This window comes from Halomonas sp. SCS19 (assembly GCF_040147015.1).
GTDB lineage: Bacteria > Pseudomonadota > Gammaproteobacteria > Pseudomonadales > Halomonadaceae > Halomonas > Halomonas litopenaei.
The window spans coordinates 3,888,750-4,119,435 of the sequence record NZ_JAMSHN010000001.1; the positions used below are offsets into that span (position 1 = coordinate 3,888,750).

Below are 230,686 nucleotides of genomic sequence, written 5' to 3' on the forward strand. Positions count from 1 at the left end.
AATGAGCCTCTTATCTATCCTGTTTGGAGTTTTTTGATGAGTAGTAAGTTGTTTTCTCAGTTTCGTGAAAATTTAGCCGTCAAAATTCTGATAGCATTTCGACAAGCTATAAGAGAATAACAAAGTCGCTTAATAAGAGGTTCTGGGATTCAGATTCAGATTTCACACATTGTCGTCAAGTCGGATCTTATGGACGTTACACAGCAATCAATGGTGTAAGTGATCTGGATATGATATTCGAGTTGCCTTGGTCACTTTATGATGAAGTGCAAGGGTATTCTGGAAATAAACAATACAAGCTTCTCTCAAAAGTATGCAATGCTTTAAAAGACACATATAGAAACTCAGATATAAAGGTCGATGGGCAAATTGTTGCAGTAAAGTTTACTAAAGGTCATGTTATTGAGTTGGTCCCAGCATTCCGATATACCAACGGGAGTTATAAGTATCCAGACACAAGAGATGGGGGGAGGTGGAGAGAGTGTGACCCTGTTGCAGAGCAGATGAAAATGAAAGAGGTGAATGATTCAAAGAACAAAAATTTGAGGGTGTTGTGTAAGATGCTTCGTGCATGGAAAAACGAGCATGGTGTGCCAATGAGTGGCATACTAGTAGATACCTTAGGGTATCATTTCATTCGCTCTACAAGTGATTATGATTCTTTCTCTTATAGCTCTTACAAACACATGGTTCGTGATTTTTTCGGTTTCTTAGTCGAGCAAGACCAAGATAAAGAATACTGGAGAGCACCGGGAAGTGGTTCTCACGTATATAAAAAATCAAACTTTCATCCGAAAGCCAAAAAAGCTTTGAGGCGGTGTGAGGAAGCTCTTGATGATGACAACCCTGATAAAAAGTGGCGAGCTGTTTTTGGTAGGTCCTTCCCTCTTGAAAGTAGTCTAACGGAAGATGTTAAAAAATCGGATCGTTCAGCTTCTTATACTGATACCGAGCAATTTATAGAAGATCTTTTTCCGGTTAACATCAAGCATAGACTTGTCATTGATTGTGAGATAAATGCGGAAGGCTTACTCAAGGAGAAGCTGTCGAAAGTTTTTGGGTTTAAGATACCTACCGGTAAGGGGTTGAATTTCTATGTTAAACACATTGACCGAATTCCTAAGTCCGTTACCTATTATTGGAAAGTAAGAAATAAAGGAAAGTGGGCTGTAGCCAGAGATCAGATACGGGGGCAGATAAGGCAAGGTAATGCAGATGGTAAGCATAGTGAGAGCACTTCTTTTTCTGGCGATCACTTTGTAGAGTGTTATGCTGTAGTTGAAGGTGTGTGTGTGGCAAGAGATAAGATAAAGGTTCCTATTTAATTTATATGTTTAATGGATGTTAATGGTGGGGCGGACGAAATGAAGGTTGATAAGATTTTGTTGTCAGATTTTCTCAGTCCTGCCCTTTTGGGAAGCCATAGGGCTTCTATGGTTGCTGGGTTTCTGAATCGCTATAAGCTTGGCTTGTCCCCTAAAGATTATGAAGTTTTATTTTTTGGGCTTTCAGATGTGATGGAGCCGTCGTGCTTCATTGATGAAGATGCTTTGAATAATATAGGTCTGCATTCCTCTGATGTTGCTAGTTTGCTTGGCCTAGTGTTACTTGATCGATCTAATGAGAATCTTGACTCGGTTGCATTCAATAAAGTTGATGGTGTTGTCAATGAAAATAAAAAGAAGCTGCTTGATGAGTCACTACGGTTGTGTAGGCTTGGTAGAAATTTAATCACAGTGTTCTCTGACAGGCATGATTATGCCGAGGTGGCTGATCAGGTAGCATGGGGCACTAAAGTATGGATAGCCAATGAGCCCGATCATATGATTCATTACGATGATAAGCCCGTGATACAGGCACGGTAGTTGAGTTCTGGGTGGGTGAAAAGTGAGTAAGGAGGCTCTATGAAGTTTTACGGCAACAAGGTCAACGGCTCATACCTTCGTGACGTATTGCCATCAAATGATCACGATGTTGAGCTTGTGAAGGCAGCTATCGCCTATGGAAGTGATGCATCCACTCTTCTCCAAAACTGTCTTGATAACAAGCTTCGCCTTGATATCTGGATGCGATACGACCACACCGTTCCAGTGGCACCAATGCTACTGCGGAAGTTGCTCGAAAACGTGGGCAACAACATATTCTGTAACCTTGTGCCTGATATTCTTCACTCAAAAGTGATTTGGTGGAAAGGCTATGGAGCATACATCGGCTCAGCCAACCTAACGGATAGGGCTTGGTTTACAAACATCGAGTTTGGTGTGTTCCTGAGCGAAGAAGAGCTTTCAGCAGATGACTCGTTAGGTCAATTAGAGTTGTTTTTTGAAAACTTATCTGCGTATGAAGAGATATTCCCACTGACGGAAGAGGTTATCGTAGAGCAAGAAGCTCTATACGAGATGAGAAGAAGTCAGTTGCGAACGATTGACGATGCCAGCAAGAAGAAAAGGAAGCATGATGTTTGGGAGGGACCAGCGACTCACACGACCCCTGAGAAAGCCTATGATGCCCACAGAGCCCGTTTTATAAGGGAATGGGGCGATGGGCTATCTTATCTCAGAAACATTGCCAGACAGGCTCCAGAGTATCGTCCTGCATGGCTCAACGAGAGTGTTCCCGCAGAGTGGCAGGCTGATCAATTCTTACATGCCTACTATTACAACGAAGTGAAGGATGGTGCAAAGCATCCTTACGAAGACTTCCATGCCAAAAACAAGGCAGATCCAGCGAAAGCCTTAGAGGCTGGCTTGAAGTGGTGGTCACGACTACGAGAACCACCATCCGACGAAGACCATAACTGCCACGAAAGGGCTCCTGTAATCCATGAGTTGCTGTCAAAAGAGAACATAGGCGACTTAACGGTTGAGGGCTTTGCTGATATCTGCAAAGCGAACCACTCCACTGCTGACCACGTTAAACGTATGAGGTTAGGGACATTGGGTATTGATGAAGCTCGTGTTCCAATGGAGCAGCGAGTAGAAGCCTTTGCTGAATGGTTGTGGACAAAGAAGAACCAGTCAGGTCAAACCATCAAAGACCTTCTGATTTATGTTATGGCCTCAGGAAAACCCGAAGACATTGGCGATAGGCTGTTTGAGGCAGCATATAGCGAGAAGCGGAAGTTCCCCCATTTTGGTATCAACCAGATATCCGAGATGACTGGTTGGGCTAGGCCGGAGCTTTGTCCACCTCGCAATGGCAGGACGAGTAAGGGCTTAAGAGCTTTAGGCTATGATGTGAAAATTCATTGATATTGTTAATTAAAATCTTTCTATTTATTTAAAAGGTGACTCTATGGAGGGGGCAGAACAGGTTCTTATGGATAGAGATAGCCTTGCTCTCTTTACAGCTAGGGCAGATGAGCTAATTGATAGCAAAGATCATCGAGCAATAAAGTCAATATGTGATAAATTTAAAGAGACTGATTTTGTTTTTGAGTCATCCTATGATGAGTCTTGCTATTATTATTCTGTTGCCAATCTCTATGCCGAACTTTACAGTTATTCTCAGCTAGACTGGTTTTCTGATGATCTAAGCATGGCTGTGCTTTATTTTAGAAAGGCACTTCATGCTATTGGTGAATCTCCTTTTAGAAAAGAAGAAATATACCTTAAATCATGCATAGAAACGAATCTTGCTAACAACTTGTCATCCCAAGGTAGAGCACTATGTGCTATTCCATTTTATGACTCAGCTATAAATAAAGGAAACCCAATAGCTTTTATTTCGAAAGCAAGAAACGAACTTTTCATAGCTGATTCTCTCTACGATCAACGCCATTCTATATATCATTTAAGGTGTGCTTACAGCAATTTCCTTGAAGCAGAAAACCTAAAGAGTCTGATGCATCCCTTTCAACGAGAGAGTGTTGCGGAGGGTAGTCCCCTCAAAAATTTCAGCAAGTGGTATCAAGACAAAAGTAAAGACTTTGATTTCAACGACGAGTTCGAGCTAGGTGGTATAGATAGAAAGGAGAGAGAATACCTAAACTGGGTAGATAGAGAAAAGTTATTTTTAAATGATTTGAATTATATCCTTTCTGGTGATTTGGTTAAGCAAGATGTTTTGTCCTTGCCGAGCTTTGTGTCTTCTATAAATCAAACTCTTTCGCTGAGCGAAAGTCTAGCATATCATGGTAATTTTGATGAGCTTAAAAATGATTTTTGTTATGCAAGATACTTACTGTTTGTCGGGCTAAGCATTCCTGAAGATACTGATCATTTTTACAATAAAACATATCGTCACGTTGATGACTTCTCATACTCTATTAACAATCTGAAAACATCGCACTATAAAAATTCTTTTAGGGTTTTTTACTCGCTGCTAGATAAGATAGCTTATTTCATTTATAGGTTTTTTGATCTTGGCCCTATTGGTAATGATAGTGGAGTTAGCTTCATAAGCATTTTTGTGAATACGAGAGGCAAAACTGCAAAACCTAACAAAGCTCTAGAAAGTAGTAAAAACCCTTTTATTCATGCATTGTTTTTTATTCTTAAAGATATCCGTGAATTAAAGTCATACACAAACATCAGTAAATGGGTTGATCCTGATGTGGCTAGTTATGATGAGATCAGAAATGCAATGGAGCATAGGTCTCTTAAAATTGTAGATGATTTCGGTAAAGAGTCTGTGAGTCGAGATTATAGATTTCATGAGAATGAAGTTGAAAGGGTAAAAGAAGAGATAAGGTTGTTGCGGTGTGAGATAGCAGGGGTATTTCCTAAGCTTAGAGAAGCTAAGCAGTCTCGCGACGTAAATAAAAGGGAAGAGGCTGAGGCGGAAAAGAGTTCTTTGGAGTCTCAGGTGGATGTGCTCCAGAAAAAATTAAATGAGAAAGAAAAGCTTTCCTCGCACTCTGTATTGGTTTCAATAACTGAGTTCGAAAGGAGACTCAAAGGGTTGGCTAAGCTCTGTAGGAATTCGCTGATGTATCTCTCTCTTGCTATTGAGTATGAAGAGAGTCAAAAAGAGAGAGATGGTTTAGTGGTATCAAGGGAGGTTCCTTTAAAATAATTTCGTCTCTTTTCTGTCCCAACAAGTTGAGTTAAACAAAGACTTGATAGCCTATGGCCTTAGGCATAGGTAAGCCAGAAGCCTATCGTAATTAGGTCATCATATGATTAGGGTCAATTTCAATTACTCCGCTTAACCTAAAGTATAATATTTATCATTTGTATATGCCTGTAGCCCTCTTGGTGGAAGAAAACCATCCATCAAAGTGCAGAGTTGTCCCTGTGGTCCTGAAGCCAGAGTTGTTCCTTAGGCAAGTGGACAAGAGGTTTTTGAAAAAAATGATCTAAAAGCATGGGGTTATGGTTGGACAACTTAAGTTTTGGATGACGTCATGACCACCGGGGCCACCCTTGAGCGGCTGGCGCAGGCCTGTCGCCGCGCGGGCGCGCGCCGGGTAGATGCCTGGGCGCTGGCGAGGACGCCGCCACCCTGGCTCTGTTAAGCTCGGCGCCTCTCGCCTCGTTTGATATTTGTGCTTTTACCCGGAGCCCCCATGACCACGACCCCCACGCCCTTCAGTGAACTTTCTCCGCAGCGCGTGGTGGAGGCGATCGAATCACTGGGCTTGTGGCTGCCCGGCGAGCCCTTTGCGCTCAACAGCTACGAGAACCGCGTCTATCTGGTGCAGGACGATGACCGCAAGCGTTGGGTGGCCAAGTTCTACCGCCCTGACCGGTTGAGCGATGAGGCCATCGGCGAGGAGCACGCCTTCCTGCGTGAGCTCGACGATGCCGGGGTGGCGGTGGCGGCCCCCTGGCGCAACGACGCTGGCGAGAGTCTGCACCGGGCGGGGGGCTACCGCGTGGCGCTGTTTCCCCACCTGCCCGGCCAGGCGCCCGAGCTCGAGAACCCCGACCATCTGTTCGCCCTGGGTGAGCTGATAGGACGCGTCCACGAGGTGGGCCGGCGCGGCGAGTTCGCCCATCGCTGTCGGCAGGAGCCCCGCGCCATGGCCGAGCAGGCCCGTCGCACGGTACTCGAGAGTCCCTGGTTGAGCGAGCGTCAGCGCAAGGCCTACGAGCGCATCTCGCAGCAGTTGATCGAGGCGCTGGCACCACCCGCGGGTGTCAGCGCACCCATGCAGAGGGTTCACGGCGACTGCCATATCGGCAATATGCTGGGGCGGGAGGATCGCTTTGCGCTGGTCGATTTCGACGACGCGATGATGGCGCCGGCGGTACAGGACCTGTGGATGCTGTTCACCGCCCAGGGGCCGGAGGAAAGGGCGATGCAGCTATCGGAGGTGATCGAGGGCTACGAGCAGGTGATCGATTTCGATCGCCAGCAGCTCGCCCTGATCGAACCGCTGCGCGCCCTGAGGTTGATGCGCCATAGCGCCTGGGTGGTGGCGCGCTGGGACGATCCGGCCTTTCCCCGGGCGTTTCCCTGGGTCGCCGACGCCGGCTACTGGGACGAGCACATCCGCCAGCTGGAGCATCAACGTCTGGCCCTGGCGGATTCCGAGCGCTGGCTGGCGGGTGGCTGACAGATGGGGTCTGGCGGACGCCGTGTGCTGTCCGCCATAGGTGCCGCTACTCGGACGGAGTGGTCTGGCTCGACGGGGTGGCCTGCTTGGTTTCGGTGTCGGCGTCTTCGCCACGACGTTCGGCGTTAAGCTGCGCAGACGGATTGGGCATCTGCTCGATGGCCAGCGGTTCGGTCAGTTCCAGCTGAAACACGCGGTCGGCGTCCAGGCGGCAGCCGCCGTCATCGCAGGCGGCGATGCCGAACTGGCCATCCTCGTCATAGGCGCCGGCGATGAGTTCGCCGGAGTAGATGTGGCTTTCGCCGCCATCGGTCTCGACGCAGGTGAGGGCCTCGGTGGTGATACGCAGGCGTTGGCCATCGCGCTTGGCGTCGCCGACCAGCACGCAGTAGTGGGGCAGGTCGGTGCGTCCCTCGGCATCGGCGGCGGGCTTGAGCATGACATCATCGAGCCGCTGTCCGGCGGAGTCGAGGTCGATGCCTTCGATAATGCTGACATCGATGCGTGCCTGGGCGGGTAGCTCCAGGCTGTCCGCCATAGCGGGCGTCATGCTGGTCAGGGCGCTGAAGGTCAGAATGGCGACGAGGGGCGTGCTGGGCCGGGCAAGCAGGCGGCGAAGGGCAGGCATTGGCGATTCTCGCGATATGGCTGGCGAAATGCGGGCAACAGGACGGGTAGCTGCATGGAGGCATGCCACCGACAGTGTCGCCTGGCACATGGACAACCTGATGACGATAGCACAGGGCTGTCGGGTGGACAGCTATCGCTCTCGTTGCGCGACACTCTGTCACGTACCTCGTCGCGACGGTGACGGCAATCTCCCAATAGGCCTCGGCAACGGGCTTTTGCAGCAGGCTGTGGCAAGATCGGGTGTCGCGCCGATTTCTCGCCAATGATGGGGGGTGACGGTGGGCAAAAACGCCAGGCGAACTGCGGAAGGCGACACGCTGCGGTAGACTATCGCTCACGCAATGCAAAAGCTATACTTCAAAAATTCTTTGTACAGGTTTTGTGGAGCCAGGCGGGCCGCCTGGTGTTCGCCCGAGCCGACGACTCCCCTGAAGGGCTGGATCATGACTGACGAACTCGCCAATCACTATCGACACATCATTGAGGAACTGGGCGAAGACCCGGAGCGAGAAGGGTTGGTGGATACGCCCAAGCGTGCTGCCAAGGCCATGCAGTTTCTCAACCGCGGCTACACCCAGTCGCTGGAAGAGATCGTCAATGGTGCGGTGTTTTCGTCCGAGACCGACGAGATGGTGCTGGTCAAGGACATCGAGCTGTACTCCATGTGCGAGCATCACCTGCTGCCCTTCATCGGCAAGTGCCATATCGCCTACCTGCCCAACGGCAAGGTGCTGGGACTGTCCAAGTTTGCCCGGATCGTCGACATGTACGCCCGCCGCATGCAGATCCAGGAGAATCTGACCCGTCAGATCGCCGATGCCGTGCTGCAGGTCACCGATGCCCGGGGCGTGGCCGTGGTGGTGGAGGCGCGACACCTGTGCATGATGATGCGAGGGGTCGAAAAGCAGAATTCCAGCATGACGTCCTCGGTGATGCTGGGGGCCTTCCGCGAGAAGCCGAGCACCCGTCAGGAGTTCCTGACGTTGGTCAACAGCCGCTGAGGGGCCGGTTCTACGGCCGCCGCACGAAGCGCTGAAGCCGATGCTTTTCGTTTACCGCTTTCAAGCATGACGCACGGGAGGGGCCATGTCCCTGCATGTACTGGGTGACCAGCATCTGGATCACGACCTTGCCACCATCCGCATCAAGAACCTGCGGTTGAGGACCTTCATCGGCATCAAGGAGGAGGAGATCCTCAATCGCCAGGACGTGGTGATCAATGCGGTGATCCGCTACCGCGCCGACAAGGCGGTGGCGTTCAATCATATCGAACAGGCGCTCAACTACCGCACCATCACCAAGCAGGTGATCGCGCTGGTGGAGGAGAACCGCTTTCAGTTGCTGGAGCGGATGACCCGCGAAGTGCTGGACCTGATCATGAGTCACGAGCAGGTGCTGACCACCCAGGTGGAGATCGACAAGCCCCATGCGCTGCGCTTTGCCGACTCGGTGTCGATCACGCTGTCGGCCTCGAGGGCACCGCGGGATCAGGATTCGGTGAGTTGAGGCGACGGCTTCGAGTTGGCGATCGGCCAGCGGAACGCTTAGCATGAAAGCTATATGGTCGTCGCGCAGTCGCTGAAGCGTCGTCGCAAGTCAATGCAGTTTTCCGTCAAGCCCGAGCCAGGAGCCTTCATGAAAGCCCTTAACGACATGCCGCTGTTTCGCCCCTTTGCCTATATCGACGGAAGCTGGGTGGCGGCCGACAGCGGGGAGCAGATCGACATCGTCAATCCGGCCAGTGGCGAGACCATCGCCCAGGTGCCTCGCCTGGGTCGCGCCGAGACCGAGGCGGCGATCGACGCGGCCGACGCCGCCTTGCCGGCCTGGCGCGCGCTGACGGCCCAGGAGCGGGCAGACATCCTGATGAAGTGGTACGAGCTGATGCTCGAACATCAGGACGAGCTGGCCACCATCATGACCCTCGAACAGGGCAAGCCGCTCAAGGAAGCCGCCGGCGAGATCGTCTATGCCGCCAGTTTCCTGCGCTGGTTCGCCGAGGAAGGACGCCGGGTCTACGGTGAGACCATTCCGGCGGCCAAGGCCAACCAGCGTATCGTGGTGACCAAGCAGCCGGTGGGTGTCTGCGGCGCCATCACGCCCTGGAACTTCCCCGCCGCCATGATCACCCGCAAGGCTGGCGCGGCCCTGGCGGCAGGCTGCACCATCGTGGTCAAGCCGGCCAGTCAGACCCCGCTGTCGGCCACCGCGCTTGCGCTGCTTGCCGAGCGCGCCGGGGTACCGCGTGGGGTGTTCAACGTGGTGCCGGGGTCGGCCAGCGAGATCGCCGCGGCCCTGACCGAATCACCGGTGGTGCGCAAGATCACCTTCACCGGTTCCACCGAGGTGGGGCGTACCCTGATGTCCCAGGCGGCCCAGCATATCCAGAAGATCTCGCTGGAGCTTGGCGGCAACGCACCGTTCATTGTGTTCGAGGACGCCGATCTGGACGCGGCGGTGGACGGCGCCATGGCGGCCAAGTTCCGCAATGCCGGCCAGACCTGCGTGTGTACCAATCGCTTTTTGGTGCAGTCCAGCGTCATCAACGCCTTCAGCGAGAAGCTGGCGGTGGCCATGAACAGCGAACTGACGGTCGGCGACGGCACCACCGAGGGTGTCAACATCGGACCGCTGATCGACGACAAGGCAGTGGGCAAGGTCAACGAGCATGTCCAGGACGCGGTGGACAAGGGTGCCGAGCTGTGGATCGGTGGCCATCCCCATCCGCTGGGTGGCAACTACTTCACGCCGACCCTGGTCAGCGGTGCCACCAGCGAGATGAAGGTGGCCCGGGAAGAGACCTTCGGTCCGCTGGCGGCGGTATTCCCGTTCGATGACGAGGAGGACGCCATCGAACTGGCCAACGACACCGAGTTCGGTCTGGCGGCCTACTTCTACTCGAAGGACCTGGGCCGGGTGTGGCGAGTGGCCGACGCCCTCGAGTACGGCATGGTCGGCATCAATACCGGCCTGATCTCCAACGCCGCGGCGCCCTTCGGTGGGGTCAAGGCCTCCGGCCTCGGTCGCGAAGGCGGGCACCAGGGCCTGGCCGAGTTCCTCGAGACCAAGTACCTGTGCATCGATCTCGGCGAGTAAGTCGCTGTCTGCCGCCATCCTGCAGGTGGCGGCAGACCGCTCAGCGATAGCACACACACAAGGGCCCCGACGCATGCGTCGGGGCCCCTTGTCGTAGATTGGCGGGTAGATTGGCGGGCGGCTCCTGGATGGGCCAGAACCGGCGGGGCCTGGGGCCCCGCCGCGGCGCCACGCGACCGCGTCAGTGGCGGAAGTGGCGCATACCGGTAAACACCATGGCGATGCCGGCCTCGTTGGCGGCGTCGATGACCTCCTGGTCACGCATGGAGCCGCCGGGCTGGATCACCGCGGTGATGCCGGCGCTGGCGGCGGCGTCGATGCCGTCACGGAAGGGGAAGAAGGCGTCGCTGGCCATCACCGAGCCGGGCACAGAGAGGCCTTCGTCTGCGGCCTTGATGCCGGCGATGCGGGCCGAGTAGACACGGCTCATCTGGCCGGCGCCGACGCCGATGGTCTGGCCTTCCTTGACGTAGACGATGGCGTTGGACTTGACGAACTTGGCGACCTTCCAGGCGAAGGCCAGGTCACGCATCTCCTGCTCCGAGGGCACGCGCTCGGAGACCACTGTCAGGTCGTCGCGGGTGACCGTGCCCAGGTCGCGGTCCTGGACCAGCAGACCGCCGGTGACGCGCTTGAGGTCGTGGGCCGGTGCCATCTGACCGGGCCAGTTGGCGCTGACGTCGAGCAGGCGCACGTTCTTCTTCTCGGCGACGATGGCCTGGGCCTCGTCGCTGACCCCGGGGGCGATGATCACCTCGACGAACTGACGATCGATGATGGCGCGGGCGGTGTCGGCGTCCAGCGGCACGTTGAAGGCGATGATGCCGCCAAAGGCGCTGGTGGGATCGGTGGCGAAGGCCTTGTCGTAGGCCGCAAGAGCGCTCTCGCCCACGGCCACGCCGCAGGGATTGGCGTGCTTGACGATGACACAGGCGGTGTCGTCGAAGCTCTTGACGCACTCGAGCGCGGCATCGGTGTCGGCCACGTTGTTGAACGACAGCGGCTTGCCCTGCAGGGTGACGGCGGTGGAGACGCTGGGTTCGCTGGCGCCTTCTTCCACGTAGAACGCCGCCTGCTGGTGGGGGTTCTCGCCGTAACGCATGGACTGCTTCTTGGTCAGCTGCAGGTTGTAGGTGCGCGGGAAGCCGTCCTCTGCGCCCTCGACCCGACGGCCAAGATAGTCGGCGATGGCACCGTCGTAGCCGGCGGTGTGTTCAAAGGCCTTGACCGCCAGGTCGAAGCGGGTGGCCTGGGCCAGCGCGCCACCGTTGTCACGCATCTCTGCGATCACCCGGTCGTAGTCGTCGGCGTTGACCACGATGCTGGTGTAGGCATGATTCTTGGCGCAGGCGCGCACCATGGTGGGGCCGCCGATGTCGATGTTCTCGATGGCGTCTTCCAGGCTGCAGTCAGGACGCGCCACGGTGGCGGCAAAGGGGTAGAGGTTGACCACCACCATGTCGATGGGCGCGATGTCATGCTCGGCCATGACCTCGTCGTCCTGGCCGCGACGCCCGAGGATGCCGCCGTGGATCCTGGGGTGCAGGGTCTTGACACGGCCATCCATGATCTCGGGAAACCCGGTGTGCTCGGACACCTCGGTGACGGCGATGGCGTTGTCGGCCAGCAGGCGGTAGGTGCCGCCGGTGGACAGCAATTCGACGCCCATGTCGGCGAGGGCGCGGGCGAAGTCGACGATACCGGTCTTGTCCGACACGCTGATCAGGGCGCGACGAACGGCGAGAGAGGAGGGCTGGGCCATGGGGATGTCTCTGTTGCGAAGGGAAGCGAAGGGCGCCTTGGCGCAGAAAAGGGAGCCGTGGGCTCCCTTGGGGTCGGGTCAGATCAGTTCGTAGTGCTTGAGCTTCTTGCGCAGGGTGCCACGGTTGAGTCCGAGCATCTCTGCGGCACGGGTCTGGTTGCCGTTGGTGTAGACGAGCACCGACGACAGCAGAGGCGCCTCGACCTCGGCCATCACCATGGCGTGGAGGTCGGTGACGGTGCCGCCGTCGAGATGGTCGAAGTAGCGTTCCATGGCGGCGAACACGGCCTCGCGCAGGGGACGTTCGTCACTGGCCTGCGGTGCGGAGGGTGCCAGGCCGTCGAGGCCACGCTGAGAGGTGTCGAGTTTGGAGGCGGACACCGACTGGTCGATGGGTTGCTGGCTGGTCATGCGGCACGGGTTCCATGGTGTGCCACGGCCCTGGCCACGCGCTCGGGGGCGCTGGCGGGGTCGTGACGAAAGAGTTCGTCGATAAAGTCGCGCTGGGCCTGGGTCGAGGTCAGGCCGTTGAAGGTGGCCTTGAGCTGGCGACGGCCATCGTCGTCGAGGCGTCGATCGCTGGACAGGTACCAACCCAGATGCTTGCGCGCGATGCGCACGCCCATATGGTCACCGTAGAAGGCGTGCAGGGCATCGAGGTGAGAGCCGAGGACGTCGCGTCGTTCCGCGTCGGAAGGCGCCGGCAGGATTTCGCCATGGCGCAGATAGTGGCTGATCTCGCGGAAGATCCAGGGGTTGCCCTGGGCGCCTCGACCCACCATCACCGCATCCGCACCAGTATAGTCGAGTACACGCCGAGCCTTTTCGGGAGACGTGATATCGCCGTTGGCAAAGACCGGGATGCTGACCCTTGATGCTACCTCGGCGATGGTCTCGTACTCGGCTTCGCCCTGATAGCGTTGCTGGCGATGACGGCCGTGGACGGCCAGCGCCTGGATACCGGCATCTTCCGCCAGCCGGGCGATGCGCACCGCGTTGTTGGATTCGGCGCACCAGCCGGTGCGGATCTTCAGGGTCACCGGCACGTCGACGGCGGCCACCACCGCATCGAGGATCTCCGCCACCAGCGCCTCGTCCCGCAGCAGGGCAGAGCCCGCGGCCTTGTTGCAGACCTTCTTGGCCGGGCAGCCCATGTTGATGTCGATGATCTCGGCGCCCTGTTCGGCGTTGAGGCGGGCGGCGGTGGCCAGCATCTCGGCGTCGCCGCCGGCGATCTGCACCGCCCTGGGACCGGGTTCGCCCCGGTGGTCCATGCGCAGGCGCGACTTGCGGGTGTGCCACAGGCTGGGATCGGAGGTGACCATCTCGCCCACCACCAGTCCCGCGCCCAGGCGACGACAGAGCGCGCGGAAGGGGCGGTCGGTGACCCCGGCCATGGGCGCAAGGATCACCGGGCCGGCCAGCTGATGCGGGCCAATGCAGGTGGTGATGCCTGAATCTTGCTGTTGCACCATGGGGGATCTGGGATCGTGGTCTGACATGGGAGCTGCCGTCGTTCCGGGGCTGCATATCATACGCCTCGAAGCATCTTTGGTGAAGGCGTGTTCGAGACGTTTTAATGCGAAAGGCTGCCCGGTGACAGCCTCTCGTGGCGCGATGTTCAGTCCTTGGCGGGGCGCCGGCCGCTAAGCCGCACCCAGCCTTCACGGACTTCCGGCTCGTCCATGAAAAGTCCCTCGTGGCGGTAGGCGTCGATCACCTCGTCGGCCTGGGCCTCGAGGATGCCAGACAGCGCCAGGCGACCACCGTCGGCGACATGGCCGGCGATGGTCGGGGCCAGTTCCACCAGCGGGCCGGCCAGGATGTTGGCCAGCACCAGGGCGAAGCGCTCCTCGCCCATCTGCTCCGGGTAGCGCAACGTCAGGCGCGACTCGTCGATGGCGTTGCGCTCGGCGTTGTCACGACTGGCGCTGAGCGCCTGCGGGTCGATGTCGGTGCCGATGGCGCGGGCGGCACCCAGCTTGAGTGCGGCGATGGCAAGGATGCCGGAGCCACAGCCGACGTCGAGCAGTTCGATGCCGTCGAGTTCGCCGTCGAGCGCCAGCCCATCGAGCCACTCGAGACACAGCGCGGTGGTGGGATGGGTGCCGGTACCGAAGGCCAGGCCCGGGTCCAGATGCAGATTGACCGCGTCATCCTCGGGCGGCTGGTGCCAGCTCGGCACGATCCACAGTCGCTGACCCATGCGCAGGGGCTCGAAGCTGTCCATCCACTCGCGCTCCCAGTCGCGGTCATCGATCAGCTCGTGCTCGATGACCGGGCAGGGCTCGCCGGGCAGGGATTCTGCCCAGGCGGCAGACAGACGCTCGAGCATGTCCGCCAGGCCGTCGAGGTCATCGTAGAGACCGGTGAGAATGGTCTGGTCCCACAGTGGGGTGGTGCCCCGGTCCGGCTCGAACACCGGATCGTCGTGGGCGTCCTGCAGGGTGATCGCGGTGGCGCCTTCGGCCAGCAGCAGTTCCTCCAGCAGTTCCGCCTGCTGTGGTGGGACCTCGGCCTTGAGTTGAAGCCAGGGCATGGCGGTATTCCTCTTCGGTCTGGTGCAACGTCAACGGGGCGGCCTGGGCCGCCCCGTTGTCACGCTCTTGGTACAAAGCCGCCGTGCTACTGCGCGAGCTTCTTCTCGAGGTAGTGAATATTGACGCCACCCTGCTGGAAGTAGCCGTCGCGCACCAGGTCCTTGTGCAGGTCGGTGTTGGTCTTGATGCCTTCCACCAGCAGCTCGTCCAGGGCGTTGCGCATGCGCGTCAGCGAGGTCTCGCGGTCGGCGCCCCAGGTGATCAGCTTGCCGATCAGCGAGTCGTAGTGGGGCGGCACCGTGTAGCCGGTGTACAGGTGGGAGTCCATGCGCACGCCGAGACCACCCGGAGGGTGGTACAGCGTGACCTTGCCCGGAGAAGGCATGAAGGTGCGAGGATCCTCGGCGTTGATGCGGCACTCAAAGGCGTGGCCGTTGAGCTCGACATCTTCCTGGCGGATCGACAGCGGCAGGCCGGAGGCGATGCGCAGCTGCTCGCGCACGATATCCACGCCGGTGACCATCTCGGTGACCGGGTGCTCCACCTGGACGCGGGTGTTCATCTCGATAAAGAAGAACTCACCGTCCTCGTAGAGGAACTCGAAGGTGCCGGCGCCGCGGTAGCCGATTTCCACGCAGGCTTCGCGACAGGCTTCCAGCACCTTGGCGCGGGCGTCCGGATCAAGGCCCGGCGCGGGTGCTTCTTCCAGCACCTTCTGGTGGCGGCGCTGCAGCGAGCAGTCGCGGTCATACAGGTGGATGGCATTGCCCTGGCCGTCGGCCAGCACCTGAACCTCGACGTGACGCGGCTTCTCGAGGAACTTCTCCATGTACACGGTGCCGTCGCCGAAGGCCGAGTGGGCCTCGGTGCGGGTTACCGTGACCGCGGAGATCAGGTGGGCTTCGGTGTGCACCACGCGCATGCCACGTCCGCCGCCGCCGGCGGCGGCCTTGATGATCACCGGGTAGCCGATGCGCCGGGCGGTGGCCAGCAGCTCGCCTTCATCGTCGCCCAGCGGCCCGTCGGAGCCTGGCACCGTGGGCACGCCGGCCTTCTTCATCGCTTCGATGGCGCTGACCTTGTCGCCCATCAGGCGAATGGTCTCGGCGCGCGGGCCGATGAAGGTGAAGCCGGAACGCTCGACCTGCTCGGCAAAGTCGGCATTCTCGGAGAGGAAGCCGTAGCCGGGGTGGATGGCGCTGGCGTCGGTCACCTCGGCCGCGCTGATCAGCGAGGGGATATTGAGGTAGGACTGGGCCGAGGGAGCGGGGCCGATGCACACCGCCTCATCGGCAAGCCGCACGTGCATCAGTTCGCGGTCGGCCTTGGAGTGGACCGCAACCGTCTTGATCCCGAGCTCCTTGCAGGCCCGCAGGATGCGAAGAGCGATCTCGCCGCGGTTGGCGATAAGAACCTTGTCCAACATGGTGGTGTCCGCCGAAAGTGAATGATCAGGGAAGACGCAAGTCTTCTCAGGAGATGACAACCAGGGGCTGGTCGAACTCGACGGGCTCGCCGTCCTCGACCATGAAGGCCTCGATCACGCCGTCACGATCGGCTTCGATCTGGTTCATCATCTTCATCGCTTCGACGATGCAGATGGTGTCACCCTTGCGCACGCTGGCGCCGACTTCCACGAAAGGCTTGGCGCCGGGTGCCGGGGAGCGGTAGAAGGTGCCGACCATCGGCGAGACCACGGCCTGGCCCTGGTAGCTCGGGCCGCTGTCGGCGCTGGGTGCGGGAGCTTCGGCCGGGGCCTGGGCAGGTGCGGCCGCCGGTGCAGCGGGTGCGCCCCAGGGTTGGGCGGCGGGTGCCGGCTGCCAGCTGCCACCCTGCGGATGACGGCTGATGCGGACCGATTCTTCACCTTCCTGGATCTCGATTTCGCTGATGTTGGACTCTTCCAGCAGTTCAATCAGCTTCTTGACCTTACGAATATCCATGACGTTGTCTCGATCGTGTGAAGTGTCTACCGGGCGCTGTAAACCCGGTCCAAGTCGTTAGAGATCGCGGCAAGATGGCGGCTCTTGGCGTCTCTATCGTGTCAGAATTCAGAGTAGTGCGGAGTTTGCCGAAAATTGCGAAGGTTGTCCAGCGAGGCCGAACGCTGTTCGCTGTCACCTTCACCCGCTGGTGGTAGCCGCCTGGGCGCCGTCGAGGGCGCGGCTGACTGCGGCGATATGGCCGGCCAGGGCAGCGGCGTCGAGTTCGCCCTGGATACGTGCCTGACGAAGCTCCTGGTCCCCATCGAAGAACAGAAGACTCGGTGGGCCGAACAGACCCAGATGGTCGAGCACCTCACGACTCACGGCGTTGGTGTCGGTCACATCGACGTCGATCCAGCGGAAGCCGGCGAGGGCCTCGCGTACCCGGGGGTCGGGAAACACCTCGCGCTCCATCACCTTGCAGGAAATGCACCATTCGGCGGTGACGTTGACGAAGGCGGGGGTCGTGGACTCGGCCAGGGCCGCCTGAAGCTGGCCCAGGCTCTCGACGATGCGATCGGGATGGGCTGCCTCTGTAGAGTTGCTCGTCGCGCTCATGGGGCCGGCGGCCAGGGGACGAAGGGGGTCGCTACCGCCACGGGCGGCGCCGATGACCAGCGCGATGCCCCACACCAGCAGCACGATACCGGCGCCCTGGCGGACCCGCGGCCAGCCCGGTGTACTCGCCAGATCGAGGGCGCCGAGGGCCAGCGCCGTGCCGATGGCCAGGCCCGCCCACAAGAGCAGGGTGACCGGAGCCGGGATCAGGCGTTCGATCAGCCAGACGGCGACGCCCAGCAGCAGCACACCGAAGGCGATCTTGACCCCGTTCATCCAGGCGCCCGAGCGAGGCAGCAGGGTGGTGCCGAAGCCGCCGACCAGCAACAGCGGGGCGCCCATGCCCAGCGCCAGGGCCAGCAGCGCCGCGCCACCGATGACGGCGTCACCGGTGGAGGAAATGAATACCAGGGCGCCGGCCAGCGGTGCCGACACGCAGGGCGAGACCACCAGCACCGACAGCGCACCGGCCAGCGCCAGACCCAGGGGGCCGCTGCGCTGGGCGCGTGCCTGCCAGGCATCGATACGTGAGCCGAGCCCCGAGGACAGACGTAGATTGAAGACCCCGAACATGGCCAGTGCGAACAGGGTGAAGAGGGCGGCGAACACGATCAGTACCGGGGCCGACTGCAGCCGTGCCTGAAGGTTGAGCCCGGCGCCGAACAGCCCCATCAGCACGCCGACCAGGGCGTAGGTGGCGGCCATGCCGGCGACGTAGCTTGCCGAGAGCGCAAAGGCGCGGGGACGGCTGGGGTTCTGACCGACGATGATCGACGACAGGATCGGAATCATCGGCAGCACGCAGGGGGTAAAGGTCAGCCCGAGGCCGGCCACAAAGAACAGTCCGAGCATCAACGGCAGGCTGGCGTCCTGCATCAGGGCGCGGAAGCGGCCGTCTTCGCTGAGCGGAGCTGCATCGACAGAGGCGGCAGGGAGGCTGCCCGCTTGCTGGCTCGTGGGCGGCTGTCCGGCGAGGTCCGCTGCGGTAGCCTGGGCTGTGTTGTCGTTGGCCGTCTGGCCGTCCTCCTGAGCGTCGGCAAAGGCGGCGGGGGGCTCACTCTGGGCGGCGGCCAGCTCAAGCCGTTCCGGGGGGTAGCACAGACCGGCGTCGGCGCAGCCCTGGAACGTCAGGGCGATGTCCAGTGGCCCCTGACGGGTGTCGGCCAGCGGGGCACTGAACACCACCTGATCGTAGAAGACGTTGACGTCGCCGAGAAATTCGTCGGTCTTGGCCTCCCCGGGCGGTAGCGACAGCTCACCCAGGGCGTCCGGTTCGCCTGGCAGTTCCAACGAGAAGCGGTGACGATAGAGATAGTAGCCGTCGGCATTCTGCATGCCGATATAGAGCCGATCGCCGTCGTGCCAGGCGCTGGCGGTAAAGGCCTCGTTCACCGGCAGAAACTCGGCGCTGCTCGACGACGAGGAAAAGAACTGGGCCTGGGCCACCCAGGGGGACAGCAGCAGACAGACGAACAGCAAGAGGCGTGTGGCGAAGAACACGTCGAATCCTTGTTGACGATGGGTGTGGAAGACGGGGCAAGGCGTGGCGGGATTCGCCTGCCGTGTCAGACCCCGCTGTGTGACAGTGGAAGCGGGGCGGGGTTCCCGCGGACCCTGCGCTATGATCAGATGCAAGCGTATTCTACCACTGGCGCCGGCGCTTTCCCTCATTGGAGGCAGGGCTGGCCGGCCTTTGATGAACGACAAGGAGAGCGAAATGAGCAGTCGTCGACAGCGCGCCGAAAGGCGTCGTCAGGAGCTCGAGAACCCGCAGTACGGATGGATCTGGAAACCGCTCGCCGTGCTGCTGGTGCTTGCCGTGATGGTGGCGGTGGGGCTGGGGATCTGGTGGAGCCTGGCGCCGTCGCGCTTCGACGTGGAGACTGCCACCCAGGAGCAGCGCATCTCCGCGGCGCCGGCGGCCAGAGGCACCGTTACGGTCGCGACCCTGGCCACCCTGATCGATACCTTGCAGGACAAGCCCGGCGGGTACCTGCGAAATGACCTGATGCCGCCGGGACTGCTGCTCGACAATATGCCGTCCTGGGAAACTGGTGTGCTGGTTCAGGCGAGGCTGATGGCCGCCAGCCTGGCGGACTTCGACCCCGGCGCCGGTGAGTCGGTGAATACTCTGATCGCTGCCCTCGAACAGGACGCCGACGATTGGCTGGCCCCGTCCATGGAGGATCACCTGGCCCAGGCGGGGAACTCGGCCCGCGCCTATCTGGCGCGTTTCGACGATGGGGTCGGCGCGTCCTTCGTCGATCAGGGACAGGGCCTGGCGCTCTATCTGGACGCGGTGCGCCAGCAGTTGGCCTCGTTGCGGGAGCGGCTGTCATCCACGGTCAGCGACAGCGAGCGCTTGAAGGAACTGGGTATCGAAGTGGCACAGGACAGTCGAGTGCCCTGGTACCGCGTCGACAACGTGTTCCACGAGACCCGCGGTCAGACCTGGGCGCTGGGACACCTGCTCGAGGCGCTCGAGCGTGACCAGGCGGATCTGATCGCAAGCGCGGGCCTCGGCGACAGCTACGCCCGGGCGCTGGCCGAGATCGAGCGTATGCAACGTCAGTTCTGGAGCCCGGTGGTGCTGCGCGGCAGTGGCCTCGGCATCTTCGCCAACTATCCGCTGACCATGGCCCATCATCTGAGCCGACTCGACGGCGCCCTGGCGTCCCTGATCGATGGCCTGGGTGGCGCCAACGCAGCCCCGGAGGCTGCGACACCGCCGGTGACCGAGGTGACCCGTAGCCCCGACGATGAGGAGGCAGCGGAGTCAGCCGGCGTTGAGCAGAGTGATGAGAAGAGTGATGAGCAGGGTGGCCAGCAGGGCGCTGAAGCCAATAGCGGCGAGCAGGGCGCCGAAGCCAATAGCGACGAGCAGGGCGACGAGCAGAGCGCTGAAGCCAATAGCGACGAGCAGGGCGCCAACCAGCAGCAGCCTGCCGAGCAAAGCGCCGAGTAGCAAGAGCCGAGTCAAGAGTCGAGTCAAAAGCCCCGAGCCGTGAACGGGGCCCAATGACGGGGTGAGAGAGACCGGTTGCCGATTTTCTCCCTCGTCCTTGCCTGAATTTCGCAAGCTACCATGCCCTCGTTGCCGGGGGCATTTTTTTCTCAGTTTGCTTCGTTCACCCGGATACTTTTTGCCGCTCCGCGCTTTGGTAATTGGAGGCTTGGCGTCCCCCTGGCTGACGCGCCATGTCGCCAATGACTAGATGCGTCATCTCGGCGCATGAACCGAGGTTGCTGCAGCGATCACCTCGTCGTATCAGGAATCAGTGATCTGTCGCACTGCAATGGTGCGTCTGCGAAGGGCCCATGGTCGCGCTCTTTGCCCACATTCTCGATCCTGGTTTCTCAGCGCTTTTTTCGCACATTTCCAACCTTATGATTCGGCTAAAGAAACACTTTCTCCACGGTAACTGTCCGCTGGCGCCCCCGACGTGTCCTGAAGGAACACGCAATTACAAGCGGAAACAGTCGCTCTCATGCTTCCGGGATACCGATATGGGGTTTGTCAGCCTGTGTACGCCAGGAATTTCGGACTGCCAGGACGGCGCGGCTATGCAATCGTACTGGCATAAATCGCAGTACCTGGCGGCCATCGAGTCTTCGAGCGTCGACGGGTGCTGCGGGCTGTCGGTGGTCGATCGTCTCGCAGAAGACGCAGCCTCGACGGTGACAATAACCATCTGTCTACGCGCAGGGCTTCAGGGATATGCCATCGATATCACCCTGGGGCGGTAGCGTGTCACACGCTCAGGGGGACGATATGGATAAGGTGAATCAGGCACACCAGTGGACAAGGGTCGTGGACGAGTCGCAACGATCGCCCGGCTGGCTGGCGGGTGCCGTCTTCGCAGTGCTGCTTGCGCTGACCGTGAGTGGTTGTGCCTATGCCCCTGGCGGGCATATCGACTACGAGACCGAGGCGCCGGACATCGATCATCTGGTCGACATTCAGGCCATCACCCCGGCATTGGTGGCGAACTTCCGCCAGAACGTCACCGGCGATGTCGCCAGCACCATGCCTTCCTACCTCAAGGCCCAGTTGACGGACTACGAGTACCGTGTCGGGCCGGGTGATGTGCTCAACATCACCGTCTATGACCACCCCGAGCTGACCATCCCGGGGGGCGCCGAGCGCAGCCCCGAAGAGACCGGCAAGACGGTACAGCCAGATGGTCGCATCTATTTCCCCTATGTCGGACGTTTCCGAGTGGCCGGGCGGACGGTGGACCAGATACGCCGAACCCTCACCGGCATGCTGTCGAACTACATTACCGAGCCCCAGGTGGACGTCAACGTCGCCGCCTACCATTCCAAGAAGATCTACGTCAGTGGAGCGGTTGCCACCCCCGGCGCCCAGCCGATCACCACGGTCCCGCTGACCCTGGTCGATGCGGTCAGCCAGGCCGGGGGGCCATCGGAGACGGCCAACTGGCACGAGGTGGTACTCAATCGTGATGGCACCAGGGAGGTGCTGTCGCTGTACGCGCTGATGCGCCATGGCGACCAGACCCAGAACCGCCTGCTGCGCGATGGCGACGTGGTGCATATCCCGACCCTGGAGTCCGAGAACGTCGCGGTGCTGGGGCAGGTCAGGAATCCCGGCAATCTGGTGCTGGGCAACGAACGTATCACCCTGACCACCGCCCTGGCGCGAGCCGGCGGCGTCATCGAGACCACCGCCGAACCGTCGGGGATCTTCGTGATTCGTCCCAAGCCGCCGGGCGATGCCAAGCTTGCCACCGTCTATCAGCTTGATATCAGCAACGCCACCTCGCTGACCATGGGCACCCACTTCCCGCTGCAGCCCCAGGACGTGGTCTACGTGACCGCGGCCCCGCTGGCACGCTGGAACAACGTGATCAGCCTGCTGCTGCCGTCGGCACTGCTGCCCGGCACCATCGCCGACACCACCACCCGCATCGGCGAGATCTGATCGGTGCGTTTTGCCAGTGCGCTGGTGCTGTGTCGAGCGAACCTGTGTCGTAGTCCGCTCGGTGCGTCGCTGCTGCAGAGGCGGCTGCCCGCCATGGAGATTCAGTCTGCCGGGCTTTCTGCGGTGCGCGAAGGTGAAGCCGCGCCCGCAGAGGTGCAAGCGCTGGCCAGGGAAGCCGGGCTCGAGTTGAGCGCCCACCGCGCTCGGGTGGCAACGCCCGAGATGATCGCCAATCACGATCTGGTGCTGGTGATGAGTGCGTCCCAGCGCCAGGCGGTCAGCGAACTTGCGCCCTTTGCCACCGGCAAGACCCTGCTGTTTGCCCACTGGCTCGACGGGATCGATATCCCCGACCCCTACCGCAAGAGCCTGGACGCACACCGTCAGGTATTCGTGATGCTTTCCGATGCCGCCGACGCCTGGCACCGAAGGCTCGCGCCATGACCTCGTATCGCCGCGCTCGAGGCCACCGACAGGACCTGCCGTCATGACCCAAATGTCACGCTTGCCTTCCGCTCCCGGCCGCGAGGATATCGACCTCGGGCGCATCCTGGGGCTATTGCTCCGGCACAAGTGGTGGATCCTCGCCGTCACCCTGCTGTTCGGAGCGGCAGGTTATGTGTCCGCCTTGCTCAAGCCACCCATCTACGAGGGCGACGCCCTGGTGCACGTGGAGCGTCGGGCCTCGGTCAGTCCGCTGGGGGACCTGGCCACGGTGATGGGAGAAGAGGAGAACACCTCGGCAGAGGTGCAGATACTGCGGTCTCGCATGGTGCTGGGGCGGGTGGTTGACCGCCTCGCCCTCGATACCCAGGTGTCGCCACGGCGTCTGCCGCTGGTCGGTGACTACCTGGTGCGTGAAGGGGTGACCCGAGAGGACCTGGCTGAGCTGGGCTGGATGACTGCTCCGCTTGGATGGCTCGAGCGGTTGATGCCCGAGGCATGGGATCTGAGCCATCTGGTGTGGGCAGGGGAGTCGCTGCAACTGGCGCGCCTCGAGGTCGCTGACTCCTATCGCGGCGCGGCCTTCCGCCTGGTGGCAGGCCGCGATGCCGGCTATCAGCTGTTTGGTCCTGACGGTGATCTGTTGGGTGTCGGTCGTGTCGGCGATACCGCAAGATTCGCCGGAGGCGATGTGGTGTTGAGCGTTCGCGAGATGACCGCAGCGCCAGGTGCCGAGTTCAGCCTGTCCAAGCGCCCCCAGGTGTCGGCCATCGATTCGCTGCTGGCTCGCTTGACGGTCACCGAGCAGGGCAGCGGCTCGAGCGCCAGCACCGGCATGTTGCGCCTGACCCTGACCGGCACCGACATCGATCGGGTGCGCGAGTCGCTGGATGTCCTGGCGGAAACCTTCCTGATGCAGAATGTCGAGCGGCAGTCGGCCCAGGCCGACCAGAGCCTGGCCTTTCTCGATGAGCAGGCGGTGGCATTGAAGGCCTCGCTGTCGTCGGCGGAAGATCGGCTCAATGCCTATCGCGTCGAGGTGGACAGTATCGACCTGGACTCCGAGGCGGCCTCGGTGGTCGAGCAGTTGATCTCGGTGGAGGAACAGCTCAACACCCTGGATTTCCAGGAAGCCGAACTGGTCCAGAGGTTCACCCGCAATCACCCCACCTATCAGGCGTTGATGCGCCAGCGCGGCATCCTCAACCAGGAGAAGGCCCGACTGGAGGAGCGTGTCAGCGAGATGCCCGAGTCCCAGCAGGAAATCGTGCGCCTGACCCGGGACGTGGAGGTGACCCAGGCGATCTATGTCAATGTGCTTAATCGTGCGCAAGAGGTGGCGGTCGCCAAGGCCGGCACCATCGGCAATGTGCGGGTCATCGACGATGCGTATGTGGATGACGATCCGGTGGCACCCAACGCCGGCCTGATGATGGCCCTGGCCACCGTTATCGGTGCCTTTCTGGCGGTGGCGGTGGTACTGGTGCGTGGCATGCTCAATCGCGGCATCGAGAGCCCGGACCAGCTCGAGGACCTGGGGCTGCCGGTGTACGCCACGGTGCCGCTTTCCGAGTTTCAGCAGCGCCTGGTCAAGCGGGTCAAGTATCGCAGCGACCGGCGCAGTCAGCCGGTGATCAAGGGCCTGCTGGCCCTGACTCAACCGACCGACATGGCCATCGAGGCGTTGCGTGGCCTGCGCACCAGTCTGCACTTCGCGATGATGGAAGCGCCCAACAACTGCCTGATGATCACCGGCCCCAGCCCCGAGATCGGCAAGAGCTTCATCTCGCTGAATCTGGGCGTGATCTGTGCCCAGGCCGGTCAACGGGTCCTGGTCATCGACGCCGACATGCGCAAGGGACACCTGCACAGCGCCTTCGGCGCCAAGGCCGAAAGTGGCCTGTCGGACCTGTTGTCGGACAAGAGCGAGGTGGCCGAGGTCATCCGCCAGACCGAGGTGGAAGGCCTCGACTATCTGTCGCGAGGCGCATGCCCGCCCAATCCTTCGGAACTGCTGATGCGCGAGCGTTTCACCACGCTGATGGAGCAGTTCAGTCGCGACTACGATCTGGTGATCGTCGATACCCCGCCTGTGCTGGCGGTGACCGACGCCGCCATCGTCGGTAACCGGGTGGGCACCAGCCTGCTGGTGACGCGCTTCAAGCTCAACCCGGTCAAGGAGGTCAGGGTGGCGCTTAGGCGCCTGGAGACCTCCAACGTCAGGGTCAAGGGCTGCATCCTCAACGCCATGGACCCCAGCGCCAGGCATGGTTACGGCTATGGTCACTATGTCTATGCCTACCAGTAAGTACGGCAGCGGCGATAACCAGGGACGGTGAGATGCTGACTGATCTGCGCGAACTCTACGGCCTGCTGACTCACCACCAGCGCCGGCAACTGCTGCGGCTGCAGGTGCTGGTGGTGGCGATGGCGCTGTGCGAGCTGCTCAGCGTCGCCTCCATCGCGCCCTTCATGGCGGTAGTGGGCGATCTGGAGCGTCTTGGCGGGGACGGCGTGATGGGCGAGCTCTATCGGGCCAGCGGTGCCGACTCGCCGGAGCGCTTTCTTCTATGGCTTGGGCTGGGGGTGCTGGGCGCGTTGTCGGTCGCCGCGGTGGTGTCGATGGTGACGGTGTGGCGGCTGGCGGTCTACGGCGCCACCGTCGGGGCGGAGCTGGGTTCCCGACTGTTCGCCCACTACATGCACAAGGACTGGCTGTTCCACGCCGGAGGCAGCAGCAGCTATCTGACCAAGCAGATCGCTCAGGAGTGCCAGCGAGTCATGCTGGGCGTCATCGATCCGTTGATGCAGATGAATGCCAAGGTGGTGCTGGCGCTGTTCATGTCGCTGGCCATCCTGATCTACAACCCCGCGGTGGCGCTGTGCGCCATGGCGTTGTTCTCACTGGCCTACCTGCTGCTCTATCACACCGCCCGGCGTCGCCTGATGAGCAACGGCGAGGCGCTGTCGGCGGCCCAGGGCCAGCGCTTTCGGCTGATGGCCGAGGGATTCGGAGGGATCAAGGATCTGTTGCTGCTGGGGCGTCAGACCCAGCTGACCGAGCGTTTCGACCGGGCCAGTCGACGCTTTGCCCGGGCCCAGGGCACCAATCAGGCGCTCAAGCAGGCGCCGCGCTATGCGATGGAGGTGGTGGCCTTCGCCTCGGTGATCCTGCTGTTGTTCTACCTGCTCAAGACCCACCAGGGCGAGATGGCGTCGATGCTGCCGGTACTGGCGGTGTATGCCCTGGCGGGTTTCAAGCTGCTGCCGGCTTTTCAGCATATCTACGCCAGCGTCTCGAGCATCCGCGGGAACCTGCATGCGCTCGAGGAAATTCGCAATGACCTGCGGGCCAGCCATGCCCATGACCAGGCATGCGCCCTTGAGCATGGCGGTGACTCGGCCCAGGGCGGCTCAGCCCTCAAGGCCCAGCGCGAGATTCGCCTCGAGGGGGTCAGCTTTCGCTATCCCGGCGCACGCTCTCCCGCGGTGGACGACGTCAGCCTGGTGATACCGGCCAATAGCGTGATTGGCCTGGTCGGCGCCTCCGGTTCCGGCAAGTCCACCCTGATCGATCTATTGCTGGGACTGATGCAGCCCCAGCGAGGGCGCATCAGCGTGGACGGAAATGTCATCGATGAGGCCAATCGTCGCCAGTGGCAGGACGCGCTGGGTTTCGTCTCCCAACAGCTCTATCTATGCGATGGCAGCATTCGCGACAACGTGGCTTTTGGACTGGCCCCCGAGTGCATCGACGACGACCGCGTCGAAAGGGCACTTCAACTCGCCCATCTGGCCGAGTTCGTGGCCGAGCTGCCTCAGGGCATCGAGACCCTGGTCGGCGAGCGCGGTGTCCAGCTCTCCGGGGGACAGCGCCAGCGCATCGGCATCGCTCGGGCGCTCTATCACGAGGCCGAGGTGCTGGTGCTGGATGAGGCGACCAGTGCCCTGGACGGCATCACCGAGCGGCTGATCATGGACGCGATCCACGACTTCGCCGGTCGCAAGACCATCGTGCTGGTCGCCCATCGACTGACCACCGTCATGGCCTGCGAGTGCATCTACATGATGGAGCGTGGACGCCTGGTGGATCAGGGCAGCTACCGGGAGCTGATGTCGCGCAACGAGGTGTTCAAGCGAATGGCGCAGAGCGCCTGAGACGGGACTCCGGTGAAGGGCGCGAGCGAGGGCGCGGATGAAGGCATGGGTGAAGCGCTGGTGAAGCGACGGACGAACCGCTGGCGAAGTGACGGACGGAGCGCTGGTAAAGCGAACGCGCATCGATAAAGGGAGGCGGGCACCGATGAAGCAGTGCTTCGTGATCGGCGGCGGTGGCCATGCGCGGGTGCTGCTGCATGGACTGCGCGGGCTTGGCTGGCAGGTGGCCGGCTACGTGGCACAGGAGCCCTCGTCGGCCATGCCGGTCCCCTGGCTGGGGCAGGACCGTTGTCGACTGGCGTCGCCGGAAGGCCTGCCAGGCGTCGCCTTCCTGGGGGTCGGCATGGTCACCAGCGCGCCCTGGCGGCGCTCGCTGATCGAGGCCTTTCTGGCGCAGGGATTCGACCTGCCGCCGTTGATCACGCACAACGCCATGGTGCATGACGACGTGAAGCTGGGAGACGGCAGCGTGATACTGGATGGTGCCGTGGTGGTCACCGGCAGTCGTCTGGGACGAGGCTGTCTGATCAACACCCGGGCGGTGGTCGACCACGACTGCGTGCTGGGCGACAACGTCCACGTCGCCTGCGGTGCCACGCTCAGTGGGGGCGTCAGGCTAGGGGCGGACGTGATGATCGGCACCGGAGCCAACCTGATCCAGGGGGTCGAAGTGTGTGCGGGGGCGGTGATCGGCGCCGGTGCCACCGTGGTAGGGGACGTAACACGCCCTGGAGTGTATCTCGGGACGCCTGCGCGACGACGGCAATGAATGCGCCTGGCCGACACGCATCACCACCAGACGTCACAGCGAAAAGCGCCAGAAGACGAAAAAATAATTAAAGCAGGTCTACGCAAAAAGCAGGTCTACGCAAACAGGGAAGGCGCTTCTGCCAAGAGGCGCAAGCAGGGGACACGAATGAGTCATTCTGAGGTTGTCGAGACCAGGAGGGTGGCATCGAGCCGCGCCGAGTCACCAGGCGTACAGGTGATCGCCGAAGCCGGCGTCAATCACAATGGGTGCCTGGATACCGCCATGGCGCTGGTGGACGCGGCACGTGAGTGCGGCGCCGATGCCGTCAAGTTTCAGTGGTTCAAGGCGGAGCAACTGGTGACCGCCGACGCCGCCCAGGCAAGCTACCAGCGAAAGGCCTGCCCGGAGGACGGCTCCCAGTACGCCATGCTCAAGCGCCTGGAGCTTGGCCTTGACGATTTTCGGCGATTGGCCCAGTACAGCCGTGACAGTGGCATCGAATTCCTGGCCAGCCCCTTCGACGAGGACAGCGTCGAGTGGCTGGCTGCGCTGGACGTCGGTTGCTTCAAGGTGGCCTCCGGGGAGTTGACCAATCTGCCGCTGCTTTCACGTATCGGCGCCCAGGGCAAACCGGTGCTGTTGTCCACGGGCATGAGTTTTCTGGGGGAGATCGAAGCCGCATTGGCGACCCTTTCGGCGGCGGGGGCCGGCGACGTTACGGTACTGCACTGTGTCAGCGAATACCCGGCGCCGGTGGACCAGATCAACCTCGCCGCCATGGACACCCTGGCCCAGGCCTTCGGTTGCCCGGTCGGCTACTCCGATCATAGCGATGGCATCGATATCGCGCTGGCGGCGGTGGCACGGGGTGCCGTGGTCATCGAGAAGCACCTGACCCTGGATACCACCATGGCCGGGCCGGACCATGCTGCCTCGCTGGATCCTCAGGCCTTCCTGGCGATGGTGACCGCCATTCGTCGTATCGAGCAGGCCCTCGGCGATGGGCGCAAGCGCCCGGCGCCCTGTGAGCAGCCCCAGCGGGAGCTGGTGCGTCGCAGCGTGGTAGCCGGGCGCGATATCGACGCCGGCGAAGTGCTGGCGCAAGGCGATTTGCTGCTCAAGCGGCCTGGCAGCGGTCTGCCGGCCGCCGCACTGCCTCAGTTGATCGGTCGGGTGGCCAGACGCCGTATCGGTCGTGACGCCCTGCTGGACTGGGCGGATCTGACATGATGGCCTGGGCATGAGGGGGACTGGCATGACTCCGAGAAAGATCTGGGTCCTGACCAGCTCTCGAGCGGACTATGGGCTGCTCTACTGGTTGCTTCGGGAAATCAACGAAGACCCTGCGCTGGAACTGATGCTGGTGGCAAGCGGATCGCACCTGTCCACCGAGTTCGGCTCCACTGTCAGCGAGATCGAGCGCGACGGCTTTCGTCTGCATCGACGCCTCGAGATCCTGCTGGCGTCGGACTCGCGCAACGCCATGACCAAGGCCATGGGGCTGGCGCTGTTGAGCGTCGGCGATGCCCTGGTCGAGGACCGGCCCGATCTGGTGGTCCTGCTGGGCGACCGTTTCGAAATCGTGCCGGTGGCGTTGGCGGCGGTCACCCACGGTATCACCCTGGCCCACCTCCACGGGGGCGAGACCAGTCGTGGCGCCCTGGACGAGTACTATCGTCATGCGGTGACCAAGCTGGCCAACCTGCACTTTCCCGCCACCGAGGTCTACCGTCGTCGCATCCTGCAGATGGGAGAAGACCCCGGCCGCGTGTTTGTCCATGGGGCGCCGGGCATCGATCACCTGTACCGCAGCCGCACGCCGACCAGGGCGGTGCTTGCAAGGGCCCTGGACATGCCACTGGACCGACCCACCGCGCTGGTCACCTATCACCCGGTGACCGCGGGCACGGGCGAGGACGTGGAAGCGCTGATCGCGGCCTTGTCGCGTTTCGAGGATCTGGACGTGCTGGTGTGCAAGGCCAACGCCGACTGTCATGGACGCAGCATCAATGCCCGGCTGGCGCGCTGGTGTGCCGAGCGCCCCGAGGCCAGGCGTCTGGTCGACAGTCTGGGACAGCGTCTCTATCACGGCTGTCTCGAGCACATGGATGTGCTGGTGGGCAATTCCTCCAGCGGTCTGATCGAGGCGCCATCCTTCCGTCGGCCGGTGGTCAATGTCGGCAAGCGTCAGGACGGCCGCCTCAAGGCGGCAAACGTGATCAATGTCGAGGCCTCGGAGGAGGCCATCGCCAAGGGCATCGAGACCGCCCTGAGCGAGACCTTCAAGCGTTCGCTGGGCGCCCTGAGCAATCCCTATGACCCCTTCGAGGATGGAGCCGCCTCGCGGCGAATCAAGAACACCTTGAAACGGGTCAAGCTGGATGCCGGCATCCGTGAGAAGTGGTTTTTCGACATCGACGAGGTGTCCCCTCTGGGCGGCACCTCTTCTCCGACCAAAGGCCTGATGGGCTGACCTTCGTCGCTTCGATAACGACCCTAACAACCTTCAGGAAATGAAGATGACACCAGTGTCCGAGGCGGCAATGTCGGTGACGGCGGTGATACCGGCGCGGGGCGGCAGCAAGTCGGTGCCGAGAAAGAACCTGAGGCCGCTCGGCGGACGCCCGCTGCTGGTCTGGTCGATCGAGGTGGCACGGCAGGTGATGGCGATCGATCGGGTGATCGTGAGTACCGATGATGACGAGATTGCCCAGGTGGCCCGCCGGCATGGCGCCGAGGTGCATCGTCGGTCGGCGCATCTGGCCACCGACGAGGCGCTGGTGATCGACGCCATCCGCGAAGTGTTCGATGAGCTGAACCAGGGCGGCGAGGCTCCCGAGGTGATGGTGCTGCTGGAGCCCACCTGCCCCTTGCGCAGTGCCCAGGATGTGGCCGAGTGCCTGTCGCGTCTGGTGGTGCAGGGGCTGGATTCGGTGGCCACCTTCAAGGCTGCCGAGGTCAATCCTCACCGTACCTGGCGGCTGGATGCGCGGGGCCGGCCCACCGCCTTTATCGACGGCAGCGATCCCTGGCTGCCGCGACAGGCGTTACCCATGGCCTATCAGCTCAATGGTGCCGTCTATGCCTTCCGTCCCGATCGTCTTCCCGAGGATGGCAAGGCGTTGCTGTTTGGGCGCAGTGGCGCGGTGATCATGCCGGCGGAACGCTCGGTCGACATCGACCGCGAGCACGACTTCGTCATCGTCGAAAGCCTGTTGAGGAGAGCCCGTTGAGCCACCCTGTCGAAGCCTTAGTGACTCCCGCAGCCACCGATGTGCGCCCGGCGATCATGATCACCGGGGCTACCGGTGGGGTCGGCATGGCCCTGTGCCGCCACCTGAACCGCCGCTTTCGGGTGATCGCGCTGGGGCGTGACGCCAACGCCCTGGCAGAACTGGCCGCAAGCCTTCCCGGTGTCGAGGTCCACTGCCTGGATCTCGCCGGCGGTGAGATCGCAAGTGATATCGCGTCACTGATGGAGCAATGCGGCGACGTCGGCTATCTGATCAACAACGCCGGCTTCAATCGGCCTGCGCCAGTGGACGCCGATATCGAAGCCGTGCTTCGGCGCTCGCTCGAGGTCAACGCCATCGCGCCGGCCATGCTCATGGCGGCGGTGCTGCCCGGCATGCGCCGTCGTGGCTTTGGCCGCATCGTCAATATCACCTCCGGCGCACCGCTCAACTGTTTCGCCGGGCATGCCGCCTACAGCGCCTCCAAGGCGGCGCTGAATGCGCTGACGGTGACCGCCGCCAGAGAACATCAGGACGTGGATATCAAGATCAACCTGATGAGCCCCGGCCCGGTGCGCAGCAAGATGGCCCCGGAGGCACCGATGGCGCCAGAGGTCTGTCTACCGACCCTGGACCATCTGCTGGATTTGCCCGCGGATGGCGCCAGCGGGCGCTTCTTCTGGCTGGGGCACGAGATACCGCTGACGCCGTCCCTCGATGGCATCGACTGGCTGGCGGGGACCGCGCCGGCAGGTTTTGCCCGGCTTTGGCCAGAGGCAGACGAGAGCAGCGGTCTCGACAGCAGTGGCGCGGACGTAAGCAGCAGTGACAGGGCGTGCCGATGAGGCGTATTGGCATGCTGGGCATGAGTCCCGGCAACGGTCACCCGTTTTCGTTTTCCGCCATCCTCAATGGCTACCGCGATGCGGCCATGGCCGAGGCGGGCTGGCCGGTGATCCATGACTATCTGGCACGGCGACATCGCTCGGAATTTGGCGTCGGTGATCTGCGTGTCACCCGTGCCTGGACCCAGGATCGACACGTCACCGAACGGCTATGTCGCGCCTGCCATATCGACGAGGCCGTGGCCGAGCCTGGAGACATGCTGGGGCAGGTGGATGCGGTCATCATCGCCCGTGACGATCCGGCGAGCCACCGCGAACTGGCGGCTCCCTTTCTCGAGGCGGGCCTGGCGGTGTTCATCGACAAGCCGCTGACCCTGGATCCGCAGGATCTGGCCTATTTTTCCCCCTACCTGGCTGCAGGGCGCCTGATGTCATGTTCCGGCATGCGCTTTGCCAGCGAACTCGACGCCCTGCGTGCGGCGCCGGGGGCGCTGGGCAACTGGCGCCTGGCCAGGGGCGCCATCGTCAAGGACTGGGAGCGCTACGGGGTTCACCTGCTCGACGCCATCCTGCCGTTGACGGCGGCGACGCCGGTGTCCGTCAGAGCGCTTGGGGCAGGCCACCAGTCCTTCGCCATCACCATGAGTGACGGCAGCCTGATGAGCATCGATGCGCTCGGCGAGGTGCCGCCGGTCTTTCGCATCGAGGTGTTTGGCGATGCCGGCCAGACCAGTGCCGACATCCGCGACAACTTCGGCATGTTTCGTCGCACCCTGTGGGAGTTCTGGCGGATGCTCGAGCAGGGGCCGGATCGTCATCAATGCCAGACCACACTCGCGGTGATCAGGACGTTGATCGCCGGGCGTCTGGCGGCCGAACGGGGAGAGGAGGTACGTCTCGATGCGCTCTGACAATGAGGGTGCAGGCCTTGTACCCGCGCAGGCGTGCGCGGTATCGGCGCTGTTCGATCTGAGCGGTCGGGTAGCACTGGTCACCGGGGCCCTGGGCATCCTGGGGCGGCACTTCTGTCGAGGACTCGCCGAATGCGGCGCCTCGCTGGTGGTCGCGGATCTCGACGCTGCCGAGGCCGAGCGCTTCGCCGCCGAGCTTCAGACCGACCACGGTCAGCCTTGCCTCGGACTTGGCTGTGACGTCAGCGACGAGGCCTCGGTCGAGGCCATGGTGGCGCATGCGGTCAAGACGCTGGGAGGCATCGACATCCTGCACAACAATGCGGCGACCAAGGCGCGAGACCTGGAGGCCTTCTTTGCTCCGGCCGAAGACTACACCCTGGCCCAGTGGCGTGACGTCATGGCGGTCAATCTCGACGGTGTCTTTCTGGTGTCGCGAGCGGTAGGCCGGCAGATGATCGAGCAGGGTCGAGGCGGCAGCATCATCCATACCGGTTCCATCTACGGCGAGATGGGCTGCGATCCGCGTATCTACGAGGGCTCGGAGTACCTGGGGGTGGCCATCAACACGCCTCCGGTCTACGCCGCCTCCAAGGCCGGGGTGTCTGGACTGGCGCGTTATCTCGCCACGCTCTGGGCAGGCCACGGTATCCGCGTCAATACCCTGGTACCGGGCGGCATCGAGAGTGGCCAGAACTCAGCCTTCGTCGAGCGCTATTCGGCCAGGGTGCCGCTGGGGCGCATGGGAACGCCGACCGATCTGGTCGGCGCGCTGATCTTTCTGGCCTCGGATGCCTCCGGCTACGTGACGGGGCAGACGCTTCACGTGGATGGTGGCTTGAGCGCCTGGTAGCACGGCGTCGATGCACGCTGCCCGATAAACGGCATCCGATGAACGGCACCCGATCAACGGCACCAGTTGAACGGCAGGGAAGGAGTTTCGCTCGATGTTGACCATCGTGATGTACCACTATGTCCGACCGCTGGCCGGGTCGCGCTATCCGCGCCTCAAGGCGCTGGAGCTTGCTGCCTTTCGCGCTCAGCTCGACCATCTCGAGCGGCACTATCGGCCGGTGACGATGGAACAGGTGATCGCCGCCTGGCGCGGCCAGCAGACATTGCCCGAGCAGGCGGTGCTGTTGAGCTTCGACGACGGCTATCGTGATCACCTCGAACATGTGCTGCCGGAGCTCGAGCGACGCGGCCTTGAGGGTAGCTTCTTTCCCTGCACCGGTACCCTGCGCGACGGCCTGATCCTCGACGTCAACAAGATCCAGTTCGTGCTGGCCAGCGTCGCTTCCACCGCAGAGTTGCTGCCGGCTCTGGGCAGGGCACTGGACAAGCGTCGCGAGCGTCATGGCCTGGGGACCTACGAGGATATCCATCGCAGGGTCTATCATCGGCTGTCGCGCCAGGGACGCTTCGATGACCCCGATACCCTGTTCTTCAAGCGCCTGCTGCAGCGGGAGTTGCCCTTCGAGGTTCGCCATGACGTCATCGATGAGCTGTTTGCGCGCTTCGTCAGCACGGACCAGCGAGCCTTCGCCGAAATGCTCTATCTGAGCGATGCCGAGGTCCGCCAGCTGCACGAGGCCGGCATGCATATCGGCTGCCACGGGGATCAGCACTTCTGGTTCGACAGCCTGACGCCCGAACAACAGGGCAGGGACCTCGAGGTCAGTCTCGCTCATCTTCGAAACCTGGGGGTGCTCGGCGACGACTGGGTGATGTGCTATCCCTACGGTGGCGTCGACGAAGCGCTGCTGGGTCGTCTACGCCAGCTTGGCTGCGCCGCCGGGCTGACCGTGGCGTCGCGACAGGCCGACCCGGCCCGGGACGACCCCTTGCTGCTGCCGCGCCTGGACACCAATGATCTGCCCAGCCAGGCCGCTGCCTGCCCTGGCGACCCGGCGACCGTCCAGGTTTGATAGCTGACCACATCCTCGTCCACCTCCACGTCTTCCCCATTTGCGCCGAGCCTGGCGCGGCCCCGGCGGTTTGCCGCCAGCCTACCTACCATGCACAGGGATCTTGTCATGACAGCGTGCACGCAGAGCGCGACGACAGCGTCTGTCGCCGCCGGCGACGCCATGATGGCCATGTTGGCCGACCTCACTCCGCTGAATCGGGTGATCTGCTCGAGCGACTACGACGCCACGGTGGCCTACCTGGCCGAGCGCTGGCCGCTCAGGGAGCATCGTTTCGAGGCCTCTGACGTCCACAATGGCTGGGTGATTCCGCCCAGGTGGGACGTACTGGAGGCGGCCATCTACAAGGATGGCGAGTGTATCTATGATGGTCGCTGGCATCCCATGGCGGTGATGGCGCTGTCACTGCCGTTCCGAGGCACGGTCTCGCGAGAAGAACTCAAGTCCCACCTGCATTTTGATCACCGCTACGAGGAGCGCATCCCGTTTCATTTCCGCCAGCTATTTACCAGCTGGCAGCGTGACTGGGGGTTCTGCGTGCCACGTCTTCTTGTCGAGCGTCTTGCGCCTGGTGACTACGAGGTGGTGATCGAGACCCGCGAGGCGCCGGGGTATCTGCGCTGCCTGGACTATCACCTGCCGGGTCAGCTCGAGCAGACCATCGTGCTGGGGGCCAACCTGGATCATCCCGGCGTCGCCAACGATGGTCTGTCCGGTGTGGCGGTGGGGCTCGCCGTGTTCGAGGCGCTTGCCGCGCGACCCAGGCGCTTCAGCTACCGACTGGTGCTGGCCCCCGGCATCATGGGCACCGAGTATTATCTTGGGCGGCTTCCCGCCGCAGAGCGCGCTCGACTGTTCGAGGGTGTGATGCTCGAGATGCTGGGCTCGCCCACCATACTCAATCTGCAGCGTTCACGAGGTGCCGGATCGAACATCGAGCAGGCGTTGTCGCGCGTGCTCAGCGAGGGTGGGCACGACTACCGCGAGGGCGCCTTCGAGAGCCTGCTGCTCAACGACGAGTACCTGTGGGAAGCCTACGGCATCCCCATGGCCTCGCTGTCGCGCTATCCCTATCCCGAGTATCACACCGACGCCGATAACCTTGGCTTGATGTCGCCGCAGCGCCTGCTCGAGGCGCGTGACGTGGTGCTCGCCGCCATCGACGATATCGAGTCCTCGCCGCTGATCAAGAAGCGCTTCGAGGGCAACGTCTGCCTGTCTCACCCCCGCCATGACCTCTATGTGGATCCTGGCCAGGTCGCCTTCGGCGACGTGCCGGACGAGTCACGCCGGCGCATGCGTCTGTTGATGGACTCCATCCCGACCCTGACGCGCCCGACCACCGTGCGCCAGCTGGCCAGGGAGGTCGGCCTCGAGGAGAGCGTGGTTCACGACTATCTCAAGCGCTGGCGCGATTGTGGTCTGGTGGAGCTGGTATGAACCGGGCGAGGGAGGAGGTGAGTGGCGAGCGCGCGCATCCGCCGGGTGGGGCAGAAACACCGCCTCAGGAAGGGATCGACACAGGGGGGGCAGTGCCGGCGACGAGCACGCAGGCGTCGTTTGGCCGAAGCGTCTTTATCTGCTGCAAGCCGCTGCAGTTTCTGACCTGTGCCTCGATCGTTCGTCACTATCGAATCGAGCAGGCGCTGGTGCTGCTGGTGGCCGAAAGCATCGCCGAGTATGACGCCTTCTACGCCTTTGTCGAAGCGAGCCACCATCGATCTCTCTTTGACGAGATACGCCGCGTGCCGACCCAGGCCGCGGCACGCGAGGCGCTGGGCGCCTTGCACTACGACAGTCTGTTCATCGACAACGATCGCACCAGCAAGTACCTGCTGCTGGCGCCGCTGAAGACAGGCTGTCTGTGCCTTTACGAGGAGGGGGTCAGCACCTACTTCAGCTCCTATCTCTACGAGATGCCTCTGTCCAGGCGGTTGAAGTGGAGCCTGGTGGCCCTGGTGCGCGGTTGCGGACTGCGTTTCGGAGGCGGCCGCAGGACCGACCTGGTGTTCGTTTCGCGGCCGCGGACCTACGCCCGATTGAATCCACGCCTGGCGCACAAGGCGCGCTATTGCCCGGGGCTCGTCGGCGAGCTGGAGCAAGGCTGGGAGGACTGGCAGGCACTGCTGTCGCCCTGGCTCGACCGGCTGACGTCGGCAACGCCGGCGCTGGTACTGGGTACCTGGGGGGGCGGCGATATCTCCGCCGAGAGGCTTGCCGAGCTCAAGCGACGTCATCCTCTGTTGCTGTTCAAGCCCCATCCCCACGACGGCTGCGCCTGGCTCGATGCTGATATCCAGGTGCTGGAGCAGCCGTGGATTCCCGCCGAGGTGTGGATTCGTCTACTGGCTAGCCGGGTCGACGAACTGGTGGTGTATCACTATTCCTCGTCTTCTGAGCTCTACTGCCTGGATCTGCTCGACAGGGTGACCTTCGTCGACCTCAAGGGCGACGTTCATATCCGACGAGTCTGCGATCTGGCCGTGGGCGATCCCGGTCACGACGACATCGACCATGTGGCGATTGCCTGAGAAGGACGCTGTCCGTCCAGCACCTGGCCCCGTGGTAGTCGAACGGCATGCCTGCACGTCAAATGAGTGAGCTTACCGCCGATGGTTCCCATCCCTTATGTCACCTCCGCCTGGGACGTGTACTCCGCCCTGGCGGTGTTCGTGCTCGGTCTGTGGCTTGCCAGAGCGGTGGGGCGAGCCTTCGGGCTGTCTTACATGCTGTGTCTGCCGCTCTATCTCTGGCACACGGCCTTCTGCGTGCTCTACGCCTGGTTCGTCAACGGCGACGGCGGAGATTCCTTGATGTACTACCGGGCGTCGTTGAACGACGGCGTCGAGTTCTCCTTTGGCACCGCCGGGGTGATCGTGTTCACCTCGCTGTTCACCCAGGGCCTGGGGCTGTCGTTTCTGGGGACCTTTCTGGTGTTCAATCTGGCCGGCTATGTCGGGCTGCTGGCCTTCGCCGGCAGTCTTCATCAGGCCATTGCCGAGCGTGCCCTGGGTATTCGTCTGCTGGCGCTGGCCGTACTCTTTCTGCCCTCGATGCACTACTGGGGCTCCGCCATCGGCAAGGATGCGCTGTCGTTTCTGTCCATGGGGCTTTCGCTGTGGGCGGCGCTGGATCTCAGACGCCGACATCTGCTGATGGTGGTGGCGGTACTGATCATGCTGGTGGTGCGACCGCACATGGCCGGTATACAGCTGATCGCCTTGGCTGCTGCCTTCTGTCTGCAGCCCGGCGTCGTGCTGTGGCAGCGGCTTTTGCTGGGGACTGCGGCGCTTGCCGGGGCGGCGATCATCGTACCCCTGGCGCTGGATTACGCCGGGGTCGGCAGCGGCTCCGATGCCGATCAGGTGATGAGTTACATCGAATTGCGGCAGAGCTACAACCAGACCGGCGGCGGTGCGGTGGACATCGCCTCCATGAGTCTGCCGATGCAGCTTTTCACCTATATGTTCAGGCCGCTGCCCATGGAAGCCAGCAGTGTGTTCCAGCTGGCTTCCTCGGTGGATAACGTCATCTTGCTGTATCTGATGGTGGTCGGTGGCATCGCCGCCATCACCGGGCGCAATGCGCCTCCCGCCAATCGACTGTTTCTGTGGTTTTACCTGCTGCTGGCCTGGACCATCCTGGCGATGACCACTGCCAATCTGGGCATCGCTGCGCGTCAGAAGTGGATGTTCACCCCGGTGCTTATCTATCTGTTGATGTCCGTCATGGGGCGCCCGCGCCAGACAACCACCGACGCCGAATCGACCGGGGGCGCTTCGCCGTCTGTCGGAAGCACGCCAAATGGAGTGGCGAGATGATCAAGCGACTATTGATGGTAGCGAGCTACCCCGAGTCCATCGTCGGGTTTCGCGGTGAGCTGATCAGGGAGATGGTCGCTCGCGGAATCGAGGTCCATGTCGCCGCGCCCGTGGGGGGGAGGGGCGCTACCGGTGACGCTGGCGGTGAGGGTGACGCCGAGCGTTCGGCTGCTTCGTCGCGTCTTAAAGCCAGTCTCGAGGCCCTCGGCGCGACGCTGCACGATATCCCGCTTTCGCGCACCGGCATGAATCCGCTGGCCGATCTGAAGACCCTGGCGGCTCTGATGAGATTGATGCTGCGGGTACGCCCCGATGGGCTTTTTGCCTACACGATCAAGCCGGTGGTCTACGGGGCACTGGCCGCCTGGGTGTTGGGGGTGCGCCAGCGGACCCTGCTGGTCACCGGGCTGGGGTACGCCTTTACCGGCACCCAGGGTGGCGCCAAGCGCCGCTTGATCAAGGCGCTGGTGCGGCGGTTGTATCGCGTCGCTCTGGGGCGGGCTCATATGGTGCTGTTCCAGAACCCGGATGATCGTCGCCTGTTCATCGAGGAGGGGATTCTCCTTGATACCACGGCGTCCCGGGTGATCAACGGTTCCGGAGTGGATCTGGCGCATTTTTCGCCGGTAGCTCCATCGACAGAGCCGGTCAGCTTCCTGCTGATCGCTCGCTTGCTGGGTGACAAGGGGGTGCGCGAGTACGCCGAGGCAGCGACGCGTATCCGCCAGCGCCATCCCCAGGTGCGCTTTCGCCTGGCGGGTTGGCTGGACGACAACCCCGACAGCATCGCGGCGCACGAGCTTCAGACGTGGATCGATGACGGCGCCATCGAGTACCTCGGTCGACTCGATGATGTCCGTCCGGCCATCGCCGAATGCAGCGTCTATGTGCTGCCGTCCTATCGCGAGGGGACCCCGAGAACGGTGCTCGAGGCCATGGCCCTGGGGCGTGCGGTGGTGACCACCGACGCGCCGGGATGCCGCGAGACCGTCGCGCCCGGGGTCAACGGTTATCTGGTGGAGGTGAAAAATGTCGACGCCCTGTGCCAGGCGTTGCAACGCTATCTGGAAACGCCGGCGCTGATCGTCCAGCACGGCCAGGCCTCCCGCGCTCGCGCCGAGGAGCGCTACGACGTGCACCGCGTCAATCACAGCATCCTCGAGGCCATGGGGGTCGATACGGCGTCGTCCTGCCCGGCAGGGCTCGACCCCAGCGTGGTGAGATGATGATGGCCAAGCGTTGTCTGGATGTGCTGGTGGCCGCCTCGTTGCTGGTCCTGCTATTCCCCTTGATGCTCGGCATCTGGGGACTCGTCCGGCTGAGGCTTGGCAAGCCGGCCTTTTTCTTTCAGTGGCGCCCTGGGCTGCATGGCCGTCCCTACCGCTTGATCAAGTTCAGGACCCTCGCCCAGCGCTGTGACGAGCAGGGACGCACGCTGCCCGACGAGCAGCGCATGACGACGCTCGGGGGTTGGCTGCGGGCGTCCAGCCTGGACGAGCTGCCCGAGCTCTGGAACGTGCTGAAAGGCGAGATGAGTCTGGTCGGGCCACGCCCGCTGCTGATGGAGTACCTGCCGCTGTATGACCGGGACCAGGCCCGTCGCCACGAGGTGCGACCGGGGATTACGGGATGGGCTCAGGTCAACGGCAGGAATGCGCTTTCCTGGCGCGAGCGCTTCCAGCTTGACGTCTGGTACGTGGACCACCACAGCCTGGCGCTCGATATCCGGATACTGGCCATGACGGTCGTCAAGGTGCTGCGCCGCGAGGGTATCAGTGGCCAAGGAAGCGTCACCATGAAGCCCTTTCGAGGCAATGAATGACGCCCCGGGATACCGACTCGGTGGCCGCGGTCTTGCCGCAACGGGGCTGGCTGACAGCGCTCAGACGTCATCGCTTGCTGTCCCAGGTGTTGCTGGTAGCCGGTGGCACGGCGGGGGCACAGGCGCTGAGTCTGGCCTTTGCGCCACTCATCACCCGTCTGTTCAGCCCTGACGCCTTCGGCCTGGCCGGTTCCTTCAGCGCCCTGGTCAGTGTCGTCGCGCCGCTGGCGGCCCTGACCTACCCGGTCGCCATGGTGTTGCCGCCGCGCGACGAAGACGCCCGGGGGCTGGCCCGACTCAGCATGGGGTTGGCGGTGCTGCTGGCGCTGGCCGCCGTGGCGGCGCTCACTGTGCTGCAACCACTACTGGATCGGCATCTCGATCCGAGGCTTGCCGCCATGCTGATCTGGCTGCTGCCTGTGGCCATGCTGCTGGCGGCCATGCAACAGGTCATGCAGCAGTGGCTGATTCGGCGTCAGCGATTCGGGGTGACGGCCAAGGTGGCGTTGATCCATGCCCTGGTCCTCAACCTGGCCAAGGCGACCGGTGGAGTGCTGCATCCGGTCGGGGTGACGCTGGTGCTTGTCACCGCCGCCGCCAGTGGGCTTAACGCCTTGCTGCTGTGGTGGGCAGACCGGCGACTCGGTGATGGTCTGGTCGGCGGGGGCCGGGGCGCCCCATGGCGGGAACTGGCGCGTCGCCACCGTGACTTTCCCTTGTATCGCGCACCCCAGGTGACGCTCAACGCCTTGTCGCAGTCGTTGCCGGTGTTGTTGCTGGCGGCATTCTTCGGTACCGCAGCCGCCGGGCACTACAGCCTGGCGGCCTCGGTACTGGCCGCGCCCATGGTGCTGCTGGCGAAGTCGGTCAACGACGTCTTCTATCCCCATGTAGCCTCGGCAGTCAACCGCGGCGAGCCGATTACCGCGTCACTGGGGAAGACCACCCTGGTGATGGCGGCGGTTGGACTCGCCCCCTTTGGCGTCATGGTGGTGCTGGGGCCCTGGCTGTTTGCTCTGCTGTTCGGTGACCCCTGGTGGCAGGCGGGCGAGTACGCACGTTGGATGGCGGTCTGGCTGTACTTTGCCTTTCTCAACAAGCCCAGTGTGGCCTCCATCGCCAGTCTGGGCCTGCAGCGTGGTTTTCTGATTTACGAGGTACTCAGCGTGCTCGGCCGTGTGGCCGCGCTGTATGTGGGGTTTCGTGTGTATCACAGCGATCTCGTTGCGGTGGTGGCCTTCTCTCTGGTCGGCGCCATGCTCAATCTGGCGCTGGTCGGTGTGACCCTGTTTCGGGCAAGACGGCGTGACCAGGGGTTGATCAAGACGTGAGAGCGCTTCTGTACAAGGGATTATCGTATGACAGGATTTCAGCGAGCCTTCGACAGGACGGAGAAGCTGGGGTGGCGATGCGCTCTGGGGGTGGTCGACCGCCTGTCGCCGCGTCTGGCGACAAGGCTGGTGCACCGGCGAGAGTACGGGCAGCGGCTCGAACTCGACGATCCCAGGGATTTCAATGACAAGCTGCAGTGGCTCAAGCTGTACGGTGATCGTCGAGGGCTTTCGCGCTGCGCCGACAAGTACGCCGTCCGAGAGTTCGCCGCCGAGCGAGGCTGCGCCGTTGCCCTCAGTCGACTGATCGGCCTCTACGAGAGCGTCGATGCGATCGTCTGGGACGAACTGCCGGCGCGCTTCGCGCTGAAGTGCACCCACGGTTGCGGCTACAACGTGATCATCGACGACAAGCGCAAGGCGGACGAGCGAGCGGTCAAGCGACGGCTGCAGCGTTGGCTGAAGGAGCGCTACGCCCGACGCTATCTGGAGTATCACTACGACGCCATTCCCCCGAGAGTGCTGGCCGAGGAGTACATCGAGACCGCTACCGGGGGAGTGCCCGTGGACTACAAGGTCTACTGCTTTCATGGCCGCCCTCGCGTGGTGCTGGTATGCACCGACAGGGGAGGCGACATGCGTTTCGACTTCCATGATCCGGCTTGGCAACGGCTCGAGCTGAATGACCGGCAGCATCAGAGCCCCGCTGGCGTGGCCCGTCCTCGAGCGCTCGACGAGATGCTCGAATTGGCCGAGCGGCTGTCGCGGGGTTTTGTCTTCGTCCGGGTCGACTTCTATGAGCGGCAAGGGCGGGCGGTGCTCGGTGAGATGACGTTTACACCCGGGGCGAACGTATCACGGCGCTACAACGCCTACGGACAACGCTACCTGGGCGACCTGATCGATCTGACGCAGGTAGGCCGGCGTTGCCGACACGACCGCGAAGTAACGGCAGGGCGGTCATTGAGCTTCAATGGAACCGTGCAAGGAGCGGACAATGGCGGTCATGAATGAGTGGATGGGCGCGGCCAAGTCCCGGCTGTGGACGTTGGGGATGTTGGGGCTGGACGCCTTCTCCAACGAGCAGGCGACGCGACTGATGCACCAACGCAAGACCCGGCGCCGCCTTGACCTTCGAACCCCCAGGCGCTTCGACGAGAAGCTTCAGTGGCTCAAGCTGTTTCATCGTGACCCGCTGATGGCCAGGTGCGCCGACAAGCTCGGGCTGCACGATTACGCGAGCTCAAGAGGCCAGGGTGCGATTCTCAATGATCTGCTGGGCGTCTATCGCAGTGTCGACGAGATCGACTGGGAAGCCCTGCCAGACGCCTTCGTGCTGAAGTGCAATCACGGCTGCGGCTACAACATCCTGGTGCACGACAAGTCGACCCTGGAAAGGCGCAAGGCCAGCCAGGATCTGTCGCGCTGGATGACGGAACGCTATGGGCGTCGCAAGCTCGAGTATCACTACGATCAGATCGTGCCGCGGATCTTTGCCGAGCGCATGCTGGACAGCGGGGGGAGGGACGCGCCCCTGGACTACAAGGTCTACTGCTTCAACGGCGAGCCGTTGGTGGTGCTGCTGTGCGCCTCGGACAAGAAGCAGACTCGCTACGCCTATTTCGATCGAGACTGGGGGCCGCTTGAGCTGATGGCTGCCAAGGTGCCGATCATCACCGACACCGCCGATCTGGCCCGTCCAGCTTGTCTTGAACCACTGCTCGAGTCCGCCCGCGCCTTGGCCGAGCCTTTTGCGTTCGTGCGTGTGGACTTCTACATCGAGCACGGCCGTCCCGTTCTCGGTGAGATGACCTTTACGCCCTCGGCCAACATGGACAATGGCTACAGCGATGAAGGGCTCGATTATCTTGGCTCGCTGCTTCGGCTTCCGCAGGAGCGCTCATCAAGGCGATCCGACGGTGGCAAGGTCGCGGCTCCCAGGTAAGTCAGGGCCGAACCGTCAGGAGGGAAACCTATGCAGGTCTCGGTGGTGATACCGACCTACAATAGCGCCGCTTTCGTCGAGCGAGCCCTGCTGTCCGTGGTAAGCCAGACCGAAGGGTTGAGCCACGAGATCCTGCTGGTGGACGACTGTTCGGATGACCGTGAGGCGCTCTCGCGGCTGGTACAGCGATACGAAGCCGTCAGGCTGATCGAGAAGCCTGCCAGGTCCAACGCCGCCGTGTCCCGCAACCGGGGACTCGAGGAGAGCCGTGGGGCTTTCGTCTTCTTTCTGGACTCCGATGATGCCCTGGCGCCAGGGGCACTCAAGCGCCGCATGGACATGCACCGCGATAGCGGCGCCGGCGTCATCTTTGGTAACTATCTCGCGCGCCTCGCCGACGCCTCCCGCCTGAGCGCGTCGCGACTTCCGGCCTACCGCGGCGGCGACATGCGTCACTACCTGTTCGTGGAGCGTGGAGACGTGCGTTCCTCCACCCTGTCGCTGTGCAAGGCCTTTTGGCAGGGGACGCGCTTCGATGACGCGACGCGCAAGCACCAGGACTGGGTCTTCGCCATTCGTGCCTTTCACCAGGGCGAGCGTCTACTGTTCGACCCGCAGCCGACCGCAGTCATGGACGTGACGCGCCAGGGCCGCATGAGCTCCAGCGCCAATCTGGATGCCAGTCGTTACGTGGTCAAGCGCTACCTGTGTCAGGACCATCATCGCAACGCCTTTTCCCGACGCCAGTGGTTGTCCAGCCTGAGCAGACGAGACCTTACCGCCTGCCGCTTTCAGGTGGAGATTTTCACCCCTGGAAACTGGCGCGAGCGGCGGGATCTCGCGCTATTTCGATTGGCCAGTCACCCAGTGCTGATCGGAGCTGCCTCCGCGCTGTTGACGTTGGCGCTGAAGTTGAGACGCCTGGGCTCCAGATCGAGCGCGATGCAGCGTTAAGTCTCCCTTGAGACGCCATCCCGCTCGTTCAAGCCCGCCCGACCATTGGTCATGCTCGAACGAAGAGCAAAGGAAAAGGACGCCATGCAAAGCCCTGTTCGAAGCCCTGTTCGCAGCCCTGTTCGAAGCGCTATTCGAAGTCCTATGCAAAAGATTGCCTTGTTTCTGCCGTCGCTGCGGGGTGGCGGCGCGGAGCGGGTCATGGTGCTGCTCGCCAACGGTTTCGTCGCGGCCGGTCATGAGGTCGACCTGGTGACCGCCAGCGACGAGAACGTCTACCAGGCGGAAATCGCCCCCGGCATTCGCCATTTCAGCTTGGGCGCCTCCAGGGTCGCCAGCAGTCTGCCTGCGCTGGTGCGCTATCTGAAGCGCGAACGGCCCGCCGCCCTGTTGTCGGCGATGGGCCACGCCAACGTGGTGGCGGTGGCGGCGCGGGCGCTGGCCCGCCTCGACTGTCGACTGGTGGTGACCGAGCACACCAACTATTTTGCAGTGACAGCCAGAAACACCGGCTTCAATGCCCGGGTGATGCGGCGGCTGATGCGCCATGCCTATCTGCGAGCCGACGCCGTGGTGGCGGTCTCCCAAGGTGTCGCCGATGACCTGGCCAGAGGCCTGGCGCTGGACCCTTCTCGGATCGAGGTCATCTTCAATCCCATCGTCGACAAGCGGCTGGTGCAGCTCGCCGAGTCGTCGGTGGAGGATATCGGCGAAGTCGGCATCGTCGCGGTGGGACGCTTGATCGAGCAGAAGGGTTTCGACGTGCTGATCGACGCTCTGGCACGCCTGCGTCAGCGCCATGAGCACCGAGAGGTGCGACTGACGATTCTCGGCGAAGGACCGCTGCGAGACACGCTGCTTGACCAGGCGCATCGCCTCGGGGTGGCCGACGCCGTATCGCTGCCCGGGTTCGTCGACAATCCTTTTGTGTATATGCGCAAGGCCCGGGTCTTCGCGTTGTCGTCCTACGCCGAGGGGTTGCCTAGCGTGCTGATCCAGGCGATGGCCTGCGGCACCCCGGTGGTAGCGACTGACTGCCCCTCGGGCCCTCAGGAAATTCTCGAGGGCGGGCGCTGGGGGCGGCTGATTCCCATGGGCGACAGCGAAGCGCTTGCAGACGCGCTCGACGAAGTGCTGGCGCGTGACGAGCATCCACCGGTTCACCAGCGCGCCGCCGACTTTGGCGCCGAACTGGCCGTCGAGCGCTACCTTGTTCGCCTGAACAGCGGCGTATCGTCGATGGCGTCGCAGGGCTGAGTTCTGGTGCGCCTGCGCAAGGCTCTGTGCTCGGGCCATCCGCGGCAAATCTCGGCCACCGCCATTTCCGTGGCACCTCTGCGTTTTCCCTGAGCGACTGCGTTGTTGTCGCTTTCTTGCCCATCACAGGATGTGTCTGCCCATGTCTGTGCGCGTACTTCATGTCATCACCGGACTCGGTACCGGTGGCGCGGAGCGAAATCTCTACAATCTGCTGGCCGCAGGCGTCAGTGCCCCGGACGAGGTCGCAGTGATCGCCCTGATGGACGAGGGTAGCTACGGGCCACGTATTCGCGAGCTGGGCATCGAGGTCCATGCTCTTGGCATGCGCCAGGGAATTCCCGCGCCCTGGACCCTGCCTCGTCTGGGTGCTCTGGTGCGACGTTTCGCCCCTGACGTCATTCAGGGCTGGATGTACCACGGCAACCTCATGGCCAGCATGGCGGCTCGCCTGTGCCGCCAGCGGCCGGCGGTGAGCTGGAACGTGCGCCAGTGCCTCTACCAGATCGAGCGCCACAAACCATTGACCCGGTGGGCCATTCGCGCCAACCGACGGCTCTCGGGCGGGCCCGGGGCGATCGTCTTCAACAGTCGCCTGTCTCGGCGGCAACATCGCGACTTCGGCTTCCGCGATGACGCAGCACTGGTCATTCCCAACGGCTTCGATACCGCCGCCGTGGCGCCGGATTCGGCCAGCCGGCAACACGTGCGGAAGCGTCTGGGCTTTAACGATGAACAATGGGTGGTGGGGCATGTGGCCCGATGCCACCCGATCAAGGATCATCCCAATCTGTTGCGGGCCTGCGTCACCGTCGCCGAACGAATGCCTCAGGCGCGCTTTCTGGTGGTCGGTCGTGGCGTCGATTTCGATGCGCCGGAGCTGGCGGGCATCGTGCCGGACGAGTACCGCTCGCGCTTCTTGCTGACGGGTGAGCGAGACGACGTGGGCGAGCTGATGCAGGCGATGGATGTGTTCTGTCAGAGTTCATGGCTCGAGGCCTTCCCCAATGCCCTTGCGGAGGCCATGGCCTGCGAACTGAGCTGTGTGGCGACCGACGTCGGTGACAGCGACTACATCCTCGGTACCAGCGGACGCATCGTGCCACCACGAGATAGCCAGGCCCTCGCCCGGGCCTTGCTGGAAGCCTTGAACGAACCTGCCGACAGGCGCCGGGAACGGGGACGAGAGGCAAGAGAGCGCATCGTGAGCGAGTTCGGTCTTGCTCAGGTGGTTGAGCAGTATCGGCAGTTGTACCAGCGGATCGGCCTTCCGGCGCAGGTCGGTAGTCTGCCGTCTGCACCGTCCTCTGAAGCATCGTCCGAACCAGTTTCCGAAACAGTTTCCGAACCAGCTTCTGGACCATCGACTCGACCATGAGTCACGCCACGTGCGCTGAGTGGGAGCGAGTTTACGATAGCGTCCCATCTCCTTAGGCTCTGTCCGAAAAGTCGGCGAGCGAAGGTTAGACAAGGCAAAAATCGGTGAGACAGCGCAGTTTACAGGGTGTAAATGAGCATGTTGATCCGATTTTTAACGCCGTATTACCGAGCGTAGGCACTTTTCAGACAAGCCCTAGCCGGTGGTACCCCGACAAGACCTCCGTAGAGAAAAGCCCCTATGCTCAATGGCCCCTTCGCACCCTGGCCCTGCTTCGATGAAGGCGACGCCGAGGCGGTATCGCGCGTGCTGCTGAGTCAACGCGTCAACTACTGGACCGGCGACGAGGGCCGCGAGTTCGAGCGCGAATTCGCCGCCTGGACAGGCGCCCAACACGCTGTCGCCGTAGCCAACGGCACCCTGGCGCTGGATCTGGCGCTTCATGCCCTGGATATCGGACCAGGGCACGAGGTGATCGTGACCCCCAGGACCTTCCTGGCGTCGGTGTCGGCCATCGTCAATGCGGGCGCTACCCCGGTGTTTGCCGACATCGAGCGTGACTCTCAGAACCTGTCGGTCGCCAGCGTCGAGGAGTGCCTGAGCCCACGCACCCGCGCCATCGTCGCCGTCCATCTGGCGGGCTGGCCCTGTGACATGGATGCTCTCGGTGAACTGGCGCAGACCTTTGGTCTTTCGATCATCGAGGACTGCGCCCAGGCACACGGTGCGCGCTATCGTGGCCGCAGCGTCGGCACCTTCGGTGATGTGGCGGCCTGGTCATTCTGTCAGGACAAGATCATGACCACCGGCGGGGAAGGGGGCATGGTCACCACCGACGACCCTGGGCTGCATCGGCGTATGTGGGCCTACAAGGACCACGGCAAGAGCTGGGAAGCGGTCCATGAGCGGGCCCACCCGCCGGGGTTCCGCTGGCTGCACGACAGTTTCGGTACCAATTGGCGGATGACCGAGATGCAGGCGGTGCTGGGAAGACGCCAGCTCGCGCGCATGGCTCAGTGGAGTCAGCGCCGCCGCGCCAATCTTTACGCCATTCTCGACGCCGCAGATCGCTGTCCGGGACTGCGGGCTCCGCGTCCGCCCGAACACATCGTCCATGCCGGCTACAAGGCCTATGTGTTTGTCCGTCCCGAACGCCTGGCCGAGGGCTGGAGCCGCGACGCCATCATGCAGTGTCTCAATGCCCAGGGAGTGCCCTGTTTCAGTGGCAGCTGCTCCGAGGTCTACCGGGAACGCGCCTTCGACAACACTCCCTGGCGCCCGTCGCGGCCGTTGCCGGTGGCCAGGGAGCTGGGAGAGACCAGCCTGATGCTGCTGATCCATCCGACCCTGACCGAGGAACAGATGGACAAGACCTGTCGGGTGCTCGAGGAGGTCATGGCGCGGGCAACGCAGCCTGCACTCTGTCCCGAGTGACGTTGTCGCTGTGGGGCTGTCGACGTCAGTCTGTTGAGCCTGTGGAACCTGTTGAGCGTGGCCGCGGCTACGCCTCTGGAAAAACCGCAATGGGCAGGGCCTTCGGGTCCTGCCCATTGCGTTTCTGGGGCACCAATTTCGCTGTCTGCCGGGCACCTATTGCGCCTGCACCGCCGCAGCGATTGGCCAGGCGGCAGCGGAAGGAAGGAAGGGAGGCAAGGCGATGGCCGCTGCAGATGCCCCAGGCGTGGCTACGGACGCTAGAGGCGCCGATACAGATGCCCAGGCGTAGCTAAGGATGCTAGAGGCGCAGATACAGATGTCCCCAGGCGCAGCTACAAAGGCTAGAGGCGCAGATCCGCCGCGCCCTTGGGCAGCAGATACTTGAGGTCATACAGCACGTGTTCCGGCTTGCCCCAGCCGCGGATTCGCTCGACCCCGATATCACGGAATTCGTGGTGAGCGACGGCGATGATGACGGCGTCGTAGGCGCCGGGTTCCGGTTCGTCGACAGGGCGAAGGCCAAAGGCGGCCACCGCCTCGTCACGGTCCACGTGGGGGTCGAGCACGTCCACCGCCACGTTGAACTCGCGCAGCTCGTCGATGATATCGATGACACGGGTATTGCGCAGGTCCGGGCAGTTCTCCTTGAACGTCAGGCCCATAATCAGTACCCGGGCATCCTGCACATGGATGCGTCGCTTGGCCAGGCACTTGATCAACTGATTGGCCACGTAGGCGCCCATGCCGTCATTGATACGGCGGCCGGACAGGATGACCTCGGGATGGTAGCCAACCTGCTGCGCCTTGTGGGTCAGATAGTAGGGGTCCACGCCGATGCAGTGCCCGCCCACCAGGCCAGGACGGAAGGGCAAGAAGTTCCATTTGGTGCCGGCGGCTTCCAGCACCTCTTCGGTGTCGATGCCCAGACGCTCGAAGATGATGGACAGCTCGTTGATCAAGGCGATGTTGACGTCGCGTTGGGTGTTCTCGATGACCTTGGCGGCCTCGGCCACGGTTATCGAGCTGGCCCGGAAGGTGCCGGCGGTGATGACCGAGGCGTAGAGCTCATCGACGAAGTTGGCGCTGGCCGGCGTCGAGCCGGAGGTCACCTTGCGGATGTTGGTGACCCGATGCTCGCGATCACCGGGATTGATGCGCTCGGGGCTGTAGCCGGCGAAGAAGTCGCGGTTGTAGCGCAACCCGGACAGCTTCTCGATGACCGGGATGCACTCGTCTTCGGTGGCGCCGGGGTAGACCGTCGACTCGAAGATCACGATATCACCCTTGGCAATCACCCTGCCCACCGTGGCACTGGCCCCCAGCAACGGTGTCAGGTCGGGATTATGCTGGGCGTCGATCGGGGTGGGGACCGTGACGATGTAGACATTGGCGTCGGCCAGCCTGGCCGGCTGATAGGTGAAACTCAGCAGCGGCGCCAGGTTCAGCTCGCCTGGTGTCACTTCTCGCGTGGTATCGATACCGTCGTGCAACTGAGCGATACGCTCGGCACTGATATCGAAGCCCAGAGTGGGGTAGCGCTTGCCGAATTCGACCGCCAGCGGCAGGCCGACATAGCCAAGCCCGATGACCGCGATGCGTGCCTTGTCCAGCGTCAGTGAATGTTCCATGGGGGCCTCGTGTCAGCAGAACCTGAGGGATCGGCGCTAGAGTGGCTTTGCCGCAAGCGCAAGGGGGGCAGGATTGGGGTCTGCGGCGCCAGCGAGTCGTCGTGTCGGTGAGGACGGCTGGGCCATGTGCTGGCGCCAGACAAGATCGGCGATACCCCCGGTAGGGCTGTAACCGGTGGGCGGCAGACGCAGCAGTTCCCTCACGCGCTCGAGTTCAGCGCTGTCCAGTGCCGAGCGCAGTTGCTCCAGGTAGGGGGCCAGTTGCGACCAGGACCAGTAGCCTTCGTTGGCGGTCATGATCCGAGGGTGCTCCGAGGGCTGGTCGTTCTGTCCGATCAGCAACTCCTCGTAGAGCTTTTCGCCGGGACGTAGTTGGGTGAAGACGATGTCGATCTCGCCATGGGGGTTGTCGGCCGTGCGAGGCTCCAGTCCCGACAGCCGAATCATCTGCCTGGCGAGATCGAGAATCTTCACCGGTTGCCCCATGTCCAGCACGAACACGTCTCCCCCCTGGCCCATGGCGCCTGCCTGTATGACCAGTTGCGCCGCTTCCGGGATGGTCATGAAGTAGCGGGTGATCTCGGGATGGGTCACGGTGACCGGGCCACCTTGTTGAATCTGGCGCCGGAACAGGGGAATCACCGAGCCGGAAGAACCCAGCACGTTGCCGAAGCGCACCATGCAGAAGCGGGTAGTCGACGATTGCTCTGCCAGCGCCTGACAGACCAGCTCGGCGAGGCGCTTGCTGGTGCCCATGACGTTGGTGGGGCGCACCGCCTTGTCGCTGGAAATCAGCACAAAGGTCGATACCCCACTGTCGATGGCCGCTCGCGCAGCGGCCAGGGTGCCAAAGGTATTGTTCTTGAGGCTTTCGACCATGTTGTGCTCGACCATGGGCACATGCTTGTAGGCGGCGGCATGGTAGATGGTGTCCACCTTGAAGCCCTGCAGGATGATGCGAAGACGCTTCTGATCCTGGATCGTGCCGAGAAATGGCTTCAGCTCAACAGCAAGGCTCAGGCTGTCCAGGAACCCCAGAAGCTCCTGTTCGATCTGGTACAGCGAGTACTCGCAGCTATCGAAGAGCAGCAGTTGGCGTGGACGTTGAGCCAGTATCTGTCGGCACAATTCCGACCCGATCGAGCCGCCGGCACCGGTCACCATGACCACCTGGTCGCGGATATTGGCGTCCATCAGATCCTGTCGCGGGGGGACCGGGTCACGGCCCAGCAGTTCTTCGACACTGACGTCACGAATATCTTCGATCTTCGCTCTGCCCTGCACCACATCATCCAGGCGTGGAATGGTCTGGATCGTGATATTGAGGGGTTCCAGTGACGCCACTATCTCCTGGCGACGTCTGCGTCTGGCACTGGGAATGGCGAGCAGGATCTTTTCGATGTTTAGGCGCTCGACCAGCTCTGCAATATGACGAGGAGAGTGGACCTCGAGACCTTCGACATGGGTACCCTCCATGCCGCGCCAGTCATCGACGAAGGCCACCGGGAGGTAGTCACTTCCCTGGCGAAGAGAGGCCACCAGCTTGCAGCCTGCAGAGCCCGCACCATAGATAAGCACCCTGGGCTTGTCCTTCATCAGACGATGCTGGTAGAGGCTTCTCAGGGCAAAACGCGTGCCGCCGGTCAGCAGCAGGCTGAGCAGGAAATAGTCGAAAAGGACACCTGCAGGAAGCGGGGAGAATATCGCGCGGCCAAGCAGGTCAAACACCAGCGTCGAGGTGGCGACGCCAATGAACAGGGTCACGATAGCGCGGCTTCCGACGTATCTGAGTACGGCGCGATAGAGGCCTAGCTTGATAAAGACGACCAGGGATATCGCCGTGACAAGTACGTTCAAGGCGTAGGCGGAAGGGGCGCGCACAAAAGCGCCAAAAAGCCCGTTGATAGCCATGGATACGACGAGGCTGGTCTCGATAAGCATGATATCGGCGACGAGCTGAAATATCCTTTTCTTGCGACGAGGGAGTCGCAAGGCGGCTTCGATCATGTTGCCCATGGTAGGGATCCCCTGCTTGGAAAATCGTCCATATTTTAGGATTTTGTTTGGACGACTGTGCTGTTTCCTCGTTGTCTGGATTGGCTTTGCGACGTGCTATTCCTTTCCTGCATCATATCTGCATTGAAATATTTAACCAGCGTCAAAAAACTCCTGTTGGTTGATGGTTTTGATAATTGGTTCACGAGATTTAGAGAAGTCATTTTTATGCGTGAAATTAGTGGTGTGCGTATGATGTGAGGGTATGAAATGAGTCACGTCATGGCGGCGAAATTCTTAGATGTCCAAGGGAAATGTGCTCCTCCTCCATTGAAGTCAATGCAAAGGTGTTGATAATGGCGGGTATGCAGGGGTTTCGTAAGATTTACTGTGCAGGAAGTTAAAAAGTGTGCAGTTGTAGTCTGTTGGTGGGAGGAGAAACGCGGTTGATTGATACGGCAAATATTATTAGAGACTTTGCCGTAGAGCATTATATATTGATCAGTCGTCGGACTAGTGAAGCCCTGTTGGTGTTCGGTTCAGGGCGCCTACAGTACGGCGGTCAAACGTGGCGAGAGTGCCGTGGACGGATCTTGCCAGCACCATGGGAGTAGGGAACAGATGAAGGTGCTTGTTACCGGGATGGCAGGGTTCATCGGCTCGACGCTGGCCGCACGTCTGGCCCGTGACGGGCTTGAGGTAGTCGGTGTGGACAACCTCAATGACTACTACGACGTGTCCTTGAAGAAAGCGCGGCTGGCACGTCTCGAAAAGCTGCAGAACGTACGTTTCGTGCGGCTGGATCTGGCCGATCGCGAGGGTGTCGACCGGCTGTTTGCCGACGAGCGCTTCGATCGTGTCGTGCACCTGGCGGCACAGGCGGGGGTAAGGTACTCCTTGACCCATCCCCACGCCTACGTGGATGCCAACCTGGTGGGGCATCTCAATGTGCTCGAAGGATGCCGGCACCAGCAGGTAGAGCACCTGCTCTATGCCTCGTCCAGCTCTGTCTACGGCATGAATCAGGTGGTGCCCTTCGCCACACGCGACAATGTCGACCATCCTGTCAGCCTCTACGCCGCGACCAAGAAGGCCAACGAACTGATGGCGCACACCTACTCCCACCTCTACGGATTGCCGACCACCGGACTCAGGTTCTTCACCGTCTATGGCCCCTGGGGGCGACCGGACATGGCGATGTTCCTGTTCACCAAGGCGATCCTCGAAGGTCGTCCGATCGACGTCTACAACCACGGGGAGATGTCGCGGGACTTTACCTATGTGGACGACATCGTCGAGGGCATCGTGCGCTTGCTGGAAGTGGTCCCCAGCGCGGACCCCGACGCCGGCGTGGTCGACGACTCACCGGATCGCAGCAGTGCACCCTACGCGCTTTACAACATCGGACACGGTAGCCCGGTGGGGCTGATGGACTTTATCCACGCCATCGAGGCGGCACTGGGGCGCAAGGCCGAGTACAACTTCCTGCCGATGCAACCGGGCGATGTTCCTCGGACCTGGGCCGACACCACTGCACTGTATCGCGCTACCGGCTATCAGCCGCGCATCGGGGTCGAGGAGGGCGCGGCTCGATTCGTGGACTGGTATCGCTCCTATCATGGCATCGTCGCCTGAGCCATGCGCACGCCGCCGGGTGTGGCAAGGCACTATCGAGGATGGCCGGCGCAGTCCTCGTCGGCCATCCAGGGGCTGGCACTGTTCGTCTTCCTGTCCAGTCTGCTGACGCTACCCTGGGCGTATCGGTTCACCGGAATGCTGCTGGTGTCACTGGCGGCGATGGCGGTGCTGGTGCGGCGCAGCCTTCCCCGGGACGCCGAGTCCCTTGCATGGGTGGCAATGCTGGCGCTTTTCGGCTGTCAGCTGGTGTTGGACGCGGGGCGTAGCGGGCCGCCCCTGGCGCGTTATAGCGTGCCGTCACTGCCCTGGTGGCCCTGGCTTGGGCTGCTTTTGTTATTGGCATGGCGTGCCAGGCCTCCCTCGCTTTACTGGTGGTGGCGCGGGATTACCCTGGGGGCGGTGCTATCCGGGCTGAAGGCGCTGTATGACCGACTGATCGAGGATGAGCGTCGGGCTGGCGATCTGATCAACGCCATTCCCTTCGGCAATCTCAGCCTGGTGCTCGGGGTGCTCAGCCTGGTGTGGTGGCTCGACAACGTCAGTGAAGGGCGGCGCGGCCTGTTCCTCTGGTGGGCGGCGCTGGGAGCGGTGATGGGGCTGCTTGGCTCGCTGCTGTCCGGCACCCGGGGCGGCTGGCTGACCCTGCCGCTGGTGATGCTGGTGCTGGTCCTGCGTCACGGCCGGCGGGCGCGCCTCTACTGGTCGACGCTTACACCCCGCCGGCGCTTCGCCATCCGGATGACCGCCACCCTGGCGATCGGCGTGGCGACCCTGGTGGCACTGCCTCGGCTGTTGGCACTGGCCGAGGATATCGTCCTGCTATGGCGCCAGGGGGCCGTCGACACCAACGCGGGCTTGCGCTGGCATCTGTGGGGCATCGCTGGCGATGCGTTCGTTGCCCGCCCCCTCTGGGGCTGGGGAGAGGATGGTCTGGTCGCCTGGCTCGAGACACTGGTCGTGGCGGGCCGGCTGCCCGAGGGCATGGCCGGAATCGGGTTCCAGCTTCACAGTGACGTGCTGGACACCGCCGCTCGACGTGGCCTTGCGGGGGTGGCGCTGCTGCTGCTGTTCTATGGGATTCCGTTGGCGAGTTTTGTGCGTCGCCTCGATCATGGCGATGGCCAGTGTCGTGTGCTCGCCCTGTCCGGCGCGCTGATCGTGGTGATGTATGCGGGGTTCGGCCTGACCCAGACGATGTTTCGTGACCCCCATACCTTCAGCGCCTATCTGGTGATGTGCACCGCCTGCTTTGCCCTGCTGAGAACGCGAGGCTGAACTCCCGGGCACTCGAGGACCGGAGCAGCAGCCGTTGATGCGCAGGCGGAAGGGCGCAGCGTCCAGCCCGCCAGACAGGCACAGCAACAGGCACAGCAACAGGCACAGCAACAGGCACAGCAACAGGCACAGCAACAGGCACAGCAAAAAGCCGCCCGAATCCGGGCGGCTTTTTTTGACGCTTCCCCAGGACCAGGCGTGGCCTGGGGAAGCAACCGTCGCTGGCGCGCCTGCGCCGAGGCTCAGGCCTTGGTGTAGGCGGCGGCGGACTTTTCGATGGCCTTGCGAGCGGCCTCGACACCTTCCCAGGATTCCACCTTGACCCACTTGCCCTTCTCGAGATCCTTGTAGTTCTCGAAGAAGTGGGCGATCTGCTGACGCAGCAGCTCGGGCAGGTCGGTGACCTCCTGAACATCGTCGTAGAGGCTGGACAGCTTGGGGTGCGGGACGCACACCAGCTTGGCGTCTTCGCCGGCTTCGTCGGTCATGTTGAGGATGCCCACCGGACGGGCGCGGATGACACTGCCGGGTGCGACGGGGTAGGGGGTGACCACCAGGGCATCCAGGGGGTCGCCGTCGTCTGCCAGGGTGTGCGGAATGAAGCCGTAGTTGGCCGGGTAGAACATCGGCGTCGCCATGAAGCGGTCGACGAGCAGGGCACCCATGTCCTTGTCAATTTCGTACTTCACCGGGGCGTGATTGGCGGGAATCTCGATGGCGACGAAGAGGTCGTTGGGGAGTTCCTTGCCGGCGGGGATGTTGTCGAAGTTCATGCTCGCGTCCTTCGTTGGGCGGATGTCCGCCTGGGCGGCGGAAAAAAATCCGTCGGATTATACGAACCCCGTGACGGGATTACCAATATGGTGGGCGTATCTTGACGCGCTGCAACAAGGCGCGCAAGACAACCATGGGACGAGACGGCGGGGTGAGGTGCCACCAAAGCACAGTAAACAAAGCCAAAGGCGACTTGTCAGGCATATCAGGGATTCGGTGTGTATCATACCGCCGGTGAAGGCGTCGGCCCCCTGGCCCACGTCTTGTCGCGTCATCAACGCTGGAGTCACAGGAGGTGATCTTGGCCACCGCACGTCTCGCTCTGAGTTATGGGCAAGCCTTTGTGGCGCCCGAACGCCATCGGCAGCGCAGTTCGATGTCGGTGCGCCTGCCGGAAGAGGGCGAGCCCAAGGGCGCCTGCGCGCTGATCAGCGATTCAGCCTCAGGCCATGCCCTGGCCAAGCAGGCGGGAGATCTCAGCGTGCGCGGATTTCTCAACGACTACTACGCGACTCCGGCGCACTGGACCATCAAGGCGTCGGCCCAGCGAGTGATGCGTGCGCTCAACGCCTGGTGTCATGGCATGACCCGCCAGATGGAGGACGGCAGCTATGTGTCGTCGTTGTCGACGGTGGTGTTCAAGGACCGTGGCGCGCACCTCTTTCATGTAGGTGACACCCTGGTGTTTCGGCTTCGGGGAGCCGAGTTCGAGCAGTTGAGCCGCGACCACGTCACCGACCTGGGGGGCTATCGCTACCCGGCCAGGGCGCTGGGCATGGATGTCGGCATCGACATCGACTATTCGGAGTGGCCGCTGAAGCAGGGGGACATCTTTCTGTTCACCACCCAAGGGGTGCGTGGGACCCTGATGCCCTCCGACTATGTGCGGCTGATTCGCGAAGATGCCAGTGACCTGGACGCGGCCTGTGAGCGCCTGGCCGAGGCGGCAAGCTCCAGGGCTCGTGAGCGGGGCTACGGCAGTGACCCCTTCTGCTTTCAACTGGTCCGGGTGGATGAACTGCCTGATGCGGCCAGCGACGCTCCCAGTCGGCTGTACGGGGATCTGCCGATTCCCCCCGAGCTTGCCGTGGGTGACCAGATCGACGGACTGGTGGTGGAAGCGGTGATGTCACGCACCGCCCACTCACGGGTCTACCGGGTGCGCGATGTGGATACCGAGCGGGTCTGTGTGCTCAAGGCGCCAAGTCCTGAACTGTCCAATCGAAACGCCTACCTGGAGCACTTCCTGCTTCAGCAGTGGGTGGTGGAGAGGGTTCACTCGCCCTTCGTGGTCAGCGTGGTCGAGCCTTCCCGGTCCCGCCGCCATCTCTACTACCTGATGCGGTACGTCGATGGCATGACCTTGAGCGAGTGGGTCGCGCGCTATCCGCGTGCCAGTCTCGGTCAACGACTCGACATCGCGCTGCAGCTGGGCAAGGCGCTGCAGGCGCTGCACCACCGTGACCTGATTCACCAGCAGGTTCATCCAGACAACGTCTTGATCGATGATCAGGGACGTGTGGTACTGACCGACTTCAGCGCCTGCCATCTGCGCGATGTCGATGGTCACCGGCGATCCCGCCGGCTGGTGGCCCAGGTGGGGCTCAATGAACACAGTGCGCCTGAATATGCCCTCGATGACGAGGTCGGCCGGCGCAGTGACCAGTACGCCCTGGCGTCCACGGTGTACTGGTTGATCAGCGGACGTCTGCCCTACGCGGTGCCGACCCATCAGCTGCGCAGTCATACCGATCTCGAGCAGTTGAGCTATCGTAGCGTGCGTCATTACCGGCCAGACGTCAGCGCGGAGCTAGACGAGGCCTTGAAACGCGCCCTGGACCCGCAGCGATCGCTGCGTTTTCGGCGCCTGTCGGAATTTCTCTATAGCGTGCGGCCTGGCCGTCAGCAGGTGTCTGAAGCCCCCAGTCGTTCGATCCGTGCCTGGAAGGAACCCGCCAACCTGTGGCAGGCCATCGCCGGACTGTTGCTGGTGTTGTTGATCCTGTCCTGGTGGCTACGCTAGGGCTTGTCTGAAAAGTGCCTGCACTCGGTAATACGGCGTTAAAAATCGGCTGGTGCGCCAGCCCGGTCAAAATGCTCATTTACACCCCGTAAACTGCGCTTTCTCACCGATTTTTGCCTTGTCTAACCTTCGCTCGTCGACTTTTCGGACAGCGCCTAGGGCTTGTCTGAAAAGTGCCTGCGCTCGTCGACTTATCGGAGAAATCCTGGGGCTTTGGTGATCCGTGGCGGGGCCCGTTGGTCTTCCTGGCACGCCTTGCGTCGTCAAACGAAAAGCCCCGAGGCCAGGCCTCGGGGCTTTTTTCATGCCGGCGTCGCGTCGGCTGCGTCTCGGTCGCGGTGCGTGCGTGATGCAGCGCCGGGCCGCAGCGAGCTGTGGCGCGTCTATGTTACAGACTGAGTTACAGGCTGAATGCCGGCAGACGCTTTTCCACCCGCGCGAGCTTGAGGCGCGCCATCTTCGGCAGGCCGTTCTCGAAGGGAGGGAAGTCCTCGCCCTGGATCAGCGGTGCCAGGTAGGCACGGCCGGCGTCGCTGATGCCGAAGCCATCCTCGCGGATGTACTCGCGCGGCATGAACTTCTCACGGTTGGCCACATCGGCCAGCGGTGCCGCCTCGATCTCCCAGCGGTAGGGGTTGTCGCTGACGCGCTTGATCGCCGGCATCTGGGCGTTGTGCCCCTCGAGCGCCAGTTCCACCGCCTTGACGCCCACCGCGTAGGCCTGCTCGACGTCGGTCTTGGCGCCAAGGTGGCGCGCGGCGCGCTGCAGGTAGTCGGCAACCGCCCAGTGGTACTTGTAGCCCAGGTCCTGCTTGACCATGCCGGCCAGGGTCGGGGCCACGCCGCCGAGCTGGCGGTGTCCGAAGGCGTCGGTGTTACCCGAGTCGGCGAGGAAGGTGCCGTCCTCGTAGCGTGCGCCCTCGGAAACCACGATCACGCAGTAGCCGTAGTGCTTGACCGCGTATTCCACACGCTCCATCACCTGGCGACGGTCGAAGGGAATCTCGGGGAAGATCACCAGGTGGGGTGGCTCACCCTCGCCCTGGCCGGCCAGGCCACCGGCACCGGCGATCCAGCCGGCGTGGCGACCCATGACCTCGAGCACGAACACCTTGGTGGAGGTGGCGCACATGGAGGCGATGTCCATGGAGGCCTCGAGGGTCGAGGTGGCGATGTACTTGGCCACGCTGCCGAAACCGGGGCTGTTGTCGGTGATCGGCAGGTCGTTGTCCACGGTCTTGGGCACGTGGATGGCGGTCAGCGGGTAGCCCATCTTCTCGGACAGCTGCGAGACCTTGAGGCAGGTGTCGGCGCTGTCGCCGCCGCCGTTGTAGAAGAAGTAGCGGATATCGTGAGCCTTGAACACCTCGATCAGGCGCTCGTACTGGGTGCGATGGCTCTCGATGTCCTTGAGCTTGTAGCGACAGGAACCGAAGGCACCGCCGGGCGTGTGGCGCAGGGCGGCGATGGTGTCATCGGACTCCTGGCTTACGTCGATCAGGTCCTCGGTCAGGGCGCCGATGATACCGTTGTGGCCGGCGTAGACCTTGCCGATGCGATCACTGTTCTGGCGGCAGGTCTCGATGACGCCGCAGGCGCTGGCGTTGATCACGGCGGTGACGCCGCCGGACTGGGCGTAGAAGGCGTTGTGCTGGGCCATGGGGCGTGGGGCTCCTGGTTCTGGATCGTGAATACGGTGAAACGAACAACGTCCCCACGCGGCGTGGCGAAGGGAAAGGATCGGTGGGCGCGTCGCGGTCGGCCAGGCCTTCGTCGGGAAGGGCTTCGCGGACTAAAGCCTTCGCGGACTAAAGCCATCGTGTGGCAAGCCATCGCGTGGCAACCATCGCCGGGACAGCGCCGGAACATGGTCGGCGATTCTAGCCCATCGGCCTGGTGCCTGCATCCGACCGGCATGCCCCGGCGCAGCCGAGCGCCGACGTCGAAGTAAAACAGTGGGCGATCGGCAACAGCGACGAGGGCGTGACGCCGCCTCTGGAGGCCTTTGTCGGGGCATGCTAGGCTGCCGCCAACCTTGAGTGCCGTTGTCTGCCGGGGGCGCCGTGCGCGTCGACTCGGGGACGGGGCAGCAGCAGCGCACCGGAGGCGCCATGCATCTTCATATCGTCGGTATCTGCGGCACCTTCATGGGCAGCCTGGCGCTGTTGGCGCGGGAGCTTGGCCACCAGGTCAGCGGCTCGGATGCCAGCGTCTATCCCCCCATGAGCACCCAGCTGGAAACGGCCGGCATCGCCCTGATGCGCGGTTACGCCGCCGACAATCTGACGACGACACCGGACCTGGTGGTGATCGGCAACGCCCTGTCGCGGGGCAACCCTGAAGTCGAGGCGGTGCTCGATCGTGGCCTGCCCTACGTGTCCGGTGCCCAGTGGCTGGCCGAGCACGTGCTGCCGGGGCGCCCGGTGATCGCGGTGGCGGGCACCCACGGCAAGACCACCACGGCCAGCCTGACCGCCTGGCTGCTCGAAAGCGCTGGGCTGGCCCCTGGCTTTCTGATCGGCGGGGTGCCGAGGAACTTTGGCGTATCGGCGCGACTGGGCGGCGAGCAGGCGCCCTTTGTGGTGGAGGCCGACGAGTACGACACCGCCTTCTTCGACAAGCGCTCCAAGTTCGTGCACTACCGCCCGCTGGTCGCCATCCTCAACAACCTCGAGTATGACCACGCGGACATCTTTCCCGACCTGGCTGCCATCGAACGCCAGTTTCATCACCTGGTACGTACGGTGCCCGGGCGTGGCCAGTTGCTGGTGGCGGACGACGCGCCGGCGCTGGACCGGGTGCTGGCCCAGGGCGCATGGACACCAGTGTCGCGCATGGGGCAGCAGCAGGACTCGGCCTGGCGCATCGAGCTAGAGCGTGACGATGCCAGTCGTTTCAGGGTGATCCAGCGGCGGCCGGACGGGGTCGACGAGGACGCCGTGGTCGACTGGGGGTTGACCGGTGACTACAACGCCCGCAATGCCCTGGCCGCCCTGGCCGCCGCCAGCGTGTTCGGCGTGGATCTGGCGCGCGGCGCCGCTGCGCTGTCGCGTTTCGAGACGCCCAAGCGTCGCCAGGAGGTGCGCGGCGAGGTCGGCGGCGTCCAGGTGATCGACGACTTTGCCCATCATCCCACCGCCATCGCGGCGACGCTGTCCGGGCTGCGCGCTTCGACCCAGCGCGGTCGCCTGCTGGCGGTGATCGAGCCGCGGTCCAACACCATGCGTCTGGGCACCCTGCGCGATCGCCTGGCGGACAGCGTGGCCCAGGCCGATCAGGTCTGGTGGTACCAGCCCGAGGGGCTAGACTGGTCGGTGGAGGCACTGGTCGAGGCCTCGCCGATACCGGCGCACCGTCGTGGCGACATCGATGCGCTGGTCGACGATCTGGTGGCACAGGCGCGTCCCTATGATCGTATCGTGGTGATGTCCAACGGCGGCTTCGGCGGCATCCACGAGCGCCTGCTCAAGGCGCTGGAGGCCGCCCATGGCTGAAGGCTTCAAGCCCCCTGTGACCGTGGCCCTGACCGGCGCCTCCGGCGCCCAGTACGGACTGAGGCTGATCGAGGCGCTGGTGTCGGCGGGGCACGAGGTGTGGGTGATGATCTCCAAGGCCGCGCATCTGGTCATCGCCACCGAGACCGAGGTGTCGTTGCCGCCACGCCCGGCGCTGCTGGCCGAGGCGCTCAGCGAGCGGTTCTCGGCGGCCGAGGGCCAGATCCGCTGCTTTGGCCGTGAGGACTGGATGGCACCGGTGGCGTCGGGCTCCGGCGCCAGCAGTGCCATGGTGATCTGCCCGTGCTCGACGGGAACGCTGTCGGCGGTGGCCTGTGGCGCCAGCAACAATCTGATCGAGCGCGCCGCCGATGTGGCGCTCAAGGAGCGCCGCCGCCTGGTGCTGGTACCCCGGGAGACGCCGTTCTCGGCGATTCATCTGGAGCACATGCTCAGTCTGACCCGTATGGGGGCAGTGGTGTTGCCCGCAGCACCCGGCTTCTATCACCAGCCGCAGAGCATCGATGATCTGATCGACTTCATCGTGGCGCGCATCCTCAATCAGCTGGGTATCGATCATCAGCTTATGCCAAGGTGGGGCGAGGGGTCCTCCGGGTCCACCGTCGGCGACTGAGTGCGTAGCTGGCATCGTTATCACAAGACACCATCATCACCTGGCACCATCATCACCTGGCACCATCATCACCTAATACCATCATCACCTCGCGCCGTCAGACACCTCTCCAGCGCTGCTCGGGATAAGGAAATCCATGCCCAGTCTGTCCGTTCTCTCTGTGTTCGTTCCGACCTTCTTTCTGGTCTCGCTGACGCCAGGCATGTGCATGACCCTGGCCATGGTGCTGGGCATGACCCAGGGGGTGAAGCGGGCGCTGTGGATGATGCTGGGGGAGCTGGTTGGCGTGGGGCTGGTGGCCTTCTCCGCCGGTGCGGGGGTGGCGGCACTGATGCTCAAGCTGCCGGCGCTGTTTGCCTTGTTCAAGTGGCTGGGCGGGGCCTACCTGGTCTATCTGGGGTGGCTGATGTGGCGCTCCCGGGGGCGCATGGCGATCCCTGACGATCTTGAGGATACCGCGCCGCCGAAGCGACGGGAGCTGGCCATGCAAGGCTTTGTCACTGCGGTCGCCAACCCCAAGGGCTGGGCCTTTTTCGTGGCATTGCTGCCGCCCTTTATCGATCCGGCGCGGCCGGTGCTGACCCAGCTGGCGGGGTTGATTCTGGTGATCCTGAGTCTCGAGTTCACCTGCCTTCTGCTGTACGCCAGCGGCGGCAAGAGTCTGCGTCACCTGCTCGCACGTGGGGGCAGTGTACGGTTGCTCAACCGCATCGCCGGGACCTTGATGATTGGTGTGGGCCTGTGGCTGGCGCTGGGCTAGGGCTTGTCTGAAAAGTGCCGGCACTCATCGATGTCTGGACAAGGCCCCGGGCCCGCCTTGCCAGAGGTGTCGGTTCGGGGGCGTGTCACTGTCCTATACCGGCGGCAGCCACAGGATGCGTGCGCTGACCAGGGCCAGCGAGGCAAGCAGCAGCGCCGGTAATGGACACGGCGTCAGGGCCGTCCGGTCCCGCCTGAGCCAGGCCAGTTGAACCATGGCGCAGACCACCAGGCCAAGCAGGGCTCCCCCGACGAGATCGCTCAGCCAGTGCACGCCCAGCACGATGCGTGACAATGCCATGGGCACGACGATGGCGATCGCCACCCAGTAGGGCCAGAAGCGTTGGCGGCGTGGCAGCGTCTGGGCGATAAAGGCGGCCGCCATGCCGTACAGGACCACCGCCGTCGAGGTGTGGGCGCTGGGATAGGACAGAGAGTGGGCGAGATAGTCAGGGGCATCCGGACGAAGGCGGCCGATCACCTCCTTGCCCAGGGTGTTGAGCGTGGCGATGGCCATCAGTCCAGCGCTCACGTGGCCCAGTGCCGCCCAGTGACGGCGGCTGGCCAGCCACACCAGCCAGGGCAGTGCCAATGCCGCCACGCCGAGGGTATCTCCCGCCTCGGCCAGTGTCTCGGACAGCGCCAGTAGTCCGGGTAGCTCGAGCCCGCCAATCAAGGCGTGAAGCCGCGTATCCATCATCAGCGGTCCGTCTGCCTGGAGCACGACCAGCGTCCAGGCGCTCAGCGCGGTCAGTGCACCCAGGAGCAACAGCCAACTGGCCAGGGGAGGCTCTTCCTCGTGGTGGGGGGCCAGGGCCTGCCACAGGCGCCTCCCGCCGGGCAGGTGATGGCTGACCCAGGCGAAGCTACGGTACAGCAGGCCCTGAGGCGAGGCGTGGTGGCGGACCAGCGAGAACAGCAGCGCCAGCACCGCCACGGTGACGCCGAGCGCTGTCAGCCAGGGGTGCAGGTCGTCCGGCAATGCCAGCCACTGTTGCCAGGTTCGACCCAGCAGATAACCGGGCAGGATGTAGGCCGGTGCCCACAGCAGGGCGGAGCCAAGATTGGCCCAGGTGAAGGTCGTCGGCGGCATGCGCAGAATGCCCGCCACCAGCGGCACGATGGGGCGGACCGGTCCGACGAATCGCCCCAGCAGCACCGAAAGAGGACCATGACGCTGGAAGAATCGTGCACCCCGGGCCAGCCACTCCGGGTGGTGTGACAGCGGCCACATGGCGGTGACCTGTTCACGGTAGCGATAGCCGATGGCGTAGCTGGCGCCGTCTCCCACCACGGCACCGGCAAAGGCACAGGCGATGACCCAGCCAACCGCGATGTCGTAGTGGCCGGCCAGGGAGGCGGCGGCGGTGATCAGAACGACGCCAGGCACCACCACGCCGATCAGGGCAAGCGACTCCACCAGCGCGATGGTAAAGATCAGCAGCAGCAACAGTCCGGGCGAAGGCGCCCACTGAATCAACCAGTCCCCGGCATTTCCCACCCTGTTCTCCTTTGCGTTGGGCCGTCGTGATGTTTCGGCATTCTGCCACAGTCAGGGTGGTCAGGAGCGACCGGGAGGGAGGGGAGTGACGGCCAGTGCCTCGCTGCGGCGAGCCAGTCGCTGCTCGAAATGCTGCCAGGGTTCCTTGGCGTTCAGGGCGCAGAGCCGTGAGCGTAGGGTCAAGGGGCCGATGTCCGACAGGCGAACCTCGGACAGCGCCTGTTCCAGTCGCTTGATCACCAGCATGGCACCACTTTCGGTGGTGTTGGGCAGTACCAGCCAGAAGGTGTCATGGGATTCCCGTCCCAGAATATCGTGGTCACGGCAGTGAAGGCGTACCGCCTGGCACAGTTGGTCGAGTTGCGTTAGCTGAGTGCGAGAGCCGTACTGCTCACTGGCGATTTCCAGTTGTGGCAGGTGCAGGATCACCACTGCCAGCCGCTGGTCCAGATGCTGGGCGCGCTCGAACTCCCCGTTCAGGCGCTCGTGCAGGGTGGCGCGATTGATCGCATCGCAGTCGACGTCGCTGGGGTCGGTGGCCCGGTTCAGGTCGCGCTGGCGCAGATATTCCCAGCCGGCCAGGGAGGTCACCGCAAGGAAGGTCAGCAGAAACTTGATTTGATCGAGGCTTGGCGAAGACTGGCCGACCACCATGAGCCAGATTGGCATGACGGCCAGCGCCAGCACCAGAGCAGGGCCGAAGGGCAGTACCAGCAGGATCAGGGTGATCGGTACGCTGATCCAGAAGGCGTCGAACGATGCCTGCAGCACCGTCTGGTCATAAAGGGCGAGGCAGCCGCACAGCAGCAGCAGATAGTTCGAGACGCGCGAGGCTCTTCTGGTATCGAAGACCGCGATCACGGCCATCAGGCAACTCAGGGACGCCGGCAGCAGGATGCTCTCGTATTGCCCCAGCAGATAGTGCCACAGGGCCAGTGACGCCAACAGCAAGGTCCCCATGACATCGGCACAGACACGCCAGGAACGGACCCACTGGGGTGGCTCGATCATGCGTCGTCCTCCACCACCTGGGTGACAGGGCACTGCTTGTCCAGGGCTGCCAGCACCATGGGCAGGTTGTCCAGATTGGCAATCGATACGGTGCGTACCGTGATCGGCACGGCGATGTCTTCCAGCAGTTCCTGGCGTCGTTGCCTGGCCTGCACGGCGTCTCGACTGGTCAGCATCACGGCGACGGTACGTCCGTTGAGACGATAGGCGTTCTCGAACCGCTTGATGCGTGTGCAGATGTCCTGGGCGACCCGCCAAAGAGAACGTCCATGGATCTGGATCACCACCAGTTCGGCGTGGACGCCGTCACGGGTGGCGCGGCTGTTTTCCCGAGCCAGGTCGCGTTCCAGCTGGCTGGCCGACCACAGCGGCAGTCCGGGCGCCAGACGGGCTCTCCTGCGCATCAGGCGTTGCGAATGTCCGCCCGGCAGCGCACGTCCGATCGCAAGAAAGCACAGGCACAGCAAGAGCGCGCCAGCCAGGCCCCAATGGTGAAGGCTCATCTGGGTGATCAGGCTCCACCAGCTTATCCCGGCAAGGCTGGCGTTGAGTATCAGCATCCACTGGGGTTGGGGCAGAATCAACAGGAAAGGCCAGGCCCACAGCCAGGCACCGTTGGCGTCGGGCGAGAGTATCACCAGGGCGGCAAGCAGCACGCTGGCCACCACCAGCCAGGCGCGGTAGGCATGGCGGCGGTGGCTGAACTCGATGACGATGCCGGTGATCCCGAGCCATAGCGCGGCCAGACCAAGCAGCGTGGTGTCCAGCGCCCGCGCCGAGGTCGCCGCGCAAAGGGCCAGCAGTGCGGCCGCGGCGAACAGGTTCAGCTTGAACAGGCCGACTTTGTACTTGTTCCGCATGCTGTCTTAATATGATCCTTTCTGTGGTTCACGATCCGCATCACGTCCGCGTTGTCATCCCGGTGCAAGCTTTCTTTCTTTGCCCGGAGACCTCGTTCTACCAGGAGACTCGTTTCACCGTGTCCGACTCATCCGCCAATGCCACCGCCGAGTGCGTCGCCGATATCGACGCCTACATGACCGCCATGGGCCAGGCGGCCCGTGTTGCTGCCACCGATATGCGTCGCCTGCCACCCGCGCGCAAGAACCAGGCGCTCAAGGCGATGGCTCAGGCGCTGGACGCGTCTCGTCAAGAGATCCTGTCGGCCAATCGGCAGGATCTGGCGCGCGGTCGCGACAAGGGGCTCGACGAGGCTCTGCTTGATCGCCTAGCCCTGGATGACGGCCGCATCGACGCCATGATCGAGGGCCTGACCCAGGTCGCTGCCTTGCCCGACCCCGTCGGTGAGATCGATGGCCTGAGCACTCGGCCCAGCGGCATCCAGGTCGGCATGATGCGCGTGCCCCTGGGTGTCATCGGTATCATCTACGAATCTCGCCCCAACGTCACCATGGAAGCCGCCAGCCTGTGCCTGAAATCGGGCAATGCCTGCATTCTACGCGGGGGCTCCGAGGCCAGCGCGTCCAACCAGGCGCTGGCCCGCTGCATTGCCTCTGGGCTGGCCGAAGCCGGACTGCCCCAGGGCGCCGTGCAACTGGTGGCGACCACCGACCGTGCCGCCGTGGGTCGCTTGATCAGCATGGACGAATTTGTCGATGTGATCATTCCCCGTGGTGGCAAATCGTTGATCGAGCGTATTTCGCGTGAGGCCAGGGTGCCGGTGATCAAGCATCTGGACGGCATCTGTCACGTCTATGTGGACGCCGCCGCCGACCTGGACAAGGCCCGTGCCATCGCGGTCAACGCCAAGACCCATCGCTACGGCGTGTGCAACGCCATGGAAACGCTGTTGGTGAATGCACAGGTAGCGCAGGCCCTGCTGCCGACCCTGGCCGCTGACTACGCGGAAAAGGGCGTCGAGGTGAGGGGGTGTGCCCGCGCCCGGGCGATCGTCGATCACTGGCTCACGGCGAGTGACGAGGACTGGGCCACCGAGTACCTTGCGCCGGTGCTGTCGGTCAGGGTAGTCGATGACATCGACGAGGCCATGGCGCATATCGAGCGCTACAGCTCGCGTCACACCGAGTCCATCGTCACCGAGAACTACAGCCTGGCACGCCGCTTTCTGGCAGAGGTCGACTCGAGTTCGGTCATGGTCAACGCCTCGACCCGGTTTGCCGATGGCTTCGAATACGGGCTCGGTGCGGAGATCGGCATCTCCACCGACCGACTGCATGCCCGGGGGCCGGTGGGGCTCGAAGGGCTGACCACGCGCAAGTATGTGGTCTTCGGCGATGGCCAGATTCGACAGTGAGTGGCGCCGTTCGCTTTGACGTCGAGGGCCGTCCTGCGCACATCGGCATGCTTGGCGGCACCTTCGATCCCGTCCATCTAGGCCACCTGCGCACCGCGCTTGAGCTTCGCGCTGCGCTGTCGCTCGATGGCGTGCACATGATCCCCGCGGCTCAGCCTCCGTTGCGCGATCAGCCCCAGGTCACCGCCGAAAAACGGCTCGAGCTGTTGCGCCTGGGGATCGGCAATACCCCGGGGCTGGCGGCGGACCCCTGCGAGCTGGAACGGGAGGGCCCGTCGTTCAGCGTGCAGACGCTCGAGTCCCTGCGTGAGCGCTACGGCCACGAGGCGCGCATCGTCATGGCCCTTGGTCACGACGCCTTTCTCAAGCTGGCGAACTGGCACAACCCGGAAAGGATCTTCGCGCTTGCCCATCTGGTGGTGGTCGAACGCCCCGATCACGAAGCGCCCTTGCCCGAAGCGCTTCAGGCGCTGATCGAGGGGCGTGAGGTCGAGCATGGCGATGCCCTGATGGCCAAGCCCCAGGGCCGACTGCTGCGCCTGTCGCTGCCGTCGCGGATGGCGATCTCGGCCACCTTCGTCAGGCATAGCCTGATGCAGGGAAAGAGCGTGCGCTACCTGCTGCCGCCGGCAGTGGAAGAGCGCATCCAGGCGCAACGCCTGTACCGCGCGGTCTGAGCGCGGCAGCCAGGGCAAGGCGTTCCGAGAAATTCGATCAGGCGCTGGATTGGCGCTGCCACTCGGCTTCCCAACAGGTACAATGGGAGGTCGATGACTACCCAGTGATGAGGGGCTATGCAGATTGAAGCATTGAAGGCGCTCGTGATCGAGTCGCTTGACGATATCAAGGCCAAGGACGTCGAGGTGCTCGACGTGTCTCGGCTGACCAGTGTGACCGATTGGATGGTGGTGGCGAGCGGGACCTCGACACGACATGTGTCGGCGCTGGCCAACAGCGTCATTACCAACGCCAAGGACAATGGCGTTCAGCCGTTGGGCGTCGAGGGTGAAAACGGGTCGGACTGGGTGCTGGTCGATCTCGGCGGCGTGGTGGTCCACGTGATGATGCCGGACACCCGTGCGCTGTACGACCTGGAGCGACTGTGGTCGGACCTTCCCAGCGATGCACCGGCATCAGAGGAAGAGGCCAAGGCATGAAGGTCCGCCTGTTGGCGGTGGGAACACGCATGCCAGGCTGGGTGACCGACGGTGTCGAAGAGTACCGTAAGCGTCTGCCGCGGGATTTTCGCCTGGAGGTCGAAGAGATCGCCCCGGGCCATCGCGGCAAGAACGCGGATACCGCGCGTGCCGTGGCCCAGGAAGCCGAGCGCATCGAGGCACGCCTCAAGGGTGATGAGCATCTGGTGGCGCTGGAGGTGCTCGGCAAGCCCTGGACCACCGAGCGGCTGGCCGATGAGGCCGATCAGTGGCGTCATGCCGGGCGTGATGTGGTGCTGCTGGTGGGCGGCCCGGATGGCCTGGCCTCGACGCTGTCGGCCCGCGCCCACCAGCGCTGGTCGCTGTCACCCTTGACCCTTCCCCATCCACTGGTGCGGCTGGTGCTGGCCGAGCAGCTCTACCGTGCCTGGACCCTGATGGTGGGACACCCCTACCACCGATGATGGCTCCTGCGTCAGACAAGGATTGCCTCTCGCATGCGTAAGCGTCGCGAAACCCTCAAGAACCCCGAGAACGCGCTGCGCATCTTTCGTGTGCGTGCGACGCTTGCCGGGGTGGTCGTGGTACTGCTGTCCGGCCTGCTGGTGGGACGGTTGTGCTATCTGCAGATCGTCCAGCACGAGGTCTACAGCACCCGATCCGAGAAGAATCGGGTGAGGGTGGAGCCGCTGCCCCCGACCCGCGGGCTGATCTACGACCGCAACGGCCAATTGCTGGCCGAAAATCGTCCCACCTACAACCTGACCCTGGTGCGTGAGCGGGTCGATGATCTCGATGCCACCCTGGAGCTGCTGGTCGAGCTGCTGGATCTGCCGGACGAAGAGGTGGACGCCTTCAAGGTGCGTTCACGCCAGCGTCAGCGTCCCTACCAGCCGGCGCTGTTGATGAGTGATCTGACCGAGTCGCAGATCGCCAGGCTCGCGGTCAATCGCCACCGCTTGCCGGGAGTGGAGGTGCAGGCCCAGCTGCTGCGCTTCTATCCCGACGCCGAGATCATGTCCCATGCGCTTGGCTACGTGGGCAGGATCAACGCCGAAGAGCTCGAGAGCCTGGATCCGGGCAACTACGCCGGTACCCACTTTATCGGCAAGACCGGGGTGGAGCGCTTCTACGAGGATCAGTTGCACGGTCGTGCGGGACTGAGAAAGGTCGAGACCAACGCCCGTGGGCGGGTGCTGCGTGAGCTGGGGCACACCGACCCCGAGCCGGGTCAGGACCTGACCCTGACCCTGGACATGGACATGCAGCAGCTCGCTGTGGATCTGCTCGATGGTCGGCGTGGCGCCATCGTCGCCATTGCGCCCCAGACCGGCGAAATTCTGGCGATGGCCTCGGTGCCTGGATTCGACACCAACCAGTTTGTCACCGGCATCGACGTCAAGTCCTACCGCGGGCTGCAGAGCGATATCGATCTGCCGCTGTTCGATCGGGCGACCCGGGGCAGCTATCCGGCGGGGTCGACGATCAAGCCGTTCATGGCCATGGCCGGGTTGATCGAAGGGGCCGTTACCCCGGACGAGGTCATCTACGACCCGGGCTACTATCAGCTGCCCAATGACGACCGGCGCTACCGCAACTGGCTGCGCTGGGGTCATGGGCGGGTGAATCTCGAACGCGCCCTGGCGGTGTCCAACAACACCTATTTCTATTCATTGGCCCACGAGCTCGGCATCGATCGTATCGACGAGAACCTGGGGGCCTTCGGCTTCGGCAGCCGGGTCGCTGCCGACGTGGCCGGGCAGGGGGATGGTCTGCTGCCATCCAGAGACTGGAAGAAGGCACGCTTCAATCAGCCCTGGTATCCCGGCGAGACGCTGTCGGTGGGTATCGGCCAGGGGTATCTGCAGATCACTCCGCTGCAGTTGGCGGCCGCGACCGCCGTGCTCGCCAATCGCGGCCACTGGGTGCGCCCGCGGCTGGCCAAGCGCATCGGCGACCAGCCGGTGCCGGTGGATCTGCCCGACACGCCGCCGGATATCGAGGCCCCCGAGAACTACTGGACCCGGGTCTTCAACGGCATGGAAAAGGTGTTGTCCGGGCGCGAGGGCACGGCACGGCGCACCGGGGCAGGCCTTCAGTATCGCATGGCCGGCAAGTCGGGTACCGCCCAGGTGTTCTCGCTGGGGCAGAACCAGAAGTACAACGCCGCTGAACTGCGGGAGCGTCTGCGCGACCATGCGCTGTTCATGGCCTTTGCGCCGGTGGAGGACCCTCAAATCGCCATTTCGGTCATCGTCGAGAACGCCGGTGGCGGGTCGACCCACGCCGCGGGACTGGCTCGGGCCATGGCCGATGCCTGGATTCTCGACCACAACGCCGGTCGTCCGCGCACCGACGAGACCGCCGCCGAGGAGGAAGACTGATGGCCATCGATTTTGTGCGCTCGTTGCGCGGCCACCCGGTGCGTCCCCCGGCCAGCGGTATCGCCCGACGCACCTCGTTCTGGCAAAGGATGCACGTCGATCCCTGGTTGCTCGGCATGCTGCTGGTGCTGATGTGCAGTGGCCTGGCGGTGCTCTACAGCGCCAGTGGCGAGAACGTTCACGTGGTCACCGCCCAGGCGATTCGCTTCGGCGTGGCCTGGGCGGTCATGCTGGTGCTGGCACAGTTTTCGCCGGCGACGCTGATGCGCTGGGCGTTGCCGGCCTACCTGGCCGGCCTGGTGATGCTGGTGGCGGTGGAGATCCTCGGTGACGTCGGCATGGGCGCTCAGCGCTGGCTGGTGATTCCCGGCGTGGTGCGCTTTCAGCCTTCCGAGATGATGAAGATCGCCATGCCGATGATGGTGGCGGCCTGGCTCAGTCGCCACGAGCTGCCACCCAATTGGCGCGCGCTGGCCGGTTGCGCGCTGCTGATCGCTCTGCCGGTGGGCCTGATCGCGCGCCAGCCGGACCTTGGCACCTCGCTGCTGGTGGCGGCAGCGGCGGTCTTCGTGATCCTGCTGGCGGGGCTGTCCTGGCGCTTTATCGGTGTCATGGTGGCGCTGGCGGGGGCAGCGCTGCCGCTGTTGTGGATGAACATGCACAACTATCAGCGCCAGCGCGTGCTGACCTTTCTCGATCCCGAAAGCGACCCGCTGGGCGCCGGCTGGAACATTATTCAGTCGACCACCGCCATCGGCAGCGGGGGCGTCTGGGGCAAGGGCTGGCTCGAGGGCACCCAGTCGCAGCTCGAGTTCCTGCCGGAGCGGCACACCGACTTTATCGTGGCCGTGCTGGGCGAGGAATTCGGGCTGGTCGGCATGCTGGCCTTCCTGCTGCTGTACCTGCTGATCGTCGCGCGTGGATTGTGGCTGGCGGGTGCCGCCCAGGATACCTTCGGGAGATTGCTGGGAGGCGGCATCATGCTGACCTTCTTTATCTACGTCTTCGTCAATATCGGCATGGTCAGCGGCATCCTGCCGGTGGTCGGCGTACCGCTGCCTCTGGTGAGCTACGGGGGGACGTCCAGCGTGACCTTGATGGCCGGTTTCGGTATTCTCATGGCGGTCAATGCACATCGCCGGTTGCTGCCACGCTAGGGGCTGGCGACCAGGCTAACGGGAGCCCGGAGAGAGGCGGCGACAGTGGCCACGGTGGGGCCGGCGAGCGAAGCGCTTGCCGGCTTTGCAGGGGCGGCGGCGCCTGCGGGTTCCCCAAGGGAGAAGATCGATGACAGTACCCCTGGTCCAGGGAAGGAAAGGCCTCGGCGCGGCGTTGTGTGGGCTTCTGGCCTCGCTGTCGCTGGCGGCCCAGGCGCAGGATTTCGCCTCGCCGGAGGTCGACGCGATGATGGATCGGCTCGAGCGCCAGGGCGTCTCGCGCCAGTGGCTGGAGCGCGCCATGGCCAGGGCAGAGTTCCAGCCGTCGGTGCTCGAGGCCATGAGCGGTGCCGCCGAGCATCACCTGACCTGGGAGCGCTATCGTGGCATCTTCCTCGGTGAAGAGCGCATCAACGAGGGCGCGGCCTTTATCGAGGCCCATCGTGACGCCTTCGATCGCGCTGAAGCGCGTTATGGTGTGCCGCCAGAGGTGATCGCCGCGATTATCGGCGTCGAGACCCGCTACGGGCGTATCACCGGTGATCATCGGGTGCTCGATTCGCTGTCCACGCTGGCCTTTCATCATCCCCGGCGCGGTGAGTTCTTCGAGGGGGAGCTCGAGGCCTTTCTCGACATTGCCTACCAGCAGAACGTCGATCCCGGAGCCTTGAAGGGCTCCTACGCCGGTGCCATGGGCTATCCCCAGTTCATTCCCACCAGCTACCAGGCCTACGCGGTCGACTTCAACGACGACGGCCAGCGCAACCTGTGGACCGATCCGGTGGATGCCATCGGCAGCGTGGCCAACTATTTCGCCGAGCACCGCTGGCAGGCGGGTGGCACCCTGTACTGGGAGGCCGAAGGCCCCAGCTCGGTGCCGTCCTCGATTCGCTTCAACCGCACCGATCCGCCCTACGTCCGCGTTGCCGAACTGGAAGCCCAGGGCATCCAGCCGGTGGAGCCGCTGCCGGGGGATGCCAAGGTGGTGCCCCTGGCTTTGGACATGGAAGACGGCAGCACCCACTACCGCCTGGGTGGGGGCAACTTCTACGTGATCACCCGCTATAACCATAGCCACCTCTACGCCATGGCGGTCACGGAACTGTCGGAGGCCATCGCCGAGGTGCGCTCGCTGGGAAAGCCCCAGTGGTGGCATGCCCTGGACACGGAGGTGAGTTCATGACCCTGCGCGCGCCCTTGTTGCCGACCCTGTCGCTGCTGGTGGCCCTGACCGGTTGTGCCGGCGGTGGCGGGACCGCCCCGGAGACCACTCAGCAGGCGGCCGCGACGCCTCAGGATTCGCGGGCGACGGCTGGTGGGCGCTATGCCATGAGCGGCGACGCCTATCCCGAGACGCCGCCGGACGTCAGTCAGGTGCCGGACGCGGTGCCGCGCGACGAGCCACGCTCACGCGCCGGCAACCGCTCGACCTATGAGGTGTGGGGCAAGACCTACCATGTGCTGGATGACCCGAGCGGTTATCAGCGCGAGGGTACCGCTTCCTGGTACGGTCAGAAGTTCCACGGCTACGCGACCTCCAACGGCGAGATCTATGACATGTACAAGATGACGGCGGCGCACAAGTCGCTGCCGTTGCCGACCTTCGCCCGGGTGACCAACCTGGACAACGGGCGGTCGGTGATCGTGCGAGTCAACGATCGCGGCCCCTTCCACGACGACCGCGAGATCGATCTGTCCTACGCAGCGGCCGCGCGGCTCGATATTCTCGACCATGGCACGGGCCGGGTGCGGGTCAGCGTGATCGATCCCGATCAGTGGCAGGCCAGTCGCGGCGCGGGTGCGTCGAGCGACTCGGTCAGCGGGGGTGTGCGCGCCGCGCCAGCCAGCGCTGCGGCCAGTACTGGGACCAGAACTACGGCCAGTACCACAGCCAGTACTACAGCCCGTGCTGCACCCAATGCGGCGCCCAGCGCGCCGTCCGCCGCGTCGCCGGCAGCAGGCCAGAGCGCCCCGCAGGCGCCCGCGGCCGGGACTCCCGGCATCTATATTCAAGTGGCAGCCCTGGGATCGGCGGACAGCGCCCGAGACCTCAAGGCGGATCTGGAGACGCGGTTGAATCAGCAGGTGCGTGTGGCCAGCGCCGCCGGTCTGCACAAGGTGCAGGTCGGGCCGCTGGCGAGCCGCGGGCAGGCGGAGCCGGTCCGCGAACGCTTGCGCCAGGCGGGATTCGCGCAGACCTTTGTCGTCGATGCTCGCTAGGTGTCGACGAAGTGCAGCCGACGCCTCGCTGATCGTCCGGCCGGTCGATGCCGGCGGTTCCAGTGAGGCCGGCTGTTGGAAGCATTGTGCGGTGGCCCTGATCACCGCTTTCCCTGATTGTTGTAACGAGACATTTCACCATGATCGCTAAGTCATCCTTTACTCGCCGCTGGTTGCCCGTGGCCTTTGTATGTGCGGCCCTGGTGGCACCCCTGACGAGTGCTCAGCAGCCCGACTCGCCGACACCGGACGTGCCAGAGCCCCAGGTCATGATCCCGGCACCGCCTCAGCTGGCGGCCAAGTCCTGGATCCTGATCGACGCCAACAGCGGACGAGTCCTGGCCGAGCACAATTCTGACCAGCGCCTGCCGCCGGCCAGCCTGACCAAGCTGATGACGGCGTACCTGGTCGAACGTGAACTTGATCGGGGCAACATCCAGCCCGACGACATGGTGCCGATCAGCGAGAAGGCCTGGCGTACCGGCGGCTCGAAGATGTTTGTCGAGGTCGGTACTCGTGTCTCCGTCGAGGAACTGCTCCACGGTATCGTCATCGTCTCCGGCAATGACGCCAGCGTCGCCATGTCCGAGTATCTGGCCGGCGGCGAGGACCCCTTTGCCGACCTGATGAACCAGCACGCCACCCAGCTGGGCATGGAGAACACCCACTACGAGAACGCTACCGGGCTGCCGTCGGAGAATCACTACTCCTCGGCACGGGACCTGATGCGTCTGGCCAGGCACATCATTCTGGACTACCCGGAACACTACGCCATCTACAGCCAGAAGCACTTCACCTACAACGGCATCGAACAGGCCAACCGCAACCGTCTGTTGTGGCGCGACCCCAGCGTCGACGGCCTCAAGACCGGCTGGACCGAAGAGGCCGGCTACTGCCTGGTGTCCTCGGGCCAGCGTGATGACATGCGCTTGATCTCGGTGGTGATGGGGACCAGCTCCGAAGAAGCCCGCGCCCAGGAAACCCAGAAGCTTTTGAGCTATGGCTTCCGCTACTACGAGACGCTGAAACTGTATGACCGTGGCGCCGTACTCAATACGCCGCGGGTGTGGGAAGGCAGCACCAACGAGCTCAAGGTGGGCGTCGACAATGGCGTCTACATGACCGTGCCGCGCAACCGCAATGACGAGCTCACCGCGCGCCTGGACATCGACAGTGGCTTGACCGCACCCATCGCCGCCGGCCAGCGGGTCGGCACCATGGAGGTGCGCCTCGGGGACGAGGTGGTCGGCGAGCGTGACCTGGTGGCGCTGGAAGCGGTAGAGCAGGGTGGGCTGTTCAAGCGCATGATCGACAAGGTCCAGCGCTTCTTCAGCGACCTGGTCGGCGGCTGGTTCGACTGATCGTCCCTGTGGTGCGGCCCTGGCGTCAATGCGCGCCCTGTGGTCGCCGTGACGCCGGCCGAGGTGAGCCGCCTCGGCCGGCGTCCTTGGTCGTGATGCCAAGGTTGAGTAGAATACTCGGGTATCCATTGTAAGGGGCATCGGATGAACGACAGGACCTTTCGCGATCTGCGCACCCAGGCAGGGCCGGATCCGGCGGATGTCACCATCACCTTTCCCTGCGACTATCCGATCAAGGTGGTCGGAGATGCTGCCGAGGACTTCGCCGCCACCGTCAGCCAGATCGTGCATCGCCATGATCCTACCTTCGAGGGCAGCAGCCTCGAGGTGGTCGACAGTCGCAACGGGCGCTTCCAGTCGGTGCGGTTGACCATGCGCGCCACCGGTGAAGCCCAGCTCAAGGCGCTGTTCGACGAACTCAAGGCCACAGGCCGCGTGCACATGGTGGTGTGATGGAGGCGATCGACGTCTATCATCTGGGGCTCAAGCCCTATCGGCCAGTGTGGCAGGCGATGCGCGAACTGACCGACACCCGAGATGGCGATACGCCTGACCAGATCTGGGTGGTCCAGCACCCGCCGGTGTTCACCCAGGGCCAGGCAGGCAAGCCCGAGCACCTGTTGATGCCGGGCGAGATTCCGGTGGTGGAGACCGATCGCGGCGGGCAGGTGACCTACCACGGCCCGGGTCAGCTTGTGCTGTACCCGCTGATCGATGTCAAGCGTGCCAGACTGGGGGTCCGAGACCTCGTCAGTGCGCTGGAAGACAGCGTGGTCGATGCCCTGGGCGAGCATGGCATCGAGGCAAGCGCCCGGCCTGACGCGCCTGGCGTGTACGTCGGTGAACGCAAGATTGCCTCACTGGGGTTGAGGATTCGACGGGGTGCCAGTTTTCATGGCATCGCGGTCAATCTCGAGGTCGATCTCACGCCATTTTCGTTTATCAACCCATGTGGCTACGCTGGACTCGAGATGACCCGGCTGGCCGATCTGGTCTCTTCGAGGCTGGACATGGAAGCCGAAGCGCGTCGGCTATTGCGCACGCTGGCGACGCGACTGGGACAACGCGAACTGATCGAGCGCCCCGGCTTGCCGGGAGTGCTCGACGCCCACAATTTTGACTGATCGCACAGGGCACGCCGAAGGCCGTCACAGCAACGTGTCTCCCGAGCGATCCTCACAGGACAGTGAAATGACAGACAGTTCCGCCATCCAGGCGGCGGCCGCCGCCGCCAAGGCCAAGAAGAACGCCCGCAGCGAAAGGGGAGTGAAGCTTCGCGGCGCCGACAAGGTGGCGCGGATCCCGGTCAAGGTGATCCCCACGGAGGAGATTCCGCGCAAGCCGGACTGGCTCAGGGTACGCATGCCGGTGTCCAAGGAAGTCACCCGTATCAAGGAGACCCTGCGACGTCATGGCCTGCACACCGTCTGCGAGGAAGCCTCATGCCCCAACCTGGGCGAGTGCTTCAACGGCGGTACCGCCACCTTCATGATCATGGGCGATATCTGTACCCGCCGCTGCCCGTTCTGTGATGTGGCTCACGGGCGTCCCAACGCCCTGAACGAGCGCGAGCCGCGCGAACTGGCCGAGGCCATCGCCGAGATGCGCCTGAACTATGTGGTGGTGACCTCCGTCGACCGTGACGATCTGCGTGACGGCGGTGCCCAGCACTTCGTCGACTGCATCCGCGAGATTCGTCGTGATAGCCCGAGCATCGAGATCGAGGTACTGGTGCCGGACTTTCGTGGTCGCATGGAGGTGGCGCTGGACATCCTCGAGACCACGCCGCCCGACGTCTTCAACCACAACCTGGAGACGGTGCCGAGTCTGTATCGCAAGGTGCGGCCGGGGGCCGACTATCAATGGTCGCTGGACCTGCTCAAGGGCTACAAGGCGCGCCGTCCCGAAGTGATGACCAAGTCTGGCTTGATGCTGGGTGTCGGCGAGACCGACGAGCAGGTCATCGAGGTGATGCGCGACCTGCGTGCCCACGACGTGGACATGCTGACCCTGGGGCAGTACATGCAGCCGTCTCGCAATCACCTGCCGGTGGATCGCTGGGTGCCGCCGTCCACGTTCGACTGGTTTGCCGAGCAGGGGCGTGCCATGGGCTTCACCCACGTGGCTTCCGGCCCGTTGGTGCGCTCGTCCTACCATGCCGATCAGCAGGCACACGGCATCGAAGTGAAGTAGAGCGAAAGCGGTATTTCAGCTACCCACAACGCCCGGCATTGCCGGGCGTTGTGTTTTTGAGCGTACCCGCTCTACAGTGAATCTCCTACGCGATGTGCAGATCCGAAAGGAGGGGGCTTCGCAGTACCTGCATTATTGCGCTATATTGCACTGCAACAAGTGCGCAGACGCAAGGATCGCCTGCTGCGCATCACGCAACCCTGGGAGCCTATATGAATGCGTTGATGCCAAGCGCCACCGCGCCCCTGTTCGCGCTGGCGGAACCCTTTGCTCCACTGTTCGACCCCTTCGGCTTCGGCCGTGCCGCGGCCGACTACTGGCGTGACAGCGTCGAGCGCAGCATCCTCTACTGGGATGTCATGCGCCAGCGCGGCAACGAATACCTCGAACATATCGAGAAGACCCGCCCCACCGTACTTGGCTTCGATACCGACATCGTGATGGAAGGCGAGACCCTGCCTCGCCCCGTCAACTATGAGCTTTTGCGCGTGCACCCGCCCGAGGGTGTCGAGACCGATGAACTGGCACGCCCCTTCGTGGTGGTCGACCCGCGCGCCGGACATGGCCCGGGTATCGGTGGCTTCAAGCCCGACAGCGAGATCGGTATCGCACTGCGCGCCGGCCATCCCTGCTACTTCATCGCCTTCATGCCCTATCCCGTCCCGGGGCAGCGGGTCGAGGACGTGGTTGAAGCCGAGGTCACCTTCCTGCGCCACGTCGCGGAGCTGCATCCCGATAGCGAAAAACCCATGGTCGTGGGCAACTGTCAGGCGGGCTGGCAGATCATGATGGCGGCAGCGCTCGAGCCCGAGCTGTTCGGACCGATCCTGATCGCCGGTGCACCGCTGTCCTACTGGGCCGGGGAGCGCGGCAAGGCGCCGATGCGCTATACCGGCGGCATGACCGGCGGCAGCTGGGCCACCCATATGCTCTCGGACATGGGCGATGGCCTGTTCGACGGAGCCTGGCTGGTGCAGAACTTCGAACGCCTCAATCCGGCCAACACCTGGTGGGACAAGCAGTACAACCTGTACGCCCATGTCGATACCGAAGCCGATCGCTATCTTCAGTTCGAGCGCTGGTGGGGCGGCCATGTGGTGCTGGGTGGAGAAGAGATCCAGTACATCGTCGACAACCTGTTTGTCGGCAATCGCCTGTCCACGGCCCAGCTGGTGACGTCCGACGGGCGCCGTATCGATCTTCGCAACGTGCGCTCCCCGGTGGTGGTGTTCTGCTCACAAGGTGATGACATCACGCCGCCGCCCCAGGCACTTGGCTGGGTGCGTGATCTCTACGACGGCGTCGACGACATCATCGCCAACGAGCAGACCATCGTCTACTGCGTCCATGACAAGACCGGCCACCTCGGCATCTTCGTTTCCGGCAGCGTCTCGCGCAAGGAACACGCCGAGTTCACCGCCAATATGGACTACATCGACGTGCTGCCACCGGGGCTCTACGAGACCACGGTGTCCAAGGCCAGCGAGCGGCCCGACGCCGAATTGATCGAGCGGGACTACCTGCTGGAGTTCTCCACCCGGGACCTCGACGACCTGAATCAGGTGGTCAAGCATAGCCCCGAGGACGAGCGGCGTTTCGCCACGGTGGCCAGGGTCTCGGAGATCAATCTGGGGCTCTATCGTCAGTTCCTGCAACCCTGGATTCGTGCCGTGTCGACACCCGAGTCGGCTCGTTGGATGCGCAAGATGCACCCCAATCGCATGGGGTATCGCCTGCTGTCCGATCGTAATCCGATGATGTCGTCGTTGCCGGTGATGGCGGAGTCGGTGCGCAAGCATCGTCATGAACTCGGTGATGACAACATCTTCCGAGTGTATGAGGACATCGGGTCGAGCCTGATCTCGCGGAGTCTGGATGCCTGGCGGGTACTGCGCGATCGCGCCCTCGAGAAGGCCTTCCTTGACCTCTACGGTCAGCCGCTGTTGCAGTCGCTGGTGGGGCTGAAAGGCGCCGTGGAGGGTGAGCGTCAGGTGCCTGGCTCCGAGCCGGAGCGTCGTCGCTTTATCCAGCGTCGCCAGCAGGAAGTGCGCGAGCAGGTGGCGCAAGGCGGCGCCCACGAGGCCGTGATGCGCTCGGTGATCTTCGTGCTGGGTGGTGCTCCTGCTACCGATGGCCGCAATTTCCGCCGCCTGCAGGCGTCGCGCAGCGAGCTTGAGCCGGAGCTGCGGCTGGAAGACTTCAAGCATCTGATGCGCGATCAGTTCTTTATCCTGAAGCAGGATCGTGAGGCTGCGCTGGAGGCCATTCCCGAGCTGCTCAAGGGGCTCGATGCCAGGACGATCGACGGCCATATCGAGCATATCGAGCATGTACTGGCGGCCAGCGGTGAGCTCAGCGAGCACGCCGCCGCTCGTTTCGAACGTATCAAGGCGCTGTTTGGCAAGGCCCGTCCGGCAACGCGTCGTACGGCCCGCCGCAGTGGTGGGGCCAGTGGTAACAGCAGCGCCAAGACGGCGCCGGCTAGCGGCACGTCAGCCAAGCGCGGCACTCGTCAATCTGCAAGCGAATCTTCCCGCGTCGAAGGGCAGGCCCAGGCCGCGCCCAAGGCCGACGCCGAGCCTGCTGATGCGCCTGCGGCAAAGGCTAAGGCGAGGACCGAGGCGAAGCCGGCTGCCGAAGCGAAGCCTGAAACTAAACCTGAGGCCAAGCCCGAGACCAAGTCCGAGGCCAAGTCCGAGGCCAAACCGGCGGCTGACGCTAAAACTGAGGCCAAACCTGAGGCCAAGCCTGAGGTCGAGACCAAGCCTGTGGCTGAGGCCGAGCCCAAGGCTGCCCAGGCCGCCACGCCAGCCTCTCGCGAGGGAGGCAATGACGCCGAGAAGGCGCCTGCAGCGACCCGTCGGCGCAGCACTGGATCGCCCCGAGGGCAGCGGCGCAAGCGCTAGTCAAGCGCCTGACCGCCTTCGATGATCGAGTGTGAGACATCGACCATTCCGCTTGCCCCTGCTTCGTGCAGGGGCAAGTCGGTTCTGAGGGGCGGCTTGTCGGCCGTCGAGGTAAGGGCTAGTCTCTTGGCGATGTCAGGTGGACGCCAGGGCGTCAGTCGTGGGGAAACGGCTGGGCATGCGTCTAGCCTGCCTGGGGCTCGAACCGATGTGACTGGCGCGACGTTCGGCGCTGGGTTAGGGTAAGCGCATTTTTCCCGTCCACCATCGGCGGGAGTGGCACATACTGGCGTTCGCCAAGGAGCGCGGCGCCCTGACTACTGTGGAGTACTATGGGCAAGTCTCTGGTCATCGTCGAGTCGCCCGCCAAGGCGAAGACGATCAACAAGTACCTCGGCAACGAGTTCATCGTGAAGTCGAGCGTGGGTCACATCCGTGATCTTCCGACCAGCGGCTCTGGCAAGGCGGCTTCCGATCCCAAGGAGCGGGCTCGCCAGGCGGCCGCGACGCGCAAGATGTCGGCTGAGGAAAAGGCGGTCTACAAGCAGCAGAAGGCGCATAGCCAGCTGATACGACGCATGGGTATCGACCCTGACCATGGCTGGCAGGCCAACTACGAGATCCTGCCGGGCAAGGAAAAGGTCGTGGCCGAGCTCAAGAAGCTGGCGGAGAAAGCCGATACCGTCTATCTCGCGACCGATCTGGACCGCGAAGGGGAAGCCATCGCCTGGCACCTTCGCGAGACCATCGGTGGGGACGAGCAACGCTATCGCCGGGTGGTGTTCAACGAGATCACCAAGAATGCCATCCAGGAAGCCTTCACCGACCCCGGTCAGCTGAACATGCCCAGGGTCGAGGCCCAGCAGGCTCGCCGCTTCCTCGATCGTGTGGTGGGCTTCATGCTGTCGCCGCTGCTGTGGGCCAAGGTAGCCCGCGGGCTCTCGGCCGGTCGTGTCCAGTCGGTGGCCATGCGCCTGATCAGCGAGCGCGAAAGCGAGATTCGCGCCTTCGTGCCCGAGGAATTCTGGGACGTTCATGCCGACCTGGTGACGCCGGACGGCGAGGCCATCCGCTTCGAGCTGGTACGTCAGGATGGCAAGACGTTCAGGCCCACCAGCGAGAGCGAGACCCTCGAGCGCATCGCTGCGCTGCGCAAGGCCAGTCTTGCGATCACCTCGCGGGAAGACAAGCCGACCCGGTCCAAGCCCAACGCCCCCTTCATCACCTCGACGCTGCAGCAGGCCGCCAGTGGCCGGCTGGGGTTCTCGGTGAAGAAGACCATGACCCTGGCCCAGCGGCTCTACGAGGCGGGCTACATCACCTATATGCGTACCGACTCGACCAACCTGTCCCGCGAGGCAGTGGAGAGCGTGCGTGACTATATCGGTGAGGAGTTCGGCGATCGCTACCTGCCCGAAGCCCCTAACCGCTATTCCAGCAAGGAAGGCGCCCAGGAGGCTCACGAAGCCATCCGGCCGTCCGAGGTGTCCCGTCGCTCGACCGACCTGGCGGGCATGGAGCGGGATGCCGAGCGCTTGTACGAACTGATCTGGCGGCAGTTTGTCGCCTGCCAGATGACCCCGGCGGAATACCTGTCGTCGACCCTGAGCGTGGTGGTGGACGGCTACGAGCTCAAGGCCAAGGGCCGGGTGCTCAAGTTCGATGGCTACACCCGAGTGATGACCCCCATGGGGCGCAAGGAAGAGGATCAGGCGCTGCCGGATCTGGGCGAGGGCACCCCGATGCACCTCGACGCGCTGGACCCCAGGCAGCACTTCACCAAGCCGCCGGCCCGTTACACCGAAGCCAGCCTGGTCAAGGAGCTGGAGAAGCGCGGCATCGGTCGCCCCTCGACCTACGCCGCCATCATCTCCACCATCCAGGATCGTGGTTACGTCAAGCTCGAGAACCGACGGTTCTACGCCGAGAAGCTGGGCGACATCGTCACCGAGCGACTCAAGGAGTCGTTCCCCGACCTGATGGACTACTCCTTCACCGCGCGCATGGAGGATAGCCTCGACGAGATCGCCGAGGGCGAGCGTAGCTGGCGTGAGCTGCTCGACGCTTTCTATCAGGAGTTTCGCGGGGAGCTGGCCAAGGCCGAGAGCGACGAGGGGATGCGGCCAAATCAGCCGGTACCCACCGATATCGACTGCCCCACCTGCGGGCGCAAGATGCAGATTCGTACCGCCTCGACCGGTGTCTTCCTCGGCTGCAGCGGCTACAACCTGCCGCCCAAGGAGCGCTGCAAGACCACCATCGACCTGCTGCCGGGTGAAGAAGCTGTCGCCGCCGATGCCGGCGAAGAAGCCGAGACCGATGCCCTGCGTGCCAAGGAACGCTGTCCGGTGTGTTCCACCGCCATGGACAGCTACCTGATCGATGAAGGGCGCAAGCTGCATATCTGCGGTAACAGCCCCGACTGTGACGGCTACAAGATCGAACAGGGCAAGTTCCGCATCAAGGGCTACGACGGCCCGGTCATCGAGTGTGACAAGTGCGGCTCCGAGATGCAGCTCAAGTCCGGGCGCTTCGGCAAGTACTTCGGCTGCACCAGTGACAGCTGCAAGAATACCCGCAAGCTGTTGCGCAACGGTGAAGTAGCTCCGCCCAAGATGGATCCGATTCCGATGCCGGAACTGGCCTGCCAGAAGGTGGAAGACCACTACGTGCTGCGCGATGGCGCCAGCGGGCTGTTCCTGGCCGCCAGCAAGTTTCCCAAGAACCGGGAGACCCGTCCGCCTCTGGTCAAGGAACTGAAGCCCCACGCCGCCGAGCTGCCGGAGAAGTACCACTACCTGCTCGATGCGCCGGACCAGGACCCGGATGGGCGCCCGGCTCAAATTCGTTTCTCGCGCAAGCTCAAGGAGCAGTTCGTGATGACCGACGGCGACAATGGCAAGGCCAGTGGCTGGAAGGCGAGCTGGGACGGTAACAAGTGGGTGGTGGAGGACAAGCGCAAGTGACACCGCGGGCCCGCACCAATCAGTTGTTGTATCAGGCGCAGTTGCTGCTGGACGTGGCGCCGGGTGATGACGAGCACCAGGGCGCCAGAAAGAGGGCCAGCGAGGAGGGCGCCCTGGCGTTGTTCGAGCTGGCGATCGACGCCCTGCTGCGCGACGTCTGCGAGCACGCTCATCTGGCGGAACATGACTGGCGAAGCCTGTTGCTGGGTGATGACCCACCCGCCGTGGCCGAGGTTCATCGGCTACGTGAGCTGGCCCGCGACGGCAGCAGTTGGCTATACCGTGTCATCGGTCATCTCGAGGCGCTGCATGGCGATGAAGGTGCGAGTCGACCTCGCTCGCCGGCATTGTCCGGGGTAATTGCCGTGGACCGGCAGGCGGATCTGGGGCAGGAGTTGCAGCATTGCCTCGAGGCGGCCAAGGTCGAGATCGCCGCCTTACGCCAGACCAGTGAGGAATGGTAAAGGCAGAGTGTCGTCGGCCGGCGACGCTTCTGTGCGTCGTCGTTTGATAGCTGCGACAGAGCTCGTTTGCCTGCCGTGAAATCGGCCAGGTTCCGCGTGAAGTTCCGCAGAATCGGGATTACACTGCGTCACAGATGTTTTCGTTTATTCACAGTGAGTTTATCCATGTTCGCCCAGAGTCAACGTCGCCGTTTCATCCAAATGATACTTGGTGCCATGCTGCTACTCCCTCTGGGTGTCAGTGCCAGCATGGACATGGTAGAGGACCAGCTTCGCCGTGCCATTGTCCCGGACTCCTCCAGCGAGATCTGGGTCCTGATCGATAACCAGGACTCTCGCCTGACGGTGTATCGCGGGGGGGTGGAGCTGGCTCGATACTCACCGATTTCGGTCGGTAGAGGGGGCGCCAAGTCCCAGCGGGTCATGGGCGACAAGACCACGCCAAGAGGCGAGTTCCACGTCAATCGCTTCAACTTCGACAGCAAGTTCGACATCTTCATCGGCCTGGACTATCCGACGCCCACCCACGCCAGGATGGCGCTGGAGACGGGGCTGTACAGTCAGCAGGATTACGACGACTATTTCGACTACTATCGCCGGCATCGTAGCCCGCCCCAGCAGACGATCCTGGGCGGTTATATCGGCATACACGGAGTCGGCGATGGGGACATGGACATCCATCGCAACTTTGACTGGACCAACGGATGTGTCGCCGTGACCAATCATGAAATTCGGGAACTTTCCGGCTTGATTGATGTTGGCACTCGCGTCGTCATCCGCTAGTCTTTAGGGGCGCAAGGGACGTTCAAGACTATGGACAAGCGCCGTTGTGTATTATAAAACAGCGTTTGACTCCTGTGCTTAGCAGCACAAGTCGCTGCAAGAAAGGCCTGCCTTTGCAGGAAGCCTGATGGATACATACCCTGATCGGGTATGTTACTGTCACCAACGCAGTACCAAGGAAGACTCAAGGAGAACACCATGACTCTGAAGACTACCCTGAAGCTGACCGCCGCCGCCGCTTCTCTGGCCGTTCTGGCTGGCTGTGCTTCTTCCAGCGCTCTGGAAGAAGTCCGCATGACCGCTGAGTCCGCTCAGGCCGACGCTGCAGAAGCTCGCAGCATCGCCACTCAGGCTCAGAACACTGCCAACCAGGCACAGCGTGACGCTCAAGCGGCCCTGCAGCTGTCTCAGCAGAACCGCGAAGAGATGAACCGCATGTTCGAGCGCTCCATGCGCAAGTAATCGTTTCGCATCCCGTTCGCGGGATTGACCGACAGGACGTCAGGGTTTCATCGAAATCAGGTCGTCCAGGTCATGAAACGATAGGCTGAGGCCCCACCGAAAGGTGGGGCCTCAGTCGTTTGTGGCGTGTGATCGTTGCATGACGATTGATGGTGGGCGGGAGCTGCCAGTCAATCGTCTGACCACTGCCTGTTCCTTCATCTGATGGCTGCCTGTCTGGCTGCCTGTCCTGTCGCTTGTCTCCTGACGGCTGCCTCTCCTCTGCCTGACGGCTGCCTGTCCTCTGCCTGACGGCTGCCTCTCCTCTGCCTGACCACTGACTGCTGCGGATGCGTCGTTTGAGCTGGATCATGGTGTCGCCACCATGCCGGCGAGGCCCCGCTGGAAATGTTGGCGCCAAAAAAAGGCGCCCCTGTCGGGGCGCCGTGCACGTCACGTGCTTGATGTGGTGCCTGTGGTTGCCGGTTCAGCCTTCGTGGCTGACCTGTCCCAGCAGGGCAGGCTCGTCGTCGATCAACTCGATATGGTCATAGAGGCTGCCAGGCAGCGGCTTGGGTTCTGCCGGGGTGGTGGTCTGCATGGCGACCGGAAGGCCGCTGGGCGTCTCCATGGCGCTACGCAGGCGCGCAAAGTCGACGTCGTAGTCCTTGTCCTTGACGGCGGCCTCGACCTCCTCGATAGCGGCGGTCATGTCCTCGATCGGCGCGCCTTCTTCTTCGTCGAGGTAGGGGTAGGCCTGGACATAGAGGTGCTCGTCGGACCAGCCGAGCTTCAGCGGTTCGTTGACCAGTCGGACGCGGGTGCCCACCGCGACTTGATCGAACAGATTCTCGACATCGTCGGGCAGCATGCGGATGCAGCCGTGAGTGACGCGCATGCCGACGCCCTCAGGCTTGTTGGTGCCGTGGATCAGGTAGCCGGGGATGCCCAGGCGCATCTTGCGCGTGCCCATGGGGTTGTCGGGTCCGGGCGGCACCACGCCGGGCAAGGGGTCGCCAGCCTCGGCGTGTTCGCGGCGAATGGAGGCGGGGGGGTACCAAGACGGATTCTTGACCATCTGGGTGATGGTGGTGGAGCCCAGCGGCGTCTTCCAGTCCATGCGGCCCACGGCGATCGGGTAGGTCTGCACCGTACGCGGCTCGCCTTCCTTGGCCGGCGGGTAATAGTAGAGGCGCATCTCGGCCACGTTGACCACGATGCCGTTGCGCGGTGCATCGGGCAGGATGAACTGGGCCGGGATGGTCACTTCGGTACCCTCGCCGGGATACCAGATGCTGATGTCGGGGTTGGCGCGGGTGATGGCGTTGAAGCCGATGCCGTGCTCGTGTCCGATATCGATGAGGGTGTCTTCCTCGTCGGCTTCGACGGTGTAGACCTCACCGATCAGGTCGCCTTCTTCGGGCAGCAGGTAGTGGCCCCGGGGCAGGTCGTCGGCCGCCGCCAGAGGTGCCGCCAGCGCGCCCACGACGCCACACAGGGTGGCGAGGCGGACGAGTGGCCGGCGAAGTGAAGTCGAAGTCATTGCAGCAGTCTCGATAATGGGTGAAAGCCGGGGATCACCCGGCCGGAATTTGCGGTGTCCTATGTACATAGATTGCCCGCTAATGCGGCGTTGCGCCAGTCCCTTGCAAGGGATGGCTCAGGCCGCCTGAGTCTTTCGATTGAGTTGGTCCAGCAGCGCCTCGACGGCCTCGAAGCGGGTCTCCTCGGTGGCCATGTCGGCCTGGAAGCGCAGGGTGTCGGCGCCCTCCAGTCGATAGCGTTCCGGCGCCCCCTGGATCAGCCCCACCAGCGTCAGTGGATCCACCGCGGTCTGGCCGCCGAACAGCACGCGCCCGCGCTCGGCGCCCGCTTCCAGGCGCACGATACCGAGCCTTTCGGCACGCTGCCTGAGGCGGGTCTGGCGCAGCAGCGTCTTGACCGGGGCGGGCAGCAGCCCGAAGCGATCGATCATCTCCACGCGCAGTTCCTTGAGCTCGGCCTCGTTGTCGGCGTTGGCGATGCGCTTGTACATCACCAGACGCTGCTGGACATCGGGGAGATAGTCGTCGGGAATCAGCGCCGGCAGGTTGAGGCTGATCTCGACGCCTTCCTGCAGCGGCGCCTCGATATTCGGAGTGCGGCCTTCACGGATGGCTTTCACCGCCCGGTCGAGCATCTCCATATAGAGGCTGTAGCCCACCGCTTCCATCTGGCCGCTCTGTTCGTCGCCCAGCAGTTCGCCGGCGCCGCGGATTTCCATGTCGTGGCTGGCCAGGGTGAAACCAGCGCCCAGGTCCTCGGCCTGGCCGATCGCCTCGAGGCGCTTGACCGCATCTCGGGTGATCGAGCGAGGCGGCGGCGCCAGCAGGTAGGCGTAGGCCTGGTGGTGGCTGCGGCCTACCCGGCCGCGCAGCTGGTGGAGCTGGGCCAGTCCGAACTTGTCGGCACGCTCGATGATGATGGTGTTGGCGCTGGGCACGTCGATGCCGGTCTCGATGATGGTCGAGCACACCAGCACGTTGAAGCGCTTGTGATAGAAGTCGGACATCACCCGTTCCAGCGAGCGCTCGGGCAGCTGCCCATGCGCTACCGCGACGCGGGCGTCGGGCACCAGTTCGCGGACCTTCTCAGCGGCTGTCTCGATGGTCTTGACCTCGTTGTGCAGGTAGTAGACCTGGCCGCCGCGCAGTATCTCGCGCAGGATCGCCTCCTTGATCACGGCTTCTTCGCGCTGCTGGACGAAGGTCTTCACCGACAGGCGTCTGGCCGGTGGGGTGGCGATGATCGACAGGTCGCGGATGCCGCTCATGGCCATGTTGAGGGTTCGCGGGATCGGCGTTGCGGTCATGGTCAGTACGTCGACCTCGGCACGCAGGGTCTTGAGCCTTTCCTTCTGGGACACGCCGAAGCGATGTTCTTCATCGATGATGACCAGCCCCAGCTCCGGGAAGTCGAGCTTCCGAGACAACAGCTTGTGGGTGCCGATGACGATATCGACCTTGCCTTCGCGAACGCGCTTGAGGGTGTCCGTCTGACTGCCGCTGCTGGTGAAGCGGGACAACAGCTCGATATCCACCGCGGTATCGGCGAAACGGTCGCGGAAGTTCTCGAAATGCTGGCGGGCGAGCAGGGTGGTCGGCACCAGCACCACCACCTGGCGCCCGGACTGTACCGCAAGAAAGGCGGCACGCATGGCGACCTCGGTCTTGCCGAAGCCGACGTCGCCGCAGACGACACGGTCCATCGGGCGCGGTGCGGTCATGTCCTGGATCACCGCCTGGATGGTGACCCGCTGATCCGGCGTCTCCTCGAACGGGAAGTTGGCGACGAAGCGAGCGTACTCTTCATCCGGGGCGGCACAGGCGAAGCCTTCCCGGGCCTCGCGGCGGGCATAGATGTCGAGCAGCTCGGCGGCGGTATCGCGGATCTTCTCGGCGGCCTTGCGCTTGGCCTTTTCCCACTGTTCCGAGCCCAGTCGATGCAGCGGTGCCAGTTCATCGTCGGCACCGGCGTAGCGGGAAATAAGGTGCAGGCTGTCCACCGGCACGTAGAGCTTGGCGCCGTCGGCGTACTCGAGGCTGACGAATTCGGCCGCCTGGCCGCCGGCTTCCAGCGTTTCCAGCCCGCGGTAGCGGCCGACGCCATGGGACTGGTGGACCACCGGGGCGCCGACCTTGAGTTCGGAAAGATGGCGTACGGCGAGTTCGTTGTCGTCGGTGGCCTTGGCCTGGCGGCGGGTCTGGCGCACGATCTCGCCGAACAGTTCCGTCTCGGTGATCACACTGACCGCGGGGGAGCCGAGCGACAGGCCGCTGGAGAGCTGCCCCTCGGCGATGGCCAGGCGAGAGCTGCCGGCGAGGAAGTCGGAAAATCCGTCCGCGGCGTCCAGTGCACCGGTAGCGGGGGCCAGGGTCTCCTCCAGCGCTTCCCGACGCCCACGGGACTCGGCCACGAACAGCACCCGGCGCTCTGCGTGCTCGTTCAGAAATCCTCTGAGCGCCGCCAGCGGATCCTTTGCCCTGGCATTGATCGCCACCTGGGGGGCGTCGCTGGCATCCGAGGGATGGGCGTGGGGATGCTCGCTGTCTGCTGTCAGCTCGACCCTGGGGTGGGTCTTGATCAGCCCGAACAGTTCCGCTTCCGGGATGAAGGCACGGTGGGGCGGCAGCAGGGGGCGGGTCGGATCGACGCCGAGATTTTCGTAGCGGCTGGTGATCGCCTGCCAGTGGTGCTCGGCGGCTTCGCGGCAGCCGGACATCAGGGCGACGCGGGTATCCGCGGGAAGATGGTCGAACAGTGAAGCGGTGGCCTCGAAGAACAACGGCAGATACTGCTCGAGTCCGGGTGAGGGGATGCCCTTCAGCGCATCGACATAAAGCGGGCACTGGCGTGGGTCGACGTCGAACAGGGTCTCGAAGCCTTCACGAAAGCAGGCGATGGCCGAGCGTGACAGCGAATACTCGTGCGCCGGCAGCAGGTCGATCCGCTCGACCTTGTCGAGGCTGCGCTGGGTGTCGGGGTCGAAGCTCCTGAGGGTGTCGATCTCGTCGTCGAACAGGTCGATGCGAAGCGGATGGTCGCTGCCCATGGGAAAGAGATCGATCAGGGCGCCACGCAGGGCGTATTCACCCGGCTCGAAGACGGTCTCCACCGCCCGGTAGCCCGCCCGTGACAGCTGTTCGCGGAAGGTCTCCCGTTGCAGGGTGGCGCCGACCTCCAGGGTCAGCACCCGTCCGGCGATATAGTCCACCGGCGGCAGACGCTGCATCAGGGTATTGATCGGTACCAGCACGATGCCGTGCACACCATCCTGCAGATGCCGGAGGGTGCGCAGCCGCGACGAGACGATGTCCTGATGGGGCGAAAAGCTGTCGTAGGGCAGCGTCTCCCAGTCGGGGAAGGGCAGTACCGGCACGTCGGCATAGAAGGCCAGTTCGTTCTCGAGCCTCAGTGCCTCGGCGGTATCCTGGGTAATCACCAGCAGTGGCGCGTCGGCAGCCAGGCGCGAAAGCGCCAGGGCGCTGGCGCTGCCGGCGGGCGTGGTGAGGTACAGGGTGTCACGTGCGCCCTGGGGATGCGGCGGATCGAGCGGCGAAAAGGTAGGCATAGAGGATGTCGTTTCGCTGGCGTTCAGAGGTCGAGCAGGCATCATACCAGCCCGATCTCGCTCATGTAGTCAAACCGCGATTTGTGTAACGGGCCTACAGGAGGTGCGACCATACAGTCATTGCCCCTTTCAAGGGGGGGGCTGATAATACGCTCGTTTCCCCATCAGACTTAGAGGTCTCTCGTGAGCCAGCAACCCGATATCGTCTTCCAGCAATGGCACGACAACCAGGCCGTGGCCGAGCAGATGATCCCGCTGATCGGCAGCCTGTATCGTCGCAATAACGTGGTCACCACCATGTTCGGACGTTCGCTGTTCAACCGCAGCGTCATTCGCATCCTCAAGGACCATCGTTTCGTCAGGAAGATCGAAGGTACCGAGTTGTCGGTGCAGGATACCTTCCCGCTGGTGCAGGCGATGACCCAGCTGAATCTGGGGCCGGCTCACGTCGATGTGGGCAAGCTGGGTGTGGCATTCAAGAAGCAGGGCGGTGGCGATGCGCTGGCGTTCATGCGCGAGCAGCTGGCCGAGATCGTCGACTGTCACGATCCTGACGCCGGCAATGGCGAGCCCAAGGACGTGGTGCTCTACGGCTTCGGCCGGATCGGCCGGATCCTGGCCCGCGTGCTGATCGAGAAGGCCGGTGGCGGCAACCTGCTGCGCCTCAAGGCCATCGTGGTGCGCGGTCGTGGCGATATCGCCAAGGATCTGGAAAAGCGCGCCAGCCTGCTGCGTCGTGACAGCGTTCACGGTCCCTTCGACGGCACCATCAGCGTGTGCCCGGAGACCCGCACCCTGACCGCCAACGGCAACGTGATCCAGGTCATCTACGCCGATTCGCCGAGCGATGTCGACTACACCGACTACGGCATCAACAACGCCGTGGTGGTCGACAACACCGGTATCTGGCGCGACGAGGCTGGCCTCGGTCAGCACCTGGAGTGCAAGGGCGTGTCCAAGGCGCTGCTGACCGCCCCGGGCAAGGGCGACCTGAAAAACATCGTCTATGGCATCAATCATGGCGACATCACCCAGGATGATCGCATCATCTCCGCGGCGTCCTGCACCACCAACGCCATCGTGCCGGTATTGAAGGTGATGAACGACGAATACGGCATCGAGCATGGCCACGTCGAGACCGTTCACTCCTACACCAACGATCAGAACCTGATCGACAACTACCACAAGGGTGACCGTCGCGGACGCAGCGCACCGCTGAACATGGTGCTGACCGAGACCGGTGCTGCCAAGGCGGTTTCCAAGGCACTGCCGGAGCTGGGTGGCAAGCTGACCGGCAACGCCATCCGCGTGCCCACGCCCAATGTGTCGATGGCGATCCTCAACCTGTCGCTCGAGCGCGAGACCGACGCCGAGTCGCTCAACGACTACCTGCGCCGCATGTCCATCGACTCGGCCTTCCAGAAGCAGATCGACTTCGTCGACTCGCCGGAGGTGGTCTCCACCGACTTCGTCGGCAACCGTCACGCCGGCATCGTCGACGCCAAGGCGACCATCGCCCAGGGCCGCCACGCGGTGGTCTATGTGTGGTACGACAACGAGTTCGGCTACAGCTGCCAGGTGATTCGTATCCTGCAGCAGATCTCCAACGTGGCCTTCTGTAAGCTGCCGCGTCACGCCTAGTCCGTGCCGAGCGGGGCGAGAGTCTCGCGTTGAGGTAGCTCGAATACCCCTTGCCAACCTTGTTTGGCAAGGGGTTTTTCTGTTTGGGATGGAAGCGGTTTTGCAGAATCACGCAGTTCTGCGACGTTCGATCATGTGGTCAATCCACTGGCTTGTCTTTATAATGCTGGGGATTTTTCGGGGTGGTTCGATGTCGCCTCGGCGTGACTGGTGATGCGTGGCTTATAACAAGAATTCCTCTCATTTCCACCGAACCTCCGTCCATTATCTACGATCCATCAACTGGGCGAGTCTATGATCGAAGTCAAGAAAGGCCTGGATCTCCCCATCACGGGAGCGCCGGAGCAGCGTATCGAGGATGCGCGACCGGTGCGCCACGTGGCGCTCCTGGGGACCGACTATATCGGCATGAAGCCGACCATGGAGGTCAAGGAGGGGGACAAGGTCAAGCTGGGCCAATTACTGTTCACCGACAAGAAGATCGAGGGCGTGCGCTTTACCTCGCCGGCCTCGGGTGAAGTAGTGGCGATCAATCGCGGGGAAAAGCGCAGGCTTCTGTCGGTGGTGATCGAGGTCGACGACAGCGCCGAGGCCGAGTCCTTCACGGCCCATGGCCGCGATGCGCTCGAGTCCCTCGAGCGTCAGACCGTGGTCGACCAACTGGTGGAGTCCGGTCTGTGGACCGCGCTGCGCACTCGCCCGTTCTCGCGTACCCCGGCGCCCGACGCCGTACCCACCGATATCTTCGTCACCGCCATCGACACCCAGCCGCTGGCCGCCGATCCGTCGCTGGTCATCAACGAGCAGGCCGAGGCGTTCGAGGACGGCCTCAAGGTGCTGGGTCGACTGACCGAGGGCAAGGTGTTCCTGTGCACCGCCACCGATGCCCAGATTCCGGGCACCAAGGTCAAGGGCGTCCACCACGAGAGCTTTGCCGGTCCCCATCCGGCGGGCCTGGTCGGTACCCACATTCACTTCCTGTCCCCGGTGTCGCTGCAGCGTCGCGTCTGGCACATCGGCTACCAGGACGTGATCGCCTTCGGCAAGCTGTTCAGTGAAGGCAAGCTGGACCTGAGCCGGGTGGTCGCCGTGGGCGGCCCGCGTGCCGAGCGTCCGCGTCTGGTGCGTACCCGTGTGGGTGCCAGCACTGACGAACTGCTGGATCACGAGATCAAGTCTGCCGATGACACCCGCGTCATCAGCGGAGGCGTGTTCTCCGGCTTCACCGCCGAAGGCAGCCTGCGCTACCTGGGCCGCTTCCACAACCAGATCACCCTGCTGGAAGAGGGTAACAAGCGTGCCTTCATGGGCTGGTTGTCGCCGGGTGCCAATCGTCACTCGGTACTGGGTATCTACCTGTCGAGCCTGAAGGGCCTGCGCAACTATGCGCCGACCACCTCGACCAATGGTTCCGAGCGCGCCATGGTGCCGGTGGGTGCGTATGAAAAGGTGATGCCGCTGGACATCATGCCCACGCAGCTCTTGCGTTCGCTGATCGTCGGCGACATCGAGTCGGCGATGGAGCTCGGCTGCCTCGAGCTGGATGAAGAAGACCTGGCGCTGTGCACCTATGTGTGCCCGGGCAAGTATGAGTACGGTCCCATCCTGCGTGACAACCTCACCATGATCGAGAAAGAGGCCTGATGATGGGTATTCGACAGACACTCGACAATCTCGAGCCGCACTTTCACAAGGGTGGCAAGTACGAGAAGTTCTATCCGCTGTACGAGGCGGTGGACACTATCTTCTATGCGCCTCCCAGCGTGACCAAGACCACGGCTCACGTGCGTGACGGCATCGACCTCAAGCGCATGATGATCACGGTGTGGTTCTGCACCTTCCCGGCCATGTTCTTCGGCATGTGGAACGCTGGCTGGCAGGCCAACGAGGCCATCGCCGCGGGTTACGACTCCATGGGCGGCTGGCGCGAGATGATCCTGCTGACCTTCGCCGGTGGCCACGATGCCGGCAGCCTGTGGTCCAACTTCGTGCTGGGCGCTACCTACTTCCTCCCGATCTACCTGGTGACCTTCGTCATCGGTGGCTTCTGGGAAGTGCTGTTCGCGATCAAGCGCGGCCACGAGGTCAACGAAGGCTTCTTCGTCACCTCCGTGCTCTACGCCCTGATCCTGCCGGCTACCATCCCGCTGTGGCAGGTGGCGCTCGGCATCACCTTCGGTGTGGTGATCGGCAAGGAAATCTTCGGTGGTACCGGCAAGAACTTCCTCAACCCGGCGCTGACCGGTCGTGCCTTCCTGTACTTCGCCTATCCGGCGCAGATCTCCGGTGATGCCGTATGGGTCGCCGCCGACGGCTTCACCGGCGCGACGCCGCTGTCTACCGCCTACCAGAGCGGTATGGCCGCACTGCAGGACCAGTACAGCTGGTGGGACGCCTTCCTTGGCTTCATTCCCGGCTCCGTGGGTGAGACCTCGACGCTTGCCATCCTGATCGGGGCGGTGGTGCTGATCGGCATGAAGATCGCCTCGTGGCGGATCGTTGCCGGCGTGTTCCTCGGCATGGTAGCGATGAGCTCCATTCTCAACCTGATCGGCTCCGACACCAACGCCATGTTCGCCATGCCCTGGTACTGGCACCTGGTGGTGGGTGGCTTCGCCTTCGGCATGGTGTTCATGGCCACCGATCCCGTGTCGGCGTCCATGACCAACCCGGGTCGCTTCATCTTCGGCGCCCTGATCGGTGTGATGACGGTTCTGATCCGTGTGGTCAACCCGGCCTTCCCCGAGGGCATCATGCTGGCGATCCTGTTCGCCAACCTGTTCGCGCCGCTCATCGATCACTTCTTTGTTCAGGCCAACATCAAGCGTCGCGCCAAGCGCACCGCTGTCGTGGCCGAGGAGACCGCCTGATGGCACAAGGTAACAACTCCATCAAGAAGATCCTGACGGTCGCCTTCTCCCTGTGTATCGTCTGCTCGATCATCGTGTCGACGGCGGCGGTGGGACTCAAGGCGCGCCAGGAGCGCAACCAGGAGCTGGACCGCAAGTCCAACATCCTGGCCGTGGCCGACCTGTACGAACCGGGCATGGACGTCGGCAAGGAGTTCTCCCAGGCGGTGACCGCCAAGGTCGTCGATCTCGACACCGGGGAGTACACCGATGAGGTCGATCCCGAGACCTATGACGGCTTCCAGGCCGCCAAGGATCCGGCCCAGTCGCGCACCCTGTCCGGGGAGAAGGACATCGCCGGTCTCGGCCGTCAGGAGCAGTTCTCCACCATCTATCTGGTCGGTGACGAGAACAACCCCGAGCAGATCGTGCTGCCGATTCGTGGCCAGGGCCTGTGGGGCCTGATGCGCGGCTACCTGTCTGTGCAGGGTGACGGCAACACCATCGGCGGGATCACCTTCTATTCCCACGCCGAGACACCTGGCCTGGGTGGCGAGGTCGACAACCCGCGCTGGAAGGCGCAGTGGGAAGGCAAGGAAATCTACGCCTCGAGCGACACCATGGAGCCGGCCATCCAGCTGGTGAAGGGTGGTGCCAGCGAGTCCACCGAGGTCGACGCCCTGTCCGGCGCGTCTCTGACCAGCCGCGGCGTGACCAAGCTGGTGCAATTCTGGCTGAGCGAGGAAGGCTTCGGTCACTACCTGGCGCGCTTCCGCGATGGCGTGGACAGCCAGGCCAGCGCCGACGCCAGCCCCTCTGACGACAGCGAAGGAGCCTGACGATGTCTGCACCGACTCCCAAGGGCGTCATCCTGACGCCGATCTTCAAGAACAACCCCATCGCCCTGCAGATCCTCGGTATCTGTTCGGCGCTGGCGGTGACCTCGAGCCTCAGCGTCTCGCTGGTCATGAGTCTGGCCGTGATCTTCGTGACGGCGTTCTCGAGCATGTTCGTCTCGCTGATCCGCAATCACATTCCGTCCTCCATCCGTATCATCGTGCAGATGACCATCATCGCCTCGTTGGTGATCGTGGTGGACCAGATCCTCAAGGCCTTTGCCTATGAGATGTCCAAGCAGCTGTCGGTATTCGTCGGTCTGATCATCACCAACTGCATCGTGATGGGCCGCGCCGAAGGCTTTGCCATGACCAACACCCCGACGCTGTCGTTCCTCGACGGTGTCGGCAACGGTCTGGGCTACGGCTTCATCCTGATGACCGTCGGCTTCTTCCGCGAGCTGTTCGGCTCCGGCAGCCTGTTCGGCGTGACCATCCTGGAAACCGTGCAGAACGGTGGCTGGTACGTGCCCAACGGCCTGCTGCTGCTGCCGCCGTCCGCCTTCTTCATCATCGGTCTGATCATCTGGGTGCTGCGCAGCCTCAACCCGGAGCAGGTCGAGGACAACGAGTTCGTGATGAAGGAAAACACCCAGCCGAAGGAGGCCGTGTAACATGGAACACTATCTGAGCCTTTTCGTTGCCTCGGTGTTCGTGGAGAACATGGCACTGGCGTTCTTCCTGGGCATGTGTACCTTCATGGCCGTGTCCAAGAAGGTATCCTCGGCCATCGGTCTGGGCATCGCCGTGGTAGCGGTACTGACCATCACCGTGCCGGTGAACAACCTGATCCTCGAGTATCTGCTGGCGGAAGGTGCGCTGTCCTGGACCGGCATCGCCGGCGCCGAGAACATCGACCTGTCGTTCCTGGGTCTGCTGTCCTACATCGGCGTCATCGCCGCACTGGTGCAGATCCTCGAGATGTTCCTCGACAAGTTCGTGCCGGCGCTCTACAACGCCCTCGGCGTGTTCCTGCCGCTGATCACCGTGAACTGCGCCATCCTGGGTGGCACCCTGTTCATGGTCGAGCGCAGCTACAACTTCGGTGAGTCCGTGGTCTATGGCCTGGGCGCCGGTGTCGGCTGGGCGCTGGCGATCACCGCCCTGGCCGGTATCCGCGAAAAACTGAAGTACAGCGATGTGCCCGCTTCCCTGCAGGGACTGGGCATCACCTTCATCACCGTGGGTCTGATGTCCCTGGGCTTCATGTCCTTCTCCGGCATCCAGCTCTGAGTGCCCTGCACCGGGGGCTCTAGCCCTCGGTGCAGGCCCTAACCCTAGCAATAGGAAACCGACATGGTTGATACAACAGTCATCGTGCTCGGCGTCGTCATGTTCACCATCATCGTCATCAGTCTGACGGCGGTGATCCTGGCGGCCCGCTCCAAGCTCGTGAGCTCGGGCGATGTGACCATCGAGATCAATGACGATCCCGAGAACACCCTGACCACCCAGGCCGGCGGCAAGCTGCTCAACACCCTGGCGGCCAACGGCATCTTCCTGTCCTCCGCCTGTGGCGGCGGCGGCTCCTGCGCCCAGTGCAAATGCCGGGTCGAGGAGGGCGGCGGCTCGATCCTGCCCACCGAGGAAAGCCACTTTACCCTGCGCGAGAAGAAGGTCGGTTGGCGTCTGTCCTGTCAGGTACCGGTCAAGCAGGACATGAAGATCCAGGTCCCCGAGGAAGTGTTCGGCGTCAAGAAGTGGGAATGCGAGGTCATCGAGAACCCCAACGTCGCCACCTTCATCAAGGAGCTGAACCTGAAGCTGCCGGAAGGCGAGGAAGTGGCCTTCCGTGCCGGCGGCTACGTGCAGCTGGTGGCACCTGCCTACGACATCAAGTTCTCCGACTTCGATATCGAGGAAGAGTACCGCGGCGACTGGGAAAAATTCGGTCTGTTCGACGTCTCGCACAAGAACACCGAAGAGGTCATTCGTGCCTACTCCATGGCCAACTATCCGGAAGAGAAGGGTATTCTCAAGTTCAACATCCGGATCGCGACACCTCCGCCCAACTCCAGCCACCCGCCTGGCCTGATGTCCACCTACGTCTTCAGCCTGAAGCCGGGTGACAAGGTCACGGTGATGGGGCCGTTTGGCGAGTTCTTCGCCAAGGATACCGACGCCGAGATGGTCTTCATCGGCGGTGGTGCCGGCATGGCGCCGATGCGCAGCCACATCTTCGACCAGCTGAAGCGTCTGAACAGCGAGCGCAAGATGACCTTCTGGTACGGCGCACGCTCCTGGCGCGAGACCTTCTACAACGAAGAGTACGACAAGCTGGCCGAGGAGCATGAGAACTTCGACTGGCACCTGGCGCTGTCCGACCCCCAGCCGGAAGACAACTGGGAAGGGCCGACCGGGTTCATCCACAACGTGCTCTACGACATGTACCTCAAGGACCATCCGGCTCCCGAGGACTGCGAGTACTACATGTGCGGGCCGCCCATGATGAACGCCTCCGTCATCAAGATGCTGCTGGATCTCGGCGTCGAGCCCGAGAACATCATGCTGGATGACTTCGGCGGCTGATCACGCGCCTGTCCGTGTGCCCAAGGGCACCTTGCGAGCCCCGCCCCGTGCGGGGCTCGTTGGTTTGTGCGCCTTGTGATTTTGCCGCGAGAGGAGTTCTGGCATAATTGTCGCGCCGACTCGAGAATGCCCCGCTGACTGTCCTGCGAGGACACGGGACCTTGTCGAGTCGGTACCTTCAACGCCTCGGGCGTATGGCGACGGCCATTCGTTGTTCCGCCCAGGGATATCTCTTGTCCAACCGCTGTCCAATGGGAGAAAGGCAGGCGATGGTGTTGGCGACAAAGTGTTCGCGAGAAAGTGACCAGAGCCATCCTGCCCCATCCAGCGAGGAGTCCATCATGACCATCTACCTTATCGTTTTCGGTGCCATGCTGCTGATCATCGGCGCCATGGCGATCGGTGTCATTCTTGGCCGCAAGCCCATCGCCGGCTCCTGCGGCGGGCTCAACCAGCTTGGCCTGAAGGACGGCTGCGAGATCTGCGGCGGCAAGGATGAAGTGTGCGAGGAAGAATCAAAGAAGCGCGCCACCAGTCAGCGCCGCCAATCCGACGAGAATCGCGGACTGGACCTGGGCTACGACGCGACTCGTCGCTGAGCGGCAGCATCGACGCCCCCTGACCATGACGGCGCCTCTCGAGGCGCCGTCCTCATGATAAGCAGTGCCCGGCATCTCACATCCGGGTCGGTTTCCAGGAGAAGGAAGACACGATGGCAGTCCACAACTATGACGTGGTGGTGATCGGCACCGGGCCCGCCGGCGAGAGCGCAGCGATCAATGCGGCCAAGCATGGCAAGCGGGTCGCGGTGGTCGAAAAGCAGGCGCGGGTCGGCGGCAATTGCACCCACTGGGGCACCATCCCTTCCAAGGCGCTGCGTCATCAGGTCCGCCAGATCATGTCGTTCAACACCAACAGCATGTTCCGGGATATCGGCGAGCCGCGCTGGTTCTCGTTCCCCAAGGTGCGTGAACGCTCCCGGGTGACCATCGATCAGCAGGTGTCCATGCGCACCAACTTCTACGCGCGCAATCGCATCGACCTGTATCACGGGATCGCGCGCTTCAAGGACGAACACACCCTGATGGTAAGGGGCAGTGGTGAAAACCAGGAAGAGCTGGTAGCGGACAAGGTGATCATCGCCACCGGGTCACGGCCCTACCGTCCTGCGGACATCGATTTTCGCCACCCTCGTATCTACTGCTCCGATACCATTCTTGGTCTGCAGCACACCCCGCGTACCCTGATCATCTTCGGCGCCGGCGTCATCGGCTGTGAGTACGCCTCGATCTTCTCCGGGCTCGGACTCAAGGTGGATCTGATCAACAACCGCGGCAGCCTCTTGTCCTTCCTCGATGACGAGATCAGCGATGCGCTGTCCTATCATCTGCGCAAGCATGGTGTGTTGATCCGCCACAACGAGGAGTACGAGCGCGTCGAGGGTGACGAACACGGCGTCACGGTGCATCTGAAGTCGGGCAAGCGGCTGCGCGCCGACGCCTTCCTGTGGGCCAACGGCCGCACCGGCAATACCGACCAGCTGGGCCTCGAGAACATCGGTCTCACCGCCAACGGCCGCGGTCAGCTGCAGGTCGACGAGCACTATCGTACGGCGCTGCCCCACATTTACGCAGCCGGAGACGTGGTCGGCTGGCCGAGTCTCGCCAGCGCTGCCTACGATCAGGGACTGAACGCCTGCGACGAGCTGCTGGACCGGGAATTCCGCTACGTCACCGAGGTGCCCACCGGGATCTACACCATCCCCGAGATCAGCTCCTTTGGTCGCACCGAGCGCGAGTTGACCGAGGCCAAGGTGCCCTACGAGGTCGGCCATGCCTTCTTCAAGGACACCGCCCGCGCCCAGATCACCGGCGATACCGTCGGCATGCTCAAGATCCTGTTCGATCAGGATACCCTGGAGATCTACGGCATCCACTGCTTCGGCGACCAGGCCTCGGAGATCGTCCATATCGGCCAGGCGATCATGCAGCAGGAAGGGGAGGCGAATACGCTGAAGTACTTCGTCAACACCACCTTCAACTATCCGACCATGGCCGAGGCCTACCGGGTGGCCGCCCAGAATGGCCTCAACCGGGTGTTCTGAGCCGGCCAGCACGACCGACAAGAAAGGTGCCCTTGGGCACCTTTCTTGGTCTGAGGCCAGACAATTGGCGCCGGCTGCATAGGCTAGGCAGTGCTGGGATCGACGCCCTGCGATATCCCATACCGGGGCGCCGTCTGGTGAGCGCTAGTACCCGCTCTCGTGGGTATAGCAAGGCGGCGAGGAGGGCAGGGCGTCTTCCTGGTCTTCCTGGTGCAATGCCTCGAGCAGGCGCTGGCGCAGCTCGGGCAGATGGGTGCTGTCGACATCGCGTGCCGCGGTCACCAGCGTCAAGCGGCCACGCCGGGCCAGGCGCATCAGCGGATACAGCCGGTCGGGGTGGTCGCGTAGCTCGCCGCGATAGCGAATCTCGAAGACCCTGGAACTGATCTCCTCGAGCTGATACTGGCGTCGCAGGGCATTGCTGGGTGAGGCCTCCCGGTACCACTCGGTAAGCGCCAGGGACTCGCGGCTGCGTCCTCTGGGCCACAGGCGGTCGACCAGTACTCGGGCGCCGTCGTCGGGCTCGGGCGCCTGGTAGACGCCCTTGAACACGATGTCGTAGCTCATCGAGCTCCTCCTTGCTGTTCGTTCAGCGCCTCCCTGGCACTTTGCTGCCAGGGCCCGTCAAGCGAAGCCGCACGCCTGAGCGCTTCTCGAGCCCCTTCGTCATCTCCTTGGGACGCCAGGGTGAGACCCAGGTTCAACCAGGCCGGCGCCAGCGACGGATCCTTGGCGACAGCGCTGCGCCAGGCGTCGATGGCCGCGTCAGGCTGGCCCGCCGCATGGTAGGCGTTGGCCAGCGCGAAGTGCCCCATGGCCTCCTCGGGAAAGCGATCGACCAGGGCTTGCCAGGCCGGCAGGCTTTGCTCTGGCCCCTGGACCCGTTCGAAGTCCGAGGTGGCCTGGATGGCCGCCTCCGGTGCAATCGTCACCGGCAGCTCTCCTGGCGTCAGTGCCACGAAGGCCCAGCGCTCGGAACGTTGCCAGGTGGCGTCGAAACGCCCGAAATCGGTGGCATCCTGACGGGTGACGCCGGTGCGTAGCAATACCTCTTCGCTCTCGAGATCGTAGCCGTTGACCACCGCGAAGTGCCACAGCGGGAAGGCCGGCAGCGACAGGTTCTGCAGTACCACCACCGCGCGGCCGGCATCGACCTCTTCGAGCAGCGAGGCGAAGCGTGGCGCCAGAGTGAACGGGATTCGCCCGTGCCGGCGACTGGCGGCCAGCATCTCGGGCTGGAAGCTGCCCTTGCGACTGGGCACGTAGATTTCGGGGATCAGTTGATCGACGCCGACGTCGACCCCTGCATGGTTGAGCACCATGGCCAGTGTGGCCGGGCCGCACTGGTAGTCACGCTGGGGGTGAAAGGGGACGTCTTCGAGGAGCTGGCGTTGGGGCAGCGTAGCGGTGACGCTGTGGTCCAGTTCGGGGGCGCTGGCACAGGCTGTGAGCCACATCACCAACGAAAGAGCGCCCGCCAGGCGGGCGCTCGAGACGAATGAGCGCATCACGCGCATGTCCTTAGCGGGTGAACGGGTAGACGTCGGTCAGACCCAGGATGTCGGTGACCAGCAGGATGACGAAGACCGCGAACAGCACGCCAATGACGCTGGCGCCGGCGGGCATCTGGTCGAGCTGGTCGGCCATCTGCTGAGCTTCGGCGTCGGACAGGGCGGCTACGCGGTCCTCGACCTCTCCGGGATCGACGCCCTGGAGTTCGAGTTGCTGGCGTACGTCATCGCGGGCCAGTACCTGATGGATGCGTTCTCGGGCGTCCTGGCTCTGCTGGGAGGCCAGCACGTCGTTGGTCGAGGCCAGCGGGACCGAGGTGGCGGCCCCGGCGCTGGCGGCACCCAGGGTGAGGCACAGCATCAGAACAGTACACAGCAAGCGGCGCAGTCGTGAAGTCATGGGGGCTTCCTTGTTGATGGTGTCGGGAATTGTTCGATCCTTGGTGATGGCGACATGCATCCAGTGGCATCCTGCCCGCCGGATGCGTTGGCGACAACAGGAGTATAACGAAGGTGGTACAGGAATTTCATGCAGGTTGTTGGTTTCTCTAGCCCAGGCGGATGCAATTGCGTCCTTGATGCTTGGCCTGGTAGAGCGCCTGGTCGGCCCGCCGGTACAGGGTGGAGAAGTCGTCATCGGCGTGGCTTGAGACGGCGATGCCGATACTGACCGTAAGGTTGGCGCCGGCCGCCGGTTGGGTCAGGTCGAAGTGCTCGGTTTCGTGGCGAATTCGCTCGCCGACGGTTTCGGCGTTGCGGGCGTCCGCCTGGGGCATCAGCAGGGCGAACTCGTCGCCCCCCAGACGCGCCGCCAGATCGCTGCGCCTGGCCACGCGCTTGAGCATCTCGCCGAAGGACTTCAATACCTTGTCGCCGGTGGGGTGGCCGTAGCCGTCATTGATGCGTTTGAAGTTGTCCAGATCCAGCAGCATCAGCGCCACTGGACTATCCGCCGGGCGCCGAAGGGCCAGCAGGTGGGGGGCCTGGTCGAGCCACTGGCGACGATTGTAGAGCTGGGTGAGGTCGTCGGTCATCGCCAGATAGCGCAGCGCGTTGCTGTGGCGTTCCAGGCGCAGCAGGGCGACAAACAGCACCGTGCCGACCATCAGTACCAGTGCCGTCAGGATGGTGGCCACCAATGCCAGGCGTCGATCGAGCTTGCGCTGGTGCGACTCGGTCTCCATCAGATAGATGGCCAGCTCATCGATGGTCGAAGCGAGCCCCGGCAAGGTGTCGGCGATGTCTGCGGTGGTGTCGGAGAGAGGCGAAGGAGCGATCAGGTTGATCGAGTGCTCGGCACGTTGCAGGTAGCCGACCACGCTGTCCCGCTGGGAGGTGGGCAGTCGCGTGGCGGTGCCCGCCAGCGTCCGCAGACGGTGTTGGAGGGTATCGGCCACTTGCGTGAGCTCGTGAGCCCGGGGCGAGTTGTCGATGCCGGCAAACTGCTTGAGTGAAGCGATGCTCGCCACATTTTCCTGAGACCGTGCCGTTTCGATGATGAGGGCATCGCGGACAACGCCCATGGGCTGGCGCACCTGGCTCAGGTAGCCGAGCAACAGCAGGGCGCTGGCGGTCGAAAGCAAGGTGACGCCGGCGGCCAGAACCAGCGGGAAGACACGGGTCATGATGGGGGCACTCGCGGTCGCTGGCGACCAGACGCGCTGGGCGCCCAAGGGGTAATGATGCAGGTGCTTGCCCTATTCTATGCGCAGAGTACCCGCAGTGCGGGGTCATACCCCCATTGGCCAGGCTGACCTATCCCATCCTGGCGTCACAGGGTGACGCCAGGCCACATCATGCGAGAGCAAGGAAGATGAATCGTCGGCTACGGCGCCACGCGATAGGACCAGGCCATTTCTGCCAGCAGTCCACGACCGCCAGCGAGGGTCAGCGCCAGGTCCTGAATGCCCTGTTCCAGCGGCAGGTCCGCTGCGCCCTTGATCGACAGGTCCAGGCGTTGGGCGAACATCAGAAGCTTGTGCAGACGCTTGAGTGGCAGGCGACGGATGGCTTCCTGGTAGGCGGGGCGCCGACGGTCGAAGATCGGAGGCTTCTGGGCCTTGCAGGCGTGCTCGAAGCTCTGGCCCTGGTCCAGGTGCTGATGCAGCGACAGCAGGGTGCGAATCTCGCGGGTCAGGGCCCACAGGATGATCGGTGGCTCGGTACCCTCGGCGGCCAGTCCCGCGAGGATACGCAGGACGCGCTCGCGCTCGGCTTTCAGGCAGGCATCGACCAGAGTGAAGACGTCGTAGCGGGCGCTGTTCTCGACCCCGCCGGCGACGTCACGGGGGGATACCTGGGCGCCGGGAGGAAGCATCAAGGCCAGCTTCTGCAGTTCCTGGTCGGCGGCCAGAAGGTTGCCCTCGGTGCGCTCACCCAGCAGCCGGGCGGCGTCCAGTGACATCGACAGACCGTGGCGCTGGGCGCGGTCCCTCAGCCAGAAACCCAGCCGGGAAGGGTCGACCGGCCACACCGGAACGAACAGCCCCAGCTTGTCGAGCGCCTTGAACCAGGCGCTCTTCTGCTCGCGGGCGTCGAGCTTGGCGCAGCTGACCAGCAGGATGTTGTCGCTGCCCTGTGCCTGTTCGGCGTACTCCTTGAGCGCCTTGCCGCCTTCCTGGCCCGGCTTGGCGCTGCCCAGACGCAGCTCGATCAACTTGCGCGAGGCGAACAGCGACAGGCTCGCCGCGGACTCGGTGAGGCGGCCCCAGGCGAAGTTGGCCTCGACGTGGAGCACCTCACGTTCCTCGACGCCCGACTCGCGCGCACGTGCCCGGACCTGATCGCAGGCCTCCATGTGCTGCAGAGGCTCATCACCGGCGACGATGATGACAGGGGGTACGGACTTGGAAAGAGCGTCCGGCAGCTTGTCGGCAAAGACCTTCATGGGTGAATCAGGCTTCCTCGATGGCGCGCAGTCGGTCGATCATCTGGCGTACGGCCTCGCGGCGGGCATTTTCCAGGGCATCCGTGCGCAGCTCATCCTGGGACAGCAGGTTGTCGTCGGTGATCGAGAACTCCTCGAGCACCTCCACCGCCTGGCGATCGGCCAGGTAGGCGCCATCGCTTGCACGCTGGATCGAGTAGGGAATCCGCAGCACCAGTTGCTGGTCCTGAGAGCCGGTATCGAGCACGCCGACCTGACGGATGCTGACGTCTTCGCCACCCAGGTTGAGACGCAGCGACGCGGTCTCGTCGACGCGGGTGCCAAGGCTTTCCAGACGCTTGGTCAACTGCTCGGCGAAGGGGGTGTCGGCACCGTCGAGCGCCAGGCTGTCCAGGGACAGCACCTCGCCGCCGACGCCGCGCAGGTGGAAGCCGCAGCCCGCGAGCAGCAGGGCGGCGCCGGAGGCCAGGGTCAGACCAAGGAAGTGACGACGCTGCATGGGAACTCCTTGTCCAGCGTGAGGGAAAAACCGAAGGCACAGCCCTCGGCATCATGTCCTGGTATTACCGACAGACTGAAGCGGCGGGCGTGAGACGCCCGCCGCGAGCTGTCAGTTGGCTACGATGTTGACCAGCTTGCCCGGCACCACGATCACCTTGCGCAGGGTCTTGCCGTCGGTATGGCGCTGGACGTTGTCGTTGGCCAGTGCCAGCGCTTCGACGGCGGCCTTGTCGGCGTCGGCGGGCACCTCGAGGCGCGCGCGCAGCTTGCCGTTGACCTGCACCACCAGCTCGATGCTGTCGCGCGCCAGGGCGCTTTCGTCGAACGCCGGCCAGGTGGCATCGATGACCGCGCCGTCATGGCCCAGTGAGCGCCACAGTGCGTGGCAGGCGTGAGGCGTGATCGGTGCCAGCAGCAGCACGCAGGCCTCGATCGCCTCGCGGCTGACCGCCAGGCCCTGAGGGCTGGTATCGCCGAACTTGGCGATGGCGTTGGTCAGCTCCATCACCGCGGCGATGGCGGTATTGAAGGTGGTGCGGCGGCCGATGTCGTCGCCGGCCTTCTTGATCGTCTCGTGGGTCTTGCGGCGCAGTTCGCGCTGGGCGTCGTCGAGCGAGGCGATGGCGGCGGCATCCAGCGCTGCCGGCGTACCGGCCTCCAGATGCTCGGCGACCAGACGCCACAGCCGCTTGAGGAAGCGGTGGGCGCCCTCGACGCCGGAGTCGGACCACTCCAGTGACTGCTCCGGGGGCGCGGCGAACATCATGAACAGGCGCACGGTGTCGGCACCGAAGCGATCGATCATGGCCTGGGGGTCGACGCCGTTGTTCTTGGACTTCGACATCTTCTCGATGCCGCCCATCTCCACCGGCTGGCCATCGCTGATCAGGGTGGCGCTGAGCGGGCGTCCCTTGTCGTCACGCTTGACCTCGACGTCGGCGGGGTTGAACCACTCCTTGCCGCCGTTGGCCTCGGGGCGGTAGAAGGTCTCGGCGATCACCATGCCCTGGGTCAGCAGGCGCTGGAACGGCTCGTCGGAGTCGACCAGGCCGAAGTCGCGCATCAGCTTGTGGAAGAAGCGGGCGTAGAGCAGGTGGAGGATGGCGTGCTCGATGCCACCGATGTACAGATCCACCGGCAGCCAGTAGTTGGCACGCTCATCCAGCATGGCCTCCGGGTTGTCGGCGCAGCAGAAGCGCGCGTAGTACCAGGAGGACTCCATGAAGGTATCGAAGGTGTCGGTCTCGCGGGTCCAGCCATCGCCCAGATCGCTGAACGCCGGCATCTTCTTGAGCGGCGAGCCGGAAGCGTCCACGGTGACCTCCAGCGGCAGCGCCACCGGCAGCTCGTCGTCGGTGAGCGGCACGGTCTGGCCCTCGGGGCCGTACTTGACCGGAATCGGCGCGCCCCAGTAGCGCTGGCGGGCCACGCCCCAGTCGCGCAGGCGGTAGTTGGTCTTGACCTCGCCGTGGCCGTCGCGCTCGAGGCGGCTGGCGATGGCGTCGAAGGCCGCCTGGAAGTCGAGGCCGTCAAACTCGCCGGAGTTGATCAGGCTGCCGTGCTCGACCCAGGCGCCCTGGGACAGGTCCGGGGCCTGGCCATCGGCGTCGGCGATCACCGCGCGGATCGGGAGTTCATACTTGGTGGCGAACTCCCAGTCACGCTGGTCGTGGCCGGGCACCGCCATCACCGCACCGGTGCCGTATTCCATCAACACGAAGTTGGCGACATACACCGGCACACGGTCGCCGGTCAGCGGGTGGATGGCCTCGAAGCCGGTGGCCATGCCGCGTTTTTCCATGGTCGCAAGCTCGGCTTCCGAGGTGCCGCCGTGGGAGCACTCCTCGAGGAAGGCGGCGAGTTCGGGCTTGCCCTCGGCGGCCTTGATCGCCAGCGGGTGGCCGGCGGCCACCGCCACGTAGGTCACCCCCATCAGGGTGTCGGGGCGGGTGGTGTAGACTCTGAGCGGCTCGTCGCCATCGACGTCGAAGGCCAGCTCGACCCCCTTGGACTTGCCGATCCAGTTGCGCTGCATGGTCTTGACCTGCTCGGGCCACTCGACCTTGTCCAGATCCGCCAGCAGCTCATCGGCGTAGTCGGTGATCTTCAAGAACCACAGCGGGATTTCCTTGCGCTCCACCGGCGCACCGGAGCGCCAGCCACAGCCGTCGATGACCTGCTCGTTGGCCAGTACGGTCTGATCCACCGGGTCCCAGTTGACGGTGGACATCTTCTTGTAGACCAGGCCTTTTTCCACCAGCTTGGTGAAGAACCACTGCTCCCAGCGGTAATAGTCGCTGTCGCAGGTGGCGAACTCACGATCCCAGTCATAGGCAAAGCCCAGCGCCTTGAGCTGGGCACGCATGTAGTCGATGTTCTCGTAGGTCCACTTGGCCGGCGGTACCTGGTTCTTGATCGCGGCGTTTTCCGCCGGCATGCCGAAAGCGTCCCAGCCCATCGGCTGCATCACGTTCTTGCCCTGCATGCGCTGGAAGCGGCTGACCACGTCGCCGATGGTGTAGTTGCGTACATGCCCCATGTGCAGCTTGCCGCTGGGGTAGGGGAACATCGACAGGCAGTAGAATTTCTCGCGATCCTGATCCTCGATCGCCTTGAAACACTGGTTTTCATTCCAGAACTGCTGGGCGTCGTGTTCGATTTCGTGGGGCTTGTACTGGGCGTCCATCGCGGTCTTCGAGTACCTTGCAATCAAGGCGCGCCCAAGGCGGCGCGCAGGGTATGGGTATCGTCCGGCGGCAGGGTTGTGCAGAATCAAGGTTGATGCGGCCCTGTCACCGGCGCGGCAATGATGCCCGCAAGGATACCCCAGCAGCCCGGGGTCCGGCTATGGTGGGCCGCCAGTGTTCCGTTCGGGTTACCCCGAGCGGTCCTTGTCTGCATCAAGGAGGACACCGTCATGAGTGATCAACATTCTTCGTCCGGCGAACATCGTCTGCGCGACGGCTATGAGCGGGTACTGGCCCGGCTCAAGGAAGGGGCCGAGGACCTCACCTGGGACAACCTGCAGAAGGATCTCGATGACGCCGTGGAGTTCGAGGCGGAGCTCGAGGAGTACACCAAGGACGAACTGGCGCTGCTCAGGGCCTGGGTCGAACGTGATCTCAAGGACATGCGCCGCTACCTGGCTGCCGGCGGCGAGGGCGTGGCCAGCTGGCTCGGCATCGACCTGACCATCCTGTCGCGCAAGGTGGTCGACTCGCTTTTGTCGATCGCCGATCGCAGCGTGATCGAGCGCGAGCAGCTCGAGGACGACCTCGAGGCCTCCCGTGCCGACTACACCGCCGGCGAACTGGCGGCGCCGGGACGCATGTCCTGCGTGCACTGCGACGCCGTGGTCGAACTGCACGGGGTCAAGCGCATCGAGCCCTGCCATCAGTGCGGCCATCGCTACTTTGGGCGTGTCGGCTGACGTCCGCCGACCGCGCTGTCGGCGCAATATCAGGTGGCAATCGTCTGGCGTGCGGCTCAGGCCGAGACGGCCTGGGCCAGACAGGCGATCGCCACCAGCACCAGCGCCGACATGACCAGAGCGTAGTGTAGATTGTGCTTCATCATGCGATAGCCACTGATCCCGTAGCGCCCCTGCAGTGACAGGTTGATGCCCGACAGCGGGCCGACGGCGGTGCCCACGCCCCAGGACGCCAGGGCGACGAAACCGAACAGGGTCTGGTGGGGGCCATCCAGATCCAGCATCGAGGCCAGCACCGAGATGCCGATGATCGGGTGCAACCCGGCGATGGCACTGGCAACGATGGCCACATAACTCAGCATGGCGGGCCCCACGCCAAAGTCGGCAAATAGTGTCCAGTCACCGTTGGTGGCGGCGGCGACCAGGATCGAGAGTCCCTTGGTCAGAAGTCCCGCACACAGAAACAGGGTGATTTCGCCGCGCATGCCCGGCAGTCGGTAGTGAAGGTGGCGAATAAGGCGTTCTCGGGTCGCTGCAGCGCCCCTGGCCAGGTTGGCGGCCAGCGCCAGCATCGGCATCAGGAAGGTGATGATGCTGACGATGGTCAGAGACGGTGTGATGACGTAGTGAAACACCATCACCAGTCCGGCCACGCTGGCCGGCATCAGCAGACTGCGGGGGGACAGTGAAAAGCCAGGGACCTCGCTGACGTCGAAGCGGCGTGACAGTTCGAACACGCTGTAGAGGCCGCCGGCAAAGGCCAGCGGCAGTCCGGCGGCCAGCACCGTGGTGTATTCAAGCGATGGAGCCAGGGAGACCGCCACGCCCATGGCGGCGAAGAACGGCGACCACATGGCGGCGCTGGAAAGCCCTCGGTTGAGCCCCAGTAGTTGAACCTCGAGCAGACGACCGCGGCGCTCCAGGCGATCGCCGACCATGAAGACCGCGGACAGGTTGAGGATGGCCCCGAGCAGCTGCACCCCCAGCCAGGTCCCGGCCAGACCTCGGCGCCCGGTCACCGGTTCGCTGTTCGGTGGCCCCTCCGAGGGGCGCCCGATCAAGGCGATAAAGCTCACCCCTACCAGCATGGCCACCACGAAGGCGTTTCCATCGAGCAAGGTGGTGATGTCGGGGGTGGCGTCGAAGCCCACCACCGCCAACACCAGAAAGGCAAGCCCCAGCACCGCCAGCACGCCGGCCTGCCACTGATTGCGCCGGGGAATGTCCGGCCACATCAGCAGGCTGGCGGCCCACAAGGGCAGGCTGACGCTCCAGCTCGGCAGCCCGTCGAGGCCCAGGCCCGCGATCTGCGTCAGCAGGCCCGCCAACGTCAGTGCGCCGGCCAGACGGTGTCGCGGTGGAGGGAGAGGCATGCGAGTCATACAGACGTCCCTGTGGTGGTGCGCTCAAGGCGAGGCGGGGTTTGCCACGGCTTCCTGGTCGAGGCATTCGAGCAGCGAGCGGGCGGCGTTGGACAGGGTGCGGTCGCGGTGCACCAGGTAGCCGAGCGGGCGCTGTATGGCAGGCTCCTCGAGGGCCAGCCGGACCAGTCTTTCGCTGGCGATGTCCCGCTCGACCATGGGGTCGGGCAACAGACTCCAGCCAAGCCCGGCCGAGGCCATCATCTTGAGGGTTTCCAGATAGTTGGTCGACTGTCCCACCCGCGGCGCCAGACCGTGCCTGGCCAGCCGCTCGAGGATCAGCTGGCGGGTGAAGGTCAGTGGCCCCGGCAACAGGGCGTCATGCTCGCACAGGGTCGCCAGGGTTACGCGGCTCTCCCGGGCGAGCGGATGCTCCGGGGCGGCAACGAAGGTCATGTCGTCGACCCACACTCTGGTGGCGCGAAGCTGAGGGTCGGGGTGGGCCGACAGGGTCACCAGGGCCACCTCGATATCGCCGTCCAGCACGCCCTGGTAGGCCTGCTCGGAGTCGAGAAAGCGCAGGTCGAGGCGCACCTCCGGGTAGCGCTTGACGTAGCTGCCCAGCACCGGCGGCAGCCGGTGCAGGCCGATATGATGGCTGGTGGCCAGGGTCAGCTCTCCGCTGACCTCGTCGCTCAGGTTGCTCAGGGCCCGGCGGCTGTCGTCGACCATGACCAGGATCTGGCGTGCCCGCGGCAGCAGCAGCCGCCCGGCTTCGGTCAGACTGACGCGGCGGCCGATACGGTCGAACAGGCGGGCGCGCGTCAGCGCCTCCAGGCTGGCGATACGCTTGCTGACGGCCGGCTGGGTGAGGTGCAGCTGCTCCGCCGCGCGGGAGAAGCTGCCGCTGTCGGCCACGGCGAGAAAGGCCTGCAGGCTCTGGGTATCCATGGCAGTGCTCCCGGGGCGGATGACGAGGGAAAGTGGCGACGATTTGCCGGGTAATGATGCATTCCACTTGGGAATCGTTTGAATAAATAACATGAATTGATTTTATTGGCGAGTGGCGCGACACTCGACCTATCCCATCCCCGGGCAAGGCCCGCGGGACCGGCAAACGACCGTTTTCGATCAATCGAGAGGGGCGGCTTCAGAACGACCGACAGGCCCACCGCCAGCGTGGCGCCTGGAGCCAAGCCCCCGGAGGAGACACCGCATGGCAGGCCAGACACTCTACGACAAGTTGTGGCGACAGCACCTGGTCAAGGAGCGCGATGATGGCACCGCGCTGATCTATATCGATCGTCAACTGCTGCACGAGGTGACCTCGCCCCAGGCCTTTGAAGGTCTGCGTCTGGCCGGGCGCAAGCCGTGGCGGCTGGACGCCAACCTGGCGACCCCGGACCACAACGTGCCGACCACCGTGAAGGAACGTTCCGAGGGCAACAGCGGGATCAAGGATCCGGTATCACTGATCCAGGTGCAGACGCTTGATGATAACTGCGAGGCCTTCGGTATCGAGGAGTTTCGCATCAATGACCCGCGCCAGGGCATCGTCCACGTGGTCGGCCCCGAGCAGGGTGCGACGCTGCCTGGCATGACCGTGGTGTGTGGTGACTCCCATACCGCTACTCACGGCGCCTTTGCCGCCTTGGCCCATGGCATCGGCACCTCCGAGGTCGAGCACGTGCTGGCCACCCAGTGTCTGCTGGCGCAGAAGATGAAGAACATGCAGGTTCGGGTCGAAGGCGAGCTGGGCGAGGGCGTCACCGCCAAGGACGTTGTATTGGCGATCATCGGCGAGATCGGTACCGCCGGTGGCACCGGCTACGCCATCGAGTTTGCCGGCAGCGCCATCGAAAGCCTGTCGATGGAAGGTCGCATGACGGTGTGCAACATGGCCATCGAGGCCGGAGCCCGGGTCGGCCTGATCGCGGTGGACGACACCACCATCGAGTATCTGGCCGAGCGCCCCTTTGCTCCCAGCGGCGAGCAGTGGGACGCCGCCGTGGCCGACTGGCGCGAGCTGGTCTCCGATGCCGACGCCGTGTTCGATAAGGTGGTGACGCTGGACGCTGCGTCCATCGAGCCTCAGGTCAGCTGGGGCACCAGCCCCGAGATGGTCACCGGCGTCAGCGGTGAGGTCCCGGATCCCGCCGAGGCCGATGACGACACCGCGCGCACCGGCATCACCCGGGCGCTTGAGTACATGGGGCTGTCACCGCGCCAGAAGATCACCGATATCCGCCTCGACAAGGTGTTCATCGGGTCCTGCACCAACTCACGCATCGAAGATCTGCGTGAGGCGGCCAAGGTGGCCCGTGGTCGCAAGGTCGCCGACAGCATCCAGCTGGCGATGGTCGTCCCGGGCTCCGGTCTGGTGAAGCGTCAGGCCGAGGAGGAAGGGCTCCACAAGGTGTTCATCGAGGCCGGCTTCGAGTGGCGTGAGCCCGGCTGCTCCATGTGTCTGGCGATGAACGCCGACAAGCTCGGTGCCGGCGAGCACTGCGCCTCCACCTCCAACCGCAACTTCGAGGGGCGTCAGGGTTACGGTGGTCGCACCCACCTGGTCAGCCCTGCCATGGCCGCCGCTGCCGCCATCGCCGGCCACTTCGTCGATGTGCGCCAGTTTGATTCCACCACCGCTCGCCAGGAGGCCTGAGCCATGCAAAAGTTCGAACGCCTCGAGGGTCTGGTCGCGCCGATGGATCGGGCCAACGTCGACACCGACCTGATCATCCCCAAGCAGTTTCTGAAGTCGATCAAGCGTACCGGCTTCGGCGTCAACCTGTTCGATGAACTGCGCTACCTCGACGAGGGTCAGCCCGGTCAGGATGTCAGCCAGCGCCCGTTGAACCCGGATTTCGTACTCAATCTGCCGCGTTATCAGGGTGCCCAGGTGCTGCTGGCACGGCGCAACTTCGGCTGCGGCAGTTCCCGTGAGCACGCGCCCTGGGCGCTGGAGGACTTTGGCTTCCGCGCGGTCATCGCGCCGAGTTTCGCCGATATCTTCTACAACAACGCCTTCAAGAACGGCATCCTGCTGATTACTCTCCCCGAAGAGCAGGTCGACCGGCTGTTCGCCGAGGTCGAGGCCAACGAGGGCTACCGTCTCGATATCGATCTCGAGCACCAGCGTGTGGTGACCCCCGGCGGCGAGATCCTCGAGTTCGAGGTGGACGCCTTCCGCAAGCACTGCCTGCTCGAAGGCCTCGACGATATCGGCATCACCCTCAAGGACGAGGCCGCCATCGCCGATTTCGAGGCGCGTCATCGCACCGCTCGCCCTTGGCTGTTCCGCGAGCCGGCCAAGGCGTAGACCTGTCTCTCATCGACAGCTGGCCCCGCCCGATGGCGGGGCTTACGATTCTCTCGATCTTCATCTTTCTGCCAGCTTTCAGGAACCCCATCTCATGACCCGCAAGATTCTTGTCCTTCCCGGTGACGGCATCGGCCCCGAGATCACCGCCCAGGCCAGCCGCGTGCTCGAGGCGCTCAAGGCCAAGGGGCTCGACGTGGACGTGGAGGAAGCGCTGGTAGGCGGCGGCGCCTATGACGTCCACGGCGTCCCCTTGCCCGAGGAGACCCTGGCCAAGGCGCGTGCGGCGGACGCCATCCTGCTGGGGGCCGTAGGCGGCCCCCAGTGGGACACCATCGAGGACCTTTCCAAGCGACCCGAGAAGGGGCTTCTGGGGCTGCGCAAGGAGCTGGGGCTGTTTGGCAACCTGCGCCCGGCGATCCTCTATCCGCAGCTGGCGGAGGCCTCGACCCTCAAGCCCGAGGTGGTGTCCGGGCTCGATATCATGATCGTGCGCGAGCTGACCGGCGGTATCTACTTCGGCCAGCCCCGCGGCGTCGAGGAGCGTGACGGTGAGCGCGTCGGCTTCAACACCTACGTCTACAGCGAGAGCGAGATCGAGCGCATCGGCCGGGTGGCCTTCGAGATGGCGCGCAAGCGTGACAAGAAGCTTTGCAGCGTCGATAAGGCCAACGTGCTGGAGGTCACCATCCTGTGGCGCGAGGTGATGGAGCGCCTGTCCGCCGAGTACCCGGACGTGGAACTGTCGCACATGTACGTGGACAACGCCGCCATGCAGCTGGTGCGCGCGCCCAAGCAGTTCGACGTGGTGGTGACCGGCAACATGTTCGGCGACATCCTGTCCGACGCCGCCGCCATGCTGACCGGCTCCATCGGCATGCTGCCGTCGGCCTCGCTCAACGAAGGCGGCCAGGGCATGTACGAGCCTTGCCACGGCAGCGCCCCGGATATCGCTGGCCAGGGTGTCGCCAATCCGCTGGCCACCATCCTCTCGGTGGCGATGATGCTGCGCTATTCGCTCAACGAGCCAGCCATGGCCGAGCGCATCGAGGCTGCGGTGGGCAAGGTGCTGGATCAGGGCCTGCGCACCGCCGACATCGCCTATCCGGGCACCCGCCAGGTGTCCACCAGTGAGATGGGGGATGCGGTGCTGGCGGCGCTTTAACGCCTTTGTTAGTGGTGCTGGCGCCCGGCAATCGGGCGTCGCCCATCCTGACTGTGCCGGTGGCATCTGAAAGGTGCTGCCGGTTTCTGTATAATGATTGCCTCACTCGATTTCTGGAGGACTTCACATGTTGAAAGTCGGTTTCGTCGGTTGGCGTGGCATGGTGGGTTCCGTGCTCATGCAGCGGATGGTGGAAGATGGAGATTTCAACGGCATCGAGCCGGTCTTCTTCACCACCTCCCAGGTCGGTCAGGCCGGCCCCGACGTGGGTGTGGACGTGCCTCCGCTGAAGGACGCCTTCGACATCGAGGCGCTCAAGGCGCTGGACGTGATCATCACCTGCCAGGGCGGCGACTACACCAAGAAGGTCTATGAAGACCTGCGCGGTGCCGGCTGGAAGGGCTACTGGATCGACGCTGCCAGCACCCTGCGCATGAGCGATGACGCCACCATCGTGCTCGACCCGGTCAACCGCAAGGTGATCGACGCTCAGCTCGACGCCGGTGCGCGCACCTTCGTCGGCGGCAACTGCACCGTCAGCCTGATGCTGATGGGCCTCGGAGGGTTGTTCGAGGCGGACATGATCGAGTGGATGACCTCCATGACGTATCAGGCCGCATCCGGCTCCGGCGCCAAGCACATGCGCGAGCTGCTCAACCAGATGGGCGGCCTGCGTGACAGCGTGGCAAGCGAGCTCAAGGATCCGGCCAGCGCCATCCTCGACATCGACCGCAAGGTCACCGAGGCGATGCGTACTGGCGCCATCCCCACCGACAACTTCGGTGCGCCGCTCGCCGGCAGCCTGCTGCCGTGGATCGATTCCAAGCTTGATAACGGTCAGAGTCGCGAGGAATGGAAGGGCTACGTCGAGACCAACAAGATTCTCGGTCGCCAGGACAGCCCGGTCCCCATCGACGGTCTGTGCGTGCGTATCGGCGCCATGCGCTCTCACAGTCAGGCGTTCACCATCAAGCTCAAGCAGGATGTGCCGCTCGACGAGATCGAGGAGCGTATCGCCAGCCACAACGAGTGGGTCAAGGTCATCCCCAATGACAAGGACGCCACCATCGATGGGCTGACACCGACCGCCGCCACCGGCACCCTGAGCATCCCGGTGGGTCGTCTGCGCAAGCTGAACATGGGCGGTGAGTACCTCAGCGCCTTCAGCGTCGGTGACCAGCTTTTGTGGGGAGCCGCCGAGCCGCTCAAGCGCATGCTCAAGGTACTGCGCGAGCGCTAAGGCAAAGCACTATCGGTTCGTCGGGGCGCCTTTTGGGCGCCCCGACGTCGTTCAGGGCCTCTGATGTGCGGGCCCATCGCGTTATCTACATGATCGATCAGCACCGGAGCAGGGCGCTTGGGCAAGACCACCGTTCGTTCATTCGTCAGGCGATTGCGCAGACGGCCGGATGGGCCAGACGTTGCCAATCCCTGGCGCAAGAAACCATTGGCCGACAACCTGACGGCCTACCTCGAGCTGATGCTGGAACACACCTGGGAAACGACCGCCGCTGGCCGGCCCAGACTGCTGCTGGTGGCCGAAGCACTGGGCTTCAAGGGCGGTGGCGAGACCGGAATCCCATTGTCGAGCCCAGCACTACTGCGTTCTTGTAAGCATCCCTTTATCGAGACGCTGAAACCGCACCTCGCCCTGGTACCGGAGGGCGGCAGCGAAGCCACTGCCACCATCGCCTGGGAGTGCTTCGCACGTCTTGGGCTGACGCCGCTGGTGTGGAACGCCTTTCCCTTCCACCCCCATCAAATAGCGCGGACGCACAGCAATCGGGCGCCACGTGTAGCAGAGCTGCACGAAGGCATCGACTGGCTCAGGCGGCTGGATCAGCTGGTCGCTAGCCACTCGACGCCGACGATGGTGGCTGGGGTAGGGAGAAAGGGCACCCTGGCCGCCCAGGCTGCCTTTCCCGAGCGCGAGGTCGTCGCCCTGCGTCACCCTTCCTACGGCGGCAAGGCCGAGTTCGAGCGCGGCCTCAGGCTGCTGATGAGTCGGCTGGATACTGCCGACCATGCTCGCTAGAAAGCGCTCCCGAAGCGGACCGCTCGGTTGACCTGCTTGCAGGGCGTGGTCTAACTGTGTGTCAGTCACAATTCGAAAGGTCGATGAGCCAAGGCACTTCTGGTTCACGCCTTAGATATCGGCAGGGATCGTCGTATCCTCCAGCAGAGTGCGCAAATCCTCGTTGATCGTTGGAGCCATCTCGCTATCGAGAGAGGTCTGCGCCGTTATCGGCGAGGGACTCGGATCATCGGCCAAGATGGGAGTGATGGCGAGGTCAGTGAGTTTGCCAGCGCTCTCGCTGTCATCGAGTAGCTCGGCGATATCGAGTGGCTCGGCGATATCGAGTGACTCGGCTGCGGGAGTGTCCTGGTTTGATCGTCCCTTCACCGGCGAGTCATCGTTGATGCGCACGAGCAGCTCACCCAGGGCGCTGTCGCCGTCGCTGTCGGTGATCCGGTAGCCAAAGCTCAGATCCAGATTGTCCTCGATATTGACCCCACCATGGTCCAGCGGGCGAGCCAGGGTGACGCGGTAGGTACCGTCCTCCACGTCCAGCAGCTCGACGTGAAGTGCTGTCCTGCCATCGGCGTCGAGTCCGGTCAGCTGCTTGCCCTCAGCGCCTGGCTGCCAGTCGATCCTTGTGCCACCGGACCGGATATCAGGAAGGTTGTGGGTTTCCCAGACAACGTCGCCGGCGCCGTCGTCTCCAAAGTCGTAGCCGAGGTTGCCCATGGCGACGGTTGCTTCGCCGGGTATGTCGCCGATTCCACCGGGCTCGCCCCCCGGCAGGCCATCCTCATCGAGCAAGGCAAGTGGCGATGAGGTTGCAAGGTCACCATCACTCAAGGGCGTCGTTGGGCGATCGTCAGACAGTAGTGCTGCATTGACGCTGATGCGACCCTCGCTTGCCACGCTATCGCCATCACCATCGGTGGTGACAATCTGAAAGACCAGCTCTGTGTCCGAGGTGATGTTGGGGCTCGCGTCCAGGGTGAAACTGCCGTCCGAGTTGACCGTCAGGCTCCCCTGTGGAGTAAAGATGCGTTGATCCAGGTCGAATTCGGTGGTGCTGCCGGCCAGGGTCACCTTGGTGGTATCGACGCCATCGGCGCCACCGCGCTGGCGCCAGAAGCCGGTCACGTTGTCGCCAGCGTCCACGGCGACGGGTGAATCGATGGTATTTGTCGGGGAGTCATCGTCAACCACGATGCCTACCCTGGCAGATGCCTGATTGTTCTGGCTGTCGCGAATGGTGTACTTGACCGAAAAGGCCAGGTCATCCTCGTTACCTGTGATGGGATGATCCAGTGGTGCGCGCAGGGCAAGGCGATAGGCCCCGGTATCGATATCGGTAACGGTCAGGTGCAAGACGGTCTGGCCGTCCAGGGTCCTGGCTGCCAGGGTCTTGCCGCTGGGTGATACAACATAGTGTAGCGCTTCGCCCTGGGACGACAGGCTCGGCAGGCCGCTGGACGACCACGAGAAGGGCGCGAAATCTGCCGCTCCCAGGCTGCCAAAGCTGTAGGGGATGGTGCCGGTGACCACCGTCGCAGACCCACCAAGGTCGCTCGGGCCTTCGAGATTACCGCCGGGAAGCCCATCCTCATCCACGCTGGCGACCGTGCTGATATCGTCGCCTTCCTCTAACGAGGGCGACAGGATGGTCGCGGCAACGAAACTATCCAAGCCAGACTTCATGGTAAAAATCCTTGCCGGTAAGTGATGAAGGGTGTTTGCAGGGAATCCGACGCTCTGGCGAATATGAAGAGTATGCTGAAGGAAGAATCCCCGCACCCAGTCGTCTGCTTCTATCCTCATGGAAAGGGGTGGCTATTGGTTCGGGGAGGGATGCTTTGGTAGTAATGCAATCAGTGGTATAGGCAGACGTCAGAAGCAAAAATGTCAAGAATGAGAGGTTTTTATGTCATTGTCGTAAGAGGGATCGATAGCGACGGGTGTGACAATGTACTAGAGGAAAAAGCATCGATCTCGTACATCGCTCCTTGTCTTGAAGATCGAAAGCCGGAGGCTGCTGGCTACATTCAACGCGGTCATGCCCAGACCCGAGGAGAAATCGATTGCGGCCGTGTCGAAGAAGCGGAGGTTGCTTCTGCTCTGGGGGTGCGAATTGGAGAGCTACGTCTGAATCCTGAAGACCGAGGTTATTCACCTGAATCCGTTCGCCACGATGGAACCGTCGCAGCGGGCTTGCCTCCAGTGCACCCATGGTGACAACCACGAACGCCTCAGGCGGAAACGAAAAGCCTGAACCCTGTACACAACAGGACTCAGGCTTTGAGCGCCGGCTGAATGAGATGGCCAGCCATTGTGGGTCTGGTCATACTTGTCGACGCTATTTTCAGTTCTTTCCAATGCTTGCCATCGGGTTGTTGTCAGTGGGTGGGCGGCGGGCCGCCCACCCCGTTTTCCCTCCGTTGCCCTAGTTGACCTTCAACTGGCCATCGTCGAGCAGGTTCTGCAGGAAGGTGTCCCCATCTGCTCCCATCTGAACGCCGATCAGAACGACCACCTGGTCAGCGTTTCCGCCTCCGGCGGCGAGGTTACCCTCGCTGCTGATGGACAGCACGGTGTCGTCTCCGTCCTGGTTGGCCTGCAGGTAGTCTGCGAGGTTGTTCTCGTCGGCACCCTGGAGAAGGTCGGCAAGATCGAGCCGATCGGCATCGGCATCGACGCCAAACTCACCGACGGTGAAGTCGGTCACGGTATCCCGTGCCGGCGTGGCCGAGCTACCGGCATCATCCAACCCCCAGGCAAAGACATCGGCTCCGGCACCGCCGGTCAACTGATCGTTATCGCCACCACCGATCAGCAGATCGCTATCACTCCCACCGAGTAGCACATCGTTTCCGCTTCCGCCGATCAGAATGTCGTCGCCCGCCCCACCGGATAGCTGATCGTCACCACCATCGCTGCGCGATCCGCTGGCCAAGGCATCGACATTGTCCCGGATAAAGGCGGCCGTCTCATCCCTGGTGGGCTCGGCGCCATTCTGCGTGGTCAGGTAGTCGACCAGTCCGGCAAAGCCACTTCCGCTCTCTCCTCCGACACCCGCCGGGTTGATCTCGTCGCCAAAAATTACGTCGTCGCCAGCACCGCCCGCCAGAACGTCATCGCCGAGATCCGCCGGCTGATCGAAGGACGAGCCACCGTCCAGCGCCGTTGCAAACTCCTCGGCGGTGTTGATTATGGATACCTCACCGGCCGGCACAAGCTGGTCGTCTGTGTAGCTTTGAAGATCGAGTGAGATATCCTGCACGTACAAGGTGAAGAACTCCCCTCTAGCGTTCTCCACCTCGAACTGTAGCCTATAGGTGCCTCCTTCCAGCCCGTTGGCCACAATCTGAGTAGTGCTATTGTTGATATTACCCGAGCGAAATCTTAACCCCGTGGCAACGGCATTCCAGCCTCCCTCATCATTTTGCGTCTGCAGCGCCCAGGAGAAGTTGTCGTTTATATTTCCTTCCTGTTCCAGGTCGTTTGCGGTGTCGGTCACGAAGTTAAATGACACGCTATAGAACTGGTTGACACCGGCAGGTTCATTCACGACGAAAGCGTCACTGGTGACGATCGTGCTGCCATCACCTGTGCCATTGTCCCGAATGCGTAGATAGGTGCCGATCGAGGTGCTTTCGATGGTTACTCCACCATCGGCAGTCTGCAACGCCCAATTATCGATGGATGCGAGCCTTCCTGTATCTCCTGTATCGAATGACGCAAGAAATTCCGCACTGCCTACCGATGTGCCGGCATCCAGGGGAATGGGCACCATTTTCAACTCATCATTCGAGGTGTTGTCGAAAATCTTCAGCACCTCAAGATTGGTGTCGTCGCCTACCCCGATCGCCTCCACCCGACTGATGGCTGCCAACGGCTGGTATCCTTCGATTGAATTGACAATATCTTTCAGAGTGGTGATATTCCCTGCATCAGATACACCAATATTACCATTATCATTATGAGATACAGGGTCTCCATCTGTCATGAAGTAGGCAACGTTGTTGAAACCTTCTTGACTAACAGTCGTCATCCAGTCGTTAGCGACATTAAACGCTTGCTCATAATTGGTTGAACTAATAACCACTCGACTATCGAGAAATTCATTGACGTCATCCAAGTCCTCTACTGATAGATCATTAAAATCTATCGAAGGAGAAAACTTTCCACCAAACGTCACGATCTGGGCATTGATCGTCCCTTCGAAAGAAGCCAGTTCGGTAAGCTGGGCTCGTAGCGCTTCGATAGCCACCTTGAAGCGTGATTGCCCGTTTTCCAACATTTCTCCCATGCTTGGTGAAACGTCGAGAATAAAGGACACATTGTAGTTCTGCGCAGGTTCGAGCACGGTATGGGTACCGCCGGCATCACCGAGAATGACGTCGTCACCATTGCCACCGGTGGTGCTGTCATCGCCGCTGCCGCCGACGAGTAGCTGGTCACCATCCGGCAAAGCCAGCGCCAGAGTACCGTCGGCTGTATCGCCGTCGTTATCCGTTACGGCCAGTGGCAATGCCAGTGTCGGTGCATCCTCCGCTTCGGCGTAGACAAAGTCCCCTACAGAAAATGGCCGGGTGCCATCCAAACCACGATACTCGATCGCTTCAAAAGCCTCGCTGGTCGTAAGCACCAGCTGAGCACCGACGGGAATGCTTCTCACGTTGATGGTACCATCGGCATTTTCCTCAATCGTCACCGACGAGGTGATGTCATTGCCGGCACTATCCAGGAAGCGAACATCGCTCCTAGAAAGGTCCAGCACCTGACCGCTGACGGCAACCGGATGTCCGCTCGTGTCGGTGCCATCAGCAGCTGAAGAAATGGCCCTGATCTCGATATCGGCAAAAGTTGCTTCTGTATTGATAAACTGGCGGATATAGGTAATTCCGCGATGGTTATCCCAGCTTGCTTCGGTGTTGGTAAAACGGAGGTTGTCAACGAAATCGAGTCGAACCGACTCGTTGAAGCCCGTCAGGTCATCGTGGCCCGCAGCCAGCTGTGTATCCCCGTCAGTTCGCAGCCAGGACGCATGAGGCCCATTGTAAGTCCAGGCGGATGCCACAACATCGGCTGCTCCCTCGGTTCCCTCAAAGCCGACGAAGCGATGCCCGGATCCGGAACCATTGTCTCCGAACTCAACCACAATGTGTTTGCTACCGTCACTGATTTGCGTGCTGGTACCGTCAAATGCTCGGATTCCATCATCGAGGACCTCTACCTCGTAGGTAGAACCATCCGCCGCCAAACTCACCTCGAACGCCACGTCACCTCCAGCGGTCTTGGCCTGCAGCGTCTTGCCATTACCGTTCAATTGGTAGGTCAGGCTCTCGCCATTAGACGTGAGCAGCATCCCGCCACTGGCACTCTTGACCTCCGCCCCGTTCAGTCCGGCACCAAATTGCACGGACTTGATGCCATCGGCTCCCGCAATATCGCCAAAGTTGACTGTGCCTGAGGCCAGCAGCCCATCCTGGGCATCGGATGCATGGGGCGTATCGTCATCGACCACCACCGAAAGGAAGCCATTTGCCTGGCTGCCATCGGCATCGGTAATAGTGTAGCCAGCGAAGAAACCGAGATCGTTCTCGCCATTGCCCGGGGAGTGCTCGAGCGGCTGGTGCAGCGTCACCTGATAGGTGCCCGAGGCCTGGTCGGTCAGGGTGATGGTGATTACCTGCTCGGTGCCGCCACTACCATCGCTGGCAAAACCGACAATGGTGCTGCCAGCGTTGCCAAGCGTGAACGTTATCGCACGACCATCCGCGGTCTCGAGATCGGATGGCAGGCCGGCAAGACGCCAGGTGAAGGCACCGTTGGCTGCAGGACCATCGGTGCCAAAGCTGTATCCTAAGGTGCCACTGGCGACGGTGTTCTCGCCTGCCACGTCACCGACGCCACCGGCGATGCCGCCAGGCAGGCCATCTTCGTCAACGACAGCAGTGGGGTTGGTGGTGGTTGGGTCACCATCGCTATCGGGGGTGGTGGGACCAGTGCCGCCATCGGCGACTGCGACATTGAGGCTACCGCCGACCGTGCTGCCGTCGCCGTCGGTGGCGGTATAGTCGATAGTGGCGTTGCCGACGAAGCCGGGATTGGGCGTGAAGGTCAGGCTTCCGTCCGGGTTGACTGCGACGGTACCGACGGTCGCGCCACCCTGAACGGTGGCACCGGTTAGCGCGCCTTGACCATCGGCGCCGAACTGGTCGTTACCGAGCACATCGACGGTGACGGTGCCATCGTTGTCGGTGGTGGCGCTGTCAGCGTTGGCCACCGGCGTGTCGTCATCGACCGTGATATCGATACTGCCGGAGGCGCTGTCACCGACGCTGTCGGTGATGGTGTAGCCGACGCTGAAGTTGATGTCGCTCTCGACACCGGGGTGGGAATGATCCAGTGGCTTGGCCAGCACCACCTTGTAGTTGCCGTTGGCAACGTCGGTGAGCTGGACGGAGATGACACGGTTACCCGTGTTGTCAAAGCCGACCAGCGAACGACCATTGCCGCTCAGCGACCAGGTGACCGGGCTGCCGCCGGAGGTCAGGGCGGGGAGGCCAGTGGTGTTCCAGCTAAAGCTGCCAGGGCCGTCGCTGCCAAAATCGTAGCCCAGTGAGCCGGTGGCCGCAGTCCGTTCGCCGGCCACGTCATTGATGCCACCGGCGATGCCGCCAGGCAGGCCGTCTTCGTCGAGTACCGCCTTGGGAGGCGCCGTATTCGGATCTCCGTCGGTCTCCGGCGTGGAGGGGCCGGTGCCGCCATCGGCGACTGCGACATTGAGGCTACCGCCGACCGCGCTGCCGTCACCGTCGGTGGCGGTATAGTCGATGGTGGCGTTGCCGACGAAGCCGGGGTTGGGCGTGAAGGTCAGGGTGCCGTCGGGGTTGACGGCGACGCTACCGACGCCCGCGCCGCCCTGGACGGTGGCGTTGGTGATGCCGCCGGGGCCATCGGCGCCGAACTGGTCGTTGCCGAGCACGTCGACGGTGACGGAACCGTCGTTGTCGGTGGTAGCGATGTCGGCGTTGGCCACCGGCGTGTCGTCATCGACCGTGATATCGATACTGCCCGAGGCGCTGTCACCGACGCCGTCGGTGATGGTGTAGCCGACACTGAAGTTGATGTCGCTCTCGACACTGGGGTTGGAATGATCCAGCGGTTTGGCCAGTACCACCTTGTAGATGCCGTTGGCAACGTCGGTGAGCTGGACGGAAATGACACGCTCACCTGTGTTGTCAAAGCCGACCAGCGAACGACCATTGCCGCTCAGCGACCAGATGACCGGGCTGCCGCCGGAGGTCAGGACGGGGAGGCCGGCGGTGTTCCAGCTAAAGCTGCCGGGGCCATCGCTGCCAAAGTCGTAGCCCAGTGAGCCGACCGCCGCGATCCGTTCGCCGGCCACGTCATTGATGCCACCGGCGATGCCGCCAGGCAGGCCGTCTTCGTCGAGTACCGCCTTGGGAGGCGCCGTATTCGGATCTCCGTCGGTCTCCGGCGTGGTGGGGCCAGTGCCGCCATCATTCACCTGGACGCTGAGGCTGCCGTTGACAGCGCTGCCGTCACCGTCGGTGGCGGTATAGTCGATGTTGGCATTGCCGACGAAGTTCGGGTGGGGGACGAACGTCAGGGTGCCGTCGGGGTTGACGGTGACGGTACCGACACCCGCGCCGCCCTGGACGGTGGCGTTGGTGATGCCGCCGGGGCCATCGGCGCCGAACTGGTCGTTGCCGAGCACATCGACGGTGACGGAGCCGTCGTTGTCGGTGGTGGCGACGTCGGCGTTGGTCACTGGCGTGTCGTCATCGACGGTAATGGCGATAGTGCCCGAGGCGCTGTCACCGACGCCGTCGGTGATGGTGTAGCCGACGCTGAAGTTGATGTCGCTCTCGACACTGGGGTTGGAATGATCCAGCGGTTTGGCCAGCACCACCTTGTAGATGCCGTTGGCAACGTCGGTGAGCTGGACGGAAATGACACGTTCACCCGCGTTGTTGAAGCCGACCAGCGAACGACCATTGCCGCTCAGCGACCAGGTGACCGGGCTGCCGCCGGAGGTCAGCACGGGGAGGCCGGCGGTATTCCAGGTAAAGCTGCCGCGGCCGTCGCTGCCAAAGTCGTAGCCCAGCGAGCCGATCGCCGCGAGCCGTTCACCAGCCACGTCATTGATGCCACCGGCGATGCCGCCAGGCAGGCCGTCCTCGTCGAGAACCGCTTTTGGCGGGGTGGTGTCGGGATTGCCATCGGTTTCCGGCGTGGTGGGGCCTGTGCCTGTGCCACCGCCGTCCGCGACCCCGACACTGAGATTGCCGGTAACGGTGCTGCCATCGCCATCGGTGGCGGTGTAGTCAATCGTGGCGTTTCCGGTAAAGCCAGGGTTGGGAACAAAGGTCAGGGTGCCGTCAGGGTTGATGGTGGCGGTGCCAACATCCGGGCCGCCCTGGACGGTGACACTGGTGAGCTCGCCGGGGCCATCGGCGCCAAAGTTGTCGTTGTCCAGTACGTCAACCGTGATGGGTCCGCTGTTGTCGCCTGCGGCGGCATCGTCGCCCGGCACTGGCATGTCGTCATCCACGGTAACGCGGAGGATGCCCTGCGCACTGTCGCCGTCGGCGTCGGTGATGGTGTAGCCGACGCTGAAGTTGATGTCGCTCTCGACATCGGCTCGGGGGTGATCCAGCGGCTTGAACAGGTCGACCCGGTAGGTGCCGGCGGCAAGATCGCTCAGTTCAATCGAGAGGACCTGCTGTCCGCTGGCGCTGGTGCCAAGAAGAGAGCGTCCGTCTGCGCTGAGTGCCCAGCTGACCAGGCTGCCCTGGGAGGTCAGTACCGGCAGGCCGGCGGTGCTCCAGGTGAAGCCGCCAGGGCCGTCATCGCCGAAGTCATAGCGTAGCCGGCCGGTGGCGATGGTGCGTTCGCCCGGGTAGTCATTGATGCCACCGGCGATGCCGCCGGGAAGGCCATCTTCATCGACCACCGCCTTGGGCGATACGGTGGCAGAATTGCCATCCGTCTCGGGGGTGGTGGGACCTATCCCATTGCCGCCGGAGATGACGATGTGGGCACTGGAACTGAAGCTGTCACCGTCGCCATCCTTGGTGGTGATGTTGAAATCGAGTGCGCCACTGGCATCGTTGTCGGCGCTGAAACTCCAGGTGCCGTTGGGGTTGACGGTCAAGATGCCCTTGCCGGTATCGATCGGGGTGCCGAGCGGATACTCGTTGTCGTCGGCCTGGAGGTTGACGACGGTATCGGCGACGCCGTCGGCCCCGCCTTGCTGTGACCAGGTACCGGTGACGGTATCGCCGGCTTCCAGGCTCGAGGGCGCGATAACGGTGGTGGTCGGCGAGTCATCGTCGATATCCACGCCCAGGCGTGCAGTGGCGCTATCACCATCACCATCGGTGATGGTGTAGTAGACCGAAAAGATCAGGTTGTTCTCGATGGTTGCGTCGGGATGATCGATCGGGCCGAGCAGCGAGACGCTGTAGCTGCCTGAGGCAAGATCGGTCAGCCTGACCTGAAGTAGGGGGGTGCCATCGCTGGTGGAGGCGGACAAGGTCCGGCCGCTTGTGGAAACCTGATAGGAAAGGGCCTCGCCGCCAGATGTCAGTGAAGGAAGGCCGGTGGTTTCCCAGCGAAAGGGGTGGGTCGCGGCTGGGCCGTTGGCACCGAAATTATAGCCCAGGGTGCCGGTTGCCACGGTGTCCTGGCCAGCCGCATCCTGTGGGCCGCCAGGAATACCATTGGGCAAGCCATCTTCATCCAGCAGCGCCAGGGCGGTGACCTGGGTGGTGCTGTCCTGCGCCAGCAGTGTGGCGACAGTGGACTGATTCAATGATGAATCGGTGTTGAAGTTCATTGGGTAATTCCTTGCATGAATGCCATTAGGGAAGGCGGGGCTTGTTAAACGTATGCAAGGAAAAAAGAGGGCGACATTGTCCTCATGGACGAGTGTGTGGGAATCAGAGTAGAGCGAGTCAGGGGAGCACACATCAGCAATTTGAGCTGACTTCTACAAGAGTTTTTGACCTTTTTTGCCAAAAAGTTTTTTTCCTTACATGGGTGTTTATCGGTCACGAGGGCGCTGGAATATGCACCACTGTTCATTGTAATGCCGGTCGTTGTTACGCAGGTCGTTGTAACGAAGATAGAGGCGACCATGTCGGGGCTAATAGCCGTTTAACGCTGTCGATTCGGTTTCCTGGGCGGAGGTGTTCTCCCAAGGCGGTGCGGGAGCGAGTTGTACGGCATCGATGGTAGTGTGCCGGTCGGGTTGCATCTGTTGATCACCTTCAATCGCTTCCCGAGGGGTGGCGGAAGCCGGTTCATGACGCTTCTGGCGGATAATTCTGTTGGTACACCGGATGACCGATGTCAGGATTCGGCGAGCAGCCCTTGTGGGTTGCCAGTAGACGTAGACTTTAGTTTTATATGTTGTTGATTTATATGACTGCGTCCATCGGGTGGTTGGCGCTTTTCGGTACTTTCAGGTATCGGGTAGCGCTTCCTGAAAAGCGTCATCATTGGAGCCTGAACGGCACAGAAGCTCATTCTGGGATATCATTCTTCGATACGACTTTTCTCCCTGATATGTTCCACTTTTTTAATGGCAAGGAACCCATTTTTATTCAAACAATACGCAGTGCAAACTCTCGACCGGATATGGCGATCGGCGATGCCTGTTTCCTTGCAATAGTGGTGGGAAGAAGGCATGCGAAGAGAAATTTACATGGCATGGAGCCATGACGGACGGGGCGGCTATAGTATTGTGTCTAGCTGGCGAGGCCGATCATTAGGGCTTGTCTGAAAAGTGCCTGCGCTCGGTAATACGGCGTTAAAAATCGGCTGGTGTGCCAGCCCGGTCAAAATGCTCATTTAAATCCCGTAAACTTCGCTTTCTCACCGATTTTTTCCTTGTCTAACCTTCGCTCGTCGACTTTTCGGACAGCGCCTAGAAGATGGTGGTTGAAGAATGAAAACGCGCCACCCGATGATAGATCGAGTGGCGCGTCGTTTCTCTTACGTCATTATCATCTAACTGTCGATATTATTCCACATCGAGCTGTCCATCCTGAACTAGCTGGTTAAGGAAGCTATCGCTGGAGGCTCCCGCCATGTGGACGTTGGTCAGGGTGATAACCTGGTCGGCACCTGCACCGGAGGCGCCGATACCACCGTCCGATTTTACCGACAGCACGGTGTTGTCTCCGTCTTGACTTGCATGAAGGTACTCGGACACGTCCTCCTCGCTGGCGTCGTGGAGAAGATCGGACAGATCCAATGTATCCGCATCGGCGTTTGTCGCGGTATCTCCCAGGGTGAAGTTGTTCACCACATCCATGGAGGGATTGGTGGACGTTCCCTCATCTCCCGAGAGGAACACGATGGTGTCTGCACCGACTCCCGCCCAGATTTCGCCGTCACCATCATCGGAGTTGCCGGTATCAAGACTGCGAGCCGACGCTATTCTTGTGTTCGATCCGGAAGACGGCAACGCCAACTCGAGGTTTCCGTTGACCCTGTCTCCATCCCCATCGGCTCCTTGAACCGGCAGTGTCAGGGCTCCGCCATTGCCTCCTCCCAAGTCTCCCTTCTCAAGCCAGGAATATTCAAAGTCACCGCTCAGCGAGAATGCATACCAGTCATGTAGTCCCTTGAACTCCAGGGCTTCGAACGGTTGGTCGGTGGTTATCTCGAAGCGAGCAGTACTCGGGATGTTCTTGATGCGCAGCGAGCCGTCGTCCAGCTCGGTAATATCCAGGCGCGAGGTGATATCGCGGCCTGCCGTGTCGAAGAAGCGAATATCACCTCTGCTCAGGGACAGCACGTTTTCCTGGCCAGCTTCGTAGGGATGCCCACTGGTGGCGTTGCCATCCGGCGCCAGGCCAAAGGCCTTGATCGCGAGCATGGGGAATTCCATCCTCTCGGCGCGCATCATGACGTCGCTGAAGAAGGTCACCCCACGATGATCTTCCCAGTTGGGACGATTGCTCGAGAAGGCTAGATCGTCGACAAAATCGATACGAATGATTTCGTTCTCGCCGGTCAGGTTGTCGCTACCCACCGCCACGACGCCGTTCGCCTCGGACCTCAGGTAAGAAGCCCTGCTCCCACCATCGTCTACCGACCAGGCGGATACCACCACATCTGGGGCAACGTCGCCATTTTCGTAGGCGAGGTAGCGAGATCCGAACCCGGATCCACCCTGGAACTGGTACGGGATAAGGACCTCTTTGGTAGCGTCGCTAAGGTTGAGACTTGACTGCCCGATGGGGCCGATGCCGTCGTCGAAGACGTTGACGGAGTAGCTGGAACCATCCGACGCCAGCGTGACCTCGAATGCCACGAAGCCACCAGCGGTGGTCGCCTTGAGTGTCAGCCCATTACCACTCAGCTGATAGGTGAGGGTGTCGCCGTTCGAGGTTCTGACCGGCAAGCCACTCGGACTGGTCACCTGGGTACCCGCCAGTGCTGAACCGAAGGTCAGCGAACCGGCACCGTCGGCTCCGAAGAAGCTGATGTCGGCGGTGGCCCCATCGGCCAACTGACCGACCTGGACCGCTGAAGTCCTGGGTGAGTCGTCATCGACCACGACGACCAGGTTGCCTTGTGCCGTGTCACCGTCGCTGTCCGTGATGGTGTAACTGACGTTGAAGCGCAGATCATCCTCGGTACCCGCGATCGGGTGGTCGAGCGGCTGAGAAAGTACAACTCGGTACTGACCCGTAGCGGTATTGAGGATGTCGATGGCGATGACACGGTTGCCGGCTTGATCAAGGCCCACCAGGGACAGGGCATTGCTGCTCAGGAAGTAGCGAATATCCTGACCGTCGGATGTCTGTGCAGGCAGACCCGAAGTGTCTGAGCCCCAGGCGAAGCCACCGCCGGCTGCGGGTCCGTCGTCGCCAAAGCTGTAACCCAGTAGCCCCGTCACCACTACCGCCGTGCCTGCGACATCACCATTGCCACCCGCATTGCCGCCTGGTAGACCATCCTCATCGACCACGGCGACCACTGGAGCCGAGCCTTCGGTTTCTGGCGTGGTGGGCTCAGTGCCGCCATCGGCGACCGCGACGCTAAGGTTACCGCTGACAGCGCTGCCGTCGCCATCGGTGGCGGTATAGTTAATGGTGGCGTTGCCGGTGAAACCGGCGTTAGGCGTGAAGGTCAGGGTACCGTCGGGGTTCACCGCGACGGTACCGACTGCCGCGCCGCCCTGGACGGTGGCGTTGGTAATGTCGCCGGAGCCGTCGGCGCCGAACTGGTCGTTGCCGAGCACATCGACGGTGACGGTGCCATCGTTGTCGGTGGTGGCGCTGTCAGCGTTGGCCACCGGCATGTCGTCATCGACCGTGACGTCGATGCTGCCCGAGGCGCTGTTGCCAACGCTGTCGGTGATGGTGTAGCCGACGCTGAAATCGATATCGCTCTCGACGTTGGGACTGGAGTGATCCAGCGGTCGGCTCAGTACTACCCGGTAGCTACCGTTGACGACGTTGGTCACTTGCACCGAAATGACACTATTGCCGTTGCTGTCCGTGCCAAACAGGGACAGCCCGTTGGCGCTTATCGACCAGGTGACCGGGCTTCCGCCGGATGTCAGGGCAGGCAGTCCGGCGGTGCTCCAGGCAAAGCTGCCGGGGCCGTCGCTGCCAAAGCTATAGCCCAGTGAGCCAGTCGCCACGGTACGCTCCCCCGGGACATCACCGACGCCACCGGCAATGCCTCCAGGCAGACCATCTTCGTCGACGACAGCATTAGGGGCGTTGGTATTGGGGTCGCCATCGCTATCGGGTGTGGAGGGATCAGTGCCGCCATCGGCGACCGCCACATTGAGGCTACCGCCGACCGTGCTGCCGTCGCCGTCGGTGGCGATATAGTCGATGGTGGCGTTGCCGACGAAGCCGGGGTTGGGCGTGAAGGTCAGGCTGCCGTCCGGGTTGACTGCGACGGTACCGACGGTCGCGCCCCCCTGGACGGTGGCACCGGTTAGCGCGCCTTGACCATCGGCGCCGAACTGGTCGTTGCCGAGCACATCGACGGTGACGGTGCCATCGTTGTCGGTGGTGGCGCTGTCAGCGTTGGCCACCGGTGTGTCGTCATCGACGGTAATGCCGATACTGCCCGAGGCGCTGTCACCGACGCTGTCGGTGATGGTGTAGCCGACGCTGAAGTTGATGTCGCTCTCGACACCGGGGTTGGAATGATCCAGCGGCTTGGCCAGCACCACCTTGTAGTTGCCGTTGGCAACGTCGGTGAGCTGGACGGAGATGACACGGCTACCCGTGTTGTCAAAGCCGACCAGCGAACGACCATTGCCGCTCAGCGACCAGGTGACCGGGCTGCCGCCGGAGGTCAGGGCGGGGAGGCCAGTGGTGTTCCAGCTAAAGCTGCCAGGGCCGTCGCTGCCAAAATCGTAGCCCAGTGAGCCGGTGGCCGCAGTCCGTTCGCCGGCCACGTCATTGATGCCACCGGCGATGCCGCCAGGCAGGCCGTCTTCGTCGAGTACCGCCTTGGGGGGCGTGGTGTTGGGATCGCCATCGGTTTCCGGCGTGGTGGGGCCAGTGCCGCCGTCGCCGACCGCCACACTGAGGCTACCGCCGACCGTGCTGCCGTCACCGTCAGTGGCGGTATAGTCGATGGTGGCGTTGCCGACGAAGCCGGGGTTGGGCGTGAAGGTCAGGGTGCCGTCGGGGTTCACCGCGACGGTACCGACGCCCGCGCCGCCCTGGACGGTGGCGTTGGTGATGCCGTCGGAGCCATCGGCGCCGAACTGGTCGTTGCCGAGCACATCGACGGTGACGGTGCCATCGTTGTCGGTGGTGGCGACGTCGGCGTTGGTCACCGGCATGTCGTCATCGACCGTGATATCGATACTGCCGGAGGCGCTGTCACCTGCACTGTCGGTGATGGTGTAGCCGACGCTGAAGTCGATGTCGCTCTCGATACTGGGGTTGGAGTGATCCAGCGGCTTGGCCAGTATCACCTTGTAGGCACCGCTGGCGATGTTGGTCAGTTGCACCGAAATGACACTATTGCCGTTGCTGTCCGTACCAAACAGGGAAAGCCCGTTGGCGCTTAGCGACCAGTTGACCGGGCTGCCGCCGGAGGTCAGGACGGGGAGGCCGGCGGTGTTCCAGCTAAAGCTGCCGGGGCCATCGCTGCCAAAGTCGTAGCCCAGTGAGCCGACCGCCGCAGTCCGTTCGCCGGCCACGTCATTGATGCCACCGGCGATGCCGCCAGGCAGGCCGTCTTCGTCGAGTACCGCCTTGGGAGGCGCCGTATTCGGATCTCCGTCGGTCTCCGGCGTGGTGGGGCCAGTGCCGCCATCATTCACCTGGACGCTGAGGCTGCCGTTGACCGCGCTGCCGTCACCGTCGGTGGCGGTATAGTTGATGTTGGCGTTGCCGACGAAGTTCGGGTGGGGGACGAACGTCAGGGTGCCGTCGGGGTTGACGGTGACGGTACCGACACCCGCGCCGCCCTGGACCGTGGCGTTGGTGATGCCGCCGGGGCCATCGGCGCCGAACTGGTCGTTGCCGAGCACATCGACGGTGACGGAGCCGTCGTTGTCGGTAGTGGCGATGTCGGCGTTGGCCACTGGCGTGTCGTCATCGACGGTAATGGCGATACTGCCCGAGGCGCTGTCACCGACGCCGTCGGTGATGGTGTAGCCGACGCTGAAGTTGATGTCGCTCTCGACACTGGGGTTGGAATGATCCAGCGGTTTGGCCAGCACCACCTTGTAGATGCCGTTGGCAACGTCGGTGAGCTGGACGGAAATGACACGCTCACCCGCGTTGTTGAAGCCGACCAGTGAACGACCATTGCCGCTCAGCGACCAGGTGACCGGGCTGCCGCCGGAGGTCAGGACGGGGAGGCCGGCGGTGTTCCAGCTAAAGCTGCCGCGGCCGTCGCTGCCAAAGTCGTAGCCCAGCGAGCCGATCGCCGCGAGCCGTTCACCAGCCACGTCATTGATGCCACCGGCGATGCCGCCAGGCAGGCCGTCCTCGTCGAGAACCGCTTTTGGCGGGGTGGTGTCGGGATTGCCATCGGTTTCCGGCGTGGTGGGGCCTGTGCCTGTGCCACCGCCGTCCGCGACCCCGACACTGAGATTGCCGGTAACGGTGCTGCCATCGCCATCGGTGGCGGTGTAGTCAATCGTGGCGTTTCCGGTAAAGCCAGGGTTGGGAACAAAGGTCAGGGTGCCGTCAGGGTTGATGGTGGCGGTGCCAACATCCGGGCCGCCCTGGACGGTGACACTGGTGAGCTCGCCGGGGCCATCGGCGCCAAAGTTGTCGTTGTCCAGTACGTCAACCGTGATGGGTCCGCTGTTGTCGCCTGCGGCGGCATCGTCGCCCGGCACTGGCATGTCGTCATCCACGGTAACGCGGAGGATGCCCTGCGCACTGTCGCCGTCGGCGTCGGTGATGGTGTAGCCGACGCTGAAGTTGATGTCGCTCTCGACATCGGCTCGGGGGTGATCCAGCGGCTTGAACAGGTCGACCCGGTAGGTGCCGGCGGCAAGATCGCTCAGTTCAATCGAGAGGACCTGCTGTCCGCTGGCGCTGGTGCCAAGAAGAGAGCGTCCGTCTGCGCTGAGTGCCCAGCTGACCAGGCTGCCCTGGGAGGTCAGTACCGGCAGGCCGGCGGTGCTCCAGGTGAAGCCGCCAGGGCCGTCATCGCCGAAGTCATAGCGTAGCCGGCCGGTGGCGATGGTGCGTTCGCCCGGGTAGTCATTGATGCCACCGGCGATGCCGCCGGGAAGGCCATCTTCATCGACCACCGCCTTGGGCGATACGGTGGCAGAATTGCCATCCGTCTCGGGGGTGGTGGGACCTATCCCATTGCCGCCGGAGATGACGATGTGGGCACTGGAACTGAAGCTGTCACCGTCGCCATCCTTGGTGGTGATGTTGAAATCGAGTGCGCCACTGGCATCGTTGTCGGCGCTGAAACTCCAGGTGCCGTTGGGGTTGACGGTCAAGATGCCCTTGCCGGTATCGATCGGGGTGCCGAGCGGATACTCGTTGTCGTCGGCCTGGAGGTTGACGACGGTATCGGCGACGCCGTCGGCCCCGCCTTGCTGTGACCAGGTACCGGTGACGGTATCGCCGGCTTCCAGGCTCGAGGGCGCGATAACGGTGGTGGTCGGCGAGTCATCGTCGATATCCACGCCCAGGCGTGCAGTGGCGCTATCACCATCACCATCGGTGATGGTGTAGTAGACCGAAAAGATCAGGTTGTTCTCGATGGTTGCGTCGGGATGATCGATCGGGCCGAGCAGCGAGACGCTGTAGCTGCCTGAGGCAAGATCGGTCAGCCTGACCTGAAGCAGGGTGGTGCCATCGCTGGTGGAGGCGGACAAGGTCCGGCCGCTTGCGGAAACCTGATAGGAAAGGGCCTCGCCGCCAGATGTCAGTGAAGGAAGGCCGGTGGTTTCCCAGCGAAAGGGGTGGGTCGCGGCTGGGCCGTTGGCACCGAAGTTATAGCCCAGGGTGCCGGTTGCCACGGTGTCCTGGCCAGCCGCATCCTGTGGGCCGCCAGGAATGCCATTGGGCAAGCCATCTTCATCCAGCAGCGCCAGGGCGGTGACCTGGGTGGTGCTGTCCTGCGCCAGCAGTGTGGCGGCAGTGGACTGATTCAATGATGAATCGGTGTTGAAGTTCATTGGGTAATTCCTTGCATGGATGCCGTTAGGGAAGGCGGGGCTTGTTAAACGTATGCAAGGAAAAAAGATGGCGACATTGTACTCATGGGCGGGTGCAAGGGATTCAGAGTAGAGGGTGGCAGAGGGGGGCTGAATGCCCGAAATGTGGGATGGTTTTTAAAGACCTTTTCGTCTTTTTTTTGCCTAAAAGGGTTTTTCCTTACATTGGATATCGGGCGGTATTTGAGACGATGTCGTGATGCGGGGTTCGCTGCCATGGCTGGGGGGTAAAAATGGTAATGAGCCGGTCCTGGTTTGTACGCGAAAAACGCCAGTTGTGCGCACGGCTGGCTGCCGCGACGCGGATAGGCGATAATGGCCGACTAGCGCCAGCGGTGCAGATTCGGCTGTGGAGCGCGGATCTGGTTGCCTCTATTGATTATCTTGTATTCAGCAGGTCGTATGTCCTTCTTTCACCATCTCGATGAACGTACCCCCCTCAAGGGTCGTCTGGCGCTCAGCGTCGAGTACGACGGTACCCACTATTGCGGTTGGCAGCGGCTCAAGCACGCCCCGTCGGTGCAGGGGGCGGTGGAGAAGGCGCTGGCCAAGGTGGCGGGTGTGCCGATCACGTTGCATTGCAGCGGACGCACCGACTCAGGCGTGCACGCGACCCGCCAGATCGCCCACTTCGACCCGCCGGTGGAGCGTTCCGAGAAGGCCTGGGTGTTCGGCGGCAACGCCAACCTCCCCCGGGATGTGGCGATCCGCTGGATTCGCGAGGTGCCCGACGAATTCCACGCCCGCTTCAAGGCGTTGGGCCGGCGCTATCGCTACGTCATCCTCAACCAGCCGAGCCGCCCGGTGCTGGAGCGTGCCAACGCCACCTGGTGCCGCGACCCGCTGGATGCCGACGCCATGCACGAGGCCGCCCAGGCGCTGGTCGGCGAGCACGATTTCTCGAGTTTTCGTGCCGCCGGCTGTCAGTCGAAGACGCCCTGGCGCCACCTGCACTTTATCGAGGTACACCGCCACGGCCCGCTGGTGGTGGTGGACCTTCAGGCCAACGCCTTCCTGCACCACATGGTGCGCAACATCGTCGGCGCGCTGGTGACGGTGGGACGGGGTGAGCAGGGCACAGACTACATCGCGCGACTGATGGCACTCAAGGATCGCAAGCAGAGCGATGTGACGGCGCCAGGCTGTGGGTTGCACTTCGTCGACACCCTGTACGACCCCGAGTGGCAACTGCCCGCCGAACCCTTGGGGCCGAATCTGCTGGCCTTCCTGGGGGAGTGGACAGGAGAGCGCCCGCTGCCGGACTGCCCTATGGTGGAGTTTCGCCGCGGACGTCCGATCGCCGAGACGCGCAGGGCGGTACGTGCCGAAGAGCTCGCCGACGGGCTCGGCGACGGGCTCGGCGACGGGCTCGGCGACGGTTTCGCTGAAGGACCTGCCGGCGCTTCGGCGGCGCACGCCGCGGACAAGGAGTCCTGATGATCGCTTCCGCGCACCGTACCCGCGTCAAGTTCTGCGGCTTTACCCGCGAAGAGGATATCGACGCCGCCGTGGCGTTGGGCGCCGATGCCTTGGGCTTTGTGCTGTGGCCCGGCAGCAAGAGGGCGGTCAGCCTGGAGCGGCTGGCAGAACTCGCGGCGCGGGTGCCGGCCTTCGTCACCCGGGTGGGGCTGTTCGTCGATGCCGACGACGAGACCATCGAAAGGGCACTGCCGTGTCTCGACCTGCTGCAGTTTCACGGTAGCGAGAGCGCCGAGGCCTGCGAGCGCTTTGCGCGCCCTTATATAAAGGCGCTGAGAATGCGCGACGGCCTCGATCTGCACGAGGCCGAACGCACCTACGCCGGCGCCCAGGCACTGCTGCTGGACGCCTATCGCCCAGGCGTGCCCGGCGGCACCGGTGACACTTTCGACTGGTCGCGCATCCCGTCGTCGCTGGCAAAACCTGTTATCCTCGCCGGTGGCCTGTCGGCGGACAACGCCGCCGAGGCGATTGACCGGGTGAGGCCCTTCGCCCTCGACGTCTCCGGGGGCATCGAAAGCGCGCCGGGCGCCAAGGATCCAGAGCGCATGCAGGCCTTCATGCGCGCCGTGGGGCAGGGCGACGCCCGCCGCTGACGCGGCAGCAGGCCCCACGCCCGGTAGCGAGCGACCATCACCGACTTTTTATTCAGCCAGTTTATCCGCAAGGAGTCCGACGTGAGCAAGTTCAGTGAACTGACCCAATGGCCTGACGCTCGGGGGCACTATGGGGCCTACGGAGGTCGCTTTGTCTCGGAAACCTTGAGCTTTGCGCTGGACGATCTGAGCCGCACCTACGAAAGCCTCAAGGATGATCCTGACTTTCAGGCCGAATTTGACCACGACCTGGCGCACTACGTCGGTCGGCCGTCGCCGCTCTATCACGCCCGGCGCTGGTCTGCGCAGCTTGGCGGTGCCCAGATCTGGCTGAAGCGCGAGGATCTCAACCACACCGGCGCCCACAAGGTGAACAACACTATTGGCCAGGCGCTGCTGGCCAAGAAGAGTGGCAAGCCCCGGGTGATCGCAGAAACCGGCGCCGGCCAGCATGGCGTGGCGACCGCCACGGTTGCGGCGCGGCTGGGCCTGCGCTGTGACGTCTACATGGGCGAGGCCGATACCGAGCGTCAGAAGCTCAACGTCTATCGCATGCGCCTGCTGGGGGCCAACGTCATTCCGGTGACTTCCGGCACCCGCACGCTCAAGGATGCCATGAACGAGGCGCTGCGCGACTGGGTCACCAACGTCGACGATACCTTCTACATCATCGGCACCGTGGCGGGGCCGCATCCCTACCCGCAACTGGTGCGTGACTTCAACGCGGTGGTCGGCCGTGAAGCGCGGCGCCAGTCGCTCGAGCAGTTCGGCAAGCTGCCTGACGCGCTGATCGCCTGCGTCGGCGGTGGCTCCAACGCCATGGGGCTGTTCTATCCCTTCGTCGAGGACGACGGCGTCGAGATGTATGGCGTCGAAGCCGGCGGCGACGGGGTCGAGACCGGCCGTCACGCCGCGCCCCTGGCCTCCGGCGCGCCCCGCGGCGTGCTTCACGGCAACCGCACCTACCTGATGTCCGACGAGGGCGGCCAGGTCAGCGATACCCACTCGATCTCGGCGGGCCTCGACTACCCCGGTGTCGGACCCGAACACGCGCTGTGGAAGGACGTCGGCCGGGTCAACTATGTGGCCGCCAACGACGACGCCGTGCTCGAGGCCTTCCGTGAGCTGACCCACGTCGAGGGCATCATGCCGGCGCTGGAATCGGCCCACGCCCTGGCCCACGCCAAGGTGCTGGCGCCGACCCTGTCGCCGGACCAGAACATCGTGGTCAACCTGTCCGGGCGTGGCGACAAGGACATCCTCACCGTTGCCAAGATCGACGGAATCGACCTGTAGGAGCTAGAGAATTTCATGTCTCGTATCGATAAACGCTTTCGTTCTCTCGCCGATCAGGGTCGCAAGGCGCTGGTTCCCTACATCACCGGGGGAGATCCCACCCCTGAGGTGACCGTCGACTACATGCACGCGCTGGTAGAGTCCGGCGCCGACATCATCGAGCTCGGGGTCCCCTTCAGCGACCCCATGGCCGATGGCCCGGTCATCCAGAAGGCCTGTGAGCGTGCCTTGAAGCACGGCACCCGCCTGACCGACCTGTTGGCCATGGTGGCCGAATTTCGGCGTCAGGACGACGACACCCCAGTAGTGCTGATGGGCTATCTCAATCCCATCGAGCGCCTGGGTATCGAGCGCTTCGCCCGGGAGGCGAGGGCGGCCGGCGTCGATGGCGTGCTGGTGGTGGACATGCCGCCGGAAGAGGCCGATGAACTGGGGCCCTTGCTGGAAGCCGAGGATTTGGCGCCAATCTTTCTTGTCGCCCCTACCACTTCCCCAGAGCGTGCCGCTACAATATGCGCCCACGCGCATGGCTATCTCTACTATGTGTCGCTCAAGGGAGTGACCGGCTCGGCGAGCCTCAACGCCGACGATGTGGCGGCCCATCTGGCGCCGCTGCGCGAACTGACCGACCTGCCCCTGTGTGTCGGTTTCGGTATCCGCGACGGCGCCTCCGCCGCGGAAGTGGCAAAGGTTGCCGATGGCGTCATCGTCGGCAGTGCCCTGGTCTCACGCATCGCCGAGCACTGTGACGCTCCCCGCGAGGCCATCGCCGAATTGAAGGCGGTGATGACAGAGATACGCCAGGCCCTGGACGCCTGAGAGGCGATCGGGGAAGAGATTCGACCCTGTCGTCGGCCACCGCCGGCGACCGTAGCAACGGAAGACTTCTGACATGAGCTGGCTAGACAAGATTGTGCCCTCGGTGGGCCGCATTCAGCGCAAGGACCGCCGGGCGAGCGTTCCGGACGGTCTCTGGCGTAAGTGCCCCAAGTGCGAGTCGGTGCTTTACCTGCCCGAACTCGAAAAGCACCACAACGTGTGTCCCAAGTGTGATCACCATCTGCGCCTGACCGCGCGCAAGCGCCTTGACTGGTTCCTCGACGAGGAAGGTCGAGAAGAGATCGCCGCCGACCTCGAGCCGGTGGATCGTCTCAAGTTCCGTGACTCCAAGAAGTACAAGGACCGCCTGGCCGCGGCCCAGAAGGACACCGGCGAGAACGACGCCCTGATCGCCATGCGCGGTTCGCTGGATGGCCTGCCGGTGGTCGCGGTGGCCTTCGAGTTCACCTTCATGGGTGGCTCCATGGGGGCCGTGGTCGGCGAAAAGTTCGTGCGTGCCGCCACTATCGCTCTCGAAGAGGGCCAGCCGCTGGTGTGCTTCTCCGCATCCGGCGGTGCGCGCATGCAGGAAGCGCTGTTCTCGCTGATGCAGATGGCCAAGACCTCCGCCGCGCTTGAGCGCCTCAAGCAGGCCGGCGTGCCCTATATCTCCGTGTTGACCGATCCGGTGTTCGGTGGCGTGTCGGCGTCACTGGCCATGCTCGGCGATCTCAACGTGGCCGAGCCCAACGCCCTGATCGGCTTTGCCGGTCCTCGGGTCATCGAACAGACGGTGCGCGAGAAGCTGCCCGAAGGCTTCCAGCGCAGCGAGTTCCTGCTCGAACACGGCACCGTCGACATGATCGTCCATCGCCACGAGATGCGTTCGCGGCTGGGTGGGGTGCTGCGCAAGCTGACCCATCAACCTGCGGTAGGTATCGCCGACGACAGTGAGCCCGACCTGGTGGACGCCGCCGAAGCCGCCGAGCGTGACCTGGCGGTGGCCATGGCAGACAGTGAAGGCGCCCAGGCCGAGCACGCGCCGGAGACGGCCGAGCAGCAGACGCACAGCGATGAAGCCGATGCTGCCCAAGGCGAGGAGCCGAAGGACGGCGAACGCACCCAGGACACGCCGCGCTAGCCCATGTACAACGACGGTCTGCCCACCACGCTGGATAGCTGGCTCGCCCGACTCGAGGCCGCCCACCCCGTCGGCATCGATCTGGGCCTCGAGCGGGTCGCCTGTGTGGCACAGCGTCTCGGTCTGACCGAGCGGCCGATTGCACGCCGGGTGATCACCGTCGCCGGCACCAACGGCAAGGGGTCCACGGTGGCCATGCTCGAGGCGCTGGGACGGGCCCATGGGCTGTCCACGGCGGCCTACACCTCGCCCCATCTGGTGCGTTACAACGAGCGCCTTCGGCTGGACGCCAGCGAGGCCAGCGACGAGGTGCTGATCGAAGGCTTCGTCGCGGTGGAGCAGGCCAGGCTCGCGCCATCCCCGGTCAGTCTCACCTATTTCGAGGTCGGTACCCTTGCCGCGCTGTGGACCATCGCCAGGCGCCAGCCCGAGCTGGCGGTGCTGGAGGTTGGCCTCGGTGGTCGCCTGGATGCGGTCAATGTGGTGGATCCGGATGTGGCCGTGGTGACCACCGTGGCTCAGGACCACGCCGCCTTCCTGGGCAACGATATTGCCATCATTGGCCGCGAGAAGGCCGGGATCATGCGTACCGGGCGTCCGGCGGTGCTGGGCAGTCGTGACCTGCCCTCGAGCGTTGCCGACCATGCCCGTTCCCTGGGTGCGCCGATCTTTGCGCTCGGCGAGGCCTTCGCCCATTCGGGCATCCATGCAGGCCCTCACGCAGCACCTTGTGCAGGACCTGATGGAGAACAGGGCGGCTGGTCGTGGCGCGGCAGCGAAGCGCAAGGCCAGCCGGTCGGCCTGGAACGACTAGGCGATCCCGGGCTGCCGCTGGATAACGCCGCTTCTGCGCTGCAGGCACTGTGGCTGGCCCTTGGTGAACTCGATCCAGACGCCTGTCGCCAGGCACTGGCCGAGGTGCATCTTCCCGGGCGGATGCAGTGGCGCGGTAACTGGTGCCTTGACGTGGGCCACAACCCTCACGCCGCCAACTACCTGGCCGGGCGACTGGTCGAACGGCGTGAAGTGCAAAGGGAGGTCCAGGGGCGGACCCTGTGTCTGATCGGTATGCTCGTGGACAAGGACGCCGAGGGGGTCATCGCCGCGCTGTCGCCGGTGGTGGACGCCTGGCTTCCGGTGACGCTCGAGGGCGATCGCGGACGTAGCGCAGCCGACCTGGCGGCACGCATCGAACATCAAGGTGGCACCATCCTTCACCACGCCGATAGCGTCGATGACGGCGCCGACTGGCTCGAATCGTGCGTCGAGCCGGCAGATCGTGTACTGGTGACGGGATCCTTCTTCACCGTGGCTGCCATACTGGCGAGATGGAGCCGCCAGTCCAGTGGCGGTGGCGTCATCGAGGGAGCGACATGAAATACGGAATGCGTGAGCGGATCAGCGGGATCATTATCGTGGTGGCGCTGGGCGTCATCTTCGTGCCGATGTTGTTTGATGAGCCCGAATCCCCCGAGCAGCGGCCGGACCCGGTGCTGACCATCGACCCGCCGGTGGATGTGGAGCGCCGCGACGTGCCTGAGCCCACCCCGCCAGAAGGGCTTGGGCAGATTCAGGCACCGGTTGCCCCTGGCGAGGGCAATGCTTCGCAGGCCGACCAGGGCCAGAGCGAACCCTCCGAGTCCAGCCAGCCACAGCAGGTGGATCCTGAACCGGCGCAGCAGGTGGCCGAACAGGCGTCCTCCGAGCGCCAGGCCGAGCCCGAACCGGCACCCGAGGCCAGCCAGCCCCGGGAAGATCCTATCGCCGCCCTGGCGCGCCAGGCCGAACAGCGTACGACGAGCGGCCCCACCGCGGTGGAAGGCGGTGAGTGGGCGGTGCAGGTGGGCAGCTTCGGCGAGGCCGGCAACGCCCAGCGCCTGATGCAGAAGCTGCGCGACCAGGGTTACCCCGCCTACTCACGTGAGCGCAACAACTCGCTGACCACGGTCTACGTGGGCCCCTTCGGGGCGTCCGAGGACGCCGAGGGCGTGATGAGCGAGCTCAAGTCCCGGGAAAATCTGCAGGGGCTTCTGGTCAAGGTGGATAGCTGATGCTGGTGACATGGGTGGACTGGGTCTTCGTCGCCGTGCTGGCGCTGGCCGTGGCGGCGGGGTTCGTCCGTGGCCTGGTGCGTGAGGCGCTGGGCCTGGCCAGCTGGATCGTGGCGCTCTTGGCGGCACGCATGTTCGCCGAGCCGGTGGCCGAGGTGCTGGGCAACTGGATCGACAGTCCGGATGGCCGGCTTATCGTGGCCTTTATCCTGATCATCGTGATCACGATCCTGCTCGGCGGCATCCTGATACGGATGATCCAGGCGGCGGTGGAGTGGGCCGGCGCAGGCTTTCTCAACCGCCTGACCGGCGCCTTGTTCGGCGGGGTGAAGGCGGCAGCGGTGCTGACCCTGGTCACGCTGCTGATCGGCTTTACCCCGCTGGATCAATTGACGGCCTGGCAGGATGCCAGCGTGCGCCCCCACTTCGAGCAATTGCGCGACTGGGGCCTTGGCCAACTGAGTGATTTCGAGGGCAGCCTGCCGGACTTTCCCGAGTCCCTGCGCGAGCTGCCCCAGGCAGAACCATCGCCGCCGACCGGTGGCGAGGCAGAGGGATCTGCCATCGACGATGCGAAGCAAGGTGCCACAAGCACGCTCTGACTTCGCCAGTGACAGACGACTCTTGCGCTGGCCCCCGGGCGGCGTTTCACGGTAAATGAGGTAAGTTGAATGTGCGGTATCGTCGGCCTGATGGCCAAGCAGGCGGTTAACCAGGCAATCTACGACGCCCTGACGGTGCTACAGCACCGGGGTCAGGACGCGGCGGGCATGATGACCTGGAACGAGGGCCGTTTCCTGCTGCGCAAGAGCAACGGTCTGGTACGTGACGTCTTCCACACACGCCACATGGCGCGCCTGAAGGGCAACCTGGGCATCGGCCACGTGCGCTATCCCACCGCCGGCTCGTCCAGCGAGGCCGAGTCGCAGCCGTTCTACGTGAATTCCCCGTACGGCCTGGCGCTGGCGCACAACGGCAACCTGACCAATTCCGAGCAGCTCAAGAAGGAACTGTTCTCCTCGGATCTCCGCCACATCAACACAAGCTCGGACTCCGAGGTGCTGCTCAACGTCTTCGCCCATGAGCTGGGGAAGCAGGGGCCCCATCTGCTGCCGGGCGACATCTTCGACGCCGTGCGTCGGGTGCATCGTCGTTGCCGGGGCGGCTACGCCGCGGTGGCGGTGATCAACGGCGTGGGCCTGGTCGCCTTCCGTGACCCCCAGGGCATCCGTCCGGTGGTCTTCGGCACCCGCGATCAGGGCGAGGGGCAGGAAGTGATGATCGCCTCCGAGTCGGTGGCGCTGGACGTCGGTGGTTTCGAGCTGGTGCGCGACCTGGCGCCGGGCGAGGCCATCTTCGTCGACATGGATGGCAACTACCACACTCAGTCCTGTGCCGATCGTCCGCTGCTTGCCCCCTGCATCTTCGAGCACGTCTACCTGGCGCGCCCCGATTCGCTGCTGGACGGTGCCTACGTCTACGGCACCCGCCTGCAGATGGGCCGCAAGCTCGCCGATCGCATCAAGAGTGAATGGCCGGATCACGACATCGATGTGGTCATCCCGATTCCCGACACCTCGCGTACCTCGGCACTCGAGATGGCCCAGCACCTGGGGGTCACCTATCGCGAAGGCTTCATGAAGAACCGCTACATCGGGCGGACCTTCATCATGCCCGGGCAGACCCAGCGCAAGAAGTCCGTGCGCCAGAAGCTCAACGCCATCGATATCGAGTTCAAGGGCAAGAACGTGCTTCTGGTCGACGACTCCATCGTGCGCGGCACCACCTGCAAGCAGATCATCCAGATGGCCCGCGACGCCGGCGCCAACAAGGTATACTTTGCCTCTGCCGCGCCGCCCGTGCGTTATCCCAACGTCTACGGCATCGACATGCCCGCCGCCAGCGAGCTGATCGCCCACGGCCGCAGCGAGGCCGAGGTGGGTGAGCTGATCGGCGCCGATCGTATCGTTTACCAGGACCTTGAGGACCTGAAGGCGGCCTGTCGTGAGGTAAATCCGGCGCTGGCCGAGTTCGACTGTTCGGTGTTTGATGGCAAGTACATCACCGGCGACATCGACGAGGCCTACCTGTCCGATCTCGAGGCTTCGCGCAACGATGGCGCCAAGCAGGATCAGAGCGCTGGCGATCACGCCCTCGTCGGCATGCACAATCAGGACGATATCGACTGATACCCAACAGCTAACCGCAGGGCGTCGTCGGTCGGCAGGGGAGTGCCCGAAGGCGCTCCCTCTCGGCCTGTCCGAGTCGACGGCACCCTGGCGAGTGATGGAGACGGATATGCTGGACCCGACGCAGGACGAATGGAACCTCGAGACCCTGGCCATCCGGGCGGGGCACGATCGCACCCAGGAGCAGGAACACTCCGAGCCGATCTTTCCGACCTCGAGCTTTGTCTACGGCAGCGCAGCCGAAGCGGCGCGCAAGTTTTCCGGTGATGAGCCGGGCAACGTCTACTCGCGCTTCACCAACCCCACGGTACGTACCTTCGAACGTCGCCTGGCGGCGATGGAAGGGGGCGAGCGCTGTGTGGCCACCAGTTCCGGCATGGCCGCCATCCTGTCCACCGCGCTGGCATTGCTTCAGGCCGGTGACGAGATCGTCGCCTCGCGCTCGTTGTTCGGCTCCACCGTCAGCCTGTTCGACAAGTACCTCGGCAAGTTCGGTATCACCACACGCTATGTGGAGCTTTCCGATCTGGACGCCTGGGAAGCGGCGATGACCCCGGCGACCCGACTGCTGTTCGCCGAGACGCCTTCCAACCCGCTGTCCGAGGTCGTCGATATCGAAGCGCTGGCCGAACTGGCCCATCGCCACGATGCCTTGCTCGCCATCGACAACTGCTTCTTGACGCCGGCGCTGCAGCGGCCGCTGTCACTGGGCGCCGATCTGGTGATCCATTCGGCCACCAAGTACCTGGATGGCCAGGGGCGCGCCATCGGCGGCGCCGTGGTCGGGCGTGACAAGGAGCTCGAGGAAGTCTTCGGAGTGGTGCGGACCTGCGGCCCATGCCTCAGCCCGTTCAATGCCTGGATCTTCACCAAGGGACTGGAGACGCTGAACCTGCGGATGAAGGCTCACGCCGCCTCGGCGCTGGAACTGGCGCGCTGGCTTGACGCTCACCCGGCGGTAGAGAAGGTTCACTATAGCGGACTCGAGAGTCATCCCCAGCACCAGGTGGCGAGCCGCCAGCAGCAGGGCTTCGGCGCCGTGGTCGGGGTCGAGGTCAAGGGCGGGCGCGAGCAGGCCTGGTCAGTGGTCGATGCCACCCGCATGCTGTCGATCACCGGCAATCTGGGGGATGCCAAGACCACCATTACCCACCCGGCGACCACCACCCACGGGCGTCTGTCGGACGAACAGAAGGCAACCGCCGGCATTTCCGAGAATCTGCTGCGCATCGCCGTGGGGCTCGAGAATCTCGACGACATCAAGGCTGACCTGGCCAGGGGGCTCGACGCCCTGGTCTAGAGGTTCGCCCGAGGCTGCCATGCTGGAGCCTCCCCATAGTGATGTGTCGAAGCGCTGCTTTACCACGACCGCCGCACGAGTCCGCTCGTCGGCGGTCGTTGCGTTACGGGGGAAGGGCAGTAGCCAGGCGCGCCATATCGCGGTTTTATCGTATCTATCGTTCGAAATTTTTCCACGGTTTGCCGTCTAAAGATGCGTTAAGCTCGATTTCATCGATTAATCAAAGGACGTTGGCATGTGGCGAAATTCACGCCAGGGGTGGGGCCTGTTCGCCATCCTGCTGCACTGGACAAGTGCGCTGGCGATTCTCGGTCTGTTCGCCCTGGGCTGGTGGATGACCGGTCTCGACTACTACAGCAACTGGTACAACCTGGCGCCCTGGTGGCATCGTGGTGTCGGCATGTTACTGCTGTTCTTGGTGGCTGGCCGCATTCTCTGGCGGCTGGTGCAGCCATCCCCCGAGGCCCACGGTTCAGCGCTTGAGCGTCGTGGAGCGGCGCTCGGCCATCTGGCGCTGTATCTGCTGATGACCACGGTGCTGATCAGCGGGTATCTCATCTCCACCGCCGACGGCAAGGGCATCGCCGTGCTCGACCTGTTTACCGTGCCCGCGCTGATCAGCGACCTGCCGGAGCAGGCCTCCCGCGCCGGCGTGGTTCACTGGTACAGTGCGCTGGCGTTGATCATCCTGTCGGCGGGCCACGCCCTGGCGGCCTTCAAGCATCACTACCTGGACCGTCAGGACACTCTGGTTCGCATGGTCGACCCGCGCCTGGCGCGTCGGACCAAGCCAGAAAAGACCACCGGGGAGCAGGCCTGAAGACGCCAACGTTACCCTGCGACCGCCGGCAGGTGTTGTCCGGACGTCAAGAATCGACCGGCCCGGGGCCGATGCATGACCCAAGGTCGGTATAGAGAAAGAGTGCTGACGCAATCACCGCGTAACCATCAAGGAGAGTGACATGTTCAAGAAGACCGCCATCGCCGCCCTGACCGCCGCCTCGCTGCTGCCGCTGGCCCAGGCCCAGGCCGCCGACTACACCATCGATTCTGAAGGCCAGCACGCCTTTATCCAGTTCAAGATCAGCCACCTCGGCTATTCCTATATTCTGGGTAGCTTCGAGTCCTTCGACGGTACCTTCAGCTACGACCCGGAAAACGTCGAGGCGGCGTCCGCCGAGGTCGAGGTTGATGTCACCAGTCTGAATACCAACCACGCCGAGCGCGACAAGCACATCCTGAGCGGTGACTTCCTCGACGCCGGTGAGTACCCGACCGCCACCTTTACCTCCACCGGCTTTGAATCTACCGGCGATGGCGAAGGTGTTCTGAGCGGTGACCTGACCCTGCATGGTGTGACCAACAGCATCGAGATGCCGGTGACCCTGCTGGGCGAGGGTGACGACCCCTGGGGCGGCTATCGCGCAGGCTTCGAAGGTTCCACCGAGTTGGCGCTGTCCGACTACGACATCGACATGAGCAAGTTCCCCGAGCCGATGCACAATCTTGAGCTGTACGTGACCTTCGAAGGCATTCGTCAGTAACACGCCCTGGTCAACATGACGAAAGCCCCGGGACAGGTGCCCGGGGCTTTTGCCGTTGAAGGAGGCTGAGCGAGGGTTCGTTATGGCTTACCATAAGCGGCCTATCTACCATCCGGAGACACCGTGCACCTAAGTTCCGACTCTACCTCCCTGGGGCGCACCCTGTGGCAAAAGACCTGGCCGATGGCGATCGGAGTGCTGTCGCTGCTCGGCTTTCAGCTGGTCGACTCTGCCTTCGTCGCGCGCCTGGGCACCGCACCCCTGGCGGCCCAGTCCTACACCTTTCCGCTGTCGTTTCTGATCATCGGCGTACAGGTGGGCATGGGGATCGCCATTGCCGCCTTGATTTCCCGGGCGCTGGGCGGAGGCGAAGACGACCGCGCCCAACGTCTGGGCAGTCTGTCGCTGATGATGGGGACAGTCGCCATCGGCCTGCTGGCGCTGGTGTTATGGGCCCTGCAGAGCCCCATCTTCGGGGCCCTTGGGGCTGACGCTCACGCGCGGGAGTTGATTCGCGCCTACTGGGCACCCCAGCTGGTCGCCGCCTGGCTGGGGGCGGTGGTGTACTTCGGCTACAGCCTGTTTCGTGCCCACGGCAACACCAGCTTTCCCGGCAGCATGATGGTGCTGACCAGCCTGGTGAACCTGTGTCTCGATCCGATTCTGATCTTTGGTATCGGCAACTGGGACGGGATGGGCCTGCCCGGGGCCGCCTGGGCCACGGTGCTTGCCTTTGGCAGCGGCCTTGCCTTGCTCGGCTGGCAGTTGAAGGGGCGCCACTGGCTCGCGTTCGAAGGCCTCCGGGAGGAATGGCGGCTATCGGGGCGGTCCTTTGCGGGGGTCGCCTGTCCCGCCATGGTCAGCCAGTTGATGCCGCCACTGGCGGCGATGCTGGCGATTTCCACGGTGTCACGCCTGGGCGAATCCGCCGTGGCGGCCTGGGGACTTGCCAGCCGTCTGGAGACGGTGTCGCTGATGGTGGTACTGGCGCTGACCATGTCGCTGCCACCCTGGCTCGGCCGCTGCTACGGCGCCGGCGACTGGGCCCAGGTGCACCGCCTGATGCGCCTTGCCCTCAAGGTGGTGGTGGTGTGGCAGTTGATGCTGGGTGTGTCGCTGGCGCTGGCTTCGCCCTGGGTCGCCCGTGCCCTGGCCGGCACGCCGGAGGTCAGCGAATCGCTGATGGTGCTGATGCGCTTCATGTTGCCGAGCTATGCCGCGCTCGGGGTGTGCATGCTGGTGGTGTCGGCCGGCAATGCCCTCGGCTGGCCGATGCGCGCCATGCTGCTGTCTGCTGCGCGGTTGTTCGTGTTCTACCTGCCATGCCTATGGCTCGGTGTAACGCTGATGGGAGGTGTTACCGGCCTTGGGCTTGGAGCGGGGGTGGGCAACCTGCTGGCGGGGCTTGGCGCCTACCTGTTGCTGCGGCGAACATTGTCGCGCCCCAAGCGTAGCGGCAGGGGTGAAATTCAGGGTAGTTGAATCAACTGTTTTAAGAAGCTTGAAAGAAAGTAAAGCCTGCGACTCGTAATAACTTCGATATCACCGTTCGCGTAAGGTGGCTAAAAAAGAATAAAACACTTCGGACTCGACCCTATACTGCTCTCATTGCAGGCCGTGGCCATTGGCCACGGCCTATCTCATGCTCAACGCCCGGGATCGGGACGGGCCATCGACAACGAGAACAGAGGAGTGGCGACATGAAGGTACTGGTACTGGGAGCGGGTGTCGTAGGGGTAACCACCGCCTATTATCTGGCCCGTCAGGGACACGAGGTAAAGGTGGTCGATCGTCAGCCCTCCGTGGCGATGGAGACCAGCTACGGCAACGCCGGCCAGGTATCCTTCGGCTTCTCTTCCCCCTGGGCTGCCCCGGGCATCCCCCAGAAGGCGGTCAAGTGGATGTTCCAGGAGCATGCGCCGCTCAAGATCCAGCCCAAGATGGACTCGAACATGGGTCGCTTCATGATGCAGATGCTCAGCAACTGCAATCCCGACAGCTACGCCCTCAACAAGGAGCGCATGGTCCGCGTCGCTGAGCACAGCCGCGCCTGCATCAATGCGCTGCGTGACGAGACCGGGCTGCGCTACGAAGATCGCCAGCGTGGCCTGCTGCAGCTGTTCCGTACGGAAAAGCAGGTCGAAGCGGTGGGCAAGGACATGAAGGTCCTCGAGCAGTGCGGCGTGCGTCATGAACTGCTGGACGCCAGCCGCATCGCCCAGGTGGAGCCGGCGCTTGCCCGTGTGCCCGGCAAGTTTGTCGGTGGCCTGCATCTGCCCGACGATCAGACCGGTGACTGCCACCTGTTCACCAATCGCCTGGCCGACTACTGCCGCGAGAAGCTCGGTGTCGAGTTCATGTTCAACACCACCATCGAGCGGCTGACGCGGGTCTCCGGCAAGGTAGAGGCGGTGCACACCAGCGCCGGCACCCTGACCGCCGACGCCTACGTGATGGCGCTGGGCAGCTACTCGCCGTTCCTCGCCCGTGACCTGGACATCCGCCTGCCGATCTACCCGGTCAAGGGCTACAGCCTGACCCTGCCGGTGGTCGATGACGGCGGCGCGCCCCAGTCCACCGTCATGGACGAAACCTTCAAGGTGGCGATTTCGCGCTTCGACGACCGAATCCGTGTCGGCGGCACCGCGGAGCTGGCATCCTACGACCTCAGCCTGGCCGAGAAGCGTCGTGCCACCATTTCCATGGTCGTGCGTGATGTGTTCCCGGAAGGCGGCGATCTGGCCAAGGCCGAATTCTGGACCGGCCTGCGCCCGATGACCCCGGACTCCACACCGATCATCGGCGCCACCAAGTACGACAACCTGTGGCTCAATACCGGCCACGGCACCCTGGGCTGGACCATGAGCTGTGGCAGTGCTCAGCTGCTGTCCGACCTGATCGACGGTCGCACGCCCGCCATCAACCCCGATGGTCTGGCCGTATCCCGCTACGCCGCCTGAAGCCTGAGGCTGTAGAGGGAAGACAAGGCATAACGCCGAGGCATAACTCCAAGACACAGCCGCCACCAAACGACACCCCGACGGGACTTGCCCGCCGGGGTGTCGTCGTTTGTGGCGACGATTCGGTGGCTCCCTCCACATACCGTACGCAGGATTGTAAACAACGACAGACGTCCACCTCGGGATTGAGCTCATGCTCGAATCACCGTGCCCGACGGACTACGCTGGGAGAGGATAAGTAAAGTTAGCCTCATGAGACGCAGCTATCACCGGCACTCCCGGCCAGGGGGGGGCGAAGGCACTTTGTTCGCGTTATTGAGGCGGTGGTCGCACCACAAGAGAGCAAGGCACTTGTCGTGACGTGAAGGAGGCACTACAGGGGCGTGTTCGAGTGACACACCTCGGCGGTAGCCTGCCCGCGCGAAATTCGAGAACTCCCGCTTATTGCGGACGCGTTGCACTCAGAATTAGCGGCCAGAACCTCTTGAGTACAGGAACATGAAGGGGATACCTGATCGCAAGAGGTTCTCGAGCTTGATTTTGTACTTATTTTATCATCGGACTCATCATAGAGGGTAGGTGTCCGCACTGCTGTTGCAGGGTGGTGAGGATGTTGGTGTGAGGGATCTTTTGGACAAAATTTAAAGTTGTCGTTAGTAGTAGGCATTTGACGTCCATCGTGATGGTGAAGTTATCACTTTGCAGATACCGTTGGCCCGTAGCAAGGTCTTGCTGGCGAGAAGGCGAGTGCCAGTTACTACACGACTGATCGGGGCGTTCTGTGTTCTTTCTTGGAATGTTTATGGATGCCAAGCCTAGGTGTAGTGAATTTACCATGAAAACAAAGTTTATGGAGATATTCATTTTAAGTGCCACGGTTATACCGCACCGGTATGATTATACCATAGTATGGAGTTTGAGCATGGATTGGGATACAGTCGCTAGATTTGTATTGGGTTTTGCCGCTATCGTTACTGCATGGAAAACGTTTTTTGATGTTTCTTCCGGAAATAAAATCAATCTAAGAGAAGAGTATAATTTCGCAAAAGGGTTTTTAAATGATTCGGGAAAGGAGACTCTGCATCCATATGTACTTAGTAAAGGTTATCAGGCGATTGCAGGCACGATAACTGTAAAATCTAATGAAATAGAGTACATTTTATCTCTGAAAGACCCTGTTCAATGCTTGCACGATTTTATTTTTTCTAAACAGATGTTCGAAAGACTGGAGGTTGAAAGAGACTTTAAGTTGGTTTTTAAGAAAAAGTATAAGACGAAATTTTCTAGGGTATGGCGTAAGTCATTTTATTCAATATGTTATGTTATTATGTCATTTTTAGCTCTTTCACCAATGGTTTTATCCAGCATTCTAGGTTTTTCATCCTCTGAGGTGTTAATTAAAATTATGTTTACACTGCCTTTTTTTGGTTTGTATGCATGGCTTTCGATGAAAGCGTGCGTAAAAATAGTTAGAGCAGAATATCTTTTCAATAATCAAAGTCAGTCTGCGTCAAGGGTTTTGTTGTAATCAACGTTAATAGTTCTAATATGACATATGGCGTATTTGAAACTTGGCCTTTATGTTCGATTATCTCACGCATTATTAAATTTATTATAAATAAATTTCTCCATTGTTGTAGAGGTAGATTGCCCCGGAGGTAAGATGCGAACTGAAACCGTGATTGCAGTTTGTGACGTGCCTGCAAGTGTCGCTTGGTACAAAGTAATTCTCGGGTTGCTCAAACGACCATGATCGCCCAGATTTTGATCGGCTTATGTACAACGGCAAAGTGTTGCTTATGCTACACCAGCTTCAGGCAGGCGAATATGGTCTCAAACCACCTGCTACAAGTGCTATCGGGAATGGATTCCTTCTCTGGGTCTTTGTCGAAGATCTAGAGCAGGTATTTCTGCGAGCCAAGCAGCCAGACGCAGAGATTATCGTGCAGCCGCATGAGGTTTTGCCATCAACGCGTTGACGGTGTTGCACTTAGAAGCTGCATCCGCCCAGCCTTCTGACGCGGAAAAGGACTTCCTTCTAACCGCTATAGACGAGACGGCTAGAATTTTTCTGGTAGCGGAAGTTGCCGGCGACATTGTCGGATTTGTAACAGCGAAAATCACTCGAAATGAGTCGATTCCGTTTCTGATAAGTAGCCCGATATGTCGAGTCGGCTCCATAGTCGTAGATGAAGCCTCAAAAGGATCTGGTATTGGTCGTATGTTGATGTCCCATTGTGATGATTGGGCTAAAGCACAAGGCGCGGAGAAAATTAGGCTGGACGTCATGTCCTTTAATGAAGATGCGGAGAGGTTCTATAAAGATCAATCTAAGACTCTGTGGAAGCCTGTAGAGTAGAAAAACGTGGGAGTTTCTTCATGTTATACAAGTCTATAGTGCGTCTGTGTTTCATGAGTCCACGTTTGAAGGTCCAGTGTATGTCTGTAGTGCACGTTTGGATTGAGCACCTTTAGCTGACTGAATCTTATCATTATTTCGAGTTAAATTTGTGGAAGTTTGAGAGATCTTTATTCTTTTGTATAAGTGTTATAGCACATATGTGTAGTGCTTTGGTATGGGCTGTAGTCAGAGAATATACAAAGGATAGAAAGGTGGTGGTGCTTGTGGGGCGATATAGTTAAAGGGATAGGATGTTTTCGCTGATGTTCCCAATGGAGGGATTGGCCAACATGGACGTCGAGATTAGAAGAGCTGAGCCATCCGATGCTCGTGGTGTTAAAGATATATACGACTGCAGAAGCGCTTATGAGACTACGCTCCAGCTTCCTCACCCATCTATTGCCTTGTGGGAAAAGCGCTTAGCCAGCACACCAGACAATGTGTATATGTACGTTGCTTTACTGGATGGAGAAATCGTCGGAACCCTTGGCCTGGAGGTTTGTCAAAACCCGCGTCGACGACACGTCGGCTCCTTGGGTATGGGAGTAAAGGATAAAGCTCAAGGTTCAGGCGTGGGCACAGCCTTGCTTTCTACAGCAATCGACCTGGCCGACAATTGGCTTGCTCTTCGGCGGTTGGAGCTCACTGTCTATGTCGATAATAAACGCGCCATTGAATTATACAAACGATTCGGTTTTGGCATCGAGGGAGAGGCTAAGGATTTTGCCTTTCGAGGTGGTGAGTACGTGGGAGCATTTTATATGGCGCGGCTTGGTGATGGACAACATCGGGCTACGGAGCAATAAGAAGTCGGCGGCCTCAATGAGCAAGTGCGTGCGGCATCGAACGGGACCTGCAGGGCCGCGCCATTTTTCCTACGCTGAATAGGCATTGGCGTGGTCGATCGCCATATGGCTCAGGACGGATGGTGCTTAGCGGGACGGCGCCGTCTCGGTGGTATCCGGTATCGAATCGGTGAGCGGGTGGCTGAGGATGCATCAGGCTAAGCGAGGCCGGCGATCAAATAGTGCGGTACACCCAATTGTGCACTCGGTGCAATCGATACGTTCAGGTTCAGGCTCAGGCTCGGAGAGGCGGCGTATGACCAGGCAGACGGGGGTTCAGGGGCTATGTCTCTCGATTTGGCTGCTCGCTGGTTCGTCGGTGGCCCTGGGCGCCGGCCTGCCATCGGGGGAGGGCAGGGAGGCTGTCGAAGTGCAGTGCTCGGTGTGCCATCCGGTCAGTCGCATCGGCCAGAGCCTTGGCTACAGCCGTGAGGGGTGGCTCGAGTTGATGGGCACCATGGTGGATCTCTCGAGTGATCCTGCCCGCCGCGGGGCTATCGCCGACTATCTGGCGGAGCACTTTCCTCCCAATGAGCGACGGGCACCGACGTTGCTTGAGGGAGATACCGATATCAGCTTCCATGAATGGGTGGTGCCGACGCTAGGGCAGCGCTCAAGGGATCCGGCCGAGGCGCCAGACGGCGGGATCTGGTGGGCGGGCCAATGGGGAAATCTGGTGGGGCGCATTGATCCCATGTCCGGTGAGATGCGCGAATACCCGCTGCCGCCCGGCAGCATGCCTCACTCTGTGACGCTGGATCGTGACGGTGGTGTGTGGTTTACCGGCAACAAGAACGGGACGCTGGGGCGTCTCGACCCGGCCAGTGGGGATATCGAGGTGGTCGACATGCCTGACCGCTCGGTGCGTGATCCCCACACGGCCGTGTTCGATGATGACGGCCTTCTCTGGTTTACGGCGCAGCACGCCAATCGCATCGGACGCCTGGATCCGCAAACCGGTGAGGTCGAACTCGTTGCCATGCCCACCACAGGGGCGCGGCCCTACGGCATCAAGATCGATGCCGAGGGCACACCCTGGGTAGCCTGCAATGGCAGCAACTGCCTGGTACGGGTCGATCCCGACACCATGGCGCTTACCGAAATCGAACTTCCCCACCAGGCAACCACTGTGCGCAGGCTCGATATCGCCGATGACGGCATGATCTGGTACGTCAATTCGGGAAGGGGCCGGCTTGGGCGCTATGACCCCCGCAGCGGTGAGGTGCAGGAGTGGCCGTCGCCAAGCGGCGAGAAGTCTCATCCCTACGCGATCGCGGTACTCGATGGCGTGGTCTGGTACAACGAATCCGGGATGCGCCCCGATGCTCTGGTGCGCTTTGATCCCGCCACCGAGACCTTCCAGAGCTGGGCGATCCCGTCCGGCGGTATTTACGCCGGTATCGTGCGGCATATGCGACCGACCCGGAATGGCGACCTGCTGATTCATCAGAGCGCCACCAATCGCATCATTCGTGTCGAGATCAATCGCTAGGGACCAGGTTGTTCCGGTGTCCGTAGCCCCCTTCAGGCACCCCGTCGAGAAAGCCTCTCGGCGGGGTGCCTTCATTTGTTGCCTTGATGGTTGATTGGACATCGTCACATTGACGAAGACAGTCTATGCTTCAAAGGCCAAGTTTACTTAGGAAGAGTGTTCTACGGGGGTAGTCATTCTGATTGAATCCATCAGGAATACTTGGTAAGTACTTGATAAATTAGCCGAGATGTTTGGTGTCCTGCGGTCGTGGCCCTGGTGCCTTTTTAAGCACATTTTATTCAGGGCTGCGCCGCCAGAAGCGCTTTCCTTTTCGTGTCAGATGAAAGAGGTCAGCGCGGGGACGCTGTCGGGGCGCCTTGCCCGTTATCCAAAGCTCCGGTGTCCGAGCATGTTTCCCTCCTTCCTCGCATAGCATCAGATTCCGGTCGCCTGCCTCCTGTTTCGGTGGGCTGACGTCCCGGAAGTCGACTACCCCCGCTCGGTCATCGTTTCGATGACCCGGGTAGCGTTATTTCTCGCCGAGCTTCTTGTTGACGACCTGTACTGCGCTGCCCTGCGAAGTTGCAAACGTCATTCAACGTCAAGGAGCCAACACATGAATACGTCAAAAGACCCCGATCCCTGCCCATGCCGCTCTCAGGTGGGGCTGGGCAAGGATCGGGCGGAAGAGCTCGTGGTGGCCAAGGTGCCCCAGGGCTTTGAGGCCAACATCAATGTGCGCCTCGTGCCTGGAGGAGACTTCGCGCTCCCCAAGCGTCCTCTGCGCTGCCGTCCTCGCAAGGGAGCGCCCCGTCGGGATGCCGAGCCTCTTGCGTTACCAGAAGAGGTGATGAAGAAACTCCAGGAGGCCGACAAGTTGATGATGGAGTGGTTGGCCAAGGACGAGGCGAACGCGAGCCTATACATGGCGCATCCTGTCGAGGCCTTGCTCAAGGCCGGTGTCAAATTGTCAAGGCAGGAGCTGAAGGCCGTCGAGCGGGCCCATGGGGAGGTCGAACAGACAGCAGTGGTAGGTCCCGGAGTGAAGGTGGCGGGTTTCAAGGCTGCGGCCTTCCCGCGTGGTCGTATCGGCGAGATCAAGCCGGGTGCGAAGCCGCAGGACGATGATGGCTTTGCTGTTCACAAGGAGGGCTAGTCATGGCACTGGATCGAACAGCCGGTTTTGACATGCTCGTTCAGATTTCCGAGAACGAACTCAACAATCAACTTGCCACGGCCTTCCTCGCCGGAGGGATCTTTCCACCCAGTATCAGCGTGCCAGTCAATGCAGGCGGTGTCAGCGGGAGCGCCGATCTGAATTTCGATACCCCCGTCGCCGACCTGGACCGCCCTCGGCCGAGAATGGGGCTGACCGTTCCCTTTTCCAATTCTCAGCTCCAGATCACCGCGCCCCTGGCGTTGACGGTGGCCCCGATCGGTGGCGCCATCACGGTGGTGGACAGTATCGCCATGGTGACCGAGGGCAGCAATCAGTTCGCCACCATGGACTTCAATGCCGGTGCGCCCACGGTCAATGTGGCCTTCGATCCTGCGTCGGTGTCACTGCTTGAGCCGCTTCTGGATGTTGCGGGGCTGAGCCTCACGCAGGCGCAGAACATGATGGCGGGAGTCGTGCTCGACCAGCTTCAGTCCAGCATCGGTCGAATCGATCTGACGCCAGCGATCCCGGTCGTCGACGATACGGATGCGACAACCGTCTTCGACATCGATGTCACCACCGTGAACGATACCACGGCACTGGATCGTGATTGCCTTGCGTTCGGTGTGCGCATGTCCAGCGACGGCGGGGGTAATATCAATAACGTCACCTCCAGCTTGATCCCTGCCGGGAGCCAGTCGCTGGTGACGATGAGCAACTTCTGGTTGCTGGCCAGGGTAATGCGCCCACGTATCGCAAGCTCCATGGGCAGACCTGTCACCGATTTCGACACCCCCTTGAGGCTAAACCGCAGTATCCCCGCACCGGGTGGTCAGGGGACGCTTCGAAGTCTTGAGGCTCGCGTTGTCGCCAATCGCATTTCCGTCACGGGACGTGCCACCGACTCGGGTAGTGGTTGGTCGGCGGAGTCGAATTTCTCGTTCTTCATCGATATCGGTCTGGATGCTGGGGCGATCACGGTGACTGCCACCACGCCGGTGGTGGATACCGATGTGGACCTGGCCTGGTGGGTGTGGCTTGCCTCACTCGGTCTGGGAGGTCTGTTCGGCGGTATCGTCGGAGTCATCATTGCCGCCGTGGTGCTGGCGATTGTCGAGGCGGTGGCAGAAGGCATCGCCGATGGTCTGATTTCGGATGGAATCAGCGGGGCCATTGGTGGCCTGCCGGCGATCCCGCTCGGGCCGATCGGTGGTGGTCTGACGCTGTCCAGTATCGTCCTCGATGATCTGGAATTGCGCTCGAGCATCGTGCGGTCGGTCTCGGTGCCGGTAAAACACCAGGGCGGAAACATCGGTCTCGAAGGGTTCTCGGTGGATCTGGACAGTGGCGCCCTCAGTGCGGGGGTGTCGCCCGGAACCGATCTCGCCTGGAATCCCGCAAGTGGCTTGAATGCCGTCGGTGGCAGTGGGCTGACGGTCACGGGGACCTCCTTCGGCGCGCTGACGCCGGTGCAGATATCGCGCCTGCCGCTGGCAACAAGCCAGATGTCTCTGGGCCTGATACCCCTCACGTGGCCACGATGGTTCCTGTTCATGCCTCACCATGAGGTGGTCTTCGGGATGCGCACGTCCGAAGGGCGCCTGGCCAAGTTACGTGCCTGGCGCCAGATCGATCAGCAGGGTGCACTGCATCTGGACTGGATCACCTTCGACACCCCGACGCCATCGCTGGATATTGCTGCACGATGGAGCGTGACAGAGCGCGGAGAGGTGACTGACTACATTGCGAAGGACTGTTCTCGTTGTCGTTCCAGCCCGGTGCGATGGTGCGGCGTGTTTGAAGCCTGGCCCAGGCTCACCGCCTTCCCGGTGGACTACGAGTGGTGCCTGTGTGGGCAGACCCTGGAACAGGGCGATGGCAAGGTGAAGAGCGCGGCAGGCATCATTACCTATCGACTGGAGGGACGACGCCTCAAGGTCGCGACCGAAATGGGCCAGTCGTTCAAGTGCGAGCTGTGTGTCAGCGCCATCGATGCCCGTGGCCTGGAGCTGTACACCTGTATTCAGCTCAATCAGCCCGGTATCGAGCGACGCTGCCGTCCGTGCAAACCGACTCGCAAGGATGTGTCGGTCAATCTGTTGCCGGTGGCCGCCGAGCTTGCTTACTGGCGACCCTTGCTGCCGCGGGAGCCGCTGGTCGAGGTAGAGCCCATCGGCTAGGCTCGAGCCCACAAGAGACGTAAGAAAGTAGAAGGAAAAGAGATGACAGAAGGGGCCGGTACCCGTGCAGGGTTCCGGCCCTTTTTTTATGGACCCGGGTCAGCATGGCAGCAAATGGGGCCTTGTATCCTGGCATTTTGCCGTCATGGGGTGTGTCATGAGGTATGGCGTTCGTTGTCTATTCCTGATGCTGGCCCTGTCATCAGGGGTCGCCGCGGCCACTGATGACCCCTGGACCAGCGAGATCAACGAAGGGGCGGTGGGTTCGGGCTTTGACGATCCTTTTACGGAAGATATCAACGAAGCGGCGGTAGCAAGCGGGTTCGATGATCCCTTCACTGACGACGTGAATGAAGGTGTGATCGGCTCGGACATCGATGATCCGTTTACCGACGATATCAATGAAGGCGCAGTCGGATCAGGACGCGACGATCCTTTTACCCCGAGTATCAATGAAGGCGCGGTAGGCTCGGGGTTTGATGATCCGTTTACCAATGCAATTAACGAGGGGCGGGTAGACTCGGGCGTCGGCTCCCCCTGATCGCTCGTTGGTCGTACGTAGATGCGCTGAAGGGAACAGATGACGGTCTGTGAAGCCTGTTGGCGCTACGCAAGAGGGACGCAGCTGTCGACCCTGTTGTCGTCCCAGTCGAGCTCCTCTGCAAGGCCGATCAAGCGTTCGACGGCGGGCAGACGATGGTCGGGATGCCACACCAGCATCAGGCAAAGCTCGGTCGTGAGGTCCTCAAGCCTGAAGCTCACGATATCTTCCGGTGCATCAGTCATGGCCAGGGAGGGGAGTAGCGTACACCCCATCTGGGCTGACACAAGACATCGCATCGTGGTGTTGTCACTGCACTCCTGCACAATCTTGGGCTCAAAGCCTGCGGCGTCAAAGGCACGCTGAAGCTGGTCATAGCTACTGGGCGTCGAGCCCCGCTTGAACCAGATAAAGTCCTCGTCACTGATATCGGAAAGCCGGGTCGGTGGGTGGGAGGCCAATGGAGAGTGCCTGCTGACTGCCAGCACCATATGATCCCGATACAGGCATAGACTTCTCAGCAGCGGCTGACTTTGTGGATGAAAGAACATGATTCCTGCATCCATTTCGGCCGCTAGCAGCGCTTGCTCCTGATGGCCTGACAGCATGGATTCGATCGATACATCGGTGTCTGGAAAGGTGTTCTTGAACGCGAGCAATAGATTGGTGATGTTGGATATCCATGGATGCAGGGGGGTAAGGCCAAGCTTGAGGCTGTCACGGTGACCATGCTGGATATCGCGTGCGATTTTTTTTGCCTCGGAATACTCTGCCGTCATTCGCTTCATGGCATCATAAAAAGCTTCACCCGAGGAGGTCAGTACGATACCTCGATTTGAACGAAGTAATAATGTGGCACCTACTTCCTCTTCCAGCAGTTTGAGCTGGCGTGTCAGGGCTGGCTGAGCCACCGGTATTGCTCGCGCAGCAGCCGAAATGGATTTTCTCTCGGCCACTTCGATAAAATAGGTTATCCGTTTGAAATCCATGGGCTTTCCTGGGTACGTTCGGCCGGTATCGAAAAATAGCATGGCAGCCATACAAAAACAATATTTTCCGAGGATGCCATTTTTTCCTTATAAGGTGGCGACGTTCAAGTTTTTCAAGGCTGGATATGTCCAATAATAAATTTGTTTCTTTTATTTCAAAAAATATCGATCACTTTAAAGCATTTCGTCGCTGTCTTCATATGTACCCAGAACTTGGGTTTGAAGAGCATGAGACTTCCCATCGGGTTGTCCAGGAACTGGATCGCCTGGGAGTCGAATACACGACCGGTATTGCAAAAACCGGCATCGTCGCGACCATCAGGGGAAATCGCAGGGACTCTGGACGGCGCGTAGGCCTCAGGGCCGACATGGATGCCTTGCCCATGCAGGAAATGTCGGGCGTGCCCCACGCTTCCCGCCATACTGGAAAGATGCACGCTTGTGGCCACGACGGTCATACTACCATCCTGCTCGGCGTCGCCGCCTGGCTTTCGGAGAATCGGGATTTCTCCGGGACCATTCACCTCATCTTCCAGCCCGCGGAAGAGGGATTGGGCGGCGCTACGGGCATGATCGATGACGGGCTGTTCGACAGCTTTCCTGTGGACGAAATTTTCGCTTTGCACAACTGGCCCGCTTTGCCCTCCGGCATGGTTGGAGTCCGGTCCGGACCGATCATGGCGGCGACGGATAAAATCAGAATAGTGGTACGTGGCAAAGGCGGCCATGGGGCGTCAATCCCCACCGCGCCGTCGACCCCGTCCTGATGTCTGGCGCTCTGTTGCAAGCCTTGCACACTGTCGTGTCGCGTGATGTTGATCCTCTCGAATCCGGTGTCATCAGTCTGTGTGGCATCGAGGGCGGGTCCCTCGATGGGTTTGCCATCATTCCCGATGAGGTCAAGATCAGCGGCACGGTGAGAAGTCTCGAAGAGCATGTTCGTAGTTCCATAGAGAGCTCCATGCTGCGTATCTGTCGCGGGATTGGTCAGACGTTCGGTGGTGAAGTATCACTGGACTATGAACGCCTCTTCCCGGTGACCCGCAATGCGAAGGATTCCGCCGAACTGGTCGCGTCTTCGGTGGTGGCCCTGTGGGGCCATGACAGACTGGCTGAAGAGGTAGCGCCCAGCATGGGGGCCGAAGACTTCTCCTTTATGCTTGATCGATGCCCAGGAGCTTACTTCTTTCTCGGATCCGGCAAGGACGAGGGCTCTTTTCCGCTGCATAGTGCCTACTACGACTTCAATGACGAAATCATTCCGCTCGGGATTGAGTTGATGGTAAAGATTGCGCTCGATTCTCTTGATGACAAGGCGTGAGAGGTTTTATATGAATAACAATACAAGCACGGTTATAGAAAATAAAAAGTGGTATGAAAAAATACCGGACCCGATGGTGCTAATATTTTTTATATTGCTGGTCTCCTATGCCATTACCTGGTTTGTGCCCTCTGGTACATTCGACAGAGTTGAGGTGAATGGCAGGGAAGCTGTCGTGCCGGGATCTTTCGAGTTGGTGAATAGTCCTGCCTTGTCGCCCATGGACATCTTCTTTGCCATTCCTCAAGGCATGGTGTCCGCGGCCAGTGTTATCTTCATCGTCTTTATCGCCGGTGGGCTTTTCCGACTGCTTTCGGTGACCGGAGCCCTGGATAACGCCGTGGGGTGTCTGGTGGCGAAGATCGGAAGTGAGCGACAGACCCTGACGGTCTGGGCCATGACATTTATCTTCGGCATGCTGGGAGTGGCTGTTGGCTACGAAGGCAATATTGCGTTGATTCCCCTGGCGGTCTTCGTTGGCCTCGCCTTGAAGGGAGACCTGATCGTGGGGCTCAGCATTGCGATAGGAGGCATTGGTTTCGGTTTTGCGACGTCACCGGTCAATCCCTATACCGTCGGGGTGTCACAGGCGATTGCCGAACTTCCGCTGTTTTCGGGAATCGCCCTCAGGTCAGCCATGGGGATAGTGATTCTGTGTGTGGTGGCGCACCACACGTCACGGTATCTCAAGAAGATCCAGAGGAATCCGGAGAAGAGCCTGGTCAAAGGTATTTCCACGGCAGGCATGTCGCTGGACAAGCCCCTTGGCGAGTACCGGATGGCCAGACAGGATCTGGTGGTGGTGGCGGTCTTCCTGACGGGATTGGCGTCGATCCTTTACGGTGTCTTTTCGCTTGGATGGTACATCAACGAAATCTCCGGGGTATTTCTGGCGATCGCCGTCGTCTGCGGTGTCTTGACGCGCATGAGCGCCAGCGACATCGTCGGCCATCTGCTCAAGGGAGCTGCCTCGGTGACCTCTGGCGCTCTGATTATCGGGGTGGCCCGGGCCATCCAGATTCTGCTGGAGCAGGGGCAGGTCACGGATACCATCATTCATTATCTGGCGGTTCCTCTGTCCGACCTTCCCGTTGCGCTGTCGACCATCATCATGACGCTGGTCCACGGGCTGATAAATGTCTTCATTCCGTCGGGTAGTGGTCAGGCGGTGGCGACGATGCCCATCATGATTCCCTTGTCCGACCTCATCGGCATGACCCGTCAGACATCGATACTTGCCTTCCAGATTGGCGATGGCTTTACCAACATGGTGTCTCCCACCTCGGGGGGAACGCTCGCCATGCTGGCCTTGGCGGGTGTGCCCTATGACCGCTGGGTGCGTTATGCCCTCCCTCTGATCATCAAGTGCTTTCTGGTAAGTTGGGTGTTCCTGATGATCGCGGTCTTCATTTCCTGGGGTGCCCATTTGTAGGCTGCCATCAAAGACCGCCGAGGAGGCGTCGATCCTGCCTGCGTCTCCTCACCTTGTGGGCACTGGCTGTTCAAGCCGGTGCCCATCTCGGTTGGATGCACCGGTCGCGATATGGCCTTGGTCAGCGCATGAGTGGCAGATGGACGTAGGTGGTCGGATGTCGGGCGTTGGAGGTTCGACCACCGCAGTGGCCATGAGCCTGGCTTTGAGGGACAGCGTCTGGCAAGCTTCAGCGGCTTTTCCGTCTCGACAAATCGAGACTTCTCCCATCGCTAACAAGGCCCGCCCGATGAATCCTCTCGCCACCACACCGACACCGCCGTACTACGCGGTGATCTTCACCTCCACGAGAACGCCGGGGGATGACGGCTACGGCGAGATGGCCGAGCGCATGGTCGAACTGGCGGCACAGCAGCCGGGGTTTCTGGGGGTGGAGTCGGCGCGCTCGCCGGGTGAATATGCCGCCGGCATCACGGTGTCCTACTGGTCTGACCTGGCATCGATCCGCGCCTGGAAGGCCAACCTGGATCATCGCGAGGCCCAGGCCAGGGGCCGCGAGCGCTGGTATGCAAGCTATCGCGTCAGGGTGGCACTGGTGGAGCGGGAGTATGGGCTCGACGAGACAGCGGGGATGAGCTGAGCAGCGACGTCGCTGTCATGACGCACCGCTAACATGACATGGCCAATAACAAGGCCCCGCCGGGGAGCTGCTGCACTGCAGCCCGGCGGGGCCTTGTCGTTCTTGCGTGTTCGTCCCACCTGCACGCCGCCTTCACCTGACGGGGCTGGCTTTATCGCGTCGCCCTTGCTCAGTGGCGAGCGGTGAGTCTGACAGGGGTGTCCCGCTGCTCGTGGCTCGCCTCACCACCAGAGAGCGCATCGACGACGGGAATCAGCTGTTTGATGACAGCTTCCACGCAATCGTCATCGTAGCGGCGGCCGCGTCGCTTCTTGAAGCCCTGCTCGTACAGGCGCAGATGGTGGGTGGCGCTGACGCCGGCCTTGTCCAGGCAGTGGGCGGTGCAGTGCATCTGGCAGCCGTCGAGTGCCACGATCGGTCGCCCGGATTGGGCCTTGCGCACCAGCCCCGGCACGCCGCCACCAACGCCGGAGATACACGACATCTCGGCGACGCCGCGATGGTCGAGCGCAACAGCAACGCTGTTGGCGAGCTGGGCAACGTCTGAGCAGCCAGAGCAGGCGTAGACCAGGGGAAGGGGTGAGGGGGTGGCCATGGTGGGCTCTCCTTGTCGGAACATTTTTAGGTGTGCTGTCGGTGTTCAGGTCGCCGCGCTAGCGGGCGAACTGGCTTAGCGGCAGGTAGGGATAGCGCTGGCCGGGCACCACCTGCTGACCAGGGGGCACCTGGAGGTAGCCGTCGGCTTGCGCCGCACTCTTGAGCATATTGGAGCCCTGGTCGCCGGCGATCCTGGCCACCGGGGCGATGTCGCTGTGATCCAGGCGGACGCGCAGCCACTGGGTGCGGGTGCGGTTGGCGCGGTAGGTGAAGCCTGCATGCACTGCAAAGCTCGCCAGCGGGGCGATGGTTCGACCCTGTCGGCGATGCAGTACCGCCAGGCCCAGCAGGTGCCAGGCGACCAGGGCAGCGGTGGGGTTGCCGGGAAGTCCCAGCAGCGGGGTGCCGGTAGACGGGGACTTGCCGATGTAGCCCAGGGTGAAGGGCTTGCCGGGCTTCATCGCCACGCCGCAGAGGCTGATGCCGCCAAGGCGCTCGAGACAGGGCCTGACGTGGTCTTCCTCACCCACCGAGACGCCGCCGGTACAGACGATCAGATCGGCCTGGCGGGCGGCGAAGGTCAGCGCTTCTTCCAGCGCCGTGGCGCTGTCGCTGATGTTGCCAAGGTCGACAAGCTCGGCGTTGTGATCCTGCAGCAGGGCGTGCAGCATGCCGGCGTTCGAGTTGTAGATCTGGCCCGGGGCCAGCGGTTTGCCGGGCGTGACCAGCTCCGAGCCGGTACTGACGACGGCGACGCGCACCCGACGCCGGCAGGGCACCTCGGTGATGCCTTGGGCCGCCAGCAGTGCCAGGCGGATGGCATCGAGGGGCTCACCTGGCTCGAGCAGCGCCGCTCCCTGGGTGAGCTCTTCGCCACGCCGCCGGATATGGTCTCCCAGGTGTAAATCCGTGGGAAAGTGGATCTGGCCGGCGTCATCGATCCGTACCCGTTCCTGGGGCACCACCACGTCGGCACCGCGGGGAATCGGTGCGCCGGTGAAGATGCGCGCACAGCCGTCGAAGGGCAGGGTGATCGGGGCGGCGCCGGCGGGCACCCGGGCCACCACCGGCAGGGCAAGCCGGTGCTTGAGGTCGGCCAGACGCAGGGCGTAGCCGTCCATGGCGCTGTTATCGATGCCGGGAACGTCGTGCAGCGCCTTGAGCGGCGTGGCCAGGATGCGGCCACGGGCGTGGGTCGTTCTCAGCGTCTCGGTGTCCTCCAGCGGGCGGGTCAAGGCGATGACCTGCTCGCGGGCCTGCCAGGGATCGACCAGGGTGTGGCTTCTGGTCGGTGTGTCACAGCCGCAGATCTCGCTCATGGGGTGACCTCCAGGGCTTCGTGTCGAGCCGTCTTCCCGGTGTCGGAAGCGACGTGGTGATCTGCGCTGCGGCTGGTGCAGCGCTGGCTGTCCTTCACCACCATGGCGACGAAGTTGCAGGGCCGAGTGCGGGCGTCGAGCTGGGCTGTAAGAATGTCGTCCCAGGCCATGGCGCAGGCCTTTGGCGAGCCGGGCATGGAGAACACCAGGGTGCGATCGATCACCCCGGCCACGGCGCGGGACTGGATGGTGGAGGTGCCGATGGCCTCGAAGGAACGCAGACGAAACAGCTCGCCGTAGCCTTCGACGACCTTGTCGAACAGTACCGTCAGTGCCTCCGGGGTGTTGTCACGGGCGGTGAAGCCGGTGCCGCCGTTGACCAGCACTACCTGGATGTCGGAACGGATCACCCAGGCGCTGACCTGGGCGCGAATGCGATAGATGTCGTCGGGGACCAGGGCGCGCTCGGTCAGGCGGTGTCCGGCGCCGGCTAACCGGTCCGCCAGCAGGTTGCCGCTGCCGTCCTCGTCCAGGCCTCGGGTATCGGACACGGTGAGGATGGCGATATCCAGCGGGGTGAACACGGCGCACGTGGACGTATGAGACATGCAAGGACTCCGGTTGAGAGAACGTGAAGGGAGCCCGCCGGACCCTGAGGTCTGGCGGGGGTGTCAGGTGGGAGGGAAGGGGGAGTCGGCACGCGCATTCGCTAGTGGCGCCTGGTCGGCGCTCTGTCTGTGCTCTTTCAACGCCCTTGGTGGCGACCTTGCAGCGCCCTCGTCAGCGCATCAGGGGACCGTCGACGTCATCGTCGGCCAGGGTGAAACCCTCGACGCCGATCTCGCTTTCCAGCGCCAGCAGGTAGTGGCGCAGAGCGACTCGGGTGGCCTGTTCGGTCAGCTCGTGGGCGACCCTGTCCTTGACCTCGGCGTAGGGCAGTGGCTGGCGCTCCAGACGAGCGTCGATGACGACCACGTGCCAACCGTAGCGTGACGGCAGCGGACGCTCGTGCAGGCCTTCGGGCAGGGGTTCCAGCGCGCGGTCGAGCTCGCTGACGGTCTGGCCGCGGCTGACCCAGCCAAGGCTCCCGCCTTCGTCCTTCGATGGGCACTGCGAAAACCGCTGAGCCATCTCGTCGAAGCGTTCGGGATGCTGCTTGAGGGTGTCGATCAGCCCTTCGGCCTTCTTGAACTGCTCGTCGCGGGCGTCCAGGTCGTCGGGGGCCGCCGCCAGCAGAATATGCCGGACCTTGAGACGGGTGGGCTCGCAGAAGCGTTCGGGGTGAGCCGCGTGAAAGCGTACGCAGGCCTCTTCATCGGGCGGGGGGACTTGCAGTTCCTGATCCAGCATCACGGCGATCGCACGCTCGTCGGGCTCGTGCAGCGAGCCCGTCTCGATGCCCAGGATCTCGGCGCGCTGGCGCAAGAGTTCCTGGATGACCAGGGCGCGGGCCGCCGCCTTGGCGGCGGCCTCGCGATCCGTTGACGGATGGAACTGCATCTCCCCGGCGATGGCTTCCTCGCCGATCACGCTGTCACCAACACGAATGCTGGGAACCGTTGTGTGCGGCAGGGTTTCCACGGGGATGGTTTGCATGACATGCCTCCTCAGGCACGGCGCCGGACGATCTGGTAGCGACGCCCCAGGTAACCCAGGGGAGCGCTCCAGGCGTGAACCAGGCGAGTGAACGGGAACACCAGCACGATGGTCAGACCGACCAGAATGTGCAGGTGGTAGATAAAGCCAATGCCTTCGAGGTGGGTGGCGGCGCCGCCCTGGAAGAAGACGATGGCCTGGGCCCATTCGGCGAGCTTGATCATCACGCCGCCGTCCAGGTGATGCAGTGCGGCGGGAATGGTCAGCAGGCCCAGGGTGACCTGAACCACCAGCAGCACGATGATCAGGTTGTCCATGAAGCTGGAGGACGCCTTGACCCGTGGGTCGGTGAAGCGGCGATGCAGCAGCATGGCGCCACCGATCAGACAGGCGATACCGGCAACGCCACCGACCAGGATGGCGAACACCTGCTTGGTGCCGGCGCTGATGAAGGGGGCGTAGACCCAATGCGGTGTCAGCAGGCCGACCAGGTGACCGAAGAAGATCACCAGGATGCCGACGTGGAACAGCGGACTGGCCAGGCGCATGCGCCTGGACGACAGCATCTGGCTCGAGCCGGTCTTCCAGGTGTACTGGCCATGGTCGAAGCGCAACAGGCTACCGATCAGAAAGACGCTGCCCGCCAGGTAGGGATAGAGGCCGAACAGCAGGGTGTGCAGGTAGTTCATGACAGACCTCCAGTGGGTCGAGAGGGCATGGCATCGGGGAGGCGAACGGTGTCGGGCTGGATACTGCCCCGACGTTCGGCGAGGCGCTTGCCCTCGGCGGAGGTCAGCGCGCAGTCCTGGTCGGATTCGGCCGAGAAACGCACGGCCTCCTCCTCCCACACGGCGTCGAGGGCGGCAGGGGTGTTGTCAGCCGGTTCTTCCTTGACCGCTTCGCGGTGGAGGTCCACCTGATCCTCGGCGCCGATCAGCGACAGCAGGGCCAGGGTCACCAGCGCCTGGTCGCACTGCTTGGCCTCCAGGCGGGCGGTGATGAGCGCCAGGATATGGCTGACGTCACCGATCCAGCGGGCCACCTCGTCACCCTCGCGGGTGGAGAGGAACTCGAGCAGCAGCGGCAGGTGGTCGGGCAGCTCGCGGCTGTCGAGGGCAAAGCCGGCATCCTCGTACTCGCCGAGCAGGTCGACCATCGCCTGGCCGCGGTCGCGGGATTCGCCGTGGACGTGCTCGAACAGCAGTAGCGAGGTGGCGCGGCCACGATCGAACTGGGCGACGTAGGCCGCCTGGACGTCCAGCAGGCGGGCATCCGCCAGGCGATCACACCAGTCGAGCAGTGCCTGCCGGGGGGCTCCCCCCGGCAGTGGCATGGCGGCGATCGCCGCCTTGACCTCGGCAAGCCCCTCGATCAGTTCCCGGTCGGGATAGTCGAGTAGCCGGGCCAGGGCGCGCAGACCCTGGGCGAGTGGATTAGTCATGCTCGACCTCCGGATGGCTGGGGTCGTACTGCTCGACGTTGACCAGGGTGGTGGTCTGCTTGCGCCCGCCGAACAGGCTGGTCTCGTCGCTGCCGCCCTGGCAGCCGTTGCCGAAGGTGAAGCCGCAGCCGCCACGCTCCGGGAAGGCCTCGCGGGCCTGCTCGCGGTGGCTGGTCGGGATGACGAAGCGGTCCTCGTAGTTGGCGATGGCCAGGTAGCGGTACATCTCCTCGACCTGGGCCTCGCTCAGCTCGACCTCGTCGAGGACGTCGTGGCGCAACTCTCCGTCCACGTGCTTGCCGCGCATGTACTCGCGCATCGCCATCATGCGCTTGAGCGCGCGAACCACCGGCGCCTCGTCACCGGCGGTGAGCATGTTGGCCAGGTACTTCACCGGGATACGCAGTGATTCGACCTTGGGCAGCACGCCGTCGGTTTCCACGTGACCACCGTCTACCGCCGACTGGATCGGCGACAGCGGCGGCACGTACCAGACCATCGGCAGGGTGCGGTACTCCGGGTGCAGCGGCAGCGCCAGCTGCCAGTCCATGGCCATCTTGTAGACCGGGGACTCCTGGGCCGCCTTGATCACGTTGTCATCGATGCCGTCACGCTTGGCCTGGGCGATGACCTCGGGATCATGGGGGTCGAGGAAGATCTCGCACTGGCGCTTGTACAGGTCGCGCTCGTCCTGGGAGGCGGCGACCTCCTCGATGCGATCGGCGTCGTAGAGCAGCACGCCCAGGTAGCGGATACGACCGACGCAGGTCTCGGAGCACACCGTCGGCTGGCCCGACTCGATACGCGGGTAGCAGAAGATGCACTTCTCGGACTTGCCGGACTTCCAGTTGTAGTAGATTTTCTTGTACGGACAGCCGGACACGCACATCCGCCAGCCGCGGCACTTGTCCTGGTCGATCAGGACGATGCCGTCCTCTTCACGCTTGTAGATCGCACCGCTCGGGCAGCTGGCCACACAGGCCGGGTTGAGGCAGTGCTCGCACAGGCGCGGCAGGTACATCATGAAGGTGTTTTCGAACTGGCCGTAGATGTCCGCCTGGATCTTGTCGAAGTTGGCGTCCTTGCGGCGCTTGGCGAACTCGGTACCGAGAATCTCTTCCCAGTTCGGGCCCCACTCGATCTTCTCCATGCGCTGACCGGAGATCAGCGAACGGGGGCGTGCCACCGGCTGGTGGCGGCCCTTCTTGGCCTGGTGCAGGTGCTGGTAGTCGAAGGTGAACGGCTCGTAGTAGTCGTCGATCTCCGGCAGGTCAGGGTTGGCGAAGATGTTCGCCAGCACCCGCCACTTGCCGCCGATGCGCGGCTCGATGGTGCCGTCCTCGCGCCTCAGCCAGCCGCCTTTCCAGCGCGCCTGGTTCTCCCACTCCTTGGGATAGCCGATGCCCGGCTTGGTCTCGACGTTGTTGAACCAGGCGTACTCGACGCCTTCACGGCTGGTCCAGACGTTCTTGCAGGTCACCGAACAGGTGTGACAGCCGATGCACTTGTCGAGGTTGAGCACCATGCCCACTTGGGAACGGATCTTCATTTCACTGCCTCCTGGGCGCTGTCCTGTCCTTCGCCGTCCAACCAGTTGACGTGCTTCATCTTGCGCACCATGACGAACTCATCGCGGTTGGAGCCGACGGTGCCGTAGTAGTTGAAGCCGTAGGAGAGCTGTCCGTAGCCGCCGATCATGTGGGTCGGCTTGGGGCAGACGCGGGTGACCGAGTTATGGATACCGCCACGGGTGCCGGTGACCTCGGAGCCGGGCACGTTCACGATGCGCTCCTGGGCGTGGTACATCATCGCCATGCCGGTCTTGACCCGCTGACTGACCACCGCGCGGGCGGCGATGGCGCCGTTGGCGTTGTACAGCTCGATCCAGTCGTTGTCCTCGACACCGATGGCGACCGCGTCCTCCTCGGACAGCCAGACGATGGGGCCGCCACGCGACAGGGTCAGCATCAACAGGTTGTCGGAGTAGGTGGAGTGGATGCCCCACTTCTGGTGCGGGGTGATCCAGTTCAGCGCGATCTCCGGGTTACCGTTGGGCCGCGGCATCGCCATGGCCTTGGTGGCCTTGGTGTCGATGGGCGGACGGTAGACCAGCAGGCTCTCGCCGAAGTCACGCATCCAGGCGTGATCCTGGTAGAACTGCTGACGGCCGCTGACGGTACGCCAGGGAATCAGCTCGTGGACGTTGGTGTAGCCGGCGTTGTAGGACACGTGCTCGTCCTCCAGGCCAGACCAGGTCGGGCTGGAGATGATCTTGCGCGGCTGGGCCACCACGTCGCGGAAGCGGATCTTCTCCTCTTCCTTGGGAACCGCCAGGTGGGTGTGGTCGCGTCCGGTGATTTTCGACAGCGCGTCCCAGGCCTTCACCGCCACCTGACCGTTGGTCTCCGGTGCCAGCGCCAGGATCATCTCGGCGGCGTCGATGGCGCTTTCGAGCTTCGGCTGGCCCTTGGCCGGACCCTCGAGCTTGACGTGGTTGAGACCACGCAACAGCTCGACTTCCTTGTCGGTGTTCCAGCCGATGCCCTTGCCACCGTTGCCGATGCTCTCGAGCAGCGGGCCCACCGAGGTGAAGCGCTCGTAGGTCTCGGGGTAGTTGCGCTTGACCTCGATCAGGCTCGGCATGGTCTTGCCGGGGATCGGCTCGCACTCGCCGCGCTTCCAGTCGAGCACTTCGGGCTGGGCCAGCTCGCCGGGGCTGTCATGCTGCAGCGGTAAGGTGACCAGGTCGGTTTCCTCGCCCAGGTGGCCGGGGCAGACCTGGGAGAATCTCTTGGCGATGCCCTTGTAGATGTCCCAGTCGCTGCGCGCTTCCCAGGCCGGATCGGTGGCGGCGGTCAGCGGGTGGATGAAGGGGTGCATGTCCGAGGTGTTGAGGTCGTCCTTCTCGTACCAGGTCGCGGTGGGCAGCACCACGTCGGAGTACAGGCAGGTGGTCGACATGCGGAAGTCCAGGGTGGTGAACAGGTCCACCTTGCCCTCGGGGGCCTCGTCGTGCCAGGTGACTTCCCGCGGCATGGCGCCGCCGGATTCGCCCAGGTCCTTGCCCTGCAGCCCATGGCGGGTGCCCAGCAGGTACTTGAGCATGTACTCGTGACCCTTGCCCGAGGAGCCCAGCAGGTTGGAGCGCCACACGAACATGTTGCGCGGGAAGTTCTGGGGGTTGTCCGGGTCCTCGGCGGCGAAGCCAAGACGGCCCTGCTTGAGCTGGCTGACCACGTAGTCGGCGGTGGACATGCCGGCCTCGGCAGCGGGGCCTGCCAGGCGCAGCGGGTTGACCCCGAGCTGCGGCGCCGACGGCAGCCAGCCCATGCGCTCGGCGCGCACATTGAAGTCGATCAGGCTGCCGTCGTACTTGTCGGCCTTGGCCAGCGGCGACAGCAGTTCCTTGACCTCGAGCTTCTCGTAGCGCCACTGGCTCGAGTGGTTGTAGAAGAAAGAGGTGCCGTTCATGTGGCGCGGCGGACGCTGCCAGTCCAGGCCGAAGGCCAGCGGGGTCCAGCCGGTCTGGGGACGCAGCTTTTCCTGGCCCACATAGTGGGACCAGCCGCCGCCAGACTGACCGATACAGCCGCACAGCACCAGCATGTTGATCAGGCCACGGTAGTTCATGTCCATGTGGTACCAGTGGTTCATCCCGGCACCGACGATGATCATGGACCGACCCTGGGTCTTGTCGGCGTTGTGGGCGAACTCGCGGGCGATGCGAATACACTGGTTGGCGGGCACGCCGGTGATCTTTTCCTGCCACGCCGGGGTATAGGGGCGCAGCTGGTCCAGTGCGGTGGCGCCGTCGTCCTCGCCTTCGCCGCCGAGGCCACGGTCGATACCGTAGTTGGCGCACATCAGGTCGAACACGGTGACCGCCAGCACTTCCTTGCCATCGGCCAGGGTCAGCTTCTTGGCCGGCAGGCAGTGGTGCAGCACCTCGTTGCCTTCGACGTGGTCGAAGTGCTCGTGGGCGATGCCACCGAAATAGGGGAAGGCCACCTTGGCGACGCTGTCGTGGGCGTCGGCCAGCGACAGTCGCAGGTCGATCTCCTGGCCGTCGGCGTCCAGTGACTCAAGGCTCCACTTGCCCTTTTCGTCGTCGCCGTTCTCGCCCCAGCGGAAGCCGATGGAACCGCGCGGCACCACCAGCTGGTCACGGGTCTCGTCCCAGGCGACGGTCTTCCACTCGGGGTTGTTGTCCTGGCCGAGCGAGGCGTCGAAGTCGGCCGCACGGAGCTGCTTGCCCGGGGCGTAGGTGCCGTCCTCGCGGGGCTCCAGCGCCACCAGGAAGGGCATGTCGGTGTAGCGCTTGACGTAGTCGGTGAAGTAGACGCTGGGCGAGGCGAGGTGGAATTCCTTCAGGATGACGTGGCCCATGGCCATGGCCAGGGCGGCGTCGGTGCCCTGCTTGGCGGACAGCCATTCGTCGGTGAGCTTCGAGACCTCGGCGTAGTCCGGGGTGATCGACACCGTCTTGGTGCCCTTGTAGCGCACCTCGGTGAAGAAGTGGGCGTCCGGGGTACGCGTCTGCGGCACGTTGGAGCCCCAGGCGATGATGTAGCCGGAGTTGTACCAGTCGGCGGATTCCGGCACGTCGGTCTGCTCGCCCCAGGTCTGGGGGGAGGCCGGCGGCAGGTCGCAGTACCAGTCATAGAACGACAGGCAGACACCGCCGATCAGCGACAGGTAGCGGGCGCCGGCGGCGTAGGAGACCATCGACATGGCCGGGATCGGCGAGAAGCCGATGATGCGGTCGGGGCCGTAGGTCTTGGCGGTGTAGACGTTGGCCGCCGCGATCAGGGTCTGCGCCTCGTCCCAGTCGGCGCGGACGAAGCCGCCCATGCCGCGGGCACGCTTGTACTGATTGGCCAGGACCGGGTCCTCGACGATGGAGGCCCAGGCATCCACCGGGTCGGCGTGCTTGTCCAGCGCGCGTCGCCACAGGCTGACCAGCTCCTGGCGAATCAGCGGGTACTTGAGGCGGTTGGCACTGTACAGGTACCAGGAGTAGCTGGCGCCACGTGGGCAACCGCGGGGCTCGTGGTTGGGCAGATCGGCGCGGGTACGCGGATAGTCGGTCTGCTGGGTTTCCCAGGTGACCAGGCCATTCTTGACGTAGATCTTCCAGCTGCACGAGCCGGTGCAGTTCACCCCGTGGGTGGAGCGCACGATCTTGTCGTGCTGCCAGCGGGCGCGATAGCCGTCTTCCCAGTCACGTGTCTCTTCGCGGGTTTCGCCGTGTCCGTCGGCGAATTCCGGAGGACGTTTGGTCAGGTATCTCAGGCGATCGAGAAAATGACTCATGGAGGTCTCCTCAAAGGCCCCCCGAAGGGGGCCTGGCTAGGCGGTCCTTGCGGACTCGAATGTCACGGTCTTGACGGGAACGTCAGTGCTGGGTCTGGGCCGCACCGGCGCTTGGCTTGCGGGTGGGACCCGCATCCAGGTTCAGTTCGATCTCCGCGCCCTTGCGGCTGTAGTAGAACCAGGTCAGGGCGGTGCAGAACACGTAGAACACGATGAAGCCGATCAGTGCCGCTTCGGCACCGCCGGTCAGCGAGATCGAGGTACCGAAGGACTTCGGAATCAGGAAGGCGCCGTAGGCGGCGATGGCCGAGGTGAAGCCGATGGTGGCAGCGGATTCGCGCTCGGCGTGGACCAGCTGCTCGGCGGCGGTCAGGTTCGGCATCAGCCGCGGCACTTCCTTGCGGAAGATCGACGGGATCATCTGGAAGGTGCTGGCATTGCCGACGCCGGTGGCGAAGAACAGCAGCATGAAGGAGGCGAAGAAGCCGTAGAAGGCGATCGACATGTCCTTGTTCATCAGGAAGAACAGCACGCCGATCACGCCGCCGATCATGGTCAGGAAGGTCCAGAAGGTGACCCGGGCACCACCGAAGCGGTCGGCCAGTCCACCGGTCCAGGCACGACTCAGGGCGCCGACGAACGGGCCGAGGAAGGCGTACTGGAGGGCATCGATGGCCGGGAACTGGGTCTTGGTCAACAGCGGGAAGCCGGCGGAGAAGCCGATGAAGCTGCCAAAGGTGCCGGTGTAGAGGATGCACATCAGCCAGTTGTGCTTGCGCTTGAAGATGACCGACTGCTCCTTGAAGGAGGACTTGGCGCTGGCGATGTCATTCATGCCGAACCAGGCGGCGACGGTGGCGATGACGATGAACGGCACCCACACGAAGCCGGCGTTCTGCAGCCACAGAAGATCAGTGTCGGACATCGGCTGGCCACTGCCGGTGAACATCACGAAGCTGCCGGTGGAGATGACCACGGGCACCAGGAACTGCATCACCGACACGCCGAGGTTGCCGAGGCCGGCGTTCATGGCCAGGGCCTTGCCCTTCTCACGCTTGGGATAGAAGAAGGCGATGTTGGCCATGGAGGACGCAAAGTTGCCGCCACCGAAGCCACACAGCAGGGCGATGATCGCCATCACCAGGTAGGGCGTTTCGGGATTCTGGACGGCGAAGCCGATCCACAGGGCAGGCAGCAGCAGCGAGGCGGTGGAAATCGCGGTGAAGCGACGGCCGCCGAAGATCGGTACGGTAAAGCTGTAGAAGATCCGCAGGGTGGCACCGGAAAGACCCGGCAGGGCCGCCAGCCAGAACAGCTGGTTCGGGCTGTACTCGAAGCCTACCTGGGGAAGCTTGGCCACGACCATGGACCACACCATCCAGATGCAGAAGGCCAGCAGCAGACAGGGGATGGAGATCCACAGGTTACGCGTGGCGATCTTGCGACCGGTGGACTGCCAGAAGGACTCGTCCTCGGGGCGCCAGTCCTCGAGCACGAAACGGCTCGGGGTGGACAGCTCGGGCAGGTCGGTGGACTCGCAGCGATCGCGGGCCTCGATACGCTCGGCCTTGCGGATGGCGAAGTGCATCCACATGAGCGCGGCGGCAACCACGACGAACATCAGCATGAAGCAGCTCTGCCAGATGCCGATGACATCATTGAGCATGCCGAAGGTCAGCGGCAGGAAGAAGCCGCCGAGGCCACCGACCATGCCGACGGCGCCACCGACCAGGCCGACGCTCTTGGGATAGTAGACCGGGATGTGCTTGTACACGGCGGCCTTGCCCAGCGACATGAAGAAGCCCAGCACCATGGTCAACAGGATGAAGCCGACCAGCGGCATGGCGAAGGTGAACTCGACCGGACCACGGACGCCATCGACGACGTACTGGGTGGGCGGATAGCTCAGCAGGAAGGTGCAGATGACCGAGGCCAGGAAGGTCCAGTACATCACGCGACGGGCGCCGTAGCGGTCGGACATCCAACCGCCGAGAATACGGAACAGCGAGGCCGGGATGGTGTACAGCGCCGCCACGATACCCGCCGCTGACAGGCTCAGGCCGTAGACCTCGATCAGGTAGTGGGGCAGCCAAAGGGCGAGGGCGACGAAGCCACCGAAGACGAAGAAGTAGTAGAGCGAGAAGCGCCACACGCGCAGGTCGGCCAGGGGCGCGAACTGCTCGGACAGCGGCAGGCGCACGGCATTGCGCGACTGATTCTGGGGGTCTTCCTTGGCCAGCAGGATAAAGGCCACGCCCATGATCGCCATGATGGTGGCGTAGACCAGGGCGGTGCTTTTCCAGCCCATTGCCATCAGCAGGAAGGGCGCGCCGAAGTTGGTGACGGCGGCACCGACGTTACCGGCCCCGAAGATGCCCAGCGCCGTACCCTGGCGTTCCTTCTCGAACCAGGCCGAGGTGTAGGCCACGCCGACGATGAAGGAGCCACCGGCAAGGCCGATACCCAGTGCGCCGACCAGCAGCATCACGTAGCTGTTGGCGAAGGTCAGCAGGTAGACACAGGTAGCGGTGACCAGCATGAGCAGACCGAAGACCCAGCGGCCCCCGAAGCGGTCAGTCAGTACACCGAGAAAGAGTCGGCTGATCGAACCCGTCAGCACGGGAGTGGCCATCAGCAGGCCAAGTTGGGTGTCGGAGAGCGCGAAGTCCTCCTTGATCTGGATACCGAGAATCGAGAACAGGGTCCAGACGGCGAAGCAGAGAGTGAAGGCGAGTGTGGATAGGCCTAGCGCTCTGTTCTGCTGACGCCGGGGTACGGTGTCATGTTGGAGCATGTGCTTTCCTCTTTAGGGGTGCCGGTTCGGCCCCTAAACCTTGCTACAATGTATCTGTATGGCACTTGATTGTGGTCAAGAGAATTGCGTGCTATATCCAGCGCATTTGCTTAATTACCTCCATGGAGGTATCCGGGTGTTTTTGAGGTGTTCGTCACGTATTATCTGCCCTCTCAGATGGATGCGACATTCCGGAAATTTCTAGATGATGAAACCCTTGATCTGGGTCAAAAAGGGAAGGTGTAGTAGATGAACGGCGCCTTTTACCTGCGCCGATCACTGATGCTGCGCATGCTGGTCGCCATGGCGGCGATATCCTGTCTGGCCCTGGTCAGCCTGCTGGGCTCCATCGTCATCGCAAAGAGCGCGGGAGGTTACGCCGACGCCATCAACCAGGCGGGCTCGCTGCGAATGCAGGCCTATCGACTGCTGGCGACGTCGGAGTTGCTGCCGGCGGATCACCCCAGGCGACGCTGGCAGCACGAACAGATGGAGGCCACGCTGGCTGCCGGGGCGATCATCGCGCTGATTCCGGTGGACGCCGATGATCCGCTCAGAGAGGCCTACGACAGGGTGGTGGAGTGCTGGCACGAAACCCTGCGTCCCAACACGGTGGATTTCGAAGGTGGTGACGTCTTTCGGCTGGATGACAAGGTCGCCGAGTTCGTCGACAAGGTCGATATTCTGGTGGGAAGGCTTCAAGAATATGCCGAGTCAAAGGTCGTATTTCTTGAGGTTTTTCAGGGGGCATCGCTCGCCGTTCTCGTGATCTTTATGGTGATGGTTGTCTATCGAATAGTCTGCGGTGTCATGCCGCCATTTCGTGACCTTATTCGTGTTGTAAATGGCGTAATGGTCGGTGACTTTTCGGGGAGAACCATCTACCGAGGTAACGACGAGTTAGGCTTGTTATCCAGAACAATCAACAAGATGAATGCCAGCCTGTCGGAAATGTACGGTCAGCTGGAAAAGCGTGTCGCGGCGAAGACCCATGAACTGAAGCGCAGCAATGATGCGTTGCGTATGCTTTATCTGACCGCGCGGCGTCTCAATGGGGTTACTCCGCTGACCCGGGAAGAGCTCGAGGAAGTGCTGCGCCAGCTTGAGGCGGTGACCGACGAAGGCCCCTTCGAGCTGCGCCTGTCCATGGGAGGCAATGGCAAGGATATTGTCAGACTCAGCTCTCGCCCCGGCGCGGAAAGCGCTTTCGTTCAGGAACCATCGCGCGGGCGTGAAATATCAGACAAGGCGGCTGCCGGACTGTATGCCAACGGCAATGAATACGCGGTCAGGGTGCGCGAAGCGGGTCGGGATTTTGGCGAGTTGCGTGTCCATCAGCCTCCCGGCCATATGCTTGCCCAGTGGAAGATCGAGCTGGTGGAGACGGTGGCCGGGCTGATTGCCGCGGCCTTGTCGCTGTCCGAGAAAGCCGACGAGCAGCGTCGGCTGGCGCTGATGGATGAGCGCGCGGTGATTGCGCGAGAGCTTCACGACTCGCTGGCTCAGTCGCTGTCCTACCTGAAGATCCAGGTCACCCGTCTACAGATGCAGCTCGATCAGCAACGCCACGAGCAGGTGGCGCAGGTGGTCGCGGAACTCCGGCACGGTCTCAATTCGTCCTACCGCCAGCTCAGGGAGCTGCTCAACACCTTTCGTCTGCGCATCCATGAGTCGGGTCTGGAAGCGGCGTTGGAGGAAACGGTGCTGGAGTACTCCAAGCGGGGCGACTTCGAGCTGACCCTGAAAGGCCAGTGGAGCGGGCTGTCGCTGACCCCCAACGAGGAAATTCATGTGCTGCAGATCGTGCGAGAGTCGCTGTCCAACGTGGCCCGCCATGCACGTGCTCGGCACTGCACCATCAGCCTCGCCGTCGACGACACGGGGCACTATCAACTTTCGGTCACGGACGACGGTGTAGGCATCGGACCGCAATCGGATCCTTCCATGTCCCACGGGATGGCGATCATGGAGGAGCGGGCACGAAGCCTGAGTGGAAAGCTCACGGTCAGGGGCATCAAGCCCTGCGGCACCGTGGTGACCGTCCGCTTTCTGCCGCGTCTGTTGGCGCAGTTACCTGTGGCGTCCGAGTGATGGGCTTTCACGGGCGCGAGGTCGCGACGACGTGGCCTGCTGAACGTGTTGCCCGGCAGCGGGTCGGGTGAAACCACTCTGGAGATAGCACTATGAGCATGCTTCGATTGATGATCGTGGACGATCACCCCCTGTTCCGGCGTGGGGTGCGTCAACTGGTGGACATGGATCCTAGTCTGGTGGTGGTCGGTGAAGCCTCGGATGGCGCCGAGGCGGTGCGCAAGGCCGTCGATCTGCAACCCAACCTGATCCTGCTCGACCTCAACATGCAGCCCATCGACGGCATCGAGGTGCTCCGGCGGATGCGTGACGCCCGGGTCAAGAGCCGTATCGTGATCCTGACCGTGTCCGACGCCGACGACGACGTGGTGCGCGCGCTCAAGGAAGGCGCCGATGGCTATCTGCTCAAGGACATGGACCCCGAGGAGGTGCTGCGGCTGATTCGCGAGGCGGCCCAGGGTCAGGTGGTGCTGGGGCCACAGATGGCGTCGCTGCTGGCCAGCGTGGTCAAGGGCGAGCTGCCGGCAGGGGGCGACGACGGCATGTCGTGCCTGACCGCTCGAGAGAGGGACATCCTGCGGACCCTGGCTCGCGGCCTGTCCAACAAGATGATCGCCCGTGAGCTGGACATCGCCGAGGGCACCGTCAAGGTCCACGTCAAGCATCTGTTCAAGAAGCTGGATCTTCGCTCACGGGTGGAGGCAGCGGTGTGGGCCACCAAGCATGGCCTGGGCTAGGGCTTGTCTGAAAAGTGCCTGCGCTCGGTAATACGGCGTTAAAAATCGTCTGGTGCGCCAGCCCGGTCAAAATGCTCATTTACACCCCGTAAACTGCGCTTTCTCACCGATTTTTGCCTTGTCTAACCTTCGCTCGTCGACTTTTCGGACTGCGCCTAGGGCTTTTGCGAAACCTGCCTGCGCTCGTCGACTTTTCGGACAGAGCCCAGGGCTTGCAGAAACAGGCTTGCAGGAATGGTGGTTGCGCTCGGTGGCGCCGGGAAGTTCGTCCGGATACGACAACGCCCGGGACAGGCCCGGGCGTCGTTTGCTGGCTGGCACAGCCCGCTGGCAGGGCGTCAGTCGTTGACGGCGGCCACCGCCTTGGCCAGGTACGGCAGGTTCTCCTGGGAGAAGCCGGCGACGTTGGCGCGGCCCGAGCGCACCATGTAGATGCCGTACTCGTCACGCAGGCGGTCCACCTGTTCCGGCGTCAGGCCGGTGTAGGAGAACATGCCACGCTGCTCGGCGATGTGGGCGTACTTCTGGTCCAGCCCGTAGGGCTTCAAGGCCTCGACGAAGTCACGACGCAGGGTGTTGATGCGATCGCGCATTTCGGTGAGTTCCTCGCGCCACACCGCGGCGAGTTCCGCCGAGTTGAGGATCTCCGCCACGATGCTGCCGCCGTGGGCCGGCGGGTTGGAGTAGTTCTCACGGGCGACGATGGCGATCTGCGAGCGGACGTTCTCCATCTCCTCGCTGTTCTTCGCCACCACGATCAGGGCGCCGGTACGCTCGTTGTAGATGCCGAAGTTCTTCGAGCAGGAGCTGGTGATCAGCACGTTGTCGAGATTCTCGGCCAGCAGGCGAACGGCGTAGGCGTCCTCGTCGAGGCCCTCGGCGAAGCCCTGGTAGGCGAAGTCGACCAGCGGCAGCAGGTCGCGCTGCTGGATCACTTCAAGCACCTGTTGCCACTGCTGGTGGTTCAGGTCGAAGCCGGTGGGGTTGTGGCAGCAGGCGTGCAGCACCACCACGTCACCCTGGGGGATCTGCTTGAGGGCTTCCAGCATGCCGTCGAAGTCGAGACGGTTGTCGGCGTCGACGTAGGGATACTTGTGCAGTTCGATGCCGGCGGCGGTGAAGATGCCGTGGTGGTTCGGCCAGGTCGGGTCGCTGACCCAGATGCCCTTGCCAGGCAGTTGGGTCGCGACGAAGTCCGCCGCCAGGCGCAGGGCGCCGGTACCACCGGGGGACTGGGTAACGCTGGCGCGGCCGGCCTCGAGCACGGGGGAGTCCTGGCCCAGCACCATCGGCAGCACCACGGCACCGTACTGGGCGGCGCCGTGTGAGCCGATGTAGGTCTTGGTGGTCTCGTTGTTGAGCAGCAGGGCTTCGGCCTCCTTGACCGCACGCATCACCGGAGTGTTGCCCTTTGCATCGCGGTAGACGCCGACGCCAAGATCGACCTTCTGGGGATTGGTGTCCTTCTTGAAGGCCTCGATGAGCCCGAGGATGGCATCCCCGGGAACCCGCTCAATCTTCTCGAACATTTTAGCTTGCTACCTCGTCGGTTCTGGCCGCTAGGATGAAATCGTTCTTGTGCAGGCCCTTCATCTCGTGGGACCACCAGGTCACGGTGACCTTGCCCCACTCGGTCAACAGGGCCGGGTGATGGCCGGCTTCCTCGGCGATCTCGCCGACGCTGTTGGTAAAGGCAAGGGCCTGCCGAAAGTTGCGGAACTTGTAGCTCCGCTCCAGTTGCATGATGCCATCGCGCTCGACGATCCGCCACTCAGGGATCTGCGCGTGCCACTGTTCGATCTCGGCCTCGGTGGCGTGGGGGGCGTCCCAGCTGCAGGCTTCGCAGGACTGCTCGGTGAGGGTCTGGGTGGTGTCGTTCATGCTGTCTCCTGGTGGTGTCGGTGAGCGAATGTGGATGTTCAGGCGTGTTCGCTGCGTCGGTCGTTGTCGGCACCGTCGTGGGCGGATGGGCCGGTCTCGCCGTTCTCGCCGGGCGTTGGCTTGGGCTTGGTCGTTGAATTGGGCTTGGGCGGAAAGCGCGGTTCGAATAACCCCAGCGCCTTGGCTTCCTCGACCAGTGCCATCAGGTCGCGCCGGGACAGTTCCTGAAGCCTGTCGAGGCTGTCCAGAACGTAGTAAAGGGGCTGCAGGATGTCGATGCGGTAGGGGGTGCGCAGGGCGTCGAGGGCGTCGAAGGGCGCATGTGCAGGGGTGTCGGACAGGGCGTGCAGGGTCTCCTTGGGCGAGGAGATGATACCGCCGCCATAGATGCGCCGGCCGTCCGGGGTGTCCACCAGGCCGAATTCCACGGTCATCCAGTAGAGCCTGGCCAGGTAGACCCGGTCCTTGGGTTCGGCGGCGAGGCCGATGCGGCCGTAGGTGGCGGTGAACTCGGCGAAGGCCTCGTTGGTCAGCATCGGGCAGTGGCCGAAGATCTCGTGGAAGATGTCCGGTTCCTTGAGGTAGTCCAGCTCCTCGGGGGTACGGATGAAGGTCGCGACCGGAAAACGACGGTTGGCCAGCAGTTGAAAGAAGGTGTCGAAGGGGATCAGGGCCGGTACCTGGGCGGTCTGCCAGCCGGTGGCTTGCTGTAGCACCCGATCGACGTCGCCCAGTTGCGGAATACGATCGCTGGGCAGGCCGAGGCGCTCGAGGCCGTCCAGATACTGCTGGCACACGCGCCCTTCGATCAACGTCAGCTGGCGTTCCATCAGCGTCTGCCAGGTCCGGTTCTCGACCTCGCTCCAATGGATGATGCCGTCGGCATCCGGCTCACGGGCCTGATAGTCGGTGCCCTTGGTGGACGGGGTGGACGAAGAAGGTGCGTGCATGGTGTCTCCCGGCGATTGTCGACTGTTGTGGTATCGAGACTGAGTCGAGTCTAGGCATGGGGGCTTTCGTCACGCAGCCGTGCATCGGGGGGATAGGCACCAGAAGGCGGCCCTTTTCTGTCAGGAAATCTTTACAGCTGGTGCTCGAGATGGTGTCTATCGACCAAAGATGCAGGACGCGCTCCTCTGTCTTCGATAGGCTGTAACGAAATCTTGACATACGAGTCAGACCAGCCTGACGGAAACTTCAGATGGTGTGACCCTTTTGCGGAGCCATTCCCTTCATGCGCCTGAGAGTTCACTGCCAGAATCGTGTCGGCATCCTTCGCGACATAGTGGCCCTGCTGGCCGACTATGGGGTCAACGTGGCCCGGGGCGAGGTGGGCGGAGAGCACGGCAACGCCATCTATCTGCACGTGCCGCAACTGTTGCACGCCCAGCTGGCGACGCTGAAGCCCAGTCTCGAGCAGGTGTCCGGCGTATTCGGGGTGCGCCGGGTCAGCCTGATGCCCAGCGAGCGCCATCAGCTCGAGCTGGAGGCGCTGCTGTCGTCACTCTCCGACCCGGTGATGTCCATCGACATGGAGGGGCACCTGGTGGCGGCCAACCGGGCGGCGAGCCAGTTGCTCGGCGTGCGCGTCGACGAGGTGCCCGGGCTGTCGCTGAATCGCTACCTGCCGGAGCTCGACCTGCCGGAAGTGATTCGTCGCAACAATGCTCGGGTCAACGGCCTCAGGATCCGGCTCAAGGACGCCACCTACCTGGCCGATATCGCGCCGCTGCATCGCGAACACCACGACGACGTGGCCTCGCTGGCCGGTGCCGTGGTCACGCTGCATAGCGCCGATCGTATCGGCGAGCGTATCTATCAGGTGCAGCGCCAGGAGATGCGCGGCTTCGAGGCCATGTTCGCGGCCAGCCCCCGACTCGCCTCCCTGATCCACGAGGCGCGGCGCATGGCGCCGCTGGACGCGCCGCTGTTGATCTTTGGTGAGACCGGCACCGGCAAGGAGGTGCTGGCGCGGGCCTGTCACCTGGCCAGCCAGCGCGGTCAGGCGCCGTTCATGGCGCTGAACTGCGCCGGCCTGCCGGAGTCCATGGCCGAGACCGAACTGTTTGGCTATGCCCCGGGCGCCTTCGATGGCGCTCGCCCCGAGGGCAAGCTGGGTCTGCTAGAGCTGACCGCCGGTGGCACCATCTTCCTCGATGAGGTCGGCGAAATGAGTCCGCGGCTGCAGGCCAAGCTGTTGCGCTTTCTGCAGGACGGTGGCTTTCGCCGGGTCGGCGCCGATGACGAGACCTACCTGGACGTGCGGGTGATCTGCGCCACCCAGCAGGATCTGCTGGCCCTGTGCGGCCAGGGGCTGTTTCGTCAGGACCTCTATCATCGCCTCAACGTGCTGTCGTTGAGCGTTCCTCCACTGAGGGATTGTCTGGATGGCATCGAGGCTCTGGCCGGGCACTTTGTCGACCGAGCCGCGCGCCAGATCGGCTGCGCGCTGCCTGCGCTTTCCCCCGCGGCTCTGGCGCGCATGGCCAGCTATCACTGGCCCGGCAATGTGCGGCAACTCGAGAACGTGCTGTTTCAGGCGGTGTCGCTGTGCGAGACCGGAGTCATCGAGCCGGCCCATTTGCGGCTGCCGGCCTCGGGGGCGCCGGCGGGTCTTGCCGGTATCGACCTGGACGGCTCGCTCAACGACATCCTGGGTGAGGTCGAGCGGCGCGTATTGGCCTCGCTGTACCCCCAGCATCCGTCCAGTCGCCAGTTGGCACGCCGCCTTGGCGTATCCCACACCACCATCGCCAACAAGCTGAATCGCTATGGCATCATCGGCAGCGAGGGCTGACGGTGAGTGTGAGAGTGAAAGTGAGACTGAGGGGGCTCGAGGCCCCGACGAGGCACCGACGAGGCCTCGAGGCCCACTGCTCGCGGTCGAATAGCTGGCGTTCGAATAGCTCGCGGTCGCAAGGCTAGCCTTCGAATAGTGGTGCGAGGGCCTGCCTGACGTCGGTATAGCGGGCGCTTTCCTGGCTGGCGAATCCCGGCAGGCGTCGCGCCTTGGCCTGACTCAGGCGCGGGCTGATGACGCCGCACAGGAAGCGGGTAGCAAGCTCCAGGTCCAGCGGCTTGCCTGGACCGACACTTTCCAGTGCCTGGGCCAGGCCCGTCAGCCAGGCTCGCAGTTCGCCCTCGTCCGGGAGCGCCGGAGTCGGTGCGGGCGGCAGGCTGGCGGTCACGCCGCGACAAGCCGAACAGTGGCCACAGCGTCGGGGGGCATTGGGGTCACCGAACCAGTCGGCGAGTCGCGCGCTGATGCAGTCGTCGGCCTCGAACAGCGCCAGCATGGCGTCGAGTCGCTCGAGCTCGACCCCCGCGCGCTCGACGAACTGCTGATGCAGCTCGGGGGCCAGCCGTCCCGGGTCCACGGCCGCGAGTTTGTGGTAGACCTCGGTCATCTGCTTGCTTTCCAGGCGCATCAGCCCCTGTTCCGCCAGGTAGTCGAGTGCCTTGAGCACCCGCGGGCGGGAGGTGTCCAGGCCGCGTTGCTGGCCCAGCTGGTCGAGGCGTTCGAAATCCAGCCGATACCAGGTACGGGCCTTGTGCGAGGCATCGAGCAGTGCGCCGAGAAAGGCGCCGCGCTCGCCGGGGAAGCGGGCGAGCAGGGCTTCGGGTTCGATCGCCAGGCTGAAGCGATACTCGGCGAAGTAGCTGTGGCTGGCACGCACCACGCCGGCCAGTTCCAGCTTGACCAGCAGCGTCTTCAGCGGCAGCTCGCGGATGTCCGAGAGGCGTGACAGGGCGTTGAGCGACAGCTCCCAGGTGTCGGAGGCATCCGCCAGATCGGTCAATACCGCCTCGATGCCCGACAGCGGTGGTACGTCACCATGGATAAAGTTCTCGAGCACTGGCAGGTGTTCACGTCCGGCCAGCATCAGGCACTCCGACGGCTTGCCGTCGCGCCCGGCGCGTCCGATCTCCTGGCTGTAGTTCTCGATGGACTTGGGCAGGTCGAAGTGCACCACCTGGCGGATATCGGCCTTGTCGATGCCCATGCCGAAGGCGATGGTGGCGACGATGCCGGGCAGGCGTCCGCTCATGAAGTCCGCCTGCAGTCGCTGGCGGGTCTCACTGTCGAGCCCGGCGTGGTAGGCGGCGACCTCGAGCCCGGCGGCCTTGAGGTAGGCCGCCAGGCGTTCGGCGCTTTGCTGCAGGGTGACGTAGACAATGGTGCCGCCGTTGCCGAGTCTTGGCGCCAGGCAACTGGCCAGATGGCGAGCCCTGTTGTCGGCGGGCAGCGGGGTGACGGCAAGGTCCAGATTGGCGCGATAGAAGCCGGTGGTGATGACATCGTCAGGCGCGATATCGAAGCCTCGACGCATGTCATCGATGACCTTGGGCGTGGCGGTGGCGGTCAGCAGCAGCACCTGGTCGATGCCGAACTCCCGGCGATAGTCGGGCAGTTTCTGGTAGTCCGGTCGAAAATTATGTCCCCATTCCGACAGGCAGTGCGCCTCGTCGATCACCATCAACGAGACCCGCACGTCGCGCAGAAAGGCGCGAAAGCGTTCATTGCGCAGGCGCTCGACCGATACCATCAGGACCTTGAGCTGGCCGTTGCGGGCCGCTGCCATGACCTCCCGAGCCTGATCGCGATCCTGACTCGAATCGATGCTGGCGGCGGCGATACCGCGCGAGGTCAGCGTCGCCAGTTGGTCCTGCATCAGCGCCAGTAGAGGAGACACCACCAGGGTGAGGTGCGGCAGGTGCAATGCCGGCAGCTGATAGCACAGCGACTTGCCCGAGCCGGTCGGGAAGATCGCCGCTGCGCTACGGCCTTCTGCGATGGCGTTGATGGTCTCCCGCTGTCCTGGCCGAAAGTGGCGGTGGCCGAAGACGTTCTCGAGGGTCTGGTCGATGGTGGTGGACATGCTGGCTCCCTGATGGCGGGCCCTGTGACAGCGGCAGGATCGGGGGCAAGGGTACCCAAAACAGTCACCGGCATGAAGCGACGACGTGCCAGCTCAGGTGGCGATGTCAGGAAGAACCCTGGGGCAGCCAGCGCTGGATCACGCGATCGCGGCCCTGCTGCTTGGCTTCCATCAGGTTGGTGTGGACCTGCTGCATCAGTTGCGCGCTGCTCAAGCCGCGAACGAAGTCGGAGACGCCGATACTGACGGTGACCTTGTGGCGACCGATGCCGAAGTCCTGACGAGAGATGCTCTCGCGCAGGCGCTCCGCCAGCTCGCGCGCTCTGCCAGCGGGTGTCATCGGCAGCAGCAGGGCGAATTCGTCGCTGCCCATGCGTGCCAGCATGTCCTCCTGGCGCAACTGGCTGGATGCCAGGGCGGCGATCTGACAGAGCACCCGATCACCGAGTCCGCGCCCCCAGGTGTCGTTGATCAGGGCAAAGTGGTCCAGGTCGATCAGCAACAGCGATAGCGGCGTGCCATGGCGGTTGGACATGGAGGCGATCTTGTCGATGTGTCCCATCATCGAACGTCGGTTGGTCAGCCCGGTGAGTTCGTCGGTGCCGGACAGGTAGCGAAGACGTTGCTCTTCGGCGACCTGATCCTCGATGTCCACCAGCAGGCCGTGCCACAGGATGCCTTCGTCCGAGCGCTCCGGCAGTGCCTCCAGCGAATACCAGTGCGGGGTGAGTTCGCCGATCGGCAGGCGCAGTCGCGTGGATACCGGCGACAGCCAGTGCGCAGAGTGTTCGATGGCCCGGATGAATTCACCGTAGGCGTCACCCAGCAGATCGCCGAGCCGCTGACGCACGTCGTTGATCGACAGCAGTGGCTCAAGGCGAGCCGTCATCGGGTCTTCACCGGTCAGGGCGGGAAGCTGCAGGCGGCCGCGAGCGTCTCGCTTCAGGGTGAACAGCACCCCCGGGACACGCTTGAGGCAGGCAAGACTCGCGCTTTCATTGCAGGTCGGGGAGGGTGACGGCGGGTCACGATCTTCCATAGCAGGCAGTCCTTGGCCACGGGATGGCGGGTCAACCCGAGGTATCGGGCCTTTACCACCATCTTAAAGGCAGGGCATTGCGGGTATATCAGTCCAAGGGACTAAGAAATATCAGACAAAACTCTGCATTTGTGGATTGCGCCATAGGAAGGAAAGGCTTGAACGTTCTCGCCAGGCCGCTGATAGCGGGCGTTGTGGCCGTGCAGCCGGGAGTTGATCGATCGGCAGACATCGGCGTGAGGGCTTGATCAAGGATATGCCGCAGCGAGAGTGACTAGGCAGGTTCCCGTCATGATTCACCGAAAGCGCGCGCATTTCCGGCAACTTCGCGGTCACCGGGGTGCGTCATAGCGAAGCTCTCGCCCCCTGGAAAAGACTACCTGCCACAGTTGCAAGTAGCGGGCACGGAAGGCTCCGGCACAGATCGCCAGGTAGTAGCGCAGCATCCGATAGGTGCGTTCATTGCAGTGCCGTGTGTTGTAGTGACGTGCAATGTCATGCCAGCAGGCGTCAAGGTTGGCCAGCCACGCCAGCAGGGTGGGATCGTAGTCGGAGCCGAAGTTCTGCCAGTCTTCCACCATCAACATCTCCTCGCTGTGCTGGCAGATCTGGCGGGCGGACGGCAACACGCCGTTGGGAAAGATGTAGCGATGGATCCAGGGGTCTGCGGTGATGCGAGAAGTATTGGAGCCAATGGTATGCAGCAGGAAGAGCCCGTCATCCGGCAGCAGGTCGGCCACCGTCCGAAAGAAGGTCGTGTAGTTGCGCTGTCCTACGTGTTCGAACATGCCGATCGAGGCGATCCGGTCGTACTGGCCTTGCAGGTCGCGGTAGTCGGCCAACTGGATATCGACGGGCAAGCCCTGGCAGCGCTCCCTGGCCAGTGCCACCTGCTCCCGGGAAATGGTGATACCGGTCACGCTGACGCCGTAGTGACGTGCGGCGTGCTCGGCCAGGCTGCCCCAGCCGCAGCCGATGTCGAGAAGGTGCATGCCAGGGCGCAGCGCCAGCTTTCGACAGACCAGGTCGAGCTTGGCGAGCTGGGCCTGATGCAGCGTCGTTGCCTGGCGCCAGTAGCCACAGGAGTAGCACATGGTGTCGTCAAGCATATACCGAAACAGGTCGTTGCCGAGGTCGTAGTGAACCTCGCCGACCTGATAGGCTCGGGCGCGACTCTGGAGGTTGAAGAAGCCCGCCTGCAGGCGATAGAAGAGGTGGCTCGCGGCGCTACGCGAGCGTTGGCCCAGACCGTGGCGCAGCAGCCGATGGGCAAGCTGGTCGATACGCCGCGCTTCCCACCAGCCATCCATGTAGGCTTCCCCGAGCCCCAGCGTGCCCTGGTGCAGGATGCGGGCGAACAGATCGGGATGATAGATTTGGATATCGTGGGGTTCAGGTCCGTTGAGGCGAATGCCCGAGCCCTCGAGCAACTGCTCGATGATCAGCCGAGGGCGATTGTTCGGCAGTGCGATGGGATGGGGGCGGGCGTCGCTGGTCATGTGGCCTCCTGGTATCCGTGCAGGCGGCATGTCCGAGGAAACGAGAAGCGGGCAGGAGAGTTGCCCGCTCCGAAGTGAGGCCAGGTCCGCCACCTCGGCAGGGGCCTGAATCACCTTCGGCTATCTTTATTGTTGCAAAACAGCATAGTTCAGCTGGCATGCCTTTCCAGCGAAGAACGCTGGCGGGTTGGTACAGAATCAAGGAGGCTTAAGTTATGCACGTTATCGTCGATCTTTGCGTGGTCCCCCTGGGTGTGGGCGTTTCGGTCTCCGACCACGTGGCCGCTTGCCAGCGGGAGATTCAGGCGTCCGGTCTCAGCCACCAGATGCACGCCTATGGCACCAATATCGAAGGCCCCTGGGATGAGGTCATGGCGGTGGTCAAGCGCTGCCATGAGGTGGTGCACGAGATGGGGGCGCCACGCATCACCACCACCTTGAAACTCGGTACCCGGACCGACCGCGATCAGAGCATGGCAGACAAGGTCGAGAGCGTGGCACGACGCCTGGGTGACTGACGGCTCACTTCGAAAGCGCATTTCACCGCCTGCCCCGACCTCGCGACGCTGATCGCTGCATGAGACGGGGCGGGTACCTTGCCGGGCCCCGTCAGCCCCCAGGTGGCAACAGATGGTGACCGGCCTGGTCGGCCAGGTGGCGGCCGAGTCGCTCCAGCGGCTCGCCGCCGTGGCGCCAGTAGTGCCAGTACAGCGGTACGTCCAGATGCCAGCCCGGCACCACGTCCTCAAGCTCCCCCGTCGAGAGCTCCCGATACGCCTGGATTTCTGGAATGAGCCCGAAGCCGAGGCCCGCGTGGGCCAGGCGCAGAAATCCCTCGACGCTGGCGCAGCGGTGGTGCGGGAAGGGGCCGTTGACGCCATGGGCCGCCATGAAGCGGTGTTGCAGTTGATCGTTGGGCCCGAAGATGATGGCCGGCGCCTGGGCCAGAGAACCGGCGTCCGCGCCCTGGGGGCAGTGACGGGCCATGAAGTCGGGACTCGCCAGGGCGCGGTAGCGCATCACGCCCAGGGCGTTGACCCTGGCGCCCTGAACCGGCATGTCGCTGGCGCACAGGCAGGCAGCCACTTCGCCCAGGCGCATGCGTTCAAGTCCGACCTCCTGATCCTCGATGACCAGATCCAGGGTAATCGCCTGATGCTTGAGGTAGCCGGCGATGGCGCCCGGCCACCAGGTGGCGAGGCTATCGGCATTGATGGCGATACGTAGCTGTCGGTGGCCCAGTGCCAGCTGCGGTGCATCCTGGATCAACTCGCCCTCCAGCAGTTGTACCTGCTGGACGTGGTTCAGCAGCCGTTGACCCAGTTCGGTTGGTGTCGGCGGGGAGCCCCTCACCAGCACCGGCTGTCCCAGGCGAGCCTCCAGCAGCTTGATGCGCTGGGATACCGCTGATTGGGTCAGCCCCAGCGCGCGGGCCGCGCGCTCGAAGCCCTGGTGGGTCAGCACGGCGGCCAGTGCATCGAGCAGTTTGTAGTCCAGCATGGGCGTCTATCTATGTCCTTGAGTATAAGAAATGGTAATGAGGCAGTGGGAGAAGTGATTTCTCTTATTTACCAGCTTGCCCTAGTCTCTGCCACATCCAGTAGCGCGCAACATCGGCGCAGCGTCGACAATTATCGTGAGGAAGGACAGACCATGTGGCTTTCACTGATCCAGGGCGTGGGCACCGGAGCGGGACTGATCATCGCCATCGGCGCGCAGAACGCCTTTGTGTTGTCCAAGGGACTGAGGCGACAACACGTCTGGTGGGTGGCGGGGATCTGCGCCCTGTGCGATGCCGTGCTGATCGGCCTGGGGGTGATGGGCCTCGGCGCCCTGATCGCCCAGAGTGAAGGGGCCATGCTGTTGGCGCGCTACGGCGGCGCCGCCTTCCTTGCCTGGCAGGCCTGGCTGGCCATTGGTCGGGTTCGACGGCCCAGGGGCATGGACGTTGCATCGTCTGCCTCCAGTGCCAGCCTTGCCCAGGTGGTGCTGGCGACCCTGGCGGTGACGCTGCTCAACCCCCAGGTCTATCTGGACACCCTGGTGATGCTGGGCGCCATCGGTTCGCTGCAAGAGAGCCCGGTGGGGTTCTACGTGGGGGCGACCATTGCTTCCTTTGTCTGGTTCTTCGGTCTGGTCAGCGCCGCCGGCGCCCTGGCACCGCGGCTGAAGAGTCCGAGGGCATGGCAGTGGGTGGATGGGATCATCGCCGTGATCATGCTGCTGGTGGCGTGGCAGCTGGTGACGCTGACGCTGTAAAGGTCCCAGCGATAGGCAGCCTGTCATGCCAGCGTGACGTCGTGTAAGGATTTCGTGACGCCTGGGGTGCAGAGCGCACACGGGGTGTCACGCCAGCGCTACAGCGGGCCGACGCCGGGGCGTGTGCGCTACCACCTCAAGCCGCTCCGGGGGGATGGGGGGCGCGTGTCGAGGAGCCTAGGATGGGGAGTGACAATCACAATGACGGAGGCCCACATGACCGCAGTCGCTCCCATCGATACCCACAACCCCATCGGCACCAATGGCTTCGAGTTCGTCGAATACAGCGCCCCGGATCAGGCTGGCATCGACGCCCTGCGCGAGCTGTTTCTCGCCATGGGGTTTACCGAGACGCGCCGCCACCGCTCCAAGCGGGTCACCCTGTTTCAGCAGGAGGGGGTGAACTTCGTGCTCAACGCGGAACCCGGCAGCCACGCCGCCAGGTTCGCCGAGATTCACGGTCCGGGCGCCTGCGCCATGGCGTGGAAGGTAGCGGATGCTCGTCAGGCACTGTCCTACGCCATCGATCAGGGTGCCCGTCAGGTCGATAACCCCGTCGGTGCTGGCGAGGTGGGCATTCCGGCGGTGGAGGGTATTGGTGGTTCGTTGCTGTATTTCGTCGATGATCGGGTCGACGAACAGGGACGTACCATCTACGACATCGACTTCGAGCCCATCGCCGGCACCTCGGCTCAGGACAACAGCGTTGGTCTCAAGGTGCTGGATCACCTGACCCACAACGTGGCGCGGGGCCAGATGGACCCCTGGGCCGACTTCTATACCCGTATCGCCAACTTCCGTGAGAATCGCTATTTCGACATCGAGGGCAAGAAGACCGGGCTTCATTCCCGCGCCATGACCGCACCCTGCGGCAAGATGCATATCCCGATCAACGAGTCCGCCGACGACAACTCCCAGATCGCCGAGTTTATCCGCGAGTACAACGGCGAGGGCATCCAGCACCTGGCCATGGCCACCGACGACATCTACGCCACGGTGCGCGCGTTGAAGGCCAACGGCATTCGCTTCCTGTCCACCCCCGACACCTACTACGAGAAGGTCGATGTGCGGGTGCCCAACCACGAAGAGCGGGTCGAGGATCTGCGTGAGTTGAGCCTGCTGATCGATGGCGGTCCGGATCAGGGGGTGCTGCTGCAGATCTTCACCGAGACCGTGATCGGTCCGATCTTCTTCGAGATCATCCAGCGCAAGGGTAACGACGGCTTCGGCGAGGGCAACTTCAAGGCGCTGTTCGAATCCATCGAGGAAGATCAGATTCGCCGCGGTGTCCTCGACGCCGACTGACGTCGGTCGGCTACAGCCGCTGTCGTCACTGGCGTCTTGTCGGCCAGGTGAGCGGCAGCGGATCCTTCGCCAGGTAGGCCCTTGGCCGCGACTTTGCGTCGTCGGCCTGCCCAATCACAACAAAATCCGTCACAATGGCGCGCTGGATGCCCTGGGTCTGTGCTGTTTCAGGCTGTTTTCAGGGCGCCACCGCCATGGTGGACAAACAAAAGTGCGCAAGCGATCTCTGGTGAGTCATGACAACCAATGAACCCTCTCGCACCCAGTGGCTAGGCCGCTGGGGCTTCGTTCTGGCCGCGACCGGCTCCGCTGTGGGCCTGGGCAATATCTGGAAATTTCCGTACATGACCGGAGAGTACGGCGGCGGCGCCTTCGTGCTGGTCTACCTGGTCTGTATCCTGTCGGTCGGTGTACCCATCATGATGACCGAGATCGCCCTGGGGCGGCGTGGTCGGGGCAGCCCTATCGACGCCATTCGCCGGGTGGTCAAGGAATCCGGAGGCAGTTCGCTGTGGTCGCTGTTCGGCTGGATGGCGATGCTCTGCGGCTTTTTGATCCTGAGTTTCTACGTGGTGGTCGCCGGCTGGTCCTTCGCCTACCTGTGGAAGATGATCTCCGGCGGACTGGTCGGTTCCAGCGTCGATGACATGGCGGCCATCTTCGGCGCCAACAATGCCAACCCCTTCAGCCTCGGCGGCTGGAGCACCCTGGTGACCGTGGCCACCATGGTGATCGTCGGCAAGGGGGTGCAGCAGGGCATCGAGAAGAGCGTCGGCTGGATGATGCCGGGCATGGTGATCATGCTGCTGATCATGATCGTCTACGGCATGTTCTCCGGTGGCTTCGGTCAGGCCGTCCACTTCCTGTTCGACTTCAAGGCTTCCAGCCTGTCAAGCGAGGGCATGCTGGCCGCCATGGGCCATGCCTTCTTTACCTTGTCACTGGCCTCCGGGGCCATCCTCACCTACGGCAGCTACCTGCCGAGACGTGCTTCCATCGGTCGTACCACCCTGACCGTCGCGGTGGCCGATACCCTGGTGGCGCTGATGGCGGGGCTGGCGATCTTCCCGGTGATCTTCGCCAACGGCATGGAGCCCAACAGCGGACCCGGCCTGATCTTCATGAGCCTGCCGCTGGCGTTCCAGGCGATGCCGATGGGCACGCTGTTTGGCATCCTGTTCTTCATCATGCTGTCGATGGCGGCGCTGACCTCCTCGATCTCGATGGTCGAGGCCACGGTGTCCTGGCTCAACGACAACAAGGGCATCAGCCGCAAGGCGGCCGCCTGGGGCACCGGCATCGTGCTGTGGCTGATGAGTACCCTGGCGATGCTGTCGTTCAATATCGGTGCCGACTGGACACTGGCCGGCAAGCACTTCTTCGACTGGCTCGACTTCCTCACCTCGCGTCTGATGATGCCGCTGGGCGGACTCGGCATGGCGCTGCTGGCCGGTTTCTTCCTCAAGAGCGAAGCGGTACGCGATGAGCTGGATCTGCCGGCGGGCATGCACGCCCTGTGGCTGTTCATGGTGCGCTACGTCAGTCCCCTGGGCATCCTGGTGATCTTCGTCGATGCGCTGGGCATCGTCGCTGTGGATTTCGCCGCCCACTGGCTGTGGCTGGCACTGATCCTGGTCGTGATGACCGGTCTCGGTGAAACCCTCAGCCCGAGGCTGCGGCGGACGCTGAGCGCCAAGGGGTAAGACAGTCACCCCACTGACCCTGCCAAAGCTGCCAGAGCGCCGCTTTCCCCGTCGGGGAAGGCGGCGCTCTGGTGTGGGGTGACGACGCCTTGCAGCAGCAATGAAGTGTGTTTTTGGTAATAACGAAGTGGACGTTTAATTCCGACATGGCATAATGATGCCCGTTGTCATCGCCCGTTGTCATCGCCCGTTGTCATCGCCCGTTGTCATCGCCCGTTGTTCACTCTGGAGTCCACCGTCATGAGCCCTTCCCAGTTGCCTGCCCACAGTGGCTTTCCGGCCGGTAGCGTGAGTCTCGTCGGTGCCGGTCCCGGCGATCCTGAGCTTCTGACCCTGCGAGCCTGGCGGCGACTGTGCGAGGCCGAGGTGGTGCTGCACGATCGACTGGTCAGTGAGGAAATCCTGGCGCTGGTGCCGGCATCGGCGGATCGCTACTACGTCGGCAAGGCTCGCTCCGATCACAGCCTGCCCCAGCAGGACATCAATCGCTCGCTGGTCGACTGGGCTCGTCAGGGCAAGCGTGTGGTCAGGCTCAAGGGGGGCGACCCTTTCATCTTCGGTCGTGGTGGTGAGGAGCTTGAGACCATGGTGGCCGAAGGCGTTCAGGTGGAAGTGGTACCGGGCATCACCGCGGCTTCCGGCTGCAGCGCCTACGCCGGCATCCCTTTGACCCATCGTGATCACGCCCAGTCGGTGCGCTTTATCACCGGGCACTTGAAGGAAGGGGGTTGCGAACTCGACTGGCGGGCGCTGGCAAGCCCTGGTCAGACGCTGGTGTTCTACATGGGGCTTGGCAGCCTCGACTACATCAGCCAGGGCCTGATCGGCGAGGGACTGAGTCCGGACACCCCGGTGGCGCTGGTCGAGCAGGGAACTACCCAGCGCCAGCGCGTCCATCTATCCAGCTTGGCTAATTTGCCGAAGTTGAATGATCGGGATATCATTCGACCGCCCACCTTGATCATCGTTGGCAGCGTGGTTTCGCTGCACGAGCAACTGGCCTGGTTCGATCATGCGCAAGCGGGGAGTCGTGGGTGGATGCACGGCAAGCATCCGTCACCCCGAGAACGTTCTTCGGATTGAACGTGCGCCATCGCTGGAGACTTCGCACCAGGCTCTGAATCCCCGCGTCTCGCGGGTCACCTGAGGTGAAGATGATGTTGTCCATTTCTCTGCGTCGTATGCTGTCCGGTCGATCGACCATGGCCGCCTGGGCGGCCGCCGTTGTTCTGGCCATGGCGTCGCTTGCGAGCGCGCCGGCAATGGCCCGTGACGACGGAGAGGTTGCTTCCCAGCGCGGCCAGGCTTCCTACTACAGTGATCGCTTCCAGGGGCGTCGAACCGCCAGCGGCGAGTCCTTCGACCAGCAGGCGCTGACCGCCGCCCATCGCAGTCTTCCCTTCGGTACCAAGGTGCTGGTCACCCGTCGTGATACCGGCCAGAGCGTCGAGGTCGAGATCAATGACCGCGGCCCCTTCGTCAAGGGACGGGTCATCGACCTGTCCAAGCGTGCCGCCCGCGAGCTAGGCATGCTCAAGCGCGGCACCGCGCCGGTCCTTCTGACCTACCTGCCCGGAGCGTGACCCGGGGCACCAACAGGGGCCACAAGCATCGGTACGTCGAAACGAAGATGTGCGATCGCAGGTGATCGACCAAGGCCCGCCAGGCAAGCCTGGCGGGCCTTGTCGTGTCTGCGCAACGATAGCAGGGCGCATCGTCACCGCGAGAACTGCTCGATCGCCCGGGTATCGACCGGCTGATCGTGAAATTCGCGCTGCCAGCGGGCGAGCAGGGCGGTGCGCTTCAACTCATCGAGGGTCGCCAGCAAGCCGGGGCTCAGAGGAATCGGCCTCAGGCCGTCAGGGTAGTCGCGGCGCATGGCGGTGGCGGTGCCCGGGCCATCCAGTTGGGGGTGCAGGGCGCCGAGTTCGCCGGCCTCGGCGATGACCCTTTGGCCGTCGGCGCTCAGCAGGTAGTCGATAAAGCGGCGCGCTGCCCCCGCGTGCGGCGCCTGGCGAGGCACGAAGGCCAGACGTCGAATGACCAGGGCATAGTCGTCAGGAATCACCAGCCTGAGCTCGGGGTCATCGGCGATCCTTTCCCGGGCATAGCTGCCCAGCACGTTGTAGGCGATGTCGTAGCGACCCTGCCTGAGGCCTTCCAGCATGGCGCCTGTGGTATTCACCAGGGCGGTATCTGCCTTGCCCAGCGCCGCCACAAGGTCCCAGTAGCGCGGGGACAGGCGTGACTCCTCGATGGCGTAGGTGTAGCCGGCGCCGCTGGAGGTGGGGTCGTAGGTGACCAGGCGTCCTTGCAGCGGCGAGCGCGCCTCGGCCAGCAGGCCGAGCAGATCGGCGCGGCTGTCGACGGGGCCGAGGCGCTGCTCGAGACGGCGGCTGACCACCATCACGATGGGTTCGAAGGTAAAGGCAAACAGCTCCTGACGCCACTTGGCCGTGTCCGGCCAGCGCTGGGTGATGGCGGTGTCGATGCTCTGGGCGTGACCCTCGTTGACCAGCAGGTACTGCCAGGGCATGGCCGACGAGATGACCACATCGGCCTCTGCCGGGGCGTCGAGAAAGCGCTGATGCACGTCCAGCGTCGAGAAGTTGCGGTAGGTGATGGTGTAGCGCGGATGACGACGATGGAAGTCCTCGAGTAGCGGCAGAGCGTAGGGGATATCCAGGGCTGCGTGGATCACCAGCGCATCTGACGACTCTCCTGTACCTTCGAAGGTGACCTCATCGTAGGCTTGCTGCTGCGAGGCGTTCCCCGGGTGTGCCTCGAGGGGGGAGTCGGACCCGGCTTCGGGTATGGATTGCGCCAGGGGCTGATCAGGCAGAAGCGACCACAGCGCCAGCGACGCCACCAGCGTGACAACGGCGGTCGTCCAGGGGGGCAGCGCAAGGGTGCGGGATATCATGGCTGGCTCCGTGAAGGGGCGGACGTCGATCCCTTGTCGACGCCTTCGCCAAATTGCAGGCTGACTCGCAGGCCCGGCGGTGGTGCTTCCCGGGCGTCACCGAGACTCAGTCGAGCGCCGTGGGTGCGGGCGATGCCGTCGACGATGGCCAGGCCCAGACCCGAGCCTTCGCTAGTGTGCTCACCGCGGTGGAAGGGGCGCAGTACCAGCAGTCGACGCTCGTGGGGGATGCCTGGGCCGTCATCGACGACCGCCAGCGCGATCGGGTTGGCGCTGACCTCGACGGTGATGTGCCTGGCGCCGTAGTGGCAGGCGTTGTCGATCAGGTTGGCCAGCGCCTCGCCCAGCTGCCAGTCGAGTCCCCGCACGTGCACCGGTGCCTCTGGCGCTTCCAGTCCAAGGTCGACGCCGACGCGCTGACAGCATTGCCAATGGGCCATCACCGCCTCACGGGCGACCTGAACCAGATCGGTGGGTGCCAGTTCGGGCTGGTACTCGGGATTGTCCAGGCGGGTCAGCGACAGCAGTTGCATGGCCAGGCGCGAGGCGCTCTGGCTGGTGGTCTGCATGGCACCGAGGGCCGAGCGCCAGATGGCGGGGTCGTCCTGGCGCAGGGCCAGTTCGGCCCGGGCGGAAAGCCCCGCCAGGGGGGTGCGGAGCTGATGCGAGGCGTCGCCGATAAAGCGTTCCTGGTTGGCCTTGACCCGACGCATCCGTGCCAGCAGCTCGTTGACGGTATCGCGCAGCTCGGCCAGCTCTCGCGGCAGCGGCAATTCCAGCGGTGCCAGGGTGCGCGGATCACGGGTGCGTATCTGGCGTCGCAGTCGTGTCAGCGGTGCCAGCGCCAGGCGAATGGCGATCAGCAGGGCGGCCACCGACAGCACCGCCACCGCCAGCAGGTAGGCGAGGCTCTGGCGAAACAGTTCGCCGCTGAGCGCGTCGCGCCCCTCGCGCGTGTGGGCGACCCGGATCTCGAAGGGCTCGCGCAGGCGCCAGTCCTCAAGCCGAGAGCGGCGCACGCCGAGGCGCAGAGGCATATCGTGGTAGTCAACGTCGCCATAGACGACGTCGCTCGCGTCCTGGGCGGCGCCTTCGATACCGGGCAGGTCGGCGTTGCCGGTGACCCGCTCACCGCGAGCGTCCACCAGGGTATAGAACACCCGTTCGTCGTGGCGCGAGGCGAGCATTTCCAGGGCCGCCGGAGGCAGGTCGAGCCATAGTCGGTCGTCCTGCCACTGGGCCTGTTCGGCGATCGACAGACTGGCGGCGTCGAGCAATCGATCGAAGGCCCGGTCGGCGGTCTGGCGAGCGTCCAGCCAGGCCCGCCACAGCACCACCGAGCCGACGATCAGCATCGGCAGCAGCAGCCAGGTCAACAGTCGGCGATGCAGTGAATCCCCGCTCATGGTGCTTCCAGCAGGTAGCCGAGACCGCGCACCGTGCGCAGGTTCACTCGATGCCCCTGAAGGCGCTTGCGCAGACGATGCACGTAGACCTCGATGGCATTGTCGCCGAGTTCCTCCTCGCCGAAGGCTTCACGCACCAGGGTAGCCTTGTCCACCGGCTGGCCGGCGTGTCGCATCAGGCACCCCAGTAGGCGCTGCTCTCGCGGAGGCAGTGCCAGCGCCTCGTCGCCCAGGCTGAAGCGCTGGGCCAGGCTATCGAAGCTGAGTTCGCCCACGGTGATCAGGCCGGAGGGGGCGCGGCGACGCATCAGGGCGCGTACCCGGGCCTCCAGCTCCTCCAGCGAGAAGGGCTTGGCCAGGTAGTCATCGGCACCCAGGTCGAGCCCTCGCACGCGATCTTCTACCGCGCCGCGAGCGGTGAGAATCAGCACCGGGGTCGAGCTGTCGTGGCGCCTCAACGCCTCCAGCACCTCCAGGCCGCCGAGCCCAGGAAGGTTCAGATCCAGAAGTACCATGTCCAGTCGGTGATTTCCCTGGAGGCGGTCGCGGGCGTCGATGCCGTTGTCGAGATGCACAACCTCGTGGCCTGCGATGCCGAGGGCATCGACCAGGGTCTCGGCCAGAAGCCGATCGTCTTCCACCAGCAGCAGTGTCATGCGCGCCTCCCTTGGGTGTCCCGCTGATCGATCAACTGTGTCACCGCCTCGTCGAGCCGTGTCGCGGCGGCCTGTGTGTCCAACCGTCCCTCGGGCCCGGACAGGGCCAGCCAGAGTTCGTGACGACCTTCCAGCGGCAGCCGCCGACACACCATGATGCCTCCCGCAAGGGCCGGCGCCGGAGCGTCAGTGTCCCGCAGGGGCCACTGGCTGCCGGGAACAAGGTCATGGCGCAGGCTCTGATCGGGCAGGGCGGCCAGGCGACAGTGAACCACGCCGGCGGTCACCTCGAGCAGGCTGGCGGTGTCGCCGAGTTGTCGTGCCAGGCCGTCTAGCAGCGGCTGGATCAGCGCCGCGAGATCGCGACTGGGGGCGTGGCGACGGGCGAGGCGCACCGGAGCACCGCCAATGCGCCAGCGGCCATCCTCTCCACGCTGGGTGTAGTCGAAGCGTTCCAGCGAGGCCAGCAGCCTGAGCAGGGTGCTCTTGTAGAAGCCGGTGGCGTCGGCCAGTTCTGCCAGACTGAAACTATCCTGAGGAGTATCGAAGACCTCCAGGACCGAGAGGGCCCGTTCGACCGCCTCGACGCGATCCTGTGCCATGTGAACCTTCCTGTCGGTGATAGCGAATGATGTCGCTGGCATTCAACTTTGGTCGGAATTACGCGATCGCGCGTTGACCCGGATGCTGTCCGGGCTTAGCTTTCCATCCAAGGGAACGGCGTTCTGCCTTACAGAATTGTAAGCCAGGTGTCAGTTTCCAACAAGTGGAAATCTCGGCGCCGTCTCGGCGTCAATCGCGACGGGATGTCGGCTCGTGCCTCCTGTCAGCAGACAACAACAGAGGACTTCGTCATGTCCATGAACACGCCAGTCAAACTGATCGCCATCGCTGCCATCACCGGTGCAGCCAGCACTGCCGTTGCCTTTGAGCCCGAAGGCAAGGTCGAGTGCCTGGCGCCTGCCGACCCGGGCGGCGGCTGGGACTTCACCTGCCGCAGCGTCGGTACCGTGCTCGAAGAGCTGGACCTGGTGCCGCGCGGTGTTCAGACCGTCAACATGGCCGGTGCCGGTGGTGGCGTGGCTTACGCTCACACCGTCAGCAAGCGCGCCGGTGATGACCAGCTACTGGTCGCGGCTTCCACCGCCACCACCACACGCCTGGCCCAGGGGCAGTTCCCGGGAATGACCGCCGACATGGTCAACTGGGTCGGCGCCCTGGGGGCGGACTATGGGGTCATCGCGGTCAGCGCCGACAGCGAGTACCAGGACCTCAACGCCATCATGGACGCGATCAAGGAAGACCCGCGTGCGGTGAAGTTCGCCGGTGGCAGCGCCAAGGGCGGCTGGGATCACCTCAAGGTGCTGATCGCGGCTCAGGCCGCCGGCGTCGAGAACCTGCCGAGGATCCCCTACCTGTCCTACAACAACGGTGGCGAGGCCATGACCCAGGTGGTCGGCGGCCACGTGGACGCCTTCACCGGTGACATCACCGAGGCCCAGGGCTTCATGGAGTCCGGTGACCTGCGCGTGGTGGCGGTGCTGTCCGAGGAGCGTCTGCCGGGCGAGTTCAGCGAGATCCCCACCGCCAAGGAGCAGGGCATCGACGCCGTGGGTCCGAACTGGCGCGGCTTCTACATGCCGGCGGATATTCCTGAAGACGCCAAGCAGTACTGGGTCGACGCCATGGACACCATCTACGAGAGCCAGGAGTGGAAGGACGTCATGGAAAGCAACGGCCTGATGCCGTTCCACATGAGCGCCGGTGAGTTCGAGACCTTCGTCAAGGAGCAGATCGCCGACATCAACCAGCTCTCCAAAGATATCGGACTGATCCAGCAATGAGCATGTTCAACGACCGCGTATTCGGGGTCTTGATGATCGTCCTGGCCGTCGCGTACGGCTGGGGCGCCACCCAGTTTCCCGAACCCTTTGGCGGGGCCGAGGCGGTAGGCCCCGAAACCTTCCCCTACCTGCTGGCCGTGGTGCTGGGGCTGTCCAGCCTGTACATGGTGGTGCGCCCGGATCCTGACAATGCCTGGCCCTGGAGCCGCACCGGCGTCGAGCTGATCATCGCTCTGGTGGTGCTGGTGCTCTACGCGGCCCTACTGCAGCCGCTCGGCTTCATCCTGGCGACCCTGCTGGCGGTGGGCACCCTGTGCTGGCGCATGGGCGCGCCGCCGGTCAAGGCCTTCATTGTCGGCGGTATTTCCGGCGTGGTGGTATTTCTGATCTTCAACTTTGCGCTGGACCTGCCCCTGCCCCTGGGTGTGCTGTCCTTCCTGGAGGTGGGCTGATGGAAACCCTTGGCTACCTGATCGATGGCTTCGGGGTGGCGCTCGCCCCGCATAACCTGATGTTTGCGCTGCTGGGCGCCTTTCTCGGCACCCTGATCGGCGCGCTGCCCGGACTCGGCCCGGCCAACGGTGTGGCGATCCTGATCCCGCTGGCCTTTACCCTTGGGCTCAAGCCCGAGACCGCCCTGATCATGCTCACTGCGGTCTACGCTGGCGCCATGTACGGCGGGCGTATCTCGTCGATTCTGTTGAATATTCCCGGTGACGAGCCGGCCATGATGACCTGCCTCGACGGCTATCCCATGGCCCAGAAGGGCAAGGCCGCCGAGGCCCTGGCGATCTCCGCCATAGCTTCCTTCATGGGCAGCCTGATCGCCACCGTGGGCCTGATCCTGCTGGCGCCGATCCTGGCCGATTTCGCCCTGACCTTTGGTCCTGCGGAATACTTCGCGCTGTTCCTGCTGGCCTTCGCGACCCTTGGCGGTATCACCGGCAAGAACCCGATGAAGACCGTGGTGGCCGCCTGCATCGGTCTGATGATCGCGACCATCGGTATCGACAATACCGGGGTGCAGCGCTACACCTTCCAGGTGCTCGAACTTTACGAGGGTGTCGACTTCATCATCGCCATCGTCGGCCTGTTCGCCATCTCGGAGCTTCTGTTCTTTATCGAGGACCGTGCCGGCAAGGGCAAAAAGACCATCAAGGTCAACAAGCTCAAGCTTTCCTGGGCCGACATCAAGGGCATCATGCCCTCGAGCATCCGTGGCGGCATCCTCGGCTTTATCGCCGGCGTCCTGCCGGGTGCCGGTGCTTCGCTGGGCAGTTTTATCGGCTACACCCTCGAGAAGAAGGTGATCGGCAAGAAGGGCTACTTCGGTGAAGGTGACCCGCGCGGCGTGGCAGGCCCCGAGGCCGGCAACAACGGCGCCTCCAGCGGTGCCCTGGTGCCCATGCTGACCCTGGGCGTCCCGGGCAGCGGCACCACCGCGGTGCTGCTGGCGCTGCTGATCTCGCTGAATATCACCCCTGGTCCGCTGATGTTCACCCAGAACGCGGACATCGTGTGGGGGGTGATCGCGGCGCTGTTGATCGGCAACTTCCTGCTGCTGGTGCTCAACATTCCGCTGGTCGGTATCTTCGTCAAGCTGCTGTCGGTGCCGCCGATGTACCTGTTGCCGATCGTCACCATGGTGGCCTTCGTCGGCATCTACTCGATCTCCAACACCACCTTTGATCTGTACTTCATGGTGGCCTTCGGGGTCGGTGGCTACATCCTCAGGAAGCTCGAGATCCCGCTGGTGCCGGTGATCCTGGGTCTGCTGCTTGGCCCGGAGATGGAGAAGAACCTGCGCCACGCCATGGACATCTCCGACGGCGACTGGACGATCCTGTGGGACAGCGGCCTGGCCATCGGCCTGTGGCTGTTCGCCGGTCTCGGCCTGATCCTGCCGTACATCGTCGGCCCGATCCTGAGAAAGCGCATGGAGGTTCAGACCGGCCACACCACACCGGGTGATTGAGCGACCCCGCTCCCGGTGGTTGACGAAGGCCTTCGGGCTCGACTCGACTAACGACCTTGGGCGCCCCGATGGGGCGCCCTTTTTTTGTGTGCATCATGACCGAGCGGGCGTATGCGGAGGCATATCAGCCCGCTGGCTGGTGTTGTCGGTCATCGATCCAGCTCCTGGCCAGCCAGCCGCCGGCCTCGGCGATCCGCTCCGGTGTCGAGCCGGCGTAGCCCAGCACCAGCCCAGGCATGGCGTCAGGTGCCAGGTAGTGACCCGATAGCGGTGACAGGGTGACGCCCTCGCGCCGTCCGCGCTCGATCAGGCGTTGCTCCTGTGCCCGTGAGGCGAGCCTTGCCACCAGGTGCATGCCGGCCTGGCCGGCCGACAGTTCAAGTCCTTGCTCTACGGCAGGCGCCAGGGCCTCCCTTAGACAGGCTTGACGCTGTCGATAGCAGTGGCGCATGCGCGCGATGTGGCGAGAGAAGTGTCCCTCGACGATAAAGTCTGCCAGCGCTGACTGGGAGACGTACTGGCCTTCCCGATGCAGTCGCGCGTTGGCGCGGCGAAAGTCGTCCACCAGGGCCTCGGGAAGTACCAGGTAGCCGAGCCTGAGGCCCGGGTAGAGCACCTTGCTGAAGGTGCCGACGTAGAGCACCGGACCGCCCCCGGCCAGCCCCTGCAGGGAGGCCACCGGCGCAGTGGTATAGCGAAATTCGCTGTCGTAGTCGTCCTCGATGATCAGCGCGCCGTGGTGGCGGGCGAAGTCGAGCAGGGCGAGACGCCGTGCCACCGGCATCGTCACGCCGCAGGGGTACTGATGCGAGGGGGTGACATAGATCAGTCGAGGTGGCGGGCTATCCGGGGCGAGAGCCTCAGGCTGCATGCCCTGTGCGTCCACCGGTACCGGGACGGGCGTTAGCCCGGCCATGTTGAAGCAGGCCTTGGCACCGGCATAGCCGGGATCCTCGACCCAGACGCTGTCACCGGGGTCGGCCAGCAGGCGGGCGATCAGCTCGAAGCCCTGCTGAGCGCCCTGGGTGATCAGGATTTGATGTGGTTGGCAATTGACCGAGCGCGATAGACGCAGGTAGTCACACAGCGCCGTCTTGAGGGCGTGATGCCCGCCGCTGGTGGCGTAGCCGAAGGCATCCAGGCTGGCCTGGTGACGATGGCGCCGTAGCAGGCGCTGCCATGCCTCGCGCGGGAACAGATCGAGGGCGGGGACCCCCGGGGCGAAGGCATCCCGGGAGCCCTCCATTTCGCCGCAGCTATCCAGTAGTTGCAGACCTCGCCGAGAATGCCAGCGGCTCGCCTGGATGGGGGCGCCGGGCAACGGGCTGGGTTCGGGCAGTGCCAAAGACGCCACGAATAGCCCGGCCCCCGGGCGCGCCTCGACGAAGCCTTCCGCCACCAGGCGGTCCATGGCGGCAAGCACCGTGTTGCGGCCGATGCCGAGGTCCGCGGCCAGCCGTCGAGACGAGGGCAGGGCGCTGGCGGCGGGCAAGCTACCTTGCTGTATCCACTCGCGCAGGGCCGCGTACAGGCGCTGGGACAGCGAACCCGACGGGGGTTCGGCGGCGGGTGGCGCCAGGCGCATGGCCAATGCCTCGGTGATCCATTCGGCGTGACGGTGAAGGCTGGGCACTGGTTCCCCTTTTCTGGACAGTATTGGTTCTTATGGTGGGACCACTATTGCGCAAGACTGGGTGTCTGTCATCCCGACGAGCCGGTGCGCCTCTGGCCAGCCGGCGCACACGACCGCCAATGTGAAAGGTGACTCATGAACCATGTTCGTCCTGCCTGTATCGCCGATCTGGAACCCCTGAGTGAGCTGCTCGATGGCTACCGGGTGTTCTATTCACAGGAAAGCGACATCCTGGCTGCCCGCGACTTTCTCCAGACGCGCTTCGCGCTCGCCGACTCGCGTCTGCTGGTCAGCGACAACGAGTGTGTGCTCGAAGGCTTCGTTCAGCTCTATCCGACGCTATCCACGGTACGGGTGGGACCGCGCTGGACCCTGGCCGACCTGTTCGTGGCGCCCGAGGCGCGTGGCAAGGGGATCGGCCGTGAGCTGATGGAGGCCGCCGCGAATTTGGCGAGGGAGCAGGGTGTCGGGCAGTTGACGCTTAATACCCAGACTCACAACCACACCGCCCAGGCGTTGTATGAGTCACTGAACTGGCAGCGCAACGACGCCTTCTACGCCTATACCCTGAACCTGGATGACCCTGCGGGCACATAAACTTCTACTTCTCGCAGTCAACATTGATGGATGCCAACCACTCTGAAGGAGCGCGTGACCCTTGTATCAGCCAAAACACTTCGCCATGACCGACGATGACGCCATGATGGCGGTGGTCCGTGCCTATCCCTTTGCGACCCTGGTCACCGACGGTGACCAGGGGGTGTGTATCGACCACCTGCCGCTGATGGTCGAGCAGACGTCCCAGGGCAAGCTGGTGCTGCGTGGCCATATCGCCCGCGCCAACGCCCTCTGGCGGCTGGGTGAGGGTGAGCGAGCAGACGCGGGAGCGATCGAGGCGGTGGCGATCTTTCATGGCCCCGACGCCTATATTTCGCCTGGCTGGTATCCCGACAAGCGCCGCCATGGTCGCGTGGTGCCGACCTGGAACTACCAGGTAGTGCATGCCCATGGCCGGCTCGCCTTCCAGCGTGAAAGCGATTGGCTCACCTCGCACCTGACGTCGCTGGTCGATCGCTTCGAGGCGGGCCGGGAAGCGCCCTGGGCGGTGGACGACGCCCCCGAAGACTACCTGGAGGGGATGCGTCGTGGCATTGTGGGGGTGGAGCTCGAGGTGACGCGCCTGGTGGGCAAACATAAGGCGAGTCAGCACAAGCCTCAGGAAGAACGCGAGGGCATCCGCGAAGGCCTTCGAGGGGATGGGCGTTCGGCTTGTGACGCTGCCGTGCTGTGTGGCGATCAGCAGCGATGATTCCACCTGCTGGGGCAGCAACGATGGGGCAACAACGATGGAGCAAGGACGCGAGATGAATGACTGCCTGAGACAGGCAACGCTGGAGGACGCCGAAACGCTGGCCGCCCTGGGGCGCCGCACCTTTTACCAGACCTTTGTCGACTTTTACTCCAAGGCGACCATGGAGCGCTATCTGAATGATGCCTTTGACCTTGGGCGGGTTCAGCGCGAGCTGGCCTGCCCGCAGTCGCGATTCTGGCTGCTGGAAGAGGCCGGCCACCGCGAGACGGGTGAAGCGGGAAAGGAGCGCGAGGGCGTTGCCAAGGGGCCCGTAGCGGTCGGCTATCTCAAGCTCAACTGGGGTGAGGCCCAGACCGATCTGAGCGAGCACAATGGTCTCGAGATCGAGCGCATCTATCTGCTGGCCGAGGCCCAGGGCCGAGGGCTTGGCAAGATGCTGTACGACAAGGCCATCACCGAGGCGCGAGAACAGGCCAGGGCCTTCGTCTGGCTGGGCGTGTGGGAAAACAATCATCCCGCCATCGCCTTCTATCGCTCCCGGGGCTTTGTCGAGGTAGGCACCCACAGTTTTCAGATGGGCGATGTGGTGGACAGGGATCTGATCATGCGGCGTGATCTCTGACGTAGCCATCGCCATCGACCATAAGGTCCCATGGATAGAACATCGCTGCACCACGATACTGCGAGGCCACCATCAATGGACAACAACAAGACGAGGGAATCTCTGTGAGTTATCGAATTGCCACTATCGCTGGTGACGGTATTGGCCCGGAGGTGGCGGGCGCCACGGTGCAGGTACTGCAAGCGCTGCTGGGTAGCGACGTGCTGCGTTTCGACTGGCTCGACGGTGGAGCGGGGCACTATGACAAGACCGGCGAGGTGCTGCCCCAGTCGACGCTGGACGCCTGTCGGGCCAGTCACGCCATCCTGCATGGAGCCGCCGGGCTGCCGGGGGTGACCTACGACGACGGTACCGAGGTGGGCAACGACCTGCACCTCAAGCTGCGCTTCGGACTGGACCTTTACGCTAACGTGCGTCCGATCCGCCTGCTGCCCGGGGTCGAGTCGCCGCTGAGACACCATCAGCCCGGTACCATCGACTATGTCATCGTGCGCGAGAACACCGAAGGCCTCTACGCCAGCCGCGGCGCCGGGGTGGTGCTGCGAGACGAGATGGCCAGCGACAGCCTGGTGATCACCCGCAAGGGCACCGAGCGAGTCGCGCGCTTCGCCCTAGAGCTGTCACGGCGACGTCAGGGCGCACCGAAGGACGGCAAGCGGCGGCTCACCGTCTGCGACAAGGCCAACATCCTCAGAAGCTACGCCTTCTTCCGTCGGGTATGCGACGAGGTAGGCGCCGAGTTCAACGACGTCGAACTCGACTATGCCTACGTTGACGCCATGACGGTGCACTTGGTCAAGCGCCCGGACTTCTATGACGTGATCGTTGCCGAGAATCTGTTCGGTGACATCATCTCGGACCTGGGGGCGGCCACCGTCGGCGGGATGGGGGTGTCGCCGTCTGCCGAACTGGGCGATCGCCACGGTCTGTTCCAGGGGGCCCACGGCAGCGCCCCGGATATCGCCGGGCAGGACGCCGCCAACCCCATCGCCACCCTGTTGTCCGGGGCCATGATGCTCGAATGGCTGGCGGTGGAGCACGCCGACGATCGTTTGTCTGACGCCGCCGGTCGGTTGCGTCAAGCGGTGGACGGCGTACTGTCCGATGGCCGGTATCGGCCCCGGGAATTCGGCGGCGATACCGGCTGCAGCGCCTTTACCGAACAGGTGCTGCGACAGCTCGAGGGCTAAGCCTTGTCGATGAAACGGTCTGGTGCTTGGCCCTGTGTCGGGTCCCAAGGGGGCACATGGCGGGACACCCAGTCCGGTTCAGGTTCGATGTCTTCAAGGTAGTGCGCGCCAAGTGTTGCGAGAGACGTCGGTCGCGCAGACGGTCCTGGTCGGGTTCCAGGGGTGGCTAATCTGGCCACCCCTGGCCAATCTTGCACCAGATGTATTCTGGTCAATAGGAGGGCGTATGCCGGCCAATCATGCTCGAAACGTGGCGCTCACGCCTGAACTAGATGGTTTTATCGACGAACTGGTGGCCTCTGGGGATTACGCCAATGCCAGCGAAGTGCTACGAGCGGGGTTGCGTGCACTCAAGGAACGTCGTGAGATTGCGCTCATCGGCTCTCGAATAGGTGTCGCGCTTGAGCAGCTTGATCGTGGAGAAGGTGTAACCGGTGATCCACGAAAAGTTCTGGGTAGTGTTCTCGAGGCTGCTCGAACTGGCGATGCTTCTTGACGTGATTGATTTATGCGCCGGCGGCACTTGCAAGCCTGAAAGATATTCTTCGTTGGACCCTATCGGAATTCGGCGAGGCGAGAGCCGAGCGGTATACGGCACAACTTGTTCACCGCCTTGAATCCCTGGCGGCGGGACATCCGCCCCATCCCAGGCCATGCTCGACACTATCGAGCACTGCTGGCCATGAATCTCACCTTCGCTACTTCCGTGAAGGTCGACACTATCTGATCCTGCGCGAGACGGACGAGACACTCGAACTTGTCGAAGTCTTCCACGAACGGATGAATGTGGACGCATGGCTACGTGCCTTGTCTCGGTGATGTTTTCATATCGACTCCCATTTGCCTTCCGAACAGACACCCCCCGTGTGTCTATGAAAGGTGGCTGCGCTCGGAACACTTGTACTCGCCGCTGCCGTCATGCTGAGCCCTGCAAGTGAGGCGCCTCGATAAGGAGCGCCTCTTTCTGGTGCCGGCCGTTGCGGGGTGCACCGGTGCTTGGCGCTGTGGTGGTGCAGAAGTAGGGGGCGGGGGAGCGAAGTGCACCATGCATGGTGCAATGGTGCGCTCCTGTGGCGCGAGATGCTCTCCTGTGGCGCAAGGCGGGGTGGGTAAGCCCCCGTCCTGGCCGACGTAATGTCGGAATTTATAAATGTTTTATATGGCTGGCATGGGACTTGCTTGAAGTGGTGATGGAGGTCGACGTCGCAAGACGTCAGGCCTGAGCGATACAGCGGTTTTACCTGAACCGTTTGGCTCCCTCTCGACGATGGTCCATCACAACGACAAGGCAACCCCTGGAGGTTTCCCATGCCCACCGCTTCGATGTCTTCTACGCAGGTTTGTGCCCACCGTTCCAAGGCGCTTTCTAAAAAGGCGCTGGCCAGCCTGGCCGTGTCCACGCTGTCGCTGGCCATCGCCGCACCGGCGCTGGCCCAGGAGGACCCGATCAAGGTCGGTATCCTGCATTCCCTGTCCGGCACCATGGCGATCAGCGAATCGACCCTGAAAGACACCATGCTGATGCTGATCGAGCAGCAGAACGAAGCGGGTGGCCTGCTCGGCCGCGAGCTCGAGCCGGTGGTGGTGGACCCGGCTTCCAACTGGCCGCTGTTTGCCGAGAAGGCCCGCGAGCTGCTGGCGCAGGAAGAGGTCGACGTGATCTTCGGCAACTGGACCTCGGTGTCGCGCAAGTCGGTGCTGCCGGTGGTCGAGGAGCTCAACGGTCTGCTGTTCTATCCGGTGCAGTACGAAGGCGAGGAATCCTCCGAAAACGTCTTCTACACCGGCGCTGCGCCCAACCAGCAGGCGATTCCTGCGGTGGACTACCTGATGAACGAGGTCGGTGTTGAGCGCTGGGTGCTGGCCGGTACCGACTATGTCTATCCGCGCACGACCAACAAGATCCTCGAAGCCTACCTGAAATCACAGGGCGTGGCCGACGAGGACATCATGGTCAACTACACCCCCTTCGGTCACTCCGACTGGCAGAACATCGTCTCCGAGATCAAGCAGTTCGGTGGTGCCGGCAAGAAGACGGCGGTGGTCTCCACCATCAATGGCGACGCCAACGTGCCCTTCTACCGGGAGCTGGCCAACCAGGGCGTCGAGGCCTCGGACATCCCGGTGGTGGCCTTCTCGGTGGGCGAGCAGGAGCTGTCCGGTCTCGACACCGCGCCGCTGGTCGGCCACCTGGCGGCCTGGAACTACTTCATGAGCGTGGATGAAGACGTCAACTACGACTTCATCGACGCTTGGTACGACTACACCGGCGACGACAACGCCGTCACCAACGACCCCATGGAAGCCCACTATATCGGCTTCAACATGTGGGCCGAGGCGGTGCGCAAGGCTGAGACCACCGATGTAGATGCGGTCAAGGAAGCGATCATCGGTGTGTCGGTGCCCAATCTCACCGGTGGCTACGCCACCATGATGCCCAACCACCACATCACCAAGCCGGTGCTGATCGGCGAGATCCAGGACAACGGCCAGTTCTCGGTGGTGTGGCAGACCCCGTCCACCGTGGCCGGCGACGCCTGGTCCGACTATCTGGAAGGCTCCCGCGATCTGATCAGCGACTGGCGTGCTCCGCTTGAGTGCGGCAACTACAACGTGGTGCAGGGTAGCTGCGGTGGTGGCTCAGACGTCGCCTCCAGCGAATAGAACATAACGACAAGGGGCCGGTGCGCACGGCGCACCGGCCCGGATCACGCCAACCCTGCCCGTGGTGCCGTCGGCACCCGGGTGTCTCAAGGGACCTCACCATGAATTTAATTGCAGGTCGTCACTGGCTGAGCGCGCTGGTGCTGCTTTGCCTCGTCGCCCTGGGGCTGGGCCAGGCTTGGGCTCAGGACGCCGGCGCTTCTAAGGCCGCTTCTTCCGACCAGGGGCCAGCGCTGTTGTCGGCGCTGGCCGAGTCCAGCTTCCGCGACAAGGAAGCGGCCATCGACGCCATCGCCGAGAGCGGTGACGAGCGCGCCCGGCGCTGGCTCGAGAGCTTTGCCGAAGGCAAGCTCGCCCGCGTCAAGGACAGCGGCGCTATCGTCGTGGTACTGGAAAATCGCGGTCGCAACTGGCCCGTGGCCGACGCCCTGACGCTGGAGCCGGCGGGCGAAATATCGCGCCGCGAGCTCGACCGCGTCTCCATCAACAACAGTCTCAGGGGCTATCTGGACAGCACCCTGGCGCTGATCGACCTGCGTGTCGACGACCCTGCCCAGCGGCTGGCGGCGGCGCGGGATCTGCTGGGCGAGGTCGAGGCCGAGGCCGTCGAGTCGCTGAGCGAGCTGGCCGCCGCCGAGAGCGACCCCGAGGTGGCCGCGACCCTGGAGCAGGCCATCGCCATCGCACGGGTCGAACAGGGGGACGTCGCGGCGGTCGAGGCGCTGTCCGGCAGCCTCAATGGCCAGGCCAGGGCCGCGCTGATGCAGGCCAGCCGCAGCGACGACGTGGCGCTGGCGGAAGCTGCCCAGGCCGCGCTTGCCGAAAGCGAGCAGGCGCTCAAGCTCAACCGTGCCGCCGAGACGCTCTACTTCGGCCTGTCGCTGGGCTCGGTGCTGGTACTGGCGGCGATCGGCCTGGCTATCACCTTCGGCGTCATGGGGGTGATCAACATGGCCCACGGCGAGCTGATCATGCTGGGGGCCTACACCACCTGGGCGATGCAGCAGCTGTTGCCGGGGCAGCCGGGGCTTGCGCTGCTGCTGGCGATTCCGGCGGGCTTTCTGGTGGCGGCGCTGGTGGGCGTGGCCATCGAGCGAGGCGTCATCCAGTTCCTCAAGGGGCGTCCGCTGGAAACCCTGCTGGCGACCTTCGGCGTCAGCCTGATCCTGCAGCAGCTGGTGCGCACCCTGATCTCACCGCTCAACCGTACCGTGGTGACGCCCGAGTGGATGAGCGGCTCGCTGGTGATCAACGAGGCGCTGTCGCTGACCCTCAATCGCCTCTATGTGCTCGGCTTCGCCATCCTGGTGTTTGCCGCCCTGATGCTGGTGATGCGCCGCACCCGGCTGGGACTGGAGGTACGGGCGGTAACCCAGAACCGTGCCATGGCACGCTCCATGGGCATTCGCGCGACCCGCGTCGACATCCTGACCTTCGCGCTGGGGTCGGGGGTGGCTGGCCTAGCGGGGGTGGCGCTGTCACAGCTCACCAACGTCGGTCCCAACCTCGGCCAGAACTACATCATCGACTCCTTCATGGTGGTGGTGTTCGGCGGGGTAGGCAATCTGTGGGGCACCCTGGTGGCGGGGCTCTCGCTGGGGGTGATCAATCAGGTGCTGGAGCCCTGGGCCGGGGCGGTACTGGCCAAGATCCTGGTGCTGGTGTTCATCATTCTGTTCATTCAAAAGCGCCCGAGGGGACTCTTTCCCCAGAAGGGCCGCGCGGCGGAGGGCTGAGCGATGCCATCATCCCGACTATGGCTGGCTCGCCCGTTCGGCGAGCGGTCGACTCTGATCTTCCTGGCGGTGCTCGGTGCCACCATGGCGCTGGTGGTGGCGGCAAATCTGCTGCTGGCGCCGGAACACCCGCTGCACGTCTCCACTTATACCGTTACCTTGCTGGGCAAGTACCTGTGCTACGCGCTGCTGGCGGTGGCGGTGGATCTTGTCTGGGGTTACCTGGGGATTCTCAGCCTGGGCCATGGCGCCTTCTTCGCCCTCGGCGGCTACGCCATGGGCATGTACCTGATGCGCCAGATCGGTGACCGCGGTGTCTACGGCGATCCGCTGCTGCCGGACTTCATGGTGTTCCTCGACTGGGACAGCCTGCCCTGGTACTGGCTTGGCTTCGACATGGCCGGTTTTGCCTTTGCGATGGTGCTGCTGGCGCCGGGCCTGCTGGCGCTGGTGTTCGGCTTCCTGGCGTTCCGTTCGCGGGTCACCGGGGTCTACCTGTCGATCATCACCCAGGCGCTGACCTTTGCGCTGATGCTGGCGTTCTTCCGCAACGAGATGGGCTTTGGCGGCAACAACGGCCTGACCGACTTCAAGGAACTGCTGGGCTTCGACCTGTCCGCCGACGCCACACGACTGGGGCTGTTTATCGCATCCGGCGTAGCGCTGGCGCTGGGTTTCCTGCTGTGTCGAGCCATCGTGGTCAGCAAGCTTGGGCGGGTCTGCGTGGCGGTGCGCGACGCCGAGTCCCGCACCCGCTTTCTCGGCTACCGGGTGGAGCGCTATCAGCTCTTCGTGTTCGTCGTCTCGGCCATGCTGGCTGGGGTCGCCGGCGCGCTCTATGTGCCCCAGGTGGGCATCATCAACCCCAGCGAGTTCTCGCCACTGTTCTCCATCGAGGTGGTGGTGTGGGTGGCCCTGGGTGGCCGTGCCACCCTCTATGGCGCGGTGATCGGTGCGCTGGCGGTGAACTACGCCAAGAGCGTGTTCACCGGGGTGATGCCGGAGGCCTGGCTGTTCGCGCTCGGTGCGCTGTTCGTGCTGGTGACGGTGCTGCTGCCCCAGGGCATCGCCGGGCTTTTGTCACGCTCTCGCCAGCAAGGCAGCGACGATGACAGTGACACGCCAACCGACACGCCAACCGACACGCTGGATGCAACCCCCAGGGAGGCCACCCCATGAGCTTTCTTCAGAGCCTGGCCGATCGCGATCGGGTCTTCGACTTCCTGGTCCCGGAACAATCGCCGGTCGACGTGCGCCACGGCCCGATTCTCTATCTCGAGGACGTGTCGGTGAGCTTCGACGGCTTCAAGGCCATCAATGATCTCAACCTGACCATCGACGACGGCGAACTGCGCTGCATCATCGGCCCCAACGGTGCCGGCAAGACCACCATGATGGACATCATCACCGGCAAGACGCGCCCGGATCAGGGTAGCGTGTGGTTCGGCAGCCGCCACAACCTGTTGACCAAGAACGAGCCGGAGATCGCCCGGCTCGGCATCGGGCGCAAGTTCCAGAAGCCCACGGTGTTCGAGGCGCTGACGGTGTTCGAGAACCTCGAGCTGGCGATGGCCATGGACAAGAGTCTGTGGCCGACGCTCAAGGCGCGCATGACCGGGGAGGTGCTGGCGCGAATCGAGGAGGTGCTCGAGACGGTGGGCCTGGCGTCGCTCAGTCGCCGCCAGGCGGGCATCCTGTCCCACGGACAGAAGCAGTGGCTCGAGATCGGCATGCTGTTGATGCAGCGCCCTCGACTGTTGCTGGTCGACGAGCCGGTGGCGGGGATGACCGAGCAGGAGATGGAGCGTACCGCAGAGCTGTTATTGAGCCTCGCCGGCAAGCACTCGGTGGTGGTGGTGGAGCACGACATGGGCTTTGTGCGTTCGATCGCCCGCACTGTAACGGTGCTGCATCAGGGCTCGGTGCTGGCCGAGGGCAGTATGGACAAGGTGGCAAGCGACCCCAGGGTGATCGAGGTCTACCTGGGTGGCGACGAGGAGGCGGCATGATCGGACTGGAGCGAGTACCTCAACAGCCTTCGGTAAGAGCGCTGTACTGGGCGGACAGCGCATCCCGCGGCAGGCTGGCCACGCTGTGGGCGAAGGTCTGCGGCCGGTGGGTGCAGGAGATGGGCAAGGAGGTGGATCGATGCTGAGCATTCGCGGGCTCAATCAGTTCTATGGCGAGAGCCACACCCTGTGGGATCTCGATCTCGACGTGCCCAGGGCGGCCTGTACCTGCGTGCTGGGTCGCAATGGCGTCGGCAAGACCACCCTGATGAAGGCGATCATGGGCGAGGTGCCGATCACCGGCGGTGAGCTTCACTACGCCGACGGTGTCGCGCTGGAGAAGCGTCGCCTCGAGGATCGCTCACGCCTGGGCGTGGGCTATGTGCCCCAGGGACGCCAGATTTTTCCGCTGATGACGGTGGAGGAGAATCTGCGCACTGGCCTTGCCGCCCGTGGTGATGGCCTGCGCCAGGTGCCTGAACGCATCTATGAGCTGTTCCCGGTGCTCAAGGAGATGCGTCACCGGCGGGGCGGCGATTTGTCCGGCGGTCAGCAGCAGCAGCTGGCGATCGGGCGCGCCCTGGTGATCGAGCCGAAGCTGTTGATCCTCGACGAGCCGGGGGAGGGCATCCAGCCCAATATCGTCGCCCAGATCGGCGAAGTCATCCGTCGGTTGATCGCCGATGATGGGCTGACCGTGCTGCTGGTGGAGCAGAAACTGCCCTTTGCCCGTCGCTTCGCCGACCACTTCGCCATCCTCGATCGCGGGCGGAGAGTCGCCGTCGGTGATATCGGTGAGCTCGACGACGCCGTGGTGAAGCGCTACCTGACCGTCTGAGCGGTAGCGCGTCAATCAGGATGAATCGCTGCACATCAATGGTGCGCAATCGTAAGGTTGCGCACTTTTGTTGTGCGCGACCAAAGGCGTGCTTTTCTCTGGTGCAACCCTTGGCTGTTTTATAAGAAATTGAAAAATAAGTAGAAAAATAGAGATTTGAGAAGCTGGTACGGGGCTTGCACCTTGATTGGGCAATGGTGGTGGCCTTTTTTACTTTCGCTTGCCACGCCGACTCGACGGACCGCCCGGGAGAGCCATGAGCGCGCAGACAACACAGGATTTGACCGATCGGCACGGCCATCGCTTCGACGCGGGACGGCGCTGGGAGGCCAGCCTCGATCTCGGCTTTCGCCATGATGGCCAGGCCACTCGCCTCTATCGAGTGGATCATCGCGGTCCCCTGCGGGTGCAGCGTCCCTTCTATCCCGAAGGCCGCGACGGCACCTGCCACGTCTATCTGCTGCATCCCCCGGGGGGCCTGGTCAGCGGCGATATCCTGGATATCCAGGCGCGGGTGGGCGCGGGGGCGCGGGCGCTGCTGACCACACCGGCGGCCAACAAGCTGTATCGGGCCGACCGCAACGCCGTGGCCTGGTCCCAGCGCACTCGTCTGGTGGTCGAGGAGGGCGGGCTGCTCGAGTGGTTGCCCCAGGAAACCATCGCCTTCGACGGCTCGCGAGGGGTGCAGGCCACCGAGATCGAGCTTTCCGGCAGCGCCCGCTGCCTGGGCTGGGAGGTGCTGGCGCTGGGCCGGCCGGCCAGTGACCTGCCGTTTGCCAGCGGCCACCTCGAACAGCGCTTCCGGTTATCCCGGGACGGACGACCACTGTGGATCGAGCGCCAGCCCCTCGACCCTGACCATCGTCGTTTTCACGGCGCCTGGGGGCAGCGAGGGTGCAGCGTTCAGGCAACCCTGTGGGCGGTCGGGCTCGAAGACGAGTCCGCGGCGATCGAACGTCTGCGCCAAGGGTTGGGGCAGGGAGGGAATGACCTTGCCGGCAGTCCCGGCGCTGGTGAAGCCGAGCGCTGGGCCGTCACCGTACGTGATGGCGTCCTGCTGCTGCGCTACCTCGGTCACTCGCGGCGCGAGGCCTGGTCGCTGTGCGAGGCGGCTTGGACGTTGCTGCGTCCGATGCTGATGGATCGCGAGGCCTGTGTGCCGCGCATCTGGTTTACCTGAATGTCATGCCGGGCGGGACAGGCGACCCCTGGCCACCCTGACCAACATCGAGGATGAAAGGATGGAGCTGACACCGCGTGACAAGGACAAGCTTCTGCTGTTTACCGCTGGCCTGGTGGCCGAGCGGCGACGCGCCAAGGGGCTCAAGCTGAACTATCCCGAGGCGGTGGCCTTGATCAGCTGCGAGATCATGGAGGGTGCCCGGGAAGGCCTGAGTGTGGCCGAGATGATGAGCCGAGGGCGCCAGATACTGGGGCGTGACGAGGTAATGGAAGGGGTGGCGGAAATGGTCGACGAGGTGCAGGTCGAGGCCACCTTTCCCGACGGCACCAAGCTGGTGACGGTGCACAACCCGATCTCGTGAGGTTGCCAGGCCCCGGCTTGATCCGGGGGCGACGCGACAGGCTCATAGGCTGATACCAATAGGGAGGGCGCGGGATGATCCCCGGAGAATACCAACTGAAGGACGGTGACATCGCCCTGTGCGAGGGTCGCGACAGGGTCACGCTGGAGGTGGCCAATCGCGGAGATCGACCGATTCAGGTCGGATCCCACTATCACTTCGCCGAGACCAACCCGGCACTGGCGTTCGATCGCGACAGGGCGCGGGGCTTTCGTCTGGACGTGGCCGCCGGCAGCGCGGTGCGCTTCGAGCCGGGGCAGAGCCGTGAGGTCACCCTGGTGAGCTTCGCCGGACGTCGTCACATCTACGGCTTTCGCGGTGAAGTCATGGGCGCGCTGGACGATGCGGGCGCGCACAGCGGCGACAGCGGTCAGGAGGACGCCCGATGAAGATCAGTCGTCAGGCTTATGCCGACATCTATGGCCCCACCGTCGGCGACCGGGTGCGCCTGGGAGACACCGAGCTGTGGATCGAGGTAGAGAAGGACGCCACCCACTACGGCGACGAGGTCAAGTTCGGTGGTGGCAAGGTCATTCGTGACGGTATGGGGCAGAGCCAGCGTCTCGACCAGACGGTGATGGACACCGTCATCACCAATGCCCTGATCCTTGACTGGTGGGGCATCGTCAAGGCCGACGTGGGCCTCCAGGCGGGGCGCATCGCCGCCATCGGCAAGGCCGGCAATCCAGACACCCAGCCGGACGTCACCATCGTGATCGGACCCGGCACCGAGGTCATTGCCGGCGAGGGCAAGATCCTCACCGCCGGCGCCATCGACGCCCACGTGCACTTCATCTGTCCGCAGCTGGTGGACGAGGCCCTGGCCAGCGGCATCACCACCATGCTGGGGGGCGGTACCGGGCCTGCCACCGGATCGAACGCCACCACCTGCACGCCGGGGGCCTGGCACATCCATCAGATGCTCAAGGCCTGCGACAGCCTGCCGATGAACATCGGTCTGCTCGGCAAGGGCAACGCCAGCCTGCCTGAGGCGCTGGAGGCCCAGATCGAAGCGGGCGCCATGGGGCTCAAGCTGCACGAGGACTGGGGTACCACCCCGGCCTCCATCGATACCTGCCTGAGCGTGGCCGAGCGCTACGACGTTCAGATCGCGATCCACACCGACACCCTCAACGAGTCCGGTTTCGTCGAGGACACCCTGGCGGCGTTCAAGCAGCGCGGCATCCATACCTACCATACCGAGGGCGCCGGGGGCGGCCACGCACCGGACATCATCACCGCCTGCTCGAAGGACTATGTGCTGCCGTCGTCGACCAACCCGACCCGGCCCTACACGGTCAACACCGTCGACGAGCACCTGGACATGCTGATGGTATGTCATCACCTCGACCCCAACATTCCCGAGGACGTGGCTTTCGCCGATTCGCGCATTCGCCGCGAGACCATCGCCGCCGAGGACATCCTGCATGACCTCGGCGTCATCTCGATGATCGCCTCGGATTCGCAGGCCATGGGACGCGTCGGTGAGGTGGTGTGCAGGACCTGGCAGACCGCTCACAAGATGAAGGTGCAGCGTGGTTTACTGCCGGAAGATCAAGAACGTGGCGCCGACAACCTGCGTGCCCGCCGCTATGTGGCCAAGTACACCATCAACCCCGCCATCACCCACGGCCTGGCCGATGAGATCGGTTCTGTCGAGGTGGGCAAGCTTGCTGACCTGGTGCTGTGGGATCCGGCCTTCTTCGGCGTCAAGCCGGCGCTGGTGCTCAAGGGGGGAATGATCGCCATGGCCCCCATGGGCGACCCCAATGCCTCTATCCCGACACCCCAGCCGGTGCACTACCGTCCGATGTTCGGGGCGCTGGGCCAGGCCGCCGCGGCGACCCGGGTGAGCTTTGTCTCTCAGGCCGCGCTGGATGCGGGGCTCAAGGATCGGCTGGGGCTTCAAAGCCGCCTGGTGGCTTGCCGGGATGTGCGTGCGGTGCGCAAGGGCGACATGAAGCTCAATGACCGTTGCCCGGATCTCAAGGTCGACGCCCAGACCTACGAGGTCACCTGCGATGGCGAGCTTCTGACCTGTGAACCGCTGGACGTGCTGCCGTTGGCCCAGCGCTATCACCTTTTTTGAGTCAGCGATGATGACGGTTTTCGACAGTGCCGCTGACAGTACCAAGGAGTCATCCATGAGTTCGCTATTGTCGCTGACCCGCCGGCTCGGGCCGTTGCCCGTCGGCGATGGGCAAGACGGCGTCCAGGACACCCTGACCCTGAGCTACGACGATCGCATCAAGGGGCGCCTGCGGGTGACCCTGGACAGCGGGCGTGCGGCGGGTCTGTTTCTCGAACGCGGTCCGGTGCTGCGCCACGGCGACGGTCTTCAGGCCGAGGACGGCAGCCGCGTCCGGGTCATCGCTGCGCCGGAACCGGTGGTTACCGCCTGGGTAGCGCCGGGGCCGGACGCCGGCCTTGCGTTGGCTCGGTTGTGCTACCACCTGGGCAACCGCCACGTGACCCTCGGTATCGGCGAGGGCGAGTACCAGGGTGACGCCTGCTGCTACGTGCGCTTTGCGCCGGACCATGTGCTGGAAGAGCTGGCCGAGCGGCTTGGTGCGCGGCTCGAGCACCACCAGGCGCCGTTTGATCCCGAGCCGGGCGCCTACACCATGGGTGGGCATTCGCATGGTCATTCGCACAGCGATTCTCATGACCATGACCATGGGCACGGGCATTCGCACGGGCATGACCATTCACACGGCTCGCCACATGGCTCTTCACATGGCTCCTCACATGGCTCCTCACACAGCCACGCTCAGGGGATCACCTGATGGCCGGGATCGAGTCTGCGTCACAGGCGCACGATGATCTGGCCCTGCTGGGGCTGCTGCAGCTGGTCAGCCCGGCGTTGCCGATCGGCGCCTTCGCCTGGTCCCAGGGGCTCGAGAGCGCCTTCGAACTGGGCTGGGTTCACGATGAAAAGAGTCTTGGCGACTGGCTCGAGGGCGTGCTGGAGGATGGCCTGGCGGTGGCGGAACTGCCTGCCCTGGCGCGACTCGTCGAGGCCTGGCAGCAGGGCGACGAGGATAGGGTGGCGCATTGGGACTGCTGGCTGGGGGCGGTACGCGAGACCCGAGAGCTGCGCGAGGAGGATCGCCAGCTGGGCGCGTCGCTGGTGCGCCTGATGCGCAGCCTGGGGCTGGCGCCCGAAGCCGGGTTGCCTGACGAGCCTGGCTATGTGACCGCCTTCAGCGCCCTGGCGGTAGCCCGCGGGTTGCCGCCGCGCCAGGCCATGCTGGGCTTTGCCTGGGCCTGGCTCGAGAACCAGCTGGCGGCAGCCTGCAAGGCGCTGCCGCTCGGGCATACCGCGGCCCAGCGACTGGTCGAGCGGCTGCGTCCGGCGCTGGTCGAGGCGGTGGGGCGTGCCCTGATCATCGACGATGACGACATGGGGCCGGCGCTGCCGGGGCTCGCCCTGGCCAGCGGCCTGCACGAAACCCAGTACTCGCGGCTGTTTCGCAGCTGAGCGAGTGACAACGATGCCATCGATACCGGGGTATCGACGGCGCCATTCTCCGGTCTTCGACACGTCGGGGAATGGCCTTACATGACAGGCAGGAGAACACCATGACCACTTCAACCACTCCCTCCCAGTGCCTGCGCGTCGGCGTGGGCGGCCCGGTGGGCTCGGGCAAGACGGCGCTGCTCAAGCAGCTGTGTCGGGCCCTGCGTGATCACTACGATATCGCCGTGGTGACCAACGACATCTACACCAAGGAAGACGCCGACTTCCTGACCCGCAACGAGGCGCTGTCGCCGGATCGCATCCTCGGCGTCGAAACCGGCGGCTGTCCGCACACCGCGATCCGCGAGGACGCCTCGATGAACCTGGCGGCCATCGACGAGCTGCACCGCCGCCATCCTGGGCTCGAACTGGTGCTGGTGGAGTCCGGCGGCGACAACCTGTCGGCCACCTTCAGTCCTGAGCTGTCGGACCTGACGCTCTACGTCATCGACGTCTCCGCGGGTGACAAGATCCCGCGCAAGGGCGGGCCGGGCATCACCAAGTCGGATCTGTTGATCATCAACAAGATCGACATTGCCGAGCAGGTGCATGCTTCGCTGGAGGTGATGGACCGTGACTCGCGCAAGATGCGTGGCGAACGTCCTTTCGTCTTCACCAATCTGTATGACGGCGTCGGTCTCGACACCATCATCGGTTTCATTCTCGAGCGGGGCATGTTGCCCGACCGGCGAGCCGAGGCAGTGGAAGCCTGAATCGCCCGTTACCACGCAGCCGAAGCGTTGCGTTCTCAGTCAACAAGGAGTCTGTCATGACACAGCGTTCTCGTGTTTCTTCCCGTTCCCTGGCGATCGCCGGCGCCATGGCCGCTGGCCTTGTCGCACCGCTGGCGCTGGCGCACCCCGGCCACGGCGTCGAGCATGGCGGCCTTGCCGCCGGCCTGATGCATCCCTGGTTGGGGCTCGATCACCTGCTGGCGATGGCGGCTATTGGCCTGTGGAGTCTGGGGCAGGGGGCAGCCATGCGACGCTTTACCCCGCTGATGGCACTGGCTGGCATGCTGGCCGGGGCTGGTCTGGCGCTGTCCGGCGCGCTTCCCGCCGGCGCCTTGCCCGGTGTGGAAGGGGGAATTGCCCTGTCGGTGCTGATCGCCGGGGTCATGGTGGCGGCGCTGATGCGTCTGCCGGCAGCGCTTGGCGGAGGCCTGGTGATCGCCCTGATGACGATGCATGGCATCGCCCACGGCGCCGAGATGCCCGCAGCCGCCTCACTCGTCGCCTACGTGGTGGGCTTTTCGGCCTCGACGCTTGCCATCACCATGCTGGCGCGGGTGCTGGGTGGCTGGCTGGCCAGCCGTGAACAGCGCCTGGTGCGTGCCCTCGGCGCCGCCATCGCGGTCTGCGGTGGGGTGCTGGCGCTGAGCTGAGCGATCTCCCACTGACCGTCGATGGTCTCTCGCGCCCGGCCCTGTGCCGGGCGCGAGCGTTTGAGGCTGCTGCATCGTCCCGCCTGCGACGGCGGAGACGGGTACGTGTGTGGGTGAAACGTTTTGGGCTATGCTCGTGCGCCACGGATGAATTCGCCAAGAGGACGCTATGGCCAGGCTGGGACGCACGATCAAATGGAGCGGGGCAGTACTGCTGGTCGCCTGGGCGGGGATGGGGCTGTGGCAGAGTATCAAGCCACTACCGGAAAACGTCGGCAAGGCCTGGCCCGAGCGGCCAGTGGGCGAGGTCGAATTTCTCGCCGATCGAACCTGGTATGACGAGGGTGGCCGCCGTCATCTTGATCAGCACATCTTTGACGAAGCGGTCACCATGATCGAGGGTGCCCGCCGGCTGATCGTCGTCGACATGTTCCTGTTCAATCGCCTCGAAGGCAGCGGCGGGGGCGACTTTCTGCCCTTGGCCGAACGCCTTGCCGATGCGCTGATCGCCGCCCGCCAACGCCAGCCGTCGCCGCGAGTGGTGGTGATCACCGACCCCCTGAATACTCTCTATGGAGGCCAGCGGGTGCCACTCTATCAGCGCCTCGAGGCGGCGGGGGTCGAGCTTGCCATCACCCGTCTCGATCGCCTGCGCGCCTCCAACCCGCTGTGGTCAGGCCTTTGGCATCTGGGACTGGATCGGCTTGGCAACGATCCGGACGGCGGCTGGCTGCCCAATGCCTTCGGTGGCGAGCCGGTGACCCTGAGAAGCTACCTGGCGCTGCTCAATTTTCGCGCCAATCATCGCAAGACGCTGACGGTGGATCACGCCGAAGGGTGGTCGACACTGATCACCTCGGCCAATCCCCACGACGGCAGTAGCCTGCACTCCAACGTGGCGCTGAGGATCGACGGCCCCGTGGCCCATGACGTCATCGCCTCCGAGGCCGAGGTGGCGTCCTGGTCCGGCGTCGAGGTATCGCAGCCGCCAGCGCCCGAGGCCGAAACATCGGATGGCGCGATGGCGCAACTGCTGACCGAAGCCGCCATCCGTGACGCCGTGCTTGCTCAGGTCGATGACACCGTCGCCGGCGATCGGCTGGATGTCGCCGCTTTCTACGTCGCCCACCGCGGGGTGGTCCAGGCGCTGAAGGAGGCCAGCGGGCGAGGGGTGGCGGTTCGGGTGCTGCTTGACCCGAATCGTGAGGCCTTCGGTTTCGAAAAGGGAGGCCTGCCCAATCAGCCGGTGGCCGAAGAGCTGTTGGACGCGGGCGTTCAGGTGCGCTGGTGTGTCACCGACGGTGAGCAGTGCCACAGCAAGGTGGTGTTGGTGAGAAGGGGCTCGGCGAAGGACGAGCTGGCGGACGCCGTGATTCTCGGCTCTGCCAACCTGACCCGACGCAATCTCGACGACTTCAATCTTGAAAGCAGCGTCTTGCTAAAAGGGCGAGGGGTCGCCGCCATCGACGAAATCGGCGCCTGGTTCGACCAGCGCTGGGACTCGAGCGACGGACGTCGAACCAGCCGAGCCTGGGCGCCGCGGGACGAGGCTGGCTGGTTCGATGGCTGGCGCTATCGATTGATGGAGGCCAGCGGCCTGTCCACCTTCTGACCTCGCTGGTGGGCTGCGCAGGACGGTGGAGATACCGACGCGGGAGCAGGATGTGCCTCGACCGGCCAGCTTGACAGTCCGCCACCCCGCGACCATGTTTCACACGCTGGCCGACGCTCGATTTGACACAATTTCGAGCTCGGCGTGGCGACATCGCAACGCCCGTGTCGGGCACAAGGAGAGTCTTCGATGGAAAAGTTCTGGTTGGTGGTAAAGGTCGTGATTCTGGCGCTGATCGCCATCCTGGTGGTGCAGAACATCGAGATGGTGCAGGTGAAACTGCTCGGCTGGACCATTGCCATGCCGATGGCCCTGCTGGTGGTGGTGATCTACCTGCTGGGCATGATCAGCGGTCGCGGCCTGATGGGGCTGATTCGTCGCCTGCAGGGCAAGGAGCCGCAGCGCCGCTGAGGGCATCGACCCGCGAGCGCTTGCGAGGGTCCTGGTGCCAGGGCAGGCCGAGGCGGCAGTTGTGCTCGAGCTCTGCGATGACCTGGGCGCCCAGCAGCAGGATCACGGCGCCGATCTCGAGGCTCAGAAGCACCACGATCAGGGTCGCCAGGGGGCCGTAGACCGCGCTTACCAGTGACAGGTTGGCGAAGTAGTAGACCAGGGCGATCCTGACCCCTTCCCACATCAGGGCGGCGGCAAAGCCCCCGGCCAAGGCGCGCCTCAGGGAAATGCGTACCACCGGCAGGACCTTGTAGATGGCGCTGAACAGCAGGAAGACGCCGACGAAGCTGGTCAGGTTGAGGGCCGGCTCCGACAGCGAGGCCATGGGCAGCTCACGGCCGTATAGCGCCATCCACAGTCCATTGAGGGTGCTGGCCAGGCTGACCGCCATGGCCAGCGCCAGCAGCGCCGCACTCAGCACCAGCATGAAGGCGTAGGGCAACAGGAAGGACACCCAGAGGCTGCGGGTGTCCTTGACGTCGGGCTTTCTGAAGATCAGCGCCAGGGCGTCTTCCAGCATGCGAAAGGCGAAGGAGCTGAAGATCAGCAGCACAGGGATGCCGTAGATGCCGATCGCGTCGCGGGAGTCCAGCAGTGCGCGCACCGACTCCAGCATCACCTCGGCGTGGGTAGGGGCGATGTGGCGTGCCTGCATGGCGATCACATTGAGCAGCTGCTGCTCGTCCACGACCTGAGCCATCGCCACCACCATCAGTGCGAACAGCGGAATGGTGGACAGCAGAATATTGAAGCCGACCCCGCCCGCCAGCAGCATTCCCCGATTATGCAGAAAGTGGGTCAGCACCCGCCACATGAAGAAGGCGAGCCGTGGCAGCAGAGTAAAGACGGCGTGTTGGTACCAGCGCGGTGCTGTCATGGGCCCGAATCGTCCTTGAGGGATAGGGCATGATACGCTGGGAGCCAGTGTCAGCGTCAAACCCTTGCCCAACCAGATGGTCTAAGGGCGGGGGTACGCCGGGAGGAACGAGTGGCATCTGCAGACCAGGAATCCCGCACCGAATCCGACGCCAGGCTGATCTACGATGGACAGTGTCCATTGTGTCGGAGCTTCGTGTCGCGCTACGGACTGTCCAAGGGACGGCTGGAACTTGTTGATGCGCGCCATCACCCCGAAGAGGTCCGGCGTCTGGAGCGTCTGGGCTGTCGCCTGGACGAGGGTATGGTGCTGGAGCTCGGCGACGAGCGCTACCATGGTGATCAGGCGGTACGTATGGCGGCAGTGGCCGGGCGAGGTCGAGGTCCGCTGTCGCGTGGGATGCTGTGGTGGCTGTCGTCGAGACGGCGAGCACGCCTCAGCTATCCGCTGCTCAAGGCCGTTCGTCGTGTCATGCTCAAGGGGCTCGGCGTCGGTCCGATCAGGCCTTGAAGTGTGTCGCTCTCACCGGATGGGGCCGCCGACGGCCTGGCGTTGAGCATCAACATTGAGCATCGGCAACGGGCATCAGCACTGGGTATCAGCACCGGGCATCGGCACCGACCAGCGATACTGGCCACCAACGCCGTTCATCTACCGTTATTTATCACAAGCCACCAGGAGGGAGGCAAGATGCAACTAAGTCGACGTCTGTCGGTCCCTCATAGCGAGATCGCCATGAGTGCGATTCGTGCCCAGGGAGCCGGCGGCCAGAACGTCAACAAGGTCGCCTCGGCGATTCATCTGCGCTTCGATATTCAGGCATCGTCGTTGCCTGACGACGTCAAGGAGCGCCTTTTGGCGCTCAATGATCATCGCATCACCCAGGACGGAGTGGTGATCATCAAGGCCCAGTCGGAACGCACCCAGGAGGCCAACCGCGCAGCGGCACTGGCGAGGCTGAAATCGCTGTTGCAGCAGGGACTGGTGATTCCCAAGGCGCGTCGCGCCACCCGGCCCAGCAAGGCGGCCAAGCGGCGTCGCCTCGAAGGCAAGAAGCAGCGGGGCAAGCTCAAGTCGCTACGCGGCAAGCCGGAGACGTAGCGCATCGAACAGTCGCTGCATCCTGAACGCTTGTGAGGGCGGCTTTCCGCAGACTCCTGCGCTTCGCTAATGGGGCTCGACGCTCTGCGGAAAAGATGCTCGGATAGGGTACACGGCAATTTTCTAATGCTCGCTAGCGCGTATTTTTGATGGAGCACACCCCTGACGCGCCCGCAGTCAGGCAGTATGCTGTGATCACTTTGGTCCTCGAACCTCAGGACCCGTCCCACCCCAAGGGAGACCCCCGAATGGAAGAGATCAATCCCGACAAGGACAACAACACCGAGAAGGATGGCAACACCTCCGAGGCGACCCAGTCTTCAGCCTCCGGCAAGGATGCCAAGGAGCTGTTCAAGGACAACCGCGTCAAGGGCCTGGCGGCGGTGGCCGGCGTCAGCCTGATCTGGGCCATCGGTGCCCAGCTCAGCGCCAGTTCCAACGGCGAGGCACGCACTGCCCTGACCAAGGAACTCGATGCCAGCGAGTCACGCGTCGAGACCCTGCGCGAGCAGGTGTCCGGGCTGGAAGAGAGCCAGGCTACCCTGGAAGCCCAGCGTGCCGAGCTCGAGAGCCAGGTATCCCAGTGGGAAGAGGCCGAGACCTCGCTTGAGGAAATGCGTGCCCAGCTCGAAACCCTGAAGGCCGAGGAGGCCGAAGCGCGTACCGCCCAGGCGGCAGCCGAAGAGCAGGCCGCCCAGGTACAGGCCGATCTCAAGGAACTCGAATCCACCCAGGCATCCTTGCAGTCCGACCTGGTGGCGGCGCGCAATCGTCTGGAAGAGGCGCAGAACGAACAGCAGCAGCTGGTGGAGCGTCGTGATTCGCTCAAGTCCGAGGCTGAGTCCTTGACCGGTGAGGTCGATGACGCCGAGAAGCGCCTGAGTGATCTGGAAAGCTCCATCGAAGAGAAGCAGAGCGCCGTCGGTTCACTCGAGGAAGAAGTGGCGAGCCTCGAGAGCCAGCAGCAGGAGGCGCAGAAGCAGGCCGAGCAGGCCCAGGCCCGCCTCGAGCAGACGCTGGCCAGCACCGCCGAGCAACGCGAGCAGGCCGAGGCGCGTGTTCGCCAGGCCGAGTCCCGTGCCGAGGAAGCGGTCGCCCGCCGCGATGAGCTGCAGGCCAGGATCGATGAACTCGAGGCCCGTGCCGACGAGCGTCGCCAGCGTCTGGCTCGTCTCAACAATCAACTCGACACCTGGCGCATCGAGCTCGAGAACCTCGATCGTGCCACCGCCGAGCTCTCTGACGGCGCATCCTCCGGTCAAGGCAGCGACAGCGAGGGTAGTGCCGATGAGCAGGCCTCGTCCCAGGGCGAAAGCAGCAGCGGCTCCGTCGAGGTCATCAGCTCCGGGGGTGGCGACCAGAGCAATGGCGACCAGAGTGGTGGCGGCGAAAACAGCGGCGACCAGAGCAGTGATGGCATGAGCCAGGCCGATATCGCCGTTCAGTCGGCGAAGCGGTCGGCGGCAGAGGAACAGTCGTCGCAGGAGCAGGACTCTTCTCAGTCCTCGGGCAACAGCGCGGCCTCGGCCAGCGAGCAGGGCTCCAACGAGAGCGCCGCCGAGGACGAGGACGTGGCCTCGTCCGAGTCCATGGAGAAGACCCCGGGTGGCAGCGAGGGTGATCAGGCTTCTGCCGACGCTTCCCAGAGCGGGGAAGGTTCCTCCGCCGACGCTTCCCAGGCGGATGCGGCCAGCGAAGAGGGCTCCGCCGATGCGGCCGCCGAGGGCGAGGAGTCGTCTACCCAGTGGACCGATGAGGTAGCCTCCGGTGCCGCCGAGGCCGTCGAGACGGTCAAGGACGTGGCCCGTCAGGCTGCCGAGAAGGTGCGCGATGCGGCAGCCTCGGTCACCGACGACGCCAGCACCGAAAGCACCAACTGAGCGTCAGCGAGACGGTTGCCGGCGGTGACGTCGGCAAGGTTGCGGGAAGCAACAGCGGCGGGCCTTCGGGCCCGCCGCTGCGTTTGGCGGTCCCGCTTCGCTTAACCTCGCGCCGCCTGGGCCCTATACTGGCCCGGCGGATTAACCGCGCCCATCTGGAAACAGGAGCGAGACGTGATCGAAGGGGTCAAGCATATCGTTGCCGTGGCATCGGGCAAGGGTGGTGTCGGCAAGTCGACGGTGACCGTGAATCTGGCGCTGGCCATGGCCGCCGAAGGCTATCGCGTCGGCGTTCTCGACGCCGATATCTACGGGCCCAGCCAGGCGCAGATGCTGGGAGTCGGCGAAGGCGTGCGCCCCCAGGCGAGCGGCGAGAACCAGTTCCTGCCGCTGGAGGCCCACGGCCTCCAGGCCATGTCCATGGCGTTCATGGTCGACGTTCGCGAGCCCATGGTGTGGCGTGGCCCGATGGTGGCGGGAGCCTTCCAGCAGATGCTCAACCAGACACGCTGGAGCGACCTGGACTATCTGTTCGTGGACATGCCGCCGGGCACCGGTGACATCCAGCTCACCCTGGCCCAGAAGGTACCGGTGGACGGCGCGGTGATCGTCACCACGCCCCAGGACATCGCCTTGCTGGACGCGCGCAAGGGCATCGAGATGTTCCGCAAGGTCAAGGTCCCGGTGCTGGGCGTGGTCGAGAACATGAGCCTGCATACCTGTTCGAAGTGCGGCCACAGTGAGCCGGTCTTCGGCGAGGGGGGCGGAGAGCGCATCGCTGCGGAGTACGATACCCGGGTGCTGGGGCGCCTGCCGCTGTCGATGGGCATTCGTGAGCAGGTGGACGGTGGACGTCCCAGCGTGGTCGCCGAGCCCGACGGCGAAGTGGCGACGACCTTCCGCACCATGGCGCGTCAGGTGGCCGAGCAGATCGACGGTGACGGTGGCGACCAGGGGCCGAGCATCAGCTTCAGCGAGTAAGGGCCAGCGAAGGGTGACGCCTGGCGGCGTCGCCGGCTGATCCTCATCAAGCGCCTGTCAGGCGCCTATCACCTTTGCATCGTGACGTGGCAGCGAGGGGCCGCTATCATGTGGCCCCACCGAACGCGTCCACTCTTCGAGCACCCAGCAGGAAGTCCCATGAGCATCAAGTCCGACAAATGGATCCGCCGCATGGCCGAGAACGAGGGCATGATCGAGCCCTTCGAGGCCGATCAGGTTCGCTACGTCAACGACCGGCGGGTCATCTCCTATGGGACCTCGAGCTACGGCTATGACGTGCGCTGCGCCGACGAGTTCAAGGTGTTCACCAACATTCACTCGGCGGTGGTCGATCCCAAGGCCTTCGACGAGAAGAGTTTTGTCGACATCAAGGGCGATGTCTGCGTGATTCCGCCCAACTCCTTCGCGCTGGCGCGGACCGTCGAGTACTTTCGCATCCCGCGCAGCGTGCTGACCATTTGCCTGGGCAAGTCCACCTATGCGCGTTGCGGCATCATCGTCAACGTGACGCCGCTGGAGCCGGAGTGGGAAGGTCACGTGACCCTCGAGTTTTCCAACACCACCAATCTGCCGGCCAAGATCTACGCCAACGAGGGCGTGGCACAGATGCTGTTTCTGGAATCTGACGAGATCTGTGACACTTCCTACGCCGATCGTGGCGGCAAGTACATGGGCCAGCGTGGAGTGACTCTGCCGCGCACCTGAGTGCGAAGAGGCGAGGGCTTACCGCTCACGCGACTGCTGCATGCAAGGCCCACAGACAACAAGGCCCGCCGATCGCTCGGCGGGCCTTGTTGTTTCAGGCGACAGCGCGGCCAGATTTCACCGGGACTCGTCGTCCTCGTCGAGTTCCTCGGCGGCGTCCTCGTGGGACAGTCGCATGCCGCCCGGCGGCAGCGGCTGGCCGTCGATGGTCGCGATGTCGCCCTGCAGGCGCAGACGTCCCTCGAGGAACCAGCGTACCGCGATCGGGAAGATCAGGTGCTCACGACTCAGCACTCGCTCCTTGAGGGTCTCTTCGGTGTCATCCTTGTTGACCTTGACCACGGCCTGGATCGCCACCGGCCCGCCATCGAGTTCCTCGGTGACGAAGTGTACGCTGCAGCCGTGCTCGTCGATGCCGTCGGCCAGTGCCCTGGCGTGGGTGTGCAGGCCCTGATAGGCCGGCAACAGCGACGGATGGATGTTGATCATCCGTCCCATGAAGCGCTGGACGAAACGCGGCGTCAGGATGCGCATGAAGCCGGCCAGCACCACCAGGTCAGGCTCGTGGCGCTCGATCACCTTGATCAGGGCGCCGTCGAAGGCATCGCGGCTGTCGTACTCGCGGTGGGGCAGGGCCACCGCGTTGATGCCGGCATCACGCGCCCGCTTCAGACCATAGGCGTCAGCGACATTGGACACCACGGCCACGATCTCGCCACCCAGTTCGTCGTGGCTCTGGGCGTCGATCAGGGCCTGCAGGTTGGTGCCACCCCCCGAGATCAGCACTACCACCCGTGGCTGGGTGGCCTCTTCCGGGGTGAAGCCGTTGAGCTCGCCCTCGTTCACGCCCTCGCTCATGACGCCGGCATCTCCAGTTGCACCTGCTCCTCGTCGCCCTGGCGCGCGGCGATGTGGCCAATGCGATGGACGCCTTCGCCCTGGGCCTGCAGGTGAGCGCGGATCTGGTCGGCCTGATCTTCAGATACCACCAGCACCATGCCGATGCCGCAGTTGAGCACGCGGTGCATCTCATGTTCGTCCACGTTGCCCTGCTGCTTGAGCCAGTCGAACACCGCAGGGCGCTGCCACAGGCTGGTATCGACGTGGGCGGTGAGGTCCTCGGGAAGTACCCGGGGCAGGTTCTCGAGCAGGCCACCACCGGTGATGTGGGACAGGGCGTGGACCTGATAGTCGTCGTGGCGCAGCAGTTCCAGCAGCGGCTTGACGTAGATGCGTGTCGGCGCCATCAGGGCGTCGCCCAGTGACTGGCCGTCGATGTCGGTGGACAGGTCGGCGTCAGCCACCTCGAGGATCTTGCGGATCAGGGAGTAGCCATTGGAGTGAGGGCCGGATGAGCTCAGGCCCAGCAGTACGTCACCGGCGGCGACCTTGGTGCCGTCGAGGATCTCGTCCTTCTCCACCACGCCGACACAGAAGCCGGCCAGATCGTAGTCGCTACCTTCGTACATGCCGGGCATCTCGGCGGTTTCGCCACCGACCAGAGCACAGCCGGCACGTTCGCAGCCTTCGCCGATGCCGCTGACCACGTCGGCGGCGATATCGACGTCCAGCTTGCCGGTGGCATAGTAGTCGAGGAACAGCAGCGGCTCGGCGCCGGCGACCACCAGGTCGTTGACACACATCGCAACCAGATCGATGCCGATGGTGTCATGGCGACCCAGGTCCATGGCCAGGCGCAGCTTGGTGCCGACCCCGTCGGTGCCGGAGACCAGAACCGGCTCACGGTAGCCGCTGGGCAGCTGGCACAGCGCGCCGAAGCCTCCCAGCCCGCCCATTACCTCGGGGCGGGTGGTGCGTTTGGCGACGCCCTTGATGCGATCGACCAGGGCGTTGCCGGCGTCGATATCGACACCGGCGTCCTTGTAGCTGAGCGAAGCCCTTTCGGGGGAGGAGGAGGAGTCGGTCATGACAGATCCTGTGGAGTCGGTCGAGCCGCGGGCGTGGTGCGCACCAGCGGACGAACGTGAGACAATGGGCACGTTGGGGGCGGAGATTGTAGCACTGTGCTTCGGCCATCGCAGCCATGGCACACTATCGGTCGGGCATCACAGGGAATGGTGGTTTCTTTCGGGGAAAAGCGAATGAGCAAGCAGTGGTGGATTGTCGCCGCGGTGGCGGCTGTTGTGCTGTGGTTCTTCGTCAGCATCGAACCGGTGTTGGCGCCCTTCTTCGTCAGCATGGTGCTGGCGTACCTGGGTGACCCTATCGCCGATCGCCTGGAGGAGCGCGGGCTGTCGCGTCAATGGGCGGTCTGCGTCGTGTTTGTGCTGTTGACGCTGCTGGTAGGGCTGACGCTGCTGCTGCTGGTGCCGCTGCTGGGACAGCAGATCGGGCAGCTGGTGGAAGCGCTGCCGGCGGTACTGAGCTGGATTCAGAGCACGGTGTTGCCGGAGCTGCAGTCGTTGACCGGGCTCGATCTCAGCACCGACTTCGATGCACTGCGCAAGGCAGTACTGGAAAACTGGAAAGAAACCGGTACCGTCGCCGCCAGCGTACTGGCCCAGGTGTCGCGGTCGGGTATGGCGCTGGTCGGCTGGCTGGCCAATCTGGCGTTGATTCCGGTGGTGACCTTCTACCTGCTGCTGGACTGGGACGTGCTGGTGGGCAAGGTCAGGCGG

190 protein-coding genes and 1 pseudogene (2 of these 191 only partly in view) are annotated in these 230,686 nt (G+C 63.3%); 137 read left to right on the forward strand and 54 right to left on the reverse strand.

Annotation, left to right across the window (positions count from 1 at the left end):
- The 7 genes and pseudogenes from NFH97_RS16895 to NFH97_RS16925 all read left to right on the forward strand — a co-directional run.
- Nucleotides 1-37, forward strand: partial view of an SLATT domain-containing protein gene (locus tag NFH97_RS16895; RefSeq protein WP_349625203.1) — the final stretch only. Its footprint begins 542 nt before the window's first position; 37 of the gene's 579 nt are visible here — the last part of the coding sequence; its start codon lies beyond the left edge, outside the window; it ends in the stop codon at nt 35-37.
- A 46-nt stretch (nt 38-83) separates the two neighbouring features.
- A pseudogene (locus tag NFH97_RS16900) lies at nt 84-512 on the forward strand (SMODS domain-containing nucleotidyltransferase); the annotation flags it as partial.
- A gap of 174 nt (nt 513-686) precedes the next feature.
- Entirely contained in the window at nt 687-1,325 is a 639-nt protein-coding gene (locus NFH97_RS16905; protein WP_349625512.1) for a nucleotide-binding domain-containing protein, read from the forward strand.
- A gap of 39 nt (nt 1,326-1,364) precedes the next feature.
- Nucleotides 1,365-1,865: a BsuBI/PstI family type II restriction endonuclease gene (locus NFH97_RS16910; RefSeq protein ID WP_349625204.1), complete on the forward strand. Its 501-nt coding sequence runs from the start codon at nt 1,365-1,367 to the stop codon at nt 1,863-1,865.
- A gap of 39 nt (nt 1,866-1,904) precedes the next feature.
- Entirely contained in the window at nt 1,905-3,251 is a 1,347-nt protein-coding gene (locus NFH97_RS16915) for an anti-phage END nuclease (protein WP_349625205.1), read from the forward strand.
- Between the two features lie 43 nt (nt 3,252-3,294).
- On the forward strand, nt 3,295-5,016 hold the full coding sequence (locus NFH97_RS16920) for an LA2681 family HEPN domain-containing protein (protein WP_349625206.1): 1,722 nt from the start codon (nt 3,295-3,297) through the stop codon (nt 5,014-5,016).
- A 493-nt stretch (nt 5,017-5,509) separates the two neighbouring features.
- Nucleotides 5,510-6,502 carry a serine/threonine protein kinase gene (locus NFH97_RS16925; protein ID WP_349591304.1) on the forward strand — a complete coding sequence of 331 codons (993 nt, stop codon included), beginning with the start codon at nt 5,510-5,512 and terminating at the stop codon, nt 6,500-6,502.
- 46 nt (nt 6,503-6,548) lie between these two features.
- Here NFH97_RS16925 and NFH97_RS16930 read toward each other — a convergent pair whose 3' ends face one another.
- Complete coding sequence (locus tag NFH97_RS16930) at nt 6,549-7,130, reverse strand: TraB/TrbI/VirB10 family type IV secretion system protein (protein ID WP_349591303.1); 582 nt, start codon at nt 7,128-7,130, stop codon at nt 6,549-6,551.
- A gap of 445 nt (nt 7,131-7,575) precedes the next feature.
- Here NFH97_RS16930 and folE point away from each other — a divergent pair, with 445 nt between their 5' ends.
- The 3 genes from folE to NFH97_RS16945 all read left to right on the forward strand — a co-directional run bounded on the left by folE (nt 7,576) and on the right by NFH97_RS16945 (nt 10,228).
- Nucleotides 7,576-8,133, forward strand: coding sequence for a GTP cyclohydrolase I FolE (gene folE / locus NFH97_RS16935; protein ID WP_045993969.1), 558 nt, complete (start codon nt 7,576-7,578; stop codon nt 8,131-8,133).
- An 85-nt stretch (nt 8,134-8,218) separates the two neighbouring features.
- Nucleotides 8,219-8,638 carry a dihydroneopterin triphosphate 2'-epimerase gene (gene folX / locus NFH97_RS16940; RefSeq protein WP_045993970.1) on the forward strand — a complete coding sequence of 140 codons (420 nt, stop codon included), beginning with the start codon at nt 8,219-8,221 and terminating at the stop codon, nt 8,636-8,638.
- Nucleotides 8,639-8,767: 129 nt separating this feature from the next.
- Complete coding sequence (locus NFH97_RS16945; protein WP_045993971.1) at nt 8,768-10,228, forward strand: NAD-dependent succinate-semialdehyde dehydrogenase; 1,461 nt, start codon at nt 8,768-8,770, stop codon at nt 10,226-10,228.
- 181 nt (nt 10,229-10,409) lie between these two features.
- Here the strand turns inward: NFH97_RS16945 and purH are convergent, their stop codons facing one another.
- The 7 genes from purH to dsbD form a co-directional block, all read right to left on the reverse strand.
- Nucleotides 10,410-11,990 carry a bifunctional phosphoribosylaminoimidazolecarboxamide formyltransferase/IMP cyclohydrolase gene (gene purH, locus NFH97_RS16950; RefSeq protein WP_108132872.1) on the reverse strand — a complete coding sequence of 527 codons (1,581 nt, stop codon included), beginning with the start codon at nt 11,988-11,990 and terminating at the stop codon, nt 10,410-10,412.
- 78 nt (nt 11,991-12,068) lie between these two features.
- Entirely contained in the window at nt 12,069-12,401 is a 333-nt protein-coding gene (gene fis / locus NFH97_RS16955) for a DNA-binding transcriptional regulator Fis (RefSeq protein ID WP_045993973.1), read from the reverse strand.
- Nucleotides 12,398-13,465, reverse strand: a complete 1,068-nt coding sequence (gene dusB / locus NFH97_RS16960) for a tRNA dihydrouridine synthase DusB (protein WP_083970531.1) — start codon at nt 13,463-13,465, stop codon at nt 12,398-12,400. The genes fis and dusB overlap by 4 nt, the downstream gene beginning before the upstream one ends.
- Before the next feature lie 146 nt (nt 13,466-13,611).
- On the reverse strand, nt 13,612-14,529 hold the full coding sequence (gene prmA, locus NFH97_RS16965; protein ID WP_349625207.1) for a 50S ribosomal protein L11 methyltransferase: 918 nt from the start codon (nt 14,527-14,529) through the stop codon (nt 13,612-13,614).
- Between the two features lie 86 nt (nt 14,530-14,615).
- Complete coding sequence (accC, locus tag NFH97_RS16970; protein WP_348814443.1) at nt 14,616-15,956, reverse strand: acetyl-CoA carboxylase biotin carboxylase subunit; 1,341 nt, start codon at nt 15,954-15,956, stop codon at nt 14,616-14,618.
- A 46-nt stretch (nt 15,957-16,002) separates the two neighbouring features.
- Nucleotides 16,003-16,473, reverse strand: coding sequence for an acetyl-CoA carboxylase biotin carboxyl carrier protein (gene accB / locus NFH97_RS16975; protein WP_045993976.1), 471 nt, complete (start codon nt 16,471-16,473; stop codon nt 16,003-16,005).
- Between the two features lie 180 nt (nt 16,474-16,653).
- Nucleotides 16,654-18,573 (reverse strand): protein-disulfide reductase DsbD, encoded by a 1,920-nt coding sequence (gene dsbD / locus NFH97_RS16980; protein ID WP_349625208.1) that lies wholly within the window; start codon nt 18,571-18,573, stop codon nt 16,654-16,656.
- Between the two features lie 217 nt (nt 18,574-18,790).
- On the opposite strand from dsbD, the gene NFH97_RS16985 reads away from it, so the two are divergent.
- From NFH97_RS16985 to NFH97_RS17105, 25 genes are all read left to right on the forward strand, one after another.
- A complete protein-coding gene (locus NFH97_RS16985) occupies nt 18,791-20,038 on the forward strand; it encodes a DUF2333 family protein (RefSeq protein WP_349625209.1) in 1,248 nt (415 codons plus the stop codon).
- Between the two features lie 807 nt (nt 20,039-20,845).
- Nucleotides 20,846-22,018 (forward strand): polysaccharide export protein, encoded by a 1,173-nt coding sequence (locus NFH97_RS16990; protein ID WP_108132867.1) that lies wholly within the window; start codon nt 20,846-20,848, stop codon nt 22,016-22,018.
- A 3-nt stretch (nt 22,019-22,021) separates the two neighbouring features.
- Entirely contained in the window at nt 22,022-22,462 is a 441-nt protein-coding gene (locus tag NFH97_RS16995; protein ID WP_348826609.1) for a low molecular weight protein-tyrosine-phosphatase, read from the forward strand.
- 43 nt (nt 22,463-22,505) lie between these two features.
- The gene (locus tag NFH97_RS17000; protein ID WP_108448999.1) at nt 22,506-24,770 is read left to right on the forward strand and encodes a polysaccharide biosynthesis tyrosine autokinase; all 2,265 of its coding nucleotides are present in this window, start codon (nt 22,506-22,508) and stop codon (nt 24,768-24,770) included.
- A 32-nt stretch (nt 24,771-24,802) separates the two neighbouring features.
- Nucleotides 24,803-26,620 carry an ABC transporter ATP-binding protein gene (locus NFH97_RS17005; RefSeq protein WP_349625210.1) on the forward strand — a complete coding sequence of 606 codons (1,818 nt, stop codon included), beginning with the start codon at nt 24,803-24,805 and terminating at the stop codon, nt 26,618-26,620.
- A 145-nt stretch (nt 26,621-26,765) separates the two neighbouring features.
- The gene (locus NFH97_RS17010) at nt 26,766-27,389 is read left to right on the forward strand and encodes a NeuD/PglB/VioB family sugar acetyltransferase (protein ID WP_108132864.1); all 624 of its coding nucleotides are present in this window, start codon (nt 26,766-26,768) and stop codon (nt 27,387-27,389) included.
- Between the two features lie 147 nt (nt 27,390-27,536).
- Nucleotides 27,537-28,601 (forward strand): N-acetylneuraminate synthase, encoded by a 1,065-nt coding sequence (gene neuB / locus NFH97_RS17015; protein ID WP_348826607.1) that lies wholly within the window; start codon nt 27,537-27,539, stop codon nt 28,599-28,601.
- Nucleotides 28,602-28,626: 25 nt separating this feature from the next.
- On the forward strand, nt 28,627-29,844 hold the full coding sequence (gene neuC, locus NFH97_RS17020) for a UDP-N-acetylglucosamine 2-epimerase (protein ID WP_222516592.1): 1,218 nt from the start codon (nt 28,627-28,629) through the stop codon (nt 29,842-29,844).
- A 46-nt stretch (nt 29,845-29,890) separates the two neighbouring features.
- Nucleotides 29,891-30,604, forward strand: a complete 714-nt coding sequence (locus NFH97_RS17025; protein ID WP_348814436.1) for an acylneuraminate cytidylyltransferase family protein — start codon at nt 29,891-29,893, stop codon at nt 30,602-30,604.
- Nucleotides 30,601-31,449: an SDR family NAD(P)-dependent oxidoreductase gene (locus NFH97_RS17030; RefSeq protein ID WP_349625211.1), complete on the forward strand. Its 849-nt coding sequence runs from the start codon at nt 30,601-30,603 to the stop codon at nt 31,447-31,449. The genes NFH97_RS17025 and NFH97_RS17030 overlap by 4 nt, the downstream gene beginning before the upstream one ends.
- Nucleotides 31,446-32,360, forward strand: a complete 915-nt coding sequence (locus tag NFH97_RS17035; RefSeq protein WP_349625212.1) for a Gfo/Idh/MocA family oxidoreductase — start codon at nt 31,446-31,448, stop codon at nt 32,358-32,360. Before NFH97_RS17030 ends, NFH97_RS17035 begins: the two co-directional genes overlap by 4 nt.
- A complete protein-coding gene (locus tag NFH97_RS17040; RefSeq protein ID WP_349625213.1) occupies nt 32,350-33,213 on the forward strand; it encodes an SDR family oxidoreductase in 864 nt (287 codons plus the stop codon). The genes NFH97_RS17035 and NFH97_RS17040 overlap by 11 nt, the downstream gene beginning before the upstream one ends.
- Nucleotides 33,214-33,307: 94 nt before the next feature.
- Nucleotides 33,308-34,288, forward strand: coding sequence for a polysaccharide deacetylase family protein (locus NFH97_RS17045; RefSeq protein WP_349625214.1), 981 nt, complete (start codon nt 33,308-33,310; stop codon nt 34,286-34,288).
- A gap of 108 nt (nt 34,289-34,396) precedes the next feature.
- On the forward strand, nt 34,397-35,728 hold the full coding sequence (locus tag NFH97_RS17050) for a DUF4910 domain-containing protein (protein ID WP_349625215.1): 1,332 nt from the start codon (nt 34,397-34,399) through the stop codon (nt 35,726-35,728).
- Between the two features lie 92 nt (nt 35,729-35,820).
- On the forward strand, nt 35,821-36,819 hold the full coding sequence (locus tag NFH97_RS17055) for a hypothetical protein (protein ID WP_045993990.1): 999 nt from the start codon (nt 35,821-35,823) through the stop codon (nt 36,817-36,819).
- An 81-nt stretch (nt 36,820-36,900) separates the two neighbouring features.
- Nucleotides 36,901-38,109 (forward strand): hypothetical protein, encoded by a 1,209-nt coding sequence (locus NFH97_RS17060; protein ID WP_349625216.1) that lies wholly within the window; start codon nt 36,901-36,903, stop codon nt 38,107-38,109.
- Nucleotides 38,106-39,335 carry a glycosyltransferase family 4 protein gene (locus NFH97_RS17065; RefSeq protein ID WP_349625217.1) on the forward strand — a complete coding sequence of 410 codons (1,230 nt, stop codon included), beginning with the start codon at nt 38,106-38,108 and terminating at the stop codon, nt 39,333-39,335. The genes NFH97_RS17060 and NFH97_RS17065 overlap by 4 nt, the downstream gene beginning before the upstream one ends.
- 2 nt (nt 39,336-39,337) lie before the next feature.
- Nucleotides 39,338-39,931, forward strand: coding sequence for a sugar transferase (locus NFH97_RS17070; protein WP_045994001.1), 594 nt, complete (start codon nt 39,338-39,340; stop codon nt 39,929-39,931).
- A complete protein-coding gene (locus NFH97_RS17075; protein ID WP_222516583.1) occupies nt 39,928-41,262 on the forward strand; it encodes a lipopolysaccharide biosynthesis protein in 1,335 nt (444 codons plus the stop codon). Before NFH97_RS17070 ends, NFH97_RS17075 begins: the two co-directional genes overlap by 4 nt.
- A gap of 27 nt (nt 41,263-41,289) precedes the next feature.
- Nucleotides 41,290-42,276: an ATP-grasp fold amidoligase family protein gene (locus NFH97_RS17080; RefSeq protein ID WP_222516582.1), complete on the forward strand. Its 987-nt coding sequence runs from the start codon at nt 41,290-41,292 to the stop codon at nt 42,274-42,276.
- Complete coding sequence (locus NFH97_RS17085; protein WP_222516581.1) at nt 42,260-43,207, forward strand: ATP-grasp fold amidoligase family protein; 948 nt, start codon at nt 42,260-42,262, stop codon at nt 43,205-43,207. Before NFH97_RS17080 ends, NFH97_RS17085 begins: the two co-directional genes overlap by 17 nt.
- A 30-nt stretch (nt 43,208-43,237) precedes the next feature.
- Entirely contained in the window at nt 43,238-44,161 is a 924-nt protein-coding gene (locus tag NFH97_RS17090; RefSeq protein ID WP_222516580.1) for a glycosyltransferase family 2 protein, read from the forward strand.
- Between the two features lie 144 nt (nt 44,162-44,305).
- Nucleotides 44,306-45,418 (forward strand): glycosyltransferase, encoded by a 1,113-nt coding sequence (locus tag NFH97_RS17095; RefSeq protein ID WP_222569827.1) that lies wholly within the window; start codon nt 44,306-44,308, stop codon nt 45,416-45,418.
- A 142-nt stretch (nt 45,419-45,560) separates the two neighbouring features.
- The gene (locus tag NFH97_RS17100) at nt 45,561-46,796 is read left to right on the forward strand and encodes a glycosyltransferase (protein ID WP_213227194.1); all 1,236 of its coding nucleotides are present in this window, start codon (nt 45,561-45,563) and stop codon (nt 46,794-46,796) included.
- Nucleotides 46,797-47,036: 240 nt separating this feature from the next.
- Nucleotides 47,037-48,230, forward strand: coding sequence for a DegT/DnrJ/EryC1/StrS family aminotransferase (locus NFH97_RS17105; protein WP_349625218.1), 1,194 nt, complete (start codon nt 47,037-47,039; stop codon nt 48,228-48,230).
- A gap of 344 nt (nt 48,231-48,574) precedes the next feature.
- Here NFH97_RS17105 and tviB read toward each other — a convergent pair whose 3' ends face one another.
- A complete protein-coding gene (gene tviB / locus NFH97_RS17110; protein WP_045993356.1) occupies nt 48,575-49,861 on the reverse strand; it encodes a Vi polysaccharide biosynthesis UDP-N-acetylglucosamine C-6 dehydrogenase TviB in 1,287 nt (428 codons plus the stop codon).
- 36 nt (nt 49,862-49,897) lie between these two features.
- A complete protein-coding gene (locus NFH97_RS17115; protein ID WP_502878699.1) occupies nt 49,898-51,625 on the reverse strand; it encodes a polysaccharide biosynthesis protein in 1,728 nt (575 codons plus the stop codon).
- A gap of 852 nt (nt 51,626-52,477) precedes the next feature.
- On the opposite strand from NFH97_RS17115, the gene NFH97_RS17120 reads away from it, so the two are divergent.
- Nucleotides 52,478-53,491, forward strand: a complete 1,014-nt coding sequence (locus NFH97_RS17120) for an NAD-dependent epimerase (protein WP_108132848.1) — start codon at nt 52,478-52,480, stop codon at nt 53,489-53,491.
- Nucleotides 53,492-53,494: 3 nt separating this feature from the next.
- Nucleotides 53,495-54,769 (forward strand): O-antigen ligase family protein, encoded by a 1,275-nt coding sequence (locus tag NFH97_RS17125; RefSeq protein ID WP_349625220.1) that lies wholly within the window; start codon nt 53,495-53,497, stop codon nt 54,767-54,769.
- A gap of 242 nt (nt 54,770-55,011) precedes the next feature.
- On the opposite strand, the gene ppa is transcribed toward NFH97_RS17125, so the two are convergent.
- Nucleotides 55,012-55,542: an inorganic diphosphatase gene (ppa, locus tag NFH97_RS17130; RefSeq protein ID WP_045993354.1), complete on the reverse strand. Its 531-nt coding sequence runs from the start codon at nt 55,540-55,542 to the stop codon at nt 55,012-55,014.
- 302 nt (nt 55,543-55,844) lie between these two features.
- Here ppa and NFH97_RS17135 point away from each other — a divergent pair, with 302 nt between their 5' ends.
- On the forward strand, nt 55,845-57,566 hold the full coding sequence (locus NFH97_RS17135; RefSeq protein ID WP_124803706.1) for a bifunctional protein-serine/threonine kinase/phosphatase: 1,722 nt from the start codon (nt 55,845-55,847) through the stop codon (nt 57,564-57,566).
- Between the two features lie 400 nt (nt 57,567-57,966).
- Here the strand turns inward: NFH97_RS17135 and NFH97_RS17140 are convergent, their stop codons facing one another.
- Nucleotides 57,967-59,226, reverse strand: a complete 1,260-nt coding sequence (locus tag NFH97_RS17140) for a 6-phosphofructokinase (protein ID WP_349625221.1) — start codon at nt 59,224-59,226, stop codon at nt 57,967-57,969.
- 451 nt (nt 59,227-59,677) lie between these two features.
- On the opposite strand from NFH97_RS17140, the gene mpl reads away from it, so the two are divergent.
- The 3 genes from mpl (at nt 59,678) to NFH97_RS17155 (ending at nt 62,454) form a co-directional block, all read left to right on the forward strand.
- The gene (mpl, locus tag NFH97_RS17145; RefSeq protein WP_349625222.1) at nt 59,678-61,060 is read left to right on the forward strand and encodes a UDP-N-acetylmuramate:L-alanyl-gamma-D-glutamyl-meso-diaminopimelate ligase; all 1,383 of its coding nucleotides are present in this window, start codon (nt 59,678-59,680) and stop codon (nt 61,058-61,060) included.
- Complete coding sequence (locus NFH97_RS17150; RefSeq protein WP_222516574.1) at nt 61,053-61,694, forward strand: flavin prenyltransferase UbiX; 642 nt, start codon at nt 61,053-61,055, stop codon at nt 61,692-61,694. The genes mpl and NFH97_RS17150 overlap by 8 nt, the downstream gene beginning before the upstream one ends.
- 136 nt (nt 61,695-61,830) lie before the next feature.
- The gene (locus NFH97_RS17155; protein WP_349625223.1) at nt 61,831-62,454 is read left to right on the forward strand and encodes a LysE family translocator; all 624 of its coding nucleotides are present in this window, start codon (nt 61,831-61,833) and stop codon (nt 62,452-62,454) included.
- A 93-nt stretch (nt 62,455-62,547) separates the two neighbouring features.
- Here NFH97_RS17155 and NFH97_RS17160 read toward each other — a convergent pair whose 3' ends face one another.
- The 3 genes from NFH97_RS17160 to NFH97_RS17170 are packed head-to-tail and all read right to left on the reverse strand — an operon-like array spanning nt 62,548 to nt 65,825.
- On the reverse strand, nt 62,548-63,954 hold the full coding sequence (locus tag NFH97_RS17160; protein ID WP_108132842.1) for a bifunctional DedA family/phosphatase PAP2 family protein: 1,407 nt from the start codon (nt 63,952-63,954) through the stop codon (nt 62,548-62,550).
- Nucleotides 63,955-64,014: 60 nt separating this feature from the next.
- On the reverse strand, nt 64,015-64,965 hold the full coding sequence (locus NFH97_RS17165; RefSeq protein WP_349625224.1) for a diguanylate cyclase domain-containing protein: 951 nt from the start codon (nt 64,963-64,965) through the stop codon (nt 64,015-64,017).
- Entirely contained in the window at nt 64,962-65,825 is an 864-nt protein-coding gene (locus tag NFH97_RS17170; RefSeq protein ID WP_045994178.1) for a hypothetical protein, read from the reverse strand. Before NFH97_RS17170 ends, NFH97_RS17165 begins: the two co-directional genes overlap by 4 nt.
- Nucleotides 65,826-66,001: 176 nt before the next feature.
- Between NFH97_RS17170 and NFH97_RS17175 the strand changes: the two genes are divergently transcribed.
- The 17 genes from NFH97_RS17175 to NFH97_RS17255 all read left to right on the forward strand — a co-directional run bounded on the left by NFH97_RS17175 (nt 66,002) and on the right by NFH97_RS17255 (nt 85,293).
- On the forward strand, nt 66,002-67,240 hold the full coding sequence (locus NFH97_RS17175) for a glutamate-5-semialdehyde dehydrogenase (protein WP_083970559.1): 1,239 nt from the start codon (nt 66,002-66,004) through the stop codon (nt 67,238-67,240).
- A gap of 47 nt (nt 67,241-67,287) precedes the next feature.
- Entirely contained in the window at nt 67,288-67,917 is a 630-nt protein-coding gene (nadD, locus tag NFH97_RS17180) for a nicotinate-nucleotide adenylyltransferase (RefSeq protein ID WP_045994184.1), read from the forward strand.
- Nucleotides 67,918-68,034: 117 nt separating this feature from the next.
- Nucleotides 68,035-68,397: a ribosome silencing factor gene (gene rsfS / locus NFH97_RS17185; protein WP_108132840.1), complete on the forward strand. Its 363-nt coding sequence runs from the start codon at nt 68,035-68,037 to the stop codon at nt 68,395-68,397.
- Nucleotides 68,394-68,861, forward strand: coding sequence for a 23S rRNA (pseudouridine(1915)-N(3))-methyltransferase RlmH (rlmH, locus tag NFH97_RS17190; protein WP_349625225.1), 468 nt, complete (start codon nt 68,394-68,396; stop codon nt 68,859-68,861). The genes rsfS and rlmH overlap by 4 nt, the downstream gene beginning before the upstream one ends.
- Nucleotides 68,862-68,894: 33 nt before the next feature.
- On the forward strand, nt 68,895-70,781 hold the full coding sequence (mrdA, locus tag NFH97_RS17195) for a penicillin-binding protein 2 (RefSeq protein ID WP_045994182.1): 1,887 nt from the start codon (nt 68,895-68,897) through the stop codon (nt 70,779-70,781).
- Nucleotides 70,781-71,938, forward strand: coding sequence for a rod shape-determining protein RodA (rodA, locus tag NFH97_RS17200; RefSeq protein WP_108132837.1), 1,158 nt, complete (start codon nt 70,781-70,783; stop codon nt 71,936-71,938). The genes mrdA and rodA overlap by 1 nt, the downstream gene beginning before the upstream one ends.
- A gap of 130 nt (nt 71,939-72,068) precedes the next feature.
- The gene (mltB, locus tag NFH97_RS17205) at nt 72,069-73,121 is read left to right on the forward strand and encodes a lytic murein transglycosylase B (RefSeq protein WP_349625226.1); all 1,053 of its coding nucleotides are present in this window, start codon (nt 72,069-72,071) and stop codon (nt 73,119-73,121) included.
- Nucleotides 73,118-74,158, forward strand: coding sequence for a septal ring lytic transglycosylase RlpA family protein (locus NFH97_RS17210; protein WP_502878718.1), 1,041 nt, complete (start codon nt 73,118-73,120; stop codon nt 74,156-74,158). The genes mltB and NFH97_RS17210 overlap by 4 nt, the downstream gene beginning before the upstream one ends.
- A gap of 140 nt (nt 74,159-74,298) precedes the next feature.
- Nucleotides 74,299-75,519 carry a D-alanyl-D-alanine carboxypeptidase family protein gene (locus NFH97_RS17215; RefSeq protein ID WP_083970391.1) on the forward strand — a complete coding sequence of 407 codons (1,221 nt, stop codon included), beginning with the start codon at nt 74,299-74,301 and terminating at the stop codon, nt 75,517-75,519.
- A 144-nt stretch (nt 75,520-75,663) separates the two neighbouring features.
- The gene (locus NFH97_RS17220; protein ID WP_045992676.1) at nt 75,664-75,972 is read left to right on the forward strand and encodes an HP0495 family protein; all 309 of its coding nucleotides are present in this window, start codon (nt 75,664-75,666) and stop codon (nt 75,970-75,972) included.
- Nucleotides 75,972-76,643: a lipoyl(octanoyl) transferase LipB gene (lipB, locus tag NFH97_RS17225; protein WP_045992675.1), complete on the forward strand. Its 672-nt coding sequence runs from the start codon at nt 75,972-75,974 to the stop codon at nt 76,641-76,643. The genes NFH97_RS17220 and lipB overlap by 1 nt, the downstream gene beginning before the upstream one ends.
- A gap of 67 nt (nt 76,644-76,710) precedes the next feature.
- The gene (lipA, locus tag NFH97_RS17230; RefSeq protein ID WP_045992674.1) at nt 76,711-77,712 is read left to right on the forward strand and encodes a lipoyl synthase; all 1,002 of its coding nucleotides are present in this window, start codon (nt 76,711-76,713) and stop codon (nt 77,710-77,712) included.
- Between the two features lie 212 nt (nt 77,713-77,924).
- A complete protein-coding gene (locus NFH97_RS17235; protein ID WP_502878700.1) occupies nt 77,925-80,618 on the forward strand; it encodes a DUF3141 domain-containing protein in 2,694 nt (897 codons plus the stop codon).
- A gap of 332 nt (nt 80,619-80,950) precedes the next feature.
- Nucleotides 80,951-83,584: a type I DNA topoisomerase gene (gene topA / locus NFH97_RS17240; RefSeq protein WP_045992673.1), complete on the forward strand. Its 2,634-nt coding sequence runs from the start codon at nt 80,951-80,953 to the stop codon at nt 83,582-83,584.
- On the forward strand, nt 83,581-84,048 hold the full coding sequence (locus NFH97_RS17245; RefSeq protein WP_045992672.1) for a DUF6586 family protein: 468 nt from the start codon (nt 83,581-83,583) through the stop codon (nt 84,046-84,048). The genes topA and NFH97_RS17245 overlap by 4 nt, the downstream gene beginning before the upstream one ends.
- A 216-nt stretch (nt 84,049-84,264) precedes the next feature.
- Nucleotides 84,265-84,831: a L,D-transpeptidase family protein gene (locus tag NFH97_RS17250; RefSeq protein ID WP_253028625.1), complete on the forward strand. Its 567-nt coding sequence runs from the start codon at nt 84,265-84,267 to the stop codon at nt 84,829-84,831.
- A gap of 198 nt (nt 84,832-85,029) precedes the next feature.
- Nucleotides 85,030-85,293: an Lpp/OprI family alanine-zipper lipoprotein gene (locus tag NFH97_RS17255; RefSeq protein ID WP_045992670.1), complete on the forward strand. Its 264-nt coding sequence runs from the start codon at nt 85,030-85,032 to the stop codon at nt 85,291-85,293.
- Nucleotides 85,294-85,759: 466 nt separating this feature from the next.
- On the opposite strand, the gene NFH97_RS17260 is transcribed toward NFH97_RS17255, so the two are convergent.
- Together NFH97_RS17260 and mfd are read right to left on the reverse strand one after the other, a co-directional pair.
- Nucleotides 85,760-86,815, reverse strand: a complete 1,056-nt coding sequence (locus tag NFH97_RS17260) for a L,D-transpeptidase family protein (RefSeq protein ID WP_349625228.1) — start codon at nt 86,813-86,815, stop codon at nt 85,760-85,762.
- 117 nt (nt 86,816-86,932) lie between these two features.
- Nucleotides 86,933-90,382 carry a transcription-repair coupling factor gene (mfd, locus tag NFH97_RS17265; RefSeq protein ID WP_349625229.1) on the reverse strand — a complete coding sequence of 1,150 codons (3,450 nt, stop codon included), beginning with the start codon at nt 90,380-90,382 and terminating at the stop codon, nt 86,933-86,935.
- 183 nt (nt 90,383-90,565) lie between these two features.
- On the opposite strand from mfd, the gene NFH97_RS17270 reads away from it, so the two are divergent.
- The 9 genes from NFH97_RS17270 (at nt 90,566) to sthA (ending at nt 100,401) form a co-directional block, all read left to right on the forward strand.
- A complete protein-coding gene (locus tag NFH97_RS17270) occupies nt 90,566-92,023 on the forward strand; it encodes a glyceraldehyde-3-phosphate dehydrogenase (protein ID WP_349625230.1) in 1,458 nt (485 codons plus the stop codon).
- Between the two features lie 294 nt (nt 92,024-92,317).
- Nucleotides 92,318-93,667, forward strand: coding sequence for a Na(+)-translocating NADH-quinone reductase subunit A (locus NFH97_RS17275; RefSeq protein ID WP_108132831.1), 1,350 nt, complete (start codon nt 92,318-92,320; stop codon nt 93,665-93,667).
- A complete protein-coding gene (locus NFH97_RS17280) occupies nt 93,667-94,893 on the forward strand; it encodes an NADH:ubiquinone reductase (Na(+)-transporting) subunit B (RefSeq protein ID WP_045992665.1) in 1,227 nt (408 codons plus the stop codon). The genes NFH97_RS17275 and NFH97_RS17280 overlap by 1 nt, the downstream gene beginning before the upstream one ends.
- Nucleotides 94,893-95,711 (forward strand): Na(+)-translocating NADH-quinone reductase subunit C, encoded by an 819-nt coding sequence (locus NFH97_RS17285; RefSeq protein WP_108132830.1) that lies wholly within the window; start codon nt 94,893-94,895, stop codon nt 95,709-95,711. Before NFH97_RS17280 ends, NFH97_RS17285 begins: the two co-directional genes overlap by 1 nt.
- Nucleotides 95,712-95,713: 2 nt before the next feature.
- Entirely contained in the window at nt 95,714-96,382 is a 669-nt protein-coding gene (locus NFH97_RS17290; protein ID WP_045992663.1) for an NADH:ubiquinone reductase (Na(+)-transporting) subunit D, read from the forward strand.
- Between the two features lies 1 nt (nt 96,383).
- Nucleotides 96,384-97,001, forward strand: coding sequence for an NADH:ubiquinone reductase (Na(+)-transporting) subunit E (gene nqrE, locus NFH97_RS17295; RefSeq protein WP_045992662.1), 618 nt, complete (start codon nt 96,384-96,386; stop codon nt 96,999-97,001).
- Between the two features lie 63 nt (nt 97,002-97,064).
- Nucleotides 97,065-98,297 carry an NADH:ubiquinone reductase (Na(+)-transporting) subunit F gene (nqrF, locus tag NFH97_RS17300; RefSeq protein WP_045992661.1) on the forward strand — a complete coding sequence of 411 codons (1,233 nt, stop codon included), beginning with the start codon at nt 97,065-97,067 and terminating at the stop codon, nt 98,295-98,297.
- A 341-nt stretch (nt 98,298-98,638) separates the two neighbouring features.
- A complete protein-coding gene (gene nqrM / locus NFH97_RS17305) occupies nt 98,639-98,896 on the forward strand; it encodes a (Na+)-NQR maturation NqrM (RefSeq protein ID WP_045992660.1) in 258 nt (85 codons plus the stop codon).
- Between the two features lie 113 nt (nt 98,897-99,009).
- Entirely contained in the window at nt 99,010-100,401 is a 1,392-nt protein-coding gene (gene sthA, locus NFH97_RS17310; RefSeq protein WP_045992659.1) for a Si-specific NAD(P)(+) transhydrogenase, read from the forward strand.
- Between the two features lie 144 nt (nt 100,402-100,545).
- Here sthA and NFH97_RS17315 read toward each other — a convergent pair whose 3' ends face one another.
- From NFH97_RS17315 to leuS, 7 genes are all read right to left on the reverse strand, one after another.
- Nucleotides 100,546-100,968: a DUF488 domain-containing protein gene (locus NFH97_RS17315; RefSeq protein ID WP_349625231.1), complete on the reverse strand. Its 423-nt coding sequence runs from the start codon at nt 100,966-100,968 to the stop codon at nt 100,546-100,548.
- The gene (locus NFH97_RS17320) at nt 100,965-101,909 is read right to left on the reverse strand and encodes a PA2778 family cysteine peptidase (RefSeq protein ID WP_240184229.1); all 945 of its coding nucleotides are present in this window, start codon (nt 101,907-101,909) and stop codon (nt 100,965-100,967) included. Before NFH97_RS17320 ends, NFH97_RS17315 begins: the two co-directional genes overlap by 4 nt.
- Before the next feature lie 13 nt (nt 101,910-101,922).
- Complete coding sequence (locus NFH97_RS17325; RefSeq protein WP_045992681.1) at nt 101,923-102,312, reverse strand: PA2779 family protein; 390 nt, start codon at nt 102,310-102,312, stop codon at nt 101,923-101,925.
- Nucleotides 102,313-102,460: 148 nt separating this feature from the next.
- Nucleotides 102,461-103,537 carry a GGDEF domain-containing protein gene (locus NFH97_RS17330; protein ID WP_213227176.1) on the reverse strand — a complete coding sequence of 359 codons (1,077 nt, stop codon included), beginning with the start codon at nt 103,535-103,537 and terminating at the stop codon, nt 102,461-102,463.
- A 200-nt stretch (nt 103,538-103,737) separates the two neighbouring features.
- Complete coding sequence (gene holA, locus NFH97_RS17335; RefSeq protein WP_045992656.1) at nt 103,738-104,799, reverse strand: DNA polymerase III subunit delta; 1,062 nt, start codon at nt 104,797-104,799, stop codon at nt 103,738-103,740.
- Nucleotides 104,800-104,806: 7 nt separating this feature from the next.
- Complete coding sequence (locus tag NFH97_RS17340; protein ID WP_253551926.1) at nt 104,807-105,298, reverse strand: LPS-assembly lipoprotein LptE; 492 nt, start codon at nt 105,296-105,298, stop codon at nt 104,807-104,809.
- A gap of 111 nt (nt 105,299-105,409) precedes the next feature.
- The gene (gene leuS / locus NFH97_RS17345) at nt 105,410-107,986 is read right to left on the reverse strand and encodes a leucine--tRNA ligase (protein WP_124803680.1); all 2,577 of its coding nucleotides are present in this window, start codon (nt 107,984-107,986) and stop codon (nt 105,410-105,412) included.
- Between the two features lie 231 nt (nt 107,987-108,217).
- Here leuS and NFH97_RS17350 point away from each other — a divergent pair, with 231 nt between their 5' ends.
- Complete coding sequence (locus NFH97_RS17350; RefSeq protein WP_045992653.1) at nt 108,218-108,730, forward strand: zinc ribbon-containing protein; 513 nt, start codon at nt 108,218-108,220, stop codon at nt 108,728-108,730.
- Between the two features lie 56 nt (nt 108,731-108,786).
- Here NFH97_RS17350 and NFH97_RS17355 read toward each other — a convergent pair whose 3' ends face one another.
- Together NFH97_RS17355 and NFH97_RS17360 are read right to left on the reverse strand one after the other, a co-directional pair.
- Nucleotides 108,787-110,112: a hypothetical protein gene (locus NFH97_RS17355; protein WP_502878701.1), complete on the reverse strand. Its 1,326-nt coding sequence runs from the start codon at nt 110,110-110,112 to the stop codon at nt 108,787-108,789.
- A gap of 24 nt (nt 110,113-110,136) precedes the next feature.
- A complete protein-coding gene (locus NFH97_RS17360; protein WP_124803678.1) occupies nt 110,137-111,042 on the reverse strand; it encodes a LysR family transcriptional regulator in 906 nt (301 codons plus the stop codon).
- A gap of 265 nt (nt 111,043-111,307) precedes the next feature.
- Between NFH97_RS17360 and leuC the strand changes: the two genes are divergently transcribed.
- From leuC to NFH97_RS17385, 5 genes are all read left to right on the forward strand, one after another.
- On the forward strand, nt 111,308-112,753 hold the full coding sequence (gene leuC / locus NFH97_RS17365; RefSeq protein ID WP_045992651.1) for a 3-isopropylmalate dehydratase large subunit: 1,446 nt from the start codon (nt 111,308-111,310) through the stop codon (nt 112,751-112,753).
- A 3-nt stretch (nt 112,754-112,756) separates the two neighbouring features.
- The gene (leuD, locus tag NFH97_RS17370) at nt 112,757-113,410 is read left to right on the forward strand and encodes a 3-isopropylmalate dehydratase small subunit (protein WP_253028620.1); all 654 of its coding nucleotides are present in this window, start codon (nt 112,757-112,759) and stop codon (nt 113,408-113,410) included.
- A gap of 94 nt (nt 113,411-113,504) precedes the next feature.
- Entirely contained in the window at nt 113,505-114,575 is a 1,071-nt protein-coding gene (leuB, locus tag NFH97_RS17375; protein ID WP_348826581.1) for a 3-isopropylmalate dehydrogenase, read from the forward strand.
- 127 nt (nt 114,576-114,702) lie between these two features.
- Nucleotides 114,703-115,815 carry an aspartate-semialdehyde dehydrogenase gene (gene asd / locus NFH97_RS17380; protein ID WP_045992648.1) on the forward strand — a complete coding sequence of 371 codons (1,113 nt, stop codon included), beginning with the start codon at nt 114,703-114,705 and terminating at the stop codon, nt 115,813-115,815.
- Nucleotides 115,816-116,022: 207 nt separating this feature from the next.
- Complete coding sequence (locus NFH97_RS17385; RefSeq protein WP_349625232.1) at nt 116,023-116,610, forward strand: uracil-DNA glycosylase; 588 nt, start codon at nt 116,023-116,025, stop codon at nt 116,608-116,610.
- Nucleotides 116,611-116,721: 111 nt separating this feature from the next.
- On the opposite strand, the gene NFH97_RS17390 is transcribed toward NFH97_RS17385, so the two are convergent.
- The 3 genes from NFH97_RS17390 to NFH97_RS17400 form a co-directional block, all read right to left on the reverse strand.
- On the reverse strand, nt 116,722-118,290 hold the full coding sequence (locus tag NFH97_RS17390; protein WP_349625233.1) for a hypothetical protein: 1,569 nt from the start codon (nt 118,288-118,290) through the stop codon (nt 116,722-116,724).
- A gap of 742 nt (nt 118,291-119,032) precedes the next feature.
- Nucleotides 119,033-126,460: a beta strand repeat-containing protein gene (locus tag NFH97_RS17395; RefSeq protein ID WP_349625234.1), complete on the reverse strand. Its 7,428-nt coding sequence runs from the start codon at nt 126,458-126,460 to the stop codon at nt 119,033-119,035.
- A gap of 1,188 nt (nt 126,461-127,648) precedes the next feature.
- A complete protein-coding gene (locus NFH97_RS17400; protein WP_349625235.1) occupies nt 127,649-134,272 on the reverse strand; it encodes an Ig-like domain-containing protein in 6,624 nt (2,207 codons plus the stop codon).
- 441 nt (nt 134,273-134,713) lie between these two features.
- On the opposite strand from NFH97_RS17400, the gene truA reads away from it, so the two are divergent.
- The 21 genes from truA to NFH97_RS17500 all read left to right on the forward strand — a co-directional run bounded on the left by truA (nt 134,714) and on the right by NFH97_RS17500 (nt 158,286).
- Complete coding sequence (gene truA, locus NFH97_RS17405) at nt 134,714-135,748, forward strand: tRNA pseudouridine(38-40) synthase TruA (protein WP_222516560.1); 1,035 nt, start codon at nt 134,714-134,716, stop codon at nt 135,746-135,748.
- Nucleotides 135,748-136,386 (forward strand): phosphoribosylanthranilate isomerase, encoded by a 639-nt coding sequence (locus NFH97_RS17410; protein WP_108448848.1) that lies wholly within the window; start codon nt 135,748-135,750, stop codon nt 136,384-136,386. Before truA ends, NFH97_RS17410 begins: the two co-directional genes overlap by 1 nt.
- Nucleotides 136,387-136,467: 81 nt before the next feature.
- The gene (trpB, locus tag NFH97_RS17415; RefSeq protein WP_181248630.1) at nt 136,468-137,682 is read left to right on the forward strand and encodes a tryptophan synthase subunit beta; all 1,215 of its coding nucleotides are present in this window, start codon (nt 136,468-136,470) and stop codon (nt 137,680-137,682) included.
- A 15-nt stretch (nt 137,683-137,697) separates the two neighbouring features.
- Entirely contained in the window at nt 137,698-138,501 is an 804-nt protein-coding gene (gene trpA / locus NFH97_RS17420) for a tryptophan synthase subunit alpha (RefSeq protein WP_108133029.1), read from the forward strand.
- A 73-nt stretch (nt 138,502-138,574) separates the two neighbouring features.
- On the forward strand, nt 138,575-139,642 hold the full coding sequence (accD, locus tag NFH97_RS17425) for an acetyl-CoA carboxylase, carboxyltransferase subunit beta (protein WP_349625236.1): 1,068 nt from the start codon (nt 138,575-138,577) through the stop codon (nt 139,640-139,642).
- 3 nt (nt 139,643-139,645) lie between these two features.
- Nucleotides 139,646-141,019: a bifunctional folylpolyglutamate synthase/dihydrofolate synthase gene (locus NFH97_RS17430; RefSeq protein ID WP_349625237.1), complete on the forward strand. Its 1,374-nt coding sequence runs from the start codon at nt 139,646-139,648 to the stop codon at nt 141,017-141,019.
- A complete protein-coding gene (locus NFH97_RS17435; RefSeq protein WP_045992458.1) occupies nt 141,016-141,693 on the forward strand; it encodes an SPOR domain-containing protein in 678 nt (225 codons plus the stop codon). Before NFH97_RS17430 ends, NFH97_RS17435 begins: the two co-directional genes overlap by 4 nt.
- Complete coding sequence (locus tag NFH97_RS17440) at nt 141,693-142,295, forward strand: CvpA family protein (RefSeq protein WP_071211105.1); 603 nt, start codon at nt 141,693-141,695, stop codon at nt 142,293-142,295. Before NFH97_RS17435 ends, NFH97_RS17440 begins: the two co-directional genes overlap by 1 nt.
- A 69-nt stretch (nt 142,296-142,364) precedes the next feature.
- Nucleotides 142,365-143,882: an amidophosphoribosyltransferase gene (purF, locus tag NFH97_RS17445; protein ID WP_045992459.1), complete on the forward strand. Its 1,518-nt coding sequence runs from the start codon at nt 142,365-142,367 to the stop codon at nt 143,880-143,882.
- 109 nt (nt 143,883-143,991) lie between these two features.
- The gene (locus NFH97_RS17450) at nt 143,992-145,182 is read left to right on the forward strand and encodes an O-succinylhomoserine sulfhydrylase (protein ID WP_239452535.1); all 1,191 of its coding nucleotides are present in this window, start codon (nt 143,992-143,994) and stop codon (nt 145,180-145,182) included.
- Nucleotides 145,183-145,417: 235 nt separating this feature from the next.
- Nucleotides 145,418-146,002 (forward strand): cytochrome b, encoded by a 585-nt coding sequence (locus NFH97_RS17455; RefSeq protein WP_349625238.1) that lies wholly within the window; start codon nt 145,418-145,420, stop codon nt 146,000-146,002.
- 142 nt (nt 146,003-146,144) lie between these two features.
- Nucleotides 146,145-146,726 carry a YceI family protein gene (locus NFH97_RS17460; RefSeq protein WP_349625239.1) on the forward strand — a complete coding sequence of 194 codons (582 nt, stop codon included), beginning with the start codon at nt 146,145-146,147 and terminating at the stop codon, nt 146,724-146,726.
- Between the two features lie 183 nt (nt 146,727-146,909).
- A complete protein-coding gene (locus tag NFH97_RS17465) occupies nt 146,910-148,208 on the forward strand; it encodes an MATE family efflux transporter (RefSeq protein ID WP_222568927.1) in 1,299 nt (432 codons plus the stop codon).
- A 218-nt stretch (nt 148,209-148,426) separates the two neighbouring features.
- Complete coding sequence (locus NFH97_RS17470; protein WP_045992464.1) at nt 148,427-149,686, forward strand: D-amino acid dehydrogenase; 1,260 nt, start codon at nt 148,427-148,429, stop codon at nt 149,684-149,686.
- A 922-nt stretch (nt 149,687-150,608) separates the two neighbouring features.
- The gene (locus NFH97_RS17475) at nt 150,609-151,214 is read left to right on the forward strand and encodes a hypothetical protein (RefSeq protein ID WP_222516555.1); all 606 of its coding nucleotides are present in this window, start codon (nt 150,609-150,611) and stop codon (nt 151,212-151,214) included.
- 453 nt (nt 151,215-151,667) lie between these two features.
- Nucleotides 151,668-152,045: a GNAT family N-acetyltransferase gene (locus NFH97_RS21240; RefSeq protein WP_502878702.1), complete on the forward strand. Its 378-nt coding sequence runs from the start codon at nt 151,668-151,670 to the stop codon at nt 152,043-152,045.
- 332 nt (nt 152,046-152,377) lie between these two features.
- On the forward strand, nt 152,378-152,893 hold the full coding sequence (locus NFH97_RS17480) for a GNAT family N-acetyltransferase (protein ID WP_349625240.1): 516 nt from the start codon (nt 152,378-152,380) through the stop codon (nt 152,891-152,893).
- Between the two features lie 295 nt (nt 152,894-153,188).
- Complete coding sequence (locus NFH97_RS17485) at nt 153,189-154,424, forward strand: Vgb family protein (protein ID WP_349625241.1); 1,236 nt, start codon at nt 153,189-153,191, stop codon at nt 154,422-154,424.
- A 598-nt stretch (nt 154,425-155,022) separates the two neighbouring features.
- On the forward strand, nt 155,023-155,562 hold the full coding sequence (locus NFH97_RS17490) for a macro domain-containing protein (protein ID WP_045994426.1): 540 nt from the start codon (nt 155,023-155,025) through the stop codon (nt 155,560-155,562).
- Nucleotides 155,563-155,564: 2 nt separating this feature from the next.
- The gene (locus tag NFH97_RS17495) at nt 155,565-157,745 is read left to right on the forward strand and encodes a hypothetical protein (protein ID WP_349625242.1); all 2,181 of its coding nucleotides are present in this window, start codon (nt 155,565-155,567) and stop codon (nt 157,743-157,745) included.
- A gap of 64 nt (nt 157,746-157,809) precedes the next feature.
- Complete coding sequence (locus NFH97_RS17500) at nt 157,810-158,286, forward strand: hypothetical protein (protein WP_349625243.1); 477 nt, start codon at nt 157,810-157,812, stop codon at nt 158,284-158,286.
- Nucleotides 158,287-158,351: 65 nt separating this feature from the next.
- On the opposite strand, the gene NFH97_RS17505 is transcribed toward NFH97_RS17500, so the two are convergent.
- Entirely contained in the window at nt 158,352-159,275 is a 924-nt protein-coding gene (locus tag NFH97_RS17505) for a LysR family transcriptional regulator (RefSeq protein WP_349625244.1), read from the reverse strand.
- 125 nt (nt 159,276-159,400) lie between these two features.
- Between NFH97_RS17505 and NFH97_RS17510 the strand changes: the two genes are divergently transcribed.
- From NFH97_RS17510 to NFH97_RS17525, 4 genes are all read left to right on the forward strand, one after another.
- Nucleotides 159,401-160,042, forward strand: coding sequence for a M20 metallopeptidase family protein (locus NFH97_RS17510; RefSeq protein ID WP_349625245.1), 642 nt, complete (start codon nt 159,401-159,403; stop codon nt 160,040-160,042).
- Nucleotides 160,042-160,596 carry a M20/M25/M40 family metallo-hydrolase gene (locus NFH97_RS17515; RefSeq protein WP_349625246.1) on the forward strand — a complete coding sequence of 185 codons (555 nt, stop codon included), beginning with the start codon at nt 160,042-160,044 and terminating at the stop codon, nt 160,594-160,596. The genes NFH97_RS17510 and NFH97_RS17515 overlap by 1 nt, the downstream gene beginning before the upstream one ends.
- Nucleotides 160,597-160,606: 10 nt before the next feature.
- The gene (locus NFH97_RS17520) at nt 160,607-162,028 is read left to right on the forward strand and encodes a YfcC family protein (RefSeq protein WP_213227133.1); all 1,422 of its coding nucleotides are present in this window, start codon (nt 160,607-160,609) and stop codon (nt 162,026-162,028) included.
- Between the two features lie 289 nt (nt 162,029-162,317).
- Entirely contained in the window at nt 162,318-162,668 is a 351-nt protein-coding gene (locus tag NFH97_RS17525) for an antibiotic biosynthesis monooxygenase family protein (protein ID WP_124804880.1), read from the forward strand.
- Between the two features lie 169 nt (nt 162,669-162,837).
- Here NFH97_RS17525 and NFH97_RS17530 read toward each other — a convergent pair whose 3' ends face one another.
- From NFH97_RS17530 to NFH97_RS17570, 9 genes are all read right to left on the reverse strand, one after another.
- A complete protein-coding gene (locus NFH97_RS17530) occupies nt 162,838-163,263 on the reverse strand; it encodes a putative zinc-binding protein (protein ID WP_349625247.1) in 426 nt (141 codons plus the stop codon).
- A gap of 58 nt (nt 163,264-163,321) precedes the next feature.
- Nucleotides 163,322-164,584, reverse strand: a complete 1,263-nt coding sequence (locus tag NFH97_RS17535) for a molybdopterin molybdotransferase MoeA (RefSeq protein ID WP_349625248.1) — start codon at nt 164,582-164,584, stop codon at nt 163,322-163,324.
- Complete coding sequence (moaB, locus tag NFH97_RS17540) at nt 164,581-165,192, reverse strand: molybdenum cofactor biosynthesis protein B (protein ID WP_349625249.1); 612 nt, start codon at nt 165,190-165,192, stop codon at nt 164,581-164,583. Before moaB ends, NFH97_RS17535 begins: the two co-directional genes overlap by 4 nt.
- A gap of 172 nt (nt 165,193-165,364) precedes the next feature.
- Nucleotides 165,365-166,180 carry a peptidylprolyl isomerase gene (locus NFH97_RS17545; RefSeq protein ID WP_108448824.1) on the reverse strand — a complete coding sequence of 272 codons (816 nt, stop codon included), beginning with the start codon at nt 166,178-166,180 and terminating at the stop codon, nt 165,365-165,367.
- 11 nt (nt 166,181-166,191) lie between these two features.
- Nucleotides 166,192-166,869: a respiratory nitrate reductase subunit gamma gene (gene narI, locus NFH97_RS17550; protein WP_108448823.1), complete on the reverse strand. Its 678-nt coding sequence runs from the start codon at nt 166,867-166,869 to the stop codon at nt 166,192-166,194.
- Entirely contained in the window at nt 166,866-167,621 is a 756-nt protein-coding gene (gene narJ / locus NFH97_RS17555; protein WP_349625250.1) for a nitrate reductase molybdenum cofactor assembly chaperone, read from the reverse strand. The genes narI and narJ overlap by 4 nt, the downstream gene beginning before the upstream one ends.
- Nucleotides 167,614-169,170 carry a nitrate reductase subunit beta gene (gene narH, locus NFH97_RS17560; protein ID WP_349625251.1) on the reverse strand — a complete coding sequence of 519 codons (1,557 nt, stop codon included), beginning with the start codon at nt 169,168-169,170 and terminating at the stop codon, nt 167,614-167,616. The genes narJ and narH overlap by 8 nt, the downstream gene beginning before the upstream one ends.
- Nucleotides 169,167-172,934, reverse strand: a complete 3,768-nt coding sequence (locus NFH97_RS17565; RefSeq protein WP_349625252.1) for a nitrate reductase subunit alpha — start codon at nt 172,932-172,934, stop codon at nt 169,167-169,169. Before NFH97_RS17565 ends, narH begins: the two co-directional genes overlap by 4 nt.
- 82 nt (nt 172,935-173,016) lie before the next feature.
- Nucleotides 173,017-175,728, reverse strand: a complete 2,712-nt coding sequence (locus NFH97_RS17570) for a nitrate/nitrite transporter (protein WP_222516543.1) — start codon at nt 175,726-175,728, stop codon at nt 173,017-173,019.
- Between the two features lie 249 nt (nt 175,729-175,977).
- On the opposite strand from NFH97_RS17570, the gene NFH97_RS17575 reads away from it, so the two are divergent.
- On the forward strand, nt 175,978-177,819 hold the full coding sequence (locus NFH97_RS17575; protein ID WP_108448820.1) for a histidine kinase: 1,842 nt from the start codon (nt 175,978-175,980) through the stop codon (nt 177,817-177,819).
- A gap of 92 nt (nt 177,820-177,911) precedes the next feature.
- Nucleotides 177,912-178,556, forward strand: a complete 645-nt coding sequence (gene narL / locus NFH97_RS17580) for a two-component system response regulator NarL (protein WP_348814386.1) — start codon at nt 177,912-177,914, stop codon at nt 178,554-178,556.
- A gap of 338 nt (nt 178,557-178,894) precedes the next feature.
- On the opposite strand, the gene NFH97_RS17585 is transcribed toward narL, so the two are convergent.
- Genes NFH97_RS17585 through phhA form a run of 3 tightly spaced genes read right to left on the reverse strand, consistent with a single transcriptional unit; the run spans nt 178,895 to nt 181,387 of the window.
- A complete protein-coding gene (locus NFH97_RS17585) occupies nt 178,895-180,085 on the reverse strand; it encodes an amino acid aminotransferase (protein ID WP_108133056.1) in 1,191 nt (396 codons plus the stop codon).
- A gap of 1 nt (nt 180,086) precedes the next feature.
- Nucleotides 180,087-180,437: a 4a-hydroxytetrahydrobiopterin dehydratase gene (locus NFH97_RS17590; RefSeq protein WP_108133057.1), complete on the reverse strand. Its 351-nt coding sequence runs from the start codon at nt 180,435-180,437 to the stop codon at nt 180,087-180,089.
- A gap of 38 nt (nt 180,438-180,475) precedes the next feature.
- A complete protein-coding gene (gene phhA, locus NFH97_RS17595; protein ID WP_349625254.1) occupies nt 180,476-181,387 on the reverse strand; it encodes a phenylalanine 4-monooxygenase in 912 nt (303 codons plus the stop codon).
- A gap of 284 nt (nt 181,388-181,671) precedes the next feature.
- On the opposite strand from phhA, the gene NFH97_RS17600 reads away from it, so the two are divergent.
- Entirely contained in the window at nt 181,672-183,234 is a 1,563-nt protein-coding gene (locus tag NFH97_RS17600) for a sigma-54-dependent transcriptional regulator (protein WP_349625255.1), read from the forward strand.
- A 124-nt stretch (nt 183,235-183,358) separates the two neighbouring features.
- Here the strand turns inward: NFH97_RS17600 and NFH97_RS17605 are convergent, their stop codons facing one another.
- From NFH97_RS17605 to cfa, 3 genes are all read right to left on the reverse strand, one after another.
- On the reverse strand, nt 183,359-185,317 hold the full coding sequence (locus NFH97_RS17605; RefSeq protein WP_349625256.1) for a RecQ family ATP-dependent DNA helicase: 1,959 nt from the start codon (nt 185,315-185,317) through the stop codon (nt 183,359-183,361).
- A gap of 106 nt (nt 185,318-185,423) precedes the next feature.
- Complete coding sequence (locus NFH97_RS17610) at nt 185,424-186,356, reverse strand: GGDEF domain-containing protein (protein WP_213227121.1); 933 nt, start codon at nt 186,354-186,356, stop codon at nt 185,424-185,426.
- Nucleotides 186,357-186,688: 332 nt separating this feature from the next.
- Complete coding sequence (gene cfa, locus NFH97_RS17615) at nt 186,689-187,855, reverse strand: cyclopropane fatty acyl phospholipid synthase (RefSeq protein WP_349625257.1); 1,167 nt, start codon at nt 187,853-187,855, stop codon at nt 186,689-186,691.
- A gap of 215 nt (nt 187,856-188,070) precedes the next feature.
- Between cfa and NFH97_RS17620 the strand changes: the two genes are divergently transcribed.
- Nucleotides 188,071-188,373 carry an MTH1187 family thiamine-binding protein gene (locus NFH97_RS17620; protein WP_045994015.1) on the forward strand — a complete coding sequence of 101 codons (303 nt, stop codon included), beginning with the start codon at nt 188,071-188,073 and terminating at the stop codon, nt 188,371-188,373.
- Between the two features lie 91 nt (nt 188,374-188,464).
- On the opposite strand, the gene NFH97_RS17625 is transcribed toward NFH97_RS17620, so the two are convergent.
- Nucleotides 188,465-189,355, reverse strand: a complete 891-nt coding sequence (locus NFH97_RS17625) for a LysR family transcriptional regulator ArgP (RefSeq protein ID WP_349625258.1) — start codon at nt 189,353-189,355, stop codon at nt 188,465-188,467.
- Nucleotides 189,356-189,508: 153 nt separating this feature from the next.
- On the opposite strand from NFH97_RS17625, the gene NFH97_RS17630 reads away from it, so the two are divergent.
- The 5 genes from NFH97_RS17630 (at nt 189,509) to NFH97_RS17650 (ending at nt 194,705) form a co-directional block, all read left to right on the forward strand.
- Nucleotides 189,509-190,114, forward strand: a complete 606-nt coding sequence (locus NFH97_RS17630) for a LysE/ArgO family amino acid transporter (protein WP_108133064.1) — start codon at nt 189,509-189,511, stop codon at nt 190,112-190,114.
- A gap of 216 nt (nt 190,115-190,330) precedes the next feature.
- A complete protein-coding gene (gene hppD, locus NFH97_RS17635) occupies nt 190,331-191,419 on the forward strand; it encodes a 4-hydroxyphenylpyruvate dioxygenase (protein WP_213227115.1) in 1,089 nt (362 codons plus the stop codon).
- A gap of 236 nt (nt 191,420-191,655) precedes the next feature.
- On the forward strand, nt 191,656-193,122 hold the full coding sequence (locus NFH97_RS17640; RefSeq protein WP_045994012.1) for a sodium-dependent transporter: 1,467 nt from the start codon (nt 191,656-191,658) through the stop codon (nt 193,120-193,122).
- Nucleotides 193,123-193,362: 240 nt separating this feature from the next.
- Nucleotides 193,363-194,205, forward strand: coding sequence for a uroporphyrinogen-III C-methyltransferase (gene cobA, locus NFH97_RS17645; protein WP_349625259.1), 843 nt, complete (start codon nt 193,363-193,365; stop codon nt 194,203-194,205).
- A gap of 179 nt (nt 194,206-194,384) precedes the next feature.
- Nucleotides 194,385-194,705: a septal ring lytic transglycosylase RlpA family protein gene (locus NFH97_RS17650; RefSeq protein WP_371931866.1), complete on the forward strand. Its 321-nt coding sequence runs from the start codon at nt 194,385-194,387 to the stop codon at nt 194,703-194,705.
- A 134-nt stretch (nt 194,706-194,839) separates the two neighbouring features.
- Here the strand turns inward: NFH97_RS17650 and NFH97_RS17655 are convergent, their stop codons facing one another.
- Genes NFH97_RS17655 through NFH97_RS17670 form a run of 4 tightly spaced genes read right to left on the reverse strand, consistent with a single transcriptional unit; the run spans nt 194,840 to nt 198,709 of the window.
- Nucleotides 194,840-196,045 carry an ABC transporter substrate-binding protein gene (locus NFH97_RS17655; RefSeq protein ID WP_349625260.1) on the reverse strand — a complete coding sequence of 402 codons (1,206 nt, stop codon included), beginning with the start codon at nt 196,043-196,045 and terminating at the stop codon, nt 194,840-194,842.
- A complete protein-coding gene (locus NFH97_RS17660) occupies nt 196,042-197,451 on the reverse strand; it encodes a sensor histidine kinase (protein WP_349625261.1) in 1,410 nt (469 codons plus the stop codon). Before NFH97_RS17660 ends, NFH97_RS17655 begins: the two co-directional genes overlap by 4 nt.
- Nucleotides 197,448-198,107: a response regulator transcription factor gene (locus NFH97_RS17665; protein WP_045994009.1), complete on the reverse strand. Its 660-nt coding sequence runs from the start codon at nt 198,105-198,107 to the stop codon at nt 197,448-197,450. Before NFH97_RS17665 ends, NFH97_RS17660 begins: the two co-directional genes overlap by 4 nt.
- Nucleotides 198,104-198,709: a helix-turn-helix domain-containing protein gene (locus NFH97_RS17670; protein WP_213227107.1), complete on the reverse strand. Its 606-nt coding sequence runs from the start codon at nt 198,707-198,709 to the stop codon at nt 198,104-198,106. The genes NFH97_RS17665 and NFH97_RS17670 overlap by 4 nt, the downstream gene beginning before the upstream one ends.
- A 252-nt stretch (nt 198,710-198,961) precedes the next feature.
- Between NFH97_RS17670 and NFH97_RS17675 the strand changes: the two genes are divergently transcribed.
- The 3 genes from NFH97_RS17675 to NFH97_RS17685 are packed head-to-tail and all read left to right on the forward strand — an operon-like array spanning nt 198,962 to nt 201,926.
- Nucleotides 198,962-199,951 (forward strand): Bug family tripartite tricarboxylate transporter substrate binding protein, encoded by a 990-nt coding sequence (locus NFH97_RS17675; RefSeq protein WP_045994007.1) that lies wholly within the window; start codon nt 198,962-198,964, stop codon nt 199,949-199,951.
- Nucleotides 199,948-200,403 (forward strand): tripartite tricarboxylate transporter TctB family protein, encoded by a 456-nt coding sequence (locus tag NFH97_RS17680; RefSeq protein WP_045994006.1) that lies wholly within the window; start codon nt 199,948-199,950, stop codon nt 200,401-200,403. Before NFH97_RS17675 ends, NFH97_RS17680 begins: the two co-directional genes overlap by 4 nt.
- Nucleotides 200,403-201,926 (forward strand): tripartite tricarboxylate transporter permease, encoded by a 1,524-nt coding sequence (locus NFH97_RS17685; protein WP_045994005.1) that lies wholly within the window; start codon nt 200,403-200,405, stop codon nt 201,924-201,926. The genes NFH97_RS17680 and NFH97_RS17685 overlap by 1 nt, the downstream gene beginning before the upstream one ends.
- A 124-nt stretch (nt 201,927-202,050) precedes the next feature.
- Here the strand turns inward: NFH97_RS17685 and pdxR are convergent, their stop codons facing one another.
- A complete protein-coding gene (gene pdxR, locus NFH97_RS17690; RefSeq protein WP_349625514.1) occupies nt 202,051-203,511 on the reverse strand; it encodes a MocR-like pyridoxine biosynthesis transcription factor PdxR in 1,461 nt (486 codons plus the stop codon).
- A 183-nt stretch (nt 203,512-203,694) separates the two neighbouring features.
- On the opposite strand from pdxR, the gene NFH97_RS17695 reads away from it, so the two are divergent.
- The 21 genes from NFH97_RS17695 (at nt 203,695) to NFH97_RS17790 (ending at nt 222,440) form a co-directional block, all read left to right on the forward strand.
- Nucleotides 203,695-204,156 carry a GNAT family N-acetyltransferase gene (locus NFH97_RS17695; protein ID WP_349625262.1) on the forward strand — a complete coding sequence of 154 codons (462 nt, stop codon included), beginning with the start codon at nt 203,695-203,697 and terminating at the stop codon, nt 204,154-204,156.
- 61 nt (nt 204,157-204,217) lie between these two features.
- Nucleotides 204,218-204,868, forward strand: coding sequence for an FMN-binding negative transcriptional regulator (locus NFH97_RS17700; RefSeq protein ID WP_349625263.1), 651 nt, complete (start codon nt 204,218-204,220; stop codon nt 204,866-204,868).
- A gap of 55 nt (nt 204,869-204,923) precedes the next feature.
- Nucleotides 204,924-205,493, forward strand: coding sequence for a GNAT family N-acetyltransferase (locus NFH97_RS17705; protein ID WP_045992503.1), 570 nt, complete (start codon nt 204,924-204,926; stop codon nt 205,491-205,493).
- Nucleotides 205,494-205,597: 104 nt separating this feature from the next.
- Nucleotides 205,598-206,683 (forward strand): isocitrate/isopropylmalate dehydrogenase family protein, encoded by a 1,086-nt coding sequence (locus NFH97_RS17710; protein WP_197037131.1) that lies wholly within the window; start codon nt 205,598-205,600, stop codon nt 206,681-206,683.
- Nucleotides 206,684-206,909: 226 nt separating this feature from the next.
- Entirely contained in the window at nt 206,910-207,179 is a 270-nt protein-coding gene (locus NFH97_RS17715) for a type II toxin-antitoxin system ParD family antitoxin (RefSeq protein ID WP_108133072.1), read from the forward strand.
- Between the two features lie 5 nt (nt 207,180-207,184).
- Complete coding sequence (locus tag NFH97_RS21245; protein ID WP_502878703.1) at nt 207,185-207,502, forward strand: type II toxin-antitoxin system RelE/ParE family toxin; 318 nt, start codon at nt 207,185-207,187, stop codon at nt 207,500-207,502.
- 489 nt (nt 207,503-207,991) lie between these two features.
- A complete protein-coding gene (gene urtA, locus NFH97_RS17720; protein WP_349625264.1) occupies nt 207,992-209,347 on the forward strand; it encodes an urea ABC transporter substrate-binding protein in 1,356 nt (451 codons plus the stop codon).
- Between the two features lie 101 nt (nt 209,348-209,448).
- Nucleotides 209,449-211,083, forward strand: a complete 1,635-nt coding sequence (gene urtB, locus NFH97_RS17725; RefSeq protein WP_349625265.1) for an urea ABC transporter permease subunit UrtB — start codon at nt 209,449-209,451, stop codon at nt 211,081-211,083.
- Nucleotides 211,084-211,086: 3 nt separating this feature from the next.
- Nucleotides 211,087-212,262 carry an urea ABC transporter permease subunit UrtC gene (gene urtC / locus NFH97_RS17730; RefSeq protein WP_349625266.1) on the forward strand — a complete coding sequence of 392 codons (1,176 nt, stop codon included), beginning with the start codon at nt 211,087-211,089 and terminating at the stop codon, nt 212,260-212,262.
- The gene (urtD, locus tag NFH97_RS17735) at nt 212,259-213,092 is read left to right on the forward strand and encodes an urea ABC transporter ATP-binding protein UrtD (protein ID WP_045992499.1); all 834 of its coding nucleotides are present in this window, start codon (nt 212,259-212,261) and stop codon (nt 213,090-213,092) included. The genes urtC and urtD overlap by 4 nt, the downstream gene beginning before the upstream one ends.
- A gap of 139 nt (nt 213,093-213,231) precedes the next feature.
- Nucleotides 213,232-213,930, forward strand: coding sequence for an urea ABC transporter ATP-binding subunit UrtE (gene urtE, locus NFH97_RS17740; RefSeq protein WP_045992498.1), 699 nt, complete (start codon nt 213,232-213,234; stop codon nt 213,928-213,930).
- 256 nt (nt 213,931-214,186) lie between these two features.
- The gene (locus tag NFH97_RS17745) at nt 214,187-215,110 is read left to right on the forward strand and encodes an urease accessory protein UreD (RefSeq protein WP_349625267.1); all 924 of its coding nucleotides are present in this window, start codon (nt 214,187-214,189) and stop codon (nt 215,108-215,110) included.
- Between the two features lie 61 nt (nt 215,111-215,171).
- Nucleotides 215,172-215,474, forward strand: coding sequence for an urease subunit gamma (gene ureA / locus NFH97_RS17750; protein WP_045992496.1), 303 nt, complete (start codon nt 215,172-215,174; stop codon nt 215,472-215,474).
- Between the two features lie 74 nt (nt 215,475-215,548).
- Nucleotides 215,549-215,902, forward strand: coding sequence for an urease subunit beta (locus NFH97_RS17755; protein WP_213227080.1), 354 nt, complete (start codon nt 215,549-215,551; stop codon nt 215,900-215,902).
- Nucleotides 215,899-217,602, forward strand: coding sequence for an urease subunit alpha (gene ureC, locus NFH97_RS17760; RefSeq protein ID WP_045992494.1), 1,704 nt, complete (start codon nt 215,899-215,901; stop codon nt 217,600-217,602). Before NFH97_RS17755 ends, ureC begins: the two co-directional genes overlap by 4 nt.
- A 55-nt stretch (nt 217,603-217,657) precedes the next feature.
- Entirely contained in the window at nt 217,658-218,299 is a 642-nt protein-coding gene (gene ureE / locus NFH97_RS17765; protein ID WP_349625268.1) for an urease accessory protein UreE, read from the forward strand.
- Nucleotides 218,299-218,994, forward strand: coding sequence for an urease accessory protein UreF (locus tag NFH97_RS17770; protein ID WP_108448796.1), 696 nt, complete (start codon nt 218,299-218,301; stop codon nt 218,992-218,994). The genes ureE and NFH97_RS17770 overlap by 1 nt, the downstream gene beginning before the upstream one ends.
- Before the next feature lie 101 nt (nt 218,995-219,095).
- Nucleotides 219,096-219,746: an urease accessory protein UreG gene (ureG, locus tag NFH97_RS17775; RefSeq protein ID WP_045992492.1), complete on the forward strand. Its 651-nt coding sequence runs from the start codon at nt 219,096-219,098 to the stop codon at nt 219,744-219,746.
- A 56-nt stretch (nt 219,747-219,802) separates the two neighbouring features.
- Nucleotides 219,803-220,417, forward strand: coding sequence for a HupE/UreJ family protein (locus NFH97_RS17780; RefSeq protein ID WP_108133082.1), 615 nt, complete (start codon nt 219,803-219,805; stop codon nt 220,415-220,417).
- Between the two features lie 169 nt (nt 220,418-220,586).
- On the forward strand, nt 220,587-222,029 hold the full coding sequence (locus tag NFH97_RS17785) for a phospholipase D-like domain-containing protein (protein WP_349625269.1): 1,443 nt from the start codon (nt 220,587-220,589) through the stop codon (nt 222,027-222,029).
- Nucleotides 222,030-222,218: 189 nt separating this feature from the next.
- On the forward strand, nt 222,219-222,440 hold the full coding sequence (locus tag NFH97_RS17790) for a LapA family protein (protein ID WP_045992490.1): 222 nt from the start codon (nt 222,219-222,221) through the stop codon (nt 222,438-222,440).
- Here the strand turns inward: NFH97_RS17790 and NFH97_RS17795 are convergent.
- Nucleotides 222,376-223,359, reverse strand: a complete 984-nt coding sequence (locus tag NFH97_RS17795) for a YihY/virulence factor BrkB family protein (RefSeq protein ID WP_083970369.1) — start codon at nt 223,357-223,359, stop codon at nt 222,376-222,378. The two genes, NFH97_RS17790 and NFH97_RS17795, sit on opposite strands and share 65 nt — an antisense overlap.
- A 111-nt stretch (nt 223,360-223,470) precedes the next feature.
- On the opposite strand from NFH97_RS17795, the gene NFH97_RS17800 reads away from it, so the two are divergent.
- The 5 genes from NFH97_RS17800 (at nt 223,471) to dcd (ending at nt 228,047) form a co-directional block, all read left to right on the forward strand.
- Nucleotides 223,471-223,869, forward strand: a complete 399-nt coding sequence (locus tag NFH97_RS17800; protein WP_124804867.1) for a DCC1-like thiol-disulfide oxidoreductase family protein — start codon at nt 223,471-223,473, stop codon at nt 223,867-223,869.
- Nucleotides 223,870-224,049: 180 nt separating this feature from the next.
- Nucleotides 224,050-224,460: an alternative ribosome rescue aminoacyl-tRNA hydrolase ArfB gene (arfB, locus tag NFH97_RS17805; protein ID WP_045992488.1), complete on the forward strand. Its 411-nt coding sequence runs from the start codon at nt 224,050-224,052 to the stop codon at nt 224,458-224,460.
- A 248-nt stretch (nt 224,461-224,708) separates the two neighbouring features.
- Nucleotides 224,709-226,340: a coiled-coil domain-containing protein gene (locus tag NFH97_RS17810; protein ID WP_045992487.1), complete on the forward strand. Its 1,632-nt coding sequence runs from the start codon at nt 224,709-224,711 to the stop codon at nt 226,338-226,340.
- A gap of 177 nt (nt 226,341-226,517) precedes the next feature.
- Complete coding sequence (gene apbC, locus NFH97_RS17815; protein WP_185696467.1) at nt 226,518-227,321, forward strand: iron-sulfur cluster carrier protein ApbC; 804 nt, start codon at nt 226,518-226,520, stop codon at nt 227,319-227,321.
- A 159-nt stretch (nt 227,322-227,480) separates the two neighbouring features.
- Nucleotides 227,481-228,047: a dCTP deaminase gene (gene dcd, locus NFH97_RS17820; RefSeq protein ID WP_045992486.1), complete on the forward strand. Its 567-nt coding sequence runs from the start codon at nt 227,481-227,483 to the stop codon at nt 228,045-228,047.
- A gap of 117 nt (nt 228,048-228,164) precedes the next feature.
- Here dcd and purN read toward each other — a convergent pair whose 3' ends face one another.
- Complete coding sequence (gene purN, locus NFH97_RS17825) at nt 228,165-228,905, reverse strand: phosphoribosylglycinamide formyltransferase (RefSeq protein ID WP_045992485.1); 741 nt, start codon at nt 228,903-228,905, stop codon at nt 228,165-228,167.
- Nucleotides 228,902-229,975 (reverse strand): phosphoribosylformylglycinamidine cyclo-ligase, encoded by a 1,074-nt coding sequence (purM, locus tag NFH97_RS17830; RefSeq protein WP_349622729.1) that lies wholly within the window; start codon nt 229,973-229,975, stop codon nt 228,902-228,904. Before purM ends, purN begins: the two co-directional genes overlap by 4 nt.
- Before the next feature lie 174 nt (nt 229,976-230,149).
- Between purM and NFH97_RS17835 the strand changes: the two genes are divergently transcribed.
- A protein-coding gene (locus NFH97_RS17835; RefSeq protein WP_045992483.1) for an AI-2E family transporter crosses the window boundary here: on the forward strand, nt 230,150-230,686 show its 5' end (the start). It continues 558 nt past the right edge of the window; only the first 537 of its 1,095 coding nucleotides appear in the window; its start codon is at nt 230,150-230,152; its stop codon lies beyond the right edge, outside the window.

Bases quoted from the DNA above. Each gene is read 5' to 3' on its own strand.
- NFH97_RS16905 (WP_349625512.1), top strand. From the start codon at position 687: ATGGTTCGTGATTTTTTCGGTTTCTTAGTCGAGCAAGACCAAGATAAA.
- NFH97_RS16910 (WP_349625204.1), top strand. From the start codon at position 1,365: ATGAAGGTTGATAAGATTTTGTTGTCAGATTTTCTCAGTCCTGCCCTT.
- NFH97_RS16915 (WP_349625205.1), top strand. From the start codon at position 1,905: ATGAAGTTTTACGGCAACAAGGTCAACGGCTCATACCTTCGTGACGTA.
- NFH97_RS16920 (WP_349625206.1), top strand. From the start codon at position 3,295: ATGGAGGGGGCAGAACAGGTTCTTATGGATAGAGATAGCCTTGCTCTC.
- NFH97_RS16925 (WP_349591304.1), top strand. From the start codon at position 5,510: ATGACCACGACCCCCACGCCCTTCAGTGAACTTTCTCCGCAGCGCGTG.
- NFH97_RS16930 (WP_349591303.1), bottom strand. From the start codon at position 7,130: ATGCCTGCCCTTCGCCGCCTGCTTGCCCGGCCCAGCACGCCCCTCGTC.
- folE (WP_045993969.1), top strand. From the start codon at position 7,576: ATGACTGACGAACTCGCCAATCACTATCGACACATCATTGAGGAACTG.
- folX (WP_045993970.1), top strand. From the start codon at position 8,219: ATGTCCCTGCATGTACTGGGTGACCAGCATCTGGATCACGACCTTGCC.
- NFH97_RS16945 (WP_045993971.1), top strand. From the start codon at position 8,768: ATGAAAGCCCTTAACGACATGCCGCTGTTTCGCCCCTTTGCCTATATC.
- purH (WP_108132872.1), bottom strand. From the start codon at position 11,990: ATGGCCCAGCCCTCCTCTCTCGCCGTTCGTCGCGCCCTGATCAGCGTG.
- fis (WP_045993973.1), bottom strand. From the start codon at position 12,401: ATGACCAGCCAGCAACCCATCGACCAGTCGGTGTCCGCCTCCAAACTC.
- dusB (WP_083970531.1), bottom strand. From the start codon at position 13,465: ATGGTGCAACAGCAAGATTCAGGCATCACCACCTGCATTGGCCCGCAT.
- prmA (WP_349625207.1), bottom strand. From the start codon at position 14,529: ATGCCCTGGCTTCAACTCAAGGCCGAGGTCCCACCACAGCAGGCGGAA.
- accC (WP_348814443.1), bottom strand. From the start codon at position 15,956: ATGTTGGACAAGGTTCTTATCGCCAACCGCGGCGAGATCGCTCTTCGC.
- accB (WP_045993976.1), bottom strand. From the start codon at position 16,473: ATGGATATTCGTAAGGTCAAGAAGCTGATTGAACTGCTGGAAGAGTCC.
- NFH97_RS16985 (WP_349625209.1), top strand. From the start codon at position 18,791: ATGAGCAGTCGTCGACAGCGCGCCGAAAGGCGTCGTCAGGAGCTCGAG.
- NFH97_RS16990 (WP_108132867.1), top strand. From the start codon at position 20,846: ATGGATAAGGTGAATCAGGCACACCAGTGGACAAGGGTCGTGGACGAG.
- NFH97_RS17000 (WP_108448999.1), top strand. From the start codon at position 22,506: ATGACCCAAATGTCACGCTTGCCTTCCGCTCCCGGCCGCGAGGATATC.
- NFH97_RS17005 (WP_349625210.1), top strand. From the start codon at position 24,803: ATGCTGACTGATCTGCGCGAACTCTACGGCCTGCTGACTCACCACCAG.
- NFH97_RS17010 (WP_108132864.1), top strand. From the start codon at position 26,766: ATGAAGCAGTGCTTCGTGATCGGCGGCGGTGGCCATGCGCGGGTGCTG.
- neuB (WP_348826607.1), top strand. From the start codon at position 27,537: ATGAGTCATTCTGAGGTTGTCGAGACCAGGAGGGTGGCATCGAGCCGC.
- neuC (WP_222516592.1), top strand. From the start codon at position 28,627: ATGACTCCGAGAAAGATCTGGGTCCTGACCAGCTCTCGAGCGGACTAT.
- NFH97_RS17025 (WP_348814436.1), top strand. From the start codon at position 29,891: ATGACACCAGTGTCCGAGGCGGCAATGTCGGTGACGGCGGTGATACCG.
- NFH97_RS17035 (WP_349625212.1), top strand. From the start codon at position 31,446: ATGAGGCGTATTGGCATGCTGGGCATGAGTCCCGGCAACGGTCACCCG.
- NFH97_RS17040 (WP_349625213.1), top strand. From the start codon at position 32,350: ATGCGCTCTGACAATGAGGGTGCAGGCCTTGTACCCGCGCAGGCGTGC.
- NFH97_RS17045 (WP_349625214.1), top strand. From the start codon at position 33,308: ATGTTGACCATCGTGATGTACCACTATGTCCGACCGCTGGCCGGGTCG.
- NFH97_RS17050 (WP_349625215.1), top strand. From the start codon at position 34,397: ATGACAGCGTGCACGCAGAGCGCGACGACAGCGTCTGTCGCCGCCGGC.
- NFH97_RS17060 (WP_349625216.1), top strand. From the start codon at position 36,901: ATGGTTCCCATCCCTTATGTCACCTCCGCCTGGGACGTGTACTCCGCC.
- NFH97_RS17065 (WP_349625217.1), top strand. From the start codon at position 38,106: ATGATCAAGCGACTATTGATGGTAGCGAGCTACCCCGAGTCCATCGTC.
- NFH97_RS17070 (WP_045994001.1), top strand. From the start codon at position 39,338: ATGGCCAAGCGTTGTCTGGATGTGCTGGTGGCCGCCTCGTTGCTGGTC.
- NFH97_RS17075 (WP_222516583.1), top strand. From the start codon at position 39,928: ATGACGCCCCGGGATACCGACTCGGTGGCCGCGGTCTTGCCGCAACGG.
- NFH97_RS17080 (WP_222516582.1), top strand. From the start codon at position 41,290: ATGACAGGATTTCAGCGAGCCTTCGACAGGACGGAGAAGCTGGGGTGG.
- NFH97_RS17085 (WP_222516581.1), top strand. From the start codon at position 42,260: ATGGCGGTCATGAATGAGTGGATGGGCGCGGCCAAGTCCCGGCTGTGG.
- NFH97_RS17090 (WP_222516580.1), top strand. From the start codon at position 43,238: ATGCAGGTCTCGGTGGTGATACCGACCTACAATAGCGCCGCTTTCGTC.
- NFH97_RS17095 (WP_222569827.1), top strand. From the start codon at position 44,306: ATGCAAAAGATTGCCTTGTTTCTGCCGTCGCTGCGGGGTGGCGGCGCG.
- NFH97_RS17100 (WP_213227194.1), top strand. From the start codon at position 45,561: ATGTCTGTGCGCGTACTTCATGTCATCACCGGACTCGGTACCGGTGGC.
- NFH97_RS17105 (WP_349625218.1), top strand. From the start codon at position 47,037: ATGCTCAATGGCCCCTTCGCACCCTGGCCCTGCTTCGATGAAGGCGAC.
- tviB (WP_045993356.1), bottom strand. From the start codon at position 49,861: ATGGAACATTCACTGACGCTGGACAAGGCACGCATCGCGGTCATCGGG.
- NFH97_RS17120 (WP_108132848.1), top strand. From the start codon at position 52,478: ATGAAGGTGCTTGTTACCGGGATGGCAGGGTTCATCGGCTCGACGCTG.
- NFH97_RS17125 (WP_349625220.1), top strand. From the start codon at position 53,495: ATGCGCACGCCGCCGGGTGTGGCAAGGCACTATCGAGGATGGCCGGCG.
- ppa (WP_045993354.1), bottom strand. From the start codon at position 55,542: ATGAACTTCGACAACATCCCCGCCGGCAAGGAACTCCCCAACGACCTC.
- NFH97_RS17140 (WP_349625221.1), bottom strand. From the start codon at position 59,226: ATGGCCCAGCACAACGCCTTCTACGCCCAGTCCGGCGGCGTCACCGCC.
- mpl (WP_349625222.1), top strand. From the start codon at position 59,678: ATGCATCTTCATATCGTCGGTATCTGCGGCACCTTCATGGGCAGCCTG.
- NFH97_RS17150 (WP_222516574.1), top strand. From the start codon at position 61,053: ATGGCTGAAGGCTTCAAGCCCCCTGTGACCGTGGCCCTGACCGGCGCC.
- NFH97_RS17155 (WP_349625223.1), top strand. From the start codon at position 61,831: ATGCCCAGTCTGTCCGTTCTCTCTGTGTTCGTTCCGACCTTCTTTCTG.
- NFH97_RS17165 (WP_349625224.1), bottom strand. From the start codon at position 64,965: ATGATCGAGCCACCCCAGTGGGTCCGTTCCTGGCGTGTCTGTGCCGAT.
- NFH97_RS17170 (WP_045994178.1), bottom strand. From the start codon at position 65,825: ATGCGGAACAAGTACAAAGTCGGCCTGTTCAAGCTGAACCTGTTCGCC.
- NFH97_RS17175 (WP_083970559.1), top strand. From the start codon at position 66,002: ATGACCGCCATGGGCCAGGCGGCCCGTGTTGCTGCCACCGATATGCGT.
- nadD (WP_045994184.1), top strand. From the start codon at position 67,288: ATGCTTGGCGGCACCTTCGATCCCGTCCATCTAGGCCACCTGCGCACC.
- rsfS (WP_108132840.1), top strand. From the start codon at position 68,035: ATGCAGATTGAAGCATTGAAGGCGCTCGTGATCGAGTCGCTTGACGAT.
- rlmH (WP_349625225.1), top strand. From the start codon at position 68,394: ATGAAGGTCCGCCTGTTGGCGGTGGGAACACGCATGCCAGGCTGGGTG.
- mrdA (WP_045994182.1), top strand. From the start codon at position 68,895: ATGCGTAAGCGTCGCGAAACCCTCAAGAACCCCGAGAACGCGCTGCGC.
- rodA (WP_108132837.1), top strand. From the start codon at position 70,781: ATGGCCATCGATTTTGTGCGCTCGTTGCGCGGCCACCCGGTGCGTCCC.
- mltB (WP_349625226.1), top strand. From the start codon at position 72,069: ATGACAGTACCCCTGGTCCAGGGAAGGAAAGGCCTCGGCGCGGCGTTG.
- NFH97_RS17210 (WP_502878718.1), top strand. From the start codon at position 73,118: ATGACCCTGCGCGCGCCCTTGTTGCCGACCCTGTCGCTGCTGGTGGCC.
- NFH97_RS17215 (WP_083970391.1), top strand. From the start codon at position 74,299: ATGATCGCTAAGTCATCCTTTACTCGCCGCTGGTTGCCCGTGGCCTTT.
- NFH97_RS17220 (WP_045992676.1), top strand. From the start codon at position 75,664: ATGAACGACAGGACCTTTCGCGATCTGCGCACCCAGGCAGGGCCGGAT.
- lipB (WP_045992675.1), top strand. From the start codon at position 75,972: ATGGAGGCGATCGACGTCTATCATCTGGGGCTCAAGCCCTATCGGCCA.
- lipA (WP_045992674.1), top strand. From the start codon at position 76,711: ATGACAGACAGTTCCGCCATCCAGGCGGCGGCCGCCGCCGCCAAGGCC.
- NFH97_RS17235 (WP_502878700.1), top strand. From the start codon at position 77,925: ATGAATGCGTTGATGCCAAGCGCCACCGCGCCCCTGTTCGCGCTGGCG.
- topA (WP_045992673.1), top strand. From the start codon at position 80,951: ATGGGCAAGTCTCTGGTCATCGTCGAGTCGCCCGCCAAGGCGAAGACG.
- NFH97_RS17250 (WP_253028625.1), top strand. From the start codon at position 84,265: ATGCTGCTACTCCCTCTGGGTGTCAGTGCCAGCATGGACATGGTAGAG.
- NFH97_RS17255 (WP_045992670.1), top strand. From the start codon at position 85,030: ATGACTCTGAAGACTACCCTGAAGCTGACCGCCGCCGCCGCTTCTCTG.
- NFH97_RS17260 (WP_349625228.1), bottom strand. From the start codon at position 86,815: ATGACTTCGACTTCACTTCGCCGGCCACTCGTCCGCCTCGCCACCCTG.
- mfd (WP_349625229.1), bottom strand. From the start codon at position 90,382: ATGCCTACCTTTTCGCCGCTCGATCCGCCGCATCCCCAGGGCGCACGT.
- NFH97_RS17275 (WP_108132831.1), top strand. From the start codon at position 92,318: ATGATCGAAGTCAAGAAAGGCCTGGATCTCCCCATCACGGGAGCGCCG.
- NFH97_RS17280 (WP_045992665.1), top strand. From the start codon at position 93,667: ATGATGGGTATTCGACAGACACTCGACAATCTCGAGCCGCACTTTCAC.
- NFH97_RS17285 (WP_108132830.1), top strand. From the start codon at position 94,893: ATGGCACAAGGTAACAACTCCATCAAGAAGATCCTGACGGTCGCCTTC.
- NFH97_RS17290 (WP_045992663.1), top strand. From the start codon at position 95,714: ATGTCTGCACCGACTCCCAAGGGCGTCATCCTGACGCCGATCTTCAAG.
- nqrE (WP_045992662.1), top strand. From the start codon at position 96,384: ATGGAACACTATCTGAGCCTTTTCGTTGCCTCGGTGTTCGTGGAGAAC.
- nqrF (WP_045992661.1), top strand. From the start codon at position 97,065: ATGGTTGATACAACAGTCATCGTGCTCGGCGTCGTCATGTTCACCATC.
- nqrM (WP_045992660.1), top strand. From the start codon at position 98,639: ATGACCATCTACCTTATCGTTTTCGGTGCCATGCTGCTGATCATCGGC.
- sthA (WP_045992659.1), top strand. From the start codon at position 99,010: ATGGCAGTCCACAACTATGACGTGGTGGTGATCGGCACCGGGCCCGCC.
- NFH97_RS17315 (WP_349625231.1), bottom strand. From the start codon at position 100,968: ATGAGCTACGACATCGTGTTCAAGGGCGTCTACCAGGCGCCCGAGCCC.
- NFH97_RS17320 (WP_240184229.1), bottom strand. From the start codon at position 101,909: ATGCGCTCATTCGTCTCGAGCGCCCGCCTGGCGGGCGCTCTTTCGTTG.
- NFH97_RS17325 (WP_045992681.1), bottom strand. From the start codon at position 102,312: ATGACTTCACGACTGCGCCGCTTGCTGTGTACTGTTCTGATGCTGTGC.
- NFH97_RS17330 (WP_213227176.1), bottom strand. From the start codon at position 103,537: ATGACCCGTGTCTTCCCGCTGGTTCTGGCCGCCGGCGTCACCTTGCTT.
- holA (WP_045992656.1), bottom strand. From the start codon at position 104,799: ATGAAGGTCTTTGCCGACAAGCTGCCGGACGCTCTTTCCAAGTCCGTA.
- NFH97_RS17340 (WP_253551926.1), bottom strand. From the start codon at position 105,298: ATGCAGCGTCGTCACTTCCTTGGTCTGACCCTGGCCTCCGGCGCCGCC.
- leuS (WP_124803680.1), bottom strand. From the start codon at position 107,986: ATGGACGCCCAGTACAAGCCCCACGAAATCGAACACGACGCCCAGCAG.
- NFH97_RS17350 (WP_045992653.1), top strand. From the start codon at position 108,218: ATGAGTGATCAACATTCTTCGTCCGGCGAACATCGTCTGCGCGACGGC.
- NFH97_RS17355 (WP_502878701.1), bottom strand. From the start codon at position 110,112: ATGACTCGCATGCCTCTCCCTCCACCGCGACACCGTCTGGCCGGCGCA.
- NFH97_RS17360 (WP_124803678.1), bottom strand. From the start codon at position 111,042: ATGGATACCCAGAGCCTGCAGGCCTTTCTCGCCGTGGCCGACAGCGGC.
- leuC (WP_045992651.1), top strand. From the start codon at position 111,308: ATGGCAGGCCAGACACTCTACGACAAGTTGTGGCGACAGCACCTGGTC.
- leuD (WP_253028620.1), top strand. From the start codon at position 112,757: ATGCAAAAGTTCGAACGCCTCGAGGGTCTGGTCGCGCCGATGGATCGG.
- leuB (WP_348826581.1), top strand. From the start codon at position 113,505: ATGACCCGCAAGATTCTTGTCCTTCCCGGTGACGGCATCGGCCCCGAG.
- asd (WP_045992648.1), top strand. From the start codon at position 114,703: ATGTTGAAAGTCGGTTTCGTCGGTTGGCGTGGCATGGTGGGTTCCGTG.
- NFH97_RS17390 (WP_349625233.1), bottom strand. From the start codon at position 118,290: ATGAAGTCTGGCTTGGATAGTTTCGTTGCCGCGACCATCCTGTCGCCC.
- NFH97_RS17395 (WP_349625234.1), bottom strand. From the start codon at position 126,460: ATGAACTTCAACACCGATTCATCATTGAATCAGTCCACTGTCGCCACA.
- NFH97_RS17400 (WP_349625235.1), bottom strand. From the start codon at position 134,272: ATGAACTTCAACACCGATTCATCATTGAATCAGTCCACTGCCGCCACA.
- truA (WP_222516560.1), top strand. From the start codon at position 134,714: ATGTCCTTCTTTCACCATCTCGATGAACGTACCCCCCTCAAGGGTCGT.
- NFH97_RS17410 (WP_108448848.1), top strand. From the start codon at position 135,748: ATGATCGCTTCCGCGCACCGTACCCGCGTCAAGTTCTGCGGCTTTACC.
- trpA (WP_108133029.1), top strand. From the start codon at position 137,698: ATGTCTCGTATCGATAAACGCTTTCGTTCTCTCGCCGATCAGGGTCGC.
- accD (WP_349625236.1), top strand. From the start codon at position 138,575: ATGAGCTGGCTAGACAAGATTGTGCCCTCGGTGGGCCGCATTCAGCGC.
- NFH97_RS17430 (WP_349625237.1), top strand. From the start codon at position 139,646: ATGTACAACGACGGTCTGCCCACCACGCTGGATAGCTGGCTCGCCCGA.
- NFH97_RS17435 (WP_045992458.1), top strand. From the start codon at position 141,016: ATGAAATACGGAATGCGTGAGCGGATCAGCGGGATCATTATCGTGGTG.
- NFH97_RS17440 (WP_071211105.1), top strand. From the start codon at position 141,693: ATGCTGGTGACATGGGTGGACTGGGTCTTCGTCGCCGTGCTGGCGCTG.
- purF (WP_045992459.1), top strand. From the start codon at position 142,365: ATGTGCGGTATCGTCGGCCTGATGGCCAAGCAGGCGGTTAACCAGGCA.
- NFH97_RS17450 (WP_239452535.1), top strand. From the start codon at position 143,992: ATGCTGGACCCGACGCAGGACGAATGGAACCTCGAGACCCTGGCCATC.
- NFH97_RS17455 (WP_349625238.1), top strand. From the start codon at position 145,418: ATGTGGCGAAATTCACGCCAGGGGTGGGGCCTGTTCGCCATCCTGCTG.
- NFH97_RS17460 (WP_349625239.1), top strand. From the start codon at position 146,145: ATGTTCAAGAAGACCGCCATCGCCGCCCTGACCGCCGCCTCGCTGCTG.
- NFH97_RS17465 (WP_222568927.1), top strand. From the start codon at position 146,910: ATGGCGATCGGAGTGCTGTCGCTGCTCGGCTTTCAGCTGGTCGACTCT.
- NFH97_RS17470 (WP_045992464.1), top strand. From the start codon at position 148,427: ATGAAGGTACTGGTACTGGGAGCGGGTGTCGTAGGGGTAACCACCGCC.
- NFH97_RS17475 (WP_222516555.1), top strand. From the start codon at position 150,609: ATGGATTGGGATACAGTCGCTAGATTTGTATTGGGTTTTGCCGCTATC.
- NFH97_RS17480 (WP_349625240.1), top strand. From the start codon at position 152,378: ATGGACGTCGAGATTAGAAGAGCTGAGCCATCCGATGCTCGTGGTGTT.
- NFH97_RS17485 (WP_349625241.1), top strand. From the start codon at position 153,189: ATGACCAGGCAGACGGGGGTTCAGGGGCTATGTCTCTCGATTTGGCTG.
- NFH97_RS17490 (WP_045994426.1), top strand. From the start codon at position 155,023: ATGAATACGTCAAAAGACCCCGATCCCTGCCCATGCCGCTCTCAGGTG.
- NFH97_RS17495 (WP_349625242.1), top strand. From the start codon at position 155,565: ATGGCACTGGATCGAACAGCCGGTTTTGACATGCTCGTTCAGATTTCC.
- NFH97_RS17505 (WP_349625244.1), bottom strand. From the start codon at position 159,275: ATGGATTTCAAACGGATAACCTATTTTATCGAAGTGGCCGAGAGAAAA.
- NFH97_RS17510 (WP_349625245.1), top strand. From the start codon at position 159,401: ATGTCCAATAATAAATTTGTTTCTTTTATTTCAAAAAATATCGATCAC.
- NFH97_RS17515 (WP_349625246.1), top strand. From the start codon at position 160,042: ATGTCTGGCGCTCTGTTGCAAGCCTTGCACACTGTCGTGTCGCGTGAT.
- NFH97_RS17520 (WP_213227133.1), top strand. From the start codon at position 160,607: ATGAATAACAATACAAGCACGGTTATAGAAAATAAAAAGTGGTATGAA.
- NFH97_RS17525 (WP_124804880.1), top strand. From the start codon at position 162,318: ATGAATCCTCTCGCCACCACACCGACACCGCCGTACTACGCGGTGATC.
- NFH97_RS17530 (WP_349625247.1), bottom strand. From the start codon at position 163,263: ATGGCCACCCCCTCACCCCTTCCCCTGGTCTACGCCTGCTCTGGCTGC.
- NFH97_RS17535 (WP_349625248.1), bottom strand. From the start codon at position 164,584: ATGAGCGAGATCTGCGGCTGTGACACACCGACCAGAAGCCACACCCTG.
- moaB (WP_349625249.1), bottom strand. From the start codon at position 165,192: ATGTCTCATACGTCCACGTGCGCCGTGTTCACCCCGCTGGATATCGCC.
- NFH97_RS17545 (WP_108448824.1), bottom strand. From the start codon at position 166,180: ATGCAAACCATCCCCGTGGAAACCCTGCCGCACACAACGGTTCCCAGC.
- narI (WP_108448823.1), bottom strand. From the start codon at position 166,869: ATGAACTACCTGCACACCCTGCTGTTCGGCCTCTATCCCTACCTGGCG.
- narJ (WP_349625250.1), bottom strand. From the start codon at position 167,621: ATGACTAATCCACTCGCCCAGGGTCTGCGCGCCCTGGCCCGGCTACTC.
- narH (WP_349625251.1), bottom strand. From the start codon at position 169,170: ATGAAGATCCGTTCCCAAGTGGGCATGGTGCTCAACCTCGACAAGTGC.
- NFH97_RS17565 (WP_349625252.1), bottom strand. From the start codon at position 172,934: ATGAGTCATTTTCTCGATCGCCTGAGATACCTGACCAAACGTCCTCCG.
- NFH97_RS17570 (WP_222516543.1), bottom strand. From the start codon at position 175,728: ATGCTCCAACATGACACCGTACCCCGGCGTCAGCAGAACAGAGCGCTA.
- NFH97_RS17575 (WP_108448820.1), top strand. From the start codon at position 175,978: ATGAACGGCGCCTTTTACCTGCGCCGATCACTGATGCTGCGCATGCTG.
- narL (WP_348814386.1), top strand. From the start codon at position 177,912: ATGAGCATGCTTCGATTGATGATCGTGGACGATCACCCCCTGTTCCGG.
- NFH97_RS17585 (WP_108133056.1), bottom strand. From the start codon at position 180,085: ATGTTCGAGAAGATTGAGCGGGTTCCCGGGGATGCCATCCTCGGGCTC.
- NFH97_RS17590 (WP_108133057.1), bottom strand. From the start codon at position 180,437: ATGAACGACACCACCCAGACCCTCACCGAGCAGTCCTGCGAAGCCTGC.
- phhA (WP_349625254.1), bottom strand. From the start codon at position 181,387: ATGCACGCACCTTCTTCGTCCACCCCGTCCACCAAGGGCACCGACTAT.
- NFH97_RS17600 (WP_349625255.1), top strand. From the start codon at position 181,672: ATGCGCCTGAGAGTTCACTGCCAGAATCGTGTCGGCATCCTTCGCGAC.
- NFH97_RS17605 (WP_349625256.1), bottom strand. From the start codon at position 185,317: ATGTCCACCACCATCGACCAGACCCTCGAGAACGTCTTCGGCCACCGC.
- NFH97_RS17610 (WP_213227121.1), bottom strand. From the start codon at position 186,356: ATGGAAGATCGTGACCCGCCGTCACCCTCCCCGACCTGCAATGAAAGC.
- cfa (WP_349625257.1), bottom strand. From the start codon at position 187,855: ATGACCAGCGACGCCCGCCCCCATCCCATCGCACTGCCGAACAATCGC.
- NFH97_RS17620 (WP_045994015.1), top strand. From the start codon at position 188,071: ATGCACGTTATCGTCGATCTTTGCGTGGTCCCCCTGGGTGTGGGCGTT.
- NFH97_RS17625 (WP_349625258.1), bottom strand. From the start codon at position 189,355: ATGCTGGACTACAAACTGCTCGATGCACTGGCCGCCGTGCTGACCCAC.
- NFH97_RS17630 (WP_108133064.1), top strand. From the start codon at position 189,509: ATGTGGCTTTCACTGATCCAGGGCGTGGGCACCGGAGCGGGACTGATC.
- hppD (WP_213227115.1), top strand. From the start codon at position 190,331: ATGACCGCAGTCGCTCCCATCGATACCCACAACCCCATCGGCACCAAT.
- NFH97_RS17640 (WP_045994012.1), top strand. From the start codon at position 191,656: ATGACAACCAATGAACCCTCTCGCACCCAGTGGCTAGGCCGCTGGGGC.
- cobA (WP_349625259.1), top strand. From the start codon at position 193,363: ATGAGCCCTTCCCAGTTGCCTGCCCACAGTGGCTTTCCGGCCGGTAGC.
- NFH97_RS17650 (WP_371931866.1), top strand. From the start codon at position 194,385: ATGGCCCGTGACGACGGAGAGGTTGCTTCCCAGCGCGGCCAGGCTTCC.
- NFH97_RS17655 (WP_349625260.1), bottom strand. From the start codon at position 196,045: ATGATATCCCGCACCCTTGCGCTGCCCCCCTGGACGACCGCCGTTGTC.
- NFH97_RS17660 (WP_349625261.1), bottom strand. From the start codon at position 197,451: ATGAGCGGGGATTCACTGCATCGCCGACTGTTGACCTGGCTGCTGCTG.
- NFH97_RS17665 (WP_045994009.1), bottom strand. From the start codon at position 198,107: ATGACACTGCTGCTGGTGGAAGACGATCGGCTTCTGGCCGAGACCCTG.
- NFH97_RS17670 (WP_213227107.1), bottom strand. From the start codon at position 198,709: ATGGCACAGGATCGCGTCGAGGCGGTCGAACGGGCCCTCTCGGTCCTG.
- NFH97_RS17675 (WP_045994007.1), top strand. From the start codon at position 198,962: ATGTCCATGAACACGCCAGTCAAACTGATCGCCATCGCTGCCATCACC.
- NFH97_RS17680 (WP_045994006.1), top strand. From the start codon at position 199,948: ATGAGCATGTTCAACGACCGCGTATTCGGGGTCTTGATGATCGTCCTG.
- NFH97_RS17685 (WP_045994005.1), top strand. From the start codon at position 200,403: ATGGAAACCCTTGGCTACCTGATCGATGGCTTCGGGGTGGCGCTCGCC.
- pdxR (WP_349625514.1), bottom strand. From the start codon at position 203,511: ATGCGCCTGGCGCCACCCGCCGCCGAACCCCCGTCGGGTTCGCTGTCC.
- NFH97_RS17695 (WP_349625262.1), top strand. From the start codon at position 203,695: ATGAACCATGTTCGTCCTGCCTGTATCGCCGATCTGGAACCCCTGAGT.
- NFH97_RS17705 (WP_045992503.1), top strand. From the start codon at position 204,924: ATGAATGACTGCCTGAGACAGGCAACGCTGGAGGACGCCGAAACGCTG.
- NFH97_RS17715 (WP_108133072.1), top strand. From the start codon at position 206,910: ATGCCGGCCAATCATGCTCGAAACGTGGCGCTCACGCCTGAACTAGAT.
- urtA (WP_349625264.1), top strand. From the start codon at position 207,992: ATGCCCACCGCTTCGATGTCTTCTACGCAGGTTTGTGCCCACCGTTCC.
- urtB (WP_349625265.1), top strand. From the start codon at position 209,449: ATGAATTTAATTGCAGGTCGTCACTGGCTGAGCGCGCTGGTGCTGCTT.
- urtC (WP_349625266.1), top strand. From the start codon at position 211,087: ATGCCATCATCCCGACTATGGCTGGCTCGCCCGTTCGGCGAGCGGTCG.
- urtD (WP_045992499.1), top strand. From the start codon at position 212,259: ATGAGCTTTCTTCAGAGCCTGGCCGATCGCGATCGGGTCTTCGACTTC.
- urtE (WP_045992498.1), top strand. From the start codon at position 213,232: ATGCTGAGCATTCGCGGGCTCAATCAGTTCTATGGCGAGAGCCACACC.
- NFH97_RS17745 (WP_349625267.1), top strand. From the start codon at position 214,187: ATGAGCGCGCAGACAACACAGGATTTGACCGATCGGCACGGCCATCGC.
- ureA (WP_045992496.1), top strand. From the start codon at position 215,172: ATGGAGCTGACACCGCGTGACAAGGACAAGCTTCTGCTGTTTACCGCT.
- NFH97_RS17755 (WP_213227080.1), top strand. From the start codon at position 215,549: ATGATCCCCGGAGAATACCAACTGAAGGACGGTGACATCGCCCTGTGC.
- ureC (WP_045992494.1), top strand. From the start codon at position 215,899: ATGAAGATCAGTCGTCAGGCTTATGCCGACATCTATGGCCCCACCGTC.
- ureE (WP_349625268.1), top strand. From the start codon at position 217,658: ATGAGTTCGCTATTGTCGCTGACCCGCCGGCTCGGGCCGTTGCCCGTC.
- NFH97_RS17770 (WP_108448796.1), top strand. From the start codon at position 218,299: ATGGCCGGGATCGAGTCTGCGTCACAGGCGCACGATGATCTGGCCCTG.
- ureG (WP_045992492.1), top strand. From the start codon at position 219,096: ATGACCACTTCAACCACTCCCTCCCAGTGCCTGCGCGTCGGCGTGGGC.
- NFH97_RS17780 (WP_108133082.1), top strand. From the start codon at position 219,803: ATGACACAGCGTTCTCGTGTTTCTTCCCGTTCCCTGGCGATCGCCGGC.
- NFH97_RS17785 (WP_349625269.1), top strand. From the start codon at position 220,587: ATGGCCAGGCTGGGACGCACGATCAAATGGAGCGGGGCAGTACTGCTG.
- NFH97_RS17790 (WP_045992490.1), top strand. From the start codon at position 222,219: ATGGAAAAGTTCTGGTTGGTGGTAAAGGTCGTGATTCTGGCGCTGATC.
- NFH97_RS17795 (WP_083970369.1), bottom strand. From the start codon at position 223,359: ATGACAGCACCGCGCTGGTACCAACACGCCGTCTTTACTCTGCTGCCA.
- arfB (WP_045992488.1), top strand. From the start codon at position 224,050: ATGCAACTAAGTCGACGTCTGTCGGTCCCTCATAGCGAGATCGCCATG.
- NFH97_RS17810 (WP_045992487.1), top strand. From the start codon at position 224,709: ATGGAAGAGATCAATCCCGACAAGGACAACAACACCGAGAAGGATGGC.
- dcd (WP_045992486.1), top strand. From the start codon at position 227,481: ATGAGCATCAAGTCCGACAAATGGATCCGCCGCATGGCCGAGAACGAG.
- purN (WP_045992485.1), bottom strand. From the start codon at position 228,905: ATGAGCGAGGGCGTGAACGAGGGCGAGCTCAACGGCTTCACCCCGGAA.
- purM (WP_349622729.1), bottom strand. From the start codon at position 229,975: ATGACCGACTCCTCCTCCTCCCCCGAAAGGGCTTCGCTCAGCTACAAG.